Here is a 226,506-nt window from a genome sequence, read left to right on the forward strand (position 1 = left end):
ATGACCGCGTGGATCACCCGAGCGCCGGCGTGGGCCACCGCGTTGCGCAGCGCCTCGCGGACGACCAGGAACACCTCGTCGAGCACCTCGGGCGGCACCCACGACTCGTCGCCGTTGATCTCGGTGTGCAGACGTGTCTCGCCCGTCTCGACCGTCGACAGGAAGTTGGCCAGCGCCTCGTCGAGTGACCCGAGCGGCTGAGAGAGCCGAAGGTCGGCGATGAGCACACGCAGATAGCCGACCGCGTCGTGGAGCGACTCCCGGGCGATGACCACCCGGCGGTCCACATCGTCGTGGCGTCGTTCCTGGGCGAGCTCGTGGGCCTCCAGGTTGCGGTACGCCGCGCTGAGGCTGTGGCCCAGCCGGTCGTGCAGCTCGCGCGCGATCAGTGAACGCTCGGCGATCTGCGCCTGGTGGACCTCGTTCATCAGGCCGGCGGCATAGCGCGAACTCGCGTCGACCAGCCGGGTCAGTGTCGTACGGGTGAGCGCGTCGGCGACCAGCGCCAGGATCGCGCCCTGGTCGGGCTGGCCGACCAACTGCTCCAGCGCGTCGGCCAACACGATGTCGGCCAGCGCGACGACCGCGCGAAAGCACTCGCGTGGGTGAAGCTCGACGTCCTCAGTGGACACTGCCGGCGGCGGTGCCGACAGCGGGTCGGTCGCCGTACGGCGAATCTCGGCCATCGTCTCCCGGAGCAGGACATCGGCCTGCGCGGTGTAGCTGTCGATCAGGTCAGCAGCCCCTTCGAAATCGTCACTCGCAGCGGCAAGACGCTGACGGTAGGCGGCAAGAATCGGTTGATGCCTGCGTTCGAGAACCTCGGCAGCGGTCCTCCGCAGCGCATCGTTTCCAACAACCATTGCGGATCCCCCGGTGTGTGCCCTATTGCTCCCCAGGTGCGGGCACGAACGGCTCTCCCCAGCGCCGCTGCCCGCCGTGTCGCCGACTCCCCCCGTCGTGGGCGACAAAGCACTCAGATCGGATCGGCCTTCTATGAGTTGTCACGGCCGACTACTCGCACGAGTCTACGGTCTCACCGCTCGTCGTTGGAAGCATCGAAGCTTAGCTTTTGGTAGTCACACCAAAACTTAAGGTGAAATCCACATTTGGCCGCGACCAGTTTTCGACGGCGCGTCGAGGGACCTCCCTGACAGTTCACCCGAGACCTCGACCACCAGGAGTGGAGCGACCAATGGTGAGCAGACGCAACGTCATGAAGGCCGGTGCCACCGCGGGAGCAGCCGCGCTGGTCACGACCACCGCGGCGGCAGCGGCCCGCGGTTCCACCCCGTCCGCGACGCCGGCGCACGGCACCCACACCGGCCACGGGAAGACGGCACACGTCGCGGCCGTCACCGCCCCGTTCGCTGTCCGGATGCCGATACCGCCGGTGCAACAGCCCATCGCTTCGGTAGCCAACACCGACTTCTACGTCGTTTCCACCCGTAAGGCTCGCGTGGAGATCCTGCCCGGGACGCGTACCGAAGTGTTGACCTACGACGGGCTGTTTCCCGGCCCGACGTTCCGGGTCAAGACGGGCCGGCTCGCGGTCATTGCCCACAGCAACCACCTCGACATGCCGACCGCGGTGCACGTGCACGGAGGCCACACGCCGTCGAGCAGCGACGGCTTCCCGACCGACGTGCTGGACCCGGGGAAGAGCCGGATCTACAGCTATCCCAACAAGCAGCGGGCAGCCACGCTCTGGTACCACGACCATGCCCATCACATGGAGGCCGAGCACGTGTTCCGCGGGCTCGCCGGCTTCTTTCTGATCGACGATCCAGCCCAGGCCGAACTTCGATTGCCCACCGGCAACCACGACATCCCGATCATGTTGCGCGACGCGCGGTTCGCCGACGACGCGAGCCTGATCTTCGAACACGACGACTTCCAGTTCCGCAACACGATCCTCGTCAACGGCAAGCCGCAGCCCTACTTCCCGGTGGCCGCCCGCAAGTACCGGCTGCGCTTCGTCAACGCGTCCAACCTCCGCACGTTCACCCTGCGGCTCGGCAACGACGCCGAGGTCGCCCAGATCGCGAGTGACGGCGGGCTGCTCGCCGGGCCGACGCCGATCCGCTCGTGGAGCCTGACGCCCGGCGAGCGGGTCGAGATCGTCGTCGACTTCGGCGCGTTCCCGGTCGGCAGCCAGGTCTTCCTCGACGACGCGGTGGCCGGGCCGGTGCTGCGCTTCGACGTCAACCGGGCCGCCGCCGACACCAGCCGGGTGCCCGACCGGCTCAGCACCATCCCCGCGCTGCCGGCAGCCACGAAGGAGCGGGCGTTCACGCTCAACTTCAACCCGTCGACCGGCCAGTTCCTCATCAACGGGCAGCAGTTCGATGCGGAACGGGTCGACACCGAGATCAAACGCAACACGACAGAGGTGTGGACGGTGACGAACGGCGACACGCTCTTCGGCATCCCGCACAACTTCCACCCCCACCTGGTCCAGTTCCGGGTGCTGGCCCGCAACGGTCAGCCGCCGGCGCCGGGCGAGGCCGGGGTGAAGGACACCATCTCGGTGGGGCCGGGCGAGACGGTCCGACTCCAGGCGACATTCGGGCCGTATCTTGGCCGATATGTCTACCATTGCCACATGATCGACCATTCCGCGAGTGGGATGATGGCACAGATGAAGATCGTTCCCTGACCCCTGAGAAAGGTTTCTTGTGCCCTCGGCAGAGAAGACTGTGCAGATCGGACGGACTCCTGAGGTCGTCTTCGCCTTTCTCGCCCGTGGCGAGAACGACGCGCGCTGGCGTCCCAACGTGCTCGACGTCGCGCGCGTCTCCGGCGAGGGGGTCGGCGCTCGCTACAAACAGGGGCTCAAGGGCCCCGGTGGGAGCCGCATCCCGGCCGACTACGAGGTGACCGGGTTCGAGCCGGGTCGACGTCTGGCGTTCCAGGCAACCGGCAGCGTGGTACGTACCCAGGGCGAATACACGCTCACCCCGGCCGACGGCGGCGGGACCCGACTCACGCTGAAGCTGGCGTGGCAGCCGAGCGGGCTGTCGCGCTTCCTCGGCCCGGTCGTCGGCAAGACGTTCGAGGAGGAGATCGCCGCCCTCGACACCCTTCGCGACCTGCTGGAGAGCGAAGCCTGAGCGCAGCGTGCAGCCGGTGGCGCCGGCGGCAACCGCCGCCAGTGGTGTCACCCGCGGGCCCGGAGCCAGTTGGCTCCGGGCCCTCACCCTGCCCCGGTCAGGGGCTGGTGCAGGTGACGTTGCTGGGTGCGGTGGCACCGTTGCCCGTGGCGGTGAACCCGAAGGTGGTTGAGGCGCTCGGGCCAACTGTGCCGTTGTAGGCGGCGTTCCTGACGGTGACGCTGCCGGTGGTGCCCGTGTTGGTGCCGCTCCAGAGGCTGCTGATGGCCTGGCCACTGGCCAGGGTCAGGCCCACCGTCCAGCCGTTCAGGGGCGCGGTGGAGTTGTTGGCCACTGTCACCTCAGCCTGGAAGCCGCCGGGCCAGGTGTTGATGGTCCGGTAGGTGGCGGCGCAGGTGCCGGGCTCCCCGGTCGGCGGCGGGGTGGTCGGCGGCGGGTCGGTGGGCGGCGGGTCGGTCGGCGGTGGGGTCGTCGGCGGCGTGGTCGACTCGAACTGGCTGAAGAACCGCCAGATCTCAGCCGAGGTCCAGGTCCGCGAGTCGTTGGGGCTGCCCGACCCGTCCACCGGACTGGGGGTGTGGTCCCCGTCGAACGCCGCCCACTGCACCGGGTAGCCGGCCCGGCAACCCGAGTAGGCGGTGGTGATGTGGGTCAGACTGCCCCGGCTCGGCTCACGCGGGCTCTGCGCGGTGCAGCCGTTGTTTCGCACGAACGTGTCGCGCAGTTGCCGACCCTGGGAAATGTTCAGCACGCTGTCGTAGATGCCGTGGATGCCGAAGTAGGCGACCGGCTGCGTGCCCCCGTTGCATCCGCTGAGGTTGGCACCGGATATGACGGTGACCGCGCGGATGACAGTGGGCCGGGCACAGGCCACCGCGTAGCTCATCGCCCCGCCGTAGCTCCAGCCCAGGGCGAAGCGCTGGGTGGTGTCGACGCACAGGTCGTTCTCGATCTGCCGGGAGATGTCGTCGAAGAGGGTCAGGTCCCGACCGTTGGTGTTGGCCCAGCCGGCGTTGAGACCCTGCGGAGCAACGAAGATCGTGCTGTTGTTCGACAGCGGCTGGAGCCCGTAGTAACCGGCCGAGGTGACGTTGTTGGCCGAGCCGTTCAACCAGTGGAAGCCGAAAATCAGCCGGTAGGGGCGGTTCCGGTCGTACCCGTCCGGGATCCGCAGGTTGTACGTACGACTCTGTCCGCTGCTCTGAATCGTCCGCGTCCCGCTGGCGAGTGTGGGGGCCTTGCCGCAGCCGGCGGTCGCCGCGAGGGTGCCGTTGGTGGCGGCCACCGCCGTCGCACCGAAGCCGCCGCTCAACGCGCCGCCGGTGGTGGCCGCGAGGAGAAGCGCCGCGGCCGCGATGGATGGGAGGAAGAACCTATGTCTGAGCATTGCTTGGGCTCCTTGCCGTTCGACGACCAACCTTGGTCGCCTGGCATCGACGGGGGCCCGGACTGGTCACCGAACGGGAAGGCGGCGGGAGGGGGCGGGCCCCTCGGCGCGTCTTCGCCGGCTGGCTCGGGTGACCGGGAGCGTGCCCTTCACTCCCGGGGGAAAGATAGCATGTTATCGATAACACGCCGAGCCGATCGAGCCTCTCGGGCTCACGTCCCGAGCGGTCGGGCCGCCCACTCGGCGGCCACTTTGCGCAGGTCACCGGTGCGAAAATGCGGGGGCTCGTGCAGCAGGAAGTCACGGTGGCTGATGTTCCAGGCGTACGCCCCGGCCATGGCGAAGGCCAGCACGTCACCCACGCCGATCGGCCCCGCGGTGGCCGACCGGGACAGCACGTCCTTCGGGGTGCAGAGTTGCCCGACCACGGTGACCGGCCCGCCGTCGGTGCGGGGGCCGCCGGCACCGTGTCGCTGGTGCACGGTGAACGGCTGCGCGTGCCCCTTCGCCGCGGGAGTCCGCAGGTGGTGCGTCCCACCGGCCACCACCACGAACCACTCGCCGTAGGAGCGCTTCACGTCGACGACCTCGGTGAGGTACGCACCGCAGTAGGCGGTGACCGACCGGCCCGGCTCGATGCGCAGCCGCACGCCCGGGTGCCTGTCGAGGACGTCCGCCAGGGCCTGGCCGTAGCCCTCCCAGTCGAACCGCGCGTCCGGGTCGGTGTAGTCGACGGTCATGCCGCCGCCGACGTCGACCTCGGCCGCGTCGACCTCGACCGCGGCCCAGCCGACCACGGCGGCGGCGACCGTCGCGGCGAGCGGTGCGTCCAGTCCGCTGGCCAGGTGGGCGTGGATTCCGCGTACGTCGATGCCGGCCGGCGGGCGGCGGGCGCACGCGACAGCGTCGGCCGGATCCATGCCGAACGGGCTGGGTCCACCGCCCATGACCAGGCTCGCGCCCGGCGCGTCGACCGGCAGGTTCACCCGCAGCAGCACCTGGGCCGACCGGCCCGCCGCGGTGGCCAGCGCACCGAGTCGCGCCAGCTCGCTGGGTGACTCGACGTGGATGCGGTGCACCCCGGCGGCGAGAGCTGCGGCGAGGTCCGCGTCGGTCTTGCCCGGCCCGGCGTACGCCGCCGGCGCCCGCCCCGGCAGCACCTCGGCCAGCCTGCGCAGCTCACCCCGGCTGGCGGCCTCGAACCCGTCGACGATCGGGGCGAGGGTGCGCAGCACACCGGCATCCGGGTTCGCCTTGACCGCGTACAGCAGCTCGACCGGCTGGGGCAGCGCCGCCCGGATGGCTCGAGCCTGCCCGGCCAGCGCGTCGAGGTCGTGGACGTAGACCGGTCGGGTCATCGTGGCCCACCCATCGGGTTCGGCACCGGCACGAACGGTGCGGACCGGTCGGCGTCGCGCCGCCACCGGACCAGCAGGTTCGCCTTGGCCAGCAGCGGCTCCCCGGTCAGCAGCGCGCGCAGCTCCGCCGGCTCACCGAGGTCGGCGGCCACCGCCTCGACGACGGCGCGCAACTCCTGCCACAGCCGCCGTTCGATTCCCGGCCGCGCGTCGGCGAGGGCCCCGCTGATCCCACCGAGGTGGTTGACGAACAGGCAGTAGACGATCCGGCGGTGGGCGGCCCGGGGACCGTAGCGGACCTGCGCCGGGACGCCGTCCGGCCAGGTGCCCCACCGATCGGCGTCCAGCTTCACCCCCTCCAGGTCGCGCAGCAGCATGCGTACCGGACGGTGATCCCGGTCGAGCACGACGACCACGTTCTGCAGGTGCGCCTCGTGCACGACGCCGTGGCTGAGCCAGCTGCGCAGCACCGCCGGCACCAGCAGACCGACGTACGCGCGCCACCAGGCCACCGGATCCGGTGTCACCAGCGGCGTTGCGGCCAGCGCCGCCGCCAGCACCGGAGTGTCGCCGGGACGCAGGTGCGGGCGCAGACCGTCGCGCAGGATCGTTCCGTACGCCTCATCCGGGCCGGGGACGTCGACAGTGCGGTAGGCGGGCTCGGCGAGCAGCCCCACCCCGTCCGGCAGCGGCACCCGGGCCAGCAGGTCGGTCAGCGCCACCGCGCCGGTGAGTTCGTAGCGGGCGTTCTTGCGCAGGCAGTTGGTGATCCGTACGTGCAGGCTGGTCTTCACGAACAGGTCGGCCTCGGGGGCGTAGAGGGTACGGACGCTCGCCGTGGGTCGTACCGGCACACCGGCCGCCCCCAGATCGCGCAGCCGTGGGTGGGTGGGCGGGATCAGCGACAGCTGCCAGGGGTGCACCGGCAGGACGCGGTGCCCGCGCGGGGGCCGTGGCGGGTCGAGCGCGGCCACCAGCGGATCGAACGGCCCGGCGTCGGCGATCAGGTCGTCCGGTACGGCCAGCCAGTGCAGCCGGAACGCGGTGCGCAGCTCGGGCGCGTACGCCCGCCAACTGTCCGGGTCACCGCTGCGCCACTTCGGGGTGGGGTGGTGTGGGTGCCCGAAGACCAGCGACTGCTCGGAGTCGACGTACGCGTCGATGGCGGGCTCACCGGTGGGGGTCGGATCCTCGGCCGGTCGGTCGGCCAGCAGCCGCGCCACTGTGTCCCGGCTGGCCCGGACCTGCTGGGCGAACTCGTCGTTGTCCAGGCCGGTACGGCTGGTGAGTTCCGCCGCGACCAGGGCCGCCAACCCGTCCGCGTCGAGGTCTTCCCACCGTCCGCCGGTGGTCCCGCGTTGGACCGGGCCGGTGTAGCGGTGCGCGCCGAGCGGCGAGGCTCGCGCGACCTCGCAGCGCACCGTGACGTCGAGGTGCCGCAGCAGCAGCCGTACGGCGCCGTCGACCACTGTCGGCGTGCCGTCCGGCGGGGCCAGTTCGCGCAGCAGGCAGCCGAAGACGGCGTGGGCGGCGGCCAGGTCGGCGCGCTGACCGGTGCCGGTGGCCGGCCGGGAGCGCAACTGCGCGCTCGTCATCGTGTCTCCCGCAGGTAGTTCGGGCCGGTACGCAGGTAGTACTTGTTGATGTCGGCGCAGCCCAGCCGCTGTTTGGGCAGCAGGGTGCCGGCGGTGAGCATCGCCTTGATGGGCAACCGGGTGGCGTGCAGGACCCACTCGGTGAAGGTCCGCGCCGCCGGTCCGTCGCCCCACCGGTCGCGGGCGGCGGCGAGCCGGGGCACCAGCGCCTCGGCGGGTGTCGGCACGGGCAGACCTCGGGCTGCCAGGGCGACCAGGGGCGCGGCGGCGGCCAGGTGCAGGGTGATGGTGATGAACACGTCTGCCAACTCGTGCGGGTCGCGCGCCCACATCCGGTCGTCGTGCACTGTGAGCCCGTTCGGGCCGTCGTGTCGCCTGTCGAGCCGGGCGCCGTCGTTGTCCTTGTAGAGCAGGCCGACAGTGCCGTCCGGGTGCATCAGCAGGTGGATGTTCTGCGGGTGCGCCTCCAGGGCGATCCCATGGCGTAGCCAGAGGAAGACGTGCCAGTCGAGCAGCAGGTCCAGGTAGGACTCCAGCAGCGCGACGGGGTTGCGCGGGCTGATCCGTTCGAGGACCGTGCCCGCCACCGGGTCGGCGGCGGCGAGGGCCGCGACCGGCACCACCTGGACGCCGGCCAGGTCGCGCGGAAATCGGCGCAGCAGGAAACCGCGCCGCTCGTCGCCGTCGACGTGCGCCCAGGTGCTCTCGTCGGTGTGCCGGATCCGACCGGCGAAGCCGGGTTCGGCGGCGGCGATCCGGTCGAGCAGCGCGGCGACGGCCGCGCCGTCAGCGAGCGAGCCCGGTTGCAGCGTGCGGCGGTTGCGCGCGCCGAGACTCGCGGTCGGCAGCGGCAGTTTGAGATGCAGGTACGGGTCGTGGTCGAGCGCCACCGTCCGCATGGAGAGGGTGGGGCGCACCAGGGTCACCGGCAGGTCGACCACCGGGAGCGCGTCGCGGGCCACTGTGATCGGATGCGCTGGCAGCAGCAGCTGATCCGGTCGCGGTGCGCGCGGCCACCACGCAGGCAGCTCGCCCGCGAGTCGGACGTCGTCGGCCGGGGCGGCGTACCAGCGCAGTGCGAAACGTGGGGCGTGCTCCGGGGCGTACCGGAGCAGTTCGTCGTCGCGCAGACCGTGCCGGCACCGGTCGGTGGGGTAGACGGGGTGGCCGTGGTGGGCGGCGAGCACGTCGTCCAGGAGCGCCGCCGGCAGGCCGGTCGGGGCGAGCGCGCGTTCGGCCGCCACCTCGGTGAGCACCCGTGCCCGGTTACGGGCGGCGAGCTGCCGGGCCCGCAGGTCGGCGTGGCACTCGACGCCGAAGTCCCGCCAGCCGGCCTCGGCCTCGACGTTGTCGTGCGGGGCGAGCAGCGTCAACAGTCCGTCCAGCGTCTCCGTACGCCGCACGTCGCCGGCGCGGGTCACCAGCAGCACCATCGGCGCGGCGCTGCGCAGGGCCTGCTGGAACCCGTCCGCCCGGACCGGTATGCGCAGCAGGCCAGCGGGGTGCGGCACCTGCCACCAGTCGGGTCCGTCCGGTCGGCCGGCGCTGAGCAGACCGAGGTGATCCTCGCGCAGCAGAGCGTCGAGCACCCGGGCGAAGACCTCCCGCTCGCAGTCGTCGCTCACTCGACGATGGTCCACTGGAGGCCGCTGCGGAGGGCGGCCAGCGACTGCCGGACGGTGCCCTCGTCGGGGCCGATCCCGTGCAACACGGCGAGGTAGTCGCGGTTCGTGCCGGTGTGCTCGGCAGTGCGGCCCACCTCGCGCAGCGGACGGCAGCCCAGCCGGACGTCGCCGTGGACGGTGTCGAGGGGGCCCGGTGCGGCGACGAGACGGCCGGACCGGTCCGCGCAGACGTACTCGACCTGGGCGTAACGGTCGACGGTGTCGGGCAGGCCGAGGGCGGACAGCGGCTCGCCGAGGTGCAACCGGATGACGTACTCGAACAGGGGCACACCGAGGAGTTCGGCGAGGATCAGGTCCATCCGGTCGCCGATGAGTCGGTAGTTCACCTCGATCAGCCGGACCCGGCCGTCGGAGACGACGTACTCGGTGTGGCAGGCGCCGAAGCCGACCCCGAGGGCGTCGAGCCGCGGCCACAGTTGGGTGCGCGCCTGCTCCGCCGGGGGCGACCAGGCGAGGCTTTCCTCGGTGAAGGTCGGCGGCGGACCGAGGCCGGTGCGCCACCCGCCGAGGGAGGCCAACTCGGTGCCGTCGCCGAGGGTCTCGAAGGTCCGCAGCTCGCCGGCGAGGTACTCCTCGACCACCAGTGCCACGTCCGGCCGCCGACCACGGATCTCGGCGACCCGGGCGACAAGCTCGGCGTGGTCGGCCACCAGGTACGCGTCCTCACTGGCCACCCCCTCGCGAGGTTTGACCACCGCCGGGAACATCCCGGTCGGCACGTCCGGCATTGCGCCGGGGTCGACGGTGACGGTGCGTACCAGATCGAGGCCCGCAGCGGCGATCGCCCGGCGGGCCGCGGCCTTGTCCTTGCAGAGACGGGCGGCGTCCGGGTCCTTGCCGGGCAGGCCGAGCTTTCGGGCGGCGATCGCGGTGGCCTCCTGGAGATGGTCGCTGTTGGACAGTAGCGCCACCGCTCGGGCGGGTGCCGCCGCCGCGACCACCGCGGCCGGGTCGCGGACCGCACAGCGCGCCACCGGCACGTCCGCCGGCCATTCGGCCGGCCGGTCGGTCAGCACGGTCGCCGACAGCCCGAGCGACGCCGCCGCCGGGAGGAACCCGTCCAGGACGGCGTCGGTGGGGTTGAGCGCGGTCAGGTAGAGCCGCATACCGCCTCCGTCGACTACCACGATGTGACTATTAGGGTAGCCTACCCTTATTAGGCGGTTTTGGTGCGATCTGCCCGGTGCAGCAACAGGGCGGCAACCAGGCCACCGATCAACACCGCAGCCGCACCCACCAACTGCCCCGTCTCCAGCGCCGAGGCGAAGGCGACAGTCACCGACTCCCGTTCGGCCCCTTCACCGGCGGCGGCGAGAGCCGCGGGGAACGACCCGGCACCGGCCAGGGCCGCCGGCAGCAGCGCCGCGAACCGGGCGTTCAGCACGGCACCCAGCACCGCGATGCCGAGGCTGCTGCCGACCTCGGTCATGGTGCCGTCGACACCCGCGCCCGCGCCGGCCTTCGCCGCCGGGATCGCGCTCATCACCGCCTCGACGATGGCCGGATTGGCCAACGCGCAACCGACACCCATGACGAGCAACCCGACCAGCAGCACCCCGTACCCGTCGGACGGGAAGAGGGTGACCAGCGCGAGTCCGGCCGCGAGCAGCGTCATGCCCACGGCGATGGCGACCGCCAGGCCGAGCCGACGGATCACGTTCGCGACGACGCCGCTGACGTTGAGCAGCACGATGGACAGCGCGAAGGGCGCCATCCGCAGACCGGCCTCCCAGGCGGGATAACCCCGGACGAACTGGAGGTGCTGGGTGAGCAGGAACAGCGCGCCGGTGGCGCCGAACGTGATCAGCACGACGCCGGAGATCGCACCGACGAAGCGCCGGTCGCGGAAGAAGCGCATGTCCAGCATCGGGTGCGCGATCCGTCGCTCCCACCGCACGAAGATCCCGAGCAGGAGTACGCCGACAACCGCCGCGCCGATCACCTCGGTCGACGCCCACCCGCGCTCCGGCCCGGAGATGATCGCCCAGACGACCGCGGTCAGGCCGGCGGTGGAGAGCACGGCGCCGAGCACGTCGAGTCGGCCGCCGGCCGGCCCGCGGGACTCGGGGACCAGCGCGCGACCGACGAGCAGGCAGACCAGCACGATCGGCACGTTCATCAGGAAGATCGCGCCCCACGGCAGATGCGCGAGGATCGTGCCGCCGATCGGTGGCCCGATGGCGAAGCCCAACGCGCTGGTGGCGGCCCAGATGCCGATCGCCCGGGACCGCTCGGCGGCGTCGAAGACCTGCATCGCCACCGCGAGCGTCGCGGTGACCAGCAACGCGCCGCCGACGCCCATCCCGGCCCGCGCGGCGATCAGCTGCCCGCTGGTGCTGGCCAGACCGGCGGCCAGCGAGCCGACCCCGAACAGGACCAGGCCGGCGAGCAGCATCCGACGGCGGCCGTACCGGTCGGCGGCGCTACCGGCGGTGAGCAGCAACCCGGACAGCACCAACGCGTACGCGTTGATCATCCACTGCACCTCGGCGGTGCTGGCACCCAACTCGGTGGTGAGCACCGGCACCGCCACGGTCAGCACCGTGTTGTCCAACACCACGACCAGTTGCGCGACACACAGCACGGCCAGGATGAGCCATCGCTGTGGCAGTCGTGCCGATGTCGCGGTGTCGGCGGCCGGCTGGACGGTGGTCACGCCACCGCCTTGACGCCGTCCACTGCGGACTGCTCGGTGGGCTGCTCGGCGGTCGGGCCGACGGCGGGGCCGGGCCGGTGCGGGAATCGCCGCTGGTGGGAGAGGCCGAGGACGACCCCGGCGGCCACCAGCACGATGGCCGCGACCGCTACCGCCGGATAGCCGACCCGGTCGGCCGCCGCGAGACCGATGGACGCCGCCACGAACGAGCAGACCAGGCCGAACGACGACAGCACTGTGAAGTCGGTGCCGCCGGTGTCGGGCCGGGAGTAGTCCATGTTGACCGTGTAGAGCACGACGTTGGCGATGGTGTAGGCCACCATGAAGCAGCAGAGCGCGGCGACCGTCCCGCCCAGCGGAGCGCGGCCGTTCATCAGCGGCAGCAGCAGCAACGTCGACACAGTGAGCGCCACGCCGCCGACCACGAGACGCCACCGCGCCCGAACCGCCCGATCCCGAGCCCCGCCACCAGGCCCGCCACGATGGCCGGGGCGCTGGTCACCACGCCGGTGACGACGCCGATCCGACCCAACGACCACCCGGCGTCGACCAGCGCCGGGGTGACCAGGGCGTACGCCATGCCCGCGCCGACGTAGACCAGCGGCACCACACCGAAGGTCCACCACCGGCAGCCCGGCTGGCCGAACACCGACAGCAACGCCCGGTAGGCGGCGCCGACCCGTTCCACCCGATCGGTACGGGGAGGCTCCCGGAATCGCCACACCACCAGCAGGCCGGCCGCCGTCATCGCGGCCAGCAGGCCGATCGCCGGCACCCAGCCGAACTGGTCGTAGACCAGGACGCAGGCTCCACCACCGAGCAGGTTGCCGAGGTAGCTCGCGGCGACCTGGATGCCGTTGCCGGTGCCCCGGGCCGAGTCGGCCAGCATCCGGACCGCGACGGCGTCCACGGCGATGTCCTGGGTGGCCGAGAAGAACACGTACGCGGCGCAGATCGCGATGATCGGGCCGAGTGCGTCGGCCGGGCTGGCGAACGGCAGCAGCGCCAGCAGAGCGAGCACCAGTGCGGTCTGGAGCACGAGCAGCCAGGACCGGTAGTGGCCGCGGTGCCGTGAGCCGTACCGGTCGAGGATCGGCGCCCAGAGGAACTTGATGGGCCAGATCAGGCCGACGATCTGCAACAGCGCCAGCGTGTCCAGCGACGTGCCGCCGTCGCGCAGGATGGCGGTGAGCCCGACGGTGATGAAGCCGACGCCGAGGTACTGGGTGACGTACAGCGCGGTCAGGGTGCCGAGCCGGCCCTTCATGCCGCTTTCCAGTAGCCGAGGGAGGTCAACCGCTCCTTGTCGACGCCCAGCGTCTTGCGGAGGTGCCGGGTGATGCCCCGGGTGGTGGCCGCCTCGCAGGCCACCCAGTAGTGGCCCGCGCCGCTGGTCGGCACTGCCGCGCAGACCGTGTCGACGAGGTGCTGACCCTCGTCGCGCCGTGGCACCCAGGTGACGTCGTGGTGCGCCCGGGCCCGCAGAGCGAGCGCCTTCTCGCCCTCGTGGGCGTACTCCAGCCAGACCGTCGCCGGGATGTCCGCACCGGCGTCGAGCAGGCTGTTCACCGCGGGCAGCGAGGCCGCGTCGCCGACCAGGTAGAGGTGCTCGGGCGCGGGGTCGGGCAGCTCGAACGCGCTGCCCTGCACTGTCGCGCTGATGGTGTCGCCGACCTTGGCCGTGGTGGCCCAGCGGGCCGCACACCCGTCGTGGATGGCGAATTCGAGGGTGAATCGGCCGGTGGTCGGGTCGGGGTCCACCAGCGTGTACGCGCGCTGGTGGGCCCGGCCGTCGTTGTCGAACCACAGCCGGATCCACATCGTGGGGTGCACCCCGCACGTCTCCAGCAGGCCGCCCCCGTCCAGGAGGAGCCGCTGGTAGTGCCCGTCGATCGACTCGGTGCTCAGGACGGTCAACTGAAAGTCCCGCCCTCCCATGGCCTTGAGGACCAGGGCCTCCCAGTTCCGTTTCACGCACCCCTCCAGGTAAGGTCATCCTTGGTTAGGGGAGGTTAACCTAAGTTGCGCCCCGGATGGAACAGAGGACAGCGCCCGATGACGTACCAGGAGAAGATCGACGGTCTCGGCGAGCTGTCGTTGGTGACCGTCGACCCGGACCGGGACGCCGCGCTCCTGCACGGTTGGGTGACCCTGCCCCGCAACTCCTTCTGGGGCATGGGTTCGCACACCCTCGAAGAGGTCCGCGAGATCTACGCCTTTGTGGACAGTCTGCCCACGCACCACGCGTACCTGATCATGGTCGACGGGGAGCCGGTCGGCCTCTTCCAGAGCTATCAGCCCGAGGCGGACCCGGTCGGCGAGCGCTACCCCGTCCAGCCCGGTGACGTGGGGATGCACCTGCTGCTCAGCCCCGACCGACGCCTCGCCCGCAGCCTCACCAACGCGGCCGGCCCGGCCGTCGCCCGCTTCCTGTTCCGCGACCCGACCGCACAGCGGATCGTGGTGGAGCCGGACGTCCGCAACCACCTCGCCCTACGCCGACTGGAGATCGAGGGCTTCACCTTCGACTCCGAGATCGAGATGCCGGACAAGCGGGCCCAGCTCGCGTTCCTGACCCGCGCCCGGTTCGCCGAGAGGCACCCGACGCCGGCCTGATCACCAGCTCGCCGGCGACCGTCAGCTGTTCGGCGGCCGTCAGCCGTTGGCGTTCCAGAAGCCGACGAGGGTCGCGGTCCACCAGGCGAGCTGCGAGATCGTGGCGGCGGCGGCACCGGGCAGCAGGGCGGACCAGGGCGGGCGGCCCTGCACGGCCACGAGTCGATCCCGGACCCGGCCGAGGAACAGCCCGTTGACGCCGACCACCAGCACCGCGAGCAACTTGACCCAGACCAGCCCGGACGACGTGTCCGGGCCGAGAGCGGCCCCACTGGCGAGCAGACCCACCAGACCCAGCCAGATGAGCAGGTGCGCGCCGCGGGCGGCGGTCAGCACGGTGCCGAGCGGTTCCCGGCGCAGCAGCCAGCGGAGGCTGAACCAGTCCACCGTCAGCACCGCACCGAAGCCCACCACGAGGCAGGTCAGGTGGCAGAAGAGGGCGACCATCCGCGCACCCGGAGACAGGGTGACGTGCGGCGCGACCAGGATCGCGAGCAGCCATCCGAGACTGACCGTCAGAACGGAGGCGACGATGGCGGCCCGGCCGGCGGCGCGACGGTGGCCACCGCGCCAACCTGCCGCCGGCACCGGAGCGACCGCCTCGGGCGGTGACCCGCTGCGGGCCCGGTGCGTCGCGCGCCGCACCGGGCGGACGGCGTCCGTCGGGACGGCACGGTGAGCGGGACGGGACGCCCGGAACGGAGGGAGTACGTCGGCGTGCAGGTCAGACGTCCGCATCGCCCGGTCCTCTGGGCCGCATGCTCAGCCGCCCGGTGCGGCGATGGGCGCGTCGGGCCGGTTGTCCAGCGTGTTCAGCTCGGCGGCCCGAGCCTGCCGGATCCGGCCGGCGAGCGCCTTCAGCTCCGGGCTTCCCCCGGCGGTCTGCTCGCCCCGGCACAGCACAACGGTCTGCGCGAGGTGCGCCCGGATCAGGCCAGCCGCCCGGGAGGACACCTCCGCGTCGGACGCGGCACGCAGCTCGGCGAGGCTGGCCTCGGTGACCATGCCGGGCATCTGATGCCCCTCGTGGATGTTCAGCTCTGGCACGTTGCCCGCGGCCAGGAGCCCACGCAGGTCCCGCAACTCCGCCTGATGGGCCTTCCGGACCTCGCCGAGGAGGGCTCGCAGCGACGGATCCACCGGGCGGGTGTCGAGCTGGTCGATCAGCGCGAGCGCGCCCTCGTACATCGGGATCAGCAGTTGGATGAAGGCGTCGTCGGTGCCGTTGAGCACCACCGGCGCGGTCGGCACCGCAGCGGCCGGCGACGCTGTTGCCGACGACGCTGCCGGTTCCTGGTTGGTGCGGCCCCAACCCTGGGTGAACCCGACGGCCACCGCCGTTGCGACCAGTGTCGCGACGACGCCGACCAGCCGCCCGGCCCGTACGCGAAGCCCTCGGCGCTCCACCATGATCTGCTCGTCCATCCGATCGCCCCGCTCAGCGGGCAGCTTGGAACGCGCGGCCGACCACTGTCGCCTCGGTCCCGTCGCTGAACAACCCGGACCGATCCTTGTCCGTGGCCGGTAGCCCGAACCAGGCGTAGCGCTGCAGGTAGGGGAGCTGGCCGAGCATGGCGGTGGCCGCCGTGAGGAAGGCCGCCTGCTGCTGCTGACTGGGAAACTGCGAACCGCCCCCGGCGAAGCGGATCAGCGCGAACTCGGTCAGCCAGATCGGCTTGCGGTACCGCTGGTAGACGGCCTGGAGGTACTGCCGGAGTTGGGCCACCGCGGTGGCGGTCGTGAAGTCGGCGCCGAACCAGTGCAGCGTGATGAAGTCCACCCGGTGGCCGCGGGCCTGGGCGCCGGTCATGAACCTGTCCAGCCAACCCTGCGGGTCCGGCCCGCCCCAGGCCACCGCCGGGCTGCCCAGTTTGCTGCCCGTCTCCATCAGCTGCGGCCACAGGTCCAACGCCTGCTCGACTGTCATGTTCGCCTGCTCGGGCAGGTCCGGCTCGTTGAAGGTGAGCAGGTACGGCCCGGCGGCCTTGGCCCGAGCCAGCTCCGCGGCGGTGACGTTCTCCGCGCTGCGGATCATCGGCACGAACGTCGCACCGCGCGGCGTGCTGATCCCCGGGTGCTGGGTGCCCCAGGTGTAGTACCAGCTGGCCTTGGAGTTCGCCAAGGCCTGACTCGCCCCGGCGAAGTTCCACACCCCGACGCCCTTGCGGGCGGAGCTGACCGCCGGCGCGACCGGAGCTTTCGACGAGGGGCGTGCGCTCGGCGAGGGAGCGACGCTGGGGGTGGCGACGGTGGTGGGCGCGGCAGACGGCGGCGCCGCCCACGAGGGCGCGGACGGATCGTCCGGCAGGATCACCACCGCCATGGTGATGGCCAGGACGGCGGCGGCCACACCGGCGGCGAGGGACGGCACGAGGCCACGGGGTCGGTTCACCGCGAGGTCGACGACGCTCGGGCCGCCGCCCGTATCGGTGGGGACCGCGCCGGGTGGGGTCGGCCCGGCGGCGGGTCCGGCCGTCGGGCCGGGCGGCGTGACGGCCGGCGTTGCGGCTGCCGGGGCGGACGCGCTCGGCAGGTGGGCGCCGAGACCCGCCGGCAGCGGCAGCAACGGCATACCGGCGAGCAGCCGATCGATCGGCAGGAGGGTGGTGCCCAGCCGTCCACAGAACGCGCAGTCGCGGACGTGTCGAGCCAGTCGCTTGCGCCACAGCGAGCTGGGGGTGCCGTCCCACTCGGCGGTCACGGCGCCCAGGTCCGGGCAGCCGGGGCGGGCGCGGAGCGCGCGTACGACGCCACGGGCGCTCTGGATCTGCTCCTTCATCCGGTGGATCCGCACCGCGACGTGCCCCGGTGACAACCCGAGCGCGTCGGCGACCTCGTTTCGGGTGATCTCGCCGGTCTCCTCCAGCCACCACAGGGAGAGCAGTTCCTGGTCGTCCGGGTCGAGCCAGCGGGTCGCCTCGGCGACCTCGCGTCGTTGGTCGGTGAGGCCGAGCCGGAGGATGGTCATCCCCGCGAAGTCGGAGGCCGGGTCGGGCACGTTGTGGATCGCGTCCAGCCCGGCATCACGGTTGAGCGCGACGCGGCGGCGCGTCTCCCAGTCACGCACCTGGCGGATGGCGATCGCCACCAGCCAGGACCGGTATGCCGCCGGGTCGTTGAGCGCGGGCAGGTACCGGATCACCCGTACCAACGTCTCCTGGACCACGTCGTCGACGTCGGCGTGCCCGCGCAGCGCACGCCCGACGATGTTGTAGACCAGCGGGAGCGAGGCCGCGACGACGTCGTCCAGAGCACGCTGGTCGCCCTGCCGGGCCGCGACGACCAACCCGACATCGGGCAGTGCTCGACCGGCTGACGACATGGGTCTCACTCCTTGGGTGCTCATCCGCGCGGCGCCCACGCTGGGTGTGCTGACCGCCCTCAAGATCGGAGACTTGCGGCAGCGGGTGGGATTACAGAATTCCCGGGCGTCCGGTTCGCCACAAGCGAGGCGGGTCCGCCGGCGGCGCATACGTGGTGCCGGCGGCGGGTATGGTGCGGGGTGTCGGTGTCGCCGGGCGCTCGCCCGTTCGCAGGACACCAGCATTCGGGCGCCAGCGTGTGCGCCGAAGCGTCACCAGGTCGCACGGCCGACGTTGCCGAGGCCCCAGACGCACCCCTTTCGTAGAGACAGGATCCCTGCATGACATCGAACGACAACGGCCGACCCGCCCTGTTCCTCGCCACGTCGCACGGTGACGTGCTGGACGGACCGGCGGTGACCTTCGACAGCAGCGAGGAGGCCATGCGGCAACTGCGCCACCCGTTCGCGGTGGAACCGGCCCAGCCGGCCGCGACCACTGTCGACGCCTCGGACCAGCGCGGCTGATCCCCGCCCGCTCCCTCTCTAAACGCCCAGCCTCATACTTTCGGCTAGAAAATAGTCGGTCTTTCGGGTAGTGTCCGGGTCATCAAGTGAACGACATGACGCGGTGGCGAGGCCCGTGCTCGTGGCCTTGCGACAGCGCACCTTCGCCCGTACGTGCGCCCCGGCGGCAGCCGGTTCGGAGACTCTTCCGGTCGACTCGATCGACGGGCCTGCGGGAAGGACCACCCACATGGCCACCATCGTCGACAACGCCACCAGCGCCGGCATCGATCAGCGGACCAGCGAGCAGAGCCCGGACGACCTCCTCGCCGCCCTGGCGGCGACCCCGGCGGACGATCCCCGCCGCCCGGCAGTGCGGGACCGCGCCATCGAGGCGTGGCTACCGCTCGCCCGGCACCTGGCGCGCCGCTACGGCGGGCGCGGCGCACCCGACGACGACCTGGCCCAGACCGCCTTCGTCGGGCTCATCAAGGCCGTGGACAACTTCGACCACGACCGAGGTGTCGACTTCAGCGGGTACGCCATTCCCACCATCATCGGCGAGATCAAGCGGTACTTCCGGGATCGCACCTGGGCGGTGCGCGTACCCCGCCGCCTCCAGGAGCTGCGCCTGTCGATCAGCGCGGCGAACAGCGCCCTCACTCAGAACCTCGGCCGCTCGCCGACCGTCGCCGACATCGCGTCCTACCTCGACGTGACCGAGGAGACCGTCCTGGAAGGGCTGGAAGGTGCGCGCGCCTACCGGGCCACCTCGCTGTCCACCCCGACCGGGGCTGACGGCAGCCGGGAGCTGGGGGACACCCTCGGCGACGACGACCGCGCGTTCGACCTCGTCGAGATCCGCGTCGCCCTCGGTCCGGCCCTCGCCACGCTGCCGGCACGCGAGCGCCAGATCCTGAGCCTGCGCTTCCACGGCAACCTGACCCAGGCCCAGATCGCCGACCGGATCGGCGTCTCACAGATGCACGTGTCCCGGCTGATCACCCGCTCGCTGGCCGCGCTGCGCCACCAGCTCAGCCCGGACATCGCCGCCTGAGCCCCGCTCAGAGTTGGATGACGTGGCCCACCCGTGGCGGCGTACGACCGGCGAGAACATCGAGCCAGGCGTGTTGCAGCGCCGCCGGCCCGGCACCCACCCGAACGTCCAGCCACCCGCTCACCACGGCGGCGAAACGTTGCCAGGCCTCGGTGAAGCGCTGGTCGAGGCCGTCGCGGCCCCAGTCGTGGCTGCGCTTGCGCATCTGCACCGGCGCGAAGAACACCTCCTCCGCGGCGTCGGCATTCGGCGTCTGGTTGGTGAGCCCGACCGCGATGTCACGGACGAGCCGGTCGCCGAGGCGCCGACGCAGGGCGGCGCGGGTCGACGGCGCGCCGGACAGGTCGAGGTAGACGGTCGGGACCACGTCGAGGGTGTCGATGTCGTCGTACGACACGACCTCGTCGTAGCAGCCGAGCGACCGGGTGAACTCCAGGTTGCCCGGTGAGGTGAGACCGACCAGGCGCGGCCCGCGCCGGTGCAGCTCGAACGCGGCGGCGTACGCGGTCTTGCTCGACGCCGACGACACCAGCAGCGCCTCGGCACCGTAGAAGTCGTTGTCGACAACCTGGTCGGCCAGCATGAACGAGGTGAAGAACAGCGGGCGGAACAGGATCAGCAGATCCTCCTGGTCGCGCTGGTACGCGGGGTCGCCGGTGGTCGACCGGTACGCGTTGTACGGCGACGGCAACTCGGCCCGGTGCGGGCTCGCCTCGCGGAACCCGGACGCGTCCACCCGGTCCGGCCGCACCACGAGGTGACCGGCGGGCGGGAGGTAGCCGTAGATCCGTTGCCCCACCTCGACATCGGCCACCGCCGAGGCGACCACCTCGGCGAAGCCCCAGAGCGGCGGCAGGCCCCACTGCGGCCCGAGCCCCTGGGCCGCCGGCGGAAAGAACTGCCAGTACCGCATCGAGTCGCCGAGCACCGCGTAGGTCACGTTGTTGGCGGTGAGGCCGACGCGGTCCACGCGCAGCAGCGCCTCGCCGTCGGCCAGGGCGGGGGTGGAGCCATCGACGAGCGTGGTCTGCCCGAGGTCGTCACGCGCCACGGCGAAGGTCCATGAGTCAGCCATGAGGTGACGCTAGACAGCCTCGCAATCGGAGACAAGTGCACTGCGAGTGCAAAATCCCACTGCGCGCGGTCAGGGTCGGAGCGTCGCGAGGTCGCGGAGGTGCGCGAGCGGCAGGTGCGGAGGCCGCCACTCCACGAAGAGGGCCGTCGCGTCGTCGTCGAGCTGGTCGTCCTGGTAGCCGACGACCGCGCGGACCAGGCGACGCATCGTCTCCGGGCTGGGCAACCCGTCGTTCAGGGCGCGGTTGACGAAGTCGACGAGCCGGTCCAGCCCGAACTGCTCCCCCTCCGCGCTACGGGCGTCGGTGATGCCGTCGGTGTAGGCGAGGATGCGATCGCCCGGGTGCAGGTTCTCCACGTGCACCCGCGGTCGGCGAGGTGACAGGTGGCCCAGGCCGAGCGGCAGCACGGTCGGCCCGGGCAGCTCCCGAACGGCCTTGCCGTCACGCAGCAACATCGCACCGGGATGCCCCGCGTTGATCATGCTGAGCCGGCCGGTCTGGCGGTCCAATTCGATGAGCAACCCGGTCGCGAAGAAGTTCGGGTGCTCGGAGCGCACCCACCGGTCGATGCTGATCGCGGTATCGACCAGGTCGAGGCCACACCGACGGGCATTGCGGTACGCGCTGACCACCAGCGAGGCCAGGGTGCTCGCCTTGATGCCGTGCCCGCAGGTGTCGAAGAGCCCGACGCTGAGCACGTCGTCGTTCAACGCGTAGTCGAAGATGTCGCCACCGACGTCGTAGCACGGTTCGAGGATGGCGGTGACCACCAGATCGTCGGTGGCGAAGGTCAGCGGCGGAAGCAGGCCCCACACGATCTCGGCCGCGACCTGCATCGGCATCCGCCGACGCATCCGCTCGACCACGTCACCGTAGAGCCGGCGGTTCACCAGGATCTGGGCGACGTTGACCGCCACCTCCCAGGCCGGAGCGTCCATCGTCTCGTCGGCGGCGGCCGGGGAGACGATCTCCAGTACGCCCATCCGCTCGCACCCGAGCAGCAGTGGCACCCACACCCGATCCGGGTTGTCGGGCGCGCGCTGGATGTCGAGGGTGGTGAAGGCCCGGCCGGCGAGCGTCGTCTCGATCGGCAACTGGTCCCGGTCGAGACCCGCGCCGAGCAGCGGCACGAGGAGGGTCTGCGTGTAGTCGGCCAGATAGATCACGATCTCGCTGGCATCGATCGCGGGCGCCGCACGGGCCACCAGTTGCGACACCTCGTCCGGACCGCCCCGGGGCGCGTTGAGCTGCAACCAACGCACCACCTCGCCGATGTCGGCCATGCTTCACCTCCCCCTGTCCTCCCCGATCGCAGGAGCACTAGTGCGAGCGGTGAGGCTACCTCGCCCGCCGCGCACCCGGCGTCCACCGAGTCGCCTCCGCGCCGCCAGGGCGCGTCGTGATCACGAGCCGCTGGCGCCCGGCCCGAGCAGCGCCACCCTCACTGGGATGGCGCGTCGACGAGATCCGCCGGGTTGAGGTTCAGGGTGGCGAGCAACCCGGAGTGCTTGGCCGGGTCCACCTGCTCGGGCAGTTCGCGCTCGACCCAGGCGGCCCGGGCCAGCTGACCTCGGTCTCGAAGTGCGGCGACGATTCGGTCCCTGGCGATCCTCATCTGGTACTCCCCTAATTAAGCGTTCGGAACAATTTGCACGGAGGGTGAACCCGAGTGCGCGCGTCGGGCAACCGATCGCCGGAGGCCGGCGACGCGGCGACCGGTCGGTCGGGACGCGGTCCGCGATCAGCCGACACGACCTGTGCGTCGAGGCGATGCAGAAGATGAGCGGTAACGCCCTGGCGGGCTGGTGGCGACGGCGTCTGGCGGCCACCGGGGTCCCCCGGGCGACATGTTCACCGTACGCCCTCGCGGCGGCCCGCCGCACCAGCGCCCTGGACCGGCCGGCGGTCAGGGCTCCAGCACCACCTTGCCCGCCCGGCTGCGGTTCTCGGCGAACACCAGTGCCGCGGAGACCTCGCTGAGCGGGTAGCGGGCGGCGATCTGCGGCACGATCACTCCCTGCCGCAGCAGGTCGAGCACGATGCCAAGGTCGGTACGCAGGCGACGGCGGAACGCGGCGCGGCGGGTGAGCTGGCCAGCCCAGAAGTTGTAGAAGCCGGCCCGGTGGCCGTTGGGCAGCGCGTTCCAGGTGTAGAGGCGGGTCAGCAGCTTCACGAAGACCCACACGACCGACTGCCCGGTGCCCACGGCGGCGGCGTTGCCGTAGACGACCAGCTTGCCGCCGGGGGCGAGCAGGGCGTACGACGTGCGTACGCCCGGGCCGGCGACCGGGTCGAAGACGGCGTCGACGCCGTCCGGCGACAGCTCGCGGACCCGCGCGGCCATGTCCGGGTCGCGGTAGTCAAGCGGTTCGATGCCGAGTTCGCGCAGCCCGGCGTGGTGCCGTTCGGCGGCGGTGCCGATGACCCGCAGGCCGAGGTGTCGGCCGAGTTGGACGAGCACGCTCCCGACGCCGCCGTTCGCGCCGTGCACGAGGATGGTCTGTCCGGCCGTCAGGTCGGCGTCCCGCAGCATCTGCCAGGCGGTCACCCCGTTGACGACGACGGTCTCGGCCGCGGCGGGGTCCAGGCCCACGGGCACCGGGGCCAGGGCGTCGATGTCGACAAGTGCGTGTGTGGCCCAGGCACCGGTCTTGGTCACCGCCGCCACCCGGGTGCCCACCAGTGCGTCGTCGCCGCCGGGACCGACCGCCCGGACGGTGCCGACGAGGTCGTAGCCGGGCACGAACGGGAACTTCGGCTGGCCGGGGTAGAGCGCGTGGCGCATCTGCTGCTCGGCGAACGAGATGCCGGTGGCCTCGACCTGGACGAGCGCCTGCCCCGGGGCGGGGACGGGCATCGGGCGCCGGTGCAGCAGGAGGCCGTCGGGCTCCACCACGCCGGGCAGTACCACTTCGGTGATGGTCGTCTCGGTGGTCATTGGGGTTCTCCCTTGTTTGTAAGTGTGCACTCACACACTTGTTGGGTCAAAAGACTGGGCCGCCGAGGCGGCCCAGCATCGGGGTCGGTCAGGGGTGGCGGATGCCGGCGGTCAGGGCACGCGCCCAGGGCTCCGGGACCTGCTCCAGGCCGGCGGTCACGATCAGGTGGCACAACTGGCCGTACGCGAAGAACTGCTGCACCTGCGCGTCGCTGGCCCGGGCCCGGCTCTGCACGAAGGTCGCAACCCGCCGGTAGCCGGCCCGCACCGCCTCGGCGACCTCCGGGATATCCGTGACGGCCTGCGCCTGCACCTGGAAGAGCAGCAGGTCGCGGTCGGCGATCAGCTCCGCGTAGGCACCACCCATGGCGTCGAGGATCTCCTCCGGGCTGTCACCCCCGGCGCGCTCCGCACCCGCCTCGATCGCGTCGGCGATCCGGTCGAAACACGCCCCGGCCGCCGCCACGAACAAGCCGAGCTTCCCGGAGAAGAGTCGGAAGACGTACGCCTCGGAGATGCCGGCGGCGGCGGCGACGGCAGTGACCGGTGTGGCGTGGAAGCCGGCGCGCGCGAACACCGACACCGCGGCGTTCAGGACGGTGACCCGGCGGGCCTCGGCGGTGGATCGCATGTTTGTAAGTGTGCACTCACAAACAAGCACCGTCAAGCCCGGCACCCTGTCATCCCGCCCTCCGCTCGGCCGCCAACGCGCGACGCGGCCGTCCGGGGGCGATGCGGTCGCCAGCGCGCAACGCAGTCGTCAGGGGGCGATGCAGTCGTCAGGGGGCGATGCGCAGCTGCCGGATCGCGGTGTCGTCGTAGTCGCTGAAGCGGTAACGGAGGCCGGCGAACGGGCTGCCGGGAAAGTCGCCGGTGATCGTCGCGGTGACGACGGTGCCGGCGGGAGTGTCCTCGACGTCGGTGATCTCGTACGACACCAGCGGCACGGCGCGACGCCAGGCGCGGATGGCCTCGATGCCCCGGTACTCGTTCGACTCGTCCTCGACCACGGCGTCCTCGGCGAAGAGGGCGAAGTAGTCCTCGGAGTCTGGCCGGCCGGCGAGTTCGAAGTAGCGGCGGATGATGGCCGGTGCGGCCTGGGTGACAGTCATGACTGGAGCCCCTTCCGGACGCCGCTGGGCAGCATGAAGCACACGCCACCAGGACGTCGTATAGTTACTTCTGAAATAGCACCTAATAACTTCGACACTAGCACCTACTCGGGAGAGGGCACAGTTGTGGCCGGGAAGATCCGCTTGGAGGACCGCGAATGCCCGCTGTCCAGCGCGCTGGGCCACGTGGGCGAGTGGTGGACGCTGTTGATCCTGCACGACGCCTTCGACGGCTACACCCGGTTCGACCAGTTCCAGGCCAACCTGGGCGTCTCCTCCAGCATCCTGACCAGCCGGCTCAAGACCCTCACCGGTCAGGGCTTGCTCGAACGTCGCCGTTACCAGACCAGGCCCGACCGCTACGAGTACGTCCTCACCGACCTCGGCCGCAGCCTGCGCCCCGTCGTCGTCGCCCTCGCCGCCTGGGGTAACTCACGCCTCGATCCGAGCGAGCGCAGCATGATCCTCGTCGACCGGACCACCGGGCTGGAGGCCGACCCGGTGATCGTGGACCGCAGCACCGGTCGCCCGCTCGACGACGCCGACTTCGTGTTCGCCGCCGGCCCGGCCGCCAGCGAGACCATGCGCAAGCGCTACGAACACATCCCCACCCAGGTGGCCCCGCAGCGGCCCTGACCGGGTCACTCCAGCGGATAGAGGCGGGCCGGGTCGCCGGGTCGGCGGCTGTCCGGCGCGTCGTCGGCGGTGCTGGCGGCGATCGAGCCGAGCAGCGCCAACGAGCGGGCGGACTCCGTACCGGGCTCGGCGTGGTAGATCACCAGCAGCTGCCCGTCGGCGCCCGCCACTGCGAGCTTGTCGCAGTACAGGTCGAGGTCGCCCACCTCCGGGTGGTGCAGCCGGCTGACAATGCCCTCCCGTCGACGCACCTCGTGGCGCGCCCACAGTTGCCGAAAGCAATCGCTCTTGAGTGACAACTCGCCCACCAGAGCCGTCAACCGTGGGTCGTCGGTGGCGCCGCCCGAGTCGGCACGCATCTGCCCAACGACGCTCTGCATCGCCTGCCGCCAGTCGCGGAACAGCTCCCGCTCGGCCTCGTCGAGGAACACCGCGAGGAGTCGGTTGGCACCCGGGGCGAGATTCGGCGACAGCGCCCTCGCCATCGGGTTCGACGCCAGGATGTCGAGGTAGCGATTCTGCACGAAGGCCGGCATGGAGAGCTGCCGTAGCAGGTGCAGGATGCTGGCCGGGACCCGCTCGGCGGCCGGTCGGGACGCCCGGCGCGACCGCGCACGGCTCAACCCGATCATGTACGCGGTCGCCTCCGGATCCAGCCGCAGCACCCCGGCGAGGGCATCGAGGACCTGCACCGAAGGGTGCCGCTCGCGCCCCTGCTCCAACCGGAGGTAGTAGTCGGCGCTGATGCCGGCCAGCATCGCCACCTCCTCACGCCGCAGCCCCGGCACCCGACGCAGGCCAACGCCCGGGCCGAGCCCGACGTCCTCGGGCCGGGTCTGCTCCCGGCGGGCGCGCAGGAAGTCGCCGAGCGGGTTCGTTGCGTCCATGCCACCGACGGTAGATCGCCGGGCGGCCCGGTGACTGGCTGTGTCACTACCAGGAACAGCTCGCCCTGCCGCCCGGGCGGCTGCCGACGGACAGTCGTCGGAGGGCCGGTTCCTCACGGCCACAGATGTCACGACGACAACGGACAGAGGATGAGATGAGCGAGAACCTTCCCGGCGGTGCCCTCACCCCGGCTGACGGCCTCACCCTGAGCCGGATGGGCTACGGGGCGATGCAGTTGGCCGGCCCGGGTGTCTTCGGCCCGCCCCGCGACCGCGAGCAGGCGCTCGCCGTGCTCCGCGAGGCCGTCGACCTGGGCGTCCGGCACATCGACACCAGCGACTTCTACGGGCCCGTGGTGGTCAACGAGCTGATCCGCGAGGCGCTGCACCCGTACCCCCAGGGTTTGCACCTGGTCACCAAGGTCGGCGCGCGACGCGGCGCCGACCGCTCCTGGATCCCGGCTCTGGAGCCGGACGACCTCAAGGCCCAGGTACGGGAGAACCTGGAACACCTCGGCCTGGACGTGCTCGACGTGGTCAACCTACGGGTGGGCGTGGCGGAGGGCACCACCGGCGAGCCGCTCGGTGCGCAGTTCGCCGCCCTGGCGGAGCTGCGGCAGGAGGGCCTGATCCGGCACCTCGGTCTCAGCAACGTCACGCTCGACCAGCTCACCGAGGCCCAGGCAATCGCGCCGGTGGTCACCGTGCAGAACCTCTACAACGTCGCCAACCGGCAGGACGACGCCCTGGTCGACCGGTGCGCGGCGGAGAACATCGCGTTCGCGGCGTTCTTCCCGCTCGGCGGGTTCACGCCGTTGCAGTCCGACACGCTCGACGGCGTGGCCGCCCGACTGGGTGCCTCACCTCAGCAGGTCGCCCTCGCCTGGCTGCTCCAGCGCTCCCGCACCACCGTGCTGATCCCCGGCACCTCCAGCGTGGCGCACCTGCGGGAGAACATGGCGGCTGCCGACCTGAAACTGCCGACCGACGCCATCGAGGAACTGGACGCGTTGGCTTCCTAGCTAGTGCTGGTGCGGCCGGTTGCGGATCAGGGTGAGCGCCAGCACTGCGGTGACGAGGAAGACGACGCCGTTGACCCGCAACCCGGCCTGGACACCGGAGGTCAGTGCCTCCGCGATCGCCGCCCGGACCGGGTCGGGCAGCGGTTGGCCGCCGTTGGCGCCGGAGGCCACCGCTGCCTGCACGGCGGTACGGGTGGGTTCGCCGATGTGGTGCGCGGCGAGCCGGTCCGGCAGGTCGGCCACCATCGTGGTGGTGAGGAGCGTGCCGAGCAGTGACGAGCCGAGCACCGAGCCGACCTGGCGGGCGGCGTTGACCGCGCCGGAGGCCATACCGGCCTGGGCGGGCACGACGCTGGCCAACGCCGCCGCCGTCGCCGGGGCCACCACCAGGCCGCCGGCCGCACCGAACAACGCGAACAGCACCCAGCGGTCACCGAACGACGTGGTCGGCCCCTGGTTCGCCAGCGCGAAGCTGGCCACCGCACCGAGGACCAGGCCGAGGGTCAACGGCGCCTTGAATCCGGTACGACGAATCGCGCGCCCGGCACCGAAGGCGACCAGCACGTACGCGCCGAAGAGCACCAGCATCCGCCAGCCGGTGTCCAGCGGGCTGAGCGCCTGGGCACGTTCGTGGAAGAGGACCAGCAGGATCGCCACGCCGGTGAAACCGAACAGCGACACCGCGCCGACGACCATGACGGCGCTGAACGACGCGGACCGGAACAGCCGCACGTCGAGCATTGGCGCGCTGGCCCGCAGCTCGACCAGGACGAACGCGACAAGTGCGACGACCGCGACGACCCAGGCCGTCGACACCACCGGGCTGGTGTAGCCGGTCTTGCTGCCCTGGATCAGCGCGTAGACGGCGGCCGCGATGGCGACGGTGCCCAGCAGCAGGCCGGGCACGTCGAGTCGGGCGGCGCTCGGCCGCGACTCGGCCACCCCGACGACGGCGACGACGAGGGTGACCAGACCCAGCGCGATCGTCGACAGGTAGACGCTGTGCCACTGGTAGTGCCGCAGCAGGAAGCCGGCGATGAGCGGGCCGATCGCGAGGCCGATGCCGGACGCCGCCGACCACGCGGTGATGACCTCGGTCCGTCGGTGCGGATCGGTGAAGGTCGCGCCGAGGATCGCCAGACTGTTCGGCAGGATCAGGGCCCCGCCGAGGCCGGCAACCAACTGCCCGACGATCACCCATCCGACGGTCGGAGCCTCAGCCACGACGGCCGCGCCGACGATCATCGCGACGACCCCGGCACCGAACATGCGCTTACGCCCGTAGCGGCTACCCAGGGTGGCCGCGGACAGCACGACGCTCGCCACCATCAGGGTGTAGGCGCTGGGGATCCAGACCAGAGTGGTGGGGTCGACCCGCAGGTCCTGCTGGATCGTGGTCAACGCGGAGACCGTCGCGGTGATCTGGAGGAACGTGATCATCGCGCCCAGGCACATGGCGATCAGGGTCACCGGGCGGGAGCCGCGCAGGGATGAGCGGGCGGGGGCCGCCGGCCCGGGTGGGGTCTTTCCGGATGGGGTCGCTCCGGGTGGGGTCGGGGCCGTGGCGCTAGTGGTCACTGAAGATCCTTCAGGCTGGTGGTCTGACTTGCGTACGCTGAAGTCAGCTCGACTCAGTGAAGCACCTGGCTAGCCTCCATGCAAGTCAGGTACGCTGGGGGCATGGAGGACCTACGAGGCGATCGCGATTCCTGGACGAGCGAAAACTGCTCGGTGGCCCGGGCGATGGACATCGTGGGCAGCAGGTCAACGGTCCTGATCCTGCGCGAGGCCCTGCTCGGCACGCGCCGCTTCGACGACTTCGTCCGCCGGGTCGGCGTCGGCGAGCCCGCCATGGCGGCCCGCCTCAAGGAGATGGTCGCCGCCGAACTGCTCGAACGAATCCCCTACCGGGAGCCTGGGCAGCGCACCCGCCACGAGTACCAACTCACCCGCAAGGGCCGCGAACTCCTGCCCGTCATCACCGCACTGCGCAACTGGGGCGACACCTGGGCCGCCACCGACACCGGCCCCTCCGTCGTCGCCACCCACCACGACTGCGGCGAGCCGGTCCGCGCGGTGCTCCGCTGCGCCGCCGGCCACGACATCGCGGACGGCGACATCGACATCATCGCCGGCCCGGGCCTCGTCCGGCGCGACTGAGACCTCCGGCCACTGCCGGACGGCCGCACTGCCGCCACTCAGGTCGGGCGGTAACCCCCGGTCCGGCAACTCCTCCTGGCCACGAACCATCGCCGCGCCCGCCGCCGCGGAAGGCCCGAGGGGCGACGGCATTCACCTACGACCATTCGCCGAGGCGGAGCTGCCGGCATTTGTGCAGTCGCAGCATGGCCTGCCAGATTCGCGTCGGCTGCCGTCAATTCAATCGATCATGGTGACTGAAAGTGTCGTACATCTGTTCTAGTGTCGGGTCATGGTCGAGGAGTTGGCGCAGGCAGACGACGCGATCGCTGCCTGCGCCGATGCCGCTGCCTGGGCCCTGCCGGAACATGACCTGATCGCCGCGCTCGACGCCGCGCACCGCCTTCAGCAACGCCTTGCCGCCGTCACCCTCACCTTGATCCGTGAGGTCGACGGCCGCGGCATCGCCCGCACCCAAGGAGCCTCCTGCACCGCGGTCTGGTTACGCGAACGCCTGCGACTCACCATCCCCGCCGCCCGCCGCCTGATCGACCTTGCCACCGCTTTGAACACCGGCAACCCCGGCATCCGACAAGCGCTGGCTGACGGCGCCATAAGCCAAGACCAGGCCCGGGTCATCACCGACACCGTCGACACCGTGAACAGGTCGGCCGACGCCGAGACCGCCGACAAAGCCGTCGGTGTGCTCGTCGGCTGGGCCAGCCAATTCGACCCCACCCACCTGCGCAAACTCGGCACCCGCATCCTCGACCACGTCGCCCCCGACATCGCCGACGCCGCCACCCAAGCCGCCCTCGACGCCGAAGCACACCGCGCCACCCGCGACCGCCACCTCACCCTGTCCGAACAAACCGACGGCCGACTACGACTCACCGGCACCCTCGACACCGAAACCGCCGCCCTGTTCCGCGCCGCCATCGACCCACTGACCGCACACTCCGGACCAGACGACAAACGCTCCCCCGGGCAACGCCGCCACGACGCCCTCGCCGACATCTGCCGACTCACCCTCCGAACCGGCGAACTGCCCGAAAACGGCGGCGACCCCGCCCAGATCGTCATCACCACCAACTACGACGCGCTGACCCGACAGCTGACCACCGGCACCCTCGACACCGACCTAAACCTCACACCAGACACCGTGCGCCGACTCGCCTGCGACGCCAGCATCCTGCCCGCCGTCCTCAGCGGCACCGGCCAGGTCCTCGACGTCGGCCGACAACGCCGCCTCATCACCGGACCGCTACGCCGCGCCCTCGTGCTCCGCGACCGCGGCTGCGCGTTCCCCGGCTGCGACCGCCCACCCCGCTGGTGCGACGCCCACCACATCCACCACTGGGCCGACGGCGGCACCACCAGCCTCACCAACGCCGTCCTCCTCTGCGGCCACCACCACCGACACCTGCACCACAACGACTGGACCGTCCAACTCGGAAGCGACGGCCACCCCGAATTCACCCCACCCGCCTGGCTCGACCCCGAACAACTCCCCCGCCGCAACCACTACCACCGCCGAACGTAAGAACAGCCAGCAGACGCCAACCAGCCCCTCAAACCGGGCGACCACAACAGCGCGTTCCCGGGCGACGGGATTTGCTCGCGGTGGCCGGGGCCGGGCTGGCGCTACGCATCGCCCGCTCGACGGGACGCAGCCGCTCCACCGCCTGCTCAACGACGCGGAGAGGCACTTCACCTGTTCAACGGAAGCGGGTTGCTCCCGGGCGCTTGACGGCGCGCCCACCTACTGCCCGCCGACATCACCGACCCGCGGCTGCGCAGATGCGTCCGTTCCTACACCGCGCCCAGCCACGCTGCGGATCATGGATCGGTGTCACAGGTTGTCTTGGCTAGAGTCTCGCCGTGGTTGTGGTCAACATGGTTGAAAAGTTCGATGTGGACGATGTCCTCGAACGCTCATGGGAGCTGCCATCCGAGGTCATCGAGCCGCTGCGCGCGCATGTTGAGGTGGCACCCGGCGGGTGGGTCGTGAACGTGTGGCCCGTGACGGCGCAGCTTGCCGTCATCGTGCAGCCTTGGGTTGATGAGCCCATTGATGTCGAAGCCGATTCCTGGTTCGTCAGCTCTGCGCAAGTCACTGCTTGACGCGAGTCATCGGGTCATTCCAGCCAGATGATGGCGGCGATGAGCACGAGGCTGGCTCGGTAGAGGGATGCGCCTTTGGCGTATCGGGTGGCCAGGTCGCGCCACTGCTTGAGCCGGTTGAAGCAGCGTTCCACGACATTGCGCTTGCGGTAGACCACCTTGTCGAAGGCCGGTGGTCGCCCGCCGTTTCTGCCCTTCGCGACCGCACGCCTGGCCCACGTCCGCCGGGGCGCACCACTGCCCGCTTCAGGGTGTCGCCAGCCGCCAGGCGCGGACCAGTGCTGGCACGTCGGGGTATCGGGCGGCTGGCGCCTGCCTCGTTGCTCGTTCCACGACCCGGCGCTGCTCGTTGGTGCCCCGCCAGGCCTTTGGTGAATTTGGCCGGTAATCCCGAGGATCGCGCCAGCCCTCCGGCGAATCGAGCAGGTGGTGCAGGGTGCGGCCAAGGGCGTGCACGGTGGTCCGTTCGTCGATGACCGAGCCGCGGGCGAACTCCTCCGGCGCCATGTAGCGACGTGAACCTGGCAGCCGATCCGCCGCAAGCACGAACGGGCCGGGCCGGTACTCGTCGAGGTCGATCAGGCGTATCCGACTGGCGACGAAGTCGTACAGGAAGCAGCCGTCGTAGAGGTCGACCGCGACGAGGCCGGCGGCGCTGACGGCGAGGTGGGCGTCGAGGATCGCGTCGAGCGCCACCTCGATCTGCGGGACCGGCAGGTGCTGGAATCGGGTCAGCCCGCTGCGGTCCGCACCGTGCACGGTGGCGTGGTTCAGGACGCTGCCGTCGTACCAGGGGTAGACGAGCGTCGGACCCGCCGCGCCGTGGACCGTCCGGATGGGACGGATGATGGCCGGGTGGCTGACGGCGGCGTGCACCGCGACGGCCCGGTCGAGGGATGCTCGGCCCTCGACCGTGGTGGCCGTCTTGACGAGCCAACGACGGCCCGCCTCTTCGACCCCGTAGGACAGGCATCCGGAGTCCTGGGCGTCGAAGACCACGAAGGCCGACTCGACAGACGGCACGGGTAATCGACCAAATGGCATAGATCCCCCAGGTCGGCGCTCTCAAATGACGCGCAAAGTACCCGTTGTGTTACGAGCTTGTTTCCAAGATGACAGCCAGGTTACGGGTGCTTCTCGATGATCGGTACCGATCCTAGGTTTCGGCCACCGTCATCAGTCGTGGCGGCCGGCACCGAACGTGGAGGCAACGACGTGCCACAACCGAACACACATCGGACCGGACGGGCCAGGTACGGGGTCAGCATGCTGGCCGCCGTGGCGCTGACCGCGGCCGGCCTGACCAGCCTGCCCGCCAGCGCCACCGCCGCGCCGGCCGGCAGTGGGCCAACCGCCCGCTACCTCGTCCAGCTCGCCGAGGAGCCGCTGGCCACCTACACCGGCGGCGTTCCCGGGATCGCGGCGACCAAGCCGGCCGACGGGGCCAAGCTGAACCGCACGTCCGGGAACGCCAACGCGTACCGGGATCACCTGCGCCAGCAGCGCAAGTCGGTGCTGGACCACGTCGGTGTGCCAGCCGAGCGCACCCGCGTAACCATGGAGACCGCGTTCAACGGCTTCGCCGCCGACCTGACCGGGCCGCAGGCCGCCCGGCTGCGCGCCACCAACGGCGTCCGAGCGGTGTACGAGAGCCGGAAGGTGCACGCCGCCACCTCACACACCCCCGACTACCTGGGCCTGACCGGCAAGGGCGGGGTCTGGAACAAGGAGTTCGGTGGAGACTCCCACGCCGGCGAGGGCGTGATCATCGGGGTCATCGACAGCGGTTACTGGCCGGAGAGCGCGAGCTTCGCGCCGCTGCCCAGCCCGCGCCCCGACCAGGCCATCATCGACGCCAAGTGGAAGGGCACCTGCGATGTCGGCGTCGAAGCGCCGGTCACCTGCAACAACAAGGTGATCGGGGCGCGCTGGTACAACGACAGCGGCATCGCCGAGGCGTTCCCGGACGACTACTCCTCGCCGCGCGACCGCAACGGCCACGGCACCCACACCGCCAGCACCGCGGCCGGCATCCACGGCGTGCGGGCGACGTCGGGGACCCAGGACCTGGGCATGATCTCCGGCATGGCGCCGGCCGCGCGGTTGGCGATCTACAAGGCTATGTACGACAACGGCGCGGGCGGCGCGACCGGCACCGACATCGACATCGTGCACGCCATCGACGACGCGGTCGCGGACGGCGTCGACGTGATCAACTACTCGATCGGCGACGACACCGAGCGGTTCGGGGCGGTCGACGCGACGTTCTTCAACGCGGCCGCCGCCGGGGTGTTCGTCGCCGCCGCCGCCGGCAACTCCGGCCCGTTCGCCAACACCGTCGACAACTCGACGCCCTGGCTGACCACTGTGGCCGCGAGCACGACCGACCGGCAGAACACCCGGCAGCTCACCCTCGGCAACGGCACCACCATCGCCGGTGTGGGCATGGGTGAGACCGGTGTCGGGCCGGCCCGACTGGTCTTCGCGAAGGACAGCGCGATCGACCCGGACGGCGCCTACGGTGCCGGCCTCTGCGCCGACGACACGTTGGATCCGGCCAAGGTCAGGGGCGCGATCGTGCTCTGCCTGCGCGGCGAGATCCCGCGTACCGACAAGAGCATCGAGGTGGCGCGGGCCGGCGGCGTCGGCATGGTGCTGTACAACGAGGAACTGAACTCCCTGAACGCCGACGTGCAGGCCGTGCCGACCGTGCACATCAACGAGGTCGACCTGGCCACGGTCACCGCGTACGTCGCCAAGGGCAACGCCACGGCGACCATCTCGCCGAGCAAGCTGGAGACGGTCGAGGCGCCTGCGGTCGCCGCGTTCTCCTCGGCGGGCCCGTCGAACCTGAACGCCGGTGAGCTGCTCAAGCCGGACATCAGCGCGCCCGGTCAGGACATCGTCGCCGCGTTCTCCCCGTCCATCGGCGGCAACGACTTCGCACTGGAGTCGGGCACCTCGATGGCGGCGCCGCACATCGCCGGCATCGCCGCCCTGCTGCTGGCCAAGCACCCCGGCTGGTCGCCGGCGGCGGTCCGCTCGGCGCTGATGACCAGCGCGGTGGACAAGACCGACAAGGGCAACCCGATCAAGATCGGCACGTACGACGCGACTCCGCTGAACTACGGCGCCGGCCAGGTCGAGCCGGGCAGCGCCTTCGACCCGGGCCTGGTGTACGACTCCAACCAGCAGGACTGGATCCAGTACCTGTGCGGGGTTTCCGCCGACCGTGGCGGCGACTACGGGCTCGGCAACCTGGACGGCTGCGACACGATCGGCGCGATCGACACGGCACAGCTCAACTACCCGTCCATCTCGCTGGGCCGGATGGTGGGCAAGCAGAGCGTGACCCGCACGGTCACCAACGTCAGCGACAAGACCAGCACCTACTCCTCGTCGGTGCAGGCCCCGCCGGGCTACCAGGTCAAGGTAACCCCGAAGAAGCTGCAGATCCGTCCGGGCAAGAGCGCCCGCTTCACAGTTGAGGTCACCAACACCGGTGGTGCGTTCGACACCTGGGCCGACGGCTCGCTGACCTGGCGCGACCAGTTCAAGCACGCGGTACGCAGTCCGCTGGTCGTGCGCAACTCCGGGTTGGTCGCCCCCGACGCCATCACCGGCAAGGGCACCTTCGGCAGCGTCCGGATCGCCGCCGAGGTCGGCTACCAGGGTCAGCTGATCTCCCAGCTCTCCGGCCTCACCTCGGGCACCAGCAACGTGGTCACCCTCAAGGGCGACGGGCCGAGCTGGGACTGGAGCACGTCGAACAACCTGCCGGTGCCGCTGCCGGCGTCGATCAGCAGGACCACACTGCACGTGCCAGCCGGGACCCGCAGCCCACTCGTCCAGGTGACGTCGGAGCGACCCACCTGCTCCCACATCGACTGGGACGACGAGGAGGGGGTGATGGAGTGCACCGAGTTCAGCCTCAACGTCTATGACAAGTTCGGGAAGTTCGTCACCGCCACGGCCAGCGGCCGGGACGGCGCCAAGGTGACCCTGCCGGACGGTGCCGGGGACTACATCGTGGTCGTCGAGCAGGAGTTCACCGAGAACATCACTGACGGCGCTAACGCGTACACAGTGACCAGCTACCTGCCGGGCGCGCCGGGTACGTCCACCGGCCGGTTCACCATCGACCCGAAGCAGCGCAGCGTGCGGCCGGGCACGACGGCGAACCTGACAGTGCGCTGGTTCGGTCTCGCTCCGGGTCAGCGCTACCTCGGGGTGCTGGAGTTCCGCAACGGTGACGGCTCGCTGAAGACCGTGCCGGTCACCGTCCAGTCCTGACCGTGCCGACGGGCCGGCGGGCCGGTATGTGACCCAGGTCACCGCCGGTCCGCCGGCCCACCGTCGCGCCGGGCAGAGGTGATCTGCTCGGCCCACGGTGATCGACGGCGGCGAGGACAAGACACGGGGCGGCGGGAGCCCAACTCCCGTCCGCCCCGAACGTCTGCGCGGGCCCGTCGAGTTCGTCGGCCGGGCGGCGGAGTTGGCCCAGTTACGCCGGCTCGTCGCAACCCCGCCCTGCCTGATCCTGCTGGAGGGTGAGCCCGGAATCGGCAAGAGCCGACTCGTCGCCGAACTGCTCGCCGAACTCCCCGGGCGGCACCTCATCGGCGAGTGCGACGACGTGCCCGAGCCCTTCCCACTCGGCGTGCTGCTGGACGCGATCCGGGGCGGCGCCGACCGACTCGGTCCGCTCAACCCGGTGGCCGGCGCCCTCGCGCCACTGCTGCCCGAACTGGCCGACGTACTCCCGGACGCGCCGCCCCCGTTGACCGACCCAGCGGCTGAGCGACATCGCCTGCTCCGCGCCGTCGCAGCGGTGCTCGCCGCGCTGAGCCCGGCCACGCTGCTGCTGGAGGATCTGCACTGGGCGGACCCGGCGACCTGCGAACTCCTCGCCTACCTGAGCACCCACCCGGTGGAAGGGCTGGCCGTGGTGCTGACTGCGCGTACCGCGACGCCGGGGAGCAGTACGCCGATCCACGACGCCCTGGCCCGGACGCCCCCGTGGAGCGTCACGCGCGTTGCGCTCAGCCCGCTGGACGCCGACGACGTACGCCGGCTGGCGGCCCGCACCCTGCGCCTCGATGATCCGCCGCAGCAGCTGACCGCCACCCTGCTCGACCGCACCGCCGGCATCCCGTTCGTGGTCGAGGAGGTGCTGCGAACGCTCGCCGAGCGGGGCGGCGACCCGTTGGCCGACGACAGTGTCCCGTTCGTCCTGCGTGACGTGCTGCTCTGGCGGCTGCGCCCGCTCGACGAGGCCACCCGGGAGGTGCTCGGCGCGGCGGCCGTACTCGGGATGACACCCGATCAGCGCATCCTCGCCTCGGTGCTCAGCCTGGACCGGGTGGCGATCGGCGCGGCGATGACCGCCGCGCACCGGGCGGGCCTGCTGCACGACGCCGGGGACGGCCTGCGGTTCCGCCACGACCTGGCCCGACAGGTGGTGTACGACCTGGTGCCCCGGGAGAGCCGGGAGTGGCTGCACCTGCGGGTGGCACGGGTGTTGGAGCAGGAGTTGCCGAGGCCGGTGGCCCAACTGGCGCACCACTACCGTCGGGCCGGCAGCGGGGCCGACTTCGTCCGCAACGCCGAGGCGGCCGCCGACCTGGCCACCGAGCGCGGCGACGACGCGACCGCCGCCAGCTTCCTGCTCCAGACGATGGACGTCGCCGAGCTGCCCCGGCCGGTACGGGTTCGGCTCGCCGCGAAGCTGGGCCGGTCGGCCATCGACGGACTCAGCCAGGCCGAGGCGATCCCGGTGCTGGAACGGCTGCTCGCCGACCGTCGGCTGCCGCCGGGCGCCCGAGGTGAGCTGGGTCTGGTGCTCGGGCGGATGCTGCGTCAGCAGGGCGAGGCGCTGCGCGGGTACACCGAGATCGAGCGTGCAGTGCCGTACCTGCGCGCGCCGCGCCGCAAGGCCCCGGCGCTCGCGGTACTGGCGGCCCCCGACACTGTCGTCGGCCGGCACGTCGACGACCACCTGGCCCGCTGCGCGGAGGCGGAGACCGCCGCCGCGGCCAGCGGGGATCCGGCGGCGCACCTCGCGGTCCGCATCGCCCGAGCCTCGCTGCTGCTGGAGCTGGGCGACCCCGCGGCCTGGGCGATCATCTCCGAGCTGCGCGCGTCCGCCGAGCTGGCCGACCGGCCCCGCGAGCACGCGCGAGCCTGCCTGAACTGGGCGCAGGGCGCGCTGCACGCCGGTCACCCGGAGCAGGCCGAAGCGTTGCTGGCGGCCGGTCGGGCGTTGGTCGACGAGACCGGGTACGAGCGGCTGACGTCCCTGGTGGATGCGACCGAACTGTCGCTGGACCGGGCCGCCGGCCGACTGGACGGGCTCGCCGAGCGGCTCAGCCGGTTGATCGCCAGCAGCGAGCGGATGCCGGTCACCCTGCTGGACGCGCGGGTCGAACTGGCGACAGTGCTGGCCCGCACCGCCGGCACCGCGAGCGGGAGGCACGACGAGGTCGAGGTGGCCGAACGGGCGCTGCGGGAGGTGGTGGCCGACGCCCGGCGGGTCGGTGCGATCTGGCCGCTGGTGCAGGCGCTCTCGGCGCTGGCCCGGCTCACAGTGACCGGGCATCCGGACGAGGCCGTCCGGCACGCGGCGGAGGCGCTGGCGCTGGTACGCGGAAAGGGCGTCCTGGCGTGGGCCGCCGAGGCCGTGTCGGTGCTGGCCGAGGCGGCAGCCGCAGCCGGTGATCCGGGTCGGGCCGCGGGAGCGGTGGCCGAGTTGGAGGCCGGGATCGCGGGCCGGGACGCGCCGCTGGCCCAGGCCGCCCTACGCCGATGCCGGGAACTCGTCCCGGCCTGAACGACGCTGGCGGGGTGGCGGGCCGTCAGGTCGACGGCCCGCCACAGTGGATCAGAGGACGACCTGGTGCACCCGGTCGTCGACGCCGCGTACCGCCAGCCAGGCGCTGCCGTTGGCACCGGCGGCGGCCCCGGGCGCACCCCGGAACGCGTCGGTGGCGAACTCACCGCGCCGGAACCAGCCGCCCCAGGCGCCGTCGGCCAGGTTGCGCTGCCAGAGCCGGTTGTCGGCGGCCAGCGCGAACAGGTAGACCCGGCCGGAGGTGGCGAGCAGGGTCGGGCTGCCGCTGGTGGTGCCGCCCAGGTTGGTCCAGGCCGACCAGGTGGTGCCGGTCCGGCTGCTCCACCACACCTCGTCGGTGCGGCTGCGGACCGCCACGTGCAGCACACCGGCATCGTCGACGACAGCACTCGGCCGACCGTAGAACGGCCGGTCCTCGGGAGCTCCGACGCCGGTCCAGCCGGCGTTTGGCGTACGCGACCAGAGCTTGCCGTCGGCACCGCGGGCGACGAGGGTCCACTGCGTCGGGTTGGACCAGGCCACCGTGGGCGCGTCGGTCAGCGTGCCACCGAGGCTGCGCCACGGTCCCCAGCTGCCGGCGACGTAACTGCGCTGCCAGGCCGCGTTGTCGGTGCCGCGGACGAAGACGTCGAGCCGCCCGTCCGCAGAGCCGTACGCCGCCGGCTGGCCGAGGATCCGGCCGCCGACCGGGCCGCCGAGGGAGGTCCAGTGCGTGCCCCACGTCGTACCGGTGCGGGTGTTGACGGCCAGCGCACCGGAAGCGTCGCGGACGAAGGCGGTGGCGTGCGTGTCGTCCACCCGGACCAGCGCCGGGCTGGCGCTGGCGGTGCCACCGAGGTCGACGCCGGCGACCTGGTCGGTGCCGGTCAGGCCGAGCATGGCCACCCCGTGCGCCGGCACCTCGACGGTGTACGAGCCGGTGAACGGCTGTACGCCCGGGGTGCCCGGCTGGGCGTCCACGTTGGAACGGGACCACAGGTCACGGACCCGAACCGACCCGCCGAGGGCGACGTCGGCGAAGTTCACGGTGATCTGCTGGGCGGTGTCGTGCCGGTTGAGCAGCGCGACCGCCCGCTTTCCGGAGCCGGCGAGCACCTTGCTCCAGACCTGCGCGTCGGTGCCGGTGTCGGCGACCTTGACGCCCTGCCGGACCAGCGGGTCCTGGTCCACCGCGATGATCTCCGGGTTGGTCAGCGCCGAGATCATCTCCTTCGGCAGGCCACGCGGGTCGGAACCGATCACCAGCGGCGCGGCCATGATGGCCCACATGCCGAGCTGCGTCTTGGACTCGTCCAGGCTCAACTCGTACCCGCCGTCGGGCAGTGGACGCATCGGCAGCAGGTAGTCCGGATCGTTGTAGTGCCCCGGCCCGGTGGCCGCCGGGTGGTACGCGTTGACGTCCATGTTGCGCAGCACCCACGGGTACGCCCACTGCGGGGACGGGTCGGTGAGCCCCACGTCCGTGTAGGTCCGCCAGGAGTCGGCGATGGTGGGCACGTACGTGTAGCTCCAGGTGGAGAGCTGCTCCGGGGTGTACGGGCCGCCACCCCAGTCGGAGCTGACCGGGTTGCAGATGTTGAGCAGCATCGGTCGGGGCGACTGGCGTACCGCCTCGGCCAGTTCCCGGAAGGTGGTCTCCGGGTCGAGGCCGGCGGCCCGGCCGCACAGCCAGTCGGCCTTCAGCGCGTCGAAGCCCCAGCCGGCGAACTGGGCGATGTCCGCCCGGTAGTGGCCGTTACTGCCGAGCCCGCACTGCCCCGGCAGGTACGGGCCGGCGTCGGTGTAGATGCCGGCCTTCATCCCCTTGCTGTGGATGTACGCGGCCAGCGCGGCCATTCCGCCGGGGAAGCGGGCCGGGTCGGCGACGAGCTGACCGGCCTCGTTGCGCGGGGTGGGTGCGGCCCAGTTGCCGTCGATCCAGACGTAGGTGTAGCCGGCGTCCCGCAGGCCACTGCGGACCATGTGGTCGGTGACCGACCGTACTTCGGCCTCGGTGGGGTCGCCACCGAGGCCGAAGTAGGTGTTCCAGCCCTGGTAGGGCGTCGGGGCGAGCCCGCTGTTGAAGAAGGTCGGCGCGCCCTGGTCCTCGGCGCCGGTGGCCGCCGGGGCGTGGCCGGGGCGGCCGGGCCCGTGGCCGGCCTGTGGTGGGTCGGCGTGGGGTGGGCCGGCCATCGCCGGCATCGGGCTGGCCAGGCCCAGGCCGAGCACGGCCAGGGCAGCGGTCAGCGGTCGGTTCAGGCGCATGGAGGTACTCCTGTCCCTCGGGGGTGGGGGTGGTGGTGCTCCGATCTCAGTCGCGGGTCAGCACGATGAGGTCGGCGTCGTGGGTCGCGCTCCACTGCACGGGCAGGCCGACGGTGGCGAGGTGGCTGCCGGAGTAGTGCCGATCACCGTGCGAGTAACGGGCCGCCGGGTCGAGGCCGCGCAGGGGCAACCGGACCGGGCGGGACGGAAGCAGCCCGGCGCCGTCGAGCCGGCCGGTGTGCCAGGCCAGGACGACCACCTGGTTCTCGCCCGGCGCGGTGTACTGCACCGCACAGCGGGCCTGGTCGGGGCCACCGATCAGGTGCACCTCGCCGTGCGTGACGACGTCCCGGATCTCCTTGTAGCGGGCGATCCAGCCGGCCGCCTCGGCCCGCTCGGCGGGGGTCCACGCCCGGATGTCCGCGCCGATGCCGAGCACGCCGGCCATCGCCAGGACGAACCGGAACGCCAGCGATCGGGGGCGGCTGTCGAACAGGCCGGGCGCGTCGGTGACCCAGGAGCTGAGCAGGTGCGGGGCGTTGGCGTGCAGGAAGCCGTACTGGATGGCCAGCCGGTCCAGCGGGCCGGTGTTGTCGCTGGGCCAGAAGACGTCGGCCCGGGCGGCCATCGCCAGGTCGGTCCGCGCACCCCCGCCGGCGCACGCCTCGATCAGCACACCGGGATGGTCCCGGCGCAGCCGCTCGTAGATCCGGTGCAGGTTCGCGACGTGCGCGCCGTCCAGATCGAGCGGGCCCAGCCCGCCGGACCGACCCGGTTCGGTACGCGGCCGGTTGAAGTCCCACTTCAGGTAGTCGATGTCGTACCGGCGCAGCAGGCCGTCAACTGTGGAGTGGACGAACTCGGCGACCTCCGGCCGGCCCAGGTCGAGCAGGTACTGGTTGCGGACCGGGGTGAGCGGTCGGCCGTCGACGGAGTAGACCCAGTCCGGGTGCTCGGCGTACAGGGAGGACTTCGGGTTGACGCACTCCGGCTCGACCCAGAGCCCGAAGTTCAGCCCGAGGGCGCGGACGTCGGCGATGAAGGTGTCGAACCCGGCCGGGAACTTCGCCGGGTCGGGCGTCCAGTCGCCCAGGCCGGCGGTGTCATCGTCGCGGCCCACGAACCAGCCGTCGTCCACGACGAACGTCTCCACGCCCAGCTCGGCGGCGATCCGGGCGAGCGCGAGCTGACTCTGCGCCTCGACGGCGAAGTAGGTCGCCTCCCAGGAGTTGTAGAGCACCGGGCGAGGGCTGAGCCGGTCGGCGGCCAGCAACCGCTGGTGGGTGTGCCAGACCCGGGCCAGCCCGTCCAGGCCGTCCGGGCTGTACGCGCCGGTGGCCACCGGCAGTGTCAACCGCCCGCCTGCGGCCAACTCCAGCGGGCCGTCGACCAGCTGACGGCCGACCCGGACCCGGGTCAGGCCGCCGGTGTCACGCTCGGCGCTGATCTCCCACGAGCCGGTCCAGGCCAGCGCCATCCCCCAGGCCGGACCGGCCGGCTCGGCGGTGTCGCGCACGGCCAGCCAGGGCACGTGCAGATGCCCGGGTACGCCCTGGGAGCTGCCGATGCTGAAGGTGCCGTGGCCCAGCTCGACGTGGGAGAGCTGGAACTCCTGCGCCCACTGCCCCCACTGGTGGCTGAGCAGCGCGCCGTGCGGCGTCGGTACGCAGAACCCGCCCGATCCGGCCCGGATGACCCGCAGCGCGTCGGCGCCGTCGTTGGTCAGCTCGACCCACCGCTGCACCACATCGGTGCCGGCGGGCACCCGGTAGTGCACCGTTGCGCGCAGCCCGGTCACCGCGTCGGCGAAGTCGACGGCCAGCTCCCGCTGGTCGGCGTCGACCCGTACGCCGGTGTGCGTGAAGCCCACCCGGCGCTGCCCGGTCACGGTCTCCACCACCAGGTCCGCGCCGGTGAACGGCCGGTCGGCGTCGGTGGCGTACTCGATGGGGGCCGCGTCGCCGGCGGTGAGGAACGGGACCGGGCCGTCGTAGGCGACCGGCGACGGCCCGTCGGAGACGCCGTGCGGCCCCCACGCGACAAGTTCCAGCCAGCGGCCGTGCGCCGGCACGGTGACTGTGTACTCGGTGTGCGTGCCGCGCAGCGTCCAGCGCTGCCCGGGCGCGGCGGTCACTTGACCGCTCCGAGCGCCAGGCCGGAGACGAAGTGCCGCTGGAAGCGCAGGAAGACCGCGACGGTGGGCACGGCCGCGATGACCGTACCGGCGGCGATGACGTTCCAGGACGAGACGAACTGGCCCTGGAGGGCGAGCAGCGCCGGGGTGACCGGCATGTTGTCGTCGGTACGCAGCACGGTGATCGCCCAGAGCAGGTCGTTGAAGATCCAGGTGAAGGAGAGCGCCCCGAGAGCGGCCAGCGCGGGTCGGGTCAGCGGCAGCATCACCCGGGTGAAGATCTGCGCCGTGCCGGCACCGTCGATGGTGGCCGCCTCCTGGATCTCGCCCGGCAGGTCCCGCATGAAGCCGTGCAGGACGAACGTGTAGAAGCCGAGCCCAAAGCCGACCTGCACTGCGATCAACGCCCAGAGCGTGTCGTACAGGCCGGTCAGCTCGCTGAACTTGGCCACCGGGATGAGCAGGATCTGCGGTGGGAGCAGGTTGCCGGCGAGCATCAGCAGCAGGATCGTGCGCCGCCCGGGGATCCGGAAGCGGCTCAGCGCGAACGCGGCCATCGCGGCCAGCCCCAGGCTCAGCGCCACCGACGGGACGGTGACCAGCATGCTGTTGATCAGCGCCCGCAGCTCGCCGCCGTCGGTCCACGCCTGCCGGTAGGTGTCCAGCGTGAACGACCGGGGCAGGCTGCCCACACCGTGCGCGGCGATGTCGTCGAACGACCGGGTGGACATCACCACCACCCAGAGCACCGGGCCCAGCCAGAGCAGCGAGAGCAGGATCATGCCGGTGTGGAAGGCCCCGGTACGGAGCTTGTTCATGACGCTTCCTCCCGGAACGCGCGGACCAGGTAGCCGAGGATGACGGCCAGCGCGAGCACGAAGATCACGACAGCGATCGCCGAGGCGTAGCCCAGCCGCAGGCTCTGGAACGCTGTCGAGTACATGTAGGTGCTGAGCAGCTCGGACGAGTGGTACGGCCCGCCCTTGGTCAGCGACCAGACGATGTCGAACGAGCGCAGCGAGTCGATCACGATGACCGACAGCACCACGGCGTTGACCCCCTTGAGCTGGGGAATCGTGACGTGCCGTAGCCGCTGCCAGGCGTTGGCGCCGTCCATCCGGGCCGCCTCGTGCAGCGCCGGGTCGATCGCCTTCAACCCGGCCAGGAACAGCACCATCACGTACCCGATCTGCCGCCACAGCGCGGGCAGGATCACCGCGTACAGGGCGGTCTGCGGGTCGGCGAGCCAGGGCCGGATCAGTTGCTCCAGGCCGACCGCCCGCAGCAGCGTGTCGGCGATGCCGTCGGGCTGGTAGAAGACCCGCCAGACCAGCGCGGTCACCACCAGCGAGAACACCACAGGGGTGAACAGCGCGGCCCGGTAGAAGCCGACCCAGCGCCGCTCCTTCTGCAGGACGAGCGCCATGCCGAAGCCACCCAGCACGGAGAGGCCGCCGAAGAGCACCAGCCAGATCACCGTGTTGACCAGCGCACCCCGGAAGGTGGCGTCGCCAGCCAGCTCGACGTAGTTGTCGGTGCCGACGAAGGTCGGCGGTGTCATCCCGTCCCAGCGGGTGAGGGAGAACCAGAAGCCCTGGATCGCCGGCCAGAAGACCCAGACGCTCTCGACCGCGAACGGCACGAGGACGAACGCCACCAGCAGCGGCGACAGTCGAGCCGACCGTCGCCGCCGCCGGGTGGGGGTGACCGAAGTCGTGGAGATCGTTGCTGTCACGTCAGCCCTTGAAGACCTTCTCGGCGCCGGCCTGCCACTCCCGCAGGATCGCGTCGATCTGGTCCGGCTTGTCGATGAACTTGGTCAGCGCGGTGTCCGCGGTCGGCTGGAGCGCGTCGCTGGAGTCGCGGTTGAAGAACTGGGTCAGCTCCTTGGCCTCGTTCAGCATCGCCTTGCCCTTGACCACCAGCGGCGAGTCCGACGCCTTGGCCCTGGGGTTGGCCGGCAGCACGATGCCGGAGCTGGCCTTGACGTACGCCTCCTGGGCCTCGACCCCGGCCAGGTAGCTGAGCAGGGCCCTGGTGCCGGTCGGGTTGGCGGTCTTCGCGCTGGCGAAGAAGCCGTCGGTCGGCGCCTCCTCGGCCAGCGGCACCGCCGGGTCGATGATCGGGAACCGGAAGAAGTCCAGGTCGCCGAGCGCGTCCTTGGGTGCGGCGTCGGCGAAGAAGGTGCCGATCAGGAACATGCCGGTCTTGCCGGCCAGCAGCGCGGTGGTCGCCTCCTGGAACGGGTACGCCTTGCCCTTGGGGTCGAAGTAGGGCAGGGCCTCGCGCCAGCGGGTGAAGACCGCCTTGACCTTCGGGTCGTCGAAGCGCTGCTTGCCGGCGAGCAGCTCGCGGTGGAACGGCGCCCCGTTGATCCGGATGTTCAGGTAGTCGAACCAGGCCGAGGCCACCCACGGGGTGTCGCCGAGGCCGATGCCGATCGGCGGGACGCCCTTGCCCTTCAGCGTCTCGCAGAGCGCCAGGAACTCGGTCCAGGTCTTCGGCTCCTGCACACCCCACTTCGCGAAGTTGGACTTGCGGTAGAAGAAGCCCCACCAGTAGTTGTTCATCGGCACGAAGATCTGCTTGCCGATGGCGTCGGTGGAGAGGGTGCGCAGCGACTGGGGGTAGTCGTCCAGTGACTTCCACACCTCGGAGACGTCCAGCAGCAGGTTCTTGCTGGCGTAGTCGTTGGCCACCGAGCCCGCGTACCAGGTGTAGAGGTCCGGCGGGTTGGCCGAGGTCAGGTAGGTCGGCAGCTGGGTCCGGAAGGTCTCCGAGGCGATCGTGTTGAGGCTCGCCGTGCCCTTGCCCTGCGCGTTGAAGGTCTCGATCAGCTTCTCCATCGCCGCCTTGGCCTGCGGCGAGGAGAGGTTGGACTGGATGGTGACCGCGCCCGAGCCGTTGCTCGTGGTCGGCCCGCTGGCGGAGCTGGCGCATGCGCTGAGGAACGAGCTGGCGCCGAGCGCGCCCAGTCCGGCGAGCCCAAGGTGGCCAAGGAATCGCCGGCGACCGGGGTCGAAGTCGCTCACGGAGGTATCCCTTCCTTTACGACACTCAGCGTCACCACGCGATGTGTCGTCCATGTGAATGCTGTGACGAGAAGGTTGCATCGGCCGTCGCCGACTGTCAAGATATCTTCGTAATTAATGATTAGACGAGACCAGGGCGAGGGTCAGGTGGATCAGCTTATGCGTCGGCTTGAGGGCAAGAACGCGCTGGTCACCGGCGCGATGGGCGGGATCGGCACGGCCATCGCCCGGCGACTCGCCGCCGAGGGAGCAGCGGTCGCGCTGCTCGACGTGGCCGACCCGACCCCACTGGCCGAGGAACTGACCGCGCGGGGCGACCGCGCACTGTCCGTAGTGGGCGATGTCAGCGACGAGGCCGACTGGACGGCCGCCGTGAGCGCCGTACGGGACCGCCTCGGCCCGGTCGACATCCTGGTCAATACCGCGTACGCCGTGCGGGTCGCCCCGGCGCACGAGACCAGCCGGCAGTCCTGGGACCACCAGCTCGGCGTCAGCCTCACCGGCTCGTTCCTCGGCGTCCGCGCCTGCCTTGACGACCTGCGGGCACGCTCGGGCGCGGTGGTGCTGATCTCCTCGGTGCACGCGCTGGTCGGGTTGCCCGGCCGGCCCGCGTACGCCGCGGCCAAGGGCGGCCTGGTCGCGCTCGGCCGCCAACTCGCCGTCGAGTACGGCCCGCAGGTCCGGGTCAACACCGTGCTGCCCGGGCCGATCCTCACCGCCGCCTGGGCCGACGTGTCCGAAGAGGACCGCCAGCGCAGCATCGCGGAGACCGTCGCGAAGCGCTTCGGCACACCGGACGAGGTGGCCGCCACTGTCGCCTTCCTCGCCTCGCCGGACGCCGCCTACGTCACCGGCGCGAGCCTCGTGGTGGACGGTGGCTGGACAGCGGTGAAAGCCTCGGCCTGAGAGATCGATACCGACCAGCGAAAAGGCCAGGAGCATTGGCACAGTACGCACGCCGCGGCGTCCACGGGCAGACCGTCGAAGCGATCGCCCGTCGCATCCTCACCGGCGAGATCGCGGCCGGCTCGACGCTGAACATCGTCGCGTTGCAGGAGGAGTTCGACGTCAGCCTCACGGCGCTCCGCGAGGCGCTGAAGGTCCTCTCGGCCAAGGGCATCGTCGACGCCCGGCAGAAGCGCGGCACCTTCGTCCGACCCCGTGCGGACTGGAACCTGCTCGACGGTGACGTGATCCGCTGGCAGTTCGCCGAGGGCACCGACCAGCGGTTGCTCGACCAACTGCACGAGGTGCGGGCCATCATCGAGCCGGCCGCCGCGCGGCTGGCCGCGACCCGCGCCACCGAGGACGACCTGACCGCCCTCGACCGGGCGCTGGCCGAGATGGCCCAGGCCAACGGTGATCCCGCCGCCGCCATCGCCGCCGACCTCGCCTTCCACCGCGCGCTGCTCACCGCCACCCACAACGAACTGCTGGAGCGGATGGAGGTGGTGATGGAGACCGGGCTCGCCGAACGGGACCGGCTGGTGCACGGTGGCAGCCCGCACGACGACCCGGTGCCCAGCCACCGCGCGGTGGTCGACGCGCTGCGTGACCGGGACGAGACGGCGGCCGAGACCGCGATGCGTCAGTTGCTGGACAAGGCCGTCCGCGACGTCGAGAAGGCACGGGGACGAAGGGGCAGTCAGTGAAGATCGAGCGGATCGAGACCTTCCTGGTCGCGCCACGGTGGTTGTTCTGCCGGGTGGAGACCGACGACGGGCTGGTCGGGTGGGGTGAGCCGGTGGTCGAGGGCCGCGCCGAGGTGGTGCGCAGCGCGGTCGAGGTGCTCTCCGAATATCTGATCGGTGCGGACCCTCTGCGCATCGAGCAGCACTGGCAGGTGCTCACCAAGGGCGGCTTCTACCGGGGCGGCCCGATCCTCTCCAGCGCGGTCGCCGGCCTCGACCAGGCGCTCTGGGACATCGCCGGGCAGGCGTACGGCGCGCCGGTGCACGCGCTGCTCGGCGGGCACGTACGCGACCGGGTACGGATCTACTCGTGGATCGGCGGGGACGAACCCGGCGAGGTGGCCGACGCCGCCGCCGCGCAGGTCGCCGCCGGCCTCACCGGGGTCAAGATGAACGCCTGCGGGCGGCTCTCGCCGATCCCCACCGCAGCCGAAGTGGACGCGGTCATCGGCCGGGTGGCCGCCGCCCGCGAGGTGCTCGGCCCCGACCGGGACATCGCCGTGGACTTCCACGGTCGCGCCGGAATGGCCGCCGTTCGCCGGATCCTGCCCGAGCTGGCCGCCCTGCGCCCGTTCTTCGTGGAGGAGCCGGTCCTGCCCGATCAGGCTCACCACCTGCGCGACATCGTCGCCAGCACGCCGATCCCGGTGGCCACCGGCGAACGGCTCTACGGTCGGTCCGAGTTCCTCGGCCCGTTGCAGGCCGGGGTCGCCGTGGTCCAACCGGACCTGTCGCACGCCGGTGGCATCTCCGAGGTCCGCCGGATCGCCGCGCTGGCCGAGACGTACGGCGCGCTGCTCGCCCCGCACTGCCCGCTCGGCCCGATCTCCCTGGCGGCCAGCCTCCAGGTGGCCTTCGCGACGCCGAACTTCCTGATCCAGGAGCAGAGCATCGGCATCCACTACAACGCCGGCTCGGAGTTGCTGGACTACCTCATCGACCCGGAGCCGTTCCGGTTCGTGGACGGGCACATCGCCCGCCTCGACCGGCCCGGTCTGGGCATCACTGTCGACGAGGTGGCGGTCCGCAAGGCGGCTCAGACCCCACACGCCTGGCGCAACCCGGTCTGGCAGCACGCCGACGGGTCCTTCGCCGAGTGGTGACCGGCAAGCGGCCGGTGGCCCTGCGGGTGGCGTACGACGCGGCGCACGGCGGTCGGTGGACGAGTCTGCGCGGTGGCGGCCGGGAGTGGCTCTGGCGTGGCCCGGAACCCGGTCGGCACGAGGTACGCCCCGACGACGCGTTCGTCGACGCCGGTGGGCTGGAGGAGTGCCTGCCCACGGTGCGCGGCGAGCCCGACCACGGCGAGGTGTGGTCGCGGCCCTGGCGCGACGGCGGCCCCGGCACCGCGGTCATCGAGCAGCCGACGTTCACCCTCACCCGCCGGATCATCGACTCCGGCGGCGTGGTGGTGGCCGACTACCGGTTGGCCGCCGACCCCGGGTACCGGTTCGTCTGGGCCGCGCACGCACTGCTCGACCTCTCCCCCGCCGCCCGCCTCGACGCGCCCGCCGGCACCCCGACCCGGCTGCACCCGGAAGCCGCCGCGCTCCTGCCACCGGGCAGCTGGCCCACCGGCGACCCGTGGTTGACCGGGTCGTGGCCGGCCCCGTCCGGGCTGCCCCTGGACACCTTCGGCCCGGACGACGGGACCGCGCTCGGCGCGGTGCTGCTCGACTGCGCCCGGGTCCAGGTGATTGACGGCGCCGACCGGCTGACTCTGGAGCTGGAGTGCGCCGGCCAGCCCCGCAGCACCGCGCTCTGGCGCAACCTGGGCGGCTGGCCGGCGAACGGCCCCTACCGCAGCGTCGGCATCGAACCGATGCTCGGCGCGGCCTTCGACCTGGCCGACGCCGGCCCCTCCGACGCGGCGGTCGTCCCGCCCACCGGCGAGGTCACCTGGCGACTCACCATCTCCGCCAACCGCAACCACTGAGGACACCGTGATGAACCTGCTCGACGAGCTGCGTACCCACCGGCTGTTGGCCATCGTGCGCGGCCCGGACCCGGCGGCCGCGCTGACCGCCGTACTCACACTGGCCGAGAGCGGCGTCGCCCTGGTCGAGGTCTCGATGACCAGCGCCGACGCGCTCGGCGTCATCCGCCGCGCCCGGACTGCCCTCGGACCCGACTTCGCCCTGGGTGCCGGCACCGTGCTCAGCGCGGAGGACGCCCGCGCGGCGGCCGACGCGGGCGCCGGTTTCCTGGTCACCCCGGCCATCTCGGCGAGCCTCGCCGAGGGCGGCCGGCTCGGGCTGCCGGTCCTCGCCGGCGCCCTCACCCCCACCGAGGTGGTGCGGGCCAACGACGGCGGGGCCACGGCAATCAAGCTCTTCCCGGCCTCGCTCGGCGGGCCCGACTACCTCGGCGCTCTGCGCGACCCGTTCCCCGGCACCGCGTTCGTGCCGGTCGGTGGTGTCGACGCGGACGGTGCTCGGCGCTACCTCGACCGGGGCGCGACAGCTGTCGGCGTCGGTTCCCCGCTGCTCGGCGACGCCGTCCGGGGCGGCGACACGGCGGCGCTGCGCGAGCGCGCCGCCGCCTTCCTGGCGGCGGTCCGGCCATGACCGACCTGCTCACGCTCGGCGAGACGATGGCGGCGTTCCGCACCACCGGCCCCCTGCGACTGGGCGGTACCGCCGGTATCTCCGTCGCCGGGTCCGAGTCGAACGTGGCGATCGGCGTGGCCCGGCTCGGCCACCGGGCGGCCTGGGTCGGTGTCACCGGCGCCGACGAGCCCGGCGAGCTGGTCCGCCGCACGCTGCGCGCCGAGGGTGTCGACCTGACCTGGTCCCGGGTCGACGCGGCCGCCCCCACCGGCCTGATCCTCTTCGAGAACCGGGTCGCGGACATCAACCGGGTCACCTACCACCGCTCCTTCTCGGCCGGCTCCCGGCTGGGCCCGGCCGACGTGACCCGGGCCTTCGACGCGCCCGGGCCGCCACCCCGGCTGCTGCACGTCACCGGCATCACCTGCGCGCTCGGCGTCGAGCCGTACCAGGCGGTGGTGGAGGCCGTGCGGCGCGCCCGCGTCGCCGGCAGCACGATCTGCCTGGACGTCAACCACCGCAACCGGCTCTGGTCGGTCGCCGACGCGGCCGAAGCGCTGCGCCCGCTGCTGCCCTCGATCGACCTGGTGATCGCCTCCGACGACGAGTTGGCGGTGCTCACCGATGCGACCGACCCGGCCGCGGCGCTACTCTCGGCCGGCGTCACCGAGGTCGTGGTCAAGCACGGTGCCGATGGAGCGACCAGCCACAGCGCGACCGGGACCATCCACCGTCCAGCCCGGACGGTGCCGGTGGTGGACACCGTCGGCGCGGGCGACGCCTTCGTCGCCGGGCTGCTCTCCGGCTGGCTCGACGGCGTCGACGCGTCGGCCCGACTGGACCGGGCCGTCACCACCGGCGCGTTCGCGGTCGCCAGCCGGGGCGACTGGGAGGGCCTGCCCGACCGGGCCGAGCTGGCGCTGCTCGACCACGGCCCCGGCGGTACGGTCCGCTGACGATTCTCTGGAGGAGCACCATGGAGCTGACCGAGCCGACCGTCTGGAGCACCGACCGGCTGGAGCTGGGTGAGGGCCTGCGCTGGGTCGACGACCGGCTGGTCCTCGTCGACCTGCTGGCCGGGCGACTGTTGGAGACCGATGGCGACGCCCCGACCCCGCTGCGGGAGCTACGCCGCCTCGACGTGCCGCTCGGTGCGGTCGCCCCGGTGGCCGACCGACCCGGCGAATGGCTGGCCGCCGCCGGGACCGGCGTCACGGTGCTGCCCGCCACCGGCGACCCCCGCCCGGTCGCCGAGCTGGTCGCCGACGCGCCGGAGCCGACCCGGATGAACGACGCGGTCGCCGACCCGCACGGCCGCTTCTGGGCCGGCAGCATGACGTACGCGATGGTGCCCGGCGGGGGCACGCTGTTCCGCCTCACCCCGGGTGCTGAGCCGGTCCCCGCGGTGACCGGGCTGACCATCCCGAACGGGCCGGCGTTCGACGCGACCGGCACCACCATGTACCTGGCCGACACCCCGCGCGGCGAGATCGACCGGTTCACCGTCGACCCCGCCACCGGTGACCTGAGCGGGCGGGAGCCGTTCCTGCGGTTGTCCCCCGCCGACGGCGGCCCGGACGGCATGACGCTGGACGCGGCCGACCACCTCTGGATCGCGTTGTGGGGCGGCTCGGCGGTACGCCGCTACCGGCCCGACGGCACCCTCGACCGGGAGATCCGGCTGCCGGCCAAGCAGCCGGCCGGCATCTGTCTGGGCGGCCCCGACCTGCGGCGACTCTTCATCGGCACCGCCCGGGTGGGGCTGGACTCGGCGGGCCCGCAGGACGGCGCGCTGCTCGCGGTGGACGTCCCGGTGCCCGGCCTGCCCGCCGCGCGGGCCGGCGCACCAGCGAGCTGATCGGAGGCATATCGGACGCCAGGGCGGGAACAACCGCACCGAAGCGCCGTAACAGCCGACCGGTAGGGAGCGAGCCGATGAGCACCGTGGGGCGGACGTCATGAACGGGCCGGTCGGCGACGAGCCGATGGGCGAGCTGGAGCTGGTGCACACCTTCACCGGCCCGATGCCGACCGGGGTGAGCGTCTCGCACCGGGGCCGGATCTTCGTCAACTTCCCGAAGTGGGGCGACGAGGTGCCGGCCACCGTCGTCGAGCTGCGCGACGGCCGGGAGATGCCCTACCCCGACCAGGCCTGGAACGACCCGTCCGGCGACGACGACGCGGGCGCGTTCGTCTCGGTGCAGAGCATCGTGGTGGACCCGGCCGACCGGCTCTGGGTGCTGGACACCGGCAGCCCGATGTTCCAGCCCACCAAGCCGGGCGGCCCCAAGCTGGTCAGGATCGACCTGGACACCGACACGGTCGCCCAGGTGATCACGTTCCCGGCGGACGTGGCGCTGCCGACGACGTACCTCAACGACGTCCGCTTCGACCTGCGGCGGGGCGAGGCCGGGGTCGCGTACATCACCGACTCGGCGGACTCCGGGCCGAACGGGATCATCGTGGTGGACCTGGCCAGCGGGGCCTCCTGGCGGCGGCTGCACGACCACCCGTCCACCAAGGCGGAGCCGCTGACGTCGTTCCGGCCGGTGGTCGAGGGCCGACCCTTCCTCGAACGGCCGGCCGACGGCCCGCCGAAGCCGGTGAGCATGGGCTCCGACGGCATCGCCATCTCCGCCGACGGCGACCGGCTGTACTACTGCCCGCTGGCGTCCCGGCGCCTGCACAGCGTGTCCACCGAGGCGCTGGCCGACCCGGGCGTCACCCAGGAGGCGGTCGCCGCGACCGTGGTCGACGAGGGCGACAGGGGCACCGCCTCGGACGGGTTGGAGAGCGACGACGCCGGACGGCTCTACCTCACCTCGTACGAGCACAACGCGGTGCTGCGTCGACTGCCCGACGGCGAGTACGAGACCCTGGTGCACGACCCGCGACTGCTCTGGCCGGACACCATGTCGGTGGCCACCGACGGGTACCTCTACGTCACCGCCAACCAACTGCACCGGCAGCCGCAGTACCAGCGGGGCAAGGACCTGCGGCGCAAGCCGTACGCACTGTTCCGCACCCGCATCGACGCCGGCCCGGTGCTGCTGCGCCGCTGATCAGGCCGGCGCGCTCGTCAGCTGACGGGCAGGGTGCGGTCCAGGAGGTCGAACAGGGCGGCCCAGTGACGCTCGGTGGCCTGCTCGTCGTACGCCGGGGTGTCGGCCATGGTGTAGCCGTGGTGCGCCCCGGTGTACACCTCCGAGCGGTAGCGCACCCCGGCGGCGTCGAGCGCCTTCTCCAGCGTGGCGATCTGCTCGGGGGTCATCGACTGGTCGGCGTCGGCGTGGCCGAAGTACAGCTCGCCGGTGATCGAGCCGACGCCCAGGTGTGGGCTGTCCGGCGCCTCGGTGACGATCCGCCCGCCGTGGAAGCTGGCGATCGCAGCGATGCGGTCCGGGTGCGTCTCGATGGCCCGTAGCGCGTTCGTGCCGCCCATGCAGTAACCGGTGATGGCGACCGGGCCCGGTCGGACGTCGTCGCGGGCGGCCAGGAAGTCGAGGAACGCGGCGGTGTCCCGGTTGATCACGTCGGGAGTCAACGCGCCGACCAGCGGCATGATCTTCTCGAAGAGGGCGGCGCGCTGGTCGGCCTCGCCGAGGCGGGACAGGTCGAACAGGGGTGCCCGACCGGCCCGGTAGAACAGGTGGGGCGTCAGCACCAGGTAACCGCGTTCGGCGATCCGCTCGGCCATCTCGACCAGACGGGGGCGCGGCCCGAAGGCGTCCATGAAGAGCAGCACCGCCGGGAAGGGGCCCTCGCCGTCCGGTCGGGTCAGGCTCGCGTCCGCCACTCCGTCACTGGTCGGGATGTCCACCGTCGTCGTCAGCACTGTGCCTCCTCGTACGCCGATCTTGGTCCGTTCGGAACGTTACTCGCCGTATCGGCACCCTCGGCGGGCAGCCGCGTGAACGCGGCGTCAAGAAGTCGATCGGGCCCAGATCCGACGCCGGTCAGGCACGCACGAAGCGCACCGCGTCCGCGACCACGTGGCCGTCGGTGTCCTCGGTGCGGATCAGCACGCTTCCGTCGCTGCCCGCAGTGAACTGGTAGGTGCCCAACGGCACCCACTGGCCGCCGGACTGTCGCTGGTTGACCGTCCGGGTGATCAACCCCCCGGAGTACGCGATGTCCACCGGCACGTTCGTCGCGCGGTTCGGGTCCGCGGTCCAGCGCAACTGCACTGTCCACGACCCGGAGGCGGGAAGTGAAGGGCGGAACCGCAGCCGGTTGACGCCCTTGGCGGTGTTGCCGTCGTGCTCGTAGTCCGGGCCGTAGTAGCCGCCAATGCTGGTGCTGCGCAGCCACGTCCCGGCCCGGGTGATCCCGCTGGTCGACGCGTTGTCCAGGATCACCTCGCTGGTGGAGCCCCACTCCAGCACCGCGCCGTCCTGGCGCAGCCGGGTCTGGAGAGCGGGCACGGAGACGGCCTGCACGGCAAGGTTCCCGGCGAGCGCCAGGGACGCCGCGGTGGCCGCGGCCTGCCCGAGGATCATGAAGACGGGTTCCATCCGGATCGAGCCGTACGCGATGTGGCTCGACGAGAGGCAGACCGGCACCAGCAGGTTGGCGCACTGCGCCTGGTGCGGCACTATCGCGCGGTAGCTCACCGGGTACGGCGCCGGCACGCCGATCTGCACGTCCCCCTCGTTGCGCACCTTGCCGTCGACGACCACCCGCTGACAGTTGTGCGAGTCCATCGTGTAGCTGGCCAGGCCCACCGAGTCGGTAGCGCGTACCCGACCCCGACAGTCGGCCTCGGTCATCACGTACGCGGAGATCATCCGGCGTGCCTCGCGGATGTAGAGCATCGGCGGCCAGCCGCCCGTGCCGGTGAACTCGTCCACCGGCAGCCCCCACCGGGCCGTCGAGTCGCGGACCGACGCCGGCAGCCGCGGGTCGTTGGCCAGGAACCACATCAACCCCTGCTGGTAGGTGCGGTGCTCGGCGATGATGCTCTCCCGCGTCGCCCAGCTCGCCGTCGGGTACGCGTAGTTGAAGCCGATGTTGTCGGTCGACACGGCGCCGTTGTTGTTGGAGTCGGTCTTCCCGCCGCCGACCGAGTGGGTGGTGAAGTAGGGCCCGGTGTAGCCGGCCTGGATGTGCCGCAGCAGCAGTTCGTACCGGATCGGGTCGTAACCGGACGGCTTGCCGAACGGGATCCGGTTGGCCGCCTGGGTGAGGCACATCCGGAAGCAGTACGCCTGGATCTTGTCGTCGCCGCTGCCCTGCGGGGCGAGCGGGGTGGCGGAGATGCCCGGCAGCAGCCCGCTCGCGGGCGAGCCGGCCGTCACGTACGGGTCGACGGGGTAGGCGAACTGGTGGGTGTTGCGCGACTGCACCCCGTTGATCGTCTCGCCGTAGGTGTCGTTGGACTCCCGCCCGACGGTGAACCCCACCCCGGCCATGGCCAGCAGGTCGCCCTCGTAGGTGGCGTCGACGAACACCCCGCCCCGGTAGATCGACCCGTCCTCGGTGCGCAGCTCGGTGATCCGGTTCCCGGTTCGGCCCAGGCCGGCCAGCCGGGCGTCGACGACCACGGGCACGCCCGCCTCGGCCAGCATCTCGGCGAAGACGGCGGTGGCGACGCGCGGTTCGAAGGTCATCCGCAGCGGCGAGGTCGGCGTGAGGGTTCCGCCGTGGTACTTCACGTACACCCGGCGGTAGAACTCGGCGGCGAGCCCGCCGATGGACGCCTGGACGCCGGTGTCGGTGGCGCCCAGCCCGGCGGTGCTCAACCCGCCGACGTGGCCGGTGGGCTCCACCACCACGGCGGTGCGGCCGAGCCGGCGCATGGTGATCGCGGCGGCCAGCCCGCCGGAGGTCGCGCCGTAGACGACCAGGTCGGCGGTGGTGACGGCGGCTCGGGCGGGGGCGGCCCGGAACGGGTCGGTGAGACCGGCCAGGACGAGGCCGGCACCGCCGGCGACCAGCAGCCGACGACGGGACAGGGGTAGGGGCACGGACACGGCGAGCTCCCGAGGGGTAACCGGTGGAGGGGACGGTTACAGAAGCACGCCGCTGCCGCTGCGAACGAGATTCTTCAATCTCTGCCGGCGGGTGTCAACGGTTCACGGCCGGTAGCGGTAACCCATTCCCGGCTCGGTGATGAGGTGGCGGGGGCGGGCCGGGTCGTCCTCCAGCTTGCGCCGCAGCTGGGCCAGGTACTGCCGCAGGTAGTTGGTCTCGTTCTGGTATTCCGGCCCCCACACGTCCTGGAGGAGCTGACGTTGGCTGACCAGTTTGCCGGGGTGACGCAGCAGCTTCTCCAGCACGCTCCACTGGGTGGGGGTCAGCTTGACCTCGGTGCCGTCGTCCCGCAACACGCTGTGGTCGGCCAGGTCGACGGTGTGCTGGCCGATCCGCAGGGCCGGCACCGCGTCGCTGGGCGCGCCGAGGCGGCGGGTCACCGCGCGGATGCGGGCCAGCAACTCCTCCACCCCGAACGGCTTGGTGACGTAGTCGTCCGCGCCCGCGTCGAGCGCCGCGACCTTGTCCTCGCTGCCGGCCCGGCCGGAGAGCACGATGATCGGCACGGTGGTCCACCCGCGCAGACCCCGGATCACCTCCACGCCGTCGATGTCGGGCAGGCCGAGGTCCAGCACCACCAGGTCGGGCGGGTGGCTGGCGGCGGCCTTCAACGCGGCGGCCCCGGTGCCGGCGACGTCCACGTCGTACCGGCGGGCACGCAGGTTGATCCGCAGGGCACGCAGGATCTGCGGTTCGTCGTCGACGACCAGGATGCGCGTCATTCCTGCGGCCCCTCCGAGCTGGTCGGCGCGGCCGGCAACCGCAGCACCATGGTGAGCCCACCGCCGGGAGTGGTCTCCGGGGTGATGCTGCCACCCATCGCCTCGGCCAACCCCCGGGACAGGGCAAGACCGAGACCGACGCCGGTCTGGTTGTCCCGGTCACCGAGTCGTTGGAACGGCAGGAAGACGTGCTCCCACTGGTCCTCCGGGATACCCGGCCCCCGGTCGATCACCCGCAGCTCGACCTGGCCGGCGTGGGCGCTGGCGGTGATCGTGGGCGGCTGATCGGGCGGGCTGTACCGCAGCGCGTTGGCGACGATGTTGACCAGCACCCGTTCCAGCAGGCCCGGGTCGGCGGTGGCGGCCGGCAGGTCGGCCGGGATGTCAGTGCCGACGGTCGCGGCCGCCGGGCCCAGTTCGTCCAAGGCCAGGGGTACGGCGTCCTCCAGGCCGATCGCGGTCGCCGAGATGCCCAGCACGCCCGCCTGGAGCCGGCTCATGTCCAGCAGGTTGCCGACCAGCCGGGCGAGACGGTCCAGCGACTCCTCGGCGGTCTCCAACAGCTCCTCGCGGTCGGACTCGTCGAACTCGATGTCGTGGCTGCGCAGGCTGGTCACGGCCGCCTTCGCGGACGCCAGTGGGGTACGCAGGTCGTGGCTGACCGCGGCGAGCAGCGCGGTGCGCATCCGGTCGGCGGCGGCGAGGGGCCGGGCGGTGGCGGCCTCCTCGGCGAGCCGCTCCTGGCGCAGCGCGACGGCGGCCTGGGCGGCGAACGCCTCGACGATCCGCCGGTCGGCGGCCTCCAACCGCCGGCCGCTGAGCACGACGGTGATCCGGTCGTCGACCGGTACCGCCGTCTCGCCGCCCTCGGGCGTGCAGGCAGGCTGCTCGCCGACGCTGGCCACCACGCACCAGGCGTGTTCCTCGCGGGCCCGCTCCGGTCGCCCGCTGGCCTCCTCGGCCAGCTCCAGCACGCTCACCGCGCGCAGCCCGAAGGTCTCCCGGAGCTGATCCAGCAGGGCGGGCAGCGGACGTTCGCCGCGCAGCACCCCACCGGCGACGGCGGCGAGGGTCTGCGCGTCGGCGGCGGCCCGCGCGGCCTCCCGGGTACGCCGGGCGGCCACGTCGACGATCCAGCTCACCGCCAACGCCACTCCGACGAAGACGGCCAGGGCGAGCAGGTTGTCCGCCTCGGCGATGGTCAGCGTGCGGAAGGGCGGCGTGAAGAACCAGTTGAGCAGCAGCGAGCCGCCGAGCGCGGCCACCAGGGCCGGCCACACCCCGCCGACCAGCGCGACCCCGACCACCCCGGCGAGGAACAGCAGGATGTCGTTTGTCAACGTCAGGTCGGGCAGGGTCCTGAGCAGGAGGGTGAGCAGCGGCATGCCCAGCACCGCCAGGCCGAAGCCGAGCAGCCGGCGGCGTCGGGACAGCGCCGCCGGAACGGCCGCCGCCCGGCGGCCCTTGCCGGCCTGCTTGTGGGTGACCAGGTGCACGTCGATCGAGCCGGACAGCGCGGTGGTGGTCACCCCGACACCCCTGGCGAAGATCTGCGCGAGGCGACCACGCCGGCTGGCCCCGAGCACCAGTTGGGTGGCGTTCACGCCCTGGGCGAAGTCCAGCAGCGCGGCCGGCACGTCGGTGCCGAGCACCTGGTGGTACGTGCCACCGAGGCTCTCCACCAGCACGCGTTGCCGGGCCAGCTGGGCCGGGTCGGCGCCGGCCAGGCCGTCGCTGCGGGCCACGTGCACGGCGAGCAGGTCGGCGCCCTTGCTGCGCGCCGCGACCCGGGCCGCCCGACGGATCAGCGTCTCACCCTCCGGGCCACCGGTCAGCGCGACCACTACCCGTTCCCGGGCCTCCCAGGTGGCCGCGATCCCCTGCTGGCTGCGGTAGCGGTCGAGCTGCTCGTCGACCTTGTCGGCCAGCCAGAGCAGCGCCAGCTCGCGCAGCGCGGTGAGGTTGCCGACCCGGAAGTAGTTGCCCAACGCGGCGTCGATCTTGTCGGGCCGGTAGATGTTGCCGTGCGCCATCCGTCGACGCAGCGCCTCCGGGGTCATGTCGACCAGCTCGACCTGCTCGGCGGCCCGGACGATCTCGTCCGGCACGGTCTCCCGCTGGGTGGTGCCGGTGATCTGCGCGACGACGTCGTTCACCGACTCCAGGTGCTGCACGTTGACAGTGGACAGCACGTCGATCCCCGCGTCGAGCAACTCCTGGACGTCCTGCCAGCGCTTGTCGTGCCGGGAACCGGGCACGTTGCTGTGCGCCAACTCGTCGACCACAGCGATCTGTGGCCGGCGGGCCAGCACCGCGTCCAGGTCCATCTCGGTGAACGTCGCGCCCCGGTAGTCCATCGTCCGGCGGGGCACCTGTTCCAGGTCGCCGAGCATCGCGGCGGTGTGTTGACGGCCGTGGGTCTCCACGAAACCGATCACCACGTCGGTGCCGCGCGCGGCCCGCCGCTGGGCCTCCTCCAACATGGCGTACGTCTTGCCGACGCCGGGGGCGGCCCCCAGATAGATGCGCAGTTCTCCGCGTGGCACGGGGACCATCCTCCCTGGTCAGATCGGCGGGCGGGGCCGTGCCGGTCGGCACGACCCCGCCCGCGAGGGTGCTCAGCGTGCGGCGAACTGCTTGTCGAGCGCGAGGTTGAGTTTCAGCACGTTGACGCCCGGCGCACCCAGGAAGCCCAGAGCACGCCCGCTGGTGTGCTCCGTGACCAGCTTGCGGACCGCCGCCGGGTCCGCGCCGCGCTCCCGCGCGACCCGGTTCACCTGCAGTTCGGCGTACGCCGGGCTGATCTGCGGGTCGAGACCGCTGGCGCTGGCGGTGACCGCGTCGGCGGGCACCGCCGGGTCGGCGGGCGCGTCGCCCCGGACCGGGGTGACCACCCCGCCGGCGGCCACGTAGTCCTCGCCGGGCTGGGCCGGCTCCACCGCCACCCCCTGGTACTCGGTGACGAACGGCGTCGCCGGGGCGGCCTGGTTGACGCTGACCACCCGGGTGACCGGGCCGGTCAGACCGTCGGCGCGGAAGACCGCGAGCACGGCACCCACCCCGTCGTCGGTGCAGTACGGACGCCGGCCGTCGACGCCGTTGAGCTCACCGACCGACTTGCTGCGCCCGCACACCTGGGTGAGCAGGCTCTCGCTGGATTCCTCCGGGTCGGTGGCGATGGTGTCGACCACGCTCTCCGGGCCCAGGTTGCTGGCCGAGGTGGCCGTCGGGTCGTAGCCGTCGCCGGCGGCGGAGGGGCGGGACTGGAAGTACCGGGCGACGGGGTTGCCGTCCGCGTCGGTGAAGGACTGACCGATCAGCGCGCTGCCGACGGTCGTCCCGCCCGACGAGATCAGCGAGCCGTCGGTCTTGTGGTTGAGGCCGGGTAGCTGACCAACCGCTACCAGGGCCAGCGGGTAGACCAGGCCGAGCAGCACAGTGAAGACGAGTACGGCGCGCAGCGCGGCGAGGTGTTGGGCGATCCAGGTGGGTAGGCGCATCACGAAATCCCCGGGATGAACTGGATGAGCAGGTCGATGAGCTTGATCCCGATGAACGGCACGATGATGCCGCCCAGCCCGTAGACCAGCAGGTTGCGGCTGAGCAGCTTCGACGCGGCGGCCGGCCGGTACCGCACGCCCCGCAGGGCGAGCGGGATCAGCGCGATGATCACCAGGGCGTTGAAGATGACAGCGGACAGGATCGCCGACTCCGGGCTGGACAGCCGCATGACGTTCAACGCGTCCAGGCTCGGGTAGAGGCCGGCGAACATGGCCGGGATGATCGCGAAGTACTTCGCGATGTCGTTGGCGATGCTGAAGGTGGTCAGCGCGCCACGGGTGATCAGCAACTGCTTGCCGATCTCCACGATCTCGATCAGCTTGGTCGGGTCGGAGTCGAGGTCGACCATGTTGCCGGCCTCCTTGGCGGCCGACGTACCGGTGTTCATCGCCACCCCGACGTCGGCCTGCGCGAGCGCCGGCGCGTCGTTGGTACCGTCACCGGTCATCGCGACCAGCCGGCCACCCTCCTGCTCCCGCTTGATCAGCGCGAGCTTGTCCTCCGGCGTCGCCTCGGCCAGGAAGTCGTCCACCCCGGCCTCGTCGGCGATCGCCTTCGCGGTACGCGGGTTGTCGCCGGTGATCATCACGGTTCGGATGCCCATCCGGCGCATCTCGTCGAACCGCTCCCGCATGCCGGACTTGACCACGTCCTTGAGGTGGATGACGCCCAAGGCGCGGGCGGGCGCACCGTCGACGTGCTCGGCGACGACCAGCGGGGTGCCGCCGGTGCCGCTGATCGCGTCCACGATCTCGCCGACCTGCTCGGTCGGGTGGCCGCCGTTCTCCCGTACCCACTTCATCACCGCGGCGGCGGCGCCCTTGCGGACCCGGCGGGCCGTGCCCACCGCGCCGGCGTCCACGCTGGCGTCCGGGGTGAGGTCGACGCCGCTCATCCGGGTCTGCGCGGTGAACGGTACGAAGGTGGCGTGCGGCATCACGCCGGGCTGGCGCTCGCGCAGCCCGAACTCGTTCTTGGCCAGGACGACCACCGAGCGCCCCTCCGGGGTCTCGTCGGCCAGGCTGGACAGCTGCGCGGCGTCGGCCAGCGCCGCGGGGTCGACCCCCTCGACCGGTACGAACTCGGCGGCCTGCCGGTTGCCCAGCGTGATGGTGCCGGTCTTGTCCAGCAGCAGGGTGTTGACGTCGCCGGCCGCCTCGACGGCCCGGCCGCTCATGGCCAGGACGTTGCGCTGCACCAGCCGGTCCATGCCGGCGATGCCGATGGCGGAGAGCAGCGCGCCGATGGTGGTGGGGATCAGGCAGACCAGCAGCGAGATCAGCACCACGCCGGTGACACCGGAGTCGGTGATCGCCCCGCTGTTCGGTGCGGCCGCCTGGTACGCCTTGGAGAAGATGGCCAGCGGCTGGAGGGTGACCACGGCCAGCAGGAAGATGACAGTGAGCGCGGCGAGCAGGATGTTCAGCGCGATCTCGTTCGGCGTCTTCTGCCGGTTGGCCCCCTCGACCAGAGCGATCATCCGGTCGATGAAGCTCTCCCCCGGCTTCTGGGTGATCTTCACGATGATCTGGTCGGAGAGCACCTTGGTGCCGCCGGTGACCGCGCTGCGGTCGCCGCCGGACTCCCGGATCACCGGGGCCGACTCGCCGGTGATGGCCGACTCGTCGACGCTGGCGATGCCCTCGACGATGTCGCCGTCGCCGGGGATGATGCCGCCCGCCTCGACGAGTACGACGTCGCCCTGACGCAGGTCCGGCGCCGGCACCGCCTCATCGCGGTAGGTGTTGGCCCGCGCGCCCGGCTTCCAGTCGATCAGCCGGGTGGCGATGGTGTCCTTCTTCGCCTGCCGCAGGGTCGCGGCCTGGGCCTTGCCCCGACCCTCGGCGACCGCTTCGGCCAGGTTGGCGAAGACCACTGTCAGCCAGAGCCAGACGGTGATCGCCCAGGCGAACACCGACGGGTCGATCACCGCCAGGACGGTGGTGAAGGCCGCACCGACCTCCACGATCAGCATCACCGGGTTGCGCCACAGCGTGCTGGGGTTGAGCTTGCGTACCGCGTCCGGCAGGGACCGGATCAACTGCTTGGGGTCGAGCAGGCCCCCGCCGATCCGGTTGCCCTGGGTGGCGGGCGTGCCGGGGAGTTGCTCTGTTGGGGCGGACGTGACGGACATGTCCTCGTTCCTCATGATGGTCAGAGCCCCTCTGCCAGCGGACCGAGCGCGAGCGCGGGCAGGAAGGTCAGCGCGACGAGGACCACAGTGACGCCGACGACCATGCCGATGAACAGCGGTCGGTGGGTCGGCAGGGTGCCCTCGGACGCGGGGGTTGGTGCCTGGCGGGCCAGCGAGCCGGCCAACGCGAGCACGAAGATCAGCGGCAGGAACCGGCCCAGCAGCATGCACAACCCCAGCGCGGTGTCCCACCAGGTGGTGTTGACGGTGATGCCGCCGAAGGCCGAGCCGTTGTTGTTGCTGGCCGAGGTGAACGCGTACAGCACCTCGGAGAGGCCGTGCGGGCCGACGTTGAGCGCCGTGGAGTTGTTGCCGGTGGCGAACGCCGTCGCCGTGCCGACGAGCACCAGGATCGGCGTGATCAGGAAGTAGAGCGAGGCGAACTTGATCTCGCGTGACCCGATCTTCTTGCCCAGGTACTCGGGAGTGCGGCCCACCATCAGCCCGGCCACGAAGACCGTGATCACCGCGAGGATGAGCAGGCCGTACAGCCCCGAACCGGTGCCGCCCGGCGCGACCTCGCCGAGCATCATGTTGACCATCGTCATCATGCCGCCGAGCGAGGTGAACGAGTCGTGGAACGAGTTCACCGCACCGGTCGAGGTGAGCGTGGTGGCGGCGGCGAAGGTGGCCGAGTTCGACACGTCGAACCGCACCTCCTTGCCCTCCATCGCCGCGCCGACCGCCTGCGGCACCGTGCCGTGGCCGGCCAGCTCGAAGATGTTGGTGATGGCGACGCTGAGGAACGCGAGGATGCCCATCACCGCGGCGATCGCGTAGCCCTGCCGGTTCTGCCCGACCATCCGACCGAAGACCCGGGGCAGACTGAACGGGATCAGGAAGATCAGGAAGATCTCCAGCCAGTTCGTCCAGGTGGTGGGGTTCTCGAACGGGTGTGCGCTGTTGACGTTGTAGAAGCCGCCACCGTTGGTGCCCAGCTCCTTGATCACTTCCTGGCTGGCGACCGGACCACCGGTGATGGTCTGGGTGCCGCCGGTCAGCGTGCTCACGTCGGTGCCGGCGGACAGGTTCTGCACCGCCCCACCGATCATCAACGCGATCGCGCCGAGCACCGCGATCGGCAGCAGAATCCGCAGCGTGATCCGGGTCAGGTCGACCCAGAAGTTGCCGAGCTGCCCGGTGCGGCTGCGGGCGAAGCCGCGTACCAACGCGACAGCCACCGCGATGCCGACCGCCGCCGAGACGAAGTTCTGCACGGCCAGGCCGGCCATCTGCACCAGGTGGCCCATCGTCGACTCACCCGAGTACGACTGCCAGTTCGTGTTGGTCACGAACGACACGGCCGTGTTCCACGCGCCGTGCGGCACCACCGGGTCGAACCCCAGCGACAGCCACAGGTGGTTCTGCACCCGCTGGAACAGGTACAGGAAGAGGATCGAGACCGCGGAGAACGCCAGCACGCTGCGGGCGTACACGCCCCAGGTCTGCTCGGCGGCCGGGTTGACCCCGACCAGTCGGAAGATGCCCCGCTCGACCCGCGACTGCTTCGTGCCGGAGACCGCCCGGAACATGTAGTCGCCGAACGGCTTGTAGACGGCGACCAGGGCCGCCACCAGCGTCAACACGAAGATGACGCCCGCTGTTGTCATGGTCATCAGAAGCGCTCCGGGAACAGCAGGGCGAACACCAGGAACGCGCCCAGGACGACCGCGAGCACCAGACCGACGGCGTTGACCGCGTTCACAGCTTCTCCACCGCCCGGACCACCAGGGCGAGCACTGCGAACAGCACCACCGTCAGGACCACGAACACCACGTCAGACACGCTGACTCCTCTTACCGGAAAGGTTCGTCGCGACCGCCTTCCGGTCGCGCCGGGCAATCAAAGCCCCACCACCCGCCGGACAGCAGGGGTCATAACGCGACCATGACGGCGGCGAACCTTTTCTTGACGTGGTTTTCACACCTGTGCACTGAACAGGTGAAATGCGGCACAGACCCTCGGTGGTCCCGGCGAGGCCAACCCCGGTTGCCCGCCCTTTGCTCTGCACCCGCCGAGGCGACACTCACGGTCCGTAGCTGGTGCCTCCGCGGGTGCAGAGCAAAGGGGAATGCGCGCGAGAGAGACCATGCGCGACCCGAATGGGTGGCTCATGGCGCGGCGGGGCGGCGGGGCGGGGCCCTTCAGGCCGGGCGGCGGGCCACCAGTACGTCTCGCATGATCGACTGGTCCACCCGGTGCCGCAGCGCGCGGTAGGGCTCGGCGTCGACCACGGTCAGGCCGGCGTCGGTCAACGCCGCCGCCGCGTCGTCCCGACTGGCGACGTGGGTGTTCCAGGAGATCCCGAGCGCACCGCCGGGGCGCAACAACCGGGCCCAGACCGGCGCGGCGTCCGCGAGCAACGCCAGCGGGTCGCGGGCCAACCCCTGCCCAGCGGTACGACTGCCGTGCTGCACGCCGTACGGCGCGTCGGCGACGACCAGGTCCACGGTCTCCGGGCGGAAGAACTCCGCCGAGCGCGCGGTGTCGGCGTTGACCACGTCCAGCAACTGTGTCTGGCCGGCCTTGTGCTCCTCGCGGGTCGGCGCCAACTCGATCCGCACCCGCCGGCCGACCACCTTGCGCTCCCGCCGCACCGGCCCCGACTCCAGCACCCGGTGCTTGACGCGCTTCTGCTTCAGCCAGGTGGTGATGAACGCCCGGTACGCCTCGACGTCCTTCTGGTCGCGCTCGATCCCGGCGGCGTCGAAGCCGTACATCAGCGCCTGGTTGAGGGTGGTGCCCCGACCACAGAGCGGGTCGAGCACCCGGAACCGGCGGCTGGTCATCTCGGTGGCCCAGTCCGAGGCGAGCAGGGTGACGTTGAGCAGCAGCTTGGTGAACTGCTCATTGGTCTTGCCCGGGTACTTCTGGATGGTGAGCAGGTCGTCGTCGTAGCGGTCCAGACGACTCCACTCGATCGGCCGCAACAGCTCACCGACGATCTCGAACAACGCGTACCCGGCGGAGAGGTTGCCCAGGACGGCCAGGTCACGCTCGGTCAGCCCGTCGCCGGTGAACGTGATGTAGGACGCCCCTCCGACAACCTCGGTGTCCAGCTCGCCGATCCGACCGTCCAGCGCCGAGCGGCCGAAGATCTCCAGCTCGGCTCGGGTGAGGTCGACGGCGGCGCGGGCGTACACCCGGTTGGTGGCGGGCAGGATCAGCAGGCCGTAACGCGTCATGATCCGGCGAGTATTCCACAACCAGTCACGGTCGCCGGGAACCGGAGCGGCTGCCGGAGCGACTACCGATACATGGGTTGTGAGCAGTGGCGGGAGGTCCTGTCCGCGCAGCTGGACGGGGAGGAGACCGCCGCCGAACTGACGGCGGTGCAGGGGCACCTGGACGGGTGCGCCGAGTGCCGGGCCTGGTTCACGGCGGCGGCGGCGGTGACCCGTCGGGTTCGTACCCGATTGGTGGTTGAGGTGCCCGATCGGACGGCGGCGATCCTTGCCGCCGCCAGCGCGGCCCCGGCCCGCCGGTCGCGGTGGCGGCGTTCGGACGGACGTGGCCCGCTGGTCGCCGGCCTGCGGAAGGTGCCCGGACGGGGCCGGCTCACCGCCGGGTTGCGCGCGGCGTTCGGACGTGGCCCGCTCGTCGCCGGCCTGCGGTCGGCGCTCGGGCTGCTCGGCGCGGTGCAACTGGTGCTCGGCCTGGCCCAGGTGGGCCGGGGCGCGACCGCCGACCACCTGCACCCCACCGGCCAGCACCTGTGGCACGAGTCGGCGGCGTGGAACGTGGCAGTGGGCGCGGGCTTCCTCTTCGTGGCGCTGCGCCGCAGCCCGCCCGCCGGGCTGCTGCCGATGCTCAGCGCGTTCGTCGGCACGTTGCTGCTGCTGTCGGTCAACGACCTGGCCACCGGTTCGGTGGGCGGGGAACGGCTGATCAGCCACGGCTTCCTGGTGGTCGGCTACCTGATCACCGTGCTGCTGTCCCGGCCAGGGCTGCGCCCCGGTGGCCCGGCACCACAGCGCCAGCCGACACCGTCGCGCTGGCGGTTCGGCGCCGACGAGGTGGACCGGCCGCTGCGGGTGGTACGCCCCGAGTCCTATCCGGCGCAGGCCGCCGACCGGTACGCCGCCCCGGCGGCGCATGCCGGTCGATCCACCCGCACCGGCGAGGCCGACGAACGCCGGGCCGCCTGATCGTCTGAGTCAGTCCACCTGCCGCTGCCGCGCCCGGTGGGCGCGCAGGTTGGTCGGGTGCCCACAGGCGCGTACGGAGTGCCAGACTCCGCTGTTGTTGCGCGAACGGTCGTAGAACGCCACTCGGCAGCGGGGGTTGCGGCAGGTCTTGATCCGCCGCCCGACGTCGGCGAGCTGCGCCTCGAACAGCGCGGCGAGGACGAGCGAGACCAGCAGATCGGCGCCGACCCCGGCCGGGTCGAGGTGGACGGATCCGTCTGAATCGAGCCGGAGCGTCGCACCGGTGGTACGAGATCCGGTCGGAACCCGGTCCGACGCCCCGACGGGTTGCCCGGGGCCGGGCGTGGCGTGGCGCCTGGCATCGATCTCGTTCAGCAACTCCTCGCGAAAGGTCCGTAGCACCCGGAGCCCTGCGGCGTCGAGCGCGACGTCGGGCGCCGGACGCCCGGTGGCCGTCGACCACTGCCCGACGGCCAGCCGTACCCACTCGGTAGCGCTGTCCAGATCGTCCAGGAGGTCCGGCTGCCGTGGCGCGCCGGCCGAGATCGTGTTGAGCAGATCCTGGACGAGCCCGAGGCCGCCCGGAGCAGGGTCGATGCCGTACCTCGCGGTGGCCATCCACGGCCCGGCCACCGCACCTGTGATGGGTTCGGGCACGGAGGGCGTCATCAGGTCACTTCCCGAGCAGGGCGAGCGCCCCGTACCAGGCCGGTCCCGGATTCACCCAGTCCGGGTAGAGCCGCACCATCTCGTCGAAGAACTCGCGGGCGGTCGACTTCTCGGCCAGCAGCCGCTCCACGTTCAGCAGGTACTTCCGGGTCAGGTCGATGCTCGCCGGGTCGTCGGGGCGGTTCCGGTTCTTGTGGCCGGCGACGACCGCGCGGGGCGCGAGCGCTTCGACGCGGTCGAGGGCGTCGAGCCACTGCCGCAGGCCCCCGTCGACCGTCTCCACGATGTACTGGTGAACCCCGTTGTAGACCACGTCACCGGCGACCACCAGGCCGATCGACGGGACGTGCAGGACGGTGGTCTGATCAGTGTCGGTGTGTCCGGTCTCGACGGGCTGGATGAGATTGCCCTCGAGCAGGAACCCCTCAGTCGGCACGGGCACCGCGTCGACCGGCGATTCCGGGATGACGCCGGGGAAGACCCGATCGAACAACTCACTCCGCCCGACGGTGGCCTGCTGGTGCATGACCTCGATGGTGCCGGGCGTCGCGTAGGTGACCGAGCCGGGGAAGCGCTTCACCAGCTCACCCGCGCCGAACCAGTGGTCGCCATGCCCGTGGGTGGCGTAGATGTACGTCAGCCGCTTACCCGACCGGTCGATCCAATCGCCCACCTTCGAGATCTGCTCGTGGGTGAACGGTGGATCCACGAGGAGCGCCTCCTCGGCTCCGTAGATCAACGTGGACGAGACCGGATTCCAGTGGATCCGCGACCCGTCCGGCATGCGCTGGTCACCCGCTCGCACCGGACCGTCCGAGACGAAGACCTCGTAGGACAGGGCAGATGTGGTCATGTCTCCTCCTCGGTGGCGCGATCGCCCGTATGTGGCCGGTGGGTACCCGCCGACCGCTGAAATAACCATAGCCACTATGCCTATTTCACTGCGATCATCGCGCCCGTGGCCTGCGGCACACCGCCGGAGGCCCAGCCGCTACGCCGGAGGCTCAGCCGCTACGCCGGAGGCTCAGCCGGTTGCGCCGGCCGGGTCGAACCGTGCACGGCGAGGACCTGCGGGATGACCTGCTCGACGATGGTCAGCAGGGTCGTGGTGAGCAGCAGGTGCACCTGGGCGCGGGTCAGGGCGCCACGCTGGAGCCATTCGCGGGCGGTCGACGTGGCCAGACCCCCGTACGCCCGGACCATCCCGCGCAACTCCTCGCGGTGCTCGGCCTCGCCGGCCAGCCCGACGGCGACCAGCATGCGGTCCGCGGCGACCTCCTCGGCCTCGGCGAGCACCCGCTCCACGTCGGCGTCGCCGCCCATCCCCCGGGCGGTGACCGCCGCCAGCCACGAGGTGCTGTGCCGGGAAACCACGTCGAGGAACCAGGTGACGCTGGCGTCGACCCGGGTCCGGAGATCACCCTTGGGCAGCCGCTCCAGGGCAACCTCGGGGATGGTCACCATGACCCGGACGACCTCCAGGTAAAGGTCCTTCTTCGCACCGAAGTAGTGGTTGACCAGGCCGCGAGCGACACCTGCCTCGCGGGCGACGTCGGTGGTCGACACGTCCGCGTACGGGCGCTCCCCGAACAGCCGGACCGCGCAGGCCAGGATCTGCCCACGCCGGGCGTCCGGCTCCAAACGGCGGCGGCGCGGAGCCGTCTCGACACTCATCTGCCCGACCCTATCGACAGCTCACCGGTCGGCCGCCGTTCCTCACCATGATCACTTGATCGCTCAGCAGTAGTCAGAGCTGCCTGTGAGCCACTCACGCGGCGTCAATTCGCCAAGATCGCGCTACATCCGGGATGTAGTGGCATCGGTGCGCTCCTGAGGCCACTACATCCTGGTTCGAGCACGATCTTGCACCGCCACCTCGTCCAGCATCGGCAGTGACTTCCCACTTCTCGCTCAGCCTGCCTCTTCGCGGACGTCCCGATGGCCTGCGCCCGTCCGCTGATCACGACTTATTGACATGCTGCCAACAGCGCGCGAGGGTGGTGCACATGCCGACCCCCCCGCCCGACGGCTCCCCCTCACCCTGGCGCGAGCCGGAGCATGACGACCTGGCCGAGCTGGCCCGCACCTTCTTCACCAAGGAGGTGTTGCCGCACGCCGACCGCCTTCAGGAGCAGGGCCACCCGGACCGCGAGCACTACCGGCGCGCCGGTGAGCTGGGGCTGCTCGGCCTGTCGGTCCCGGAGGAGTACGGCGGTGGGGGCGGCGGATTCACCCACGAGGCGGTGCTGCTGCACGAGCAGGCGTACGCCGGGGAGGGCAGCCTCGGCCTGGCCGTCCACAGTGGCATCGTCACGGGCTACCTGGTGGCGTACGGCAGCGAGGAGCAGAAGCGGCGCTGGCTGCCCGGCCTGTGCAGTGGTGAGCTGGTCGGCGCGATCGCGATGACCGAGCCGGACGGTGGCTCCGATCTTCAGGCGATGCGCACCCGGGCGGTCCGCGACGGCGATGACTACCTGGTGACCGGCGCGAAGACGTTCATCACCAACGGCGGCCTGGCCGATCTGATCATCGTGGCCGTGAAGACCGACCCCGAGCAGCGAGCGGCCGGCGTCTCGCTTCTGATCTGCGAGGTGGGCGGCGACCCGGAGGGCTTCCGCCGAGGCCGACTGCTGTCCAAGATCGGCCTGCACGCCAACGACACCGCGGAGTTGTTCTTCGACGAGTTCCGGGTGCCGGCGGCGAACCTGCTCGGCGGCGCCGAGGGGCTGGGCTTCATCCAGCTCATGCAGCAGCTTCCGCAGGAACGGCTGGTCATCGGCGTCGGCGCGGTCGCGGCCATGGAACGGGCGGTCGCGCTGACCGTCGCGTACGCCAAGGAGCGCACCGCCTTCGGCAAGACCCTGATGGGTCACCAGAACACCCGGATGGTGCTCGCCGAGTGCGCCACCCGCACCCGGGTCAGCCGCGTCTTCCTGGACGACTGCATCGTCCGACACACGCGTGGCGACCTGGACGTCGCCACCGCGGCGATGGCGAAGTCATGGCTCACCGACGGGCAGTGCGAGGTCGTCGACCGGTGCCTTCAGCTCTTCGGCGGCTACGGCTACACGACGGAGTACCCGATCGCCCGGATGTACGCAGATGCCCGCGTCCAGAAGATCTACGGCGGCACCAACGAGATCATGAAGGAGTTGATCGCCCGTGCTCTCTGAGGCGTACGTCTATGACGCGGTCCGCACCCCGCGCGGACGCGGCCGGGACACCGGCGCGCTGCACGGGGTCAAGCCCATCTCCCTGGTGGTCGGCCTGATCGACGCGTTGCGGGAGCGCAACCCCGGCCTGGACGTCGGCCGGCTGGAGGATCTGCTGCTCGGCATCGTGACCCCGGTCGGCGAGCAGGGCGGCGACCTGCCCCGGGCGGCCGCGCTGTTGGCCGGCCTGCCCGACCAGGTGGGCGGGGTGCAGCTCAACCGGTTCTGCGCCTCCGGGTTGGAGGCGGTCAACTCCGCCGCCGCGCGGATCCGCTCCGGCTGGGAGCATCTGCTGCTCGCCGGCGGGGTGGAGTCGATGTCCCGGGTGCCGATGGGCTCCGACGGCGCGGCCTGGGCCACCGATCCGCAGACCGCGCTGGCCACGTCGTTCGTGCCGCAGGGCGTCAGCGCCGACCTGATCGCCACCCTGGAGGGCTTCACCCGCGACGACGTGGACGGCTACGCGCTGCGGTCGCAGGAGCGGGCCGCCAAGGCGTGGGCCGGCGGGTACTTCGCCCGCTCGGTGGTGCCGGTCCGCGACGGCAACGGGTTGGACATCCTCACCGTCGACGAGCACCCGCGCCCGGAGACCACCCGGGAGGCGCTGGCGAAGCTCACCCCGTCCTTCGCCACGATGGGCGAGGCGGCCGGCTTCGACGCTGTCGCGTTGCAGAAGTTCCACTGGCTGGAGGCCATCGAGCACGTCCACCACGCGGGCAACTCGTCCGGCATCGTGGACGGCGCGGCGCTGGTGCTGATCGGTTCGGAGCAGGTTGGTCGGGATCTCGGCCTCACCCCGCGCGCCCGGATCGTCGGCGCGGCGGTCACCGGCGCCGACCCGACGCTGATGTTGACCGGCCCGATCCCGGCCACCCACAAGGCGCTCGCCGCCGCCGGGCTGACCCTCGACGACATCGACCTGTTCGAGATCAACGAGGCGTTCGCCGCGGTGGTGCTCAAGTACGTCCGTGACCTGGGCCTCGACCCGGACCGGGTGAACGTCAACGGTGGCGCGATCGCGCTCGGCCATCCGCTCGGCGCGACCGGAGCGATGCTGCTCGGTACGGCGTTGGACGAGTTGGAGCGCCGCGACCTGCGCCGCGCCGTGGTGACCCTCTGCATCGGCGGCGGCATGGGCGTCGCCACCGTTCTCGAGCGCTGCTGACCCGGAGGACGACAATGACCAACACCATCCGGTACGACCGCGGCGCCGACGGCATCGTCACGCTCACCCTGGACGACCCCACCCAGTCCGCCAACACCATGAACCGGGCGTACGCCGCCTCGATGAGCGCCGTGCTGGACCGGCTGGAGGCCGAGAGCGATCTCGTCGGCGTCATCGTGACCAGCGCGAAGTCGACCTTCTTCGCCGGCGGCGACCTGCCCGAGATGATCCGGGCCACCCGCGCCGACGCGCCCGACCTGGCCGACCTGCTCGGCACCATCAAGCGGGACCTGCGCCGCCTGGAGACGCTGGGCCGACCGGTGGTCGCCGCGGTCAACGGCTCCGCGCTCGGCGGTGGCCTGGAGATCGCGCTCGCCTGCCACCACCGGATCGCGCTGGACGCGCCCGGCAGCCGGCTCGGACTGCCCGAGGTGACCCTGGGCCTGCTGCCTGGGGCGGGCGGCGTCACCCGGACAGTACGGATGCTCGGCCTGGCCGGCGCGCTGACCACAGTGCTGCTCACCGGCCGGCGGATGCGTCCGACCGAGGCGCTGTCCGTCGGGCTGGTCGACGAGGTGGTCGCCACGCCCACCGAGCTGCTGGAGCGGGCGCGGGCCTGGATCGCGGCGAACCCGCACCCGGCACAGCCGTGGGACCGGCCGGACTATCGGATGCCCGGCGGCACCCCGGCCAGCCGCTCACTGGCCGCACAACTGCCCGCCTTCCCGGCGACGCTGCGCAAGCAGCTCAAGGGTGCCCGGCTACCCGCGCCGGAGGCGATCCTGGCCGCCGCCGTCGAGGGCGCACAGGTCGACCTGGAGACCGCCCTGACCGTGGAGACCCGGCACCTGATCGGCCTGCTCACCGGGCAGGTCGCCAAGAACATGATCGGGGCGTTCTTCTTCGACCTGAAGGCCGTCAACGGTGGCGCTGCCCGACCCGCCGATGTGGACGCCCCACCGGTACGCCGGGTGGCGGTGCTCGGGGCCGGAATGATGGGCGCGGGCATCGCGTACGCCTGCGCCAGCGCCGGGCTGGACGTCGTGGTCAAGGACGTCACGCCGGAGGCCGCCGGCCGGGCCCGGGAGCACGCCGAGCGGTTGCTGGCCCGCGCGGTACGCAAGGGTCGCAAGACCGAGGCGGACGCCCGCGCCGTCCTGGACCGGATCACCACCACCGACCAGGCCGACGCGCTGGCCGGCTGCGACGCGGTCATCGAGGCGGTCTTCGAGGACCCGGCGCTGAAACAGCAGGTCTTCGCGGAGGTGCTGCCCGTCCTGGCGCCCGACGCGCTGCTCGCCTCCAACACCTCCACCCTGCCGATCACCGGCCTGGCCGCCGGCGTGGACCGGCCGGCGGACTTCATCGGCATGCACTTCTTCTCTCCGGTGGACCGGATGCCGTTGCTGGAGATCGTGGTGGGCGAACGGACCGGGGACGTGGCGCTGGCCCGGGCGTTCGACCTGGGCCGGCGGATCGGCAAGACCCCGATCGTGGTCAACGACGGCCGGGGCTTCTTCACCAGCCGGGTGATCGGCAAGTTCATCGACGAGGCGGTCGGCATGGTCGCCGAGGGTGTCCCCGCCGCATCGGTGGAGCAGGCCGCACTCCAGGCCGGCTACCCGACCGGGCCGCTGGCGCTGGCCGACGAGGTCAGTCTCACGCTGATCCAGCGGATTCGCCGCCAGTTCGAGGCGGCCAGCGAGGAGTTCCGCCCGCTGCCGGCGCACCGCCTGGTGGACGAGCTGGTCGACGCGTACGACCGGCCGGGGCGCGCCGCCGCACGAGGTTTCTACTCCTACGACGACGGCACCCGGGGCCGGCTGTGGTCCGGCCTCGCCGACCTGACCACCGACGCTGGTCGGGCGGTGCCGTTCACCGACCTCCAGGAGCGGATGCTCTTCGCCGAGGCACTGGACGCGCTTCGCTGCCTCGACGAGGGGGTGCTGCGCACCGAGACCGACGCCAACATCGGCTCGATCTTCGGCATCGGATTCCCGGCGTGGACGGGCGGGGTGATCCGCTACGTCCGGCAGTACGCGGGCGGCCCGGCCGGCTTCGCGGCCCGTGCCACCGAGTTGGCCGGCCGCTACGGCGACCGGTTCAGGCCCCCCACCGACCTGGCCGACCGGCTCGCCGCCCATCGGGCCGAGCCGGCGGGCGTCGCGTGACGGCGGCGCGCGGCGGGCCGCTGACCGGGGTACGGGTCGTCGAACTGGCCAGCCTCGCGCCGGCGCCTTTCGGCTGCATGGTGCTCGCCGACCTCGGCGCGGACGTGGTGCGGGTGGACCGGCCGGGCGCACCGGGAGCGGGCCGGCTTGCCGCACCGACCAGCGGGCCGTTGCAACGCGGCCGGCGGGTCACCGCGCTGGACCTGAAGTCACCGGCCGGGGTGGCGGACCTGCTGCGCCTCGCCGAGCGGGCGGACGTGCTGGTCGAGGCGTACCGGCCGGGGGTGGCCGAGCGGCTCGGCTTCGGGCCGGAGGTGTGCCACGCCCGCAACCCCCGACTGGTGTACGCGCGGATGACCGGCTGGGGTCAGGACGGCCCGCTGGCAGCCCGAGCCGGGCACGACATCGACTACATCGCGGTGGCCGGGGCGTTGGAGCCGCTGGGACGGGCCGGCGAGCGCCCGTACGCGCCGATGAACCTGCTCGGCGACTTCGGCGGCGGCGGGATGCTGCTCGCCGTCGGGGTGCTGGCCGCGCTGCTGGAGCGGGAGCGCTCCGGCTTCGGCCAGGTGGTCGACGCCGCGATGGTGGACGGCTCGGCGCTGCTCACCTCGTTCCTGCACGGGCTGCTCGGCACCGGCCTGTGGGCCGCCCCGCGCGGGCGCAACATGTTCGACGGCGGGGCGCCGTTCTACGACACGTACGCCACCGCCGACGGTGGATTCATGGCGGTCGGCGCGATGGAACCGGCCTTCTACGCCGTACTGCTCACCGGCCTCGGCCTCGCCGACGACCCGGACCTGCCCGCCCAGTACGACCCGAGCGGCTGGGACGAACTGCGCCGCCGGTTCACCGAGCGGTTCGCCGAGCGCACCCGGGACGAGTGGACGGCGGTCTTCGCCCACCTGGACGCCTGCGTCGCGCCGGTGCTCGCCCCCGGCGAGGCGCACGCGCACCCGCACAACGCGGCCCGGGGCACGTTCGTCGAGGTGGGCGGCGAGATCCAGCCGGCCCCCGCACCCCGCTTCGACCGCACCCCGACCGCGCGGCCAACCCCGGCACCAGACCCGGAGCAGGACGTCCTACCGGTCGAGGAGATCGTCACCAACTGGCGGTGATCCCGGCGGTCGGCGGCTGAGCCGTTCCACAGGCACTTTCGCGGCACCTGGGACGGCGCCGAACTTCTTGGGGAGTCGATGAGCATGGGTACGGACAGTTGGAAGGGCCACGTCAACGGGGTCCTGTACGGGATCCAGTTTGACCGGGTGCTCGACGACTCGGTGGTGACCCGGGTCGTCAACGGGGTGACCGCCGGGCACTACCCGGGAGACCGGGCTGCGACGCGGGACGCGCTGGACCAGGCGCTGCGCTCTTCGGGCCCGCTGAACGACCAGGCTGAGACGCACCACAGTGAGGACGAGCTCCGCTCGTTCTTCCGCCGACTCGCCGCAGCACTGTCCACCCCGTCTCCGAGCTGATCAAGAGGTTTGCGTCAAGGAACCGCCTTCCGGTGACGCAAACTTCTTGATCAACGGGGGTGGGGATGGGGACGGGGATGGGGGCGGGGGTGGGGACGGGCGGGGTCGGGGGCGGCGGGAGTGGTACCAGGCCGCGAAGAGGGCTGCTGCCAGGAGCAGTTCGGCCAGGTCGCCGCCGTAGTACATGAGTTGGGCGGCCGAGCGGAACGCATCCGGGTCCCGGTCGGTGAGGCCGGGCGGGAGGGTTTCGGCCTTGGCGTACAGGTACTTGGCCAGCACGGCGTGGCCGGCCGACGCGGCCAGTAACGCGCCGACCCGTACCGCCAGTCCGGGGCGACGCGGTGCCGGGTCCGGCCCGGCCAACGACCAGGCGAAGAGGTAGCCGGCGGCCAGGTAGTGCAGGTGCACGGCGTGGTGCAGGACGGGTTGCCGTTCGGCCGCCGCGTACAGCGGGGTGAGCAGCACCAACGCCAACCCGCCGGTGGTCAGCAGCGTGGCGGTGAACGGGTGGGCGAGCAGGTGCAGCGGGCGGGCGCGCAGCAGCCGGCCGACCGCTCGGCGTACCGGCGGCGGCGCGATCCGCAGCAGCAGCGTCACCGGGGCGGCGAGGACCAGCCCCAGCGGGGCCAGCATGCCGAGCAGCAGGTGCTGCGCCATGTGCCCGCTCGGGTTGTCGGGGAGTTGGGCCAGCGGCCCGACGGCGACCGCCAGCAGGGCGCAGCCGACCAGCCAGGAGGCGGTGCGTCGGTGGTCCCAGCCCCGTGGGTCGCGGACGGCGGCCAGCACGTAGCCGACCGCCAACAACGCGACCGGGAACAGCGGGAACCAGCTTGGCCCGGCCGCACCGTGCCCAGCGTGCGCCAGCGGCCCGGCCACTGTCATCGGGGGCCGGAGTCGGGCCGCCGGGACCGGGCCCACCGCACCACCCCGGCGCCGGCCAACAGCAGCACCGCCCCGGACGCGATCCACAGCACGTCGTACGGCAGCAGGTGTACGCCGTAGCGGATCTGGTGCAGCCGGAGCACCTTGTGATCGACCACCCCGTCGAAGACCTGGAACCCTCCGGCACCGAGCAGGAAGCCACCCCAGGCCAGCCGGTTCGACAGGGCACGTCGTCGACGCAGGTCGGCGAACCAGAAGAACCCGCCGACCAGGATGATCAGCTCGGCGGCGTGCAGCAGTCCGTCGGAGAGCAGCGCCACCGTTGGGGTGGACCGGTCGTAGAAGTGGTGCCACGCGAGGAGTTGGTGGAAGACGATCTCGTCCACCGCAGCCATGATCGCGATGCCGATCAGGACGCCGACGAGGGTGGAGGAACGAACGTCGACGGAACGGGGCCTCGACAGGCTCGAATCGACCACCACACACCTCGCAGTCAGCTATCGGGTCGGAAATACCCCGAACCGCATGAAACATGCCGGGCCAGAGCGGCGGGAAGGCCCACTGGGCCGGTGGCACATCCCCGTTTCGTGACTCCCGGGCCACTGACGGCATGATCATGGAGCCTGGAGGGGCAGCGACAGCCAGATCCCGAGAAGGAGGTGCCCGTGCCGGACGCGGACGAACTCGTCGCCAACGCGCTCGCGGCGGTGCGCGGCACTGACGTACGGCAGGCCGAACGGCAGCTGGACCAACTGATGGTCGGCACCGGCGCCGCGGACGGCACCACGGCGGTGGACGCCGCTCTGCTGCGTCGCCTGGTCCGCGGCCTGGGCCGGCTGTGGCCGCGCGGCTGGCAGCCGGTCGACGTGGACCGGATCACCAGTCGACGGCTCGACGCCCGCGCGGCCCGGCTGGTCCGTGCCGCGATGGGCGCCCAGCGGCGCGACCAGGCCGAGCCGGTCCCGGCCTGGTGGGACGACCAGCTACGCGACCTGGTGGCCACCGAGGGCGGTGCCGACGGCAGCGTGTTGGCCGGCTGGGCCAGCCGGGAGGGTCTGGACCGGGCCGACGCGCTCCGCGCGGCCGTGGACACTCTAGCGCTGGTGGAGAGCCTGCCGCCGATCGCGGTGCTGCGCCCACCGCCGGGCACGAGCGGCGCGGCACTGCCCCGCACGGCGGGCACGGCTCGCAGCGGGTCACCGATGCTGGATCGGGTACGGGCGCTCCTGGCGAAGGCCGAGTCGACCACCTTCCCGGCGGAGGCGGAGGCGTTGACCGGGAAGGCCCAGGAGCTGATCGCCCGGCACAGCATCGACGAGGCGCTGCTGGCGGCCGGGTCGGAGCGCGGGGACCTGCCCGGCGGCGTCCGCCTGAGCACCGACGCCCCGTACGCGGGCGCGAAGGCGCTGCTGGTGCAGGAGGTGGCGGCGGCTAACCGGTGCGAGGCGGTCTGGTCCGACGATCTGGGCTTCGCCACAGTGCTGGGCTGGCCGGCCGATCTGGTGGCGGTGGAGTTGCTCTACACGTCGCTGCTGGTCCAGGCCACAGCGGCGATGCTGCGTGGGCGTGCCGAGCGCCGGCCGGGGTCGGGGCGACGGACGAAGGTCTGGGACGAGTCCTTCCTCAACGCGTTCGCGCTGCGGATCGGCGAGCGGCTGCGGGCGGCAACCGACGCGGCGACCAACGCGGCGGACCAGGCGGCGGCCGAGACGGCCGGGGCGGAACGGCTGTTGCCGGTGCTCGCGGCGCGGGGCGAGGCGGTCCGGGAGCGGTTGGACACGCTCTTTCCCGGCGTCACCCGGCACCGGCTCAGCGTGCGCGACGCCGAGGGCTGGTCGTCCGGCACCTCGGCCGCCGACCGGGCTTCGCTGGACGTCGGCGGCGCCCGGAAGCCCCGACAGGTGCCCGGCCGACCCGATCCGCGCTGAACCGTCCGGCGTGGGAACGCCCCCGGCTGATGTTTCTGCGATTTTCTTCGGTACGCGGTAGGGATCGGGGGAACGGCTCCGACCCTCCGGTGAGTCGCGCCCCGATCGGGGTGCGACCAGAGCCTGAGGAGCATCGCCGTGAAGTACATGCTGCTGATCTGGAACCGGCCCGGCTTCACCGAGGAGCTGAGCGAGCAGGATCGCACCGCCCTCTTCGGTGAGGTCGACGAGATCATGAAGGAGCTGACCGAGACCGGCGAGCTGATCGGCGGCCAGGCGTTGGCCAATCCGTCGCAGACGTTGACGGTCCGGCTCGTGGACGGCAGTCCCGACGTCCTCGACGGCCCGTTCATGGAGAGCAAGGAGCAGTTCGCCGGTTACCTCGCCGTCGACTGCGACACCCCGCAACGGGCTGCCGAGATCGCCGCCCGCTGGCCGGACGTCCGGTACGGCGGCGCGATGGAGGTCCGCCCGATCATGGACGAGGCCGGGACGGAGATGTGACCGAGGACCGGACGGTCGAGGATCTGCTGCGCACGTTCGCGCCGCAGGTCCTCGGCCTGCTGGTCCGTCGGCATGGACAGTTCGACAGGTGCGAGGACGCGGTCCAGGAGGCGCTGCTCGCCGCCGCGACGCAGTGGCCCGGGCAGGGCGTACCGGACAACCCGCGCGCCTGGTTGCTCACCGTGGCCACCCGCCGGCTCACCGACGAGTGGCGCAGCGAAAGTGCGCGCCGGGACCGCGAGGTGGCGGTGGCGCGACGCGAGCCGGCGTACGCCGGGGTGGCGCCCGCGGCGGACGCGGAGCCCGCCGTTCCGGCCGACGACGACACCCTCACGCTGCTGTTCCTCTGCTGCCACCCGGCGCTGCCCGGATCGGCGCAGGTGGCGCTCACGCTGCGGGCGGTCGGCGGTCTCAGCACCGCCCAGATCGCCCGGGCGCACCTGCTGCCCGAGGCGACGATGAGTCAACGGATCCGGCGGGCCAAGCAGCGGATCGAGGCTGCCGGCGCAAGGTTCACCATGCCCGGGCCGGCCGAGCGGGGCGAGCGGCTTACAACGGTGCTGCGGGTGCTCTACCTGATCTTCAACGAGGGCTACACCGCGTCCAGTGGCCCGGACCTGCGCCGGGCCGAGCTGACCGGCGAGGCGATCCGGTTGGCCCGCATCCTGCGCGGGCTGCTGCCCGACGACGGCGAGGTGGCCGGGCTGCTGGCGCTGATGCTGCTGACCGACGCGCACCGGGCGGCCCGGGTGGGACCCGACGGAGAGTTGGTCCCGCTGGCCGAGCAGGACCGTTCCCGGTGGGACGCCGTCGCCATCGCGGAGGGCGTCGCTCTGATCACCGAGGCGCTGACCTGGTCGCCGCCCGGCCCGTACCAGCTCCAGGCGGCGATCGCCGCGGTGCACGCCGAGGCGTCGACGGCGGCCGAGACGGACTGGCGGCAGATCGTCGCGCTCTACCGACTGCTGGCCCGGATCGCGCCGAACCCGATGGTCACCCTCAACCAGGCGGTGGCGGTGGCCATGGTCGACGGGCCCCAGGCCGGGCTCGCTCTGCTCACGCCGTTGGACGCCGACGAACGCACGGCCGGGCACCACCGGCTGGCCGCCGTCCGGGCTCACCTGTTGGAGCTGGCCGGGGAGGTCGGTGCGGCGCGGGAGGCATACCTGATGGCGGCGCGGGGCACCACGAGCCGGCCCGAGCAGCGCTACCTGGAGGTACGGGCAGCCCGGCTGGCCGGGCAGGGGTGACCCACGTCGTCTTGCCGTTCTGGCAACAATCTTTGCGCATCGCCCGGTCGCCGGTCACAGTCGTGGCCGACGCGCGAAGGAGCAGGCACAGATGACCGAGCAGCACGAGTTCGACAAGGACTACTGGGAACGGCACTGGCACCAGGCGCAGCACGACCGTCCCGGCGCGATGAGCACGAGTCCCGCGCACCCTTACCTGGCCCGGGAGATCGGCGCTCTGGTGCCGGGCTCGGCGCTGGACGCCGGGTGCGGCGCGGGCGCCGAGGCGATCTCGCTCGCCGCCCACGGCTGGCAGGTCACCGCCGTCGACATCGCCCCCGTTGCCCTCGCTCGGGCCGCCGAACGCGCGACGCAGAGCGGGGTCTCCGAACGCGTGCGGTGGGTGGAGGCGGACCTGACGGCCTGGGCCCCGGACACCCGGTTCGACCTGGTCACGACGCATTACGCGCACCCCGCGATGCCGCAGTTGGCCTTCTACGACCGCATCGCCGGTTGGGTGGCGCCCGGCGGCACCCTCCTGATCGTCGGGCACCTGCACACCTCGGAGGCAGGCGAACAGGGGCACGGACACGGCCACGGACACGGGCACCACCCGCCCGACGAGGCATCGGTGACCCTCGCGGACATCACCGCCGGCCTGGACAGCAGCACCTGGGAGATCGTCACCGCCGAGGAGCACCGCCGCACGATGCCGGGCCGGGAGGTCCCGCTGTACGACGTGGTCGTACGCGCCACCCGACGCCCCTGAGCACACCGCTGCCGACCGCCGGGCGTCCCGGCGGCCGGCAGTGGCGGTCACACCTCGGGTTCGACGGCCGGGCAGCTGGCGCCCCGGGCGGGCACCACCTGACCGATCAGGTACGAGTCGACGGCTCGTTGCACGCACGGGCTGCTGCTGTAGCTGCCGTGCCCCCACCCCTGGTAGGTGAGTACCGCGCCGTGCCGGCCCAACTGTCGCGCCACGTTGCGCGCCCAGTCGTAGCCCGTGGCCGGGTCGTGCACTGTGGCGGCGAGCAGCAGCGGCACGTCGGTGTGGACCCGTAGCCGATGCTGCGGGTTGGCCACCGGCGTCGGGGTGCCCAGGCAGGTGACCAGGGCGAACAGCGCCGGCGGGTAGCGCAGGTCCGGCGCGAGCCGGGCCGCCCGGCGCAGATGTCCGACGTACTCGCTGTAGTCGCGGACCGGCAGGCTCCAGTCCTGACAGAAAACCGCGAAGGGGTACGGAGCCACGGCCTCGTCCGCCAGGGCGGGGGCGCTCGGCGTGATGGCGGTGCCCTCCAGCCGGACGATCCACTCGGCCAGCCCTGGCCACCGCCACGTGTCGTAGAGCTTCTTGTGGGCGAGGCGGCTCAGCTCGAACGGGGCGAGCGCGGCCCCGGCCCGGTCCGGGTCGGTCAGCGAACCACGCTCGGCCCGAGCGTGCAGCCCGGCCCAGATCGCCCGGACGTCGCGACTGTGCAGGACGCAGTCGGCCGAGCGCGCGCACCAGGCAAGGAACTCGTCGAACGCTCCCTCCGCGGTGACGGCCTGGCTGTCCAGGAAGGCCCGGGTGCCGACGCTGTGGTCCATCGTGGCCTCCAGCACCATGGCCCGGACCCGGTCGGGGTACAGCTCGGCGTACCGCTGCCCGAGCAGGGTGCCGTACGAGCTGCCGTGGAAGGTCAACTGCCGTTCGCCGAGCGCGGCGCGGACCGCGTCCAGGTCGCGGGCGGCGCTGGTGGTGTCCACGTGGTCGTAGAGCGCTCCGGTACGGGCCCGGCAGTCGGCGCGCAGCAGCGCGTTGTTGGCCAGCACGGCGTCGAACTGGGCCTGATCGGCGATCAGCTGTGGTTGCCGCGCGAGCAGCTCCCGGGCGCAGACCACCGGGCGGCTGCCGCCGGTGCCGCGTGGGTCGAAGCTGACGATGTCGAACCGGGCACGCAGGTCGGCGCTGAACCGGGAGCTGCCGTTGACCACCCGGTCGACCCCGCTGTCGCCCGGTCCTCCGGGGCCGAAGACCAGCGCACCTTCCCGGGTGGCCGGGTCGGCGACCCGGCGGGCCAGCGACAGGTCGAAGCGCTCACCCCGGGGACGGTTCCAGTCCACCGGCAGCGACAGGGTTCCGCACTCGGCGCTGGTGTCCGCGGCGCAGGGCCGCCAGTCGATCGTCGGAACGGGCTGTGGTCGGGCGACGGCCGGGCTCGCCGGGGTCAGGCCGGCGGCCGTCAGGGCCAGGGCGACCGCCCAGCCGACGGCGGATTTGCGTACGCGCAGCATGAGGTGCTGTCCTCTCCTCGAAGGAGCGTTGCCGGTGAAACTCGCCCACTGGGCGAGGCGATGCTGCTTCCACCCGGGCCGTCGAGTAGCCGCTCGACGGCCCGGGGCCGCTCTCGTCCGCCGGGTCAGTCGACCTCGCGCAGGACGCGTTCGAGCGTGGTCATCCGGGTCTCCATCCCGCCCAGCCGACCGTCCATCGCCGCGAGCAGTCGGGCGTTCTCCGCCTGGGCCTGAGCTGCCGTCTCGGCGAGCCGGCGGTAGTCGTCCGCCCGGTCCGCCTCGTACCGGGCCCGCCGGGTCTTGGCGAGCTGTACGACGGTCACCGTGACCACACTGATCAGGAAGGCGAAGATGCCGATCGCGCCGACCACCTCGGTCCAGTCGTGCTCGCTCATCGCTGTGCTCCCGGCTGCTCGCCCGAGTCGGGCGCTGTCAGCGTCTCGACCGCGGCCGCGATGACCCCGGGGGTGAGTGTGAGCACGAACGGCTCCACCTCGTAGTAGTTCATGGCCTTCCCGTCCTCCGACAACTCCAGGCGGGCGGTGACCAGCCCGGCCGCCGCCAGCTTCCGTAGGTGGACCTGCAACAGCGCTCGGCTGATGCCCAGTTGCCGGGCCAGCCCGCTGACGTACGCACGCTCGCGGGCCAACGCGGCGACGACCCGCAGCCGGTGCGGGTTGGCCAGGGTGGCCAGGACCCGGACCAGGTCGTCGCCGGTCGGCGGTGAGGCGGTGCTCATAACCAGCCCTTGCACATGCCAAGGAAAGTTAGCAGGTACCGGCGCATTGCGGTGCGGGACGAAAGCGGAATCAGGGGGATCTCAGGGTCGACGAAAGAGGCCGGACACACAGCACGCCGGGCCGGTGATGATCACCGGCCCGGCGTGCGGGTTACGTCGTACGTCAGCTCTTGAAGGCGTCCTTGATCTTCTCGCCCGCCTGCTTGAGCTTGGCGGTGGACTGGTCAGCGCGACCCTCCGCCTCCAACTGCTCGTTGTCGGTGGCCCGACCGGCGCCTTCCTTCAGCTTGCCGGTCGTGTCCTCGGTGGCGTTGTTGATCTTGTCGTCGATACCCATTGCCAACCTCCATTGCAAGCATTGCAAGCGTCGTACAACCACAGAGGTACCCCGGTCGTCACCGACCCAACCATTACCGTCGTCACAGATCGGCAGCGGCCGAACGGAACCGACGCAGCCGCAGGCTGTTGGCCACCACGAAGACCGAGGACAGCGCCATCGTGGCGCCGGCGATCATCGGGTTGAGCAGCCCGGCGGCGGCCAACGGCAGGGCCGCCACGTTGTAGCCGAACGCCCAGAACAGGTTGCCCCGGATGATGCCGAGCGTGCGTCGGGACAACCGGATGGCGTCCACCGCCGCGTCCAGGTCGCCCCGGACGAGGGTGAGGTCGGCCGCCTCGATCGCCACGTCGGCGCCGGTGCCCATGGCCAGCCCCAGGTCGGCCTGGGCCAGCGCCGGGGCGTCGTTGACCCCGTCACCGACCATCGCCACCGACCGCCCCTCGGCCTGGAGCCGCTTGATCACGTCGACCTTTCCGGCCGGCAGCACCTCGGCGATCACCTCGTCGACGCCCACCTCGGCGGCGACCGCGCGAGCCACTGTGGGGTTGTCCCCGGTCAGCAGGACCGGGGTCAGCCCCAGCCCGCGCAGCCGAGCCACCGCCGCCCGGCTGGTCGGCCGGACCACGTCGGCGACCGTGAGCACCCCCCGGGCCTGTCCGTCCCAGCCGGCGACGATCGCCGTACGGCCGGCGGCCTCCGCGTCGCGCACGGCCCACTCGACCTCCGGCGGCACGTCGATCTCGCGCTCGCGCAGCAGCCGAACCCGGCCGACCAGCACGGCCCGCCCGTCGACAATGCCGGTCACCCCCAGCCCTTCGAGGTTGCCGAAGGCGGTCACCGGGGGCAGCGCGCCCGCGTCGGTGGCAGCGGCCGCGACCGCACGGGCGATCGGGTGCTCGGAGGCGGCCTCCACCGCCCCGGCGAGCCGGAGCAGCTCGGCCCGGTCCACACCGCTTGCCGGCACCGCGTCCACCAGGGTCATCCGGCCGGTCGTCACGGTGCCGGTCTTGTCGAGGACCACGGTGTCCACCCGGCGGGTCGACTCCAGCACCTCCGGGCCCTTGATCAGCACGCCGAGCTGGGCGCCCCGACCGGTGCCGACCAGCAGCGCCGTCGGGGTGGCCAGGCCGAGCGCGCACGGACAGGCGATGATCAGCACGGCCACGGCGGCGGTGAACGCGGCGGTCGGGCCGGCCCCGGTGCCGAGCCACCAGCCGAGCGTGCCGATGGCGAGGGTGATGACGATCGGCACGAAGACCCCGGAGATCCGGTCCGCCAGCCGCTGCACGGCCGCCTTGCCGCTCTGCGCCTGCTCCACCAGGTCGGCCATCCGGGAGAGCTGGGTGTCCGCGCCGACCCGGGTGGCGGTGACGATCAGCCGCCCGCCCGCGTTGATCGTGGCGCCGACCACGCCGTCACCGGGGGCGACCTCGACCGGCACCGACTCACCGGTGAGCATGCTGGCGTCGACAGCGGAAGTGCCCTCGTCGACCACTCCGTCGGTGGCGATCTTCTCCCCGGGGCGGACCACGAACCGGTCACCGACGGCGAGCCGGTCCACGGGGATCAGGGTCTCCACGCCGTCACGCAGCACCGTCACGTCCTTGGCGCCGAGGTCGAGCAGGGCGCGCAGGGCGGCGCCGGCAGTCCGCTTGGACCGGGCCTCGAAGTAGCGACCGGCCAGGATGAACACGGTGACCCCGGCGGCCGCCTCCAGGTAGATGTTGCCGGCGCCGTCGGTCCGGGTGATGTCGAAGCGGAACGGGTGCGTCATGCCGGGCATTCCCGCATCACCCAGGAAGAGCGCCCAGAGCGACCAGCCGAACGCGGCCAGGGTGCCGAGGGACACCAGGGTGTCCATGGTGGCCGCGCCGTGTCGCAGGTTGGTCCAGGCGGCCCGGTGGAACGGCAGCCCACCCCAGACCACCACCGGGGCGGCCAGGGTCAGCGACAACCATTGCCAGTAGTCGAACTGCCAGGCCGGGACCATGGCCAGCAGGACCACCGGCACGCTCAGGGCCACCGACACCCAGAGCCGGGTACGCGGTCCCCGCAACGGGTCCACCGGGGGTTCCGCGCTGGGCGGGGCCGGCAGCGCCGCCGTGTAACCGGTCTTCTGCACGGTCCCGATCAGGTCGTCCGGCGTGACGCCGTCGGCGTACCGGACAGTGGCCTTCTCGGTGGCGTAGTTGACGGTGGCGCTCACCCCGTCCATCCGGTTGAGCTTCTTCTCGATCCGGGCGGCGCACGCGGCGCAGGTCATCCCGCCGATCGCCAGTTCGATCCGGTTCGGCGCCTCAGGTAGCGGTCTGCTGGTGGTGGTCATCGTCTGGTCCCGTCAGTTGTGTCCGTGCCCGGGAGTGCCGTGGTCGGTCCCGCCGGTCGGTGCGGGTCCGCTCGGAGTGGGGACGTCTCCGGTCGGGGCGGCGCCGGCGACCACTGTGAATTCGGCGGTGTGCACGCGCCCGCCGTGTTGGAAGTCGAGGTAGAGCCGGTAGCTGCCGGCCGAGGGCACCTCCGCGAGGAAGGTGACGGCCGGACCGGGCCGGGTGCGCCCATCGCCGGGCGTTCCGTCCGGGTGCACGTGCAGGTACGCCAGATCACCCCGACGTAGTGCCACCAGGTGCCCGTACGCGCCCAGGTAGGGCTCCAGGTCGGTGACCGGCTGCCCGTCCCGGCTGACGGTCAGGGTCAGCGACGACGTGCGGCCGGGCTGCGGCGTACCGGTGAGCGTGACCGTGTAGCCGTCGACGGTGGTGCTGGTCGCGGGGGCGGGCAACGGCCGTTCGGTCAACTCGCCGGGGACGGTCACGTCCACGCCGAGGGTCAGCGGCTCACCCCCGGTCGGGGTGAAGTCGGCGAACGCCCGCCACTGCCCGGGGCCGGCCAGCGGGGTGTCGACCCGCCAGGTGCCGTCAGGGGCCAGCTCCGGGTGGACGTGACGGAAGCCGGAGAGGTCCCGACGGGCGACGATCAGGTGCATCTGCTTGTCGTGCGCCACGTCGTACCGGGTGACCGGGCGGCCGTCCGGTCCGGCGATCCGGAAGGCGAACTCGCCGGCCGGGGCGGTGACCGGTTCGATGGTGTAGCCGCGCTCGGAGACGAGCAGCCCGCCGGGGAGCCGATTGGCCGTCTCGTCGTGCTCACCCGTCGCATGGGCGGCATCGCCGTCGTGCCGGCCCTCGACCACCGGGGCGCGGTCGACCACCCGGCCGACCCCGTACGTCGCGCCGAAGACCGCCGCGAGGCCCACGGCGAACCCGGCCAGTCTCGTCACGGTACGCACGCCGGCCCGCCGATCACGCGTCGACGAGGTCGTAGCCGGCCTCGTCGACTGCGGCTCGGACAACCGCGGTGTCCAGCGGCTGATCGCTGCTGACGGTGACCCGGCCGGCCGCGAGGTCGACCTGGACGTCACGCACGCCCGCGATGGCGCCGACCTCGGCGCTCACCGCGCTGACGCAGTGCCCACAGGTCATGCCCTGGACCTGGTACGTCGTGTTGACCATTGGATCGTCTCCTTTGCGGTACCGGTACCCGGTGGGGGTATCTCAACAGAACCGACCGTACCATACCCCCTGGGGGTACGCTATCCTTGTCGACATGACCGCACCCACTCCGATCCGCGGATACACCGCCAGCAAGGACCAGCTGCTCGCGCGGCTCCGCCGCGTCGAGGGGCAGGTCCGGGGCATCGAGAAGATGGTCGACGACGACCGCTACTGCATCGACGTGCTCACCCAGATCTCCGCGATCCAGGCCGCCCTCGACAAGGTGGCCCTCGGGCTGCTCGACGGGCACGCCCGGCACTGCATGCACGAGGGCGCCGCCGAAGGTCGGGCCGACGAGATGGCCACCGAGATGATGGCGGCGGTCGGCCGGCTCATGAAGCGCGGCTGACCGCGCTCAGTCCGGCGCGGGGTCGAGACGGACCCGGCGCAGCACCTGCGCGTTGAGCGCCACCACGTTGTAGCCGCCGCTGGAGCTCGGCCACCCGGTCGCCCTTCTCCGCCGGCAGCATCTCGGCGAAGACCTCGGCGCGTCGCGGTCGGTCAGGATCGGGCGGTGACGAAGCGGGCATGGCTCCAACATGCCGCCCCGGAGACCGCCACGCGAGCGGTTCGGCCGCCCGACACTCCGCCACGACCTGCAACCCCGGGGAGGGCTGACTAGCATCTCCCACGATGGCCCTCCGAATGCCGCTGCACAGTCCGGCACCGGCGCCGCCGCGTCGTGGCGTCGCCCCCGGCCGACCGGGCCGAGCACTGACCGTCCGTGATCAAGCGGTCGTCAGGCAGCGATCCGCCCCGCCGTCCGCCGCGTTTCCACCGCAACGGTGAACCGCCCGGCCCGCTGACCCGTATCCCGCACCGGATCGTTGGGAGTCTCGCTTTGGGTTCCGACCACACTCACAGTGCTCCGTCCGCCCCACCACGGGTGCGACGGATCCTCGTCGTGACTGTGGTACCCCTCTTCGTCGCCACAGTGCTGGCCGCGGTGCTGCTCTGGCCGCGTGGCGGGTCACCGCAGACCGACGGTGGTGCGGACGTGCCGCGCTACCCAGGCACTGTCACCCGGGTGGTGAGCGAGCCGTGCCCGTCGGTGCCGTCGGTCCCCGAGGGCACACCGAGGGTCGGCGACGGGCGGTGCGGCACTGTCGACGTCCGGGTGGACGACGGGCCGACCGCCGGCCAGCAGGTACGGACACCGGTGCCCGACGGACCCGGCGCACCCCGGGTCGAGGTCGGCGACGAGGTCATCCTGGTCGAGCTGGCCGACCCGACCGATCCCACCACCAGCAACTGGAACATCGCCGAGCACCAACGCGGCACCCCGATGGTGTGGCTGGCGGTGATCTTCGCGGCCGCGATCGTCGCGTTCGGTCGGTGGCGAGGTCTGGCCGCGCTCGCCGGGCTGGCCGCCAGCTTCGCCATCCTGCTCACCTTCGTGCTGCCGGGCATCAGCGCCGGCAGGTCACCGCTGCTGGTGGCGGTGGTCGGCGCGGCCCTGATCATGTTCGTGGTGCTCTACCTGACCCACGGGGTCACCGCACAGACCTCGGTCGCGGTGCTCGGCACCCTGGGCAGCCTGGTGCTGACCGGCGTGCTCGCCACCATCGCCACGGCCGCGACCCACCTCACCGGCTTCGGCAGCGAAGACGCCACCACCCTGTCGATGTTCCAGGGCGACGTGGACCTGCACGGTCTGCTGCTTGCCGGAATCATCATCGGATCGCTCGGGGTGCTCGACGACGTGACGGTCACCCAGGCGGCCACCGTCACCGAACTGGCGAACGCCAACCCCGGACTTACCCGGTTGCAGCTGTACCGGGCCGCCACCCGGGTCGGCCGCGCGCACATCGCCTCCACTGTCAACACCATCGTGCTGGCGTACGCGGGCGCGTCACTGCCCCTGCTGCTCCTGCTCACCGCCGACTCGCGGCCGATCGGGCAGATCCTCACCAGCGAGTTCCTCGCGCAGGAGATCGTCCGCAGCGCGGTCGCCACCCTCGGTCTGATCGCCGCCGTTCCGCTGACCACCGGGCTGGCCGCGGTGGTGACCGCCGCCGGGCGCACCAACGCCGCGGTGTCCACCGACGCTCCCGCGCCCCGGCCCCAGCCGGACCGCAGCGAGGCACTGGCCGCACTCAGCTCACCGCGAACGGCCGGCTCCGACGAGCCGGACCGGACGCGGACCGCACCCCCATCCGAGGCCACCGACCGGTGGCCGAAGTCGAACAGGAGCACGGATACGGCATGGTGACACTCCTCAGCGTGACCAGATCGGGCATCCACCCTGAGAACCGCGTCACTGGTCACTCAACGCTATGGCGAAATGACGCTTTTGGTCGGCATCCAGGCGTAGCTCACCCGGTCGACTCTCGGGTAACCTCGCTGCCGGTTACCGATGAAGGCGCGAAGCGGCGCCTGCGGTGCCACCGCCCAATCGCCAGCCGGCGAGCCGGGGACCCAGGTGCCTGGGGTGAATCCGCGTCAGCGGTAGGGGCCACTTCCGCCCCGAACCCGTCAGCTAACCCGGTCGGCGGTCGACGGAAGGGAACATTGTGACGGCACCCCTACGCCGCTGGATGACACCCGTGGTGGCCGTGATCGCCGCACTGACAGTGCTCGCCGGGCCGCTCCCAGCGCACGCCGCCCCGACGACCCCCACACCCTCCGGGCACGAGGAGGACGGCGAGCCCAAGCTGCTCAACGACGTCATCGAGCAGGCCAACCGCGACTACTCCGCCGCAAAGTCCAAGCTGGACAAGTCCAAGAAGCGGCAGAGCGAGTTGGCCGCGGAGGTCGACCGGGCCAAGGCCGACCTGGACGCGTTGGCCCCGCAGGTCGGGCAGATCGCCGCCCAGGCGTACCGGACCGGCCGGATCGGCGCGGTCGCGATGCTGCTGGAGAGCGAAGCTCCCGACTCGTTCGTCCGTCGCGCCGGGATGCTCGACGAGATGAACATGGTCAACGAGAAGAAGCTCTCCGAGGTCAACGAGGTGAAGGCTCGCGCCGAGCAGGCCAAGCTGGCCCTCGACACCGAGGTCCGCGAGCAGCAGAAGCAGACCGCCCTGATGGCGAAGCGCAAGAGCGAGGCCGACAAGGCGCTCTCCCTCGTCGGCGGCAAGGGTTTCACCGGCGGCCTGGTGGATGCCACCTCCAAGGTCGCGAAGATCGGCCCGGGTCGCACGGCCGACGGTGACTGGAAGCCCCAGTCGTGCAGCGAGAACGACCCCACCACGTCCGGCTGCATCACGCCGCGCACGCTGCACGCCTACAAGGAGGTCAAGGCGGCCGGCTTCAACCGGTTCGTCGGCTGCTACCGCCCCGGCGGGCCGTGGGAGCACCCGAAGGGCCGCGCCTGCGACTGGTCGCTACAGAAGAGCGGATTCTCCCCGTGGCACAACAACGACACCCGGACGTACGGCAACAACGTCGCCGCGTTCCTCATCCGTAACGCCGACCGGCTCGGCATCTACTACGTGATCTGGAACCGGCAGATCTGGTTCCCGGCCACCGGCTGGAGTTCGTACAGCGGGCCGTCGAACCACACCGACCACGTCCACATGTCGCTGCTCTGACCCGCACGATCCCCGTCGAGGGCCGTTCCGCGTGACGCGGAGCGGCCCTCGTCGCGTCAGACGGTGGCAGGCGTGGCCGGGTCGGTCGACTCGGGCGATCCGGCCGGGGTCTCCAACGTCGCGAGGTCGGCCGGTACGGCGGCCACCGGGCGCACCGCTCCGGCGGCCAGCCGGTAGGACACCCCCACCACCGCGCACCGCTCCCGCGCCACAGCGTCGGCCAGCACGGGAGACTGCCCGAGCAACGTCTCGACGGTCTGGGCGATGTGGATGTCGACGATGCCGTCGATGTCGTCCACGCCCTCGGCCGCGGCCCGGCGCAGGCTGGGCAGCACGGCGTCGACCACCGCGCGCAGGTGGCCAGTCGGCGCGGTACCGGTCGCGGCGGACTCCCGGGCGGCCTGCACCGCACCGCACGAGTCGTGGCCGAGCACCACCACCAGCGGCGTGCCGAGGACGGTCACCGCGTACTCGACGCTGCCGAGCACCTCGGGGCCGGCGGTGTGCCCGGCGGTGCGAACCACGAACAGGTCGCCCAGGCCCCGGTCGAAGATGATCTCGGCGGCCAGCCGCGAGTCGGAACAGCCGACGATCACCGCGAACGGGTGTTGCCCGTCGGCCACGGCGGCCCGGTGCCCGGCATCCTGGTTGGGGTGGCGTGGGGCGCCATCGACGAAGCGCCGGTTGCCGGCGACCAGTTCGGCGTACGCCCGGGTCGGCTCGCTGAGCGCGGTGGCCCGGTCGGTGGTCCGCTGCGGACCCGGCTGACCGCCGGAGCTCCCGGTATGACTCATCCCGCACCTCGTCTCGACGCATCTGACCTGGTCAAACCGACTTTCCGCCGGCCGGGCGGCGGGCGCTGGCTCGTGCTCCACCGTCACACGCACCGTAAGATGCGTCAAGGTATGCGTGATTTAGATTTCATACGTTGACTCCGGGCACCCCCTGGGCAATCTCCCCGGGGCAGGGCGGACCAGACTCTCGCGAAGGCAGGCGGACATCCGGAAAGGCGGTCACACGATGGCGAGCACGGTGACGGACGACACCGGCGGCGGGCGGAACTGGACGTTCCTCACCAATCACGGGCACGTCCTGCTGGCCATCGCCCGCGACCCGACCGCCCGGCTGCGCGACGTCGCCGCCGAGGTCGGGGTGACCGAACGGGCCGCGCAGGCGATCGTCGCCGACCTGGAGGCGGGCGGTTACCTGCACCGCACCCGGGTCGGACGCCGCAACGAATACACCCTCAACCCGGCCGGCCGGTTCCGGCACCCCGCCGAGGCCGACCGGCAGGTCGGCGACCTGCTCGCGCTGTTCGCCGACGCTTCCACCGCGAAGGCAGAGCCCCCGGCCTGACCCTGGTCACCGGGGGCCGCTGACCGACGGTCACGGCGGTAACCTTTGCGGGTGCGCGAATGCCCGCCGTTGAGCGCGACCCCGTCCCGCCGTGCCCTTCGCGGCGTCCTCAGTGGAACGCTGGCGGTCCTGCTCGGCGCCGGCCTGGTGGCACCCTCCCCCGCGACCGCCGCGCCGCCCCTCTGCGGTCCCACCGGCACCGACAGCCTGACCCAGATGCCGTGGGCGCTCCGCCGGCTGGAGCCGTCCTCGGCGTGGCCGCTGTCCCGGGGCGCCGGGGTCACGGTGGCCGTGATCGACTCCGGAGTGTCCGCCGCCCACCCGCTGCTCAAGGGGCAGGTGCTCGAGGGTCGCGACTTCAACGGCCTGCCGGCCCGGCAGGGCCAGTGCGACGAGGCCGGGCACGGCACGCTGATCGCCGGCATCATCGCGGGCCGGGAGGGCACTGTCGTCCCCTTCAGCGGCATCGCCCCGGCCGCCCGCATCCTGCCGATCCGGGTTCTGCCGCAACTCGGCGCGGTAAACAACCCGCAGCTCCCCGCGCAGATCGCCGCGGCAATCGACTGGGCGGTCGCGCAGGGCGCCGACGTGATCAACCTGTCCCTGACCACAATTCCCCGCCCCGAACTGACGGAGGCCGTCGAGCGCGCGCTGGCCAAAGGGGTGGTGCTGGTCGCCGCCGCGGGCAACCGGTCGGAAGATTCGCAGAACCTGCCGGGTTACCCGGCCGCGTACCCCGGGGTGATCGCGGTCGGCGGGGTGGACGAGCAGGGCGGCCACGTCGGCACCTCGATCAGCGGCGACTACGTCGACATCGCCGCACCCGGGATGAACATCGTCGGGCCGGCGCCCGGAAACAACGGCTACCGCACCGTGCCGGAGGGCGGCACCAGCTACGCCGCCGCGTACGTGTCAGGAGTGGCCGCGCTCGTCCGGGCCGCCTACCCCAGTCTCGACCCGCAGCAGGTAGCGGATCGGCTGAAACGCACCGCGGACAACCCACCCGAGGGCCAGAACGCCGACATCGGGCACGGGATGGTCAACCCGTACCGGGCGGTGTCGAGCCTGCTCGGCACCCGGGCGAACCCGCCGGCCGACGCGCTGCCGGCGCCCGCCGTGCGGGAAGACCCGCTGAGCTGGCAGCGCCCCACCGCGATCTGGGCGGCGGTCATCGGCGGGCTGCTCGCCGGGCTGCTGCTGGTCGCGCGACCGATCATGGCCCTTGGCCGCCGACGCGACTGGCGCCCCGGCCGACGCACCGACGCCCCAACTGGCGGCTGAGCGGCGCACCGCAGCCCCGTGCCGGCGCCAACGCCAGACACAGAGCGGCTCCGGGCCGGGCGAACCGGACCGGAGCCGCCAGTGCTAATGCCTCAGCTCCACACCTTGGAGTTGCTCATCTCCGTGGTGAGGTAGTTTTCGCGGGCGATGCCCACGGCACCGCCGATCTCGTTCAGGATCCGGTTGATGTCCCGGACCGCCGCGTCCCACTTCGCCTGGTGCTGCTCGTAGGCAACCCGGTCCTCGCCGTCCCAGTGCAGCTTGGTCAGCATCGACCGCAGCGTGTCAAGCTTTTCCTCGAGGGTCTTCGAGATGGCTTGCATCTGCTGGTTGCTGCTCTCGAGGACCGCATAGTCAACTTTGATCGTCACGTTTTCCTCCTCTGCCGGCTACGGATCACGGGTTGAGAGCAGAGTGGAACTTGTCCAGCATCTGCTGCTGCTCTTCGTCGTTGACCTGGTGCGTCGTACCCGACTTGTCGAGCAGGTCAGCGATGCTGTCCATCGCCGTCAGCAGTTTGACGGTGTCCTCGTTCCAGCGCGTCATCAGCGACTGGAAGCCCGTGGACGCCTGACCCTTCCACGCGATGGCCAGGTCGTCGACCACGTTCCACAGCTTCTTCAGCTCGCCGTCGACCTCGCTGCGCGTGGACCGCACGTCACTCGCGGCGGTATGCAGAGTCGCAGCTTCGACCTCGAACGCCATGCTTCACACCCTTCCGTCTGTTGTGGTGGCGGCTTCGCCGCATCCTCCCCCGCGGCAAGGCAGCAACACCCCACCGACGGACACTCCTGTGAAGACCGTAGCGGAACGTGTCCAGCCCTCGCAGCCCTGACCGGTGACCTTCGATGGATGGTGGTGAATCGGGCCGGATCGGCCCACCACCCCCTACCGAACGACCGACCGCGCTCAGGTCGGCTCGGACCAGGCGGTCTGAATCAACTGCTGGCCATCGCGGCGGCGAACCAGGGTGCCCCGGCCGGGCGGTTGCGGGCTCGGTCGCAACGTGCCGAAGACCGCGCCCTCCTCCCGGTTTCCGGACATCAGCAGGCCCGGCGAGTCCAACTCGCGAAGCCGTTGCAGCACCGGCTCGTAGAGCGCCCTGGACACACCACCGACCCGGCGCGTGACGATCAGGTGCAGGCCGATGTCGCGGGCCTGCGGCAACAGCTCGTGCAGGGCGCTCAGCGGGTTGCTGCCGCCAGAGGCCACCAGGTCGTAGTCGTCCACCAGGATGTAGAGATCCGGACCCTTCCACCAGCTCCGATCACGCAGCTGGGCGGTCGTCACGTCCGGGCCGGGCAGTCGATTGGACAGCGCGCTGCGGATCGACCCGAGCCCCTGGGCGAACGCCTGGTTCGACGGGGCGTAGTCGAGCAGGTGGTCACCCTCCACCGCCCCCAGCAGGCCACGCCGGTAGTCGGCGATCACCAGCCGGGCCTGCGCCGGCGTGTACCGCTCGGTGATTCCCCGCGCGATCAGGCGCAGCAGGTTGGTCTTGCCGCACTCCGCGTCGCCGAAGACCGTCAGGTGCGGCTCGTTGGCCAGGTCCAGGTAGACCGGCGCGAGTGCCGACTCGTTGACGCCGATCGGGAGACCGGGTGCCGAGCGGTCGATGATCCGGGCCAGCTCCGCCACCGGCAGCCGGCGCGGCAGCAACCGCACCTTCGGCGCCGGGCGACCCGGCCAGTTCGCCGCCACGTGCCCGGCCAGGGACAGCGAGGCCTCGCTCAGATCGTCGATGTCGCGGCGGCCGTCGATCCGCGAGATGGCGGTGAGGAAGTGCAGCTTGTCCCGGGTCAGGCCACGACCGGGCGACTTCTCCGGCACGTTGTTCGCCGCCCGACGGTCGATCTCGGACTCCGACGCGTCGCCGAGGCGCAGCTCCAACTTGGTGCCGAGCAGATCCCGCATGTTGATCCGGATCTCCGCCCACCGTACGGCGGTGAGCACCACGTGCACACCGAAGCCGAGGCCCCGGTTGGCCAACGTGGTGATGGTCTGCTCCAGCTCCTCGTACTCCTGGCGCAGGGTGTTCCACCCGTCCACCACCAGGAACACGTCGCCGAACGGGTCGTCGGCGAACTCCCCGGCGGCACGACGACGGCGGTAGCTCGCCACCGAGTCGATGCCGTGCTGGGCGAAACGAGCCTCCCGCTCGTCCAGGACGGCGACCACCTCGGCCACCGTCCGACGGACCGCCTCGACGTCGCGCCGCCCGGCCACCCCGGCCAGGTGCGGCAACCGCTCCATGCTGCGCAGCGCGCCCCCGCCGAAGTCCAGGCAGAAGAACTGCACCTCCCGCGGCGTGTGCGTGAGCGCCAGCGAGGCCAGCAGCGTACGCAGCATCGTGCTCTTGCCACTCATCGACCGACCGACGATGACCACGTTGCCGCCGGCCCCGGCCAGCTCGACCATCATCGGGTCCCGACGCTGCTCGTAGGGGCGGTCCACCACGCCGACCGGCACGGTCAGTCGCCCACGCCCGGGCCAGGAGGCGGTGCACAACCCGTAGGTCGGGTCGACCGCCAGCGGGCCGAGCAGCTCACCCAGGCCCGGCGGGTCGGCCAGCGGCGGCAGCCACACCTGGTGGGCCGGGCGGCCCCGACCCTTGAGCTGGTCGATCAGCACGTCGAGCATCGCCACGGCCTTGCCGTCGGCCGGCTGCTCCGGCTCCGGGGCGGTGGCCACCGGCACCTGCGGGACCTGCACCGGAACGAAGTCGAGACCGTACGGCACGATCCGGCGCTGCACCAGCGCCTGCGAGGCGGAGGCCTGCTGCCCCGGCGCCCGGTACGCCCCCGACACGTACGCGGCCCGGAACCGCAGCATGGTGCTGGTGTCCGTCTTCAGGTAGCCGTGGCCCGGCGCGTTCGGCAGCTCGTACGCGTCCGGTACGCCGAGCACGATCCGGCTCTCCACCGCGGAGAACGTCCGCAGACCGATCCGGTACGACAGGTGGGTGTCGAGGCCCCGCAGCTTGCCCTCTTCGAGGCGCTGGCTGGCCAGCAGCAGGTGCACGCCGAGGGACCGACCCAACCGGCCGATCATCACGAACAGGTCGATGAAGTCCGGTTTGGCGGCGAGCAGTTCGCTGAACTCGTCACAGATGATCAACAAGCTGGGCATCGGCGCCAGCGGCTCACCGGCCGAGCGCGCCTTCTCGTACTCGAAGCGGGAGACGTAGTTGCCGGCCGCCCGCAGCAGCTCCTGCCGGCGCACCATCTCTCCGGCGAGCGCGTCGCGCATCCGGTCGACCAACGGCAGCTCGTCGGCCAGGTTGGTGATCACCGCGCTGGTGTGCGGCAGCGCCTCCAGCGAGGCGAAGGTCGCACCGCCCTTGAAGTCGACCAGGACGAAGTTCAGTTCCTCCGACGAGTGGGTCACCGCCAACGCGGCCACCACCGTACGCAGCAGTTCGCTCTTGCCGGAGCCGGTCGCACCGATCACCAGACCGTGCGGGCCCATGCCCTCGTGCGCCGACTCCTTGAAGTCGAGCTCGACCACGTTGCCGTCCGGGCCGAGGCCGAGCGGGATGCGCAGCCGGTCGCGGTGCCCACGCGGGCGCCAGGTGTTCTGCACGTCCACCGCCGCGGCGTCACCGACGCCGAGCAGGTCCGGCAGCTCCGTGCTGCGGGCCAGCGGCTCGTCGCCGCCGGTCTGCTGCTGGGAGAGTCGGAAGGGGGCGATCTGTCGGGCCAGCCCCTCGGCGGCCTCGGCGCTGAGCCGGTCGGGCCGGCCCAGCGTCGACGACGAACTGCCCCGGACCAGGTCGAGTGAGCTTCCGTCATTCACGTCGAGGCAGAGCAGCCAGCGGCCGGCGTCGCGCGGCACCGTCCCGGAAAGGTCGATCACTGTGGCGCCGAGCAGCCCCGGGCCCACCAGCTGGCAGGTCGGCGAGATCTCCCCGCCGTCGATCACCACGACCAGGTGCGGGGCGGTGGTCAGCGGCTTGGCCTCCGGCGCGAACCGGGGCCGCCCGCCCAGCTCGGCGGCGAGCGCGGCCTCGGCCTCGGCGAGGCTGGCGAAGACCAGCCGGCGCGCGCCGGCCGCGTCCGTACGACCGCTGTGGTGGGCGTGTGGCAGCCACTTCACCCAGCCCCAGGACGACTGCCGGTCGGGTGCGGCGACCACCGCGATCACCAGGTCGTCCGGTGCGTGGAAGGTGGCCAGCTGCCCCAGCGCCGCCCGGGTCAGGTCGAGCACCGGCTCGCGGTCGCCGCGCAGCACCACCCTGCTGAACGCGCGCACCGACAGCGCCGTGGGCAGGTCGGGCACCGTGGAGTGTGCCCGGACGAACCGGCGAAGCGCGATGGCGCTCATCGGCTCCAGGTCCTCCACCGGCTTCGTCTCCGGTGGGACGATCTCCACGGCGAGCCGCTGCGGGCCGAGGGCGATCCGGGTCTCACCGAAGTCGTCCTCGGTGATCCGTCGCTCCCAGAGCCGCCGGGAGGCGGCGATCGACCAGAGGGCGTCGGGCTCCGGGTGCCGCCAGGCCATCGCGGCCCGCTGCTGCTCGGCGGCACGCCGGGTGCGCTTGCGCATCTGCGCCAGGTAGCGCATGTAGTCGCGGCGATCGGCGTTCAGCTCGGCCTTGTCCTTGCCACCGCTGTTGGCCAGCGAGCCGATCGCCATGCCGAGCATCGAGACACCGAACAGACCACCGGCCACGTAGGTCATCATGCCGCCGCCCTTGCCGGCGTAGAGGAACGCCATGGCGCCGACCCCGCAGAACATCGGCAGGATCATGAGCAGCTGCCCCATCCCGCGGGGCGTCGGCTCGGGCAGCTCGGGAGGCGACTCCAGCAGCACCTCGCCGCGCGGTAAGGCCGGCCCCGGCTGACGCGGGAGCCGGCGGAACACCACCGTGCTCACGGCTGTCTCCTCCCCAGAAGCGGCCCTGATGACGTGCGGCCCGCGGAACACCGCCCGCGGGTGGGCATCGTACGTGCCGTCATCGTAGGTAATCTGCCGTGTGCGCGGTGGACCCGGACCGCAGCATTCCAGCCAGCCGATCACAGACGCACACCTGGAGGCCACTGTGGCGACGAAGACGGCGACCGGTGGTCTCAGCCGGATCACCATCGTGGCTCCGCGTACCCGGATGGATCTGGCGCTGCCGTCGGATGTGCCGTTGGCCGACCTGCTCCCCACCCTGCTGCGCTACGCCGGTGAGGACATGGCCGACGAGGGTGCTCGGCACGGCGGCTGGGCACTGTCCCGGTTGGGCGGTGCGCCCCTCGACGGTGGTCGTACCGCGGCGCAGCTCAGCGTCCGGGACGGTGAGGTGCTCTACTTCAACCCCCGGTCCGACGCCGCGCCGGAGATCGTCTTCGACGACGTGGTGGACGCGGTCGCCACCGCGACCAACCAGCGCCCCGGCGCCTGGCAGGTCGGCGCGACCCGCTCCTTCGCTGTGGTCTTCGCGGCGGCGGCGTTCGGCGCCGGCGCGCTGGCCGCCCTCTTCGCCGGTCCGCCGCACCTGCCCGGCGCGCTGGCAGCGCTGCTGGTCGCGGTGGCGCTGCTGGTGGGCGCGGCGGTGCTTTCCAGGGCCGCCGGTGACAGCGGCATCGGCGCGGTGCTGGCCCTGGTCGGCCTTGTGCACGCGGCCACCGGCGGCCTGCTGCTGCTCGCCGGCGATCGATCGCTGACCGACCTGGCCAGTCCGCATGTCCTGCTCGCGGCGACCGCCGCGGTGGTGGCCGGCGCGGTTGCCGTGCTGGCGGTCGGCGACCGGTACCCCCTCTTCTTCGCCGCGATCGGGGTCGCGGCCGCGACCGGCCTGGGCGCGGTGCTCTGCCTGGTCCTCGGCCTCGACGCAGCGGCCTCCGCCGCGGTGGTCGCGGCGGTCGCGTTCGGCGTGGTGCCGGCGCTGCCGATGATGGCCTACCGGCTGGCCCGGCTGCCGGTGCCGTCGATTCCGACCGGTCCGGAGGACCTGAAGACCGACAGCGAGTCGGTGGACGGCCGGCAGGTGCTCCAGCAGAGTGAGCGCGCCGACCAGTTCCTGACCGGTCTGCTGTGGACGGTGTCGCTGCTGGTGCTGGGCGCACAACTCGTGCTGGCTCTGGACGGGCGCCTGCCCGCGGTGCTGCTGTGCCTGGTGCTGGCCCTGCTGGCGCTGCTGCGGGCCCGCCCCCTCCTGGGCCGGGCGCAGCGCACCCCGGTGCTGCTGGCCGGCACCGTGGGTCTGGGCCTGGCCGCCGCGACCACCTTCGCCGGTGGTTCGCTGGCGGTCCGGCTGGGCCTGATTCTGGGCGGTCTGGTGCTCGCCGCGGTGATCAGCCTGATCTACGGTCTGACCGTCGCCGGCAAGCGCATCTCACCGGTCTGGGGCCGCCTGCTCGACATCGCCGAGATCCTGCTCATCATCTCGCTGGTGCCGCTCGCCTTCTGGGTCTGCGGCCTCTACGGCTGGATCGTCAACCTCCGACCCTGACCGTGCGGCGCCGACGCACCGGTCAGCGCGACCGCGGACCGGTGGAGACGCCCAGCGCCGACGCGACCGGAGCGGTGGCGTAGACGCCCGGAGCATGCTGACCGTCCATCGGCCGGGTGGACGCGCCCACCCGGCCGGCGACCTCACGAACCACCTTGACCAGGGCCTCGACGTGGTTGTCCATCGCCGCGACCCGCAACAGCGGTGCCGCCACCCGACCGTCCGACGAGACGGTCACGGCCACCGTGTGCGACGGCGCCGAGGTCGCGGTGATCGCGTCCACGAGCGGCCCGAGCGGCGCGTCGAAGCGGCCCCGCAGAGCCATGCAGCGGTGCGTCCAGCCGCCGCCGCGCAACCCATGCCAACTCTCCGCCGGCGCCTCGGGCACCAGGTCCAGACCGGCGGCCGAGACGATTGCCGCACGTAGCTCCTCCCGACCCAGCGGGCGATGGGCCAGCCCCGCCGAGGTCAGCGCCTTGCCGAGCCGGCCGATCCCGGCCGCCACCGTCCGATGTACGCCGGTCAGCCCGCCGCCCCGGCTCACCGCCTCGACCCGGGCGTCCCGGACGGTGAGCCGCAGCGCCACCCACACGGTCCGGTGGGCCGCCGGCGGCGCACCGGGTGCCGGGTACCAGACCAACGTGTGCGCGACGACCTGGGCCCGGGAGACCGGGGCGCTGAAGTCCGCGAGCACCCGCAGCGCGCGGTCCACCGCGGTGGCGTCGACGGAGCCGACCGCCGCACCGGTCGCGGACTGCAGGGCGACGGCGGCGAACCAGCCCTGGTCGTCACGTCCGATGCCGAGCCGGGTGCCTCGGTCGGTCAGCTCGATGACGCTCAGCTCAGGGGCGAGCGCGGCCAACCTCGGGTCGGTCGCCGTGCCGCTGGCCAGCGCGGCCGACGCCCGCTCACCGCGTCGCCGCAACCGCCGGCGCAGCAGCAGGTCCTCGAACCACCAGCGGCCACCCCGACGGGCGAAGGCCGCCAGGACGACCAGCAGCGCCGCGGTGCCCGCCGCGGCGAGCACCCAGCTGGGTCCGGCCGTGGCGGCCCAGACGCCGACCACGCACAACTCCAGTACGACGAGCTGCCCGACCAGCACGGGGCCGACCCGCCCACGGCCGGGCCGCTCGGCCGGGGGCACCGGCCGGGTCGGAACGTCGACAGGGTCCGTGACCGCTCGGGCGGGTGGCGCCTGAACCTGCGTCATCGCTGACTGTCCCTCCTGCACGGTACGACTCTGCGCCGGGTCTCCTCCGGTGCCGGCCACGAGCGGTGGTCCCAAGGAACCACCGTCGGCCCCTTATCGTAGGGAAGCCCGCGACGGCACCCCGACCCTGATCGTCGCGGATCCACCCCGCCGGAGGTAAGTCATGCGGACCCGCCGCGATCAGGTGCAGGCGTACCGCTTCGTCACCCGCCGCATCGTCTCCGCCTTGCTGTCGGGCGATCCGGAGACCACCAACCTGCCGATGCGACGGCTCGGCATGGCCGTCTTCGGCAGTGTCCTCACCGCGGCCATCGTGCTCGGCGGGGTGGGTGCCTACGGCCAGTTGACCGGTGGCGCGGCGCCGCTGGACGACCAGACCCTGGTCATCGAACGGGAGACCGGCGCGACGTACGTGTTCATCGAGGGCAAACTGCACCCGACGCTCAACTACACCTCGGCGCGCCTCATCGTGAACGACGCGAGTGCCCAGGTGCGGACGATGTCCCAGGCGTCGCTGCGGGACCGGCCCCGCGGCGTCACCGTCGGCATCGTCGGTGCACCGGACGCCCTGCCGGACCGCAAGTCGCTGACCGGGCTGCCCTGGTCGGTCTGCGACGTGCCGGACCCGGTCGACCGGCAGCGGTCCAGCACCCGCCTGGTGATCGACCGGGCCCTGCCCGGCGGCACGCCGCTGGGCGACCGGGCGGTGCTGGTCTCGGTGAACGACCAGCGGTACCTGGTCACCAACAACACCCGACTCCAACTGCTCGACCCGTCCCGCACGATCACGGCGCTGCGGATGGCCGGCACCGAGCGACTCCAGGTCGGGCAGCAACTGCTCAACGCCGTGCCGGCCGGGCCACCGCTGCGCCGGCCGTCGTTGCCCGGTGAGGGCGAGCCCAGCAGTCGCAAGGTGGCCGGGCAGTCGTACGACGTCGGTTCGGTGTTCAAGGCCGCCGGGCGGCACTACGTGCTGACCCGGGACGCTCTCGTCTCGATCAGTGAGATCACCGCTCTGCTGCTCGTCAGCAACGGCGGTCGGATCACCGACATCACCCCGAACCAGGCCAGCGAGGCGTTCGAGGAGCGGCGGATCGAGGAGGAGGGGGTGCCCCCGACGATGCCCGCCCTCTACCCGGCCCAGCCCGGTCAGACCACGCTGTGCGCGACGTACCGCAAGGACAGCTCGGGCGGCCCGCCGACCACCACCCTGGAGGTCTTCGACCGGGTGCCGACCGAGTTGACCGACAGCGATCCGGGCCTGGTACCGGTGCGCCAGACCAGGCGCGACGCCGTACGCACCGCCGAGGCGGTGCTGCTGCCCGGCGGCAAGGGGGTCATCGCCCAGGCCTCGCCCGGTGCCGGGACCAGCGGGTCCGGCGCCGCCGGATCGACGATCTACCTGATCAGCCCGCAGGGCATCCGGTATCCGCTCGGCTCGGCGGCGACACTGGACGTGCTCGGCTACGGCGGGATCACCCCGCTGGCGGTGCCCGGCTCCCTGCTCGCACTGATCCCGACCGGGCCGACTCTGGACCGCGAGGACGCGTTCGCCGTCTTCGCTCCCGACGGGCCGGCACCGTCCGCACCACCGTCGGCCGCGCCGAGGTCGGGCTCACCGTCCGCGGCGCCACCGTCGGGCACGCCGTCCGCGGCGCCACCGTCGGGGTCGTCGTCCGCGGCGCCACCGTCGGGGTCGTCGTCCGCGGCGCCACCGTCGGGGTCGACACCGTCGAGTTCGACCGGTGGCACTCCGTCGAGCGGCGGGACCGGCGGGGGGTCCACGGAATCGACCGGCGCCGACGGCTGAGCAGCTTCGGCGGGTCGCCCGGAGTCGCACTGGTGGACTAACCTGAATGTCGCTGACGGTTGTCAACCAGAACGACGGGGATGTTGCCATGGCCGGGCGTACGGAAGTCGACCTGTTGTCCCTTGAGGACTTCCACGAGCACCTGGCGTCACGGTTGAGCCAGGCCGAGTCGGTGCTGCGCAAGCTCAACACCGAGATGCAGTGCCGTCCTCCGGCCCTGGGCTCGTTCTTCGACGCCACCGACAAGGCGCGTCGCTACAGCGAGGTGCACCAGTCCTATGTCGACCAGGCCGAACGGATCCGGCAGGCGGTGCTGGCGGCACAGCAGGCGACCAGCACGATCCTGAGCAACTACCGCACCGCCGAGGCGCGTAACGCGGCCAACGCCGACGATGTCACCGCCGCGCTGAACCCGGTCGACCGGGCGTTTCAGCCGAAGGAGGACGGGCGTGTCTGAATACACCCAGCGCTATCAGGGCAACAGCCACCAGCAGCTGTACGACGGCCTGATGGCGGGCAAGCCGGAGCAGATCGAGGGCGTGGCCACCCAGTGGGCCGAGCTCAAGGGCATCCTCGACGGCCTCGGCCGGGATCTGAGCGGCGACCTCGACAAGCTCGCCAACACGTGGACGGGTTCGGCGGGTCGGGAGTTCCATCGGCGACTCAGCCTGATCGTCGCCCACACCGACGCGTTGGGCGAAGGGATGGCCGGCATCAAGCAGGGGTTGACCATGATGGCCGACCATCTGCGCGCCGCCCACAAGCAGGCCGAGAGCCCGGAGGAGACCGACGACAACGACAAGGCGATCGGCGGCGCGATCAAGGGTGGCGCGGCCTTCGGTCTGACCGGTCTGATCGTCGGGGGCATCGCGGGTCACCAGCAGGACAAGGCTGAGCAGGAGAAGGCCCACCAGCGGATGGTGAACCTGGTGGCCGGCCTGGCCAACAGTTACGAGATCTCCGCCTACGACCGGGTGGTCGAGCCGCCCCCGCCGGACCCGGACACTCCGACCACCGCCCGCAAGGATCCGACGACGCCACAGAGTGTCTCGGCCATCGCCAGGGTGTCCGGCGGCCCCAACACCGGCGCGGACTCTGCGCGCACCGGTGACGCGACCATCTCGTCGCCCGACCGCGTCGCCCAACTGCCGGGCGACGGTTCGACTCCGGGCGAGGTCGGCTCGGGCACCGGTGGCAGCCCGGCTGTCGTCACCGCGCCGATCGGCGCTGGCAGCGATCTCACTGACCGCGGCACCTCCCTCGCCGGAGCCGACCCACTGGTCGGCGGCGCGCTGCTCGGCGGGGGTGCCGCCGGGCTGGTCGGGCTGTCCGGGCCGGCCGGCGCACCTGCTGCGGCGAGCACCGGTCCCGGCCTGCTCTACGGAGCACAGGGCGGGTCACCGGCCGGCGGGGTGTTGCGCAGCGGCGCGCTCGCGGGCTCGGGCAACGCGGCCCCCACTTCGGCTCGACCGACCGGCGGTGGTGCGGCTCCGGCGGAGACCCGCGCCGCCAACGGGGTCGGGCGCAGCATCGACGGCCAGCGCGGTGGGAGCGGCGGACGCCCAGCCATGACCGGCGGCAACGCCCGACCGGGGTCCAACGGCGGCCGCCCCGGTGTGCTCGGCGGGCAGGGTCGAGCGCAGGACGACGAGTCCGACGAGCGGCTGACCTGGTTGACCGAGGACGAGATGGTGTGGCAGGGCGACGAGAAGGCGGCGCCCCGGGTGCTCGGCACCGGCGACTGACCACGGTCCGCCGCCGGCACGCCCACCCCACCGGCGGTGCCACCCCGACGATGCACGGTGCCCCCGATCGGAGCCGATCCGATCGGGGGCACTGCCGTTCCCGGCCCCCGACCGACGCCGTCCACAGTGCGCATGGTGGTGGCGGTCACGCCCGCGCGGTCGTTCGCCGTGCTGCGGTGGAGCAGGACGGGCGATAGGTTGGTCGGGTGTCGTCCGCAGCTTCTGTCCGCCCAGCCAGGTGGGCTGTGCTGCGGTCACTGCGGGAACTGACCCGTCTGGCGGTCACCGCGCTGGTGCTCGCGGTCGGCCTCGGTGCCGCTCTCGCCGCGACCCCACCGCCCGCCCCCGCGCAGCTGCGGCCCAGTGCCGTGAGCAGCCGGGTGGCAAGTGTCCGCCCCGACGCCGGTCCGGCCAACCAGCGGGCCGCCCAGCCCGCTGAAGCCCCGCCGGCTGGCACGCTCGATACCGCCACGGCGACCGGTCCGGTCGCGGCGGGCCCGGTGCACGTCCCGGCCATCGATCCCGGCCGTGGCTCTCCTGCACGACGCGGCCCGCCCGCCCGCTGAGCCAGGCCCGGCGATCCCCGGGGCCCGATCCCGGCTGATCCTCCCGCACGGCACCTGAGTTCGCCGTCGACGGGACCATCCCGCCACCGGGCCGACCGGTGCTGCCGCGCCTTCCTGCCGCCCGTCGATACCCGCCTTCGACCGCGAGGTGCTGATCATGCAAACCATCCTCTCCGCCGTCCTGCCAGACCTCTCCCGGGCCGCCGTCATCTGGCTGAGCCTGCTCGGGGTGGTAGCCGTCGCCGTCGCCGCTCTCCTGCTGCGGCCCGGTCGGTTCCGCTTCGACCCGGGCTCCCGGATCCGCCGCGCCGCCATGCCGAGCCAACTTGAGCAGGCGCAGGAGGAGCGGGAGCAGAGCCGCTACGCGCAGGAGGTCGCGGTGGCCGCGGAGCGGGCGACCACCACCGTGCAGCGCCGCCGGGCGGAGTGGGTGGCCGCCCAGGAGGCCGTCGAGGCGGCCTGGCTGGCGTACGAGGCGGCCGAGGCTGGCGTACGGCGGCTCGACGCGGCGGCCGCGATGCCGCTGCCGCACACCGCACGCACCCCCGCCGAGTACGCGGACCGCGAGCGCTACCTGCACCGGGCGGCGCTGGATGCGTACTGGCGGCGGGAGCTGTCGGTGGAGCAGCTCAGCGACGTCTTCGCGCACCGCGACGGTTGGGACCCACGACTGCACCCGGTCGAGCAGGAGCTGGTGCTCCAGCGGGCGATCCGGGACAACCTGGCGGCCCGGCACGCCGCAGCCCGCGAGCGGGAGCAGGCCGCGTGGCGGGCGGCGGAGTTGGCGGTGGCCGCGGCTCGCAGTCTGCGCGAGGAGGCGCACGCCGCGACCGGACGACGGGTCGCCGAGTCGGCGTCGGTGCTGCCGCTGAGCGAGGTTGCCCGACCGGTGGGCGCGCAGCCCCGGGAGAACGTCGAGCAGACCCGGGAGAACAAGGTGACCGCACGCGGCCGTGCGACGGTGCCCGCGTTCTGAGCCGCGTGGGCTCGGGTGGGTTAGCGTGACGGCATGTCCCGACAGGCGTGGGTCCTCGTGGTGATCGCCAGCATCCTGGCGCTCGCCACACTGGTCGGTGCCGTGGTGCTGGCGGTGCGGGTGGTGCGTACCCGGCGGATGCTGACCGGGCTGGGCGCGGGCGGCAAGGTCGCCTTCTACGGGGCGCTGATCTACACGATCTTCCCGGTCGACGTTCTGCCGGACCCGATCTACCTGGACGACATGGGTGTCCTGGCCGCCGCGTTGATCTACCTGACCCGGTTGGTGCACCAACGTCGGGCGGCGGGTCGCCAGCTGCCCGGTCAGCCGGACGCCCCACCGGATCGGGGTCAGGTGCGTCGCCGCGTGCCATGATCAGGGTCGGTTCGGCGAACAGGGGACGGGCATGACGGGCGATCATCGGTTGGACGTGCACGATGAGCGGGTTGTCGCCTTCTGCGCCGAACGACACCTGGCGACGCTGACCACCCTGCGGGCGGACGGCACCCCGCATGTCGTACCGGTCGGGGTGACTCTCGACCCGGCGGCCGGCCTGGCCCGGGTCATCACCTCCGGCGCCTCCCGCAAGGCCCGTCAGGTGGCGGCGGCGGGCGCGGCGGGCGCGGCGGTGGCCGTGTGCCACGTGGATGGCCGCCGCTGGTTGACCATCGAGGGTCGTGCGGTGCTGCAGTCGGATCCGGCCGCCGTGGCGGAGGCGGAGCGGCGGTACGCCGAGCGGTATCGGACACCGCGCCCGAATCCGGAACGGGTGGTCATCGAGATCACCGTGACCAGGCTGTTGGGCAGCCTCTGACCTGACCGTCTGTGCCCGATGACCGGTTCGGGTCGGGCAGGGATGCCGCGCGGGTCCCGGTGCCCGCAGCCGGCGGAATTCTCCGTGGAGCAGAGCGGTTACGCCCTCGGTACGCCCAGGGCCGAGACCACCGATGGTCGGCCCCCGTGTTGCGCCGAGCGCCATTCCCGGTGCTGCCGCCCTCCGCTGGCCGGAGGCGCCAACCCCCGAACGGAGACTCGACCATGAACCCAATCGTCCAGAAGAGCGGTCTGTCCGTCGTCGGCCTGCTGGTCGCCGGCGGCTGCGCCCTCGGCCCGGCGGTGGCCGCCCAGGCCGCCCCGGCTCAGGCCGCCCCGGCCTCGTCGAGCCAGAACGACCGGCACGCCGAGCGGATCCTCGGCGTCGACTACCAGGCCCAGCCGAACTTCTACTACTGCGGCCCGGCCGCGACCCGGATCGCGTTGTCCGCGCAGGGCAAGGCGCTGTCCCAGGACGAGGTGGCCCGGCTGCTCGGCACCACCGAGGCGGGTACCCCATCGGCCCTGGACACCACCCGGGTGCTGAACGAGCTGACCGGTGGCAAGTACCGGACCACCGAGATCCGTGATTCGGTGGCCCGCCCCGACCAGGTCGAGCAGCTGCGCCGTGACGTGCTGGCCGCGGTGGACGCCGGCCGACCGGTGGTGGCCAACATCAAGGGCACGACAGTGGACACCGACGGCAACCCGCACTCGTACGAGGGTGGCCACTACCTGACCCTCGTCGGCTACCGCGACGGTGGTGACACGATCCGGGTCGCCGACCCGGCCGACCCGGCGTTGGGCGAGTACTGGATGAGCCTGCCGAAGGTCGCCAACTGGATCGCGGAGCGCGGCTACTCCTCCTGATCCGGACAGTTCACCGGGCCGGCCTCTCCCGTGCGGGGAGGCCGGCCCGACCGTCGTTCCGGGCCCGGGCGGCGAGGTGCGCGCGTCGACGGGCTCGGGCGGCCCGCGTCGGTCGGGTCCGGTGCAGTTGTCGGCGGACCGGCGGGTGGATCTCCGCCTCGCCTGCTCCGGCCGCCCGGCGCACGATCCGGTTGGCGTCTTCAGGTTCGGAACCGGCGGCCCGGAGCAGGTCGCTGGCCGCGGTACGCAGTCCGGTGACGAGGGATTCGCCGAACGCCTTGACGCCGGTCGCGGAAGCCCGCCCGGCCAATTCGGCGCACTCCTCGACCAACCGGCGGGTACGCCGGGGGTCGTCACCGACCCTGCACTCCTCCCGCATCTCCGCAACCGCCTGACCCAACCGGCCCATCGCGCCCGGCAGCTCCGGCGGAATCGGCTCGTCGTACTGCAACGCGGTGGTCGACCAACGGGCCATGGCTCGGGTGTCCAGCAGCAGCCGTTCCAGGTGACCGGCGCTGCGGGCGTAACGGTGGTACTGCTGCCGACGGTGCCAGCGCACCGGGGCGATCGTCACCACCTCCTCGGCGCCGCTGAGCGCATCGTGCAACCTGCCCAGGTCGTCCTCGGTGCCGCGGAGCCGCTCCAGGACGGCCATTGTCCCGGCGCCGTCGCGCTCGCGCAGCGCACGCGCCAGCTCGGCGAGTTGCTCGCAGAGGATCGTGAAGATCGGTGCCGCGGCGCGGTCCAGCACCCGCATCGGGTTGATCGGCAACAACAGCGCGACCACCACCAGGCCGACCGCCCCACCGACGAGCGCGTCGAAGATCCGGGGCACCTCCAGGCCACGTTCCATCGGGGCCAGCGTTGCGATCAGCACTGCGGTACCGCCGGCCTGACCGACCAGCGGACCACCCTTCCCAGCAACCAGCAACGCGGCGGCGATGGCCAGCGCGACCACCACGCCGGTCTGCCACGGGCCCGAGCCGAGCAGGAATCGCAGCGTGTCCCCGATGACGATGCCCAGGGCCACGCCGCCCAACAGCTCAAAGGTCCGGCGGGCCCGCTGCCCGATGGCGGTGGCGATCGTACCGACGGCGGCGGCGGGAGCGAAGACGTGCGATCCCTGGCCCAGCAGGTTCTTGGCGAGCAGGGCCGCGATGGCCGCGGCCAGCCCGGCCTGGATGGAGATCACCAGGGTGACCTCCCACTGCCGGGCCCTGATCCGGCCGGCCTGCCCGCCACGGTGCCGCACCCGCCGGACCGTCCGCTCGGCGGTCTCGTCGAACCGCGACTGATCGCGGTCGGCGGGTGGGCGGTCGTCGGCCATGGCGGCGGTTACCCCGGCGGCGGCAGGGCAATCGTGACGGCCGGGCACCAGGGCCACCACCAGCACCATCGACACCCTCGGACGCATCGTCATCCATGGGTTTGTGCAGCCCCGTGGGGGTACCAGAGCCACACACCTCCCACCGATCCGCAACCGGTAAGGGGCCGTGACATGACCAGTCCACCGACCACCGACGACCACGATGCCGTCGACATCCTGATCTCCGATCATCGTGAGATCGAGGCTGTCCTCGTCGAGTTGGCGACCCGGCAGGGCACCCCCGAGCACCGCCGGCGCCTCGCCGACGTGGTGATCGCCGAACTCGTCCGCCACTCGGTGGCCGAGGAGGCGTACGTGTATCCGATCGCCCGGAAGGTGCTGCCCGACGGCAACGAGATCGCCGACCGGGAAATCGAGGAGCACGCCGACGCCGAGCGGACCATGAAGGAGTTGGAGTCCACCGACCCGTCCGACCCCCGCTTCGACGAGCTGCTCGCCCACCTGACCAGCACCGTCCGACACCACGTGACGGAGGAGGAGAAGGAGCTCTTTCCCCGGCTGCGCGCGGCGACGGCCCGGGAGGAGCTGGTCGAGATCGCCGCCCGGGTGACGGCGATCAAGGAGATCGGGCCGACCCGGCCTCATCCGAGGAGCCCGGAGCACCCACCGGCGAACAAGCTGCTCGCCCCCGGCATCGGACTGGTCGACCGGCTGCGCGACGCGTTGAGCGGCCGACCCACCTCAATGGACGAGCTACGCGACAAGCGCTGACCCGCGCATCACCGGACCCGGCACTCCCGGGTCGCCGACGGCGCGGCGGCCCGGGAGGAGCGCGCTGGGTCAGCGGACCTGGTCGCCCTCACCGGTGCGCGCCTGGGCCTGGTCCACGCCCTTGTCGATCTGATCGCCGTACTTGCCGCCGGTGCGCTTGTCGGCCATGTCGCCGGCCTTCTCCGCACCCTGGTCGACCTGCTTGTCATGCTTGTCCGCGAAGTCCTTGGCCTTGTCCATGAAGTCACCCACGGCGTTCCTCCTCAGTCCGGTCCGTCCCCTTCGCGTTCCCTCGGCCCGACGACGCAAACGCCGCCGCTGCGGACGTGATTCGCGAACACCCACCCACGTCACTCCGGCCGACGTACGATCCGCGCGGGCAACGGCCAGCGATTCGGGTGTCGGGGCACGACCGACCGGGTACCGACCTCGTCGACATCGAGGAGGACCGACATGGCCGCAGAGGAACCCGGACCGACAGGCAGCCCCGGGCCGCGCCAGACCTGGGCGGCGCTGCCGTGGCTGGTCCGGACCGCGGTGTTGTGGAGCGCCTGCCTGGTGGTGATCGCCGCAGGGCTCTACCTGCTCGGCCGGATCGCCGTCCTGTTGGCGCCGCTGGCCATCGCGCTGGCCGCCACCATCTTCCTCACCGCGCTGCTCGACCCGGTCCTGCTGCTGCTGCGCCGGTTGCGCCTGCCGGCGGCGCTGGCCGCGCTCTGCACCGTACTGCTGCTGCTCGGCATCCTGGTCGGCGTCGGCGCCCTGGTGTGGAACCTGACCGCCAGCCAGTTCGATCAGCTCAGCCAGGAGTTGACGCAGGGCGTCGAACGCAGCCGGGACTTCGTGACGTCCACCCTGCCGGTCAGCGAGGCACAGCTGGACCGGCTGGTCGACCAGGCCCGGGAGGGGCTCAGTGGCAGCTCTCCGGACCCGGTGGCTGGCGCCCGGACCGCCACCGAGGTGTTCGGCTCCGCGCTGCTGGCTCTGGTGCTGCTCTTCTTCCTGCTCAAGGACGGCCGGTCCATGTGGCACTGGGTGCTGTCCCGGGTCTCCGGCCCGAACCAACCAGTGCTGGCCGAGGCCGGCCGCAACGGTTGGCAGACGTTGGGCGCGTACAGCCGGGGCACCATGTTCATCGCCGCGATCGACGCGCTGGGCATCGGGCTGGCTCTCGTGGTGCTGAGGGTGCCACTCGCCCTGCCGCTGGCGTTGATCACGTTCCTCGGCGGGTTCGTGCCGATCATCGGGGCGACGGTGGCCGGCGCGGTGGCGGTGCTGGTGGCGCTGGCCGCGAACGGTCCCACCACCGCGCTGCTCACCCTCGCGGCGGTGATCGCCGTGCAGCAGATCGAGGGCAACCTGCTGGAGCCGCTGGTCATGAAGCGCCAGGTCCGACTGCATCCGGCGGTGATCCTGGTGGCGGTCACCGCGGGCACGCTGATCGCGGGCATCGCTGGCGCCTTCGTCAGCGTCCCGATCACCGCCGTCCTCTGGCGTGTCATCGACACCGTCCAACAGCGCCGCTCGGCCTCGGCGCTCCTGCCCTCAGACTGATCACCGACCGAGGTGCGTGGTGAACCAGGTGCCAGCCTGGTCGGCGACCTGCTCAAGGGTGCCGGGCTCCTCGAAGAGATGGGTGGCGCCGGGGATCACCCGCAGCTCGCCGACCTCCCCCAGCTCGGCCAGCGCCCGCTCGTTGAGCGTGATCACCTCTTCGTCCAGCCCGCCGACCAGGAGCAACGTCGGGGTACGCACCTGGGCCAGCGCGTTCCCGGCCAGGTCCGGCCGACCACCGCGGCTGACCACGGCGGCCACCCGATCGGCGCGGGACGACGCCGCGACCAGGGCGGCGGCAGCACCCGTGCTGGCCCCGAACAGACCGATCGGCGCATCGCCGGCAGGCCGCTCGACGGCCAGCCAGTCGACGATCCCGGCCAGCCGGCTGGCCAGCAGCCCGATGTCGAAGCGCAGTTCGGCTGTTCGCGCGTCCACCTCGTCCTCGGCCGGGGTGAGCAGGTCCGCCAGCACCGTGCCGAGCCCACGACCGTTCAGCGTCCGGGCCACCGCCACGTTGCGCGGGCTGTGCCGGGAACTGCCGCTGCCGTGCGCGAACAGCACCACGCCGACCGGCTGGGCGGGCAGCGTCAGGTCGGCGGGGAGTTGGGCGTCCCCGATCGGAATGGTCACGCTGCGCTGCTCGTCCATGCCTCACCTCCGCGTACTCGCCGGTGGTCCGGTTACCCCGCCCGCCGCCGGGCACGCACGCCGCGACCGCGTCACCCCCGGGCTGTGGGCCCGCCGCCGGGCCGCGTTTGCCCGCTGGGGCGCCGGGTACGCGACGAGCGACCGCAGACCGTGTCGGCGCAGCCGCGCCCCGACGGATCGCGAGGATCGCCATGGCCAAGCAGCAGATTTCCCGGCAGCAGCAGCTGACCGAGCGCACCCAGCGTGAACAGGACGCCGAGCGCAATCAGGACGTCGGGGACCAGGATTTCGGAGACCAGGCCGCTTCGGCCCGGCTGCCCGACGACCCGAAGGCGGCGGCGCCCCGGGACGCGATCGGGCGTCCGTCCACCGGCGAGCCGGTCTGACCCACAGCGCGGGCGGGCGGGGCGGGAAGATTCCCGCCCCGCCCGTCACTGTTCGCGCTCTGGCAAACGCAGCAGCGGAGACCGGCCGGGGGGTTGCTCGGGCGGTGGGCCGGACGGCTCGGCCGGCGGCACCGGCACCGTCACCGGCTCGTCGCAGGTCACCCGCAGTACCTGGTCGTGGTGGCGCAGCTCCACCACGTCGTCCGGGCCGCCGTGGCGCAGCGAGTACGTCGTCTGGTGCGGCCGGACATCCACCCGCAGCGCCAACCCCCGCCACTGGAGCGAGAACTCCAACCGGCTGAGTCGGCTGGAGAGCCGGGGGGCGAAGGACAGCTCGCCGTCGTGGTCCCGTAGACCGCCGAACCCGCTGACCAGGGCGAGCCACGCGCCGGCCAAGGACGCCATGTGTACGCCGTCTCGGGTGTTCTCGTTGAGGTCGTGCAGGTCCATCAGCGCGGCCTCGCGCAGGTAGGTGTGCGCGAGTTCGGGATGGCCCACCTCGGCGGCGAGCACCGACTGGGTGCACGCCGACAACGACGAGTCGCGCACGGTGCGGCGCTCGTAGTAGAGGAAGTTGCGCACCTTCTCCTCGGGGGTGAAGGCGTCCCCCCGCCAGTGCATGGCGAGGACCAGGTCGGACTGCTTCACCACCTGCTTGCGGTACAGCTCGAAGTACGGGTAGTGCAGCAGCAACGGGTACTTCTCCGCCGGTGTGTGCGTGAAGTCCCATTCCTGGAGTCGGGTGAAGCCCTCCACCTGCTGGTGGACCTCGAGCTCCTCGTCGTACGGGACGTGCATGGAGGTGGCGGCGTCCCGCCAGCTCGCGGCCTCCTCGTCCGTGACGCCGAGGTGGAACGCCTCGTCCCGGTAGCGCATGACCACGTCGGCGGCGGCGAGCAGGTTCCGCTGCGCCATCAGGTTGGTGTAGACGTTGTCGTTCTTCACGGCGGTGTACTCGTCCGGGCCGGTGACACCATCGATGTGGAACTGCCCGTGCCGGTCGTGGTGGCCGATCGAGCGCCACAGCCGGGCGGTCTCCACCAGCAGTTCCAGCCCGATCTCCCGTTCCGACTGGGTGTCCCCGGTGACCATCACGTATCGGCGCACGGCGTCGGCGATGTCCGCGGCGATGTGGAACGCTGCCGTACCGGCCGGCCAGTATCCGGATGATTCCGGGCCCTCGATGGTCCGCCAGGGAAAGGCTGCGCCCCGGAGGTTGAGCGTCTCGGCACGTTCCCGCGCCGAATCCAGCGTGCTGTGTCGCCACTGCAACGCGCTGCGCACCGCGCTCGGCTGGGTGTACGTGAGCACCGGCAGGACGAACATCTCGGTGTCCCAGAAGGCGTGACCGTCGTAACCGGGGCCGGTCAGCCCCTTCGCCGAGATCGGCCGCTGCTCGGCCCGCGCGCCGGCCTGCAACACGTGGAAGAGCCCGAACCGGACCGCCTGCTGCACCTCCGGGTCGCCCTCGACCAGCACGTCGGAGGCGTCCCAGAACGCGTCGAGGTAGTTGCGCTGCTCCCGGTGCAGCCCGTCCCATCCGTCGAGCCGGGCACCGGCCAGCGCCGCGCCGACCTGGTCGCGCAGCGCCGGCAGGGACCGGCGACTCGACCAGCTGTACGTCAGATACTTGATCACCCGGAGCTTCTCGCCGGGCTGGAGCACGCAGGCGATGGTGGTGCGCACCCAGTCCTGGTATCCCTCGGACTCGATGGTGGTGTGGTCCGGGCCGTGCACCTCGTGCTCCATGGCGGCGGCGACCCGCAGACCGGAGACCTTGGTGCGGTGGATCAGCTGGCCGCCGTCGGGGGTGGTCAGCTCCTCCTCGGCCTGGAGCGGCGACTCCAGCACCGCCGCGACCCGGGGGTCCTTGCTCTGCGCGGGCAGTGACTCATTCGCCACCAACTCGGACTGCACGATCAGCCGCAGCGGGCCGTCGACGGCCTCCACCTCGTAGCTGATGGCGGCCACGGACCGCTGGGTGAACGAGACGAGACGGGTGCTGCGGACCTTGACCTCCCGGCCGGCGGGCGAGCGCCAGTGCAGCTCCCGGTGCAGCGTGCCGGCCCGCAGGTCCAGGATCCGCTCGTGCGCGATCAGCTCGCCGTAACGCACGTCGAGCGGTTCGTCGTCGACCAGCAGCCGGATCAGTTTGCCGTTGGTGACGTTGACGATGGTCTGCCCGGACTCGGGGAAGCCGTAGCCCGCCTCCGCGTACGGCAACGGACGCAGTTCGTAGAACGAGTTGAGGTAGGTGCCGGGCAGGCCGTGCGGTTCGCCCTCGTCGAGGTTGCCCCGCAGGCCAACGTGCCCGTTGGAGAGCGCGAAGACCGACTCCGACTGGGCCAGCACGTCCATGTCCAGCCGGGTCTCCCGGACGTGCCACGGCTCCACCGGATAGGCGCGCTCCCGAATCATCCGGAGCCTCGTTCGGCGGCGAGCGGGTCGGTCGCGGTGCGGTTCGGCGCCGGTGGGTCCGCGCGGTCGAGAAGGTCGGCGAGGTCCGTCACCACGATGTCGGCGCCGTGGGCGAGCAACTCGTCGGCCTGCCCGACCCGGTCGACGCCGACCACGTAGCCGAAGCCACCGGCGCGGCCGGCGGCCACCCCGGAGAGCGCGTCCTCGAAGACGGCGGCCTGCGTCGGGTCGACGCCGAGCAGCCTGGCCCCGGCGAGGAACGTGTCGGGGTGTGGTTTGCCGCGCAGCCCCTGCGCACGGGCGACCAGCCCGTCCACCCGGGCCTCCAGCAGCGGCTCGAATCCGGCGACGGCGACCACCTCACCCCCGTTCGCGCTGGCGGTGACCACGGCTCGGCGGAGCCCGGCGGCGGTCGCCGCCTTCAGATACCGCACGGAGCCCGGGTAGACCTCGACGCCGTCGGTACGCAGACGGTGCAGCAGCAGGACGTTCTTGCGGTTGCCCAGGCCGTTGACGGTCTCCGCCTCCGGCGGGTCGTCCGGGTTGCCCTCGGGCAGCACGATCCCCCGGGAGGCGAGGAAAGACCGGACGCCGTCGGCGCGGGGGCGGCCGTCGACATAGCGGTTGTAGTCCGGGCCCGGATCGAACGGTTGGAACGGTTCGCCGGAGACCGTGGCGCGCTGGCGGAGAAACTCGTCGAACGTCTGCGTCCAGGCAGCGTTGTGCACGCGGGCGGTCTGCGTCAGCACACCGTCCAGATCGAAGAGACAGGCGGTCACGTGAGCAGGTAGGCCCAGCACGGTACGAATCTATCCACCCTGCTGGGCCCGCAAACCCGTTTCGGCCGCCCTGGGGCGTTTCAGTTCGGTCGCAGCGTCCAGATCACTGTCATCTCCGAGGTCGGCTTGCCGTCCTCGGTGGCGATCTGGACCACGACGGGGAATTCCGGGCGCCGACCGGCGGCCAGTTCCTCGGTCACCTCGGCCGCCGGCCGGCCGAGTCGCGCGGTGGCCAGCACCGGACCCATGGCGAGTTTCCGGTAGGCGATCTCGGCCCGGACGGCCAACGGCACGGCACGGTCGAGCAACTGCCCGAAGGCGGCCAGCACGACCGCGCCGGAGGCCGTCTCGCCGAGGGTGAACATGGCGCCGGCGTGCGGGCCCCCGATGTGGTTGTGGGTGGCCGGCGAGTCGGGCAGCCGGACGACTGCCCGCACGCCGCCCTCCGCCTCGGGTGCCACCTCGACGAACTCGATACCGAGCGTACGAGCGAACGGCACCGCTTCCAGCATGCCGGCCGCCACCTGGCGGGAGTCGATAGTCATGGCCTGACGTTACTAACCAGTAACCAGGCCGGCAACCAGCGACTTCGCCGTCCGGGCACGGTCAGAGGTTGCCGATGATGCGAAGGATCTCCGCATAGAAGTTGCCGTCGATGCTGCGGAAGAAGGAGAAATCCTGCCCCGGGTCGCCAAAGAACGGCCGCAGCGTCCAGGCCAGCTGGGTGCCGACAAAACCGAAGAGCAGGATCCAGATGTAGAGCAGGGTCATGCTGGCCGGACGCTGCGTCGGCTCCCCGCGTCGGGCCGTACGGCCGTCCCACGGGCGTTGCGCCACGTACCCGGGCGGCAGCATTCCGGGCGGGAACGAGGCACCGGCCGGCTGCCCGGCCCACTGCGTCGGAACCTGGGCCGGAGCCGTCGCGGTGGTCACGGCACCGTTCGCAGTCGACTCGGCCACGGCGGCCCCGGCCGGCACGGCGACCGGCTCGGCGCTCTGACCGGCGACCGGCACGGCAGCCGGCGTCGGCCCGGCTGGCACCGCGACCGGCACGGCCTGGGCCGGCGCCGGAGCGCTGGCCTGCCCGTCGACAGTGGCGTTGGCGGCCTCGGGCGCGAGCAGGCCGTGGTCGTTGAGCACCTGCATCCCGCTGGTCAGGAAGCGCAACCCGACCAGCGCCGACAGGGTCAGGATCGACACGTTGAGCAGCTTGAAGAACCCGTAGTCGTTGGCGGTGATCAGGAAGAAGAGGCTGATCGGCGCGAACGCCACAGCGAGCATCGAGGTGACCGTGATCGCCACCATCACCAGCGCCAACGACTGCCGCACCGAGAGCCGGGCACCGAAGACCAGGTTGAACAGGTAGAGCGTGGGCAGGCAGATGACCAGGGTGACCAGGAACAGCAGCGGCAGCTTCAGCGCCGAGGTCAGCGCCATCAGTGGGCTGTGGAAGAAGCCCAGCACCGCCCCGTAGCAGGCCAACGCGATGGCGGAGCTGGTCAGCATCCGCCCGGTCAGGGCGTTGAGGTCACGCTCGGCCACGATCTGCTGCCAGATGCTCTCGCGATCCCGCAGGATGCGCTCGATGACGAGCGGGCTGGGACGGTCACCCGACACGGGTGCACCCCTCTCGGTGGTCTTTCACAGTGGACTGGTGGGCAGACGGTAGGGCACCGGGTGGCGGGCCCGCCACCCCGTCCGGGGACGTCGTCAGCGCCAACCCACGTCGATCCGGTCGCCGCGCTCGTCGAAGAAGTGCAGCGCGTCCATCCGTACCGAGACGGCGAGCGGGTGACCGGCGCTGACCGCCGGGTACGGCGCCAGCCGCACCGCCAGCTCCGCCGGGCGGCGGTGGTGCCGGCCCGGATCGGGGAGCACGCTGGTCTGGACGCCACTGGCCGGGGCCTCCTGCGCCTCCACCGGCTTACCGGTGAGCCGCTGCATCACCGAGCCGAAGCGGCGCAGGCCGCGCTGGCCGACCGGCGGCGGTTCGAGCGGGGCACCCATCTCGTCGACCACGATCGCGGTCGCGCCGATGTCGAGGAACGCCAACGACTCGTGCCCGTGGTGCTCCAGGTAGCGGATCCGCCCGCGCAGCACGTCGCCGGGGCTGTCCGGTGCGACCGGAGTGAGCGCCTCGGCCCGCATGCCGACCACGATCCGCTCACCGTGGTAGTGCGCCACCGCCCGACTGCGGATGTCGTTCCAGGGCAGGTAGAGCGACTGGTCACCGAGGTTGAGCGTGACGTACCGGTCGAGATGGACGTAGACCGACGCCTCCAGCAGGTTCATCCGTGGGCTGCCCAGGAACGCCGCCACGTAGAGCGTCGCCGGCCGGCCGTACACCTGGGTCGGGGTGCCCACGTCCTGGAGCACGCCGCGGCGCATGATGGCCACCCGGTCGGCCATGGTGAGCGCCTCGGCCTGGTCGTGCGTGACGTAGACGGTGGTGACGCCCAGCTCGCGGGTCAGGCCGGAGATCTCCGCGCGCAACTCGGCCCGCAGGCCGCTGTCCAGGTTGGACAACGGCTCGTCCATCAGGAACAGGCCGGGCCGGCGGACGATCGCACGCCCCATCGCCACCCGCTGCCGCTGCCCGCCGGAGAGCTGGCCCGGCTTGCGGGCCAGCACGTCACCGATGCCCAGCGCGCTCGCCACGTCGCTGACCCGCTCGCCCCGCGGCTCGGGCTCGACCCCGGCCAGCCGCAGCGGGAACGCGATGTTGTCGCCAACGGTCATGTGCGGGTAGAGGGCGAAGTCCTGGAAGACCATGGCGATCCTGCGGTCCCGTGGGGGCAGGTCGTTCGCCACCTCCCCGTCGAGCATGACCGCACCGGTGGTCGGCTCCTCCAACCCGGCGATCATTCGCAGCACTGTCGACTTGCCGCACCCGGACGGCCCAAGAAGCACCATGAACTCGCCGTCGTTCACATCGAGGTTGATGCTGTCGACGGCCAGCGTGCCATCTCGGAAAACCTTGGTCACATCCTTGAGCGTGACGGTGCTCACCGTCTTCCCCCCCAGCGCGCGTCGACCGAACCCCACAAGACTGTGACCAGGATCATGGGTTTGTGACATCGGGTAAACGTCTCATGTTCGATCGATGACACTGCTATTACACGACAGAAGCCGCGATCAGCAGCGCGTGGACCGCTCGCCGGGCTCCCCGAGGAACACCTGCCGGACCACTCGCTCCGCCGCCCGCCCGTCCTCCAAGGTGCAGAACCGGGCCCGGAAATGCTCGCGGGCCTTGGTCGCCGCGTCCGAGCGCACCCCGTCGGTACGGAACAGGTCGAGCAGATCGGCGAAAGTGGAGGCTACCGCGCCCGGCGGTTCGGCGGTGACGTCGAAGTAGACCCCCCGGGCCAGCCGGTACGCCTCCCAGTCCGGGGTGTAGAGCACGATCGGCCGGTCCAACACCGCATAGTCGAACATGGCCGACGAGTAGTCGGTGACCAGCACGTCCGCCACCAGGTAGAGGTCCTCCACCCGTTGATGGCCGCTGACGTCACGAACCCGCTCCCAGTCCCTTGGCCGGCCGGGGCGTCGATCACGGTCGTGGAAGTAGTGGCTGCGCATCAGCAACCGGCCCGAGTCACCCAGCGCCTGGACGAACCGGTCCGGGTCGAACGGCGGCCGGTAGCCGGGCAGGTGCTCGCGGTGCGTCGGGGCGTACAGGACGACCTGCTCGTCGGGGTCGAGGCCGAACTCCGCGCGGAGTCGGCGCACCTCGTCTCGGCTGGCCGTGACCAGGCGGTCGTTGCGCGGGTACCCGACCTCCAGCGTGGTGTACGTGGCCGGGTAGGCCCGGTCCCACATCTGGGTGGAGAAGCTGTTGGCGCTGACGCTGTAGTCCCAGCGGTCCACCCGGCGCAGCAGCCCGGCGAAGTCCATCCGGCCCGCGCCGATCGGGTAGCGCTGCTGATCCAGCCCCATCACCTTGACCGGCGTGCCGTGGTGGGTCTGCACGTGCACCTGTTGCGGTCGCTTGCGGACGAAGTCCGGGAAGTTGACGTTGTTGACCAGCCACCGGGCGCGGGCGAGCACCCGGTAGTACGCCGGCGTGCCGGCCACCACGTACTCCACTCCGGCCGGCACGGTGTCCACCCGGTCCCGGCGCACGATCCACACCCCGCGAACCCCCGGCGCCAACCGGCGGGCGACCTCGTAGATGGCCGCCGGGTTGCAGGAGTAACCCCGGTACCAGTACGCCGCGTACACCGCGAGCGTCGGGTCGACCGGCCGCCGCAACTCGGCCCGGTAGTACTCGCGCAACAGCCCGTCCCGGGTCAGCCGGGCACCGCGCCGGGCGACCGGGCCGACAGTGCGCCGCGCGGTGCGGGCCCGCCGGCGGGCGGCGTCGCGGGCCCGGCTGGCGGCCCGCAACGCGCTGAAGGTGCGCCACCGGCCGGAGGCGACCAGCTTGTGCTTGATCCCCTCGACCCCGTCCGGCACCGGATAGCCGCCGGCCGGCAGCCAGCGCTCGTAGTCGGCGGTGATCTGCGCGAAGAACGCCTCCCGCAGCTCCGGCGCGATCCGCTGACCATTGCCGAGCACTGTCAGGTAGTGCCAGATCATCCGTTCGAAGACCGCCGGCCGCAGGGCCTCCGTCGCCGACCCCCACGAATCCATCAGGTGGAAGACCCGGTGCCACTGCGGGAAGACCTCGAAGTGCCGGTCACCCCGCGTTCGAGTGATCGCGCCGGCGCGGCGTTGGCGGTAGTTGACGCAGACCCGGTCGAGTACGCCGATCCGGTGCGCGGCCATCAGCACCGGGTAGCTGAACGAGACGTCCTCGTACCAGCCGGGCGCGAAGCGCAGCCCCAGGTCGGCGAGGAACTCCCGACGGACCAGCCGGTTCCACGCGGTGTGCAGCAGGTGCATCGCCTGCGGCCGGTCCCGCAGGCGGAAGGTGTCCGGGCCCGGCGACTCCGGGAACACCTCGGCCATCGCGCTGCGGGTCGCGGTGTCGTTCCAGTGGGTGCGCACGTGGTCGACCAGCAGGACGTCCGGGCGGGTGACCCGCAACCGTTCGGCGACCTCGGTCAGGCACTCCGGGGCCAGCCAGTCGTCGCCGTCGAGGAACCACACGTACTCGCCGACGGCCCGGTCCAGCCCGATGTTCCGGGCCGGACCGAGGCCGACGTTCCCCGACAGCCGGACCGAGTGGACCCGCTGGTCGCGGGCCGCGTACTCGTCGATGATGTCGCCGCTGGCGTCCGGCGAGCAGTCGTCGACGGCGATCACCTCGATGTCGGTCTCCGGCTGACCGAGGATGGAGTCCAGGCATTCCCGCAGGTATCCCTGCACCCGGAAGGCCGGCACCACGAAGCTGATCAGAGTCATCCGGCCGCCCTCCGTCAGCGCGGCGCGGCACCTCCAGCGCCCGCCGGCGCCACCGACGCCCGCGCGCTACGGGCCGGTCGCACGAACCAGGCCAGGACGACGCTCACCACGAAAACCACGAGAAGGTACGCACCGAGTGTAGCCAGTCCGATACCCGCAATACCGGCGATCGCCGCGAGGGCCAGCAGCACCGAGCGCCCCTCCCAGCCCAGCGACGCCGCGTGCAGGGGCGGTGCCGCCTGTCGCTTCTCCAGCCGGGCGGTCAGGTCGTAGTGGTGCACTGTGAGCACGAAGACGTACCCGAAGATCAGCCAGCCGGGCGCCGCACCGACCACGCCGACCGCGATGGCGAACAGGTACTCGGCGGCCCGCAACGCCGCGGGCACCAGCCAGTCCAGCGGACCGTTGTGCGCCGCCCCGGCGCCCAGGCCGCCGACCAGCAGCACCAGCAGCGCCACCGGCACCGCCCAGCGCAGCCCCTCGGGCGCGTCGCTCAGCAGCGCCCCGACCAGCAGCACCGCCGGGCCGAGCGCGGCGATCACCGCCAGGGTCAGCGGCCCCATCGGGCGGACCACCGGCAACCAGCGGGCCAGCGGTCCGTCGTCGCGGTGCAGGGTGGCGTCGACCGTGTCCAGCACCGGCACCCACATCCAGCGGGCCCGCAGCGTCCGCAGCGCCCCGGTGTACGCGAACGCCAGCACCCCCCAGACCAGCACGGCGATCAGGCTGACCAGCGGGTTGAACAGCGCCACGGTCAGCGCGATCAGCGCCCACCGCTCACCGATCGGGAAGACCACTGTCCGCTTCAGCCAGTACGACACCGACCCGGTGTCCGCCTGCACCCGGGTCGACGCCGCGTTGAGCCGGTCACCGATCCCGCCGCTGGCGTTCGTCGCCGTACGCGGACGACGGGCCGCCTCGTCGTGCAGCACCCCGTACCAGGTGTCGGTCATGTGCCGAACGGTCTGCAACGTCATCGCGGCGATCGCGAGCGCCCACCCGTTGCCCAGCCCGGCGTGGCTCACCCCGAAGCCCAGCCCGGCGTAGACCAGGTACTCCTTGGCCCGGTCCGCCATCGTGTCCAGCCAGCCACCCCAGGCGCTGAAGTGCCGGGTGTAGCGGGCCAGTTGGCCGTCCACGCAGTCCAGCACGAAGCCCAGGTAGAGCAGCACCGCGCCACCGACCAGCGCGGGCCGCCCACCGACCCCGAACAGCACCGCCGCGCCCAACGCGAAGAGCACCGAGATCGCCGTCACCCCGGTCGGGGTGAGCCGGAGCCGGGCCGAGAGCCGGACCACGTACGGCGACCAGGTGCTGACGAAGTAGGTGGAGAAGAAGTCGTCCTTCTCCTTCACCGACAGCCGCAGCTCGGCCCGGTCCTCGTCGACAGCGGTCACCGCCGCCTCGGCAGCGGTCAGCCCGGCCTGGTCCTCGACCCGGTGGGCGACGAGCAGGCGTACCCGCTGGGCGAAGATCAGGGTGCCGAGCGCCGCGAGACCCGCGGAGAGCCGGTCCACGGCGGACCCGGGGCCACCGGCCGCGACCGATCCCCCGGACCCGACCCCGCCGGTCGCCGGCAGCGGCGCCACGTCGCCGGCCGGGCCGATCGGGGCGGCGACCGGGAGCATCCCGGACGCGGCGGCCCGGGCGGCGGCCGCGAGGGTCGGCAGGTCGTCCACGCCGACCCGCAGCGCGCCGCCGAACACGCCGGTGGCCGCCCCGTCGAGGGCGTCCAACGCGCCGGCGTCGACCACCTGGCCGCGCTCCTCCCGCACGGCGGTCCGACCGGGCACCGGCGGGTCGCCGAGGACCAGCGCCACAGTGGGACCCACCGGGCTGGTGGCCAGGTGCCGCAGTACGGCGGTGTGCGCGACCAGGTCCGTGCCGGTGATCAGCACCGGGGCGGTCGCGGTGGTGACCAGGTCGGACAGCTCGTCGAGATTGGCGGCGAAACGCACCTCGTCCGCCCCGGCCAGGCGCAACTGGGCGGCCAGCCGGTCGGCCAGCGGCTCACCGGTCGCCGTGGTCAGGCCCGCCGCGGGCGTCCCGGCGGCGAGCACGATCGCGAGCGTCACCGCGGGACCGCAACGTGGTACGCGTCGAGCGCCTCGGCGATGGTGCCGTCGAGCGTCAACCGGCCCGCGTCGAGGTACAACCCCCGACGGCAGAACCGGGTCAGGTCCTTTTCGTTGTGTGACACCAGCACCAGCGTGCGCCCCTCCCCGAGCAGACGATCAATAGTCGCGTAACACTTCTTGCGGAACTCCGCGTCCCCGACCGCGGTCACCTCGTCCATCAGCAGGATCGGGTGCGGCAGGTGCGAGATGATCGCGAAGCCCAGCCGCACCTTCATCCCCGACGAGTAGTGCCGCACCGACGTGTCGATGGCCCGTTCCACCTGCTCACCGGCGAACTCGACGATCTCGTCGAAGTGCCGCTTCAGGTAGCTCGTCGACAGCCCGTGCAGCCCACCGACCAGGTGCAGGTTCTCCCGCCCGGTCAGGTCGTTGGAGAAGCCGGCGGACAACTCCAGCAACGGCGCCACCGCGCCGTGCACCCTGATGCTGCCCTCGTCCGGTATGAGCACCCCGGCGATCAGCCGCAGCAGTGTGCTCTTGCCGGTGCCGTTGCGCCCGATCACCCCGACGGTCTCGCCGGGCTCGATGCTGAACGACACGTCCCGCAGCGGCCAGAACTGGCCGGGCAACGCGCCACGGGCACCCCGGTGGATGAACAACTCGCGCAGCCGCAGTTGGCGGCGACGGTTGCGGACGAACCGGATGCCCAAGCCATCGGCCTCGATGATCGGCGCGGCCACGTCAGAGCTCCTTGAGCACGGCGGGCTCCAACCGGCGGAACGACCACCAACCGGCGGCCAGCACCAGCACACTGCCGACGATCGTGGTGGCGAGCAGCCGGGCGTCCGGGAACTCGTCCGGATACCAGATCGCGTGGTGCAGCTGGAAGATCCCGACCAGCGGGTTCAGCTCGTACACCACCTTCAACCAGCCGGGCAGCCCGGACTCCCGCACCAGGCTGAGCGGATAGATGATCGGCGTGGCGTAGAAGAGCACCCGGATGATCAACCGCATCAGCCGTTCCACGTCGCGCATCAGCACGTTCCACGCGGACAGCAGCAGGGCGAGCCCGGTCAACAGGACGGCCTGGACGGCCACCGCCAGCGGCAGAGAGAGCAGCGACCAGCCGGGGTGGATCCGACCGTGCACCGCGTAGATCACCGCGATGGCGATCAGGATCGGCAGGCCGGCCGCGTACTCGGCGAACCGGCCGGTGACCCGGCCGATCGGAAAGACCTGACGCGGCACGTTCATCGTGGTGATCAGCCGGGACTGGCCGGTCAGCGCGTTCGTCGCCTCGCTCAGCGCCGAACTGGTCCACATCCAGGCGAAGATGCCGGTGATCAGGAACAACGGGTACGACCCGGCCGCCTCACCGAGGTGCCGACCGGTGTCCCGGGAGTAGAGCACCCCGAAGACGAACCAGTAGATGGCGCCCATACCGAGCGGCTCGATCAACGACCAGAAGTAGCCCAGCACCGACTGCTGGTACTTGACCGCGAGATCCCGCCTGACCAGGATGCGCAGCGAGTTGCGGTGCGACCACAACGCCGCGACGCCAGAGGTCACCGCAGCCTCCCGCCTCCTGAAACGGACGACAGGTTAGCAGTCGGTGAACGATTGCCCCGAATCGACCGGACTCAGCACTCGATCACGTTGACGGCCAAACCGCCACGCGCCGTCTCCTTGTACTTGACCTTCATGTCGGCGCCCGTCTCCCGCATGGTCTTGATGACCTTGTCCAGCGACACCTTGTGCACCCCGTCGCCGCGCAGCGCCAGCCGGGCGGCCGTGATCGCCTTGATGCTAGCCACCGCGTTCCGCTCGATGCAGGGGATCTGCACCAGGCCACCCACCGGGTCACAGGTCAACCCGAGGTTGTGCTCCATCCCGATCTCGGCCGCGTTCTCCACCTGCTCCGGGGTGCCACCGAGCGCCTCGGCCAGCCCCGCCGCCGCCATCGAGCACGCCGAACCGACCTCACCCTGGCAGCCCACCTCGGCGCCCGAGATCGAGGCGTTCTCCTTGAACAGCACACCGATCGCGCCCGCCGTCAGCAGGAACCGCACCACACCCTCGTCATCGGCGTCCGGCACGAACCGGGTGTAGTAGTGCAGCACCGCCGGAATGATCCCGGCCGCACCGTTGGTCGGCGCGGTGACCACCCGGCCGCCCGCGGCGTTCTCCTCGTTGACCGCGAGCGCGAACAGCGTCACCCAGTCCATCGCGTGCAGCGGGTCGGCCGTCCCGGCCTCCGCCTCCAGGCCGCGCCGCAGCTCCGCCGCGCGCCGCCGAACCTTCAACCCCCCAGGGAGTACGCCGTCCCGCTCGCAGCCGCGCTGCACGCACTCCTGCATCACCCGCCAGATCTCCAGCAGACCAGCCCGGATGTCCGCCTCGCTGCGCCAGGAACGCTCGTTGGCCAGCATCACCTCGCTGATCGACAGCCCGGTGCGGGTGGTGACGTCGAGGAGCTGCGCCCCGGTCAGGAAGGGGTACCGCACCACAGTGCTGTCCGGCTTGATCCGGTCCGCCCCGGCCGCCGCCTCGTCCACCACGAACCCGCCACCGACGGAGTAGTAGGTGCGACTGCGCAGCTCGGCGCCGGCCCCGTCGTACGCCGCGAAGGTCATCCCGTTCGGGTGGTACGGCAACGACCGGCGGCGGTGCAGCGTCAGGTCCCGGTCCGGGTCAAAGTCGATCTCGTGCGCGTCGAGGATGTTGATCCGCCGCTCGGTCCGGATCCGCTCGACCCGAGGACCGACCGTGTCCGTGTCGACCGTCTCCGGCGACTCGCCGGCCAACCCGAGCAGCACCGCCGGGCCGCTGCCGTGGCCGTGCCCGGTGGCACCCAGCGAGCCGAACAGCTCGGCCTGCACCCGCGCCGTGTCGCTGAGCAGCCCATCGGCCTTCAGCCCGCCGACGAACGTCCGCGCGGCCCGCATCGGCCCCACCGTGTGTGAGCTGGACGGCCCGATACCGACGCTGAAGAGGTCGAAAACACTGATCATGGCTGCGCTTCCTCGCCGTCGTCCCGGCGTACGGGACCCGGCCGGGTCGTGACCGCCGGTCTGGCGGCCCCGCTCGTGACCGTCCGGGGTATGGGGTGCCGGCCCTCCGGGGTGTGGAAGGCCGATCAATCAGCCTACCCGCCCAGCTCACCGCCCACCCGGTCCGGGACGTGAACACCCGACCACCGTCTCTCCCGCCCGGCGCGGCCTTGGCCGCCCGGCGCCGCCTCGCCCCCCAGTCGCCCGCTCGCTCCGCAAGATCGTGCTCGATCCAGGAAGTAGTGGTGTCCGCCCGCCTCGATGCCACTACATCCAGGATCGAGCACGATCTCCGGCCGCCCGCGGCGGCCGAGAGCGGTGGCAGGCGCGGCGCGGGCGGGGCGGGGGCGGGGCGCCAGCGCGGGCGGGGCGCGGGAGGCGTCAGCGGGGGGTTGCCCGGGTAATGCACCTACGGGTCCACGGGTTGCCGCTCCTCCTCGGGACCGAGGGCGAGGTGGCCATCCCTTTCTACCGTGGATTGCAGACGCGGCGCACCGCCGCAGAGTGGGAGTACGACGATGAGTCGCAAACTGGTCCGGCCCCGCGAGGGGCGCATGATCGCCGGTGTCTGTGCCGGCCTCGGACGGCGGTTCGGCATGTCGGCCGGAATGGTCCGGCTGCTGTTCCTGCTGTCGCTGCTGCTGCCCGGCACGCAGGTGATCGTCTACCTGATCCTGTGGGTGCTGATGCCGAACGAGGACCGCTACCTGGCGTCCACCGGCCACTGAACCGCCCCGCGCACCTGACGTAATCGCAGATCTTGGACAGTTTCCGTTAGCTGCTAACGGAAACTGTCCAAGATTGCTCGGTCCGCCACCACGACGATGCCTCATATCCGGCGAATCGGCCGCGCGCCTACGCGGGGGGCCTCCGGACCCTTGGCTGCCGTTCCTCACCCCCCATCCGCGCGCACAGGCCCCCTGGTCCGGCTCCCCCAGCGCCGGGCTCCCGCAACGCCGGGCTCCCGCAGAGCCGAACTCCCGAAGCGCCGAACTCCCGAAGCGCCGGGCTCCCGCAGCGCCGGGCTCTGCCGAGGGCTCATGCCAACACACGACGTGCAACAGGGCCGAGGGTGCGCCACGGACCCAGACGGTGCCGGGGGCAAAGGGGCAGCACGGGAATCGAGGGGCAGGACGGAAGCGCCCGCTCCGACGAGAGTCGGGGCGGGCGCTTCGGCGTACGGGGGCAGGTCAGGGGGCTATGTAGGTGACAGTGACCTGCTGGTAGCCGAGGGAGCGGAGCAGCCCCTCCAGCATCTTGCGGGTGTTCTCCTCGGCTCGGGCCGAGAGCCCGCTGTCCCGGGCGGCGGCGGTGATCCGGTCCTCGGCGAGCTGGTAGACCTGCTGCTGCCGGTTGGGGTCGTTGCCGACGAGGTCACCGAGTCGGTTGAGCAGACCGCGCTCCTCGGCGAAGACGTAGCTCTTCTCCATGTCGAGATTGGTCTCACCGAACTGCGGCGCGGGCAGCTTGATCTCGACGGATTTGCCGTCGGCGGACTGGACGACGGCACCCTCACCGATCTTGGTGAAGTCGACGTACGCCTCGACGCTGCCGGCCCCGACGAACAGGGTGCGCTCGTTGAGCAGGAAGTCTGGAACGTTGCGCCGGTCGTTCTGCGTGTCGACCACGACTTGGAAGTTGCCTTCCGCGGCCACGTAGCGGCTGAGGTCCTGGATCGACTTCAGCAGCGGTGGCTGACTGCGATCGGTCTGCTCCTTGGCGAACGGGTTGCGGAACTCCGGCAGGATGCCGGTCGCCTGGATGCCGAGCAGCACGACCACGGCCAGCGCGGCGGCGCCGAGCAGCAGGAGCAGACCTCGGGCCGCCCCACCGCCACCGCCGGGGCTGTCGCCACCGCTCGTCGGGCCACCGGGACCACCGGGGCCTCCAGGCCCTCCGGGGCCAGCAGGCCCACCGGGACCGGCCGGCTCGCCGGGGCCACCCGGCGTATCCGTGGTCCAGTCGGGTGTCGCGGTCGACCGCGCCTTGAGATCGTCACCGGTCGGGTAACCGGGGAACTCTCTCGTGGGCTCGTTGCTGCCAGCGTCGCGGGCCATCACGCTCACCGTCCTCGTCAGACACGTCGTCTGTCAATGACGGTACGGCCCCGATACGACAGGCGCGCGGCGAGCGCCAGGAAGCGACAAACGGGCAGGTCAGGCGAACGCGGAGAGCCCGGTGAGCCGTTGCCCGATGACCAGTTGGTGGATCTCGGAGGTGCCCTCGTAGGTCAGCACGCTCTCCAGGTTGTTGGCGTGCCGCATCACCGGGTACTCACCGGAGACGCCGTTGGCGCCGAGGATGGTGCGGCACTGCCGGGCGATGGCCAGGGCCTCCCGCACGTTGTTCAGCTTGCCCACGCTGACCTGCTCGGGTCGCAGCCGCCGGGCGTCGGCGAGCCGACCCAGGTGCAGCGCGAGCAGTTGTCCCTTCACCAACTCGACGGCCATGTCGGCGAGCTTCGCCTGGGTGAGCTGAAAGCCGGCCAGTGGGCGACCGAACTGGGTGCGGCTGCTCGCGTACGCCAGGGTGGTCTCCAGGCAGTCGCGGGCCGCACCGACCGCGCCCCAGACGATGCCGTAGCGGGCCTCGGTGAGGCAGCTCAGCGGCGCCTTGAGCCCGACCGCCTCGGGCAGTTGGGCGTCGGCCGGGAGCCGGACGTCGTCGAGCACGATCTCGCCGGTCACCGACGCGCGCAGCGACATCTTGCGGCGGATCTCCCGGGCCGTGACGCCGGGAGTGTCCATGGGTACGGCGAAACCCCGTACGCCGTCGTCGGTGCGCGCCCAGATCACCGCGACGTCCGCGATCGGGGCGTTGGTGATCCACATCTTCCCGCCGGTGAGCACCCAGTCGTCGCCGTCGCGGCGGGCCCGGGTGGCCATCGAGGCGGGGTCGGAGCCGTGATCCGGCTCGGTCAGGCCGAAGCAGCCGATCGCCTCACCGGTGGCCATCGACGGCAGCCACCGTTGCTTCTGCTCCTCGCTGCCGTAGCGCCAGATGGCGTACATGGCGAGCGATCCCTGCACGGAGACCAGGGAGCGGAGGCCGGAGTCGCCGGCTTCCAGCTCCTGGCAGGCCAGCCCGTAGGCCACTGCGGAGGCGCCGGCGCAGCCGTAGCCGGTCAGGTGCATGCCGAGCAGGCCGAGCTTGCCGAACTCGCGGGCCAGCTCCCGGGCGGGCACCTTGCCGTCCTCGTACCAGTCGGCGACGTGGGGTCGCACCCGGTCGTCGACGAGTTGGCGGACGACGTCGCGGATCTGCCGCTCCTCCTCGCTGAGCGACGGGTCCAGGTCGAGCAGGTCCAGCGCAGCGGTCATGGACGCCACCCTAACGAAGGTTCAGCGCGGGAAAGAAGGGCTCGTCACTCGATGGGCCCGGAGAGCACCAGCACCCGCGCGTGGATCTGGTTGCGCTGCTGGAGGGCGGCGCGCAGCGCCCGGTGCAACCCGTCCTCCAGGTAGAGCCCGCCGTTCCACTGCACGACGTGCGGAAAGAGGTCACCGTAGAAGGTGGAATCCTCGGCGAGGAGCTTGTCCAGCGCCAACTCGCGCTTGGTGGTGATCATCTGATCCAGGCGCAGTGGCCTCGGCGGGATCTCCGCCCACTGCTTGAGCGTCAGATTGTGCTCCGGATAGGGACGCCCGTCCCGGACCGCTCTGAAGATCACGACGGCACGCTCCCCTCCCCGTGGCCGGGCCGACCGACGGCGCCGAGCCGGGCCGCGGCGGGCACCGCACCGCGCGGCACCGATGACCGTGCCAGCCTAGCCGCCCAGCGCACGCTACGTTCTGCTCCCTGATGTCAGTTTCGCTATCGCTCGTCCGATCCTCAACCGGACGAACGGGACGTCAGCGTCAGTTCCACCGGCCGCGCCGCACGACCTCGTCCATCGGGCGACGCCCACGGCGCAGCGATGGTGACCGATGGTCGGCTGCACGGTAACCGATTGTGACGGCGCCGATGGGTTGATACTCCGCCGGCACGCCGAACGCGTCCCGGTAGGCGGCGAGCCGCTGGGGCGGAATACCGAAGAAGCACGCGCCCAGCCCCTCGTCCACGGCGGTGAGCAGCATCAGCAACGCCGCGAATCCGGCGTCGACGTGCCAGTACGGCACCGGCCAACGGTCCGTGGACTGATCCGTCCAGCCCTTGTCCGGCTCCGCGTACCGCCGCAGGTAGGCCGACTCGTTGGCGTGCGGCACCACGATCAGGGGTGCCCGGCGCATGCCAGCGAGCCAACGCTCCCGCCCACCGCCATCGGGGGTGGTGGCAGCCCAGAATCGGTCCCGATCGGCCAGTTCCTCCAACACCAGGAAACCCCAGCCCTGGGCGAAGCCGGCCGACGGCGCGCGGACCGCGTGGTCGAGCAGCCGGTCCACCACGTCGGGCGGGACCGGGCGGTCCGGGTCGTAGTTGCGCACCATCCGCCGTCGGCGGACGACCTCGGCGAACTCCATCAGGCGCCGGGGCGGATGCCCCAGGCACCTCGCCAGGTGGTGCCGGGCTTGAGGGTGAGCAGGTCCTTGCCGGACCGGAACGAGTCCGGTGGGCAGGTCATCGGCTCGATCGCCACCGAGCGGCGGTGCCGCTCGCCGGTGAGGGCGTCCCCGGTGAACACCTGCCACCAGCCGAACTCGGCGTCCGCCCAGATGCTCACCCCGGCCGAACCGTCCGGCGCGGCGAGGCTCACCGACGAACCGCCGTCCGCGTCCCGGATCACCTCGCCGAAGCAGGAGTCCAGGACGGCCGCGCCGATCCGGCGAGGGCTGGTCCAGTCGTACTCGGTGCCGGCCACCGGGGTCACCCCCACCGGCAGCAGCCGACCGTCCACCAGCACCCGGCTCCGGGTGGGCAGCCGCAGCACCAGGTCGTCCACCGCGACGCCCGGCAGTTGCAGGTACGGGTGTACGGAGAAGCCGAACGGGGCCAACTCCCCGCCGATGTTGGTCACCTCGTGCTCGGCGCGCAGCCCGTCCGCGTCGACGCTCCACCGGCTGCGCAGCCGCAGCGGCCACGGGTAGCCGGGCTGCGGCGGCAGGTCGTAGCCGACCGTCACGGCGTCCGCCGACTGCTCCAGCAACTGCCACGGCACCCAGTTGACCAGCCCGTGGATGGCCACGTGCCGCTCCGGCTCGGTCAGTGCGAGCTGGTGCGTCCGCCCGTCGAACGAGTAGCGACCATCGCGGATCCGGTTCGGCCAGGGTGCCAGCACCTGCCCGGTGCAACCGGGGCAGACCTCGTCGGTCTGGTACCCGTCGAGCAGGTCGACACCGTCGTGCCGGTACGTCCGGAGCCCACCGCCGATCTCCACGATGACGGCCTCGTGGCCGGCGGCGGAGATGGTCCACTGGGCGCCGGAGAACGGGCGCGGATCGGGGCTTTCCATGCCGGCGACCCTAACCGGTCAGGTCCGGTTGTCGCTCGACGCCGTCGCCGCCCGGTAGCGCAGCAGCGCCGGGAAAGCGACCGCGAGCACCACCACGAGCACCGCGGAGGCGAGCCCACCGGCCACCCAGGCCACCCCGCCACCGAACCCGGCGGCCATGGTGCCGGCGCGCAGATCACCCAGGCGTGGGCCACCCGCCACCACTACCGTGTTCACGCCCTGGAGTCGGCCGCGCATCCGATCCGGTGCGTAGACCAGCAGCATCGACTGACGCAGCACCGCGCTGATCAGGTCGGCGGCACCGGCCACGGCGAGCAGCACGACCATCAGCCAGAGCTGGTGGGCCAACCCGGCCGCGGCGATCGCCAGGCCCCAGCCGACCACCGCGAGTACCAGGCCGAGCCCCTGTCGGCGGAGCCGGCCGATCCAGCCGGAGGTCAACCCACCGATCATCGAGCCGATCGCGATGGCGCTGTAGAGCAGACCGACCGAGCCACCGCCGCCGAAGCGCTCGTGCGCGATCTCCGGAAAGAGGGCCCGTGGCATGGCGAGGATCATCGCGATCAGGTCCACCCCGAAGGACAGCAGCAGGACCGGGGTGGTGGCCAGGTAGCGGAACCCGTCGACGACGCTGGCCAGACCGGCACGCCGGGCCTGGCCGTCGGCGGTGGGCTCGGGCGGGAGAGAGGGCAGCCGCAGCGCGGCCCAGAGCATCGCGGTGAACAGCACCGCGTCCAGCCCGTAGGCGATCGGCAGGACCACAGTGGTGTCCGGCGAGGCGGAGAGGATCAGACCGGCGGCGAGCGGGCCGGCGACCGAGGCGGCGGTGAAGGTCGTGTAGTTCAGCGTGGTGGCGGACGCCACCAGGTCTTCCGGCACCAGCCGGGGCAGCATGGCGCTGCGGGCCGGCGAGCTGATCGCGAACGCCACCGACTGCAACGCCATCAACGCCAGTAGCAGCACCGGGCTGCCCACGTCCAGCACCGCCTGGAGCAGCAGCCCGAGAGTGGATGCCCAGAGCAACAATGAGCCGCCGAGCAGCACCGCACGCCGGTCGCGGGCGTCGGCGACCGCGCCGCCCCAGAGCCCGAAGATCAGCAACGGTACGAAGGCGGCCACGCCCAGCAGGCCCACCCAGAACGAGTCCCGGGTCAGGGCGTACATCTCCACCGGCACCGCGACGGCGGTGAACTGGAAGCCGAACATCGCCACTGTGTTGCCGAGCCAGAGCCGGCGGTACGCCGGAACCCGCAGCGGTCGTACGTCGATCGCCCAGCGGCGCGCGGCGCGCGGCCGGGTCTCCCGCACACCCGTCACGGCGCCAACCGCTCGACGATCCAGCCACCCTCGTCGACGCGACGGAAGCGGAGCCGGTCGTGCAACCGGCCGGCCCGGCCCTGCCAGAACTCCACCGACTCGGGTTGGACCCGCAGCCCGCCCCAGTGCGACGGGGTCGGGATCTCGGCCTGGTCGGCGAACCGCTCGGCCGCCTCCTGGTACCGCTGCTCCAGCGCAGCCCGACCCGACACCACCTGGGACTGAGGGCTGGCCCAGGCACCCAGTTGGGAGCCGCGCGGCCGGCTGGCGAAGTACGCCTCGCTCGTGGCGCGGTCGACGTGCGAGACCCGCCCGGCGACCACCACCTGACGCTGCATGGGAAACCACGGAAAGACCAGGCTGGCGTACGGGTTGGTGCTCGCCTCGACGCCCTTGCGCGAGAGGTGGTTGGTGAAGAAGACGAAGCCCTCCGGGTCGTACCCCTTCAGCAGCACCGTCCGCCCGCTCGGCCGGCCGGCCGAGTCGGCGGTGCCCACCACCATGGCGTTCGGTTCGGACAGCCCGAAGGCCACCGCGTCGGCGAACCAGCTGTCGAACTGGGTGTGCCAGTCGACGGCCAGGTCAGCCTCGGTCAGGCCCAGGTCCGCGGCGTACTCGTTACGCATCGCGGCCGGGGCGGGTGTGTCACCCGTCACGTCCCCACTCCTTCTCGGGGGCCCCACCAGCACCCTCCCGCGCTGACCAGCCCGCCCTGCCCAGTCTCACTGAGCCGGACGGAGAATGCGCGTCCGGGGATGTCGCGTGCAGCACAGTCGCAGCGGGTCGCGTATCCCTTACTCAGCAGGCAGTATGTTGCGAACACATCCCTGAGGGTCGCCTAAGGCGCTCGGCCGATCGGGCCGGATGAGCGATCGGGCGCACCGACCAGATCCAGGAGAGCGACATGGCCGATTTCAAACCCGGGCTGGAGGGCGTCGTCGCCTTCGAGACCGAGATCGCCGAACCTGACCGTGAGGGCGGTGCGCTGCGCTATCGCGGAGTCGACATCGAGGATCTGATCGGCCAGGTGTCGTTCGGCAACGTGTGGGCACTGCTGGTCGACGGCCGGTTCGGGCCGGGCCTGCCGCCGGCGGAGCCGTTCCCGGTGCCGGTGCACTCCGGTGACATCCGCGTCGACGTGCAGTCCGCGGTCGCCATGCTGGCTCCGTACTGGGGTCTCAACCAGCTGCTGGACATCTCCGACGAGCAGGCCCGTGAGGATCTCGCCCGGGTCTCGGTGACCGCGCTCTCCTTCGTCGCCCAGTCCGCTCGCGGCCTCGGCCTGCCGGCGGTGCCGCAGAAGGAGATCGACAAGGCGCAGACCATCGTCGAGCGGTTCATGAAGCGCTGGCGCGGCGAGCCCGACCCGCGGCACGTCAAGGCCGTCGACGCGTACTTCATCTCGGCCGCCGAGCACGGCCTGAACGCGTCCACCTTCACCGCTCGCATCGTCGCCTCCACCGGGGCGGACGCGGCTGCCTGCATCTCGTCGGGCATCGGCGCCCTCTCCGGCCCGCTGCACGGCGGCGCCCCGTCCCGGGTGCTCAGCATGCTGGAGGCGGTGGAGCGCAGCGGCGACGCCGAGGGCTACGTCAAGGGCGTGCTCGACCGCGGCGAGCGGTTGATGGGCTTCGGCCACCGCGTCTACCGTGCCGAGGACCCGCGGGCCCGAGTGCTCCGGCGTACGGCCAAGGAGCTGGGCGCGCCGCGCTTCGAGATCGCCGAGGCGCTGGAGAAGGCCGCCCTCGCCGAGCTTCAGGCCCGCCGCCCGGACCGGGTGCTGGCCACCAACGTCGAGTTCTGGTCGGCCGTGGTGCTGGACTTCGCCGAGGTGCCGGCGCACATGTTCACCTCGATGTTCACCTGCGCGCGGATGGGCGGCTGGAGTGCGCACATCCTGGAGCAGAAGCGCCTGCAGCGGCTGGTCCGCCCGTCCGCCCGCTACATGGGCCCGGAGACCCGCAAGCCGTCCGACGTCGAGGGCTGGGCTGCCATCCCGCACGGCGTCTGAGCTGGTAGAAAAGGGCCCCTCCCCGACGCCGGACGTCGAGGAGGGGCCTTTTCGTCGCCGCGCGTGGTCATTGTCGTCGGCCACCTGAGCCGACTGTGGCGAAGGACTCAGACCGACCGCCGGGACCCCGCCCATCGCCGTCCGGCCCGGGTGCGAGGATGGGGGCCGGCAGTGTCGCCGGGCCCACCCTCGCCCTTGCGGAAGGATCTTCAAGACCGTGGCTGACGCACCGATCATCCGGATTCCCGATGAGATCAAGCCCGCCGATGGACGCTTCGGCTGCGGCCCGTCCAAGGTCCGCCCGGCGGCGGTGTCCGCTCTCGCCGAGGTCGCGACCACCTACCTCGGCACCTCGCACCGGCAGAAGACGGTCCGTGACCAGGTGGCCCGGCTGCGCTCCGGCATCGCCGAGTTCTTCTCGCTGCCCGAGGGCTACGAGGTGGTGATCGGCAACGGTGGCACCACCGCGTTCTGGGAGGTCGCCACCTTCGGCCTGATTCGCGACCGGGCCCAGTTCGCCAGCTTCGGCGAGTTCGGCGCCAAGTTCGCCAAGTCGGTCAAGGACGCCCCGTTCCTCGGTGAGCCGACCGTCCGCAAGGCCGACGCGGGCAGCGCGCCGACCCTGGTCGCCGAGTCCGGCGTGGACGCGTACGCGACGCCGCAGAACGAGACCTCTACCGGTGTGGCCGTCCCGATCAGCCGCGTGGCCGGTGCCGACGAGGGCTCTCTGCTGCTGGTCGACGCGACCTCCGGCGCGGGTGGCCTGGAGGTCAACGTCGGTGAGACCGACGTCTACTACTTCGCCCCGCAGAAGTGCTTCGGCTCCGACGGCGGTCTCTGGCTGGCTCTGATGTCCCCGGCCGCACTGGACCGGGCCGCCGAGATCAAGGCGTCCGGGCGCTACATCCCCGCCTTCCTCGACCTGGTCACCGCGATCGACAACTCGCGGCTGGAGCAGACCTACAACACCCCGGCGCTGGCCACCATCTTCCTGGCCGCCGAGCAGACCGACTGGATGAACGCGCAGGGCGGCCTGTCCTGGGCGGCGAAGCGCACCGCCGAGAGCGCCGCCGCGGTCTACGGCTGGGCCGAGCGGTCCAGCGTTGCCACTCCGTTCGTCACCGACCCGGCACTGCGCTCCAACGTGGTCGCCACCATCGACTTCACCGACTCGGTGGACGCCACGGTGATCGCCAAGGCGCTGCGCGCCAACGGCATCGTGGACACCGAGCCCTACCGCAAGCTCGGTCGCAACCAGCTGCGGGTGGCGCTGTTCCCGGCCGTCGAGCCGGCCGATGTCGAGGCGCTCACCGCGTCCATCGACTACGTGGTCGAGCGACTCTGACGTTCGTCACGGTCGGTGTCCGTTGGGGCCTCCACGGACACCGACCGTGATCATCGCCGCAGCTCAGTCACGACATGCGGGGTGTCGCTTCCCCCACCCCGAGGCAGATGCGCGTACGGTGGTCCGAGACGCCTGGGTGGCCGACTCGTGGCGTGCGGCCAGCGAAGCGGGACGGAGGCAACGCTATGCGCCCAGTACGCTTCGTCGCCCTCTCCGAGGACGGCCAGGCTCTGGTGCTCGCCGACGAGGTGGGGCGACTCCTCGCCCTCCCGATCGACGAACGCATTGCCGGCGTGATGCACCCCGAGCCGGGTGCCCCGCCGCTCGCGGTGGCACCGAGCACCGTCGATCCGATTCCCTCACTGTCTCCTCGGGACATCCAGGCCCGCATCCGCTCCGGTGAGTCCGCCGAGGATGTCGCCCGCATCGCCGGGGTGCCGGTCGACCGGGTGCTGCGCTATGCCGGCCCGGTGCTCCAGGAGCGGGCGATGCTCGCCCAGCACGCCCGCCGCACCCGCCTCAAGGGCGCGGAGAAGCCCACCCCGCTCGCCGAGGTGGTCAACGGCCGGCTGAGCCAGCACGGCATCGACACCGAGAAGATCTCCTGGGACGCCTACCGGCGCGACGACGGCACCTGGCGGATCATCGCCACCTGGCCGTCCGGCAAGGCCACCGCGCAGGCCATCTGGGACATGGACAAGGCCCGGCAGGTGGTCACGCCGCACGACGACATGGCGCAGTACCTGTGTGCCGAGCGGCCCACGCCGATCCTCGGCCAGGAGCCGGCACCGGAGCGGACGGGGCACGCCCTGCCCGGTCCGTCGCGTGGCGAGCCGAGCCGTGGCGGGCACGGGTTGCCTGCCGCATCCGAGCACCCGCGCCCCGGCCGCGATCCGATCCGGGCTGGCCGTGACGCGCTGCTCGCCTCACTGGACCGCCCGCTCGGCGGCTCGTCGGGCCGTGGCCTTGAGCCGCGCACCCCGGCTGCCCTGGCCGGGTCGGACGCTCCTCGGCAACGGCCCGTCGGCGGGGGTGCCGCCGCACTGCTCGGCGGCGGCCAGGGGTCGGCCTTCGACGACGACTCGGACGCGCCCAAGGAGGTGCCGGCCGTGCCGTCGTTGGCGGTGCTGCGGCCACGCCGGACGGCCGCCGCGGCGGCCGCCGGGGGCGAGTCCACCGACGCCAACGGCAAGCCACGCAAGCGGTTGCCGAGCTGGGACGACGTGCTCTTCGGCAGCGGCCCGGCCGCCCGCGAATCTTCCTGACGCTTCGCGTTGACGGGTGACAGTGCGTCACCCGTCAACTCGAGCGTGCGGACCTCACCGAATGTCTCCGGCCCCTTCGCGATGAGGGGCGGCGACCCCGCGTACGGCCTTGGCGACGGCGCGGAAGTCCTTCTTGAGGATCGCACCGTGGTTGCTGGCGACCTTCGCCTCGATGGTGATGTGCGGGTTGCGGGCGGTCACCGCGTCGAGGCTGGTGCGGATCTGCTCCTGTTCGTCCCCGCGACTGCCGAGGGACGTACCCGAGGCGACCACGTACCGCACCGGGACGTTGATGGCGTCCAGCACCGGGCCCAGTTCGCGCTCGCGGGAGAGTTCGCCGAGTTCGATGTTGCTGTCCGCCATCTGGTCGGCGTTCATCCGTGGGGTCAGGCCGGTGGGGCGGAGCAGCGGCATGAACAGGTTCATCCGTCGGAACATCTTGCGGATCCGCTGCGCCATGGCCTCGTCGAGCCAGTCGTGTGGGAACGCGCCGTCGACCAGGACCGCGCCCAGGGCACGCTCCGGGTTCCGGTTGGCCCAGTGCGCCCCGACCACCGCTCCGTAGGACCAGCCCACCAGCACCGCCCGGGCCACCCCCCGGGCGGCGAGAACGGCGTCGACGTCCCGGACGGCCGCTTCGAACGAGTAGTCGGCTGAGCGCTTCGACTTCCTGCCGCGAGCCCGCTCGTCGTAGGTGATGTGCCGGAATTCAGTGCCCAACTCGGCGATGACCCGCCGCCAGTAGCCCTGGGTGGCGAACTGGCCGTTGAGGTAGACCACCGGGATGCCGGGGCCGCCGGTGTCGGTGACGGCCAGGGCCGTGTCGTCGACCGGCACCATGCCGGTCCACGCCGAACTGGTCGAGGACATGCTGTTGTTCGTCATCGCGATCCGTCCTTTTCAGAGGCTGCGGGCGTTGATGTCGCCCTGCAGGGTGCTGGCGTGGATGTCGAGTTCGACGGTGCCGTCGTTCCTGAGGGCGTTGCTGACGCGGCCGTGGCCGGTGCCGGCGTCCAGGGCGGCCGAGACGCCGGCCGCCGCCGCGACCGAGATGTCGCCGGACTGGGTACGGAGGACGACAGTGCCGCGCATGGCCTCGGCGACAGTGATGTCACCCCGGGCGGTGCTGATCTCGGCGGGGCCGTTGAGCCGGCCGACCTCGACGTCGCCGTCGATCGCGGTGAGGCGGACACTCGCTGCCTCGTCAATCTTGATTTTCCGGTACGCCCCGTCGAAGGCGACGTCGCCGAGGCGGCCGACGCCCCGAAGCTCGGCGCTGGCGGCCCTGCCCTGGACGTGGGAGTCGGCGGGCACCCGGACGGTGACCTCCAGAGAGCCGGAAGGGCCGACGAGCTTGTTGATGGGAGGTGCGGTCGTGATGCGCAGGACGCCGTCGGCGTAGGAGACGGTGGTCTGCTCGGCGGCCCTCCTGTCGCTGCTCTTGGCGGGGTCGGCCGGGAGGACCTCGACGGTGGCGTCGGCGCGGTCCGCGGCGATGAGCTGGATGCGTCCGGCGGGGATGTCCAGGACGGTGGAGATGGGGGCGGGTGTGGCGAACGTCTGCATCGTGCTCTCCCAGGTCGGTGCTTGTTTCCGATACGGGAAACGCTACGTTGCTTTCCATCTTCTGCAACACCCATGTTGCAACTACACAGAGTTTTAGCTGTTCAGAGCGGAGAAATTGTTGCAACGACCCTGAATCTAATGCAACACGGCGGAGGGTTGCGTTGCATTGGCATGGGAGTTAACGCTATGGTGGTGGAGTCTGGGGCCACCGCCCTACGGGGACCACGAGGGAGATCGCGATGCCGGGAGGCAGGCTCACCCAGCAGGAACGCCAGCAGATCGCGCTGGGGCTGGCCGACAGCCTCCCCTACGCCGAGATCGCCCGACGCCTCGACCGTCCCACCTCGACGGTCACGCGCGAGGTGATGCGCAACGGCGGCCCCACCGGCTACCGCGCCGACCTGGCCCATCACGCGACCGAGCGCCGCGCCCACCGGCGCAGGCCCGCCCCTTCCCGAGGCGCCGAGGCGGCCCCCCGACCGGACGGACGCGACGCCCAGGCGGTGGCCGACTACGAGGAGGCGTTCACCACCGTCCTCATGTCCTCCGGTCTGAACAAGATGGGGGCCCGGGTGTTGACCAACCTGTTCCTCACCGACTCGGGCAGCCGCACCGCGTCTGAGCTCGCCGGGAGCCTCCAGGTCAGCCCGGCGTCCATCTCCAAGGCGATCACCTTCCTGGAGAGCCAGAGCCTCGTCCGCCGCGAACGCGACGAACGCCGTCGCGACCGCTACGTCGTCGACGACGAGCTCTTCTACCAGGCGACGATCGCCAGTGCTCGGGCCAACGACCATCTCGTCGCTATCGCACGCCAGGGTGTCGCTCTCCTCGGCGCGCACACCCCCACCGCCGCCCGACTGGAGAACATCGCCCGTTTCCTCGACTTCATCAGCGAGAGCATCACCCGCGCCGCCGAACAGGCCCGCGAGCTTCTCCGCAGCGGGCCTTCCACCGCGGCCAGCCACGTGCCGCCGGGTCACAGCGACCAGGCGGCGATCCGCTCGTAGCGCGGTCGGCCGCCGCCGAGGTGGCTGCGCACCAGCAGCAGCTCCGACGCCGGCCACGATGGCCCCTCGTACCCGTCCAGGCTGGCCCGGTCGGCCTCGACGTCGGCCGGGTCCATCCGGTCACCGGGCCGGGCGACGGTCAGGTGCGGCCGAAACGGCTTCTCGTCGCACAGCAGCCGGCCGTGGCTCAGCCGGGCCCGAATCAGCCCGGCCAGCACGTGCAACGCCTCGATCTCCCCGCGCAGGTCCACCCACAGCACTGTGGATCGGCCCCGGCCGAACCGGCCACCGCCGCCGAGACTCAACCGGGGGACGGCGTCCCGGCCGTCCCCGAACCGCTCGGCAGCCAGGCCGAGCGCACTCTCCACCTCGACCAGCCGGTCAGACTCGACGGCGCCGAGGAACGCCACAGTGAGGTGCAGGTCGGCCGGGTCGGCGAGCCGGACGTTGACGCCAGCGGCGGTCGCCGCCGCGACGCGCAGACGGGCAACCTGTACGCCAAGGTGATTGACCGCCTGGACGGACGGGCGGATCGCGACGAAGAGTCGCACAGCGTGCGGCCGCTCAGCGGTGCCGCTGCCGAAGCCCGGCCCGGGCCGCCGGAAGGGCCAGCCCGGCGGCGTGCAGCACGCCCTCCACCCGGACCCGCTCGATCTCCTGATCGACGCCCTCCAGCTCGGCGAGGTGTTCGGCGATGCCGAGGGCGCGGCAGGCGAGGCGAAGCCGGTCGTCGTACGCCTGGAGCAGCGCGCTGTGCCAGACCATCGATCGACCGCCGCCGCCGATCCGCTGACCGCCGAGGCGGCGCAGGTCGGCGGCGAGCTGCTCCAGTGGCCGCCGGTCGACGCGGTCGAACTCGCTGAGGTCGATGTCCCGGGTCAGCGCGTCGGCCTCAATGGCACGGTCGAGACGGGCGATCGTGCGCTTCTCCCGTCGGCGGTCGCGCCACTCGGACCAGCCGCAGACCACCCGGTCGACGATCTCGTCGTAGCAGAAGATCAGGGCGAATGCCGCCGGCAGCGTGGCCACGGCGAGGAACGCCAGGGCCAGCATCAGCGCGCGTCCGACTCCCACGTATCGACGCTAAGCCCCACCGTGCCACCCCGCCACCGGTTTCGCCGCATCCGCGCGATCCGCGCAACCGGACGCGGTCGGCGCCGGTGCAAACCTCAGCAGTCGGTGGAGGTGACGTAGAAACGGGGCATCGGTAGCACCCGGAAACGCAGCCGGGCACCGGAGTGGCGGAGCTGCCAGGTGAGGGCGACCACCGCGGCGGCCAGCGAGATGAGCCCGCCCATCCAGATGCTGGCACCGGCACCGTAGTGCTCCGCGACCCAGCCGATCAGCGGCGCGCCGACCGGGTTGGTGCCCAGGAACACCAGCACCCACAGGGCCATCACCCGTCCCCGGAAGGCCGCGTCGACGCCCATCTGGATCCGCTGGTTGGCGGCCTGGGCGAAGAAGACCATGCAGAAGCCGGTCGGCACCAGCAGCGCCACCACCAGCCAGTACGCCGTGGAGAGGCCGACCAGTGTGCCGAAGCTGGCGCAGGCAATCGCCGCGCCGAGCACCAGCCACACCGACGGGCGGCTACGGCGACCGGTGCCGCTGAGCGCGCCGCCGAGCGCGCCGACGGCCAGTGCCGTGCTGAACAGGCCGAAAGAGGCGGCACCGGTGTGGAAGACCGTCTTCGCCAACGCGGCCAGGGTGAGCTGGAAATTGAACAGCGACATGCCGATCACCGACATGATCGCCATCGGCAGCAGCAGGTCGGGGCGGCGCCACACGTACCGCAGCCCGTCGACGACCCGGGCGGACGCCCGCTCGTCGCGGGGCAGCAGGGCGTCGCGGTGCAGCTCGGTCGTCCGCATCCGGACCACGTTGACCAGGGGCGCGACCGAACTGAGGGCGGTGAAGAGGAAGACCGGGCCCACGTCGAACGCGGCGATGGCCAGGCCGGCGACGGCCGGGCCGACGATCCGGGCGGAGTTGAACACGGCGGCGTTCAGCGACAGCGCGTTGGGCAGCAGCGGCGTGCCGACCAGTTCGGAGACGAACGCCTGCCGGACCGGGGTCTCCACCGCGTTCGCCGTGCCGAGCAGGGCGGCGAAGGCGAAGACGTGCCAGAGCTGCACCAGGTCGGTGAGGACCAGCACCGCCATGCCGAGCGCCAGCAGGCTCCAGAAGGCGTTGGCGGCGAAGAGCAGCACCCGCTTGTCGTACCGGTCGGCGAGCCGGCCGGAGAGCAGGGTGAGCAGGAGCACCGGGGTGAACTGGCAGGCGGTGACCACGCCGAGCGCGGTCGCCGAGTTGTTGGAGAGCTCGAGGACGAGCCAGTCCTGGGCGATGAACATCATCCAGACGCCGATCAACTTGATCAGCTGCCCGGATGCGAAGAGGCGGTAGTTGCGGACCTGTAGGGACTGGAACATCGTGCTCAGCTTCGCCTGCACTCTTGGTGCGCCTCCTCCGGACGTACGCGTCATCGACACGTGACGGCACGGACCCGGTGGCGCGGGTACGGCTCAGGCGCGAGCGAGCTGCTGAAGAATCTCGGCGGCCCTCTGCAGGGTCTCCCGTTCGTCCTCGTCGAGTGCGGCCAGCCGGTGGGCCAGCCACTCGTCGCGGGCCCGCTCGAACTGGTCGAGCACGGCCTGCCCTCCTTCGGTCGCCGCGAGGATGACCTGCCGCCCGTCGGTCGGATGGGGTGTCCGCCGCACGAGGCCGCGGTCCTCCAACTTCCCGACGATCTTGGTCATCGTCGGCGGCTGCACCCGCTCCACGTCGGCCAGCTCCCGGGGCGTCATCGCGCCCGCCAGCCGCAGGCTGGTGAGCGCGGAGACCTGGGTGACCGTGAGGTCGCCGACCGGTCGGGCCTGTCGGACCCGCCGGTTGAGTCGGGTGATCGCATCACGCAGCTGGGGAGCCAGCTGCGCCGGTGGCACGCGTTCCGCCGTCACCGTCCGCTCCGTCACAGTAGTTAGCTTAACTAATGAGCCTGGCTAACGACATCCGTTATGACCAGGCTCACGAGGGGATTCAGATGGTACGGGCGGGGAATCCTGATCGACTCCCCGCCCGAACGTGCGTCAGAGCACCAGGGACTCGATCGGCCCACGCAGGAAGTACAGCACGAACAGCGCGGCCACCCCGTACAGCAACGGGTGGATCTCCCGGGCCTTGCCCCGTGCCAGCTTGACCACCACGAAGGTGATCAGACCGGCGCCGATCCCGTTGGAGATCGAGTAGGTGAACGGCATCAGCACGATGGTGAGGAACGCCGGAATGGCGATCTCGTAGTCGGACCAGTCGATCGTCCGCACCGCGGTCATCATCAGGAACCCGACCACCACCAGGGCCGTCGACGCCGCCTCGAACGGCACGATCACGACCAGCGGCGCCAGGAACATCGCGAGCAGGAAGAGCGCGCCGGTGACCAGGTTGGCCACGCCGGTCCGGGCACCCTCCGCGACACCGGCGGCGCTCTCGATGTACGACGTGTTGCTGGAGGTGCTGGCCGCACCGCCGGCCGCCGCCGCGATGGAGTCGACCAGCAGGATCTCCTTGGCCTTCGGCGGGGTGCCCTGCTCGTCGAGCAGGCCGCCCTCCTGGCCGACCGCGACCATCGTGCCCATGGTGTCGAAGAAGTCCGTGATCAACAGCGTGAAGATGAACATCAGCACGACCAGCCAACCGGCCCGGCCCCACGAGTCCAGCACGTTGAACTTGCCGAGCAGCGACAGGTCCGGCAGGTCGACCACCGACTTCGGCAGCTCCGGCACGTTCAGCGACCAGCCCTTCGGGTTGGGCTGACCGTTGACGAACGACGGGCCGATGTTGCCGATCGCCTCCACGATCACCGCCAGCACCGTCGAGGCGAGGATGCCGATCAGGATCGCGCCCTTCACCCGACGGACCACCAGCACCAGCGTGATCAGCAGGCCCACCACGAAGACCAGCATCGGCCAGCTCACCAGCTTGCCGCCGATGCCCAGGCCCACCGGAACGGTGGTGTTGGCATCGTCCGGGATGCGCCGGACGAAGCCGGCGTCCACCAGGCCGATGATGGTCAGGAACAGACCGATGCCGACACCGATCGCACTCTTCATCTGGGTCGGCACCGAGCGGAACACCGCGGTCCGCAGACCGGTCAGCACCAGCACCGCGATGATCACACCCTCGATCACCACCAGGCCCATCGCGTCGGCCCAGGTCATCTCGGGGGCGATCTCGTACGCCACCAGGGCGTTGACACCCAGACCGGCGGCGAGCGCCAGCGGGAACCGGCCGACCACACCCATCAGGATGGTCATCAGGCCGGCGACCAGCGCGGTCGCGGCAGCCAGCGCGGGAATCGGGAGGCTCTTGCCGTCACCGTCGACGGCGCCGCCCAGGATCAGCGGGTTGAGCACCACGATGTACGCCATCGTGAAGAAGGTCGCCAGGCCACCGCGTACCTCACGGCTCAACGTCGAGCCACGGGCGGAGATCTCGAAGAAACGGTCGAAACCGTTACGCGGATGAGCGGGGTTGGGAGGTGTGCCGTTCTCGGGCGGCGCTACGGCCATCAGGTCCTCGCAGGTGATCTTCCAGTTGTCGCGCGCATCGTCCCAGATCGTCGGTGGGCAGGGGAAGTAGATCCCGTACGCTTGCCGAATGCCGAACGAGCAGCCACCGCGGCCCGCACCACTGGATCCGCCGATGGTGCCGTTCGCCCTCGCCGGGTTGATCGCGTGGGCGGTGGCCGGGCTGGTCCTGCTGATCTTCTTCCGGGGCTGGCTGACCGACCACGGTCACCAGAACTGGCTCTGGACCTGCCTCGCCGGTTTCCTGTGGGGTTTCCCGGGGCTCGCCGTGATGATGCGGCACGACGCCAACAGACGCCGCCGCCGCGCGAGGTGAGCTGGCCGCACCGGAGCACTCCGGCGCGGACGATCAGGAGTGCCCGTACGGCTCCGCCGGCTCAGCCGCCTCCACCGAGCCCGGAGCCCGGCTGACCGACATGGCCTCCACCGCGCTGTCGTCGTACACCGTGGGCAACTCGTCGACAGCGGTCTCGGCCGCCTCGATCAACGTCTCGGAGTGCGCGCCGCACCCGTGATCGGCGCTCACCACCCGACCGTCGTCGGGGGCGTAGAAGTTGCCGCACGCCCCGAAGGCCTGCCGCATCGCACCGGCCAGCGGCAGGTAGAAGCCACAGGTGCCGCAGCGGGCGGCGGACGGTGCGGCGGTCGAGATGGCCGCGGCGGGGCCGTGGTCACCTTCGTACCAGCGCTGCGCCGTCTCGATGCGGCCCTCGCGGGAGAGCACCCGGGCGCGCCCGAGGCCCAGCTCCCACGCCGTCTCCTCGACCGCCGGGTCGTCGGAGAGCAGGTAACCGGGGACCAGTCGATCGTCGTCGGGCGAGGTCGGGAGCAGGTCACCCGGACCCAGGTCGCCCGGCTTGAGTCGCTCCTGCCAGGGCAGCCAACCGGGCGCGAGCAGCGCGTCCGGGCCGGGCAGCAACACCGTCTCGCAGATGGTCACCGTCTTGCTGCGCGGCACCCGGGTGACGGTGACCGCCCACCGCCAGCCGTTGTAGCCGGCGAGGCGACATTCGAAGTAGTGGGTGACCAGCCGATCACCCTCGGCCACGACCTGCAGGTGGTCGCCGACATCGTCGGCGTCCACCTCGGTGATGCCGGCGCGGGCCACCTCGACGGCGGCGGCGCAGACCTGGTCGAGACGGGCGGCACGGGTGGAGGCGGGCCTGGTCACCCGACCATTGTTCCCCATGCGCCTCGCAGGGGTGACAGGGACTCCCGGGGAACCTTTCCCAGCGGTGGTGCGGCGTACCCGGATCAGATGGGCGAGGATGGTGCACATGCCGTCGTACTCCCGCTCCGGGCGTTCCGTCCTCGGGCGGACCGTCGGCACCGGCATTCGCGCCGTCCGTCTGCTGTTGCGCGGTTCGGTGGGCAGCGGCCGCTGGGTGACCCGCCGGGCCGGGCGGGCCCGGGCCCGGGGTGCCGGCGGCGAGGTCGGCATGGTTCGCCTGTTCGACCTGCACGCGCTCTCCTGTGCCGGCGACACCCTGATCGCCATCGGTCTGGCCGGCACGATCTTCTTCAACGTGCCGCTCGGCGAGGCCCGCAGCAAGGTGGCGCTCTACCTGCTGGTGACCATGGTGCCGTTCGCGATGCTCGCCCCGGTGGTGGGCCCGCTGCTGGATCACTTCCGGCACGGCCGGCGGTACGCCCTGGCCGCGACGATGCTCGGCCGCGCCTTCCTGGCCTGGTTGATCTCCGACTACATCCACGGCTTCGGGCTCTACCCGGCCGCGTTCGGGGTGCTCGCGCTCTCCCGGGCGTACGGCGTGGCCCGCTCCGCGGCGGTGCCCCGGTTGCTGCCGGAAGGGCTCGGGCTGTCCCAGGTGGGTGCCCGGGCCAGCGTCTACGGCACGGTCGCGGGTGCGCTGGTGGCCCCGATCGGGTTGGCCGCGTTCTGGTTCGGGCCGCAGTGGCCGCTGAGGGTCGCGTCGTTGATCTTCCTGATCGGCATGGTGATCTCGTTGCGGCTGCCGCCGAAGGCCGACTCGGAGCCACCGGAGCGGGTCCCCCGGCCACTACGCGCGCTGGGCCGCCGCCGCGGCGACCGACCGCTGGGCCGGGGCCGACCGGCCGGCAGGCTGGTGATCGCCACCCTGATCGGCGCGGCGACGCTACGCGCGCTCTACGGCTTCCTGCTGCTCTTCCTCGCCTTCGCGATCAAGAAGGGCGACCTGACCACAGTGGTGTTCGGTCGGGATCTGGGTGCCGAGTGGGCGTTGGGCGTGGTCGGCGGCGCGCTCGCGGTCGGCACCTTCCTGGCGACCGCCATCGGCACCCGACTGCGCATCCACCGACCGACCGCCATCCAGTCCAGCAGCATGATCATCGTGGCCGGGGTGGCGGTGCTCGCCGTCATCCAATTCTCGCTGCTGATGGTCGCCCTGCTCTGCCTGGTCGCCGCGCTGGCCAGTGGGATAGCGAAGCTGGCGGTGGACGCCTCGATCCAGGAACGCATCCCGGAACGGTTGCGGGCCAGCTCCTTCGCCCACTCCGAGACTGTGCTGATGCTCGCCTTCGTCGCCGGCGGCGGCCTCGGGCTGGTGCCGTTCGACGGTCGGATGGGCATCGCCGTGGCCGCCGGAGTCGGCGTACTCGCCGCGATCCGGGGTGTGCTGGCCGCCGCCCGGCTGCGCGGCGAGAAGCTGGCCGGCCGACCGCTCGGTGACGACGAGTTGACCGAGGACGAGCCGGCGGACGAGCAGCCCGGGGACCCCACACCAACCTCACCGGCGCCGGCGCAGACCAGCTCACCGCAGTACGACGACCCGAGCCCAGCCCCGCCGGGCTACCACATCTACCGCCCGTCGTCGGCCGTTGGCGGCCCGGGTGGCGCGGTCGACGACGAAACCCGCCGCGAGTCCCCCGGCTCACTCTCGTGACCGGTCTGCTGGTGGTGACGGCGGTCCCAGCCGAGGCGGACGCGGTCCGCGCCGGGCTGACCGACCCCACCGTGACCGTCACCCCGATCGGTGTGGGTCCGGCCGTCGCCGGTGCCGCCACCGCCCGGCTGCTGGCGCTGGCCGAGGCCGCCGGCCGCCCGTACCGTGCGGTCGTCAGCGCCGGCGTGGCCGGCGGCTTCACCGGGCGGGCCGAGGTCGGCGACACGGTCCTCGGCACCGCCAGTATCGCCGCCGACCTGGGCGCAGAGTCGCCCGACGGCTTCATCCCGGTCGACGAGCTGGGCATGCCGTCCGCGCTGCTCGGCGCGGGCAGCAGGGTGCCGGCGGACCCGGGCCTGCTGGCGGCACTGCGAGCCGCCCTCCCGACGGCCACGGCCGGCCCGGTGCTCACGGTCAGCACCGTCACCGGCACCACGGCCAGCACTGACGAGCTGCGCCGGAGGCATCCGGAAGCGGTCGCCGAAGCCATGGAGGGGTACGGCGTGGCGGTCGCCGCGGCGCAGGCCGGGGTGCCCTTCGCCGAACTGCGCACCATCTCCAACCCGATCGGGCCCCGCGACCGGGACGCCTGGCGGCTGCGCGAAGCCCTGGCCGCCCTGACCGCAGCAGCCCCGGCGCTGCGCTGACCCGGCACTGCGCTGGCCCGGCACTGCGCTGGCCCGGACGATGTTCAGGAAAACCAGCGCTTGCCCGGGTGGCCCAGGCGCAGTGCGGCTGGGCGGGGTGCCTCGATCTCGAAGCTGCACGCCAGCAGCAGGTCGGTGCCGGATCCCTCGGCGATAGCGACCGCGTCGTCGATACCCTCCTCGCGCATCGCGGTCACCAGCGCGGTGACCAGCCGACGCCCGAGCCCCAACCGCCGGTACCGGGCGTCGACAAGCACGCCGTCGAGCACCATCTCCCGCTCCGGCATGCCCGGATGCCACTCCCCGAACTCCAGGAACGGGCTCCGCTCATGGGCCCGCAGCTCACCGACAAGCGTGCCGTCGGGAAGCTCGGCGACGTATCGCCAGCAGGTGACCGGCAGGTCGCTACTGATCACCCGGCGCACCCGCGCGGTCCGCCGGACCTCGTCAGCCCACCGCCGGTTGTCGCGATAGCGCCGGTTCAGCTCGTACGCGGCCGGTGGCAGCGGGAGCGGATACCGCTCGGGCGGCAACCGGTACCACTCCGCCCACCAGGCACCGGGCCAGTCCCGAGGCTCGTGGACCGGCCAGACGTCCAGGTGAGCCGGGTATCGGCGGCCCGCCTCGTCCCGCATGTCGTCATGCGGGACCGGCGTGGGCTCGGCGAGGCCGGAGATGGATGGCGGGACGCCAACGGCCAACGTCCCACCCGCCGCCTGGACGAGGCGTTCCACTGTCCGGAATCGGGGATCGGCCGACCGCCCCGACTCGATCCGGGCCAGCGTCGGCTGCGGCACCCCGGATTTCTCGGCCAACTGCCGCTGACTCAGATCGGCCCGCCGACGCAACGCGCGGAGCGCCTGCCCGAGATCGGCTCCGCCGGCCTCGTCGGTGTGGTCACTCACCTCGGTCACAGGCCGATGTTCCCGGCTGGTCAGCGAGCTATCAACACCCTGCACCGAGCTGTGGATAACGCTGTGGACAACCCCGCCCACCGGTGGATGACCTAACTCCCGCGACCCCCTTTGGAGCTGACTCGTTTGCGGCATCACCACCCTCTCGGGCCCCCGGGCAAGATCCCCCGGCCCCGGCCCCGGCCCTGGGTCTGGGTCTGGGTCTGGGTCTGGGTCTGGGTCTGGGTCTGGGTCTGGGTCTGGGTGCCCCTGGGTCTGGGTCTGGGTGCCCCTGGGTCTGGGCCTGGGCCTTTGCCGGGGTTCCTAGTCTGCGAGCTCGCACCGTTGGCCCGAGCTCCGGACCACGGTCACCGACTCCGGGCGATTCGTTTACGACATCAGCTCCAAAGGGAGACTGGGGTGGGTGCCCGACCCTGCTGGGCCGGTCGATTCCACGCGTTGTTCCACCCGGCGGCGTCCGCCGCAGTTCGCGCCGCCGCCACGCTCCGACGCAGACCACAGCTGCAGATCACAGCCTGCAGATCACAGCCCCGGATCACAGCTGCGCATCACGGTTCCGGATCACAGTCGTGGGGTGGGCGCGGGCCCGGGCTGAGGGCGGGGCTACGGTGAGGGTGTGGCGCTCTCCCTGGCGATCTCGCCCTGCCCCAACGACACGTTCGTCTTCCACGCCCTGGTGCACGGGCGGGTGCCCGGCGCGCCGCCGGTCGAGGTGACGTACGCCGACGTGGACGTCACCAACACGGCGGCCGAGCGGGGCGCGTTCGACCTGGTGAAGGTGAGCTTCGCGGCGCTGCCCTGGCTGCTCGACGACTACCACCTGCTGCCCTGCGGCGGCGCCCTCGGTCGCGGTTGCGGTCCGCTGGTGCTCACCAGGGGCGACCGTGACGGCGGGCCGGACCGCACCGACCTGACCGGTGCCACGGTGGCGGTGCCGGGCGACCGGACGACCGCGTACCTGCTGTTCCGGCTCTGGTCGGCCGGGCGACCGCCGGCCCGGATCGAGGTGGTTCCGTTCCACGAGATCATGCCGGGCGTGGCGGCTGGGCGCTACGACGCTGGGCTGGTCATCCACGAGGCACGGTTCACCTACCACCGGCACGGTCTGAGCGCCCTGGTCGACCTGGGCGAATGGTGGGAGGCCGACACCGGCCTGCCCATCCCCCTCGGCGCGATCCTGGCCCGACGCGGGGCGGTCGACCCGGAGGCCGCGGCCAGCTGGGTCCGCGAGTCGGTCCGGCAGGCCTGGGCGGACCCGGCGGCCAGCCGGGAGTACGTGCTGGCGCACGCCCAGGAGATGGAGCTCGACGTGGTCGACCGGCACATCGGCCTCTACGTCAACGAGTTCACCGCGGACCTGGGCGAGGCCGGTTTCGCCGCGGTGGCGGCACTGCTCGACCGGGCCGCCACCGCCGGCCTGGTGCCTCAGACCTCCAGCTCGCGGGCCACCGCGTGGACCAGCTGAGCGATCTTCTGCGCGGCTTTCTTGTCCGGGTACCGACCCCGGCGCAGGTCCGGCTGGACCTTCGCCTCCAGCACCTTGATCATGTCTTCGACCAGGCCGTGCAGCTCCTCGGCCGGCCGACGGCGCAGCTCTGCCATCGACGGCGGCGCGTCCAGCAGCTTGACCCCCATGGCCTGCGAGCCCCGACGGCTGTCCACCACGCTGAAGTCGACCCGCTGGCCACCCTTGAGGTCGGTGACACCCGCCGGCAGCGCCCCCTTGGGCAGGAACACGTCGCCGCCCTCGTCACTCGTGACGAAGCCGTATCCCTTGGCCGTGTCGTACCACTTCACTCGACCCGTAGGCACCTGAAAACCCCTGCTTCACTTGAGCCGCTACTGCTCCAAGGCTAGCTGGATCATCCCGTCGAGCGCCGCTGGGAATTCAGTGAGCTCGTCCAGCACCACTTCCGCGCCAGCCGCGCGCAGCTCGTCGGAGGAGCAGGGGCCGGTTGCCACACCGATGCCGGGCACCCCGGCCGCTGCCGCCGCCACCATGTCCGCGACATGGTCACCGACGTAGTGGGTCGCGCCGTGCTCCCGCAGAGCGGTCGCCTTCTGCTCGGCGAACAGGTCGCCGGCCAACTCGTCGACAGTGAGACCGAGGTGGTCCAGGTGCAACCGGGCCAGCCGGCCGATCTTGGACGTGACGACCAGCACCCGGCCACCCCGCGCACGGATCGCGTCGATGGCCTCCCGCGCGCCGGGCAGCAGGAGCGTCGGGGTGATCGCGTACGCCGGGTAGAGCTCGCGATACACCCGCACGGCCGACTCGACCTGCTCCGGCGGGAACCAGTGCGCGATCTCGGTACGCAGCGGCGGCCCGAGCCGGGACACCGCCAGTTCGGCGTCGACCGGCACACCGGTCCTCGCGGTCAGCGCCCGGTACGCCGCGGCGATGCCGGGGCGGGAGTCCACCAGGGTCATGTCGAGGTCGAATCCGACGGTCAGTGCGGGCATGTCGAGAAACGTACCGGCTACTCCCAGTCGACCGGACGTCCGAGGGGCGGGGAAGCCCGGTGCCGGGCTAGCGTGGAAAGACGATGACCACCTCACTCGCCGACCACCTGCGGTCGCTGCCCGACGAGTCACTGGCCGCGCTCCTCCAGCTGCGGCCCGACCTCGTCGTGCCCGTGCCAGCCGACGTCTCCGCCCTGGCCATCCGGGCCCAGTCCCGGGTCTCGGTGGCCCGCGCGCTGGACGGTCTGGACCAGTTCACCCTCCAGATCCTCGACGCCGCCCGTCTCACCCGGAATCCGGACGACGGCACCACGGCCACCGACACCGTGCTCGCGATGGCGACCGCCGGGCCGCAACCGCCGGCTCCGACGGCCGTCCGGGCCGCCGTGGGCCGACTGCGTGCGCTCTTCCTGCTGTACGGCCCGGAGCACGCGCTCCAGGTGCTGCCCGCCGTCGACGAGGTCTCCCCGTACCCCGCTGGGCTCGGCCGACCGGCCGCGGAGCTGGACCCGCGCACGGCGGCGCTCTGCGCGGACCCGGCGAAGCTCCGACGGACGGTGCTCGCCGCCCCACCCTCGGCCCGGGCGATCCTGGACCGGTTGGCGGCCGGCCCGCCGGTGGGCAGCGTGCCGCCGGGGGCGTTGCAGGCGCCGCCGCTCGGCGCGGCGGACCCGGTCCTCTCCGACCCGACCAACGGTGGCGCACCGACCGGCTCCCCGGTGCGGTGGCTCGTCGACAACCGACTGCTGGTCCCGGTGACGACCGGCTCGTCCACGGCCAGCGGAACGGTGGAGTTGCCCCGCGAGGTCGGCCTGTTGCTGCGCCGCGACACCGGCCCGCTCGGGCCGCTGCGTACCAGCCCACCGCCGGTGGCCGCCGCGCCGCGCGAGCCGAAGGCGGTCGACTCGGCCGGGGCCGGGCAGACCATGGAGGTGGTCCGACACACCGAAGGGCTGCTGGAGCAGCTCGCCGACGAGCCCGCGCCGGTGCTGCGTTCGGGTGGCATCGGTGTACGGGACCTGCGCCGGTTGGCGCGTACCGCCGGGCTGGACGAACCGACCACCGCGCTGCTGCTGGAGGTGGCGTACGCGGCGGGGCTCCTCGGTGAGCTGGAGATGCCCGGCACGACCACCGGTCGGTACGGGGCGGATCAGCAGGTGCTGCCGACCGGCGGGTACGAGGTGTGGCGGGCCGCCTCGCTGGCCCAACGATGGGAGCAGCTCGCCCGAGCGTGGCTGACCATGACCCGGCAGGTGGGGCTGGTGGGCCGCCGTGACGACCGGGACCGGCCGATCACCGCGCTCTCCGCCGAGGCCGAGCGGGCCAGCGTGCCGGCCACCCGACGGGCGGTGCTCGGCGTACTCGCCGATCTGGAGCCGGCGACGGCTCCCACCCCGGAGGAGGTGCAGGAGCTGCTGGACTGGCGGGCACCGCGTCGCAGCCGGGGCCGGGACGCCGCCCACCGGGAGGTGCTGGCCGAGGCCGCACAGCTGGGCGTGACGGGGCTGGGGGCGCTCACCTCGTACAGTCGGCTGCTGCTGGGGGACCTGACGTCGACCGACGAGCGGGGTGACGACCCGCTGGGCGTGCACGCCGACGTCGAGAGCGGCGACCCGTCCAGTGCCGCGCGGGCGCTGGACGCCCTGCTGCCCGCACCGGTCGACCACTTCCTGGTGCAGGCCGACCTGACCGTGGTGGTGCCCGGCCCACCCGAGCCGGCGCTCGCCGTCGAGTTGGAGGCGATGACCGAGCTGGAGTCGGCCGGCGGGGCCAGCGTGCACCGGGTCACCACGGCGAGCGTGCGGCGGGCCCTGGATTCCGGCTACACGGCCGACGACCTGCATGACGTGTTCCGGCGCCGGTCGCGTACCCCGGTGCCGCAGGGGCTCACCTACCTGATCGACGACGTGGCCCGTAAGCACGGCGGGCTGCGGGTCGGCCTGGCCGGGGCGTACCTGCGCAGCGACGACGAGACGCTGATCAGCGAGGTGCTGGCCGACCGGCGGCTGGAGTCGTTGGCGCTGCGCCGGCTCGCGCCGACGGTGCTGTGTACGCAGTACCAGGTTGGTCGGCTGCTTGGTGCGCTGCGCGACGCGGGGTACGCCCCGGTGCAGGAGGACGGCACCGGCAGCACGGTGCTGGCCCGGCCACGAATCCGACGGGCCCCGCCCCGGGTGTCGGTGACCACCCGGACGATCGACCCGCTGGCCGCCCCGAAGCTGCCCATGCCCCGGCTGCTCGGCGTGGTGGAGCACATCCGGCGAGGCGACGCGGCGGCGCGGGCCGCCCGACGGGCGCCGGCGGTGGTGCGCGGCGGTGCGCCCGGGCTGGGCGGCGGCCCGGTGCCGGCGCACACCCACAGCGAGGCCCTGGCGGTGCTCCAGCAGGCGGTCCGGGACAAGGCGCTGGTCTGGGTGGGTTACGTCGACGCGCACGGGGCGACGGCGTCACGCCTGCTCAAGCCGGTCTCGATCGGTGCCGGCTACCTGCGGGCCGAGGACGAACGGACCGAGATGCTGCACACGTTCGCGCTGCACCGGATCACCGCGGCGGTGGTGGCGGACTGACCGAAGGCGCCACCGCGCGGGCGCCGTCGGTCAGCGGCGGCTGCGGCGTACGGTGCCGACCACCGAGATGATCAGCAGCAGCGCGAAGCCGGCGCCGGCGGATTCTCCGACCGAATCGACGAAGCCCTGCTGGAGCACCAGCCAGCCGAAGAGGAACCACCCGAGGAGGAGGGTCGCCGCGACGGCGTACGCGATCACCGTCGCTCGGGACACCTCGTCGGGTGGTGCGTGCTCGTGCTCCGCGATCACGTCACGGTCGACCGTCATCCCCAGCCTCCCCGCCCGGTCCGGTCCTGGACTCCAAGGGTGACACTCGAAAGTCTGGTCGGACAGGGGGTTATCGCCGCGATTCGCTCCGTGTCACTCAGGTGCCGGGGCGCCGGCCGATCAGCACCACCCGGGTGCCGACCTTGCCGAGCTCCCACATCCGGACGGCGTCAGCGTGCAGCAGGTTGACGCACCCGTGCGAGCCGATCGACTTGTCGTGCAGGTAGGTGGTGGTCTCGTGGAAGCCCATCCCCTGGGTGAAGTGCTGCCAGTACGGCAGCCACACCTCGTACGGGTTGGACCACTCCTTGGGGTTGCGGTAGTTGACGGCGTACGTGCCGGCCGGGGTGCGGTAGCCGGACATGCCGGTGCGGGTCACCGTCGGTGCCATGATCACCTTGCCGCCGCGGAGCGCCCAGACGGTCTGCCGGGTCAGGTCCACGCAGAACGTGGTGCCGGTGCCGGCCTTGCAGCGGGTCGTGTCGGTGGTGGCGAGGCGCTGGGCCACGTCGAGGGTGGTTGGTCCGGCGCGACCCTCGACGGGGCGAATGCCGTACCTCTTCTGGAACTTCTTGATCGCCGCGCAGTCGGCGGCAGACTGCCGACCGTCCACGGTCACCGCCCCGAACCCGCCCAACCGGGCCAGGTGGGTCTCCACCGCTCGCTGGTGCTGCCCCTGGGGGCAGCCGGCGATGGTCGGCGTACCGGCGCCGGGGGTTTTCGTGGGTGCCGGCCGGGTCGGCTTCGGCGTGGGTTTCCGGGAGGGTTTCGGGGTGGGCGTGGCCGGGGTGGGCCGGCCGTGCTGGTCGGGCCCGGGTGTGTCGCCCGCCCCCGTTGCGTGTTCCGCCGCACCGGCTGGGGCGGCTCCCCCGCCACCACTCCCGCCGGACTGCGGATCGAACGCGCACGCTCCCGCGCCGACCAGCACGACCACCACGAGGGCAACCAGCCGGGAAGTGTTCCGGACATGCTTCATGGGCCCTCCCCAGACAGTCGTCCCTTTACTAGACGTTCGTGAGTGCCGTCACGGTTGCGCCCGGTGAGCATCTTTCTTCCGCCGTCCCGCACCGTGCAACACTGGATGGTCGGCCAGCAGCGGGTATGCGACCCGTTTCGGCCGGTCGGCCAACCGAGGAGAGGACGCTGGCGTGAGCGGTGGACCACTGATCGTGCAGTCGGACAAGACCCTGCTGCTGGAGATCGACCACCCCGACGCGCAGGCCTGCCGAATGGCGATCGCGCCGTTCGCGGAGCTGGAACGCTCGCCGGAGCACGTGCACACCTACCGGCTGACCCCGTTGGGTCTGTGGAACGCCCGCGCGGCGGGGCACGACGCCGAGGGTGTCGTGGATTCGCTGCTCAAGTACTCCCGCTACCCGGTGCCGCACGCGCTGCTGGTGGACGTGGCCGAGACGATGGACCGGTACGGCCGGCTCCAGCTCGCCAACGACCCGGCGTACGGGCTGGTGCTGCGCGCACTGGACCGGCTGGTGCTGATCGAGGTGGCCAAGAGCAAGAAGCTCGCCGGGATGCTCGGCGACAAGATCGACGACGACACCATCCGGGTGCACCCGTCCGAGCGTGGCCGGCTCAAGCAGGCACTGCTCAAGCTGGGCTGGCCGGCGGAGGACCTGGCCGGTTACGTCGACGGCGAGGCGCACCCGATCGAGCTGGCCGAGGCCGGCAAGGACGGGCGCAAGCCGTGGACGCTGCGCTCGTACCAGCGGGAGGCCGTCGAGGCGTTCTGGGCCGGTGGGTCGGGGGTGGTGGTGCTGCCCTGCGGCGCCGGCAAGACCCTGGTCGGCGCGGCGGCGATGGCCGAGGCGAAGGCGACCACCCTGATCCTGGTCACCAACACGGTCGCCGGCCGGCAGTGGAAGCGGGAGCTGATCGCCCGCACCTCGCTGACCGAGGAGGAGATCGGCGAGTACTCCGGCGAGCGCAAGGAGATCCGCCCGGTCACCATCGCCACGTACCAGGTGCTCACCTCGCGGCGCGGCGGCGCGTTCACCCACCTGGACCTCTTCGGGGCCCGCGACTGGGGCCTGGTCGTCTACGACGAGGTGCACCTGCTGCCCGCGCCGATCTTCCGGTTCACCGCGGACCTCCAGGCCCGCCGCCGGCTGGGCCTCACTGCGACTCTGGTACGCGAGGACGGCCGCGAGGGTGACGTGTTCAGCCTGATCGGGCCCAAGCGGTACGACGCGCCGTGGAAGGACATCGAGTCGCAGGGCTGGATCGCACCGGCCGAGTGCACCGAGGTCCGGGTGACGCTGACCGACGCGGAGCGGATGTCGTACGCGACGGCGGAGGCGGAGGAGCGCTACCGGATGGCGGCGACCGCCCGCACCAAGCTGCCGGTGGTCAAGGCGCTGGTCGACCGGCACCCGGACGACCAGGTGCTGGTGATCGGCGCGTACATCGACCAGCTGCACCAGCTCGGCGAGTACCTCGACGCGCCGATCATCCAGGGCTCGACCACGAACAAGGAGCGGGAGCGGCTGTTCGACGCGTTCCGGTCCGGTGAGTTGCGCACCCTGGTCATCTCGAAGGTCGGCAACTTCTCGATCGACCTGCCCGAGGCGGCGGTGGCGATCCAGGTGTCCGGGACGTTCGGGTCACGCCAGGAGGAGGCGCAGCGGCTCGGTCGGGTGCTCCGGCCGAAGGCCGACGGCCGGCAGGCGCACTTCTACACTGTGGTGTCCCGGGACACGATCGACACGGAGTACGCGGCACACCGGCAGCGCTTCCTCGCCGAGCAGGGCTACGCGTACACGATCGTCGACGCCGACGACGTCCTCGGCCCGAAGCTACCGACCGTCGACTGACCCGCGCGGCCTTGATCAACTCGCTTTCCGGCCTTGATCGACTCGGTTTTCAGGAAGTCGCGGTGTCCGGGGCGCTCCGATGCCCCGGTTTCCTGAAACCCGAGTCGATCAGTGGGTTGGGCGCGGGCGCGGGGCAGGGACGAGGTGTCTCTCGCGCTCGCTATGGAGCTGATGCCGTAGACGAATCGCCCGTCCGGCGTGGACGGCGACCACGGGCAACTCCGGTCGGCCGGCCTTCGCCCAGCGCACCCGAGCGGGCGGCCTCACCCAGAGCGTCCCGGTCGGCCGGCCTCGCCCAGCGCACCCCGAGCGGGCGGCCCACCCAGCTTGCTCCGAGTGGGCGGCGAGCGTCAGCGCTTGCGGGATTCCGCGACGAAGACCCCGCGCCCAGGACGTCCAACGAGCACGCCCTCTTTCCGCAGCTTCCCCACCGCACGACTGATCGTGGACTGCGAGACGTCGTACTCGTCTGCCAGCACGCGCCCGGACGGGAGCTGGGACCCAGGCGAATAGGTCCCGTCCTTGATCTTCTTCAGGAGATCGTCGAGCAGCTCGTCCATTGTGGGCGGGATAGGCACGTGGAGTCCCTTGCAGTCGGTTGGCTCGCCCAGTATTGATCAGCCGCTTCGACGCAGGCAACGTATGTAGTGCGAGTGACATAGGTGGGTAGATGACTCGGAGACGTTCTTGACATAGGTGACTCAGTGTCGGTAGCGTCGCTCTCGGTGATGCGGTGCTGCTGCGGTCGGTTGGCGCCTCTCGTACTGGTCTCGCATCGCCGCCGGGATCCGACCCGTCGAGACCCCACCCGCCGCGCTCCCCCGGCGCGGCCCTGCTGCCGTACCCCCCGGACGGCTGCGGGCGGGCGGTCTCCGCCGAACGCAACCGGCGGAGACCGCCCCTGCACGTCGATCCCATCCGACGAAGGACAGCCACGTGCGCAACCAAACGAGTCGGTGGGCGAGCCGACGCGACGAGCCACCTCCGACGAGCAGGCGGGAAGAGTCGGCGCAGCCCTGGCAGCTCCTCGAACGGCGCCGCTACCAATGAGCGACCGTTGGGTGATCCACCTGCCGATCACCGCGCCTGACCTGCTGCGCGCCCGGATCTTCGCGCGTACCGCCGCTCGGGTGTTGGTCCGGCTCAGCGCGCGGGTCGAGCCGGGCGGGGTGACGGTCTCGGCGGAGGACCAGCAGGGCGTACGACATTGGGTTTTCTGTGATCGACCACTGCCCGGCGGCGCTCGGTGCGCCCTTCCCACCGACCACCTCGCGCCGTGCGCGCGACGACCGACTCAGCCCTGACCGGCAACGCTCACCGGGAGAAGCGGTCCACCAGCACCGCCAGCCGGCGGTCGTGGTCGGCGCGGCGGAGCCGGCCGCTGCGCATCAGTGTGACCAGGCCGTGCAGGCCGGCCCAAAAGGTTTCGGTGACCGTCTCCAGGTCGTCGTCCCCGGCGACCGGGCGCACCGTCTCGGCCAGTTCGGCGAAGCCTCGGGCCAGGTCCGTCGGGACGTCCTGAGTGGCGAACGGCAGGTCCACGGCGAGGGTGAACATCGCGTCGTAGATCGCGGGCCGCTGCTGGGCGAACGCGACGTACGCGGCTGCCACGTCGGCGACGGCCTGCCGGGGGTCGGGGGCGGAGGCCCGGGCCGAGACCAGTGCGGTTGCCAGCTCGGCGAACCCCTCGACGGCGACCGCCGCCATGATGGCGTCCTTGCCCTTGAAGTGGCTGTAGAGGACGGGCTGGCTGTACTCGATCTCGGCGGCGAGCCGGCGGGTGGTCACCGCGTCCCAGCCTTCAGCCAACGCCAGGTCGCGTGCCGCGGTGATGATCGCCTGCTCCCGTTCCGCCCGCTCGCGCTCCCGGCGCCCGTGTGTCGACATGACAGCAATCCTAGCACCGCTAGCGTTCCTGCCGATGCTCTGCTAGCGTCGCTCCCATATCTAGCACCGCTAGGAAATGGAGCAGACTCATGCTGGCACCCCTCGCCTACGGGCTCGCCGTCGTACTCAGCCTCTTCGTCGCCTTCATCGGCGCCCGGTTCCTGCTGGTGCCGCAGGCCGCGGCCGCCGGGTACGGCGTACCGGCCAGGCCGGACGGTGACCCCGCCTACCTGACGGTCAAAGGGCTGAAGGACCTCACCTTCGGGCTGCTCGGCCTCACCCTGATCGCCTTCACCACCGCCGACGCGGTCGCGTGGTTCATGCTGATCGTCGCGCTCGTCCCGCTGGGCGACACCGTCATCGTGCTGCGCAACGGCGGGACGAAGGCTGTCGCCTTCGGCATCCACTTCGCCACCGCCCTCGTCGTCCTCCTGAACGCCGCCCTGCTGTTCGCCCTGTAACCGAACCCGGCCCCCCGGCCCTGACCCCGCCCATGTTGATCAAGAAGTTTGCGTCATCATCAGGCCGATCGATGACGCAAACCTCTTGATCAACGCAGTGGCAACGCAGTGGCAACGCAGTGGCAACGCAGCGGAGACGCAGCGGAGACGCAGTCGACGGGTTACGACGTGGGGGGTGGGCAGCGGTCGGGGAGGGTGACCTCGCCGGGGCGGTGGTCGAAGGTGTCCATGGTGAACCACTCGTCCAGTTCCGGGTCGAAGAGGTTCTGCAGGCCGAACTGCAACACCTGCCACCACCGGCTCGGGTCGTGCTGGTCGACGTAGATGTCGCCGAGCGCGATCGGGAAACGGAAGAACTCCCCCGGCACTGTGGAACCGCCGACCACCCCGACCCGCCAGTGATCCACGTGCCGGTCCTCCTCACCTTGCAGAATCTCCGGCCCCACGTAGCGGGCGGTCTTCAGCTTGTCGTTGAAGATCTGCCGGTTGAAGAACCCCGGCACCTTGCTGCACGCGCGGGGCGGAAACAGCGGAATGTTCGGCCACCTGTAGGTGAGCGTGTAGAGCGTGTTCTCGTAGATCAGGTTCGTAAACCAGATCGGGTGCTCCGGGCCGCCGGCGGTCATCTGGCTGTTGCCGTCGCGGCCCTGCCAGGAGAACGGCACGTCGATGCCGAGGTCCCGAACGATGTACCGGCCGGTGCCCTGAAAGTCGGCGGGGAGCAGCGGTGGGCGCGGCTCGCGCGGTTCGGGAGCGGTCGGGCCGTCGACCTGGGCCGCGCGGGGCGGTGGCGCCGCCGCCGGGCCGGGCGCAACCACACCGAGGGCGAACAGTCCACCGGCGACCACCGCCACCAGTGTCCGACGTGTACGCCCCGACGCCATGTGTCCTCCGCCGATGAAAGTGCCAGATGCCTTCGGCGAAGCGTAGGAGCAGGCAGAACGTGAGGATCGGCGGAACGAGCTGGCTCCACCGGAAGGGTGAAGCCGAAGGAGCCGGCGGAACGACCCGCCGGCCCCCGACCTCCAGTGGGCTATCCGGCCCCGCCGGCGCGGAACGCCACCCAGGCGTCGCTCATCCGGTCGGCCTGGCCGGCGGTGAACATGTTCATGCAGGAGTCCTGCGTGTAGTCCATGAAGTTGTGGATCGGGTCGAGCCCGGGCGCGGTGCAGGAGTCCGCACCCACCGGGCAGTCGAACTGCGGCGCCGCCTCGCGCGGGGTGTCCGCGACGAAGTCGCCGGACGCGGAGCAGCCGTGCGCGAAGGTGTGCTCCAGCATCAGCCAGTGCCCGACCTCGTGCGTCAGCGTGTCACCCAGGGCGTACTTGCCGGCCGTACCGCCCGGCATCGACTCGTCGAGCATCACCACGCCGTCGATGTAGTCGCGCCCGTTGTTGTAGCCCTTCGGGAAGTACGCCCAGCCGAGCAGCCCGCCGCCGATGTTGGCCGCGTACACGTTCAGGGTCTCCGAGTCGCCGGTGTACAGCGCCTTCTTCATGTCCCGCTCGTTCTTGCCCGGTACGACCGTGTACCAGGCGCTGTTCACCGTCCACGTCGTGTCGACGAGCGAGAACCGGAACGGAGTGTTGGAGGCGTCTCCGGCCGTGCGGCCCGCGAACGAGTCGTTGAGCACCGTCATCTGCGCGGCGATCAGGGTGTTCCACCTGGTCGTCTCGGCTGCGGTGAGCGGATGGTCGGAGATCATGTGGAAGACCGTCGGCACCGTGACGCTGCCGTTCGGCAGGCGCGGCGCGTCCTTGATCACGCCGTAGGCGTTGGCTTCGTTGGTGGAGTACAGCTCCGGCTCCTGGGCGGTGGCGCCCTCGGCCAGCCGGGCGGCGCTGTGCGCGTCGGCGCCCGGCTCACACGCGGTGACGCCGGGGGAGGCGGTCGCGGGCGCGGCCGTGGCGAGCGCCCCGGAGGCACCGCCCGACGCCAGGAACGTCGCGGCGGTGGCGGTGAGGACCGCCAGTCGGAAGGTCGGTCTTCTGCGCATCGGTGCACCTTTCGATGAGGGAGGCGGTGCGGGGTCGATGACGTCGCTGTTCGGGTATGAGAACACGCCGACGGCATCGACAAAAGACCCTCTGAGCAGGGCAGATGGCGATGTAACGGAACCGGACCGGTCAGCGCTGTTTGGCCGCTCCGGCAGGGTCAGAGAACCCGGGTCACCTGTTCGGCGGCGACGACCGCGTCCCGCCGCGCCGGGTCGAGGTTGGCGCTGATCACCACGGACGCGCCGGCCGACAGCGGTGCGAGCAACCACTTCAGCGGCTGCTCGGTCTCGGCGGCGTCGACCAGCAGGCGGTCGCCGGCGCGCAGGTCCAGCATCGTGGCGAACTCCTGGGCGAGCGCACCCCACTGACCGTAGGTGGTGCCGTCCGCTGTGGCCGGGTCCGACGGGTGGATGGCGGTGTGGTCGGGCGCGCCGTCGCCGTGCCGGAGCACCTCGGCGGACCAGTCCAGCCAGCCCAACGGCACGTCGTCCAGCCGTCCCGGCCCGGTGCCGACGAGATAGCGGTGCGGCGCGTCCGGCACGTCCTCCAGCCAGTCGTCCTGCCGCTCCGGCGTCACGAAGACCGCATCGAACGGCCGGTCGCCGCCCGGTTCGAGCACCGCCAGGCCCGCGGTGGCGCGCGGTCGGAACGACACCGCCAGGCCCGAGGCCCAGGCGCCCAACAACACCGCAGCGGTACGCCAGTGCGGCGGCAGCAGGACCGCTACGCGGCTGCCGGGGCCGAGACCGCAGCCGTCCCGCAGCAGGCTCGCGCTGCGGGCCGCCCACTGACCGACCTGCTGTGCGGTCAGGTCGACGCGCTCGCCGGTCGCCTCGTCGCGGTAGCTGAGCAGCGGACGTTCGGCCTCGACGGGCCGGGCCGTCAGGTCGGCCGTGACGGTTGGCTGCATCTCCACGCTCCCCGGGTCGACGTCGGCACCACAGTACTCAACGACTTTGGTCGCACCGGTCGTCGGCCGATGGCCGTATCGGGTGACCGGTTGGCCCGCGCACTGTGCAGGGAACGATCTCGAAACGCCGCCGAGGAGCGCCCATGCCGACCGGACCCGACCCCGTCGCCGGCGACCATGCCGCCGCCGACCGCCCCGCCGCCGGTGTCCGCCTCCCACTGCGCCGACGGCTTCTGCCGGTGATCGCGTTGCTGCTGCTCGCGCCGTGGGCGGCCGAGTGCTCGTGGGGTGGCTTCGCGATCGACGACTTCCTGCCGGTGCTGATCTTCCTGGGCCCGATGTACGGCGGCGCGGCGATCCTCATCCGGGAGACCGCACGGCACCTCGGTGCGGGCTGGCCGACCATCGTGCTGCTCGCCGCCGCGTTCGGCGTCCTCCAGGCCGGCCTGGTCGACCAGTCGCTGTTCAACCCCGACTACCTCGACGACACCCAGTACGCCGACACCCGAGCCGCCGCCGAGGCGACGCTGGTGCCGGGGCTCGACGTCAGCCTCCGGCAGGCGTTCGACTACGTCGGCAACCACATCGTGCTGACCATCTGCGCGCCGATCGTGCTCATCGAGTCGTTCCTCGCACCGGAGCGGCGGCCCCGACCGTGGCTGGGCCGGCCCGGTCTCGCCGTGGTCGGCGTGCTCTACCTGCTCGGCAGCCTGTTGATCTTCTCGGACATCAACCAGGACAAGGGCTTCCTGGCCAGCCGGCTCCAACTGGCCTTCGCCGCCGTGGTGGTCGTCGCCCTTGTCGCGGTCGCCCTGCTGCCCCGCTGGCGCCGCGCCCGCCCGCGCCGGGCCCGCCGGGTGCCGCATCCGCTCTGGGTGGGTCTGTTGGTCGTCCTCGTCCGCCTCGGCTCCGACCTGACGCCCGGCTGGGCGGGGGTGGCCCTTGCGCTGGCACTCGCCGGTGCCGCCGGAGCCCTGATCGCGTACTGGTCGTCGGGCAACGGTTGGGGGCAGCGGCACGTGCTTGTTGCCGGCACCGCGGGTCTGGTCACGGCCGCGGCGTTCGCGTACCTGGTCCCGCCGTACTCCCCGGCGAGCCCGGCGGCGGCCCTGGCCGGCGACGTCGCGGTCACCGTCATCACTGTCGCCCTGGTCGGCGGCGCCTGGTGGCGGCTGCGCCGTTGACGTCGGGCCTCGCAGGCGTCAGCGGGTCGGCAGTTCCGGGCCGCCGTCGAGCAGTGGGCCGAGCAGGTCGTCGTACTCCTCGACCCGGGCCAGGACCTCGGCCGCGGTGAACTGGCGGACGGCCGGTTTCCGGCCGCGCGCGCCGGCCTCGACCTCGTCCCAGGTCAGCGGCGTCGACACCGACGGCACCGACTGGGCCCGCAGCGAGTACGGCGCAACCGTGGTCTTCGCCGCGTTGTTCTGGCTCCAGTCGATGAAGACCTTGCCCGGTCGGAGGTTCTTCGCCATCTTCGACACGATCAGCTTCGGGTGGGCCTTCTCCAACTCCTGGGCGATCCGCCGGGCGTAGTCGGAGACGAGGTCGGACGGCTGGGTGCCGGCAATCGGGCAGCAGAGCTGCATGCCCTTCTTGCCGGACGTCTTCGGGTACGACTCGATGCCGTCGTCGGCGAGGCGGTCGCGCATCAGGACCGCCACCGGGCAACACTCGGCGAGCCCGGCCGGCGGCCCCGGGTCCAGGTCGACGACCATCATGTCCGGGTGTTCGCCCACCTTCCACTGCGGTGTGTGCAGCTCCAACGCGGCCAGGTTGGCCAGCCAGACCAGGGTGGGCAGGTCGTCGGCGACCACGTAGTCGATGGTCTCCCGGCCCTTCGTCGACCCCGGCGCGGGCAGGTTCTCCACCCGTACCCAGTCCGGCGTCGCGGCCGGCGTGTTCTTCTCGAAGAACGACTTGTCGTCCACCCCGTTGGGGAAGCGGATCCGGGTGAGCGGCCGGTCCCGCAGGTGCGGCAGCAGCACCGGGGAGATCCGGGTGTAGTAGTCGATCACCTCACCCTTGGTGAACCCGGCCGCCGGGTAGAGCACCTTGTCCAGGTTGGACAGCTCAAGCGCGCGACCCTCGACGTCCACCCGTAGCCGCTCAGCTGGCATCGTCGACCTCCTCCGGAGGCTTGTCCGGGCGCAACCGCAGCACCCGGGGGAAGCGCAGCCGGCCGTCGGGGGTGCGCTGGCCGTACTTCACCTCCACCACCACCTGGGGTGTTACCCAGATGGCGCCCCGCGCATCCTCGCGCGGCACACCCGGCGCGAACGGTGACACGCCGGAGCGCAGCGGCTCCAGCTCGGCGAGGAGCTGCCGCTCGATGGCCGCGCCGATCCCGCCGCCGACCCGGCCCCGGTAGATCAGTCGGCCGTCCGGGCCGGGCACCCCGACCAGCAGCCCGCCGATCCGGCGGGCGCCAGGTCGCCAACCGCCGATGACGAAGTCGCCGGTCACCTCCAGCTTGACCTTCACCCAGTCCGGCGAGCGCACCCCCGGGCGGTAGACGGCCCCGACCCGCTTGGCCATCACCCCCTCCAGGCCGTGCTCTCCGGCCGCCTCGTAGGTGGCCGGCCCGTCGGCGAACGTCGGCGGCACCGCCCACCGGAGGCCACCGAGCGCGAGCGCGTCGAGGGCCTCCCGGCGGCGCTCGTACGGCCAGCCGGTCAGGTCGTCGCCGTTCAGCCGGAGCAGGTCGAAGATCATGTACGTCACCGGCATGACGGCGGCCAACCGGGCCGCCTTGGCCCGGTCCCGGACGTGCATCCGCTCGGCCAGCGCGGTGAACGACGGCTGCCCGCCCTGGCCGAGCAGCACCACCTCACCGTCGAGCAGCGCGTCGTCGACCTGCTCGGGCAGGGTGGCCAACTCCGGGTACGCGGCGGTGATCTCCACGCCGGAACGGGCATACAGGTGCTGACCGCCACCTGAGATGTCGGCCAGGGCGCGGACGCCGTCCCACTTGAACTCGTAGGCCCAGCCGTCACCCGCCGGGAGCGGCCCGGTCATCGCGAGCATCGGCTTGAGCGGCGCGCCGGGCACGACCCGACTGTAGTAGCAGCCCGAACACCTCGCGTCCGGTTCTTTCGGATGCGAGCATGGTCGATACCGGGGAAGGGAGCGCAGGATGCGTGCCATCTGGAAGGGAGCCGTGTCGTTCGGGCTCGTCTCGATCGGGGTGAAGCTCTACTCCGCGACCGAGGAGAAGGACATTCGGTTCCACCAGGTGCACCGCGAGGACGGCGGGCGGATCCGCTACAAGCGCACCTGCTCGGTCTGCGGCGAAGAGGTCACCTACGACGACATCGCCAAGGGCTACGACATCGGCGGCGGCGAAATGGTGATCCTCACCGACGAGGACTTCGCCGACCTGCCGCTGACCAGCTCCCGCGCCATCGACGTGCTGGAGTTCGTGCCGGCCGAGCAGGTCGACCCGATCCTCTACAACAAGGCGTACTTCCTCGAGCCGGAGGGCGCGGCGACCAAGCCGTACGTGCTGCTGCGCGACGCGCTCATCGACTCGGAGCGGGTGGCCATCGTCAAGGTGGCGCTGCGCCAGCGGGAGCAGCTGGCCACGCTGCGGGTCCGCGAGGGTGTGCTGCTGCTCAACACCATGCTCTGGCCGGACGAGATCCGTACCCCGGACTTCGGGTTCCTCGACGAGGACCTCAAGGTGCGCCCGCCGGAGCTGGCCATGGCCAGCTCACTGATCGACTCGATGACCGGCGAGTTCGAGCCGGACGTCTTCACCGACGACTACCGGGCCGCGTTGCAGGAGGTCATCGACGCCAAGGTGGAGGGTCGGGAGGTCGTCCAGCCGGAGGAGGTCGAGGAGGCCCCGGCCGCGGCGGTGGACCTGATGGCGGCGTTGAAGGCCTCGGTGGAGCGTGCCAAGGCGGCTCGCGGCGAGCAGCCAGCCCGCGGCGGTGGTGGCGGCGGCGAGCCGACGCCCATCTCGTCGGCCCGGTCGGCGCAGAAGGCAGCCGAGAAGAAGGCGGCCAAGGCACCCGCGAAGAAGACGGCGGCGAAGAAGACGGCCGAGAAGAAGGCGGCCGAGCCGGCGAAGAAGACCGCCGCGAAGAAGACCGCCGCGAAGAAGGCGGAGCCGGCGAAGAAGACCGCCGCCCGCAAGACCGCACCCCGCAAGAGCGCCTGACCGTACGGCAGCGGCGGCGGTGTCCGCCTCGCCGGGTACGCTCCGCCGGCCGCTGGCGACCGGAGGAGCCCCCATGCCGTACACCCCTGATCTGGACCGGTTACTGACGCCCGGCGCCCGCTTCACCGACCAGCACGGCGGATACCTGATCGAGGTTCACCCGGTGGGCGACATCGTGTTGCCCACCGGCCAGGTGGTCGGGTGTGACCCGCTGGTCTGCCCGGAGGCCGAGCCGTTCACGGTGACCGTGCCGCCGGGGCGGCATTCCGCCCGCGCCTGGGTGGCGGTGGTGCTCCGGGAGGACGCCGAGGTGGACCGCCGGGTCGCCGCGCTGGAGCTGGTCGTCTCAGCGGAACCGACGATCCGCTGGGAGCCGGCCGTCGCGGGTGACCAGGACGTCGCCACGCTCGGCGCGGACGACTACTTCGGCTACGGGGTGGACGCCGGCGTCGGCACCCTCGCCGACCCGACCGCGCTCGCCGTCCTGGAGAGCTGGGACTCCGACCGGGTCGAGGAGGTCTTCATCCCGACCGAGCTGCCCTCGTCCCCGGTCCCGGGGCTGATCAGCGCCGTGTTGGACGAGGCCAGCGGCGCCAACGTCGTCACCGTGTCCACGGGCTGGGGCGACGGCTGCTACGGCACCTGGATCGGCCGTGCCGCCGACGGCCGGGTCACCTCGTTCGTGACCGACTTCATGGTCGTCCCGGAATAACCGCCCGGCAAAGCCCCGGAACTGTCGCGCTGGGCGATCCGAGGCGTCCGCGGCGGGCACGGTAGGCCGCGGTGCGGGTACCGTGTGCGTCGGCTTTCCCCCCGGCACCGGGTGCCGGCCACACTTCGCAGCAGGGAGTCGACGACGTGAGCGAGCGGACGCAGCAGACGGGCCCGGACCAGAGCCCGGCAACCAAGTCGGGGCGCCGCCTGGCCGCCCAGTTGGCGGAGAAGAAGGCCGCCGACGCGAGGCGGAAGCGCAACGCGTGGGCCAGCGGCCTCCTCGCCGTTGCCGTGGTCGGAGGGCTGATCGCCGTCTTCGTGGCGATCGGCGGGGGCGACGACAAGCCCAAGACCCAGGCCGACGCCACCCCGTCCGCCTCCGCCCCGGCCCCCGACGAGGCCGGTGCACCCCCCGCTCCGCAGCTGCCCGAGGGCGCCGACCCGGCCCTGGGCACCAAGCCGACGGTGAAGCCGGGCACGGGTGACCTCAAGAAGCTCACGGTCACCCCGGTGATCCAGGGCAAGGGCCCGGCCGTGCAGAAGGGCCAGAACATCACCACCAACTACGTGGGCGTGTTCTACAAGGACGGCAAGGAGTTCGACTCCTCCTGGAAGTCCGGGCAGCCGGCCACCTTCCCGATCGGCGTCGGCCAGGTCATCCCCGGCTGGGACCAGGGTCTGGTCGGCGTGACAGTGGGCAGCCGGGTGCAGCTCGACATCCCGGGCGAGCTGGCGTACGGCAACGACGAGGCCGCCGCCGGTGGACGTCCGACCGGTCCGCTGCGCTTCGTGGTGGACGTACTCGCCGCCCAGTGACCTGTCCGGGTCGTCCCGGTTGTCGACGGGACGCGATGGAGTTGTTCACATGGGGCTTCCGGCCCGTCACCCTGCGGCAGTAGGTTCGGCGTCACCCCGGGCGGTTCGCCGCCCGGGGTGAGCATCCGGAACCGGGACGCGGAGGTGCATGTGACGGCGCTGGACGAGCCTGGGCGGACCGCCCGGTCGATGTGGGCGTACTTCGAGCCGGTGCACACTGTCACCTACCTCCACCCCCGGGCCCGGGCCGCGTACGAGGCGGTCGGGCTGCGCGGCTACTGGCGCGGTTACTTCGCCGGCCGGGCCGCGCCGCTGGGAGCCGCCGAGGCGGCCCCGGTGATCGCTGCCTTCTTCAACTTCGCGCCGCCGATGGTGGCCCGCGCACTACCGGCGGTGTGGCGGTTGGCCACCCCGCAGGAGGCGCTGCGCGCCCGTCTGACCGGTGCCGTGCAGGCGCTCGCCGAGCTGACCTACCAGCTTCCGGAGTCGCACCTGGTGGAGGCCGCCGACCTGCTGGAGCGGGCCGCCGCGGCGGCGCAGACCGCCGGCCGGGTGCTCGGCGCGGCCAACGCGGCCCTCCCGGCCGGCGAGTACCCGCTGGCGCGGCTCTGGCAGGCCGCCACCACGCTGCGCGAGCACCGGGGGGACGGGCACGTGGCGGCGCTGGTGGCCGCCGGCCTCGACCCGGTGGAGACGCTGACCGGGCGGGTCGCGCTGGACGGTTCGCCGCCGCAGTACCTGCTGGGCCGGGGCTGGTCCGAGGAGCAGTGGCACGCCGCCCGCGAGCGGCTCACCGAGCGGGGCTGGCTGACCGGCGACGGCGCGGCCACCGACCACGCCCGGGCCGAGTTCCAGGCCATCGAGGACGCCACCGACCGGGCCGCCGCGCACCCGTGGGAGGCGCTCGGCGCCCACGACACGGACCGGCTCCGGGAGCTGCTGGAGCCGATCGCCCGGTCCGGTCACACACTGCTCCCCGAGGGCAGCCCGCTCGGTCTGCCCGCGTTGCCCGGCTGACCGGGCACCCACCGGTCGGGCAGGATGGGCCCGTGACTGATGCGGTGGTCTTCGACCTGGACGGCGTGATCGTGGATTCCGAGCCGGTGTGGGAGGAGGTCCGCCGGGCGTACGTGGCGGCGCACGGCGGGACGTGGCAACCGGACACGCAACGTCGGCTCATGGGGATGAGCACCGGCGAGTGGGCCCACTATCTCAGCGGTGAGCTGGGCGTCGACCGCACCGCCGAGCAGGTCGCCGTCGAGGTGGTCGAGGAGATGACCCGCCGCTACCGGGACCACGTACCCCTCATCGACGGCGCCGACCAGGTCGTCCGCCGGCTGGCCGCGCGGTGGCCGCTGGGGTTGGCCAGTTCGTCGCCGACCCGCCTGATCGAGGCGGCGCTGGCGGCGACCGGCCTGACCGACGCGTTCGGTGCGACCCTCTCCACTGAGCAGACCGAGCGGGGCAAGCCCGCACCGGACGTGTACCTGAGCGTGGCGCAGCGCCTCGGTGTCGACCCGACCCGCTGTGTGGCGGTGGAGGACTCGTCCAACGGGGTGCGCTCCGCCGCGGCGGCGGGGATGCGGGTGGTGGCGGTGCCGCACGGCTCGTACCCGCTCGATCCGGACGCCGCGGGGCTGGCGGTGGCGACGCTGAACGCGATCGGTGAGCTGACCCCGGAGCTGGTGGACGAGCTGGGTTGACACGGGTCGAGCCGGGTAGAGACCACGGATGAAGGCCATCGTGTACGAGCGCAACGGCGACCCTTCGGTGCTCGATCTGGTCGACCGGCCGGTGCCCGAGCCGGGTGCGGGCGAGGTCCTGGTGCGGATGGCGGTCTCCGGGGTGAACCCGACCGACTGGAAGTCCCGCCGCAACGCCCCGCCGAACGGGTGGCAGATCCCCGGGCAGGACGGCGCGGGGGTGGTCGAGGCGGTCGGCGAGGGGGTCGACCCCGACCTGATCGGTGAGCGGGTGTGGGTCTGGGAGGCCGCCTGGCAGCGACAGTGGGGCACGACGGCGGAGTACACGCTGGTGCCGGTCCGGCAGGCGGTGCGCCTCGGCCCCGCCCCGTTCGAGTTGGGCGCCGCCCTGGGCATCCCGTTCCTCACCGCGCACCGCTGTCTGACCGCTGGCGAGTTCATGCCGGACACGCTGCGAGCCGGCGCGCTGGCGGATCACACGGTGCTGGTGCAGGGCGGCGCGGGCGCGGTCGGCAACGCCGCGATCCAGCTCGCCCGGTGGGCCGACGCCACGGTGATCGCCACGGTGAGCAGCGCGGAGAAGGCCCAGCTCGCGGCCTCGGCCGGCGCCTCCTTCGTGATCAACTATCGGGAGCAGGACGTGGTCGAGGAGGTCCACAAGATCGCCCCCGACGGGGTCCACACGATCGTGGAGGTCTCCCCCGCCCGCAACGCCTCGGTCGACGTACGGGTGCTGCGGCACGGCGGCGCGGTCTGCATGTACGCCGACAACGGCGGGGACGAGGTGAGCATCCCGATCCGGGCGATGATGGCGCCGAACGCCCGCTGGCAGTTCGTCCTGGTCTACACCGAGCCGAAGGCGGCCAAGGCGCAGGGCGTGAAGGACGTGGCGGCGGCGGCCAGCCAGGGCGGCATCCGGGTCGGCGCGGACGCCGGTCTGCCGCTGCACTACTACCCGCTGGCGGAGGCGGCTGCGGCGCACCAGGCGGTGGAGGACTCGACTGTGGGCAAGGTGCTCATCACCACCAGCGACGCCTGATCGGGTCGCCGACCACCCGATTTCCCCGTCAGCAGGACAGAAGCGAACAACTTTCGCAACAATGACGGTGCGGGTCACCCCGCGTGGAGCGGGCGGCCCCGGCGCGGTGCGAACGCCGGGGCCGCCCCTGGGGAGGGTTCAGGAGTACTCCCGCCCCAACAGGCGACAGTGCCGGGGAAAACGTTACGGGGCTGTCAGCTCCCGGACACTCAGCTCGCCCCCGGCGTACCGCGAACGGACGACCTTCTTGTCGAACTTGCCGACGCTCGTCTTCGGCACCGTGTCGATGAACGCCCAGCGCTCGGGCAACTGCCAGCGCGCCACCGACCCGGCCAGGAAGTCCCGCAACTCCTCGGCGGTCACCGAAGCGCCCTCCCGGACCACCACGGTGGCCAGCGGGCGTTCGTCCCATCGCTCGTCCGGGACCCCCACCACGCACGCCTCCAGCACCGCCGGGTGGGCCATCAGCGCGTTCTCCAACTCCACCGACGAGATCCACTCACCACCGGACTTGATCACGTCCTTGGCGCGGTCGGTCAGGTTGATGTACCCGTCCGGCGAGAGGGTGCCCACGTCGCCGGTACGCAGCCAGCCGTCGCGGAACTTCTCCTCGTCCGGGGCGTCGTCACCGACGTACCGGGCGGTCACCCACGGCCCTCGGACCTCCAGCTCGCCCACGGCCGTGCCGTCGGCGGGCATCGGGTCGCCCGACGGGCCGACGATCCGCGCCTGTACGCCCGCCGGCACCCGCCCCTGGGTGTAGCGGTAGCGCCAGGCCTGCTCACCGGACGCACCGGCGGGCGGACGCGAGACCGACCCCAGCGGGGACATCTCGGTCATCCCCCAGGCGTGGATGACGTCGATTCCGTGCCGCTCGTCGAACGCGTGCATCAGCGCCGGTGGGCACGCCGACCCGCCGACGATCACCTCACCGAGCGAGGAGGTGTCCACGTCGTGGGTGTCCAGGTAGGCCAGCAGGTCGGTCCAGATGGTCGGCACCGCGCCGGCCAGGGTGGGCCGCTCGGCGGCGATCATCTCGGCGATCGGCGCGGCCTGGAGGAACCGGTCCGGCATGATCAGCGACGCGCCGGAGAGGAAGGCCGCGTAGGGCAGGCCCCAGGACATGGCGTGGAACATCGGCACGATGGCCAACTCGCGGTCGGTCGGGCCGAGGCCGAAACCCTCCGGCATGCAGACCTGCAACGAGTGCAGATAGATCGACCGGTGCGAGTAGGCCACGCCCTTCGGGTTGCCGGTGGTGCCCGATGTGTAGCAGAGCGCGGCGGCGTCGCGCTCGTCCACCTCGGGCCAGTCGTACGTGTCGGGCCGGTCGGCGAGCAACGCGTCCCAGTGGTGCACCGTGATCCGGTCGCCGGCCGCCGCCACCAGCGGCGCCGGGTCACCACCGCCGACCACCACGACGTGCCGCACCGTGGTCAGCTCACCGATCACCCGGGCCAGCAGCGGGATCAGCGTGCTGTCGACGAGGACCACCCGGTCCTCGGCGTGGTTGGCGATGTAGACGACCTGGTCGGGAAAGAGCCGGATGTTGAGCGTGTGCAGCACCGCGCCCATGCTCGGCACCGCGAAGTAGGCGACCAGGTGCTCGTTGTTGTTCCACATGAAGGTCGCGACCCGCTCGTCGCCGGTCACCCCACACTCGTCGCGCAGCCCGTGTGCCAGCCGGGCGGCGGCCCGGCCCACCTCGGCGTACGTCATCCGGCGGGGTTCGGCGCCCGTCCAGGTGACCACCTCGGCCGTGCCGTGCACCAGTGCACCGTGGTCGAGGATCCGGGAGATCTGCAGAGGGGCGTCCATCATCGTGCTACGCATGGGTAACAAGCTAGTGTCGGCGGTCACACGTTGGGAACCCCCGTAAGTTGTCGCAGGTGAGCATCTCCTGGGCCGACTCATACGTGGGGCAGTTACGCGCGCTCGCCGGGGACCGGACGCTGATGTTCGTCGGCGCCCGTGCCGTGGTCAACGACGACGCCGGACGCATTCTGCTGATCAAACGCTCGGACAACGGGCAGTGGGCCATGCCGGCCGGCGCGATGGAACTGGGCGAGTCGATCGCCGACTGCGCCGTACGCGAGGTCCGTGAGGAGACCGGGCTGCGCGCGCTGCGGGTCTGCGCGTTCGCCCTCTACACCGGCCCGGACCGGACGAGCACCAACATGTACGGCCACACGTACCAGGTGTTCACGACCGCGTTCAAGGTGGAGGAGTGGGACGGGCAGTTGGCCCGGGTCACCGACGAGACCACCGACGCCGGCTTCTTCGCCCGCGACCGGCTTCCCGCCCCACTCTCCACCTCGGTCATCGAGACCCTGGCCGACCTGGACGTCTTCGAGCAGACGAACCGGCTCATCCTCAAGTAGGGCGGCCCCGGAGCCATCGACCCCGGGGCCCTGCCTCACTGCGGCAGGCGGAGCCCCGCGAAGAACCCTTCCTGGATCCAGTTCGGGTACGCGACCGGCAGCTTGGTGGCCTCGTCCAGCTCGGTGAGGTCCTGCTCGGTCAGCGTGAGATCCGAGGCGGCGATGTTGTCGACCAACTGCTCGTGCTTGCGGGCACCGACGATCACGCTGGTCACGGCAGGTCGGGACAGCAGCCAGGCGACCGCCACCCGGGCCGGGCTCACCTCGTGCCGCTCGGCAACACCCTTGAGCACGTCGACGACGCCGAAGGCGTGCTCCGGGTCGAACGGGGTGAAGCTGGCGTACCCGGGCTGGGCGCTCCGCGCGCCAGTGTCGGCGACGGCACCGTCCCGGCTGACCTTGCCGGAGAGGAAACCACCGGCGAGCGGGCTCCAGACGGTCAGCCCGACACCCTCGTTGAGCGCCATCGGCACCACGTCGCGCTCCACGTCCCGGCCCAGCAGCGAGTAGTACTCCTGCACCGAGACGAACCCGGCCAACTTCTCCCGGGCGGAGATACCCAGCGCCTTGGAGATCTGCCAGGCGGCGAAGTTGGCGGCACCGATGTAGCGGACCTTGCCCTGCCGGACCGCGTCGTCGAGCGCGCGCAGCATCTCCTCCATGGGAGTGATCTGGTCGAAGTTGTGGATCTGGTACAGGTCGATGTGATCGGTGCCCAGCCGACGCAGGCTGTCCTCCAGGTTCTGCATGATGTGCAGCCGGGAGGTGCCGACGTCGTTCGGGCCGGGGCCCGTCCGGGAGTGCACCTTCGTCGCCAGTACGACGTCGCGACGCCGCTTGCCGAGCGCCTTGCCGAGCAGTTCCTCGCTCTCGCCGTCGCTGTAGCCGTCGGCGGTGTCGACGAAGTTGACGCCCGCGTCCAGCGCGGTGTCCACCAGCCGCTGCACCTCGGGCAGCGCCAGCCCACCCAGGGTGCCCCAGAGCGGGTGCCCGCTGCCGCCGAAGGTCATCGCGCCGAGCGAGATCTCCGAGACGTACACCCCGGTGGTGCCCAGCAGTCGGTACTTCACGTGTGTCGCTCCTCGTGGTGGGTCGGAGGCCGAGGTCAGGCACTCCGTGGTCACTATGTCGGACACTGTGTCCGGCAACGAGCGTACGTCGCCTAGCCGACCCCCGGCCACCTAGGATTCCGGCTATGCCCTCGATCACCCGCCGCCGCCCGCGCAATCCCGACGGACGCGCGGCCGTCGAAGCGCGGGTGCTGGCGGCCACCGAACGGCTCCTGAAGGAGGGGATCCGCTTCACCGACCTCGGCGTACAGCGGATCGCCGCCGAGGCCGGCGTGGCGCGGTCGACCTTCTACACCCACTTCCGGGACAAGACCGAGCTGCTCATGCGCCTCGCCGGCACCATGCGGGAGAGTTCGTTCGACCGCACCGGCGAGTGGGACCCGGGCGACCCCGGCGACCCGCTCGCGCGGCTGACCGAGGTCTTCACCGACGTGATCCGGATATACCGGACGTACGCCCCGGTGCTGGCCGCGGTCAGCGAGGTCGCCGCGTACGACGAGGCGGTCCGGGAGTACTGGGCGGCAGGGCTGGAGCAGTTCGTGGCCCGCACCGTGGACGCGCTCCGGATCGAGCAGCAGGCCGGGCGTACCCCCGCCGATCTGGACGTGACGACGGCCAGCCGGCTGATCGTGGTCGGCGGCGACCGCTTCCTCGCCGACCACGTCAGCACGACCCCGGCCGACCCCGAGACCGACGCGGCAGCCGCCCGGGAGTTGGCCGCGACCTGGTGGTACGGCGCCTACCGCCGCCCCGCCTGACCGCCCCGGAGCGCGGTCCGGGGCGGTCGGTGTCGAGACGCTCAGATCATCGTCTGGGACTTGGCCTCCATGTCGGCGGCGGCCTCCTCCTTCGACTCGCGGGTCAACGGCTTGCCGCCCGGAGCCGGGGCCTCCCCGCCGAGCGGGTCGGCACCACCGGTGGCACCCAGCGGGCCGGCACCCCGAAGCTGCGTGTTGGGCAGCGTCAGGGTGACCACCACCGCGACGATCGCGATCAGGCCGGCGGTCAGGAAGACCATGTCCAGCGCGTCGACGAAGGCGCCCTGGATGGCCGCGCGCACCGGCCCCGGCAGGGCCAGGATGGTGGCCGGATCATTGATCGAGATGTTGGCGCCGCCACTCGCCGCCACCGCGGCCTGCTCCTGCGGCGGAAGCTGCGCGATCGCGCCGGGCAACCGGTCGGCGAGTCCGCTGGTCAGCCGGGACGAGAGCACCGTGCCGAGGATCGCCACCCCGAACGAACCGCCCAGCGACCGGAAGAAGGTCGCCGAGGAGGTGCCGGCACCCAGGTCGCGGACCGAGACCGCGTTCTGTACCGCCAGGATCAGCGACTGCATACACAGACCCAGCCCGACGCCGATCACCACCATGTACCCGAACGCCACCCAGAGCGAGGTGGCCACCTCCAGCTGGGTGAAGAGGAACATGCCGACCAGGAGGGTCGCCGAACCGGCCACCGGGAACCACTTGTAGCGGCCGATCCTGGTCATCGCGCGGCCGGTCAGGATCGAGGTGATGATGATGCCGGCCATCATCGGCAGCATCAGCAGACCGCTGCGGGTCGGCGAGGCGCCCTTCACGATCTGCAGGTACAGCGGGATGAAGATGATCGACCCGAACATCACCAGACCGATGATGAGCAGGGCCGAGTTGGCCAACGCGAAGGTGGCGCTCCGGAACAGCCGCAGCGGCAGGATCGGCTCGGCCACCCGGGCCTCCTGGAGGACGAAGAGCACCCCCAGCACCACGCCGGCCACGAAGAGCCCGATGATCACGCCGGAGCCCCAGGCGTACTCGTTGCCGCCCCAGCTCAGCGCGAGCAGCAGCGAACTCACCCCGGCCACCAGCAGGCCGGCGCCGAGCCAGTCGATCGAGTGGTCCCGACGTTCGAACGGGATCAACCGCATCACGTGGTAGCAGACGACGATCGCCAGGATCGCCAGCGGCACGTTGATGTAGAAGATCCACCGCCAGTCGGTCTCCGCGAAGTAACCGCCCACCAGCGGCCCGGCGACCGACGAGATCCCGAAGACCGCGCCGAACAGGCCCTGGTACCGACCACGCTCCCGGGGTGACACCACGTCCGAGATGATGGTGAACGCGAGCGTCAGCAGACCACCGGCACCCAGACCCTGGATGCCCCGGGTGACGATCAGCTGGGTCATGTTCTGCGACAGCCCGGCCAGCAACGACCCGAGCAGGAACGTGCCGATCGAGAAGAGGAAGACCGGCCGACGCCCGTACAGGTCGGCCATCTTGCCGTAGAGCGGCGTCGACGCGGTCGAGGCGAGCAGGTACGCGGTGACCACCCAGGAGTAGTGGTTGATCCCGCCCAACTCGCCCACGATGGTCGGCAGCGCCGTACCGACGATGGTCTGGTCGAGTGCGGCCAGCAGCATGCCGGTCATCAGGCCCAACATGAGCAGCCGGATCTGCTGACGGTTCAGCACCGGCGCATCTGAGGCTTCGGTGGTCATGTGGCCTTCTATCCCGCGAGCCGCAGAACATGCGCAGAACCATCAAAAAACCAACCCGGTACCGCACCCGCTCCGCGCTCCCGCCCCCAGCGCTCCCGCCTCCTGGCGTTGATCAAGAGGTTTGCGTCATGACGCACGGCGTTCCTGACGCAAACCTCTTGATCACCGGGGCAAGGGCCCCGGGGGAGGGCCGGGTCTGAGGGGTTAGGGGGTGGTGGTGAAGGTTTTGGTGATTGCTGCGCAGAAGGCGGGGAGATCGTCGGGTTTGCGGCTGCTGGTCAGGTTGCCGTCGGTGACGCACTCCTCGTCCACCCAGGTGGCCCCGGCGTTGGTCAGGTCGGTACGCAGGGTCGGCCAGGAGGTGATCCTCCGGCCGCGCACCACGTCCGCCTCGATCAGCGTCCACGGGCCGTGACAGATCACCCCGACGGGCTTGCCCGCGTCGAAGAACGCCTTCACGAACCGCACCGCGTCCGGGTCGCCCCGCAGGAAGTCCGGATTCGCCACCCCTCCGGGCAGCACCAGCGCGTCGTAGCCGGCGGCGTCGGCCTTGTCGACGGTGACGTCCACGTCGTACGTCTTGGAGTGGTCCAGGTGGTTGAAGGACTGGATGGAACCGGGCTTCAGCGAGACCAGCTCGGCCGTCGCGCCGGCGTTCTCGACCGCCTCGCGTGGCTGGACGTACTCGACCTCCTCGACGCCGTCGGCGGCCAGGAAGGCGATCCGCTTGCCCTGCAATGTCGCTGTCATCTCGGTACATCTCCTTTCCGGGGGTACCTCAATCCCCTTCCCGCCCTCGAACGCCCGAAACAGGTCGGACAGGTTCGGACCGGTGAGGACCGGTCAGGAGCCGTCGAAGACCACCTGACCAGCGGCGGGACCGGTCGGCGCGCAGGTTTGTCCGCCAGGCCGCTGGGGACCCGGGGAGGCATGGCAGGAGCAGCAGCGGAGCAGCGCCGGTTCGCCACCGTCGTGGAGAGCTGGCTCGGACGCCCAGTCCTGATCGTCGGTGACGCCATGTTGGACGAATGGCGGTTCGCCGACTCCGACCGGCTCTGCCGGGAGGCGCCCGCCCCGGTCCTCACCCTGCGCCGGCGGATCTCCGCCGCGGGTGGGGCCGCGAACACCGCCGTCAACGTCGCCGCCCTCGGCGGCCGGGCGGTGCTGGTGGCACCGGTCGGCGCCGACGTCGCCGGGGACGAACTGCACGACTGCCTGGACCGCGCGAGCGTCTGGGACCGCACCGTCAACCAGCCTGGGCGACCCACCCCGGTCAAGCGGCGCATGTTGGCCGGCAACCAGATCCTGCTGCGTGAGGACTCCGGCGACCCGGAGGACGCGCTGGACCACGACGGGGTGAGCCGGCTGCTCACCGCCCTGAGCTGCGCCACCGAGGAGTTGCGCGCCGCCGCCGGTGGGGAGCCGCCGACCCTTGTGGTCTGCGACTACGGCCTGGGCGCGCTGCCCGCGCCGGTCCGCGCGTGGCTGGTCGAGAACCGCCAGCGGTACGCCACAGTCGCGCTGGACGCCCACGACCTGGCCGACTGGCGGGGCCTCGCGCCGACAGTGGTCACCCCCAGCTTCGCCGAGGCGACCCGACTGTTGGCCCGCGCAGGCGGTACGACCCGACCGACCGGCGGGACCGAACTGCACCTGGAACACCCGGACGGCGACCCGGTCGACGGGCCGTCCGAGATGACCGTCGGCGCGGCCCCGGGGGCGGTACGCGCCGACGACACCGCCGCCGAGTTGACCCGGGCCGACCGCCCGGGGCCGGTCGGCGAGCCCACCCCGGGCGAGGGACGGGTCGCCCTCACCGGTGACGGGCTCAGCGTCACCGGCACCGGCGTCACAGTGAACACCCGGGCCGGAGAGGGCGTCGACCGGGCCGTCCTGGCCAGGTCGCGGCTGGCCGAACTGCGTGCGCACACCGGTGCCGACGTGGTCGCGGTGACCCTGGACACCGAGGGTGCGGTGGTCGGCGGCGCCGACGGGGAGCCACGACGCAGCCACAGCACTCCGGTGCCGGCAAGCCACGCCGTGGGTGCCGGCGACGCGTACCTGGCGGCGATGACGTTGGCCCTGGCCGCCGACGCTCCCCTGCCCACGGCCGCCCAACTCGCCCAGCTCGCGGCCACCATCACCGTCTCGGACACCGGCACCTGCGTCTGCCGACGGGACGACCTGCTCGCCGCGTTGGATCAGCCAACAGACACCACGAGCCACCCCGCGCTGGTCAGCGGCGACGAGTTGGACGCGATCGTCGCCGAGTACCGCGAGGCGGGACGGTCGGTGGTCTTCACCAACGGATGCTTCGACGTGCTGCATCGCGGGCATGTGCGCTACCTGGAGCAGGCCCGCGCGTTGGGCGACCTGCTCATCGTGGCGGTCAACTCGGACGGCAGCGTACGACGGCTGAAGGGCCCGGACCGGCCGGTCAACCCGGTCGAGGACCGGGGTGCCCTGCTCGCCGCGCTCGCCTGCGTGGACCACGTGGTGGTCTTCGAGGAGGACTCACCGGCCGCGCTGATCGAGGCCGTCCGACCGGACGTGTACGTCAAGGGCGGCGACTATCCGCCGGAGCTGGTGCCGGAGGCGCCGCTGGTGCGCCGGCTGGGCGGCCAGGTGCGCACCCTGGGGTACGTGCCGGACCGGTCCACCTCCGCGATCATCGAGCGGATCCGGTCGCACAGTCAGGACCCGTCGCCACACGTCAACGAAGCGGAGCCCGACCCGTCGCTGCGCACCCGCACCCAGGCGTCGTGAACCGCCCCCTCGACCTCGGCACCCCGGAGGAGTTCCGCGCCGACCGGTTGGTGGACGTGCTGATTCCGACCCGGAACCGGCCCGCCGAGCTGGCCGTCACCCTGGGCGGGCTCGCCGCCCAGGACGGGGTACCGGGCTTCGGCGTGGTCGTCAGCGATCAGTCCGACGGGGATCCGGCGTACACGCATCCCGCCGCGGCCACCATGGTCCGGGCGCTGCGCCACCGGGGCCACCCGGTGCTGCTGACCCGCCGGCTGCCCCGACGGGGGTTGGCCGAACACCGGGCGTACCTGCTCGCCGCCTCGGCCGCCCGGTACGTCCTCAGCCTCGACGACGACATCTGGCTGGAACCGGGTGCGCTGCACCGACTGGTCACCGCGATCGGTGAGCTGGGCTGCGGGTTCGTCGGCAACGGCGTGCACGGGCTCTCGTACACCGACGACGTACGGCCGGAATCGCACGGCCACTACGAGGAGTGGGCCGGGCCGCCCACACCGGAGCGGATCCGACCCGACACCCCGGAGTGGAACCGAGCCCGGATCCACTCGGCCGCGAACCTGCTGCACATCACCGAGCAGTTGGCGCTGCCGCCGGGCGCATGGCGGGCGTACAAGGTCTCCTGGATCGGCGGGTGCGTGCTCTACGACCGGGCCAAGCTCGTCGACGCCGGCGGCTTCGACTTCTGGCGTCGGGTGCAGGAGAAGCACCAGGGCGAAGACGTGGCCGCGCAGCTCGCCGTGTTGTCCCGCCACGGCGGCGCGGGCATCCTGCCCAGCGGCGCGTACCACCTGGAGTCCCCCACCACGGTCACCGACCGGGACGTGGAGGCTTGGGAGGTCGTCCTCGCCGACGAGGACACCCCGCAGCCGGCCTGACCTACGGGGTGAGCAACTCCCGGGCGGCTTCCAGCACCTCGATCACCGGTACGTCGGTCACGAACGAGTCCCGGTGCGGGCACTCACCGTCGCCGGGCCGGTGCGGATAGATCCCCGGCGTGCAGTCCACCCCGCAGACCGGGCAGTGCACCGTCCACGAGCTGATCGGCCGGTGCCGACCCCGCAGCGGGCTGGCCCCGTTGATCAGGTTGCCGACCCAGAAGATGCCCACAGTGGGCGCGCCCACCGCGGCGGCCAGGTGCAGCGGGCCGGTGTCGTTCGAGACGACCAACGCGCAGTCGGCGTAGCAGCCGACCAGCCCACCCAGGCTGAGCGTGCCCACCTGTGGGCGCACCGGCACCTGCGCCGCAGCGACGACCCGATCCACCACCTCCTGCTCGGAGGGCGTGCCGGTGACCAGCACCTCGTAGCCGTCCTCGTGCAGCGCACGGGCCACCTCGGCGAAGCGCTCGGCGGGCCAGCGGCGGCGGGTGTCGGTCGCACCCGGATGCAACGCCACCCGGGGCCGGCTCGCCGGGCCGAGCACCTCGGCGGCCTCGGCCCGGTCGGCGTCGGTCACCGCCAGCGTCGGCGTGATGGTGGTGGCCGGCGCTCCTGCCAGCGCCACCACCTCCAGGTAGCGGATCACCTCGTGCTGGTAGTAGACGTAGCGCAGCCACCGGTCCAGCGGCGGCGCGTCGTCGGTGCGCAGGCCGACGGTCAACCGGGCACCGAGCCGACTGATCAGCGGGTTGGAGTTGGCACCCCCGCCGTGGATCTGCACCGCCAGGTCGAATTCCGCACCGGCGGCAGTGGCCACGAAGTCGTCCATCGACGACTCCGGCTCGCCCGGCTCCGGCGTACGGATGCCAGCTGCCGGCGGCACCACCAGCACCCGGTCCACCGGGCCGGGCCGGTCGCGCCAGAGCTTCGCGTGCCACGGCGCCCCGAGCAACACGATCTCCGCCGAGGGGTACGCGCTGCGCAACGCGTCCAGCGCCGGCAGGGCGAAGATGAAGTCACCGAGCGCGTTGGCGCGCAGCACGGCGATCCGCCGCACGTCGGGAAGGCGCTCGGCGGTCGGACCGAGCACGGACGGGGTGACCACCCGACCCGCTACGGCCGGTCGATCTCGCCGGCGGTGTCCGGGCGGTGCAGCTCCCGGTCCGCTGCGGGATCGGCTGGCATCGGCGTACCCGTGGAGAGGTCGCCGGAGCGCGGCCCGGTGCGGCCGACGGTGATGGTGCGCGGCGCGGGCCGGGTCGCCCGTGGCAGCCGGACCCGGAGCAGGCCGTGGTCCATCACCGCGTCGATGGTGTCCGGGTCGACCCGCGCCGGCAGGTTGACCCGGTATTCGAAGCCGCGCGTCTCGAAGCCGCCGGGGATGCCCTGGTCGGCGTTGACCTCCGCCTCCGAGCGGGCCCGCACGCACAACTCGCGGTCGTCCAACTCGACGGCCACCTCCTCCGGCGCCACCCCGGGCAGCCGGACGACGACCTCCCAGCCGTCCGAGGTCTCGGTCAACTCGACGTCGGACGCCCCGCCGCGACCACCGACCAGGCGACTCAACTCGGAGCGCAGCGACTGCAACTCCCCCATCGGGTCCCAGCCCTGCTGCCGGCTGCCGCGCCACCCCCGGCCGAAGCCGCCAGACTGCTGCTCGCTCATCACACCTCTCCGATCCGCTGGGTGGCCGCCGGCGGCCGTAGTGAGCTGGGCGCGTCCAGGCCGGCGTCGCTGTCGACGCCCACGCCGAGCCGGTCGACCAGCTCACCACCGAGCCAGGCGCTGATGCCGAGAATCGCCAGCGCGACCACCTCGATGGCGACCAGTGCCCCGCCGGCGGCCCGGGAATCCGCGTTGAGCCGCACCGCCCACACGGCGGCGAAGAGCAGGATCACCGCGACGTTGGCGCCCGCGTGCAGCAGACCCACCCGCTTGGCGCGGGTGCCGGTCGGGATCGCCAGCAGGTCGAACGAGCCGGCCGCCGCGGCCAGCAGGCCGCCGATCAGGCCGACGGTGATGTTCCAGTACGCGACCTCGCCGAGGAAGTCGGGACCGCCGACGGTGTCCACCACGTCGAACAGCACGGCCGTGGCCAGCAGCGCGACCGGGAACATCACCAGCATCGGATGGACTGGGTGACCCAGTACCTTGAGTCGGCTCTCCATCTCCCGGCCTCCACTGGTCGGCGTCCTGCGGAACGGTCTCGTGCGGCGAGCGCGTCGGGTGAGGCCGTACCCCCGGCAACCAGGCACAAACCTCGCGCTGGTCACGGCGGCCTAGGCTGACGACGGTGGTGCCTGCCACCGGGTCAACGGCTGAGGGAGGACCAACGTGACGGTGGAGATCACCTCGCACGAAGAGTTGCGCGAGCTTCTCGGCGCCCCGACCGCGCGGGCCGCCAACAAGGAACGCCCCCGGCTGCACGAGCGGGACCGCGAGTGGCTGGGCGCCTCGCCGTTCTGTCTGATGGCCACGGCCGGCGCGGACGGCAGCTGTGACGTCTCGCCCAAGGGCGACCCGGCCGGGTTCGCCCTGGTGCTGGACGACACGACCATCGCGCTGCCCGAGCGGCCCGGCAACAGGCGGGCCGACGGCTACCGCAACATCCTCGACAACCCGCACGTCGGGTTGCTCTTCCTGATCCCCGGACGGACCGACACGTTGCGGATCAACGGGCGAGCCCGTCTGGTCAGTGACGCGCCCTGGTTCGACGACATGGTGGTCAAGGGGCACCGACCGGTGCTCGCCGTGGTGGTGGAGATCGAGCAGATCTTCTACCACTGCGCGAAGGCGTTCCTGCGGTCCGCGCTGTGGCAGCCGGAGACCTGGCAGCCCGAGGCACTGCCGTCCCGAGCACGCCTGATCAAGGAGGTCGAGGCCCCGACGGAGAGCCTCGAAGACCTGGAACGGCACTACGGCCCGGCGTACGCCACGAAGATCTACGTCTGACCCCGCTGCCGGACGACATCGATTCGTCAACCCATGCTTACCGAGAGCAACGGCCCTGGCGGTCGCCTGATAGCTTTCGTCGATGAGTTCGACAACTGAGCAGGGTGCGTCCGGCCATGTTGGTCGCGTCGCTGACTACTACGACGACAACACGCGTCGGTTCCTCTTGGTTGCCGAGAGCCCAGGCAGTGACGCCATCCATCGTGGCGTGTGGACGCCGGACGTCGCGAACACGGCAGCGGCCATGGACACCGTCAACCGCCTCATGATCGAGCGTTTGCGCGGACACGTCCCTGCGGGAAGCGCAAGGGTGCTCGACCTTGGCTGTGGTGTCGGCGGGACGATGGTTCGCTTGGCTCGCGAGGTGGACGGGTTCGTCTCCGGGGTGACCATCAGCCGAGTGCAGGCCGAGATCGCAGCGAAGCGGTTCGACCGCGAAGGGCTGACCGACCGCTGTGACGTGATCTGTGCCGACTTCGCCGAGCTGCCCGCGGAACCGCACTACGACGCAATGGTCGCCGTGGAGGCGGTCGTTCACTCGCCGTCGCTGGAGAACCTGATCCCGTCCCTGGTGGATCGGTTGCGCCCTGGAGGTCGCCTCATCCTGTGCGACGACTGGGCGACCGACAAGGATCGCGGGCTCGCCGCTCGGGAGCGTTGTCTCGACCAGTTCCGCGCCGGCTGGCGTGTCGGAAGCTTGCATACCGTGGCCGAGTTGGTCGCCATGTCCGAACGCGCCGGCTTGCGCCTGGTCGAGGACCTGGATCTCACCCCGTACCTGCACCTCGGACGGCCCCGCGACCGCGTGATCAAGCTGGCCGTCGGCGCCACAGCCCTACTTCCACGGCTTCGCAACCGTCTTGTCGAGATGCCGTTCTGGGCCAACATGATCGGCGGTTCGGCCTTGCAGGCTGGACTGTCACGGCGGTGGCTGGAGTACCACCTGATCGTGCTTGAGAAGGCGTGAGGCTCTGCTCGATCACTTGTGGCGCGGTGGGGCGGCGACGGAGGCAGCCCCACCTCGGGGAGCACGACCCTGACTGATTCGCCGGGCTCCGGTCAGGCCGACCAGCCGGCCGGGTTGCCGAACGACTCCCGGGAGATCCCGGAGCCGGTCTCCGGCCAGGAACCGAACCGGTCGTTGTGCAGGTGCGCGAAGAAGTAGCACATGCCTTCGCAGTCGGCGTCCAGCAGCGCCATCGCGGGGTCGGTGCGAACCGCCTCGTAGTACGACCGCCCCAGGGCCACGATGAAGCCCCTGGCGTAGAGGAAGCCGTCGTCCGACCCGTCGGTCACCTCGTGGATGTCCTCCCGATCGATGTCGTGCAGCTTGCGCTCCACCACCCGGTCGAGATCCGTCAACTCCTGCCCGGTCAGCTCGACGGTCAGCTGCCCGAGGTGGTCCAGGAAGGCATCAAGCCAGGCGTCGATCGTGTAGGACGGACCGTCATCGTCGTCGCCGGCGGGGTCGCGCTCGACGAGGGCCTGCCGCAGCGCCAAGGGCTCGGCGCCCAACCCGGCCCAGGCCGCGTCGATGAGTGCCCAGAGCCGGGCCTCGTCGGCGGGAGTGGGCAGCGTCCCGGGGGCATCGGTGGTCACGGTCACCGCCGGACCGTAACCACCACCACCGACGGTTTCAGGACCCCGAGTCGGCGGACACCATCCACAAGTGACCGTCGGGGTCTGCGAAGACGCCCGCGTAAGCCCAGGGTTGGTCCGCCGTCTCAGTGATGATCTCGGCGCCGGCAGCGCGCGCCCGCTCGACGAGCGCGTCCACTTCGGTCGGCGCAGCGACACCAAGGTTGAGCAGGCATTCGCTCTGACCCCTCGGGGCGACCTCGTGTCGGCCGATAACCCAACCGAAGCCGCCGGTCGGGATGAGCATCAGCCGCAGGCCGTCGTTGACCACGAACTGCAACGGCTCCGGGATGCCATCGGCTGCCAACTCGCCCACGGCGTCCAGGCCGAGTCCGTTGCGATAGAAGCGGTAGGAGGTAGCCCGGTCGGAGATGGGCAGACTCACGATCACCGGTGCGGAAGTCATGGGTGGACGCCTCCAAACTGTCGGTCCGGCAAGGTCAGGCATCAGTGTGACGCTGAATTAGCGTTGGACTCGTGACCGTAGACGAGTGGTTGACAGCGACCCGCATTTCCTACGACACGGTCGCGGTCAGCTACGCGCACCTGGTCCGTGACCTCCTGGCGGAGGCACCGTACGAACGAGCCGCCCTGGCATCGTTCGCCGAGCTCGTGCAGGGTGCCGGCGGCGGGCCGGTCGCGGATGTGGGCTGCGGAACGGGGCGAATCACCGCCCACCTGCACACGCTCGGCGTCGACGCCTTCGGGATCGATCTCTCGCCCGGGATGATCGCCGTGGCCCGCCGTGACCACCCTGAGCTGAGGTTCGAGGTCGGCTCGATGACCGACCTCGATCTGGCCGACGGCTCGGTCGCCGGCCTGGTCGCCTGGTACTCCCTCATCCACATCCCCGACGACCAGATCGGCGTCGTGTTCGCGCACTTCCGGCGGGTGGTCCGCCCCGGTGGCCCCCTGCTGCTCGGCTTCCACGTGGGCGACGAAACGACCCTCAAGACCGAGGGCTACGGCGGACACCCGATGAACGTGCACGTCCATCGTCGGCAGCCGGCCCAGGTGGCCGCCTGGCTGCGCCAGAGCGGCTTCACTGTCGACTCGCAGACCACCGTCGCCTCGGCGGAGAGCCGGCTCGGCGGGATCCTCGTCGGGCGACGCGAGCCCTGATCGCCCGTTGTCAATCCATCTTCGCCACTGTTACCTTAAACTGCGTACAGCGTTTGCAGTATTCGACCGAATGAGGCGACTGATGACGAACGACGCGCGGCCCATCTGGGTGCTCGGCGGCGGCGGAGTGGCCGGCATCGCCTGGGAGGTCGGCATCCTCACGGGGCTCGCGGACGAGGGAGTGACAGTGGCCCCGGAGGCCGTCCTCATCGGCACCAGCTCCGGTGCCGTTGTCGGCGCCCAGCTCGCCAGCGGCACCCCCCTCGCGGACCTCTTCGAGCGCCAGCGCGGCGGTGTCGCCCACGAAACCTCACCCGCACCGGGCCTCCTCCACCTGCTTCGGCTCGCGCGGGCACAACTGTTCGCGCGCAGCCCCGAGCAGGCCGCTCGCCGCCTCGGTCGACTCGCCCTCGCCGCGCGCATCGACGACCCGTCCCGGCAGCGCCGGACAGCCGAGGCCCGCCTGCCCAACCACGCCTGGCCGGACGACGTGGACCTTCGCATCGTGGTCGTCGACACCGGGACCGGCGCCAGCCGCACCCTCACCCGGCACGACGGCGTCCCCCTGGTGGACGCCGTCGCCGCGAGCTGCGCCATGCCGATCTCCGCGGCCCCGGTCAGCATCGGCGACCGCCGCTACATGGACGGCGGCATGCGGTCGACCCTCAACCTCGACCTCGCCCCCGGAAACGGCCCGGTCATCGCCCTCGCACCGAGCACCGCCGCGATCGGGCCCTGGGCGCGCATCGACAAGCAGCGAGCCGCGCTGGGAACGGGTCGCCGGGCGGAGTTGCTGCTCCGGGACCCGGCCTCCAAACGAGCGCAGGGGACCACCGTGATGGACCGCTCCGTCGTGCCCGCGCTCGTGGCCGCGGCCCGCGAGCAGGGCCGACGCGAGGCACCCCGGGTGGCCGCCGCACTGTCGACAGCCAGCCATCCATAAGCGGCGCGGCGATATGCAGAGCAGCCCAGATCACGATGCGCTGCCTGCTGCAGGCCAGCAAACCGTCAATTAGGGCAAGCCTGCCGTACCGCCTCCGTAGTGGGCGGCACCCGCCTCATTCGAGATGCCATCGGCTGCGGTACCAGTGCCGTGCAAACTGCCCCGCCTCGATCGTCTGCCCGCCTTGACGATTTGTCGGGCAGCACGCCTGGCCTGCCGCAACTGTTCCTCTCGGCCAACTACTCGGGATACTCGGCGGCGCCTGGCCACGATCGCTCCTCCCAGCAGGAGGATCGCCAACCCAAGCACGATCGCGGCGCCCCAGACGAGGAGGTGTCCATCCATGTCCGCACGGTAATCAACACAGGCAACGAGGGGTACTCAGCGACAGGGCCGGCTCGTCGGTAGCTCACCGGGTGCCGCCCCCTACATGGCTGCCGAGCTGGCGCTTTGGCCGGATACGGCCTCGGTTGATGTTCGACATGATCGCCCCCGGTGCCGTGTCGAGCCCGAGACTCGCAGCAGAGGCGACGTTTGACGGGTCACGTGTGTCTAGAGCGGATCCAGAAGCAGTACGCCGGTCGCTGAATAGAAGTACTGGCGTACATGCGTAGCCCAGTCTTCGATCTTGGGGTCTTCCCCCTGTGATAGCCACTCAGAAAGATGCGCGTGCTCGTCGGTGTATCCGTTGTCCAGGAGCCACTGAAGAGTTTCACGCCGGCCCGCTCCGAAGATGGCCTGGGTATCGAAGCCGATACCCAGGTCCATGTCACCTGTGCGGAACTTCGCTTCATACAGGCGGGGCGAGTCCGCGGGATCGCCGATCAGGAACAGCAGGAAGGCTGCTGCGTAAATTTGCTCGTACTCGTCGCTCTCGCCCGGGTCCGGACCTTCGCGCCACGCTCTTTCGAGGTCGAAGATCTCGCAAAGCATCGCGTGGTGAGGGCCAGGATCAGCTACGTCAACCATCCGGAGCACTTCCCGGCGCGCAGCCGGACTTGAGACGTCCAAGGACCTGGCCATGGGTGCACGCTAGTTGGAGGACGGCTCACCGGCATGCACGGGGGCCGCGTCGCCGAGGGCTGCTCGCTTGGCTGCTCAGCCTCGCAACAGCAAGCAAAAGGCCCAGATCACGTCAGTGACCTGGGCCTTTCCGTGGAGCCGCCTGACGGAATCGAACCGTCGACCTACGCATTACGAGTGCGTCGCTCTAGCCGACTGAGCTAAGGCGGCAACGATCAGCAAGTGTACGGCACCCCGGCGGCACCGACCGAACGGGATACCCCCGCCGCGCCGGCCAGCACCAACCGGACATCGGCCGCCATCTGGACGCTTACCGGACAGCGGATGATCGGGTCCGGGACTACGCTGCGGCGGGTGAGCGACGAACGCGACCATCCCGAACGTCAGGTCGAGCCCACCGAACGCCCTGACCGTGCACCGGCCGGTGAACGCGCCACCCATCGGCCGCGCAGCACCGACCCGCTGGAACTGGGCTTCACACCGCGCAAGCCGGTGCCGTGGCTGGCGCCGTTCCTGCTTATCAGCACCGGCATCCGGACCCTGCTGGCGGTGCTCTTCGGGGCGTACCTCGACAAGCGCGAGTTGCAGAACGCGTTCGGCGACGGGGTCTTCCGCCAGGTCGGGCCGGACGGCGGGCTGTGGCTCGACTACGTGGCCGACCTCGGTGACGGCTTCAACGCCACCTACTCGGTGGCGTACCTGCTGGCGCAACCCGAGCTGACCGTCGACGGGCACCGCCTGCCCCGGGCGCAGACCCTGGTGATGGGCGGCGACCAGGTGTACCCGTCGGCGGCCTACGCCGCGTACGAGGACCGCTGCAAGGGCCCCTACCAGGCCGCCCTGCCGGTCGCACCGGCCGAGAAGCCGACGCTCTTCGCGGTGCCGGGCAACCACGACTGGTACGACGGCCTCACCGCTTTCCTGCGGTTGTTCGTCCGCTCCCGGGACCGCAACTTCGCGGGCTGGGGCACCGGGCAGTCCCGGTCGTACTTCGCTGTGGAGTTGCCGGCCGACTGGTGGTTGCTCGGCGTGGACGATCAGTCCGGCTCGTACCTGGACGACCCGCAGCTGGCCTACTTCGACGAGGTGGCCCGGCGGCTCGGACCGGAGTCCAAGGTGATCATTGCCGCGCCGGCACCGACCTGGGTCAAGGCCGCCGACAACCCCACGGCGTACGACTCGATCGACTACTTCATCCGCACGATCATCGACCCGACCGGGGCGCGGGTGCGACTGTTGCTCTCGGGCGACCTGCACCACTACGCCCGCTACTCCGGGCCGGACCGGGAGCTGATCACCTGCGGTGGCGGCGGCGCGTACCTCTACCCCACGCACAAGCTGCCGGAGCGCATCGAGGTGCCACCGCGGGACACGCTGGCCCGCAAGGCCAGCTCCGCCCAGCCGTACGACCTGGTGGCCCGTTACCCGGACGCCGCGCGGTCGCGCCGCTACGGCTGGGGCATCTTCCCCCGGTTGCCGTTGCGCAATCCCGGCTTCACCACGTTGCTCGGCACCCTGCACACCCTGCTGATGCTGGCCATGGCCGGTGCGACGGCGAACTGGGCCGACAGCACCGACCAGCGGCTGTTCAGCGTCCCGCTGGTGGTGATGGTGCTCGTGACGGTGATCGCGGCGGCCCTGTTCGCCAAGCCGCCGAGCGCGAGCGGCAAACGTCACGCGCGGCACTGGATCCTCGGCGTCGGCCACGGCGTGGCGCAGGTGGCCCTGGCGGCGGCCGGCACCTGGGTCTGGTTGGCGCTGCCGTTCTACGACTGGCCGTGGCCGCTGCCGGCGGTCGCCGCGGCGGTGCTCTACGGCCCGGTGATCGGTCTGGTCGCCAGCCAGCTGGTGGCGGCGTACCTGCTGGTGGCGGGCTCTTTCGGAGTGAACGTCAATGAACTCTTCGCCGGCCAGGGCATTGAGGATTCGAAGTCGTTCCTGCGACTGCGCATCGACCCGGACGGCACGTTGACCATCTACCCGCTGGGGGTGGACCGGGTCGCCCGCGACTGGCAGGTGAACCCCGACCAGTCCCCCACCCAGAGTTGGCTGACCCCCAAGTCCCCTCTAACCCCCCACCTAACGGAACCCCCCACAGTCCTGCACTAACCCACCCACGCACCCACACCCACCGACCCACCGTTGATCATGAAGTTATTGCTCCGACACGCCGCTCGGGATGGCAATAACTTCATGATCAACGCGGGACGGGCGGGAGCGGGTGGGGTTAGGGGGTGTAGTGCTGGTCGTGGGCTTGGCGGGGGGCGCAGACGGAGGCTCGGGAGCAGGAGCAGCGAGAGCCGTCGGCGTCCAGGCGTACGGTCACCGCGTCGCGGGGGACGCTGTGGCCGACGACCCGGCCGTCACCCTCGGGGGTGGAGACCCGACTGCCGACCGCCGGGGCGGTCTCCTGAAAGCGCTGGTACAGCGGGTGCTCGTACTTGAGGCAGCACATCAGCCGACCGCACGCGCCGGAGATGCGCAACGGGTTGAGCGGTAGGTCCTGGTCCTTCGCCATCCGGATGGTCACCGGCTCAAAGTCCGTGAGGAACGTGGCGCAGCACAGGTCCCGACCGCAGGAGCCGATGCCGCCCTGCACCCGGGCGGAGTCGCGTGCGGAGAGCTGGCGCAGCTCCACCCGACAGTGCAGGGTCGCGCCCAGGTCGCGGACCAGAGACCGGAAGTCCACCCGGTGCGGGGCGGTGAAGTACACGGTGCTGCGCTCACCGCCGCTCTCGGCGGAGCCGAGCACATGGTCGACCGCCACCACCTTCATCGGCAGGCCGTGCGCGCGGATAAGCCGCTTCGCGGCCACCTTCGCCTCGGCCTTGCGCCGACGCAACGCCTCGTCCCGGAGGACGTCGTCGTCGCCGGCCAGCCCGACCAGGCGGGGGAAGCCGTCGGTGTCCTCGGTCACCCACTGCGCGGCCCACACGCACTCCGCCACCTCGGGCCCGTCATCGGTGGGCACCAGCACCCGGTCGCCCACCTGCGGACGCAACTCGCCCGGGTCGAGGTAGTAGAGCCGCCCGTACCGGTTGAAGCTGACCGCGCAGAGCATGCCCATCCCCCCACCCTACGACGGGTCACGGCGCAAGGCGCACCGGCCGGCTACGCCCCGCTGCATTCATGACCGTCGACTTGACCTATTGCAGGGCGTCCCGTCGTGCCGTTGCTGCTCGCCCGGACGGTTGAATCCGGGGCCGGGCAGGAGACAAGACGGGCCTCGGCGGCGTTGAGTGGAGGCAGACCTGCGGGGGGTGCAGGGGGAAGACCACGGCGTCGCCGTGGGCGCCGGCTCAGGTCAGGCGCCCGCGAGCGACGCCGTGGCCTGTCCGGGGCAACACCGCCACAGCCAGAGGACCGAGATCCGGGTGTACCAGCCACGGCCGGAGGACCGAGGGCCGGGACGACCCGGCGCCACGGCCGGAGGGCGGGGCTCGGTTACCAGCCGACCCGGGTGGGCTGGTCGTAGCGAGGCCGCCCGTCCGCTGGCGGACGCCACGCGGTCTCGGCCAGGCTCGGCGCCCACTGACGCAGCAGCGTCTCCGCACCGTCGTACGCGACGCAGAGCACCGCCAGCACCCGTGCGGCGATCTCGGCGGCGTCGGCCACACCGGGCCCGACCGGGCCGGGGCGCGTCGACGCACCGGTGGCGGTGGCGGCGACCACGGCGACGGCTTCGGCCGAGCGGAGCACGTCGGCCAGGGTGCGGGCCAGTGCGAGTCGGCTGCCCTCCACCCAGTCGGCGAGGGCGTCGGCGTAACCGGCGGTGGATTCGAGTCGCCCGACCAGGCTGTCCGGCCCCTCGTCGAGGTGGCGCAGCAGCGCCGCCCGCTGCTGCCCGTACGCGGTGGCGGCCGGACCGGACCAGAGCACCGAGTCGGTGAGCGCGGCGGAGACGTCGTCGTACCCCCGGACGAGCCTGCGCACCGCGTGGCCGGCGCTGGCGAGCGGCACCGGGTGCAGGTCGAGGAAGCCGCGAACCGCGTCGCCCGGCAGCACCTGCATGCGGCGCAGCAGCGGCCAGACCCGGTGCCCCTCGGGGACGCCGGCCGCGATCAGCCTGTCCACCCGGCGGAGCAGGTCGAGGCCGGGCTCGGCGAGCCGGTCCAGCGCGTCCATCACGGTTCCCCGGTGAGCCGGCGGCGGGCCGCCCGGTCGACCTCGGCGTAGCGGTCGGCGGCCTCCCGCACGGCGGCCGCGGCGGCGGCCAGTCGACCGGCAGCGGCGCGGGCCTCCCGGGCCCGGTCGTCGGTGGCGGTGGTCCACTGCCGGTGCAGCGCCCGACCGATCTCGCCCGGGCGGCCCGGCGCGTCGGTGCCGAACGCGGCCTGGGCCGGGTCGCTGGCGGTGACGGTGTGCGAAACGACTGTGAGCGTGGCGCTCGCCTCGTCCAGTCGGGCGGAGAGCGCGCGCAGTGTGTCCATCTCAGGCCCCCGCGAGCGGTCGGTAGGCGGCGAACGTCTCGTTGTGCAGCTTTTCCCGGGCCCATTCGGCGGCGTCGGCGGCCGCGGTGACCGCGGCCTGCACGGAACCGGCCACGTCGCGCGGGCTGCGGGTGTGCAGCGGCCCGAGGAACCGGACGTCGGTGATCCGTCCACCGGCGGTGACCACCACCTCGACCAGGCCGTCCGGTGAGCGGACGGTCACCTCGACGGTCGACACCGCCTGGTCGAACTCGGCCTGGAGGGACTCGATCCGGCGGTAGCGTCGCACCGCCTCCTCGATCCAGGCTTCGTCGATCTCCCCCCGCGGCATCGGCCGACTCCTCCCGGGTGATCCATCACTCAGTGTGGTGCCACCGTCACCACGGCACAGGGACCGTACCGCACCGCAATCGGGCCTGTCGATGCCTGTGGACAACGGCTGGAAGGTGCGGGTCAGCCCTTCCAGAGGGCGAGCATCATCGCCTCGACCGCGATCCGCGGCTTGACGTTCGCCTCGATCGCCGCACGGCAGGCGAGCACGGCCTCCAGCCGGCGCAGCGCCCCCTCGGCGTCCCACTTCTGCGCGCCGGCACCGGCCAGCGCGGCCGTGTCGGTGTGCACCGGGGCGACGGGCGCGCTCAGCGCCATGGTGAGCGCGTCCCGGTAGAAGCCCGCGAGGTCGACCAGCGCCCGGTCCAGTGCGTCCCGCTGGGCCCGGGTGGCCCGGGACTTCTGCCGCTTCTCCAGCTCCTTGAGCTGCCCGGCGGCGCCTCGCATGGCGCCGGCCGCGCCCCGGCCGGTGCCGCCCGCGCCGAGCGCGGTCTCCAGTGCCGCCCGCTCGGTCGTGTCGGCTTCGGTGACCGACGCCTCGGCCTCCGCCTCGGCCGCCTCGATCAGCGCCGACGCCGCGTCGAACGCCGCGCCGACCCCGGTCAACCGGCGGGGCACAGCGAGCACCGCCTCGCGTCGTTTGCGGGCCTCCGGGTCGCGGGCCAGCCGGCGGGCCCGACCCACGTGGCCCTGCGCGGCCGCCGCCGCCCACTGCGCCACGTCGGGGGCGATGCTGTCCCGACGAACCAGCACCTCGGCCACCGCGGCGGCCGGCGGCTGCCGCAGGGGTACGACCCGACAGCGCGACCGGATGGTCACCGAGATGTCGTCCGGGTGGGTGGACGGGGCGCAGAGCAGGAAGACCGTCCGCGGTGGGGGTTCCTCGATCGCCTTGAGCAGCGCGTTGCCGGCGGCCTCGGTGAGCCGGTCGGCGTCCTCGATGACCACCACCTGCCAGCGCCCGCCGGACGGGGTGCTGGCCGCGCGGAGCACCAGCGCGCGCATCTCGCCGACGCCGATGGAGAGTCCTTCCGGCACCACCATCCGCACGTCGGCGTGGCTGCCGCCCATTGTGGTGTGGCAGCCGGGGCACTCACCGCAGCCGGTGCCGTGCACGCACTGGAGTGCGGCGGCGAACGCCCGTGCGGCGACCGAGCGGCCGGAGCCGGGTGGCCCGGTGAAGATCCACGCGTGGGTCATCCCGGCGGCCGGGTCCAGCCCGCCGGTCGCGGCGTCGTCGGCCGCGGACTCGTTACCGCTGGCCGGGCCGGCGGCGACCAACGCGGCCGCGCCAGCACGCAGCACGGCGGCTGCCGCGGCTGCGGCGCGCCGCAGCTCGACCACCGCCTCGTCCTGACCGACAAGGTCGGCGAAGACGTCCGGCATCAGGTCTTGTGCTCCATCGTCACCAGCTCCGCGTCGGATAACTCAGGCTGCACCGAGGTGTCCGGGCCCTGCGCCGGCCGCGGGTGCACGATGCCGCCCGGCTTGCCGAGCATCTCCTCGACCCGCCGGACCACCAGCCCGGTGATCTCGTCGGCCGGCCGGGACGCGTCGAGCACCAGGTAGCGCTTCGGGTCGGCGGCGGCGAGGTCGAGGAACGCGTACCGGACGCGCTCGTGGAAGGCGACCGACTCGGCCTCCAGCCGGTCGGTGCCGGTGTTGCGCGAGGCCACCCGGGACAGGCCGGTGCGCGGTTCGACGTCCAGCAGCACCACCAGGTCGGGCTTGAGCCCACCGGTGGCCCAGGAGGAGAGCCAGGAGACCTCGTCGACGGGCAGCGTCCGGCCGGCGCCCTGGTACGCCAGGGACGAGTCGACGTACCGGTCGCTGATCACCACGCCGCCCCGGACCAGCGCGGGCCGGACGACGGTGGCCACGTGGTGCGCCCGGTCGGCGGCATAGAGCAGCGCCTCGGCCCGGGGGGAGGGCGCGTCGTCGCCGGAGGTGTCGAGCACCAGCGACCGGATTCGCCGGCCGACACCGGTGGCCCCCGGCTCGCGGGTGACCACGACCTCTCGGCCGTGACCGCGCAGCCGCTCGGAGAGCGCGGTGAGCTGGGTGGACTTCCCCGCGCCCTCGCCGCCCTCGAAGACCACGAAGAGCCCGGCGGAGACGAACGGCTCGGAGGGCATCAGCGGACGGCCCCGGATGGAGCCCCACAGGTCGGCGAGGACCGGGACGCCCTTCTTGTCGTCCATCTGGCCGAACGCGCTGATCCCGGCGAAGATGCCGGCGGCACCGGCGGCGAGCAGCAGCAGTCGGGTGGAGGAGACGGAGATGCCGAGGTCGGCGATCTCCAGCTTGCGCGAGCCGCCGACACCGACCAACACGCTGCTCAGCCCGATGGCCAGGATCAGCACCAGCCGGGTGCCGATCTGCACCACCGCGAAGACCCGGCCGCGCACCTCGTCGGCCACCTCTCCACCCAGCAGGGTGGTGCCGGCCAGGAAGGCCATCCCGGCGCCGGCGCCGACCAGCACCGCGCCGACGATCGCCATGGACAGGTGGATGGCGAAGGCGAGGGTCATCACCGCGGCGCTGGCCAGCACGATGCTCATGCCGAACCAGCGACGCCGGGACATCTCCTTGACGACCATCGGGCCGAGCCCGATGCCGAGCGCCAGACCGACGAAGATCGCGCCGAAGAGCAGTGAGAACGCGGCGTCACCGGCGCCCAGCGAGTTGGCGAAGAACTTGGCCGTGCCGACCACGATGCCGCCGCCGGCGAACGCGCCGAAGATGCCCAGCACCAGGCCGCGGACGAGCGGGGTCTGACCGATGTACTTCCAGCCCTCGGAGAACTGCCGGAACATGCTCTGCTCGGCACGCTCCGCCTCGCCGCGCTGCGCCTCGCTGATCTCCTTGATCCCGAACGCCACCACCAGTGCGGTGGCGAGCCGGGAGAAGGAGTTGAACCAGAGCGCGAGCTGGGCCGGCTCGGCCCAGGAGGGCAAGTCGCCGCCCACAGCGCCTCTGACACCACGGTCGAGCACGGCGAGGCCGATGGCGGCGGCGACCGGGGTGAGGCCGTAGGTGGTGATCAGGGTGAGCTGGTTGGCCGCCTCCAGCCGGGCCCGCGGGATCAGGTTGGGGACCGCGGCCTCCTTGGCCGGGATCCAGAGCAGGGTGAGCGACTCGATCAGGAAGGTGGCGATCAGCGCCCAGCCGACCACCAGGCCGCCGGCGGCGCCGCTGAGGGCGTAGAGCGGAATGGAGGCGAAGAGCACGAAGCGCAGCAGGTCACAGATGACCATGGTCCAGCGCCGGTCGAACCGGTCGGCGAAGACGCCGGCCACCGGGCCGAGCACCAGCGCGGGCAGCAGCCGGATCGCGGTGACCCCGCCGAACGCGGCGCCCTGGGCGGTGCTGCCCTGCACCTGCGAGGCGGCGAAGAGGGCGGTGGCCAGCAGGCCGAGCCAGTCACCGAAGGAGGCGGCGCCGAGCACGATCCACAGCCGGCGGAACGGCCGGATGCGCAGCACGGACCGGATCGCGGCATAACCGGACGGATCAACCTGAGCGCCGTTGGGCTGCTTGGCGGCGTTGTCCGACTGGTCACCCGAGCGCGACACGCCGGGCGACTCGCCGCTGTTCTGGCTTTCGATGGCCGTACCTCCACGTGCCGGCCCATCGCTGGGCACCTCCGGTGCAACACTCTAGACCCGGTGGGGGCCACCCCCCGGGCGACATTCTCCTGCTCGCTGAGCCTAGGCCGCCGGAGCTACCGACCGCAGCCCGGACGTACGCGAGGGTATTTCGCATTCTCCGTCAGACAGTTAGCGTGCACACGTGGCCATCGAAAGCGACAAACTTCGCGAGCGCCTGGATCGGGCGACTGCCCACCTCGACCCCCCGTACGCGGTGGTCGACCTCACTGCCTTCGACGCCAATTCGGTTGCCCTGGCCGATCGCGCCGCAGGAAAACCGGTCCGCCTCGCCAGCAAGTCGGTCCGCACCCGGGAGTTGATCAGTCGAGCCCTCGCGCGGCCCGGCTGGCAGGGCGTGATGGCGTTCACAGTGCCCGAGGCGATCTGGCTGGTCCGCGCCGGCGTCAGCGACGACGTGCTGGTCGCGTACCCGAGCGCCGACCGGGCCGCCCTCGCCGAACTGGGCGCCGACCCGACGCTCGCCGCCGCGATCACCCTGATGATCGACGGCACCGGCCAACTCGACCTCATCGACGCCGTCACGGCGCCGGGGCAGCGCGCCGAGCTACGGCTCTGCCTGGATCTGGACGCCTCCTGGCGACCGCTGCGCGGTCGGGTGCACGTCGGCGTCCGCCGCTCACCGGTGCACAGCGCTCGGGCGGCCGGCGCGCTCGCCGCCGCCGTCGCCGGTCGGCCCGGCTTCCGGCTGGTCGGGCTGATGTCGTACGAGGCGCAGATCGCCGGCCTGGGTGACGCGCCGCCGGGCAGGACGCTGCTGGCGGGCGCGATCAGGCTGGCCCAGCGCGGGTCGTACCGCGAGTTGCTGGCCCGCCGTGGCGCGGCGGTCGCAGCGGTACGCCAGCACGCCGACCTGGAGTTCGTCAACGGCGGCGGCACCGGCAGCGTGGCCGCGACCAGCGCCGATCCCGCGGTAACCGAGATCACCGCGGGATCGGGCCTGTACGGGCCGACGCTGTTCGACGCGTACCGCGCCTGGCGGCCCACCCCTGCGGCGTTCTTCGCCTGCGCGGTGGTCCGCCGACCGACGCCGGAGCTGGCGACGGTGCTCGGCGGTGGCTGGATCGCCTCCGGCCCGGCCGCCGACAGCCGACTGCCCCGGCCGTGGCTACCGGCGGGGCTGAAGCTGGTCGGCACCGAGGGCGCCGGCGAGGTGCAGACTCCGCTGTCCGGAGCGGCGGCGGCCGGGCTGAACGTCGGCGACCGGGTGTGGTTCCGGCACGCCAAGGCAGGTGAGCTGTGTGAACGGGTCAACGAGCTGCACCTGATCGAGGGGGACGCGGTGGTGGCGACGGTCCCCACCTACCGGGGTGAGGGGCAGGCCTTCCTCTGAGACCGGACAGCCGCCCTCACCGCCGGGCCGGGGCCCCCGCCCCACGCCGACTCAGGCCGGTTGGGGCGCCTCAGCATGCTTGCCGACGGTGGACCGGCCGTTGTCCGGGCCGTCCACCTGGCGGTGCAGGTACTCCCGGATCAACGCCTTCGCCTCCAGCAGCACCCGCTCGTCGCCCTCGGGCTTCCGGCGGAAAGCGAGCTTGATCAGCGCGTCCGCCGCCTCGACCGCGATCTCCAGCACGAAGCGCAGCTTGGGCACGTCGGTGAGCCCGAAACGCTCGGTGAGCACCCGGGCCAACTGGTCGGCGATCACGCCGTTGTTGTCCCGTTGCTCGTCGAGCAGGTGCAGGTCGACCACGTCGCCGAAGTGCAGGGTACGGAAGCCGGGGACGGTGCGGTGCATCGTGATGTACTCGTCGATGCCCGCGTCGACGCCGTCCCACCAGTGGGTCATCTCGTCGGAGGCGAACCGCTCGTCGAGGCGCTGGAGGTAGGACTCCATGGTCCGCAGGGTCAACGCCTGCACGATCGCCCGCTTGTCCGGAAAGAACTGGTAGACCGACCCGATCGCCACCTCGGCCCGCTCGGCGAGCAGGGTGGTGGTCAGCCCCTCGTACCCCACCTCGTCGACGAGTTCGGCGCAGGCATCCAACATGCGCTGTACCCGCGCGACACTTCGACCTTGCACCGGTACGCGGCGCAGCGGCCCGGTCGTGGCGGCTGGTGTGGACACTCTGCGCCACCCCCCTTCGACGGATGAACATATCTCCACGTCACGAGTCCGTGACTACCGGTACAACGAGCGGATCGCAATTGCGGTATTTACCAGCTAGAACGTTCCTGATATGAAGTCAGTTCATATTCATGAATGAGGAGCGCGCATGGTCCGCACCGCACCGCTCGGGGCTGGATGGTCCAACTGGGCCGGGAACCAGCGTGGCAGCGCCAGCGCGATCCTGCGCCCCGGCTCGCCGACCGATGTCGCAGAAGCCGTCCGATCCGCCGCGGCCGACGGCGGTCGGATCCGGGTGACGGGCAGCGGCCACTCGTTCACCGCCGTCGCGCTCGCCGACGACCGTCGGATGGATTTGTCCGAGCTGGACACCATTGTCAGCGTGGACGTCGCACACCGGCTGGTCACCGTGCCGGCGGGAATGACCCTGCACGCGCTCAACGGCCTGCTCGCCCGGCACGGCCTCGCGCTGCCCAACCTCGGCGACATCGACGCGCAGACCGTCGCCGGGGCGATCTCCACCGGCACCCACGGCACCGGAGCCGGCTACGGGTGCCTCTCCACCTTCGTCGAGGCGATCACAGTGGTCACCGGCACCGGCGAGGTGCTGCACTGCTCCGCCGACGAGCATCCCGACGTCCTCGCCGCCGCCCGGGTGTCACTCGGCGCGCTCGGCGTCCTGGTCGAGGTGACCCTTCGCTGCGTGGACGCCTTTGTTCTGCGCGCCCACGAACGGCCGGCCGAACTGGCCGACGTGCTCGGCGAACTGCCCGAGCTGATCGGCCGGCACGACCACGTCGAGTTCTACTGGTTCCCGTACACGTCCCGGGTCCAGGTCAAGGCCAACGACCGGGTACCCGCCAACGACCGACCGCTGTCCCGCTGGCGCGGCTGGGTGGACGACGACTTCCTGTCCAACCGGGTCTTCGCCGGCGCCTGCCGACTCGGCCGGGCCGTGCCCGCACTGGCCCCGGGGATCAGCGCGGTCTCCGCCCGCGCCCTCACCGAACGCCAGTACACCGGCCGCTCCGACCGGGTCTTCTGCACGCCGCGCCGGGTCCGCTTCGTGGAGATGGAGTACGGCCTGCCCCGCGAGGCGTTGCCCGAGGCGCTCGCCGCACTCCAGCAGATCGTGGACGGCCTGCCGTTCAAGGTGCTCTTCCCGGTGGAGGTGCGGTTCACCGCCGCCGACGACATCTGGCTGTCGCACGGCTACGGCCGGGACAACGCCTACATCGCCGTGCACCAGTACGTCGGCATGCCGTACGAGCCGTACTTCCGGGCCTTCGAGCAGGTGGCCGCCGGGCTGGGCGGTCGCCCGCACTGGGGCAAGCTGCACTACCGCGACGCCGCCTCGCTGGCCACGGCGTACCCCCGCTTCGCGGACTTCCAGGCCGTCCGCGACCGGCTCGACCCCGACCGTGTCTTCACCAACGCCCACCTGAACCACGTCCTCGGGGTCTGACGGCTCCCGTCGGTACGCGCCATCGCGGTGACCGGCGCTAGAGCGCGAGGTCGTCCAGGTTCACCGCGTCGGCCATCGCCTCCGCGCCCCTGTCGTTCAGGTGCATGCCGTCACCGCTGTCCAGCGCCGGGTGGATGTGGTCGGGGGCGTGCGGGTCCGCGACAGCGCTCGCCACGTCGAAGACGGCGTCGAAGGCGTCCGTCGTACGGATCCAGTCGTTCACCTCGCGTCGGGTGGCGAGGCCCGCCGGGGTGCTGATCTCCGGGCCGGCGCCCGCGAACGGGCCGATGGTGGCGGCGACGATCCGCAGACCGGCGTCGTGCGCGCGGTCGGCCAGCGCACGGAAGCCCTCGACGAGGGCGTCGGCGGTGACGGCCGGCTCGCCCAACATGACTGGAAGACCGAGGTCGTTGATACCGAAGTGGACCAAGACGTGGGTCAGGGCGGGGATGGAGAGAACGTCGCGGTCGAAGCGCGCCAGCCCGTGTTCGCCGACGCCGTCACGCAGGAGACGGTTCCCGGCGATGCCCTGGTTGACCACCCACCCGCGCTTCAGGCGCCGGTTGAGAAGGTCGACGGATCGACGGTTCGCGCCGATCGTGGTGCCGACCCCCTCGAACCAGGAGTCGCCGAAGGCCACCGCGACGGCGGTGTCCGGGGCGGCGAGCACGTCCACACCCGCGATGAAGAACCGGGCCTCGACCTGCTCCCCTCTCGGCAGGACGGGCGAGGCAACCCGGTTGCCACCGGCTGTCCGCGCGACCTCCACCGGCTTGTGGGAGTAGGTGGCCAGGTCGGTCCGCTCCGGGAAGTAGAGGCTCACGACAAGATCGGCGCCGGGCGCGACGGGAATGCTGACCGGGTCGGTGACGGTCTCTTCGCCCGCCGGCACGACGCCGCGCTCGGCACCGCCGAAGGTGAGGGCCGCCTGCCGGTCGCCGACGGCGACAGTGGCGGCCCCGATGGTCAACGGACTGCGGCCGTAGCGGTTCGTCAGGCGTACACGCAGGGCGTCCCCGCCGCCGGCCAAATGCAGCACCTGACGAACGGTCTGGTCGGCGAAACGCCGGGGTTGGCCGAACTGGAGCTGCTCGTACGGACTGATCACCGCGGTACGGAAACCGGCTGTCCAGATCATGGTCGTTTGGGGGCCCTTCAGATGTCCAGGACGATCCGGCCGCTGGCCGAGCTGTGTTCGGCCAGCTCGTGCGCCTGTGCGATCTCCGCCAACGGAAGGCGGGCGGCGATGGGGTAACGCAGATCGCCGGCGACCAGCGCGGAGGTCAGTTCACCCGCGGCGGCCTCGTTCGCTGCCTCCGGGAAGTCGTCGTTGCTGAGGAACCGGACGGTGATGTTCTTGAAGCCGAGCGGCCAGTACGGGACGGTTGGCTCGGCCGCGCCGGTCGCGTAGGTGGCGATCACCCCGCCGTTGCGGAGCACCTCCAGGTTGGTCGCCATGTTCGCGTCGAACGCCAACTCGGCGACCCGATCGATCGGTTCCCCACCTGTGTAGTCGAGGATTCGGGTGGCCATGTCTCCACCGGCGGTGTCGAGCGCGTGGTGCGCGCCCGCGGCCAGCGCGTGTTCGACCTGCTCCGGGCTGCGTACTGTCGCGATCACGATGGCATCGCCCCGACGGGCCACCGCGAGCGCGGCCCGCCCGACCGCGCCGAGGGCTCCGGTGACGAGGACCCGCTGGCCGGTCACCGGCCCGTCGCCGAAGATCGCCCGGTGGGCGGTGATGCCCGGGATGCCCAGCCCGGCCGCCTGCTCGTACGGCACCCCGGCGGGCAGCGGCACGGCGTGCCGAGCGGGCACCACCGTGTATTCGGCGGCGGTCCCGAAGGGGCGGTACGACTGGGCGAGATAGACCCATACCCGTTCGCCGATCCGCGACGGATCAACGCCCAGCCCGACCGCATCGATCACTCCGGCGCCGTCTCCGTGCGGGACGACCCGGGGGAACGTCATCGTGGACCCCCACCAGCCCTGCCGTTTACCCAGGTCACCGACGTGGATTCCGGAGACCGACACCCGGACCCTCACCTCGCCCTCGCCTGGCCACGGGTCGGGTAGCTCACCGACCTCGAGCACCTCGCGCGCCGGACCCTGCCGGTCGTACCACGCGGCACGCATCACGCACCCACCACGTCGGTCGTCGTGCCCTCCTCGGTGCTGATCACCGAATCGATCAGCGAGAAGAACGTCTGGATGCCGGGCCGGTTCGCGCCCCGGCGGCGGGATTCGGCGTAGTCCTCGGACGAACCCCAGAAGACGATGTCCAGCCACTCGTCGGCCGCCAACCGGATCAGCCGTGCGCCGAGGAAGCCTGCGCGATCGGCCTGGAAGTCGCGCAGCATCGCCGGCCGCGCGGCCAGCAGATCGTCCGCGCGCTCGGCGGGAACGCGGAACCGGGTGATCTCGACGGTGGTCATCGTGCCTCGATCCGTTCGGGTGTTGGTTCGGAGTCGTTGACGCCCAGCATCAGTCCTAGCTGAGCCAGTAGGACGTCGCGGAAGTTCGCGGGTGCCGGAGTGGGGTGGTGCTGGACCCGCGAGATGATCAGACCGGCCAGCGCCGAGAGCAGGAGGTCCGTCACCGCCTCGGCGTCGTGGGCCAGCGTGAACGCCCCCCGGGCAACGCCCTCCCGGACGGCGGCCAGGAAGGGCTCCCGGTAGCGCTGCTGCACGGTGGCGCTGTAGTCGCGCAGCTCGTCGTCGCGCATCGCGGAGCGCCAGAACTCGACCAGGACCTGCCGGGTGCTCTCCGAGTTGTGCAGGCTGCGGTCGACAAGCGCGACAAGTCGTCGCCACGGATCGGCCTCGGCGGCGGACACCGCCCGAAGGGCCTCCACCTCCCGGTCGGTGAACACCTGCATGGCCTCGATGATCATGTCTTCGCGGGAGCCGAAGTAGGTCTGCAGGGTGCTGATCGCGACCCCGCCGGCAGCGGACACGTCCGTGAAGCGGGTGTTCTCGTACCCGCGGGTGGCCAGCACACCCGCCACCGCGTCGAGGACGGCCTCCCGCTTCTCTCCGCCCGCACGCCTCTTCCTTGTCGGCATGGCCATACGGTACGGCGGTACCGGCGAAACCGCGAAGGCCTCAGCCTCACACGTGACCCGGAACACCACAAAATAGATCTTGGACAGTTTCCGTTCAGGCAAGACGGAACTGTCCAAGATCTGGAGCGTCGGAACAAGCGCCACCCGGCGCGGGGGCTACTCCGTGCTGGTCGCGGCCTTGCGCGGGGCGGCCTTCTTCGCCGGAGCCTTCTTCGCCGCCGTCGCCTTGGCCGTGGTGGTCTTCTTCGCGGCCGTGGACTTGCTGGCGGCGGCCGTCTTCTTGGTGGCCGTGGCCTTCTTGGCGGGGGCCTTCTTCGCCGCCGCCTTCTTCTTCGGCGCCGGGCCCTTCGCCCGCTTCTCGGCCAGCATCTCGGATGCTTCCTCGATGGTCAGCGCCTCGGGAGTCTGCCCGCGCCGCAGCGACGCGTTGAACTCCCCGTCGGTGACGTACGGGCCGAACCGGCCGTCCTTGATCACCATCGGCTTCTCGGTGGCCGGGTCCACGCCCATCTCGCGCAACGGCGGTGCCGCGGCTCGCCGTCCACGCGCCTTCGGGGCGGCCAGCAGAGCCAGCGCCTCGTCCAGCGTGACGGTGAACATCTTGTCCTCGGAGTCCAGCGAACGGAACTCCTCACCCTGCTTGACGTACGGGCCGTAGCGACCGTTGTTCGCGAAGACCTCGACGCCGTCCGGCGCGACACCGATCAGCCGGGGAAGGCTGAGCAGCTTGAGCGCCTCCTCCAGGGTCAGCGAGTCCGGGGTCTGCGTACGCAGCAGCGACGACTTCCGCTCACCGCTGGACACGTACGGGCCGAACCGGCCGGACTTGAGCACGATCGGCTCGCCGGTGCCGGGGTCGTCGCCGAGCTTGCGCTCGCCGCTGCCGCCCAGGAACAGCTCGTGCACCTTCTCCGGCGTCAGCTCGTCCGGGGCCAGGCCCTCGGGGATCGGCGCCCGGTCACCCTGGGAGCCGCCCTCCTCGCCCTCGGCAGCCGGTGCCGGCTGCTCACCGCCGGGCAGTTCACGTTGCAGGTACGGCCCGTAGCGGCCGACCCGCACCACGACCTCGCGGCCGTCGTCGTCGGTGAAGAGCGGGATGGAGTTGACGCTGCGGGCGTCGATGTCGCTGAGGTTCTCGGTGACCAGCTTCTTGAGCCCACCGGAACGGGCGATGTCCTGGTCGCCGGCACCGTTGGAGCTGCCGAAGTAGAACGCCGTGAGGAAGTCGACCGCCGCGTGGTCACCGCCGGCGATCTCGTCCAGCTCGTTCTCCATGGTGGCCGTGAAGTCGTAGTCGATGAGGCGGGGGTAGTGCCGCTCCATCAGCCCGATCACCGCGAAGGCCAGGAAGGTCGGGATCATCGCCTGGCCGCGCTTGGTGACGTATCCCCGGTCCTGGATCGTCTGCATGATCGACGCGTAGGTGGACGGGCGGCCGATCCCCAGCTCTTCCAGGGCCTTGACCAGCGACGCTTCGGTGTAGCGCGACGGCGGCTGGGTGTGGTGGCCCTGCGCGGCCAGCTCGTCGGCGGTCAGCGGCTGGTCCTTGACCAGGGTGGGCAGCCGGCGCTCGGCGTCCTCGGCCTCGGCGTTCTCGTCGTCGCTGGACTCGACGTAGGCGCGCAGGAAGCCCGGGTCGGTGATGGTCTTGCCGGTCGCGCCGAAGTCGGCTTCCTCCTGCGAGGTGGAGACCGCCCGGATGCGCACCGACACGCTGGAGCCGACCGCGTCGGTCATCTGCGAGGCGATGGTGCGCCGCCAGATCAGCTCGTAGAGCTTGAACTCCTCGGCGGACAGCTCCTTGGCCACCTCGCCTGGGGTACGGAAGTTGTCCCCCGCCGGGCGGATCGCCTCGTGCGCCTCCTGCGCGTTCTTCACCTTGCCGGTGTAGCGGCGCGGCTCCGGCGGAACGCTGCGCTCGCCGTACAGCTCGACGATCTGCCGGCGGGCCGCCGAGATGGCGGTCTCCGACAGGTTGACCGAGTCGGTACGCATATAGGTGATGTAGCCGTTCTCGTACAGGCGCTGCGCGGTGCGCATCGTCTGCTGCGAGGACAGGCGCAGCTTGCGGGCCGCCTCCTGCTGGAGGGTCGAGGTGATGAACGGCGCGTACGGGCGGCGGCGGTAGGGCTTCTCCTCGACCCGGGTGACGGTGAACGGCCGCCCCTCCAGTCGGGCCGCGAGACCCCGGGCGCCACTCTCGTCGAGGTGCACGACGCCAGCGCCGGCCCGGACGCGACCGGTGGTCGGCTCGAAGTCCTTACCGGTGGCGATCCGGTCGCCGTTCAGGGCGATCAGGGTGGCGTTGAACGCACGCGGGCCCTCGCCGGCGTTGGCCACCGCGAGGGTGGCCAGGATGTCCCAGTATTCGGCGGTGCGGAAGGCCATCCGCTGCCGCTCCCGCTCGACCACGATGCGGGTCGCCACGGACTGCACCCGGCCTGCCGAGAGCCGCGGCATGACCTTCTTCCACAGCACCGGGGAGACCTCGTAGCCGTACAGGCGGTCGAGGATCCGGCGTGCCTCCTGGGCGTCGACCAGGTCGCGGTCGATCTCCCGGGGGTTGGCCACCGCCGCCTGGATCGCCGGCTTGGTGATCTCGTGGAAGACCATCCGCTTGACCGGGACCTTGGGCTTGAGCGTCTCGACCAGGTGCCAGGCGATCGCCTCGCCCTCGCGGTCCTCATCCGTCGCCAGGAAGATCTCGTCGACTTCCTTGGCCAGCTTCACCAGCTTGCTGATCTGCTGCTTACGGTCGGCGGAGACGACGTAGAGCGCCTGGAAGCCGTTGTCGACGTCCACCCCGAGCCGGGCCCAGGGTTCCTTCTTGTACTTGGCCGGCACATCGGCGGCGTTGCGCGGCAGGTCGCGGACGTGACCGAAGCTGGCCTCCACGACGTACCCCGGGCCAAGGTAGCCCGAGATCGTCTTGGCCTTCGCCGGTGACTCGACGATGACCAGACGGGTGGTTCCAGCGTTGCTCGGCACGTCTCTCCCCGACCTCACTCCTGCTCGTGGTCTGCCGGCGCCCGGACAGCGACCGCTTTCGACCCCGCCGTCGCACCGGCGGTCCGGATGTCCAACGTAACGCGCCGCCCGCGTTTCGGGTTTCGCGGGCCGCAAACCGCTTCAAGGCGGCGGTCGACGCCGCCCCGCTGCGCTCAGCACTGCCGGACGGCGCCACCGTACACCGTGGGTAGGGCTCGAAGCGGGTCACTGTGACGATGGCGGACCCATGACCGAGGCCCGACCCGCCCGTTTTCCGCCTGGATCGACCCGCCGGCTGTCCGGCACCGGACACCGGGCGGGCAGCGCCGACCTGGGCGGAATGACCGATTCAGGGCCGGGTCGGCCAGGCATCGGCCGGCGCCGCGCTCGGCGCGCCGCCGACCAACTCGGCGAGCCGCGCCAACCGGCGCCGGCCGGCGATCCGGTACGCCGGGCCGCCCTCACCCGGGCCGAGCAGCGTCCCAGCCAGCCCCGCCGAGGCGAGCGCCACGCCGATCGGCTCCCAACACTCCTTGTCCTCGGCGCCCAGACGCAACAGGAAGCAGTCCGGAGGCTCCGGCGTCCCGGCGGCGGCGAGCCACAGCCGCAACCGCCGGCCGGTCAGGTGGAAGGCGGCCGGCGGGCGTTTCGTCGTACCGTGCAGCCAGGCGGCCGCGAGCGGCTTCAAGACCCGGGTGTACGACGTACGAACGGCGTGTCGCGCGCCCTCGGTCGGCTCCCAGCTCGCCGCCAGCCCACGCGACGCCAGCTCGGCGACGAGCACGTGCACCCGCCAGGCGGCGTCCACCTGCACCGAGAGCCGGGCGGTGCCGCCCATCCGGACCACCTCACCCGGCCCGGCGAGCAGCCCGGCCAGGTCGGCGACTGTCGGTTCGGCCGCGTCCGCGCCGAAGAAGACAAGTTGCCGGCCCGCGTCGTCAGTCTGGGGCGGGCCGTTCTGAACTGGGCCGTCCTCCGACGAGCGGTTCTGCGGCGCGCCGCCGCGGCGTCGCCCGGGAGTGGGCGTGTCGGACTCGGGCGCGGGGAACAGCGCCGGGGGAGGCTGTGCCTTCCCGGTGTCACCGAGCCCGCTCAGCGACACTCCGGCACCTCGTCGAATGCCTGTTTCAACTCCTCGGAGTTGAGCTTGCTGGTGTCCAGCGCGCTGGCGTCGTACTCCTTGTTGAGGGTCTCCACGGCGGCCCGCACGCCGTCGTAGAAGGCGGTCGGCTCGCCGGTGCCCAGGCCGTCGATGGTGTCCCGGGCGCGACCGTACGCGTCCCGCATCTTCCCCAAGGAGCTGCGGAAACCCGCGGAGATGGCCTCGCCGTTCTCCGCCTCCGGGATGCCCGCCTTCTCCACCTTGCGGCGAGCGGCCTCGCTGGCCTGCTCCGCCCCGTCGAAGAGCCGCACCAGGTTCTCCTTGGCCTGCGCCGGCGTGGTCTGCGCGGTCATCTGCTCGTCAGTGCTGCTGGTCAGCTTGTTGATCTCGGAGCGCCACGGGGTGAGGGCGCCGCAGACCGAGGCCGCCCAGGCCCGTGGGCTGGGACCTCCGCCGCAGCCGGCCAGGACGACGATCGTGGCCAGGACCACCGTGAGCTTTCCGGCGGCAGACGCCCGGCACGTACGCATGCGTTGCAGCGTACGGCCTTTGGCCAGGTGTGGCATCGGGCCGGACGGCCCGGGATCCCCGGTCGACGTAGCCGTCGACCGGGGACCCCGGGCCGTTAGTGGATCAGGCGTTGACCGTCTCCGGGCGGTGATCGGTGCTGCCCGCGCCGGTGTTGCCATCGGCGTCCGAGTCGGACATCGCGATGCCCTTGCGCTTGCTGAACACCACCGACGCCACGATGATCAGCGTCGCGACCAGCGCGATGCCGACCCGCAGGCCGACGTTGCGCTCGTCGCCGACGCTCCAGGCCACCACGGCGGGAGCGATCAGCAGCGAGACCAGGTTCATCACCTTGAGCAGCGGGTTGATCGCCGGGCCGGCGGTGTCCTTGAACGGGTCGCCGACGGTGTCGCCGATGACCGTGGCGGCGTGCGCCTCGGAGCCCTTGCCGCCGTACGCGCCGTCCTCGACCAGCTTCTTGGCGTTGTCCCAGGCCCCACCGGAGTTGGACAGGAACACCGCCATCAGCGTGCCGGCACCGATCGCACCGGCCAGGTACGCCGCGAGCGCGCCGGGCCCGAGGCCGAAGCCGACAGCGATCGGCGCCAGGATGGCGAGCAGGCCAGGGGTCATCAGCTCGCGCTGCGCGTCCCGGGTGCAGATGTCGACGACCTTGCCGTACTCCGGGCGCTGGGTGCCGTCCATGATGCCGGGCAGCTCACGGAACTGCCGGCGGACCTCCATCACCACGGCACCGGCCGAGCGGGACACCGCGTTGATGGCCAACCCGGAGAAGAGGAAGACCACCGCCGCGCCGATGATCAAACCGACCAGGTTGCGCGGGTTCGCCACGTTCAGCGCGTTGAGGATCTCGTTGCCGACGTCGCCCACGCCAGCCGTCGCGTACGCGCTGCTGAGCGTGTCGGTGTACGAGCCGAACAGCGCGGTAGCGGCGAGCACCGCCGTGGCGATCGCGATGCCCTTGGTGATCGCCTTGGTGGTGTTGCCGACCGCGTCCAGCTCGGTCAGCGTGCGAGCGCCGTGCTCGTCGATGTCGCCGGACATCTCGGCGATGCCCTGGGCGTTGTCGGAGATCGGCCCGAAGGTGTCCATCGCGACGATCACGCCGACAGTGGTGAGCAGGCCGGTGCCGGCCAGCGCCACCGCGAACAGCGACAGCGTGATGGAGCTGCCGCCGAGCAGGAAGGCGCCGAAGACGCCGGCACCGATCAGCAGCGCCGAGTAGACCGCCGACTCCAGACCGATGCTGATGCCGGCCAGGATCACTGTCGCCGCACCGGTCTGCGAGCTCTTGCCGATGTCCTGCACCGGTCGGCGCTTGGTCTCGGTGAAATAGCCGGTCAGCGCCTGGATCGCGGCGGCCAGCACGATGCCGATCACGACCGCGCCGATGGCCACCAGTCGCGGGTTGCCGGGGGCGTCGGTGAGGCCACTGTCGAACTCGCCGAAGGTCGCCGGCAGGTACGCGTAGGCGGCGATCGCCACCAGCACCGCGGAGAGCACCGCCGACAGGTAGAAGGCCCGGTTGATCGCGGTCAGGGCGTTACGGTCGGACGCGCGCAAACGGGTGATGAAGACGCCGACGATCGCGATCAGCACGCCGATGGTGGAGATGATCAGCGGGAAGACCAGGCCCTGCTCGCCGAAGGCGGCGCGGCCGAGGATCAGCGCGGCGACCAGCGTGACCGCGTACGACTCGAACAGGTCGGCGGCCATGCCGGCGCAGTCACCGACGTTGTCGCCCACGTTGTCGGCGATGGTGGCGGCGTTGCGCGGGTCATCCTCGGGGATGCCCTGCTCGACCTTGCCGACCAGGTCGGCGCCGACGTCGGCGGCCTTGGTGAAGATGCCGCCGCCGACCCGCATGAACATCGCGAGCAGCGCGGCGCCGAAGCCGAAGCCCTCCAGCACGGTGGGCGCGTCACCCCGGTAGACGAGGACGACCAGCGCCGCACCGAAGAGGCCGAGGCCGACGGTGAGGAAGCCGACGACGCCACCGGTCCGGAAGGCGATCTTCATGGCGGCCTCGCGGCCGCCTACTCGCTCCCGCGCGGCGGCGGCCACGCGCAGGTTGGCGCGGGTGGCCAACCACATGCCGGCGCCGCCGATGAACGCGCTGAACAGGGCGCCCACCACGAAGAAGAGTGAGCGGCCGATCTTCACAGCGAGCTCACTGCCATCGGTGTCGTGCACCGGAAGCAGGAAGAGCAGCACGACGGCGACGACGACGAAGATCGCCAGGGTGCGGAACTGACGGAGCAGGTAGGCGGAGGCGCCCTCCTGGACCGCCCCCGAGATCTCCTGCATTTTCTCGGTGCCCTTACCAGCGGCCAGCACCGTTTTTGTCAGGGCGGCAGCGAAACCGAGTGCCACCAGCGCGACAACCGCGGCGATGACGACGTAGGTGACATTGCTTCCGGTAAGGGAAAGCCCGCCGCCGTCGGCGGCCAAGGTCTCGGACATCTGTGTCCTCCTGTTACCGAACAATCGCGCCGGTGAGTGGAGACGCACTGACCGACGCCTGGATGCGGACTCGCAAGCGCGCGCCAACCCACCAGCGGACCAGCGATGAACACCCATACCCGCTGGCTGCGGGATAGGTCACTTGCTGACAACCCGGGTACTGTAGCCCTCCGCAGTGTTGGAGGTCACACCCAGGTGGCACCGTGTCGCGATGATCTTCGTCGCTGTGTTATGAAACGAAATCTGATATAGGGCCCCATCCATGCAAAGAAGGCCGCATCCCCAGCAGGGGACGCGGCCTTACGCAGCGGAACTCGTCAGCGGCCGACCGGCCACACCATCCGTACCTCGGTGCCGATGCCCTCGTCGACCGGGCGCACCTGGAGGTCCTCGACGAAACCGGCGAGCAGCGCGAAGCCCACGCCGGTGGTCAGCGCCTCATCGGTCAGCGACTCGTTGGCCAGCTCGTCCGGCGGCAGCGCGGTCAGACCGATACCCGCCTCGATCGGCGCCCGGTCCACCACCCGCACGGCGTACGAGCCACCGTCGGACATCTCGACCAGCACCGGATCGGCCAGGCCGTACTGCCGGTGCAGGGCCACCGCGCGCGTGCACGCCTCACCGATGGCCAGGCGCACCTCGTCCAGCAGGTCCTCCCGCACCCCGGCCCGCCGGGCGACGGCGACGCCGACCAGGCGGGCGGTGCGCACGTGCACCGGAGCGGGCGAGAACGAAAGCTTGACTGTCGCCATCACGCGCCGGCGCCCGCCGAGTCGGCGCTGATCGCCGCGTCGACCGTCGGGTGCAGCGGAAACACCTGGTCCAGCGCGGTGATCCGGAAGATCTTGAGCAACGGCTCCTTGTCGCAGACCAGCGCGAACGAACCGCTCGCCGAGCGGAGCCGCTTGAGCGCGCCGACCAGCACGCCCAGCCCGGTGGAGTCGAGGAAATCCACCCGACCGAGGTCGACCACCACGTGACGGGCGCCACCGTCGATCAGTTCGAGGAGTCGTTCACGGAGCCGGGGCGCGGTGTAGACGTCCACCTCACCACCGACCTCGAGCACCGTGTGCTCGCCCACGGTGCGGGTCGCCAGTGACAGCTCCATCGGTCCTCCTCGCCAGAGCCGTAAACTCTCGTGGGCATCTAACCACTACCGCCGGGGCGGCCTGCGAACGCCAGCGGAGGCTTCCCCTTACCCCGGTGTCCGACTTTTCATCTCCGAACACCAGTGCGAGAGTGCAGGGCGTGACCTCCAACGACTTCAGCTCCGCGCGCGGCACGCCGCGCCACGACCTGGAGTCGTCGTCCGCGGCCACCGTATCCGCTGGTCCCGGCCCCGGGCCAACGCCGACCGACCTGCTGCGCCGGCTACGCGCCCGGGGCGCCGCCGACCCGGTCACCCACGTCGAGCGGGTGCCGGCCCGCGCCGGGGTGCCCGCGCCGTGGCCGTCGTGGGCACCGGCGGAGTTGCGGGCGGCGTTCACAGGGCGCGGCGTGGTCGCGCCCTGGCAGCACCAGGCCGAGGCGGCCAACCTGGCGTACGAGGGCCAGCACGTGGTCGTCGCCACCGGCACCGCGTCCGGCAAGTCACTGGCGTACCAGCTACCCGCCCTGGCCACACTGCTCGCCGACCCCCGGGCCACAGTGCTCTACCTCGCGCCGACCAAGGCCCTCGCCGCGGACCAGTTGCGCGCCGTCGCCGCGCTGGAGCTGGAGGGGGTCCGCCCCGCCTGCTACGACGGGGACACTCCGCGCACCGAGCGGGAGTGGATCCGCCGGCACTCCCGGTTCGTGCTGACCAACCCGGACATGCTGCACCACGGCATCCTGCCCGGGCACGCCCAGTGGTCCGGTTTCCTGCGCCGACTCGCGTACGTGGTGATCGACGAGTGCCACACCTACCGGGGCGTGTTCGGCTCGCACGTCGCGCACGTGCTGCGTCGGCTGCGCCGGCAGTGCGCCCGGTTCGGGGCCACCCCGGTGTTCGTGCTCGCCTCGGCCACCTCCGGCGACCCGGCCACCGCGGCCGGACGGCTGACCGGCCTGCCGGTGACAGCGGTCACCGAGGACGCCTCCCCCCGCGGCGGGGTGACCTTCGCACTCTGGGAACCGCCGCTACTGCCACCCGACTCGTCGGCTTCTTCTCCGGTGCCGCCACAGGCGACCGGCGAGCACGACGAGCTTCACCAGGTCCGCCGGTCGGCGCTGCGCGAGACCGCGGACCTGCTCGCCGACACGGTCGCCGAGGGGGTACGCACCCTCGCGTTCGTCCGCTCCCGCAAGGGTGCCGAGGTGGTGGCCGCCAACGCGCGTCGAGCGCTGGACGACGCGGTGCCGGGGCTCGGCGACCGGGTGGCCGCCTACCGGGGCGGTTACCTGCGGGAGGAGCGGCGCGAGCTGGAACGGGCCCTGCTGACCGGCGACCTGCTCGGCCTGGCCTCGACCAACGCGCTGGAGCTGGGCGTGGATCTAGTCGGGCTCGACGCGGTGCTGATCTGCGGCTACCCGGGCACCCGGGCGTCGCTGTGGCAGCAGGCGGGCCGCGCCGGGCGTTCCGGGCAGGAGGCCCTCGCGGTGCTGGTGGCCCGGGACGACCCCCTGGACACCTACCTGGTGCACCACCCGGAGGCGATCTTCGGCGCGCCGGTGGAAGCGACGGTGCTCGACCCGGCCAACCCGTACGTGCTGGCACCGCAGCTCGCCTGCGCCGCGGTGGAGGCGCCGCTCACCCCTGCCGACCTGGTGCTCTTCGGCGAGGGGGCGAAGGAGGCGGTCGACGAGCTGGTCGCGGCGGGGGCGCTGCGGCAGCGGCCCACCGGTTGGTACTGGCGGCACCGGGAGCGGCCCGAGGTGGACCTGCGCGGCGAGGGCGGCGCCCCGGTCGCCGTGGTGGAGTCGTCGACCGGCCGACTGCTCGGCACCGTCGACGGCGGCTCGTCGCACTTCCTGCTGCACTCCGGCGCGGTCTATCTGCACCAGGGCGTCTCGTACGTGGTCGACCAGCTCGACCTGGCCGACGGTTGCGCGCTGGTGCGTGCCGAGGAACCGGACTGGTCCACCCACGCCCGCGACGTCACCGACGTGTCAGTGGTGTCGGTGCGCTCCTACGTGGATGCCGGGCCGGTCGGCATGTTCCTCGGCGAGGTCGATGTGACCAGTCAGGTCGTGTCGTACCAGCGGCGGCGGATCGCCACCGGCGAGGTGATCGACACCCGGCCGCTCGACCTGCCCACCCGGGAGCTGCGCACGGTGGCGGTCTGGTTCACCCTGTCACCGCAGTCGTTGGCCCTCGCCGGGGTCCAGCCGGCCGACGTGCCGGGTGCGCTGCACGCCGCCGAACACGCCGCGATCGGCCTGCTGCCGCTGATGGCGACCTGCGACCGGTGGGACATCGGTGGGCTCTCCACCGCGCTGCACCCGGACACCGAGGCGCCGACCGTCTTCGTCTACGACGGGCATCCGGGTGGCGCCGGGTTCGCCGAGCGGGCGTACGGGACGGCGGCGGCGTGGCTGCGGGCCACCCGGGACGCGATCGCGGAGTGCGGCTGCGAGGCCGGCTGCCCGTCCTGCGTGCAGTCACCGAAATGCGGCAACGGCAACAACCCCCTCTCCAAGCCGGACGCGATCCGCGTACTCGACGTGGTGCTGACGAACCTGCCGGACTGAGCGGCTTGCATGAATCGGCATGGCACGGGGCACAATGATGTGGGAGCGCTTCCATCGATGCCAATGTTGCTATCGCCCCCCGTGCCCGAGGAGAAGCTGTGGCCGACACCATCGCCGAGACCGTCGACCTGCTCTACACCATCGACCAGGACAATCTCACCCTCGACCAGCAGATCGCGCTGGGGTCGGCACTGGCCGCCCTGGCCCAGGCGGAACGGCTGGAACAGATCAACGAGCGGCTGCGCGGCATCCACCAGGTCCTCAACACCTGGGCGCTGCGGGCCGCGACCTCCGCCGACAGTCGCTGAGGTCTTTCGGAGTGATCCTGCTAGGGCACCAGTGATCACTCCGTGCTGGGTAGTCGTCCGGCGACCTCGACGGCTACCCAGCAGCAACTGATCATGGATAGCAGGGGGCACGATGGTTGTCGGGCTGTGCGAGACTCCGGCGCACCAACCCCCAGAGGAGTACACATGCAGCTCGACAACTTGCAGGGCCAGCACCAGTTCCACATCCGCCAGCGACTGCGCATGATGGTCAACCAGTACGAGGTCCGGGCGGTCTCCCCCGACGGCACCGAGGGTGAGCTGCTGGCGTTCGCGCAGCAGAAGCGGCTCGCCTTCAAGGAGCAGGTGACCATCTACACGGACGACTCCAAGCAGCAGCCTCTGCTCGGCTTCAAGGCCCGCCAGCGCATCGACCTCGGTGCCACGTACGACGTCACCGACGCGGCTGGCAACCCGATCGGCCTGTTCCGCAAGGACTTCGCCCAGTCGCTGCTGCGCTCCACCTGGCACGTCGAGCAGGGCGGGCTGCCGCAGGTGACGGGCCAGGAGCGGAGCATGCCGGTGGCGCTGCTGCGTCGATTTGTCGACTCGCTGTCCTGGCTGCCGTACCACTTCGACTTCACCGCGAACGGCCAGCCGGTCTTCACCGTGGTCAAGAAGTGGGGCCTGCGCGACAAGTACATCGTCGAGGTGCAGAACCCGCAGATCGACCGTCGCCTGGTCATCGCGATGGCCGTCGCCCTCGACGCTCTCCAGGCCCGCTGACACACCCGGCCCGGAACAGGGCGTTGCGGTGACCCTCGGTGGTCGCCGTCGCGGCCACCCACTCCTCGGCTGCCGGCCGGGACCTCGACCAGTCCCGGCCGGCAGGCCGTCGGGCCGCACTCCACTCTGGCCACGCCCGCCAGCCACGGCGGCAGTGGCAGCGGAGACGCCGCCGTGACCGTCAGCCGCCCGGCTCAGCCACGCACCGGACCGGCACGGGCGCTCGCCGCAGCCACCCGGGTCAGGCCGGGTAGCGGCGTGAACGCCACCTCGACCGTCACCAGCACGTCCAGCCCGTCGAGGTGACAGCCGACCAGCCGACCGTCGTTGCGCCCGGCGAGGTCGGACGCGGACGCACAAGCCGCAGCGTCGCCGTCGAGCGCCCGGGCCGCCCCGGCCAGCGCGCCAAGATCGGCTGCCACCGCCGCCCGCTGGCGCGCCATTCCGGCGGCGACGATGGCGGCGCCGAACGTCCCGAACACCACGAGGACGAGCCCCATCGCCAGCAGCAGGACCGTCGCTCCACCTCGCTGCCGGTCCGGCCGACCAGCAACGAGCCCTCCGGCAGCCGGTTCTCGACCGGAGCGCGGTGACGGATCTCTTTGCACTACCAACTCCCCTCGTGCGCGCCCGGCTCGACGGCGGCAACGGCGGTGGCGACCACGGTGATCCGCGGTAGCCGGCCGCCCAACGTCCGGACCGGTGCTCGTACCGTCGCCTGCACCCGGTCGCCGTCGACGGACACCGACACCGCCGCCCCCGGCGGCGCCGCCCGGGCACCCTCCGCGCTGCCGTCCGCGCCCCGGGCGGCGGCGAGCGCAGCCTCCCGGGCCGCGTGCAGGCAGCCCGCCTGTGCGCTGACGGCGTTGACCGCGGTCAGGCCGGCCAGCAGGAGCAGGAGCAGCGCCGGCAGGCCGGCCGCCAGTTCGGCGGTGAAGGACCCCCGGTCCCCGCCAACGGTCCCCACGAGGACGCGAAGTCTCCGCCCGTCGCGTGCCGCCAGCTCGGGAACGCCCGACCCTGCATCGCGGCCGGCCCGCCGGCGCCCGATCACTTCAGTGCCCGGTCGATGACGGCGGTCAGCGCCGACTGGACGTTGCCGGAGGTCAGCACCTTCAACAGGATCCCGGCGAAGGCCACCGCGGCGAGGGTGCCCACGGCGTACTCGGCCGTGTTCATTCCGGCATCGCCGCGCAGGCGAGCGATGAGTTTGCGCATGACTGTTTCCCTTCTCGATGGGTCAGAGCACATCGCCGAGAACGGCGACGATCACCGGCACGAGTCCGGCGAGAATGAACGCCGGCAGGAAGCAGAGCCCCAGCGGCAGAACGATGAGCACACCCGCCCGACGGGCCGATGCCTCGGCAGCGGTGGCCCGGTCGGCGCGCAGGTCGTCGGCGAGCCGGGTCAGTGCGCCGGCCAGGGCGGCACCACTGTTGGCCGAACGCAACGCCGCCGCGGTCAGGCGCTCCGCGCCGGGCACGCCGTCCAGCGCGGACCATGCCTCCGCTGGGCCACCACCAAGCAGCAGCGTGCGGCCAACCCGGGCCAACCGGCCGGCGAGCGGTCCGTCCAGTGCCTCGGCGACGGCCAACACCGAGCGATCCACCGGTGCGCCCGCCCGCATCGCCGCAGCCAGCAGGTCAGCGGCGAGCGGTAGGTCTGCGGCCTCCTGCTGCCGCCGCCTACGCACAGCGGGCGACTCGATCCGCCGCAACAGGACATCGAGCAGCAACGCGGCCGGAAGAGCGCCGAGCAGCCCGAGCCAGCCCTCGACGACGACGGCCACGGCGAGCCCAGCCAGCACCGCCACGAGCCGGATCGCGTCCGGCCGCCGTCGCCTGGTTGAGCTGGCTTGGCTCGCCGAGCTGGGCCGGCCGGCGGGGCTGCGCTGGCCGGCCCAGCTGTGTGGGCTCCCCCAGCTGCGTGGGCTCGCCCAGCTGCGTTGGCTCCCAGAGCGGCGCTGGCCGGCGGCGCTGGGCTGGCCGGCGGGGCCGTGGGCCGTCATCCGGCCCGCCCCGGTGTCGCGCCCAGCCGTTCCGCCCAGAGGAGGCCCACGACCTGGAGGGCGACCGCGACAATCGCGCTGGCGCCGCCGACGGTGCTGTGCAGGAGCACCGCCATCGGGTCGACGCCGATGCCGTACCCCAGCCCGATCCCGCCAACCGGCAGGGCCGCCAGTAGCCAGGCCGTGGCCCGGGCACCGGCCGCCTGGGCCGCCGCCGCGGCCAGACCCCGGTCGGTCGCCCGAGCGTCCGCCTCGATCCGCTCCAGAAGCTCCGCCAACGGCGCGCCGGTCCGGTCGGCCAACCGCACCGCCGCCGAGGTCAGCTGGCGTAGGCGGCTCGCCCCGTCACTCTCGACGGCCGCGACCTCGAGAACGTGTGGGACGGGCAGGCCGGCCCGCAAGTCCGCCGCGAGGCCGCAGAGCTGGTCCAGCCCACGTCGTCGGTTCCGCTCGGCGCTCCGGTTCACTCGCCAACGCAGCGCGGCACGCACGGCCAGCGTGCCGTACCCGGCCATCGCGACCGCGGCCACCGGACCGCCGACCACGGCACCCACACCGCCACCGAGCAGACCGACCACCGGCAGCACGCGGGCCGTCGATAGCGAGATGCGCGCCGACGGAGGCGTACCCGGCCTTCTGTCGGTCGGGCCGACGCGCCCGTGGGCGCGGCAATCGGCGATCGCGCACCCGGCGGACGCCGCCCCGGCGGACACGTCACCCCGACAGCCGGCGTCCAGGTCGCCGCGCCCATCCGCGGTTGCCGGACCGGGGATGTCGTTCCGACCGGTTACGTCCACACCGCTGACACCGATCGTGACCGTGGCCGCCGATGCGCTCGGCCGTCGTTCGGCGTCGAGCATGGTGCGGTCCACCTCTGGGCGGGCGGTGCCCATCGGGCGTCGGGGATCCGGACGGGCCGGCGGGCGCGTCGGGCCCTCCGGACGCGTGAACCCGCCTGCCGCTCCCGGCCACCTCGGGCTGCGGCTGACGTCCCGGTCGGGCCAGCCGAGTGCCGTACGCCTTCCGTTGGCACCCGCAGTAGTTGCCGACTCGACCGGATGGCCCTTGCTCTGGGCAGCGCCGATGCTGTCGACCGGCCCGTCCGGCGTGCGACCGAGTTCCCTGATCCACTGCACCAGGGCGTCATCCGGATCGACGCCGCCGGCCCTCCGTCCCGGTGCCAGCACTCGACGTCGACGGGCCCGAATGCTCCGCATGGGCCACGCCACCAGGGCAGCGGCGACCAGGAGCAGCGCCGCCACCAGCATCGTCTCGGCGGTCATGCCGGGCCCGCCGATCCGGGCCAGGGCTCGCTGAGGATGGGCGGCACCGCCACCCCACGCTCCCGCAGCAGCGCCCCGAGGGCGCGGGCGGCGAGCCCGAGCCCACTGCCGCGCACCCAGGCGGGCACCACGGTCACCATCCGTTCGGGCCCCTCGGGCAGCAGCAGGCAGACCGACTCCAGGACGCGACCCCGGTCGCTGCGCCGCACCTGGAACAGCACCTGCAACGCAGCGGCCACCTGGGCGTGCAGCGCGGCGCGAGGCAGCCCACCCAACATGCCCAGGGCCTCCAACCGGGCCGGCACGTCCGACGGTGTGTTGGCGTGCAGCGTGCCGGCGCCCCCGTCGTGGCCGGTGTTGAGCGCGGCCAGCAGATCGACCACCTCACCGCCCCGGCACTCCCCGACAACGAGCCGGTCCGGGCGCATCCGCAACGCCTGCCGGACCAGGTCCGCCAGGCTGACCACGCCCGTTCCCTCCACATTGGCGGTACGTGCCTGGAGCCCCACCACGTGCGGATGCCCCGGACGCAACTCGGCGGCGTCCTCCACCAGCACGATCCGTTCGGTGGCCGGCACCATCCCCAGCAGGGTGTTGAGCAGGGTCGTCTTGCCCGACCCGGTGCCCCCGGTCACCAGGTACGCCAGGCGGGCCGCGACGACTGCGGCGAGCAGTGGTGCCAACGGTCGCGGCACGGTCCCCTGGCGCACCAACTCCTCGAGGGTGAACGGCCGGTGTCGGAAGGTCCGCAGCGACAGGTAGGGACCTTCCGTCGCCACCGGCGGCAGCACGGCGTGCAGTCGGGTGCCGTCGGGAAGCCGCGCGTCCGCGTACGGGGAGCCGTCGTCGAGCCGCCGCCCCGCGCTGGCGATCAGCCGCTGCGCCAACCGGCGCACGTCCTCCACCGAGCCCATCGGGACGGCGACCTGGTGCAGCCCCGACCCGCGGTCGACCCAGACCCGGGCGCCGTTGACGAGGACATCGGTGACCTCCGGGTCGGCGAGCAGCGGCGCCAACGGCCCGGCGCCGACGAGGTCGTCGCGCACCCGGTCGGCGATCCGCAGCATGGCGGTGTCGCCGAGCACCGCGGCGGCGGGCTCGGCCCGTACCGCGGAGACGATGGCCGCCGCGGTGACCGGGGTGGTGGCGGCGGCGATCCGCTGCCGTACCCGGGCTGCGAGCGTGCCGTCCTCCGGCCCGGCGGTCATGCCGCACCCGTAGCCGGCACGCCGGTGAGGTCGGTGACGATCCGTTGGCAGAGCGCGGCGAGTGGGCCCTTGCCCCCGGCGGCCGGCGCCTCGCCCCGTTCCAGCCCACGGCAGAGCCCCGGCTCGGGGCGCAGCGTGCCGGCCAGCGGGAGGCCCAGCGCGCGTGCCACCTCGGACGCCCGCAACCGCCCTGGCGCAGGCCCGCGCACCACCACCGACAGCGCGGCGCAGTGCGGGGCGGCCGCAGCCACCACCCGAGTGGCCGCAGCGGTGGCCCGCAACTCGGCCGGTACGACGACGAACGCCTGGTCGGCGGCTTGCAGGGCCACCACTGCCGCGTCGTCCAACTGTCGGGGCAGGTCGATCACCACGAAGTCCCGCCCGCGTCGGGCCGCGTCGACGGTCGCCGCCATGGCGGTCACCGGCAACGGCAGCATCTCGCCGCGGTCCCAGGAGAGCACCACGAGATCACCTCGGCTGGGCAGGGCCTGCACCAGCGCCGGGGCGTCCACCCGTCCGTCGGCGCTGGTGAGCGACGGCCAGCGCAGGCCTTCCAGCTGCTCCCAGCCCAGCACGAGGTCGAGGCCACCGCCGAGCGGGTCGGCGTCGACCAGGAGGGTGCGCAGCCGGGCCCGGGCGGCGGTCACCGCAAGACCACCGGCGAGCACACTCGCGCCCGCACCGCCCCGACCACCGAGGACCGCGACGACCCGGGCGCCGACGCCGGCCGGACGGTCCGGGTCATGTTCGGCGAACCGGTCGACCAACCACGGCTCCGCGGCCGGCAGCGTGGCGACGTGCTCGGCCCCGATCAGCTCGGCGATCTGCCAGCCGGGGTCGAGCTGACCAGCCCGGCCGAGCAGCACCAGCCGGGGCCGCTGCGGCAATCGGGCGCGCAGGCAGGCCTGCGCCTGATCGGCGCCGAGCAGCACCAGGGGCGCGGGAAGCCACCGGGTGCGGGCAGCCGCTGGGTCGCGGGCGAGCTCCACCTCGGTCCCGCCCACGGCGGCGAGCCGGAGCACATCATCGAGCAGATCGTCGTCGCCGGTGACGACCAGCGGGAGCCGGCGGATCGGCGGAACCGTGGTACGGGGTGGCATCGCGGCCTCCAGCGGTCGGGCTCTGGTATGCCGCCGACAGTGCTCGGAATCCGCCCCCCGGACCGTCCGGATGTGGTCGCCTGTGGACAACCTGGTGGGCTGTGGAAAACCCTTGCCGAGACAGTTGATCTGCTACAGGCACGGACAAATCCGCAGCTAGCGCCGCTGAGCCAATAACGGCGGGGCCGCTCCCGAAAGGAGCGGCCCCGCGAGTCGATGGTCAGCCGGGCTGATTTGTCCAAGCGGCATCGAGGATCACCTGGTACGAGCTGATCCGCACGGGCGACAGCGTCAACAGCTCATGGGCGAGCAATTCGCCAGTCCTCGGATCGAAGACCAGAAGAGATTGCTGGTCGTGTTCGCGGTCGTCGAAGGTGACGGCGACTCCATTGCGGCCGGCACGGTCCGTGACCTGCCCGCGCCAGCGGAAGCCGGGCACGTCGGCGAGGACCCGCAGGACCGCCACTCGGGTCGCACGCGGCACGACGTACTGCCCGTAGAGCGTGCTGACCCACTTGCTCGCCGCCCCCGCGCCGTACTCGACCTTCAGCCGCTCCCGCAGCTCGGACGGGTCGGCCGAGGGCGGCGTGAGCTCCTCCGGCGACAGCGGAATGACCTTCGGTGCGGGGGTGCCGGTGGCTGCTGGTCGCCCCATGCTCTCGCGCTGCCAGTAGTCCCGAGACTCCTGGTCGGGGTACTGCGGCTCCAGTTGGGTCATGACCTGGTTACCGGTCCCGTCGGCGGCTCTCCAGATCTTCGTCTCGCTGGCGAAGGCCACGTGGTGGCGGCCGTCGGCAGAGGTCATCACCGGATCGCCCCACACCTTCGTGTGGTGATACATGTAGCGCCCGCTCTGGTGGTCGTACGCCGCGTCTTTGATCTTGTCGGCCAGCAGGCGCAGCTGCGGGCCGGCGGCCGGCGGATCCGCGTCGAACTGGTACGCGACCGGCACGAGTACCAATCCCGCTGCCGCCGGCGGTTCGCCCGGAGTATCCGGTGCGGGCCCGCCGAACGGCTGGAGCACCGCCACGGCACCGGCAGCGACAGCCAGAGTCCCGGCCGTCAGGACCAGCCGGCGGGTCGGGCGTACGCGACGACGCCCGGCCACCGTCTCGGTAGCGTCGGCGCGGTCGATCAGTTCGCGCGCCGAGACCAGCGGTGGCCCGACGGCGGCGTTCCGGGCCGGGTCGGCCGGGCCGAGAAGAGTACGGGTTCGCTCTGCTCCGAACATCACAGATCCTCTCGAATGGTCACCAAAACCGGGCTACGCCGGGTCTGCGCGGGCCGGTCCGACATCGCTGCGGCAAGACGGCGGCGGGCGCGATGCAGGCGCACTGCGGCGGTCGCCCCGGTGCAACCGAGAACCTTGGCCGCCTCGGACACCGTCAGCTCCTCCCAGCCGACCAGCCGGAGGATTTCCTGGTCGAGGTCATTGAGGTTGGCCAGAGCAGTCCGGATGTCGGCGACCCCGACGCTCGTGTCGGCACCCGACGATCCGGCCAGTCGCTCGAGGTCGACATCGGTGATCGAAAGGAGGTCCGGTGCGGCGCGTCGCGACCGCCACTGGTTCGCGAGAAGGCGCCGGGCCACCCCGTACAGCCAGGGCAGGCTGCGCTCCGGCACCTCGGCCCGGCGACGCCAGGCGACGACGAAGACCTCCTGCGCAAGCTCCGCGGACGCATCCCGGTCAGCGAGCCGGCGCAGGCCGTATCGGACGATGTGCTCGTACTCGGCGGCGTAGAGACTGGTGAACCAGCCCTCGTCCCGCTTCTTCGGTGGACCCACCCGAACCCCCATTGCCTCGGCGACTCTCACAGTGGCTTGTGTCGCTGAGGGCCCCGGGATTACCGCGCGGCCGAGGGCGGGCGCCGCCCACCGGGCAACGAACGCTGCGGTCAGTCGTCGATCGCCTGGTAGACAGTGGTCCAGAAGTCGTGCCACATCGGCAACCGCTGGTCGCCCGCGTGCGCCCGCTGCATGAACACGATCGTGGTCAGGTCCTCGGCGGGGTCGTTGTACCAGGCGGTGCCGTAGAAGCCGGGCCATCCGTAGCTGCCGACCGAGGGCCCGAGATGCGTACGGCGGGTCCGGACCGACATTCCGAAACCCCAGCCAATGGCGTCGAAGTATCCGGGCCAGAACCCGGAGATGGCCTTCTGCGTCGGGGTCAGGTGATCGCTCGTCATCAGCGTCACCGCCGGCCGCGACAGCACCCGCTCGCCGCCGTGGGCGCCGCCGGCGAGCAGCGCCGAGGCGAAGGCGAGGTAGTCCTGGGCGGTCGAGACGAGCCCGCCGCCTCCGGACTCGAACATCCGCGGTCGACTGAACCGCCCGTCGGGGGCGTCCTCGACAACCGGCTCGCCGCTGGCGGCGTTGTCCTGCTCGTACGCCGTCGCGAACCGGCCGATGCTCTCGCTACCCACGTTGAAGGCGGTGTCGACCATTCCCAGCGGCTTGCAGACCCGCTCACGCACGGCATCCCCGAAGGACATGCCGGTGGCCCGGGCGATGAGTACGCCGGTGACGTTGGCGGCGGTGTCGTACATCCAGCGCTCACCCGGCTGGTGGACGAGCGGAAGGTCACCGAGCTGGCGGATCCATTCGTCCGGCGACTGATATTCGAGTGCGTCCAGCGCGTCGGCGATCGGGACCGTTCCGGGCTCGGCGGGGACCATGCCGGTGCCAAGGGTGCCGTCCAGGACGTCCCGCAGCGTTATCGGGCGTTCCGCCGGGACGGTGTCGTCCAGCGGGCCGTGGGGGTCGGCGAGCACTGTCATGTCCGCCAACTCCGGGAGGAGATCGTCGACCGGATCGTCGAGGCGGAGGGTGCAGTCCTCGACGAGGGTCATCGCACACGCGGCGACGATCGGCTTCGACATCGAGCCCAGGCGACAGATCGTGTCGACCGCCATCGGCGTCTGCGACCCGGGACCCTCGAACGCGAGATGACCCGTTGCCTCGACGTGCACCTCGCCGTGGCGGGCGAGGACGACCACCATGCCCGGGACGAAGCCGGACTCGACGCGGTGCTCGAGAAACCCTTGCAGCCGGGCCAGCCGTTTCGACGAGAAGCCACCACCAGCCACGTTTTTCCTCCTCAGCTCGTCCCGTTTGGCAAATTACACGGCAGGCGGCGGTCGCACCGTCCGCGACGAGGCGGGAAGGAAACCCGCCCGAGCAGTACGCGCCCCTCGATCAACCAGCTACTGACACCCGGCGAGCTGGAGGTGAAGACCAACTGGTCACTGGTGAGCGACAGTGACAGCACCGCGCTGGCAGGCTGGGGGCATGGTGTTCGCCGATGATCAAGAACTGGGTAGGGCGATCGGGAACGCCGACTCGGCTACCTGGTCGGTTCGCGCCGCAGCCGGACGGCACCTCGCGAATTCTCGCGAGATCGACGAGGTAGCGGACGTCCTCCACCGCCTTCTCCTCGATCCCCATGACACTGCGGTGACCTGGCAAACGGCCGAGGCACTGCTGGAACGCAAAGACGCCGCGGGCCTACGCCTTGTGCTGTCAGCCCGTAGCAATGCCGCCGTCGAAGCCACTGCCGAAGAGCTACAGGCTGTCCTGGACTGCAACCCTGACTGGATGACGGCCGAGGGTGCGGGCCGTCTGACCAAGCACCTTCGGGAGCTGACAATTGATGAAGACGCCCAGGTGCGCGACGAGGCCCCGAAGGATTCTCGGGCCCCTGCAACCCGAATAGACAGGAAATGGGCCGGCGTGCGAGCCGTACCGGCGCCCGCCGTTGCTGACCGGGGAGACACGCGTTCACCGGGGCCGGAAGCGCTCCCGGGAAAGGGACGACCCCCGTCGGGGGGATGCGGACCCAACCTGTCGACTGCTGTCGAGCGATGGCGGCGGAAGTCGGCGAGCAGGTGCCGGCCGTCCTTATTCGACGATCGCAACCAACCCTGATCGAGGCGTTCGCTGCCTTCTTGCTGCCTCGCCGCCGGGTGCTCCTGGCCGCCTCAACCGGCTCGGCGCGGTACATCTAGTGGAGGACATACGCCGACACCGCCGCGCGTGGATCGTCGCTGGCGAGCGGCTGCACCCGGGCGAGTACGCCCGCCGGTGGCCCGCCGTCGCGCTGGCGTTCGCCGTGCTGTGCGGCACCAAGCTCAACGCACCCCTCTGCCCCAGGGTGTCGGCGCATCACCACCTACTGCGGCGTGCCCAGCAATTCCGTTTTGACGCCGCGGCGGATTAGCAACGAGGTTGGCGGCCAAGCGGCGAAGAAGCCGATGATCAGCCCGACCTGGATAATGAACCAAAACACCGGACTGCTAGGCCGCAGGGTCTCGCGGAAAACAAGAAAATGCATTAGCGCAAGCCAACCTAATAGGCCGAGCTCGAAGACGGACACGGTCAGCAGGTCGGCCCTGAAAAATTTCCGCATTGCGGCCCACGCTCTTCGATCACCCGTGTGAGTCTCAGCAGAGTAGCGAAATGCAATGCCCATGACCACTGCGCCTACATAGTCGCCGACGGCTTCGGGCCACAGTGTGCTGCCGAATATTTCGACGCCAACGCCGTAGGTGATAGGCGTAGCAATGATGACACCCAGGGTGCAGTGCGTCCCACAATGATAAGTTTGGATTATCGGAGGAGCGTGTCGCGACCTCCTGGACGGCTTGCCGTGCCGGTCCAGCCACCGGGGAGACTGGGGTCTACCCCACTTTCTGTAGGTCAGGACGGCAGCTGGGCCAAGGTAGAGGGCGGTCGCCGGCCAGACTATCTCCATGACTTTGACCGGCTGACGATATCCGAGAACAAATTGGTCAACAACGACAACGGCGGTGCTGGCCAACCCCACAAAGAGCACAGCCCACGAAAGCATCACGAGCCACGTCGGTTGCAGAATCATCTTCGTTCGCTCCAGGGCACTCGATGCAATGTCGGTGGCGGCGGATGTGACGAACTCCGCCACCAGGTGAGGAAGGCGACCCAGATGCCGTCTCAAACATGAGAGCACATCGGGCGGCGCGGCGTCCGGCATCGCCCACCTGCACAACATCGCGCCTCGCGGGCTAAACAATGAACCCGATGCCGAGCAGGGGGGCCTGGTCAGCGTTGTCGGTCAATGTCGGCGGGTGTCGCACTGTGTTCCTGCCTCGGTGTCATGCCGGCTGTGACCATTGGAGGCGGTCGCGCATCACCACGTTCGCTGACTTTCTGCTGACGCGGCACCTTTTGGTCCGTAGCTCATGGTCCGCCGTACCCCTTGGCAACCTGGGTGGCTATTCAACCGCTATGCCACGGCTCCGAATCATTCAGCGCTGTAACGATTGACCCACGACGGGAGGGGACAAGATCCCCGTGGCGCCGATGAACGTGCGTCTGCCCGCGTGGCGGGTTCCGGGCTGGCTGCTGGTGTTCTGGTGGCTGGGTCGGGGTCTGTTCCGCCTCGCCGTGCTGACGGCCCGCTACTGGTGGTGGATCACTGCGCCGGCGGGCCTCGCGCTGTGGGTGGCGGGTCGAGTTCGGTGGCCTCGTCTTGGCCGGCGTCGTCCCGGCGGTTGCCGCCGGTCAGGCCCGCTCGCGGCGGCATCCGCTGCGGGCTTGTCGAGGTGTGGGCGTTCGACCCAAAAGGGTGGCATGGAGTTGGCGGCCGGAGTGCCGCTGCTCGCCCGGTTCTCCTACGACGACCCCGACGGCATGGCCGGCGTCCTCGAAGAGGCCGAAAAGCGGATACGCCTTCGTGCGGCCCGACTGCGCGGGTGACTTTCCGCCCGTCGCCTCGACCGGCCGACCCGGGAGACACACCTTCACCTGGCCGGAAGCGCTCCCGGGAAAGGGACGACCCCCGTCGGGGGGAGACGGGGGTCGTCGGAGGTTCGGCTCCGGGGGGGTCGAGCCGAACCACTCAGCGGTCACGGGGGGTGCAACCGCTGAGGGTCTGCCTGTTTCGAGGATGTGAAAGCTCGTCGTACGGACAAGTCTGCCTGAGCGGGCCCGTCACGTCGAGTGGTGCTGCCTCCACTCACTGCGAAAATCTCCTCGCAGAGTGTGAGCGTGATCACGCGGAGCGGAGAGCCCGCAGGTCTGAGGGGTGGCATGACCCCGGGCACCCGCCGACGATAGACCATCCGGCTAGACTTTCGCGCCGTGGGCCGAAGTGCCGCTTTCTTCGATCTGGACAAGACCGTCATCGCCAAGTCGAGCGCCCTGGCGTTCGGTCGTCCGTTCTACCGGGATGGGCTGATCACCCGGCGTGACGTGGTCAAGTCGGCGTACGCGCAGCTGATGTTCCGGCTGGGCGGCACCGACGAGCAGACCATGGCCCGAACACGGGACTACCTGGCTGCGCTCTGCAAGGGCTGGCAGGTGGAGCAGGTCCGCCAGATCGTCGCGGAGACGCTGCACGAGCTGATCAACCCCTACGTGTACGCCGAAGCCGCCGCCCTGATCGAGGAGCACCAGGCGGCTGGGCGGGACGTGGTGCTGGTGTCGGCGTCCGGGGAGGAGATGGTTCGGCCGATCGGCGAGCTGCTCGGGGTGACCGACGTGATCGCCACCCGGATGACGGTGCGGGACGGCCGGTACAGCGGCGAGGTCGAGTTCTACGCGGCCGGTCCGAGCAAGGTCGAGGCGGTCAGCGAGTTGGC

At 71.6% G+C, this 226,506-nt stretch carries 212 protein-coding genes, 1 tRNA gene, 3 pseudogenes and 1 riboswitch (2 of these 217 only partly in view); of the genes and pseudogenes, 83 read left to right on the forward strand and 133 right to left on the reverse strand.

From position 1 onward, the window contains the following. Positions 1 to 971: the 5' portion of a sensor histidine kinase gene (locus GA0070561_RS03775; RefSeq protein WP_208603679.1), read on the reverse strand. It extends 214 nt beyond the left edge of the window; the window shows 971 of its 1,185 coding nt (coding positions 1-971); its start codon is at positions 969 to 971; its stop codon lies off the left edge, out of view. A 224-nt stretch (positions 972 to 1,195) separates the two neighbouring features. Here GA0070561_RS03775 and GA0070561_RS03780 point away from each other — a divergent pair, with 224 nt between their 5' ends. Next, positions 1,196 to 2,659 carry a multicopper oxidase family protein gene (locus tag GA0070561_RS03780; protein WP_091394973.1) on the forward strand — a complete coding sequence of 488 codons (1,464 nt, stop codon included), beginning with the start codon at positions 1,196 to 1,198 and terminating at the stop codon, positions 2,657 to 2,659. 19 nt (positions 2,660 to 2,678) lie between these two features. Continuing rightward, positions 2,679 to 3,113, forward strand: a complete 435-nt coding sequence (locus tag GA0070561_RS03785; protein ID WP_091394975.1) for an SRPBCC family protein — start codon at positions 2,679 to 2,681, stop codon at positions 3,111 to 3,113. A gap of 97 nt (positions 3,114 to 3,210) precedes the next feature. Here the strand turns inward: GA0070561_RS03785 and GA0070561_RS03790 are convergent, their stop codons facing one another. From GA0070561_RS03790 to GA0070561_RS03825, 9 genes are all read right to left on the reverse strand, one after another. After that, positions 3,211 to 4,500, reverse strand: coding sequence for a CE1 family esterase (locus GA0070561_RS03790; protein ID WP_091394978.1), 1,290 nt, complete (start codon positions 4,498 to 4,500; stop codon positions 3,211 to 3,213). Positions 4,501 to 4,712: 212 nt separating this feature from the next. Next, positions 4,713 to 5,858: an alanine racemase gene (locus tag GA0070561_RS03795; protein ID WP_091397321.1), complete on the reverse strand. Its 1,146-nt coding sequence runs from the start codon at positions 5,856 to 5,858 to the stop codon at positions 4,713 to 4,715. Continuing rightward, entirely contained in the window at positions 5,855 to 7,453 is a 1,599-nt protein-coding gene (locus GA0070561_RS03800; protein WP_091394981.1) for an IucA/IucC family protein, read from the reverse strand. Before GA0070561_RS03800 ends, GA0070561_RS03795 begins: the two co-directional genes overlap by 4 nt. Further along, entirely contained in the window at positions 7,450 to 9,078 is a 1,629-nt protein-coding gene (locus tag GA0070561_RS03805) for an IucA/IucC family protein (protein WP_091394983.1), read from the reverse strand. The genes GA0070561_RS03800 and GA0070561_RS03805 overlap by 4 nt, the downstream gene beginning before the upstream one ends. Then, positions 9,075 to 10,244, reverse strand: a complete 1,170-nt coding sequence (locus GA0070561_RS03810) for an ATP-grasp domain-containing protein (RefSeq protein WP_091394985.1) — start codon at positions 10,242 to 10,244, stop codon at positions 9,075 to 9,077. Before GA0070561_RS03810 ends, GA0070561_RS03805 begins: the two co-directional genes overlap by 4 nt. 50 nt (positions 10,245 to 10,294) lie before the next feature. Beyond that, a complete protein-coding gene (locus tag GA0070561_RS03815) occupies positions 10,295 to 11,794 on the reverse strand; it encodes an MFS transporter (RefSeq protein WP_112626196.1) in 1,500 nt (499 codons plus the stop codon). Next, entirely contained in the window at positions 11,791 to 12,207 is a 417-nt protein-coding gene (locus GA0070561_RS34050) for a hypothetical protein (RefSeq protein ID WP_244166048.1), read from the reverse strand. Before GA0070561_RS34050 ends, GA0070561_RS03815 begins: the two co-directional genes overlap by 4 nt. After that, positions 12,168 to 13,061, reverse strand: coding sequence for an MFS transporter (locus GA0070561_RS03820; protein ID WP_244166049.1), 894 nt, complete (start codon positions 13,059 to 13,061; stop codon positions 12,168 to 12,170). Before GA0070561_RS03820 ends, GA0070561_RS34050 begins: the two co-directional genes overlap by 40 nt. Then, a complete protein-coding gene (locus GA0070561_RS03825; protein ID WP_091394987.1) occupies positions 13,058 to 13,768 on the reverse strand; it encodes a siderophore-interacting protein in 711 nt (236 codons plus the stop codon). The genes GA0070561_RS03820 and GA0070561_RS03825 overlap by 4 nt, the downstream gene beginning before the upstream one ends. 81 nt (positions 13,769 to 13,849) lie before the next feature. Between GA0070561_RS03825 and GA0070561_RS03830 the strand changes: the two genes are divergently transcribed. After that, complete coding sequence (locus tag GA0070561_RS03830) at positions 13,850 to 14,410, forward strand: GNAT family N-acetyltransferase (RefSeq protein ID WP_091394988.1); 561 nt, start codon at positions 13,850 to 13,852, stop codon at positions 14,408 to 14,410. Positions 14,411 to 14,449: 39 nt separating this feature from the next. Here the strand turns inward: GA0070561_RS03830 and GA0070561_RS03835 are convergent, their stop codons facing one another. The 3 genes from GA0070561_RS03835 to GA0070561_RS03845 are packed head-to-tail and all read right to left on the reverse strand — an operon-like array spanning position 14,450 to position 17,732. Next, entirely contained in the window at positions 14,450 to 15,148 is a 699-nt protein-coding gene (locus GA0070561_RS03835) for a hypothetical protein (RefSeq protein WP_091394990.1), read from the reverse strand. Between the two features lie 24 nt (positions 15,149 to 15,172). Further along, a complete protein-coding gene (locus GA0070561_RS03840) occupies positions 15,173 to 15,835 on the reverse strand; it encodes a DUF305 domain-containing protein (RefSeq protein ID WP_244166050.1) in 663 nt (220 codons plus the stop codon). 13 nt (positions 15,836 to 15,848) lie between these two features. Continuing rightward, the gene (locus GA0070561_RS03845; protein ID WP_091394992.1) at positions 15,849 to 17,732 is read right to left on the reverse strand and encodes a sigma-70 family RNA polymerase sigma factor; all 1,884 of its coding nucleotides are present in this window, start codon (positions 17,730 to 17,732) and stop codon (positions 15,849 to 15,851) included. Positions 17,733 to 18,053: 321 nt separating this feature from the next. On the opposite strand from GA0070561_RS03845, the gene GA0070561_RS03850 reads away from it, so the two are divergent. Together GA0070561_RS03850 and GA0070561_RS03855 are read left to right on the forward strand one after the other, a co-directional pair. Next, a complete protein-coding gene (locus tag GA0070561_RS03850) occupies positions 18,054 to 18,239 on the forward strand; it encodes a hypothetical protein (protein ID WP_091394994.1) in 186 nt (61 codons plus the stop codon). A gap of 229 nt (positions 18,240 to 18,468) precedes the next feature. Further along, the gene (locus tag GA0070561_RS03855; RefSeq protein ID WP_091394996.1) at positions 18,469 to 19,275 is read left to right on the forward strand and encodes a SigB/SigF/SigG family RNA polymerase sigma factor; all 807 of its coding nucleotides are present in this window, start codon (positions 18,469 to 18,471) and stop codon (positions 19,273 to 19,275) included. A gap of 7 nt (positions 19,276 to 19,282) precedes the next feature. On the opposite strand, the gene GA0070561_RS03860 is transcribed toward GA0070561_RS03855, so the two are convergent. The 6 genes from GA0070561_RS03860 to GA0070561_RS03880 form a co-directional block, all read right to left on the reverse strand. Next, positions 19,283 to 20,350 (reverse strand): DUF2855 family protein, encoded by a 1,068-nt coding sequence (locus GA0070561_RS03860; RefSeq protein WP_091394997.1) that lies wholly within the window; start codon positions 20,348 to 20,350, stop codon positions 19,283 to 19,285. A gap of 69 nt (positions 20,351 to 20,419) precedes the next feature. Then, complete coding sequence (locus GA0070561_RS03865; protein ID WP_091394999.1) at positions 20,420 to 21,634, reverse strand: PP2C family protein-serine/threonine phosphatase; 1,215 nt, start codon at positions 21,632 to 21,634, stop codon at positions 20,420 to 20,422. 158 nt (positions 21,635 to 21,792) lie between these two features. After that, positions 21,793 to 21,966, reverse strand: a complete 174-nt coding sequence (locus GA0070561_RS33460) for a hypothetical protein (protein ID WP_167362336.1) — start codon at positions 21,964 to 21,966, stop codon at positions 21,793 to 21,795. Between the two features lie 291 nt (positions 21,967 to 22,257). Next, entirely contained in the window at positions 22,258 to 23,289 is a 1,032-nt protein-coding gene (locus GA0070561_RS03870) for a medium chain dehydrogenase/reductase family protein (protein ID WP_091395001.1), read from the reverse strand. A gap of 88 nt (positions 23,290 to 23,377) precedes the next feature. Then, on the reverse strand, positions 23,378 to 23,920 hold the full coding sequence (locus GA0070561_RS03875; protein WP_091395003.1) for a TetR/AcrR family transcriptional regulator: 543 nt from the start codon (positions 23,918 to 23,920) through the stop codon (positions 23,378 to 23,380). 148 nt (positions 23,921 to 24,068) lie between these two features. Further along, on the reverse strand, positions 24,069 to 24,401 hold the full coding sequence (locus tag GA0070561_RS03880; RefSeq protein ID WP_091395005.1) for a nuclear transport factor 2 family protein: 333 nt from the start codon (positions 24,399 to 24,401) through the stop codon (positions 24,069 to 24,071). Positions 24,402 to 24,545: 144 nt separating this feature from the next. On the opposite strand from GA0070561_RS03880, the gene GA0070561_RS03885 reads away from it, so the two are divergent. Then, entirely contained in the window at positions 24,546 to 25,037 is a 492-nt protein-coding gene (locus tag GA0070561_RS03885) for a winged helix-turn-helix transcriptional regulator (protein ID WP_208603680.1), read from the forward strand. Positions 25,038 to 25,042: 5 nt separating this feature from the next. Here GA0070561_RS03885 and GA0070561_RS03890 read toward each other — a convergent pair whose 3' ends face one another. Continuing rightward, entirely contained in the window at positions 25,043 to 25,924 is an 882-nt protein-coding gene (locus tag GA0070561_RS03890; RefSeq protein WP_091395009.1) for a helix-turn-helix domain-containing protein, read from the reverse strand. A 155-nt stretch (positions 25,925 to 26,079) separates the two neighbouring features. Here GA0070561_RS03890 and GA0070561_RS03895 point away from each other — a divergent pair, with 155 nt between their 5' ends. Then, positions 26,080 to 26,946 carry an oxidoreductase gene (locus GA0070561_RS03895; RefSeq protein WP_091395011.1) on the forward strand — a complete coding sequence of 289 codons (867 nt, stop codon included), beginning with the start codon at positions 26,080 to 26,082 and terminating at the stop codon, positions 26,944 to 26,946. Here the strand turns inward: GA0070561_RS03895 and GA0070561_RS03900 are convergent, their stop codons facing one another. Continuing rightward, entirely contained in the window at positions 26,947 to 28,524 is a 1,578-nt protein-coding gene (locus GA0070561_RS03900; protein WP_244166051.1) for an MFS transporter, read from the reverse strand. It abuts the gene before it with no gap. 102 nt (positions 28,525 to 28,626) lie between these two features. Here GA0070561_RS03900 and GA0070561_RS03905 point away from each other — a divergent pair, with 102 nt between their 5' ends. From GA0070561_RS03905 to GA0070561_RS03915, 3 genes are all read left to right on the forward strand, one after another. After that, complete coding sequence (locus GA0070561_RS03905; protein ID WP_091395015.1) at positions 28,627 to 29,106, forward strand: winged helix-turn-helix transcriptional regulator; 480 nt, start codon at positions 28,627 to 28,629, stop codon at positions 29,104 to 29,106. A 271-nt stretch (positions 29,107 to 29,377) separates the two neighbouring features. After that, positions 29,378 to 30,628: an HNH endonuclease signature motif containing protein gene (locus tag GA0070561_RS03910; protein WP_091395017.1), complete on the forward strand. Its 1,251-nt coding sequence runs from the start codon at positions 29,378 to 29,380 to the stop codon at positions 30,626 to 30,628. A 338-nt stretch (positions 30,629 to 30,966) separates the two neighbouring features. After that, entirely contained in the window at positions 30,967 to 31,209 is a 243-nt protein-coding gene (locus GA0070561_RS03915) for a hypothetical protein (RefSeq protein WP_091395019.1), read from the forward strand. A 14-nt stretch (positions 31,210 to 31,223) separates the two neighbouring features. Here the strand turns inward: GA0070561_RS03915 and GA0070561_RS03920 are convergent. Continuing rightward, positions 31,224 to 31,424, reverse strand: a pseudogene (locus GA0070561_RS03920) (transposase); the annotation flags it as partial. A gap of 31 nt (positions 31,425 to 31,455) precedes the next feature. Beyond that, positions 31,456 to 32,232, reverse strand: a complete 777-nt coding sequence (locus GA0070561_RS03925) for a protein kinase family protein (protein ID WP_244166052.1) — start codon at positions 32,230 to 32,232, stop codon at positions 31,456 to 31,458. Between the two features lie 243 nt (positions 32,233 to 32,475). Here GA0070561_RS03925 and GA0070561_RS03930 point away from each other — a divergent pair, with 243 nt between their 5' ends. Both GA0070561_RS03930 and GA0070561_RS03935 read left to right on the forward strand, forming a co-directional pair. Then, on the forward strand, positions 32,476 to 35,502 hold the full coding sequence (locus tag GA0070561_RS03930; protein ID WP_091397328.1) for a S8 family serine peptidase: 3,027 nt from the start codon (positions 32,476 to 32,478) through the stop codon (positions 35,500 to 35,502). A 97-nt stretch (positions 35,503 to 35,599) separates the two neighbouring features. After that, positions 35,600 to 38,038: an ATP-binding protein gene (locus GA0070561_RS03935; protein ID WP_091395024.1), complete on the forward strand. Its 2,439-nt coding sequence runs from the start codon at positions 35,600 to 35,602 to the stop codon at positions 38,036 to 38,038. 51 nt (positions 38,039 to 38,089) lie between these two features. Here GA0070561_RS03935 and GA0070561_RS03940 read toward each other — a convergent pair whose 3' ends face one another. Genes GA0070561_RS03940 through GA0070561_RS03960 form a run of 5 tightly spaced genes read right to left on the reverse strand, consistent with a single transcriptional unit; the run spans position 38,090 to position 45,469 of the window. Further along, positions 38,090 to 40,303, reverse strand: a complete 2,214-nt coding sequence (locus tag GA0070561_RS03940; protein WP_091395027.1) for a DUF8189 domain-containing protein — start codon at positions 40,301 to 40,303, stop codon at positions 38,090 to 38,092. 46 nt (positions 40,304 to 40,349) lie between these two features. Beyond that, complete coding sequence (locus GA0070561_RS03945) at positions 40,350 to 42,437, reverse strand: alpha-galactosidase (RefSeq protein WP_091395031.1); 2,088 nt, start codon at positions 42,435 to 42,437, stop codon at positions 40,350 to 40,352. After that, positions 42,434 to 43,255 (reverse strand): carbohydrate ABC transporter permease, encoded by an 822-nt coding sequence (locus tag GA0070561_RS03950; RefSeq protein WP_112581751.1) that lies wholly within the window; start codon positions 43,253 to 43,255, stop codon positions 42,434 to 42,436. Before GA0070561_RS03950 ends, GA0070561_RS03945 begins: the two co-directional genes overlap by 4 nt. After that, the gene (locus tag GA0070561_RS03955) at positions 43,252 to 44,172 is read right to left on the reverse strand and encodes a carbohydrate ABC transporter permease (RefSeq protein WP_091395034.1); all 921 of its coding nucleotides are present in this window, start codon (positions 44,170 to 44,172) and stop codon (positions 43,252 to 43,254) included. The genes GA0070561_RS03950 and GA0070561_RS03955 overlap by 4 nt, the downstream gene beginning before the upstream one ends. A 1-nt stretch (position 44,173) precedes the next feature. Beyond that, positions 44,174 to 45,469 carry an ABC transporter substrate-binding protein gene (locus GA0070561_RS03960; RefSeq protein WP_091395037.1) on the reverse strand — a complete coding sequence of 432 codons (1,296 nt, stop codon included), beginning with the start codon at positions 45,467 to 45,469 and terminating at the stop codon, positions 44,174 to 44,176. 159 nt (positions 45,470 to 45,628) lie between these two features. On the opposite strand from GA0070561_RS03960, the gene GA0070561_RS03965 reads away from it, so the two are divergent. The 8 genes from GA0070561_RS03965 (at position 45,629) to GA0070561_RS04000 (ending at position 52,771) form a co-directional block, all read left to right on the forward strand. Continuing rightward, on the forward strand, positions 45,629 to 46,375 hold the full coding sequence (locus GA0070561_RS03965; protein WP_091395040.1) for an SDR family NAD(P)-dependent oxidoreductase: 747 nt from the start codon (positions 45,629 to 45,631) through the stop codon (positions 46,373 to 46,375). A gap of 35 nt (positions 46,376 to 46,410) precedes the next feature. Then, positions 46,411 to 47,121 (forward strand): FadR/GntR family transcriptional regulator, encoded by a 711-nt coding sequence (locus tag GA0070561_RS03970; protein WP_091395043.1) that lies wholly within the window; start codon positions 46,411 to 46,413, stop codon positions 47,119 to 47,121. Then, entirely contained in the window at positions 47,118 to 48,263 is a 1,146-nt protein-coding gene (gene dgoD / locus GA0070561_RS03975; protein WP_091395047.1) for a galactonate dehydratase, read from the forward strand. Before GA0070561_RS03970 ends, dgoD begins: the two co-directional genes overlap by 4 nt. Further along, on the forward strand, positions 48,257 to 49,096 hold the full coding sequence (locus GA0070561_RS03980) for a hypothetical protein (protein WP_091395049.1): 840 nt from the start codon (positions 48,257 to 48,259) through the stop codon (positions 49,094 to 49,096). The genes dgoD and GA0070561_RS03980 overlap by 7 nt, the downstream gene beginning before the upstream one ends. Positions 49,097 to 49,106: 10 nt before the next feature. After that, positions 49,107 to 49,727: a bifunctional 4-hydroxy-2-oxoglutarate aldolase/2-dehydro-3-deoxy-phosphogluconate aldolase gene (locus tag GA0070561_RS03985; RefSeq protein ID WP_091395052.1), complete on the forward strand. Its 621-nt coding sequence runs from the start codon at positions 49,107 to 49,109 to the stop codon at positions 49,725 to 49,727. Further along, entirely contained in the window at positions 49,724 to 50,665 is a 942-nt protein-coding gene (locus GA0070561_RS03990; protein ID WP_091395054.1) for a sugar kinase, read from the forward strand. The genes GA0070561_RS03985 and GA0070561_RS03990 overlap by 4 nt, the downstream gene beginning before the upstream one ends. Positions 50,666 to 50,685: 20 nt before the next feature. After that, complete coding sequence (locus GA0070561_RS03995; RefSeq protein ID WP_091395057.1) at positions 50,686 to 51,567, forward strand: SMP-30/gluconolactonase/LRE family protein; 882 nt, start codon at positions 50,686 to 50,688, stop codon at positions 51,565 to 51,567. Positions 51,568 to 51,667: 100 nt separating this feature from the next. Beyond that, positions 51,668 to 52,771, forward strand: a complete 1,104-nt coding sequence (locus tag GA0070561_RS04000) for an L-dopachrome tautomerase-related protein (RefSeq protein WP_091395060.1) — start codon at positions 51,668 to 51,670, stop codon at positions 52,769 to 52,771. Between the two features lie 17 nt (positions 52,772 to 52,788). Here GA0070561_RS04000 and GA0070561_RS04005 read toward each other — a convergent pair whose 3' ends face one another. The 9 genes from GA0070561_RS04005 to GA0070561_RS04045 form a co-directional block, all read right to left on the reverse strand. After that, positions 52,789 to 53,544 (reverse strand): dienelactone hydrolase family protein, encoded by a 756-nt coding sequence (locus GA0070561_RS04005; RefSeq protein ID WP_091395063.1) that lies wholly within the window; start codon positions 53,542 to 53,544, stop codon positions 52,789 to 52,791. Positions 53,545 to 53,665: 121 nt separating this feature from the next. Continuing rightward, positions 53,666 to 55,681, reverse strand: coding sequence for an FAD-dependent oxidoreductase (locus GA0070561_RS04010; RefSeq protein ID WP_244166053.1), 2,016 nt, complete (start codon positions 55,679 to 55,681; stop codon positions 53,666 to 53,668). Between the two features lie 102 nt (positions 55,682 to 55,783). After that, positions 55,784 to 56,464 (reverse strand): response regulator, encoded by a 681-nt coding sequence (locus GA0070561_RS04015; protein ID WP_091395066.1) that lies wholly within the window; start codon positions 56,462 to 56,464, stop codon positions 55,784 to 55,786. After that, complete coding sequence (locus GA0070561_RS04020) at positions 56,461 to 59,010, reverse strand: sensor histidine kinase (RefSeq protein WP_091397338.1); 2,550 nt, start codon at positions 59,008 to 59,010, stop codon at positions 56,461 to 56,463. The genes GA0070561_RS04015 and GA0070561_RS04020 overlap by 4 nt, the downstream gene beginning before the upstream one ends. 72 nt (positions 59,011 to 59,082) lie before the next feature. Next, complete coding sequence (locus GA0070561_RS04025) at positions 59,083 to 59,964, reverse strand: potassium-transporting ATPase subunit C (protein WP_091395069.1); 882 nt, start codon at positions 59,962 to 59,964, stop codon at positions 59,083 to 59,085. Further along, on the reverse strand, positions 59,964 to 62,159 hold the full coding sequence (gene kdpB / locus GA0070561_RS04030) for a potassium-transporting ATPase subunit KdpB (RefSeq protein WP_091395072.1): 2,196 nt from the start codon (positions 62,157 to 62,159) through the stop codon (positions 59,964 to 59,966). Before kdpB ends, GA0070561_RS04025 begins: the two co-directional genes overlap by 1 nt. Before the next feature lie 20 nt (positions 62,160 to 62,179). After that, positions 62,180 to 63,835, reverse strand: a complete 1,656-nt coding sequence (gene kdpA / locus GA0070561_RS04035; RefSeq protein ID WP_091395075.1) for a potassium-transporting ATPase subunit KdpA — start codon at positions 63,833 to 63,835, stop codon at positions 62,180 to 62,182. After that, positions 63,835 to 63,924: a K(+)-transporting ATPase subunit F gene (gene kdpF / locus GA0070561_RS32920; protein ID WP_036410889.1), complete on the reverse strand. Its 90-nt coding sequence runs from the start codon at positions 63,922 to 63,924 to the stop codon at positions 63,835 to 63,837. Before kdpF ends, kdpA begins: the two co-directional genes overlap by 1 nt. A 439-nt stretch (positions 63,925 to 64,363) precedes the next feature. Then, on the reverse strand, positions 64,364 to 65,404 hold the full coding sequence (locus tag GA0070561_RS04045; RefSeq protein ID WP_091395079.1) for a TRM11 family SAM-dependent methyltransferase: 1,041 nt from the start codon (positions 65,402 to 65,404) through the stop codon (positions 64,364 to 64,366). A gap of 72 nt (positions 65,405 to 65,476) precedes the next feature. Between GA0070561_RS04045 and GA0070561_RS04050 the strand changes: the two genes are divergently transcribed. Further along, positions 65,477 to 66,367, forward strand: a complete 891-nt coding sequence (locus GA0070561_RS04050) for a zf-HC2 domain-containing protein (RefSeq protein ID WP_091395082.1) — start codon at positions 65,477 to 65,479, stop codon at positions 66,365 to 66,367. Between the two features lie 9 nt (positions 66,368 to 66,376). Here the strand turns inward: GA0070561_RS04050 and GA0070561_RS04055 are convergent, their stop codons facing one another. The 3 genes from GA0070561_RS04055 to GA0070561_RS04065 all read right to left on the reverse strand — a co-directional run bounded on the left by GA0070561_RS04055 (position 66,377) and on the right by GA0070561_RS04065 (position 68,710). Next, positions 66,377 to 67,036, reverse strand: coding sequence for a CGNR zinc finger domain-containing protein (locus tag GA0070561_RS04055; protein WP_091395085.1), 660 nt, complete (start codon positions 67,034 to 67,036; stop codon positions 66,377 to 66,379). 4 nt (positions 67,037 to 67,040) lie between these two features. After that, positions 67,041 to 67,889: an MBL fold metallo-hydrolase gene (locus tag GA0070561_RS04060; protein ID WP_091395088.1), complete on the reverse strand. Its 849-nt coding sequence runs from the start codon at positions 67,887 to 67,889 to the stop codon at positions 67,041 to 67,043. Positions 67,890 to 68,047: 158 nt separating this feature from the next. Then, positions 68,048 to 68,710, reverse strand: coding sequence for a TetR/AcrR family transcriptional regulator (locus tag GA0070561_RS04065; RefSeq protein ID WP_091395091.1), 663 nt, complete (start codon positions 68,708 to 68,710; stop codon positions 68,048 to 68,050). A 332-nt stretch (positions 68,711 to 69,042) separates the two neighbouring features. Here GA0070561_RS04065 and GA0070561_RS04070 point away from each other — a divergent pair, with 332 nt between their 5' ends. The 5 genes from GA0070561_RS04070 (at position 69,043) to GA0070561_RS04090 (ending at position 75,062) form a co-directional block, all read left to right on the forward strand. Beyond that, positions 69,043 to 70,209: an acyl-CoA dehydrogenase family protein gene (locus GA0070561_RS04070; protein ID WP_091395094.1), complete on the forward strand. Its 1,167-nt coding sequence runs from the start codon at positions 69,043 to 69,045 to the stop codon at positions 70,207 to 70,209. Then, entirely contained in the window at positions 70,199 to 71,413 is a 1,215-nt protein-coding gene (locus GA0070561_RS04075) for an acetyl-CoA C-acetyltransferase (protein WP_091395097.1), read from the forward strand. The genes GA0070561_RS04070 and GA0070561_RS04075 overlap by 11 nt, the downstream gene beginning before the upstream one ends. 14 nt (positions 71,414 to 71,427) lie before the next feature. Continuing rightward, the gene (locus GA0070561_RS04080; protein WP_091395100.1) at positions 71,428 to 73,584 is read left to right on the forward strand and encodes a 3-hydroxyacyl-CoA dehydrogenase NAD-binding domain-containing protein; all 2,157 of its coding nucleotides are present in this window, start codon (positions 71,428 to 71,430) and stop codon (positions 73,582 to 73,584) included. Next, complete coding sequence (locus GA0070561_RS04085; protein WP_091395104.1) at positions 73,581 to 74,702, forward strand: CaiB/BaiF CoA transferase family protein; 1,122 nt, start codon at positions 73,581 to 73,583, stop codon at positions 74,700 to 74,702. Before GA0070561_RS04080 ends, GA0070561_RS04085 begins: the two co-directional genes overlap by 4 nt. A gap of 84 nt (positions 74,703 to 74,786) precedes the next feature. Next, on the forward strand, positions 74,787 to 75,062 hold the full coding sequence (locus GA0070561_RS04090) for a hypothetical protein (protein WP_091395108.1): 276 nt from the start codon (positions 74,787 to 74,789) through the stop codon (positions 75,060 to 75,062). Here the strand turns inward: GA0070561_RS04090 and GA0070561_RS04095 are convergent, their stop codons facing one another. Both GA0070561_RS04095 and GA0070561_RS04100 read right to left on the reverse strand, forming a co-directional pair. Further along, the gene (locus tag GA0070561_RS04095) at positions 75,063 to 75,980 is read right to left on the reverse strand and encodes a cytochrome c oxidase assembly protein (RefSeq protein ID WP_208603681.1); all 918 of its coding nucleotides are present in this window, start codon (positions 75,978 to 75,980) and stop codon (positions 75,063 to 75,065) included. Continuing rightward, a complete protein-coding gene (locus GA0070561_RS04100; protein ID WP_244166054.1) occupies positions 75,941 to 76,423 on the reverse strand; it encodes a DUF2243 domain-containing protein in 483 nt (160 codons plus the stop codon). Before GA0070561_RS04100 ends, GA0070561_RS04095 begins: the two co-directional genes overlap by 40 nt. A 186-nt stretch (positions 76,424 to 76,609) precedes the next feature. Here GA0070561_RS04100 and GA0070561_RS04105 point away from each other — a divergent pair, with 186 nt between their 5' ends. The 4 genes from GA0070561_RS04105 (at position 76,610) to GA0070561_RS04120 (ending at position 80,374) form a co-directional block, all read left to right on the forward strand. After that, positions 76,610 to 77,872 (forward strand): DUF2786 domain-containing protein, encoded by a 1,263-nt coding sequence (locus tag GA0070561_RS04105; protein WP_091395111.1) that lies wholly within the window; start codon positions 76,610 to 76,612, stop codon positions 77,870 to 77,872. A 147-nt stretch (positions 77,873 to 78,019) separates the two neighbouring features. Further along, positions 78,020 to 78,376: a YciI family protein gene (locus GA0070561_RS04110; protein ID WP_244166099.1), complete on the forward strand. Its 357-nt coding sequence runs from the start codon at positions 78,020 to 78,022 to the stop codon at positions 78,374 to 78,376. Then, on the forward strand, positions 78,373 to 79,626 hold the full coding sequence (locus GA0070561_RS04115) for an RNA polymerase sigma factor (RefSeq protein ID WP_091395118.1): 1,254 nt from the start codon (positions 78,373 to 78,375) through the stop codon (positions 79,624 to 79,626). The genes GA0070561_RS04110 and GA0070561_RS04115 overlap by 4 nt, the downstream gene beginning before the upstream one ends. A 91-nt stretch (positions 79,627 to 79,717) precedes the next feature. Then, entirely contained in the window at positions 79,718 to 80,374 is a 657-nt protein-coding gene (locus GA0070561_RS04120; protein ID WP_091395122.1) for a class I SAM-dependent methyltransferase, read from the forward strand. 47 nt (positions 80,375 to 80,421) lie between these two features. Here GA0070561_RS04120 and GA0070561_RS04125 read toward each other — a convergent pair whose 3' ends face one another. From GA0070561_RS04125 to GA0070561_RS04155, 7 genes are all read right to left on the reverse strand, one after another. Then, entirely contained in the window at positions 80,422 to 81,882 is a 1,461-nt protein-coding gene (locus GA0070561_RS04125) for an alpha/beta hydrolase (protein WP_091395125.1), read from the reverse strand. Positions 81,883 to 82,007: 125 nt separating this feature from the next. Next, entirely contained in the window at positions 82,008 to 82,277 is a 270-nt protein-coding gene (locus GA0070561_RS04130) for a hypothetical protein (protein ID WP_091395128.1), read from the reverse strand. After that, on the reverse strand, positions 82,274 to 82,621 hold the full coding sequence (locus GA0070561_RS04135; RefSeq protein ID WP_091395131.1) for an ArsR/SmtB family transcription factor: 348 nt from the start codon (positions 82,619 to 82,621) through the stop codon (positions 82,274 to 82,276). Before GA0070561_RS04135 ends, GA0070561_RS04130 begins: the two co-directional genes overlap by 4 nt. A gap of 163 nt (positions 82,622 to 82,784) precedes the next feature. After that, on the reverse strand, positions 82,785 to 82,958 hold the full coding sequence (locus GA0070561_RS04140) for a CsbD family protein (RefSeq protein ID WP_091395134.1): 174 nt from the start codon (positions 82,956 to 82,958) through the stop codon (positions 82,785 to 82,787). 82 nt (positions 82,959 to 83,040) lie between these two features. Next, the gene (locus GA0070561_RS04145; RefSeq protein WP_091395137.1) at positions 83,041 to 85,287 is read right to left on the reverse strand and encodes a heavy metal translocating P-type ATPase; all 2,247 of its coding nucleotides are present in this window, start codon (positions 85,285 to 85,287) and stop codon (positions 83,041 to 83,043) included. A gap of 12 nt (positions 85,288 to 85,299) precedes the next feature. Further along, the gene (locus GA0070561_RS04150) at positions 85,300 to 86,247 is read right to left on the reverse strand and encodes a hypothetical protein (RefSeq protein WP_091395140.1); all 948 of its coding nucleotides are present in this window, start codon (positions 86,245 to 86,247) and stop codon (positions 85,300 to 85,302) included. Positions 86,248 to 86,260: 13 nt separating this feature from the next. Beyond that, positions 86,261 to 86,470: a heavy-metal-associated domain-containing protein gene (locus GA0070561_RS04155; RefSeq protein WP_091395144.1), complete on the reverse strand. Its 210-nt coding sequence runs from the start codon at positions 86,468 to 86,470 to the stop codon at positions 86,261 to 86,263. A 94-nt stretch (positions 86,471 to 86,564) separates the two neighbouring features. On the opposite strand from GA0070561_RS04155, the gene GA0070561_RS04160 reads away from it, so the two are divergent. From GA0070561_RS04160 to GA0070561_RS04170, 3 genes are all read left to right on the forward strand, one after another. Next, positions 86,565 to 86,861, forward strand: a complete 297-nt coding sequence (locus GA0070561_RS04160) for a metal-sensitive transcriptional regulator (protein ID WP_030329541.1) — start codon at positions 86,565 to 86,567, stop codon at positions 86,859 to 86,861. 492 nt (positions 86,862 to 87,353) lie between these two features. Continuing rightward, entirely contained in the window at positions 87,354 to 88,724 is a 1,371-nt protein-coding gene (locus GA0070561_RS04165; RefSeq protein ID WP_091395147.1) for a YibE/F family protein, read from the forward strand. A 166-nt stretch (positions 88,725 to 88,890) separates the two neighbouring features. Further along, positions 88,891 to 89,021, forward strand: a riboswitch (cyclic di-AMP (ydaO/yuaA leader). Positions 89,022 to 89,025: 4 nt separating this feature from the next. Then, the gene (locus tag GA0070561_RS04170) at positions 89,026 to 90,045 is read left to right on the forward strand and encodes a coiled-coil domain-containing protein (RefSeq protein ID WP_091395150.1); all 1,020 of its coding nucleotides are present in this window, start codon (positions 89,026 to 89,028) and stop codon (positions 90,043 to 90,045) included. Between the two features lie 56 nt (positions 90,046 to 90,101). On the opposite strand, the gene GA0070561_RS04175 is transcribed toward GA0070561_RS04170, so the two are convergent. Beyond that, on the reverse strand, positions 90,102 to 90,839 hold the full coding sequence (locus GA0070561_RS04175) for a carbonic anhydrase (protein WP_091395153.1): 738 nt from the start codon (positions 90,837 to 90,839) through the stop codon (positions 90,102 to 90,104). Positions 90,840 to 91,065: 226 nt separating this feature from the next. Between GA0070561_RS04175 and GA0070561_RS04180 the strand changes: the two genes are divergently transcribed. After that, positions 91,066 to 91,401: a helix-turn-helix transcriptional regulator gene (locus tag GA0070561_RS04180; RefSeq protein WP_091395156.1), complete on the forward strand. Its 336-nt coding sequence runs from the start codon at positions 91,066 to 91,068 to the stop codon at positions 91,399 to 91,401. A 51-nt stretch (positions 91,402 to 91,452) separates the two neighbouring features. Then, entirely contained in the window at positions 91,453 to 92,682 is a 1,230-nt protein-coding gene (gene mycP / locus GA0070561_RS04185) for a type VII secretion-associated serine protease mycosin (RefSeq protein WP_244166055.1), read from the forward strand. Between the two features lie 92 nt (positions 92,683 to 92,774). On the opposite strand, the gene GA0070561_RS04190 is transcribed toward mycP, so the two are convergent. The 3 genes from GA0070561_RS04190 to eccCa form a co-directional block, all read right to left on the reverse strand. Further along, positions 92,775 to 93,053 carry a WXG100 family type VII secretion target gene (locus GA0070561_RS04190; RefSeq protein ID WP_030329555.1) on the reverse strand — a complete coding sequence of 93 codons (279 nt, stop codon included), beginning with the start codon at positions 93,051 to 93,053 and terminating at the stop codon, positions 92,775 to 92,777. A 25-nt stretch (positions 93,054 to 93,078) separates the two neighbouring features. After that, entirely contained in the window at positions 93,079 to 93,387 is a 309-nt protein-coding gene (locus GA0070561_RS04195) for a WXG100 family type VII secretion target (RefSeq protein ID WP_030329557.1), read from the reverse strand. A 204-nt stretch (positions 93,388 to 93,591) separates the two neighbouring features. Then, complete coding sequence (gene eccCa, locus GA0070561_RS04200) at positions 93,592 to 97,557, reverse strand: type VII secretion protein EccCa (protein WP_091395159.1); 3,966 nt, start codon at positions 97,555 to 97,557, stop codon at positions 93,592 to 93,594. 166 nt (positions 97,558 to 97,723) lie between these two features. On the opposite strand from eccCa, the gene eccD reads away from it, so the two are divergent. Beyond that, positions 97,724 to 99,121, forward strand: coding sequence for a type VII secretion integral membrane protein EccD (gene eccD, locus GA0070561_RS04205; RefSeq protein ID WP_091395160.1), 1,398 nt, complete (start codon positions 97,724 to 97,726; stop codon positions 99,119 to 99,121). Between the two features lie 22 nt (positions 99,122 to 99,143). Here the strand turns inward: eccD and GA0070561_RS04210 are convergent, their stop codons facing one another. After that, a complete protein-coding gene (locus GA0070561_RS04210) occupies positions 99,144 to 100,331 on the reverse strand; it encodes a type VII secretion protein EccE (RefSeq protein ID WP_091395162.1) in 1,188 nt (395 codons plus the stop codon). A 163-nt stretch (positions 100,332 to 100,494) separates the two neighbouring features. Between GA0070561_RS04210 and eccB the strand changes: the two genes are divergently transcribed. The 8 genes from eccB (at position 100,495) to GA0070561_RS04250 (ending at position 107,111) form a co-directional block, all read left to right on the forward strand. Continuing rightward, complete coding sequence (gene eccB / locus GA0070561_RS04215) at positions 100,495 to 102,141, forward strand: type VII secretion protein EccB (protein ID WP_091395165.1); 1,647 nt, start codon at positions 100,495 to 100,497, stop codon at positions 102,139 to 102,141. Between the two features lie 46 nt (positions 102,142 to 102,187). Beyond that, positions 102,188 to 102,598 (forward strand): hypothetical protein, encoded by a 411-nt coding sequence (locus GA0070561_RS04220; RefSeq protein ID WP_225855044.1) that lies wholly within the window; start codon positions 102,188 to 102,190, stop codon positions 102,596 to 102,598. Next, on the forward strand, positions 102,591 to 103,886 hold the full coding sequence (locus GA0070561_RS04225; protein ID WP_091395171.1) for a WXG100 family type VII secretion target: 1,296 nt from the start codon (positions 102,591 to 102,593) through the stop codon (positions 103,884 to 103,886). The genes GA0070561_RS04220 and GA0070561_RS04225 overlap by 8 nt, the downstream gene beginning before the upstream one ends. A gap of 245 nt (positions 103,887 to 104,131) precedes the next feature. Continuing rightward, positions 104,132 to 104,452 (forward strand): hypothetical protein, encoded by a 321-nt coding sequence (locus tag GA0070561_RS04230; RefSeq protein ID WP_091395175.1) that lies wholly within the window; start codon positions 104,132 to 104,134, stop codon positions 104,450 to 104,452. A gap of 157 nt (positions 104,453 to 104,609) precedes the next feature. Then, positions 104,610 to 105,428 carry a hypothetical protein gene (locus GA0070561_RS04235; RefSeq protein WP_091397349.1) on the forward strand — a complete coding sequence of 273 codons (819 nt, stop codon included), beginning with the start codon at positions 104,610 to 104,612 and terminating at the stop codon, positions 105,426 to 105,428. Between the two features lie 33 nt (positions 105,429 to 105,461). Further along, a complete protein-coding gene (locus tag GA0070561_RS04240) occupies positions 105,462 to 105,803 on the forward strand; it encodes a YkvA family protein (protein WP_091395179.1) in 342 nt (113 codons plus the stop codon). A 31-nt stretch (positions 105,804 to 105,834) separates the two neighbouring features. Beyond that, positions 105,835 to 106,242 (forward strand): pyridoxamine 5'-phosphate oxidase family protein, encoded by a 408-nt coding sequence (locus tag GA0070561_RS04245; RefSeq protein WP_091395182.1) that lies wholly within the window; start codon positions 105,835 to 105,837, stop codon positions 106,240 to 106,242. A gap of 224 nt (positions 106,243 to 106,466) precedes the next feature. After that, complete coding sequence (locus GA0070561_RS04250; protein WP_091395184.1) at positions 106,467 to 107,111, forward strand: C39 family peptidase; 645 nt, start codon at positions 106,467 to 106,469, stop codon at positions 107,109 to 107,111. A 10-nt stretch (positions 107,112 to 107,121) separates the two neighbouring features. Here GA0070561_RS04250 and GA0070561_RS04255 read toward each other — a convergent pair whose 3' ends face one another. Continuing rightward, the gene (locus tag GA0070561_RS04255; RefSeq protein WP_244166056.1) at positions 107,122 to 108,531 is read right to left on the reverse strand and encodes an FUSC family protein; all 1,410 of its coding nucleotides are present in this window, start codon (positions 108,529 to 108,531) and stop codon (positions 107,122 to 107,124) included. A gap of 78 nt (positions 108,532 to 108,609) precedes the next feature. Between GA0070561_RS04255 and GA0070561_RS04260 the strand changes: the two genes are divergently transcribed. Next, positions 108,610 to 109,209, forward strand: coding sequence for a hemerythrin domain-containing protein (locus tag GA0070561_RS04260; RefSeq protein ID WP_091395186.1), 600 nt, complete (start codon positions 108,610 to 108,612; stop codon positions 109,207 to 109,209). A gap of 69 nt (positions 109,210 to 109,278) precedes the next feature. Here GA0070561_RS04260 and GA0070561_RS04265 read toward each other — a convergent pair whose 3' ends face one another. Next, positions 109,279 to 109,449 carry an antitoxin gene (locus GA0070561_RS04265; protein ID WP_231393380.1) on the reverse strand — a complete coding sequence of 57 codons (171 nt, stop codon included), beginning with the start codon at positions 109,447 to 109,449 and terminating at the stop codon, positions 109,279 to 109,281. Positions 109,450 to 109,662: 213 nt separating this feature from the next. On the opposite strand from GA0070561_RS04265, the gene GA0070561_RS04270 reads away from it, so the two are divergent. Beyond that, entirely contained in the window at positions 109,663 to 110,763 is a 1,101-nt protein-coding gene (locus tag GA0070561_RS04270; RefSeq protein WP_091395192.1) for an AI-2E family transporter, read from the forward strand. Here GA0070561_RS04270 and GA0070561_RS04275 read toward each other — a convergent pair whose 3' ends face one another. Next, on the reverse strand, positions 110,764 to 111,414 hold the full coding sequence (locus GA0070561_RS04275; RefSeq protein ID WP_091395195.1) for a dienelactone hydrolase family protein: 651 nt from the start codon (positions 111,412 to 111,414) through the stop codon (positions 110,764 to 110,766). Between the two features lie 191 nt (positions 111,415 to 111,605). On the opposite strand from GA0070561_RS04275, the gene GA0070561_RS04280 reads away from it, so the two are divergent. Beyond that, positions 111,606 to 111,800: a hypothetical protein gene (locus tag GA0070561_RS04280; RefSeq protein WP_091395197.1), complete on the forward strand. Its 195-nt coding sequence runs from the start codon at positions 111,606 to 111,608 to the stop codon at positions 111,798 to 111,800. Between the two features lie 45 nt (positions 111,801 to 111,845). Here the strand turns inward: GA0070561_RS04280 and GA0070561_RS04285 are convergent, their stop codons facing one another. The 10 genes and pseudogenes from GA0070561_RS04285 to GA0070561_RS04330 all read right to left on the reverse strand — a co-directional run bounded on the left by GA0070561_RS04285 (position 111,846) and on the right by GA0070561_RS04330 (position 125,432). Beyond that, positions 111,846 to 114,218 carry a glycoside hydrolase family 65 protein gene (locus tag GA0070561_RS04285; protein WP_091395200.1) on the reverse strand — a complete coding sequence of 791 codons (2,373 nt, stop codon included), beginning with the start codon at positions 114,216 to 114,218 and terminating at the stop codon, positions 111,846 to 111,848. After that, entirely contained in the window at positions 114,215 to 115,018 is an 804-nt protein-coding gene (locus GA0070561_RS04290) for an HAD family hydrolase (RefSeq protein ID WP_091395203.1), read from the reverse strand. Before GA0070561_RS04290 ends, GA0070561_RS04285 begins: the two co-directional genes overlap by 4 nt. Positions 115,019 to 115,077: 59 nt before the next feature. Then, positions 115,078 to 115,542 (reverse strand): DUF4442 domain-containing protein, encoded by a 465-nt coding sequence (locus GA0070561_RS04295; protein WP_091395205.1) that lies wholly within the window; start codon positions 115,540 to 115,542, stop codon positions 115,078 to 115,080. 61 nt (positions 115,543 to 115,603) lie between these two features. Next, positions 115,604 to 116,614 (reverse strand): hypothetical protein, encoded by a 1,011-nt coding sequence (locus tag GA0070561_RS04300; protein WP_091395208.1) that lies wholly within the window; start codon positions 116,612 to 116,614, stop codon positions 115,604 to 115,606. Positions 116,615 to 116,707: 93 nt separating this feature from the next. Then, positions 116,708 to 118,006 carry an ABC transporter ATP-binding protein gene (locus GA0070561_RS04305; protein WP_091397356.1) on the reverse strand — a complete coding sequence of 433 codons (1,299 nt, stop codon included), beginning with the start codon at positions 118,004 to 118,006 and terminating at the stop codon, positions 116,708 to 116,710. Positions 118,007 to 118,132: 126 nt separating this feature from the next. Further along, positions 118,133 to 120,343, reverse strand: coding sequence for a bifunctional glycosyltransferase/CDP-glycerol:glycerophosphate glycerophosphotransferase (locus GA0070561_RS04310; RefSeq protein WP_091395211.1), 2,211 nt, complete (start codon positions 120,341 to 120,343; stop codon positions 118,133 to 118,135). A 14-nt stretch (positions 120,344 to 120,357) separates the two neighbouring features. Next, a complete protein-coding gene (locus GA0070561_RS04315) occupies positions 120,358 to 122,418 on the reverse strand; it encodes a DUF5941 domain-containing protein (RefSeq protein WP_091395215.1) in 2,061 nt (686 codons plus the stop codon). Beyond that, positions 122,415 to 123,020, reverse strand: a pseudogene (locus GA0070561_RS04320) (ABC transporter ATP-binding protein); the annotation flags it as partial. The pseudogene GA0070561_RS04320 and the gene GA0070561_RS04315, both read right to left, overlap by 4 nt. 142 nt (positions 123,021 to 123,162) lie before the next feature. Next, positions 123,163 to 123,990 carry an ABC transporter permease gene (locus GA0070561_RS04325; protein ID WP_091395221.1) on the reverse strand — a complete coding sequence of 276 codons (828 nt, stop codon included), beginning with the start codon at positions 123,988 to 123,990 and terminating at the stop codon, positions 123,163 to 123,165. A 71-nt stretch (positions 123,991 to 124,061) separates the two neighbouring features. After that, positions 124,062 to 125,432, reverse strand: a complete 1,371-nt coding sequence (locus GA0070561_RS04330; protein WP_091395224.1) for an L-serine ammonia-lyase — start codon at positions 125,430 to 125,432, stop codon at positions 124,062 to 124,064. A 557-nt stretch (positions 125,433 to 125,989) separates the two neighbouring features. Between GA0070561_RS04330 and GA0070561_RS04335 the strand changes: the two genes are divergently transcribed. Then, the gene (locus GA0070561_RS04335; RefSeq protein WP_030486383.1) at positions 125,990 to 126,199 is read left to right on the forward strand and encodes a PspC domain-containing protein; all 210 of its coding nucleotides are present in this window, start codon (positions 125,990 to 125,992) and stop codon (positions 126,197 to 126,199) included. A gap of 462 nt (positions 126,200 to 126,661) precedes the next feature. Here the strand turns inward: GA0070561_RS04335 and GA0070561_RS04340 are convergent, their stop codons facing one another. The 7 genes from GA0070561_RS04340 to pdxH all read right to left on the reverse strand — a co-directional run bounded on the left by GA0070561_RS04340 (position 126,662) and on the right by pdxH (position 132,803). After that, on the reverse strand, positions 126,662 to 127,528 hold the full coding sequence (locus GA0070561_RS04340) for a DUF4230 domain-containing protein (RefSeq protein WP_091395227.1): 867 nt from the start codon (positions 127,526 to 127,528) through the stop codon (positions 126,662 to 126,664). Positions 127,529 to 127,627: 99 nt separating this feature from the next. Then, positions 127,628 to 128,791, reverse strand: coding sequence for an acyl-CoA dehydrogenase family protein (locus tag GA0070561_RS04345; protein ID WP_091397360.1), 1,164 nt, complete (start codon positions 128,789 to 128,791; stop codon positions 127,628 to 127,630). 44 nt (positions 128,792 to 128,835) lie between these two features. After that, on the reverse strand, positions 128,836 to 129,141 hold the full coding sequence (locus GA0070561_RS04350) for a type II toxin-antitoxin system VapB family antitoxin (RefSeq protein WP_091395231.1): 306 nt from the start codon (positions 129,139 to 129,141) through the stop codon (positions 128,836 to 128,838). 187 nt (positions 129,142 to 129,328) lie between these two features. After that, positions 129,329 to 129,931 carry a nitroreductase family protein gene (locus GA0070561_RS04355; protein WP_091395235.1) on the reverse strand — a complete coding sequence of 201 codons (603 nt, stop codon included), beginning with the start codon at positions 129,929 to 129,931 and terminating at the stop codon, positions 129,329 to 129,331. Beyond that, positions 129,931 to 130,860, reverse strand: coding sequence for an aldose 1-epimerase family protein (locus GA0070561_RS04360; RefSeq protein ID WP_091395238.1), 930 nt, complete (start codon positions 130,858 to 130,860; stop codon positions 129,931 to 129,933). The genes GA0070561_RS04355 and GA0070561_RS04360 overlap by 1 nt, the downstream gene beginning before the upstream one ends. An 18-nt stretch (positions 130,861 to 130,878) precedes the next feature. Beyond that, a complete protein-coding gene (locus GA0070561_RS04365) occupies positions 130,879 to 132,177 on the reverse strand; it encodes an MFS transporter (RefSeq protein WP_091395241.1) in 1,299 nt (432 codons plus the stop codon). Further along, on the reverse strand, positions 132,174 to 132,803 hold the full coding sequence (gene pdxH, locus GA0070561_RS04370; protein WP_091397364.1) for a pyridoxamine 5'-phosphate oxidase: 630 nt from the start codon (positions 132,801 to 132,803) through the stop codon (positions 132,174 to 132,176). Before pdxH ends, GA0070561_RS04365 begins: the two co-directional genes overlap by 4 nt. A gap of 278 nt (positions 132,804 to 133,081) precedes the next feature. On the opposite strand from pdxH, the gene GA0070561_RS04375 reads away from it, so the two are divergent. The 3 genes from GA0070561_RS04375 (at position 133,082) to sepH (ending at position 136,798) form a co-directional block, all read left to right on the forward strand. Further along, entirely contained in the window at positions 133,082 to 134,188 is a 1,107-nt protein-coding gene (locus GA0070561_RS04375; protein ID WP_091395245.1) for a citrate synthase 2, read from the forward strand. 217 nt (positions 134,189 to 134,405) lie between these two features. Then, positions 134,406 to 135,533: a phosphoserine transaminase gene (serC, locus tag GA0070561_RS04380; RefSeq protein ID WP_091395248.1), complete on the forward strand. Its 1,128-nt coding sequence runs from the start codon at positions 134,406 to 134,408 to the stop codon at positions 135,531 to 135,533. 185 nt (positions 135,534 to 135,718) lie between these two features. After that, on the forward strand, positions 135,719 to 136,798 hold the full coding sequence (sepH, locus tag GA0070561_RS04385; protein WP_091395250.1) for a septation protein SepH: 1,080 nt from the start codon (positions 135,719 to 135,721) through the stop codon (positions 136,796 to 136,798). Between the two features lie 54 nt (positions 136,799 to 136,852). On the opposite strand, the gene GA0070561_RS04390 is transcribed toward sepH, so the two are convergent. Both GA0070561_RS04390 and GA0070561_RS04395 read right to left on the reverse strand, forming a co-directional pair. After that, positions 136,853 to 137,683, reverse strand: a complete 831-nt coding sequence (locus tag GA0070561_RS04390) for an alpha/beta fold hydrolase (protein ID WP_091395253.1) — start codon at positions 137,681 to 137,683, stop codon at positions 136,853 to 136,855. Positions 137,684 to 137,698: 15 nt separating this feature from the next. Further along, positions 137,699 to 138,364, reverse strand: coding sequence for a DUF4097 family beta strand repeat-containing protein (locus GA0070561_RS04395; RefSeq protein WP_091395256.1), 666 nt, complete (start codon positions 138,362 to 138,364; stop codon positions 137,699 to 137,701). A 239-nt stretch (positions 138,365 to 138,603) separates the two neighbouring features. Between GA0070561_RS04395 and GA0070561_RS04400 the strand changes: the two genes are divergently transcribed. Then, positions 138,604 to 139,371, forward strand: a complete 768-nt coding sequence (locus tag GA0070561_RS04400) for a helix-turn-helix domain-containing protein (RefSeq protein WP_091395259.1) — start codon at positions 138,604 to 138,606, stop codon at positions 139,369 to 139,371. Here the strand turns inward: GA0070561_RS04400 and thpR are convergent. From thpR to GA0070561_RS04425, 5 genes are all read right to left on the reverse strand, one after another. Then, a complete protein-coding gene (thpR, locus tag GA0070561_RS04405; protein ID WP_091395262.1) occupies positions 139,341 to 139,922 on the reverse strand; it encodes an RNA 2',3'-cyclic phosphodiesterase in 582 nt (193 codons plus the stop codon). The two genes, GA0070561_RS04400 and thpR, sit on opposite strands and share 31 nt — an antisense overlap. A gap of 13 nt (positions 139,923 to 139,935) precedes the next feature. Further along, positions 139,936 to 140,445 (reverse strand): hypothetical protein, encoded by a 510-nt coding sequence (locus tag GA0070561_RS04410; protein ID WP_091395265.1) that lies wholly within the window; start codon positions 140,443 to 140,445, stop codon positions 139,936 to 139,938. Between the two features lie 95 nt (positions 140,446 to 140,540). Further along, positions 140,541 to 141,824: an MFS transporter gene (locus tag GA0070561_RS04415; protein WP_091395267.1), complete on the reverse strand. Its 1,284-nt coding sequence runs from the start codon at positions 141,822 to 141,824 to the stop codon at positions 140,541 to 140,543. 72 nt (positions 141,825 to 141,896) lie between these two features. Beyond that, positions 141,897 to 142,346, reverse strand: a complete 450-nt coding sequence (locus GA0070561_RS04420; protein ID WP_030486369.1) for a MarR family winged helix-turn-helix transcriptional regulator — start codon at positions 142,344 to 142,346, stop codon at positions 141,897 to 141,899. Between the two features lie 114 nt (positions 142,347 to 142,460). Further along, a complete protein-coding gene (locus tag GA0070561_RS04425; RefSeq protein WP_091395270.1) occupies positions 142,461 to 143,939 on the reverse strand; it encodes an NCS2 family permease in 1,479 nt (492 codons plus the stop codon). Positions 143,940 to 144,027: 88 nt separating this feature from the next. Between GA0070561_RS04425 and GA0070561_RS04430 the strand changes: the two genes are divergently transcribed. Beyond that, positions 144,028 to 144,273, forward strand: a complete 246-nt coding sequence (locus GA0070561_RS04430; protein WP_091395273.1) for a DUF2530 domain-containing protein — start codon at positions 144,028 to 144,030, stop codon at positions 144,271 to 144,273. Positions 144,274 to 144,306: 33 nt separating this feature from the next. Here the strand turns inward: GA0070561_RS04430 and GA0070561_RS04435 are convergent, their stop codons facing one another. Then, the gene (locus tag GA0070561_RS04435; protein WP_091395276.1) at positions 144,307 to 145,146 is read right to left on the reverse strand and encodes a DUF3027 domain-containing protein; all 840 of its coding nucleotides are present in this window, start codon (positions 145,144 to 145,146) and stop codon (positions 144,307 to 144,309) included. 88 nt (positions 145,147 to 145,234) lie between these two features. Here GA0070561_RS04435 and GA0070561_RS04440 point away from each other — a divergent pair, with 88 nt between their 5' ends. Next, entirely contained in the window at positions 145,235 to 146,839 is a 1,605-nt protein-coding gene (locus tag GA0070561_RS04440) for an MFS transporter (RefSeq protein WP_091395279.1), read from the forward strand. Continuing rightward, complete coding sequence (locus GA0070561_RS04445) at positions 146,836 to 147,486, forward strand: futalosine hydrolase (RefSeq protein ID WP_091395282.1); 651 nt, start codon at positions 146,836 to 146,838, stop codon at positions 147,484 to 147,486. The genes GA0070561_RS04440 and GA0070561_RS04445 overlap by 4 nt, the downstream gene beginning before the upstream one ends. Positions 147,487 to 147,530: 44 nt before the next feature. On the opposite strand, the gene GA0070561_RS04450 is transcribed toward GA0070561_RS04445, so the two are convergent. Continuing rightward, the gene (locus GA0070561_RS04450) at positions 147,531 to 148,400 is read right to left on the reverse strand and encodes a helix-turn-helix domain-containing protein (RefSeq protein ID WP_244166057.1); all 870 of its coding nucleotides are present in this window, start codon (positions 148,398 to 148,400) and stop codon (positions 147,531 to 147,533) included. 616 nt (positions 148,401 to 149,016) lie between these two features. On the opposite strand from GA0070561_RS04450, the gene GA0070561_RS04455 reads away from it, so the two are divergent. Then, positions 149,017 to 149,865: a 1,4-dihydroxy-6-naphtoate synthase gene (locus GA0070561_RS04455; RefSeq protein WP_091395285.1), complete on the forward strand. Its 849-nt coding sequence runs from the start codon at positions 149,017 to 149,019 to the stop codon at positions 149,863 to 149,865. Here the strand turns inward: GA0070561_RS04455 and GA0070561_RS04460 are convergent. Together GA0070561_RS04460 and GA0070561_RS04465 are read right to left on the reverse strand one after the other, a co-directional pair. Beyond that, positions 149,826 to 150,212 (reverse strand): cold-shock protein, encoded by a 387-nt coding sequence (locus GA0070561_RS04460; protein WP_053658827.1) that lies wholly within the window; start codon positions 150,210 to 150,212, stop codon positions 149,826 to 149,828. The two genes, GA0070561_RS04455 and GA0070561_RS04460, sit on opposite strands and share 40 nt — an antisense overlap. Before the next feature lie 27 nt (positions 150,213 to 150,239). Then, entirely contained in the window at positions 150,240 to 150,863 is a 624-nt protein-coding gene (locus GA0070561_RS04465; RefSeq protein WP_091395288.1) for an HAD family hydrolase, read from the reverse strand. Between the two features lie 83 nt (positions 150,864 to 150,946). Between GA0070561_RS04465 and GA0070561_RS04470 the strand changes: the two genes are divergently transcribed. After that, complete coding sequence (locus GA0070561_RS04470; RefSeq protein WP_091395291.1) at positions 150,947 to 153,430, forward strand: helicase-associated domain-containing protein; 2,484 nt, start codon at positions 150,947 to 150,949, stop codon at positions 153,428 to 153,430. A gap of 30 nt (positions 153,431 to 153,460) precedes the next feature. Here the strand turns inward: GA0070561_RS04470 and GA0070561_RS04475 are convergent, their stop codons facing one another. Both GA0070561_RS04475 and GA0070561_RS04480 read right to left on the reverse strand, forming a co-directional pair. Then, entirely contained in the window at positions 153,461 to 153,697 is a 237-nt protein-coding gene (locus GA0070561_RS04475; protein ID WP_091395293.1) for a hypothetical protein, read from the reverse strand. 97 nt (positions 153,698 to 153,794) lie between these two features. Next, positions 153,795 to 154,673 (reverse strand): L,D-transpeptidase family protein, encoded by an 879-nt coding sequence (locus GA0070561_RS04480; protein ID WP_091395296.1) that lies wholly within the window; start codon positions 154,671 to 154,673, stop codon positions 153,795 to 153,797. A gap of 172 nt (positions 154,674 to 154,845) precedes the next feature. On the opposite strand from GA0070561_RS04480, the gene GA0070561_RS04485 reads away from it, so the two are divergent. Next, complete coding sequence (locus GA0070561_RS04485) at positions 154,846 to 156,525, forward strand: DNA repair helicase XPB (protein ID WP_091395299.1); 1,680 nt, start codon at positions 154,846 to 154,848, stop codon at positions 156,523 to 156,525. A gap of 350 nt (positions 156,526 to 156,875) precedes the next feature. On the opposite strand, the gene GA0070561_RS04490 is transcribed toward GA0070561_RS04485, so the two are convergent. Beyond that, the gene (locus GA0070561_RS04490; protein WP_091395302.1) at positions 156,876 to 157,085 is read right to left on the reverse strand and encodes a GntR family transcriptional regulator; all 210 of its coding nucleotides are present in this window, start codon (positions 157,083 to 157,085) and stop codon (positions 156,876 to 156,878) included. A gap of 486 nt (positions 157,086 to 157,571) precedes the next feature. Here GA0070561_RS04490 and GA0070561_RS04495 point away from each other — a divergent pair, with 486 nt between their 5' ends. Further along, positions 157,572 to 157,829 carry a hypothetical protein gene (locus GA0070561_RS04495; protein WP_091395305.1) on the forward strand — a complete coding sequence of 86 codons (258 nt, stop codon included), beginning with the start codon at positions 157,572 to 157,574 and terminating at the stop codon, positions 157,827 to 157,829. 10 nt (positions 157,830 to 157,839) lie between these two features. Here the strand turns inward: GA0070561_RS04495 and GA0070561_RS04500 are convergent, their stop codons facing one another. Continuing rightward, complete coding sequence (locus GA0070561_RS04500) at positions 157,840 to 158,412, reverse strand: TetR/AcrR family transcriptional regulator (RefSeq protein WP_091395308.1); 573 nt, start codon at positions 158,410 to 158,412, stop codon at positions 157,840 to 157,842. Positions 158,413 to 158,501: 89 nt separating this feature from the next. On the opposite strand from GA0070561_RS04500, the gene GA0070561_RS04505 reads away from it, so the two are divergent. After that, positions 158,502 to 158,873, forward strand: coding sequence for a DUF4267 domain-containing protein (locus GA0070561_RS04505; protein ID WP_091395311.1), 372 nt, complete (start codon positions 158,502 to 158,504; stop codon positions 158,871 to 158,873). Positions 158,874 to 159,034: 161 nt separating this feature from the next. Here the strand turns inward: GA0070561_RS04505 and GA0070561_RS04510 are convergent, their stop codons facing one another. The 3 genes from GA0070561_RS04510 to GA0070561_RS04520 all read right to left on the reverse strand — a co-directional run bounded on the left by GA0070561_RS04510 (position 159,035) and on the right by GA0070561_RS04520 (position 161,780). Then, positions 159,035 to 159,757, reverse strand: coding sequence for a hypothetical protein (locus GA0070561_RS04510; protein WP_141710313.1), 723 nt, complete (start codon positions 159,755 to 159,757; stop codon positions 159,035 to 159,037). A 149-nt stretch (positions 159,758 to 159,906) separates the two neighbouring features. Next, the gene (locus GA0070561_RS04515) at positions 159,907 to 160,869 is read right to left on the reverse strand and encodes a zinc metalloprotease (RefSeq protein ID WP_091395317.1); all 963 of its coding nucleotides are present in this window, start codon (positions 160,867 to 160,869) and stop codon (positions 159,907 to 159,909) included. Between the two features lie 158 nt (positions 160,870 to 161,027). After that, positions 161,028 to 161,780: a TIGR03089 family protein gene (locus tag GA0070561_RS04520; RefSeq protein ID WP_091397366.1), complete on the reverse strand. Its 753-nt coding sequence runs from the start codon at positions 161,778 to 161,780 to the stop codon at positions 161,028 to 161,030. 143 nt (positions 161,781 to 161,923) lie between these two features. Here GA0070561_RS04520 and GA0070561_RS04525 point away from each other — a divergent pair, with 143 nt between their 5' ends. Beyond that, on the forward strand, positions 161,924 to 162,964 hold the full coding sequence (locus GA0070561_RS04525) for a hypothetical protein (RefSeq protein WP_208603682.1): 1,041 nt from the start codon (positions 161,924 to 161,926) through the stop codon (positions 162,962 to 162,964). An 18-nt stretch (positions 162,965 to 162,982) separates the two neighbouring features. On the opposite strand, the gene ligD (GA0070561_RS04530) is transcribed toward GA0070561_RS04525, so the two are convergent. Both ligD (GA0070561_RS04530) and ligD (GA0070561_RS04535) read right to left on the reverse strand, forming a co-directional pair. After that, positions 162,983 to 163,897 (reverse strand): non-homologous end-joining DNA ligase, encoded by a 915-nt coding sequence (gene ligD / locus GA0070561_RS04530; RefSeq protein ID WP_091395320.1) that lies wholly within the window; start codon positions 163,895 to 163,897, stop codon positions 162,983 to 162,985. Next, positions 163,887 to 164,828, reverse strand: a complete 942-nt coding sequence (gene ligD, locus GA0070561_RS04535; protein ID WP_091395323.1) for a non-homologous end-joining DNA ligase — start codon at positions 164,826 to 164,828, stop codon at positions 163,887 to 163,889. The genes ligD (GA0070561_RS04530) and ligD (GA0070561_RS04535) overlap by 11 nt, the downstream gene beginning before the upstream one ends. A gap of 85 nt (positions 164,829 to 164,913) precedes the next feature. Between ligD (GA0070561_RS04535) and ku the strand changes: the two genes are divergently transcribed. The 6 genes from ku (at position 164,914) to GA0070561_RS04565 (ending at position 170,214) form a co-directional block, all read left to right on the forward strand. Further along, on the forward strand, positions 164,914 to 165,942 hold the full coding sequence (ku, locus tag GA0070561_RS04540) for a non-homologous end joining protein Ku (RefSeq protein WP_091395326.1): 1,029 nt from the start codon (positions 164,914 to 164,916) through the stop codon (positions 165,940 to 165,942). Positions 165,943 to 166,015: 73 nt separating this feature from the next. After that, the gene (locus GA0070561_RS04545; RefSeq protein ID WP_091395329.1) at positions 166,016 to 166,654 is read left to right on the forward strand and encodes a DUF4241 domain-containing protein; all 639 of its coding nucleotides are present in this window, start codon (positions 166,016 to 166,018) and stop codon (positions 166,652 to 166,654) included. 146 nt (positions 166,655 to 166,800) lie between these two features. After that, complete coding sequence (locus GA0070561_RS04550; RefSeq protein WP_091395332.1) at positions 166,801 to 167,472, forward strand: FKBP-type peptidyl-prolyl cis-trans isomerase; 672 nt, start codon at positions 166,801 to 166,803, stop codon at positions 167,470 to 167,472. A 189-nt stretch (positions 167,473 to 167,661) separates the two neighbouring features. Next, positions 167,662 to 168,489 (forward strand): SCO6745 family protein, encoded by an 828-nt coding sequence (locus tag GA0070561_RS04555; protein WP_091397372.1) that lies wholly within the window; start codon positions 167,662 to 167,664, stop codon positions 168,487 to 168,489. Positions 168,490 to 168,521: 32 nt separating this feature from the next. Next, the gene (locus GA0070561_RS04560) at positions 168,522 to 169,175 is read left to right on the forward strand and encodes an HAD family hydrolase (RefSeq protein ID WP_091395335.1); all 654 of its coding nucleotides are present in this window, start codon (positions 168,522 to 168,524) and stop codon (positions 169,173 to 169,175) included. A 28-nt stretch (positions 169,176 to 169,203) separates the two neighbouring features. Beyond that, the gene (locus GA0070561_RS04565) at positions 169,204 to 170,214 is read left to right on the forward strand and encodes an NADPH:quinone reductase (protein ID WP_091395337.1); all 1,011 of its coding nucleotides are present in this window, start codon (positions 169,204 to 169,206) and stop codon (positions 170,212 to 170,214) included. Positions 170,215 to 170,397: 183 nt separating this feature from the next. Here GA0070561_RS04565 and GA0070561_RS04570 read toward each other — a convergent pair whose 3' ends face one another. Continuing rightward, on the reverse strand, positions 170,398 to 172,032 hold the full coding sequence (locus GA0070561_RS04570) for a fatty acid--CoA ligase (RefSeq protein ID WP_208603701.1): 1,635 nt from the start codon (positions 172,030 to 172,032) through the stop codon (positions 170,398 to 170,400). 71 nt (positions 172,033 to 172,103) lie between these two features. On the opposite strand from GA0070561_RS04570, the gene GA0070561_RS04575 reads away from it, so the two are divergent. Continuing rightward, positions 172,104 to 172,595: an NUDIX domain-containing protein gene (locus GA0070561_RS04575; RefSeq protein ID WP_091395344.1), complete on the forward strand. Its 492-nt coding sequence runs from the start codon at positions 172,104 to 172,106 to the stop codon at positions 172,593 to 172,595. A 35-nt stretch (positions 172,596 to 172,630) separates the two neighbouring features. Here the strand turns inward: GA0070561_RS04575 and GA0070561_RS04580 are convergent, their stop codons facing one another. Continuing rightward, positions 172,631 to 173,665: an aldo/keto reductase gene (locus GA0070561_RS04580; RefSeq protein ID WP_091395347.1), complete on the reverse strand. Its 1,035-nt coding sequence runs from the start codon at positions 173,663 to 173,665 to the stop codon at positions 172,631 to 172,633. Positions 173,666 to 173,790: 125 nt separating this feature from the next. Between GA0070561_RS04580 and GA0070561_RS04585 the strand changes: the two genes are divergently transcribed. Next, positions 173,791 to 174,423 carry a TetR/AcrR family transcriptional regulator gene (locus tag GA0070561_RS04585; protein ID WP_091395350.1) on the forward strand — a complete coding sequence of 211 codons (633 nt, stop codon included), beginning with the start codon at positions 173,791 to 173,793 and terminating at the stop codon, positions 174,421 to 174,423. 41 nt (positions 174,424 to 174,464) lie between these two features. On the opposite strand, the gene GA0070561_RS04590 is transcribed toward GA0070561_RS04585, so the two are convergent. Together GA0070561_RS04590 and GA0070561_RS04595 are read right to left on the reverse strand one after the other, a co-directional pair. Beyond that, positions 174,465 to 176,141, reverse strand: a complete 1,677-nt coding sequence (locus tag GA0070561_RS04590; RefSeq protein WP_091395352.1) for an MDR family MFS transporter — start codon at positions 176,139 to 176,141, stop codon at positions 174,465 to 174,467. Between the two features lie 204 nt (positions 176,142 to 176,345). Beyond that, a complete protein-coding gene (locus tag GA0070561_RS04595) occupies positions 176,346 to 176,891 on the reverse strand; it encodes a type 1 glutamine amidotransferase domain-containing protein (RefSeq protein ID WP_091395355.1) in 546 nt (181 codons plus the stop codon). Positions 176,892 to 177,071: 180 nt separating this feature from the next. Here GA0070561_RS04595 and rfaE2 point away from each other — a divergent pair, with 180 nt between their 5' ends. Both rfaE2 and GA0070561_RS04605 read left to right on the forward strand, forming a co-directional pair. Next, positions 177,072 to 178,907 carry a D-glycero-beta-D-manno-heptose 1-phosphate adenylyltransferase gene (gene rfaE2 / locus GA0070561_RS04600; protein WP_091395358.1) on the forward strand — a complete coding sequence of 612 codons (1,836 nt, stop codon included), beginning with the start codon at positions 177,072 to 177,074 and terminating at the stop codon, positions 178,905 to 178,907. After that, a complete protein-coding gene (locus tag GA0070561_RS04605) occupies positions 178,904 to 179,782 on the forward strand; it encodes a glycosyltransferase family 2 protein (protein ID WP_091395361.1) in 879 nt (292 codons plus the stop codon). The genes rfaE2 and GA0070561_RS04605 overlap by 4 nt, the downstream gene beginning before the upstream one ends. 1 nt (position 179,783) lies before the next feature. On the opposite strand, the gene GA0070561_RS04610 is transcribed toward GA0070561_RS04605, so the two are convergent. The 3 genes from GA0070561_RS04610 to GA0070561_RS04620 are packed head-to-tail and all read right to left on the reverse strand — an operon-like array spanning position 179,784 to position 181,953. Continuing rightward, positions 179,784 to 180,890 (reverse strand): glycosyltransferase family 9 protein, encoded by a 1,107-nt coding sequence (locus GA0070561_RS04610; protein ID WP_091395364.1) that lies wholly within the window; start codon positions 180,888 to 180,890, stop codon positions 179,784 to 179,786. An 8-nt stretch (positions 180,891 to 180,898) separates the two neighbouring features. After that, positions 180,899 to 181,450 carry an Hsp20/alpha crystallin family protein gene (locus GA0070561_RS04615; RefSeq protein ID WP_091395367.1) on the reverse strand — a complete coding sequence of 184 codons (552 nt, stop codon included), beginning with the start codon at positions 181,448 to 181,450 and terminating at the stop codon, positions 180,899 to 180,901. Then, on the reverse strand, positions 181,450 to 181,953 hold the full coding sequence (locus GA0070561_RS04620) for a DUF2231 domain-containing protein (protein ID WP_091395370.1): 504 nt from the start codon (positions 181,951 to 181,953) through the stop codon (positions 181,450 to 181,452). Before GA0070561_RS04620 ends, GA0070561_RS04615 begins: the two co-directional genes overlap by 1 nt. Before the next feature lie 166 nt (positions 181,954 to 182,119). Between GA0070561_RS04620 and GA0070561_RS04625 the strand changes: the two genes are divergently transcribed. Further along, positions 182,120 to 182,737, forward strand: a complete 618-nt coding sequence (locus GA0070561_RS04625; RefSeq protein ID WP_091395373.1) for a pyridoxamine 5'-phosphate oxidase family protein — start codon at positions 182,120 to 182,122, stop codon at positions 182,735 to 182,737. Positions 182,738 to 182,819: 82 nt separating this feature from the next. Beyond that, a complete protein-coding gene (locus GA0070561_RS04630; RefSeq protein WP_091395376.1) occupies positions 182,820 to 183,704 on the forward strand; it encodes a class I SAM-dependent methyltransferase in 885 nt (294 codons plus the stop codon). Positions 183,705 to 183,796: 92 nt separating this feature from the next. On the opposite strand, the gene GA0070561_RS04635 is transcribed toward GA0070561_RS04630, so the two are convergent. Both GA0070561_RS04635 and GA0070561_RS04640 read right to left on the reverse strand, forming a co-directional pair. After that, positions 183,797 to 184,342 (reverse strand): DUF4240 domain-containing protein, encoded by a 546-nt coding sequence (locus GA0070561_RS04635; protein WP_091395379.1) that lies wholly within the window; start codon positions 184,340 to 184,342, stop codon positions 183,797 to 183,799. A 31-nt stretch (positions 184,343 to 184,373) separates the two neighbouring features. Next, entirely contained in the window at positions 184,374 to 184,823 is a 450-nt protein-coding gene (locus GA0070561_RS04640; RefSeq protein ID WP_244166058.1) for a VOC family protein, read from the reverse strand. A 29-nt stretch (positions 184,824 to 184,852) separates the two neighbouring features. On the opposite strand from GA0070561_RS04640, the gene GA0070561_RS04645 reads away from it, so the two are divergent. Beyond that, positions 184,853 to 185,497 (forward strand): class I SAM-dependent DNA methyltransferase, encoded by a 645-nt coding sequence (locus GA0070561_RS04645; RefSeq protein ID WP_091395382.1) that lies wholly within the window; start codon positions 184,853 to 184,855, stop codon positions 185,495 to 185,497. 82 nt (positions 185,498 to 185,579) lie between these two features. Next, positions 185,580 to 186,440 (forward strand): patatin-like phospholipase family protein, encoded by an 861-nt coding sequence (locus GA0070561_RS04650; RefSeq protein ID WP_167362337.1) that lies wholly within the window; start codon positions 185,580 to 185,582, stop codon positions 186,438 to 186,440. A 552-nt stretch (positions 186,441 to 186,992) separates the two neighbouring features. Here GA0070561_RS04650 and GA0070561_RS04655 read toward each other — a convergent pair. Both GA0070561_RS04655 and GA0070561_RS04660 read right to left on the reverse strand, forming a co-directional pair. Continuing rightward, positions 186,993 to 187,463: a hypothetical protein gene (locus tag GA0070561_RS04655; protein ID WP_091395386.1), complete on the reverse strand. Its 471-nt coding sequence runs from the start codon at positions 187,461 to 187,463 to the stop codon at positions 186,993 to 186,995. Positions 187,464 to 187,596: 133 nt separating this feature from the next. Further along, positions 187,597 to 187,673: transfer RNA gene (locus tag GA0070561_RS04660), tRNA-Thr, on the reverse strand. A gap of 144 nt (positions 187,674 to 187,817) precedes the next feature. Between GA0070561_RS04660 and GA0070561_RS04665 the strand changes: the two genes are divergently transcribed. Then, complete coding sequence (locus tag GA0070561_RS04665) at positions 187,818 to 189,572, forward strand: metallophosphoesterase family protein (protein WP_091397381.1); 1,755 nt, start codon at positions 187,818 to 187,820, stop codon at positions 189,570 to 189,572. A gap of 118 nt (positions 189,573 to 189,690) precedes the next feature. On the opposite strand, the gene GA0070561_RS04670 is transcribed toward GA0070561_RS04665, so the two are convergent. The 6 genes from GA0070561_RS04670 to tmk form a co-directional block, all read right to left on the reverse strand. Continuing rightward, the gene (locus tag GA0070561_RS04670; protein ID WP_091395389.1) at positions 189,691 to 190,530 is read right to left on the reverse strand and encodes a PSP1 domain-containing protein; all 840 of its coding nucleotides are present in this window, start codon (positions 190,528 to 190,530) and stop codon (positions 189,691 to 189,693) included. 377 nt (positions 190,531 to 190,907) lie between these two features. Further along, entirely contained in the window at positions 190,908 to 191,588 is a 681-nt protein-coding gene (locus GA0070561_RS04675; RefSeq protein WP_091397384.1) for a hypothetical protein, read from the reverse strand. Further along, positions 191,588 to 191,893, reverse strand: coding sequence for a type VII secretion target (locus GA0070561_RS04680; RefSeq protein ID WP_091395392.1), 306 nt, complete (start codon positions 191,891 to 191,893; stop codon positions 191,588 to 191,590). The genes GA0070561_RS04675 and GA0070561_RS04680 overlap by 1 nt, the downstream gene beginning before the upstream one ends. Position 191,894: 1 nt before the next feature. After that, the gene (locus GA0070561_RS04685) at positions 191,895 to 192,224 is read right to left on the reverse strand and encodes a YbaB/EbfC family nucleoid-associated protein (RefSeq protein WP_007454690.1); all 330 of its coding nucleotides are present in this window, start codon (positions 192,222 to 192,224) and stop codon (positions 191,895 to 191,897) included. Positions 192,225 to 192,346: 122 nt separating this feature from the next. Next, positions 192,347 to 193,609 carry a DNA polymerase III subunit delta' gene (locus tag GA0070561_RS04690; RefSeq protein ID WP_091395396.1) on the reverse strand — a complete coding sequence of 421 codons (1,263 nt, stop codon included), beginning with the start codon at positions 193,607 to 193,609 and terminating at the stop codon, positions 192,347 to 192,349. After that, positions 193,609 to 195,708 carry a dTMP kinase gene (gene tmk, locus GA0070561_RS04695; RefSeq protein WP_091397387.1) on the reverse strand — a complete coding sequence of 700 codons (2,100 nt, stop codon included), beginning with the start codon at positions 195,706 to 195,708 and terminating at the stop codon, positions 193,609 to 193,611. The genes GA0070561_RS04690 and tmk overlap by 1 nt, the downstream gene beginning before the upstream one ends. A gap of 307 nt (positions 195,709 to 196,015) precedes the next feature. On the opposite strand from tmk, the gene GA0070561_RS04700 reads away from it, so the two are divergent. Then, on the forward strand, positions 196,016 to 197,224 hold the full coding sequence (locus tag GA0070561_RS04700) for an amino acid deaminase/aldolase (RefSeq protein WP_091395398.1): 1,209 nt from the start codon (positions 196,016 to 196,018) through the stop codon (positions 197,222 to 197,224). Between the two features lie 51 nt (positions 197,225 to 197,275). Here GA0070561_RS04700 and GA0070561_RS04705 read toward each other — a convergent pair whose 3' ends face one another. Continuing rightward, a complete protein-coding gene (locus GA0070561_RS04705; RefSeq protein WP_091395401.1) occupies positions 197,276 to 197,881 on the reverse strand; it encodes a TetR/AcrR family transcriptional regulator in 606 nt (201 codons plus the stop codon). A 226-nt stretch (positions 197,882 to 198,107) separates the two neighbouring features. Here GA0070561_RS04705 and GA0070561_RS04710 point away from each other — a divergent pair, with 226 nt between their 5' ends. Further along, on the forward strand, positions 198,108 to 199,424 hold the full coding sequence (locus GA0070561_RS04710) for a D-arabinono-1,4-lactone oxidase (protein WP_091395404.1): 1,317 nt from the start codon (positions 198,108 to 198,110) through the stop codon (positions 199,422 to 199,424). A 37-nt stretch (positions 199,425 to 199,461) separates the two neighbouring features. Here GA0070561_RS04710 and GA0070561_RS04715 read toward each other — a convergent pair whose 3' ends face one another. The 10 genes from GA0070561_RS04715 to GA0070561_RS04760 form a co-directional block, all read right to left on the reverse strand. Continuing rightward, positions 199,462 to 200,562, reverse strand: coding sequence for a GDSL-type esterase/lipase family protein (locus GA0070561_RS04715; protein ID WP_091395407.1), 1,101 nt, complete (start codon positions 200,560 to 200,562; stop codon positions 199,462 to 199,464). Positions 200,563 to 200,579: 17 nt separating this feature from the next. Next, on the reverse strand, positions 200,580 to 201,560 hold the full coding sequence (locus GA0070561_RS04720) for an NADPH:quinone reductase (RefSeq protein WP_091395411.1): 981 nt from the start codon (positions 201,558 to 201,560) through the stop codon (positions 200,580 to 200,582). Beyond that, on the reverse strand, positions 201,560 to 201,859 hold the full coding sequence (locus GA0070561_RS04725; RefSeq protein WP_091395413.1) for an antibiotic biosynthesis monooxygenase: 300 nt from the start codon (positions 201,857 to 201,859) through the stop codon (positions 201,560 to 201,562). The genes GA0070561_RS04720 and GA0070561_RS04725 overlap by 1 nt, the downstream gene beginning before the upstream one ends. Next, on the reverse strand, positions 201,856 to 202,488 hold the full coding sequence (locus GA0070561_RS04730) for a TetR/AcrR family transcriptional regulator (protein WP_167362338.1): 633 nt from the start codon (positions 202,486 to 202,488) through the stop codon (positions 201,856 to 201,858). Before GA0070561_RS04730 ends, GA0070561_RS04725 begins: the two co-directional genes overlap by 4 nt. A gap of 156 nt (positions 202,489 to 202,644) precedes the next feature. Beyond that, positions 202,645 to 205,476 carry a type I DNA topoisomerase gene (topA, locus tag GA0070561_RS04735; RefSeq protein WP_091395418.1) on the reverse strand — a complete coding sequence of 944 codons (2,832 nt, stop codon included), beginning with the start codon at positions 205,474 to 205,476 and terminating at the stop codon, positions 202,645 to 202,647. 349 nt (positions 205,477 to 205,825) lie between these two features. Then, positions 205,826 to 206,578, reverse strand: a complete 753-nt coding sequence (locus GA0070561_RS04740; protein ID WP_091395420.1) for a hypothetical protein — start codon at positions 206,576 to 206,578, stop codon at positions 205,826 to 205,828. Continuing rightward, complete coding sequence (locus GA0070561_RS04745) at positions 206,569 to 207,108, reverse strand: hypothetical protein (protein ID WP_091395429.1); 540 nt, start codon at positions 207,106 to 207,108, stop codon at positions 206,569 to 206,571. Before GA0070561_RS04745 ends, GA0070561_RS04740 begins: the two co-directional genes overlap by 10 nt. 103 nt (positions 207,109 to 207,211) lie before the next feature. Further along, positions 207,212 to 209,572: a sodium-translocating pyrophosphatase gene (locus GA0070561_RS04750; protein WP_091395431.1), complete on the reverse strand. Its 2,361-nt coding sequence runs from the start codon at positions 209,570 to 209,572 to the stop codon at positions 207,212 to 207,214. A 317-nt stretch (positions 209,573 to 209,889) separates the two neighbouring features. Next, complete coding sequence (locus GA0070561_RS04755) at positions 209,890 to 210,327, reverse strand: ATP-binding protein (RefSeq protein WP_030334228.1); 438 nt, start codon at positions 210,325 to 210,327, stop codon at positions 209,890 to 209,892. Next, positions 210,324 to 210,680 carry an STAS domain-containing protein gene (locus tag GA0070561_RS04760; RefSeq protein ID WP_091395433.1) on the reverse strand — a complete coding sequence of 119 codons (357 nt, stop codon included), beginning with the start codon at positions 210,678 to 210,680 and terminating at the stop codon, positions 210,324 to 210,326. Before GA0070561_RS04760 ends, GA0070561_RS04755 begins: the two co-directional genes overlap by 4 nt. Positions 210,681 to 210,868: 188 nt before the next feature. On the opposite strand from GA0070561_RS04760, the gene GA0070561_RS04765 reads away from it, so the two are divergent. From GA0070561_RS04765 to GA0070561_RS04775, 3 genes are all read left to right on the forward strand, one after another. Beyond that, entirely contained in the window at positions 210,869 to 213,241 is a 2,373-nt protein-coding gene (locus GA0070561_RS04765) for a DEAD/DEAH box helicase (RefSeq protein WP_373861918.1), read from the forward strand. 98 nt (positions 213,242 to 213,339) lie between these two features. Then, the gene (locus GA0070561_RS04770; protein ID WP_091395467.1) at positions 213,340 to 213,549 is read left to right on the forward strand and encodes a hypothetical protein; all 210 of its coding nucleotides are present in this window, start codon (positions 213,340 to 213,342) and stop codon (positions 213,547 to 213,549) included. Positions 213,550 to 213,714: 165 nt separating this feature from the next. After that, entirely contained in the window at positions 213,715 to 214,293 is a 579-nt protein-coding gene (locus GA0070561_RS04775; RefSeq protein ID WP_091395469.1) for an LURP-one-related family protein, read from the forward strand. Positions 214,294 to 214,487: 194 nt separating this feature from the next. Here the strand turns inward: GA0070561_RS04775 and GA0070561_RS04780 are convergent, their stop codons facing one another. The 11 genes and pseudogenes from GA0070561_RS04780 to GA0070561_RS04835 form a co-directional block, all read right to left on the reverse strand. Further along, on the reverse strand, positions 214,488 to 214,907 hold the full coding sequence (locus GA0070561_RS04780) for an Rv3654c family TadE-like protein (RefSeq protein WP_425255880.1): 420 nt from the start codon (positions 214,905 to 214,907) through the stop codon (positions 214,488 to 214,490). Continuing rightward, on the reverse strand, positions 214,901 to 215,260 hold the full coding sequence (locus tag GA0070561_RS04785; RefSeq protein ID WP_091395479.1) for a TadE family type IV pilus minor pilin: 360 nt from the start codon (positions 215,258 to 215,260) through the stop codon (positions 214,901 to 214,903). Before GA0070561_RS04785 ends, GA0070561_RS04780 begins: the two co-directional genes overlap by 7 nt. Before the next feature lie 83 nt (positions 215,261 to 215,343). Continuing rightward, positions 215,344 to 215,511: a DUF4244 domain-containing protein gene (locus GA0070561_RS04790; RefSeq protein ID WP_081883916.1), complete on the reverse strand. Its 168-nt coding sequence runs from the start codon at positions 215,509 to 215,511 to the stop codon at positions 215,344 to 215,346. 22 nt (positions 215,512 to 215,533) lie between these two features. Beyond that, a complete protein-coding gene (locus GA0070561_RS04795; RefSeq protein WP_091397390.1) occupies positions 215,534 to 216,115 on the reverse strand; it encodes a type II secretion system F family protein in 582 nt (193 codons plus the stop codon). A gap of 182 nt (positions 216,116 to 216,297) precedes the next feature. Next, positions 216,298 to 217,001: pseudogene (locus GA0070561_RS34685) on the reverse strand (type II secretion system F family protein); the annotation flags it as partial. A gap of 579 nt (positions 217,002 to 217,580) precedes the next feature. Then, positions 217,581 to 218,792 (reverse strand): TadA family conjugal transfer-associated ATPase, encoded by a 1,212-nt coding sequence (locus GA0070561_RS04805; protein WP_091395482.1) that lies wholly within the window; start codon positions 218,790 to 218,792, stop codon positions 217,581 to 217,583. Then, positions 218,789 to 219,892: a septum site-determining protein Ssd gene (gene ssd / locus GA0070561_RS04810; protein WP_091395485.1), complete on the reverse strand. Its 1,104-nt coding sequence runs from the start codon at positions 219,890 to 219,892 to the stop codon at positions 218,789 to 218,791. The genes GA0070561_RS04805 and ssd overlap by 4 nt, the downstream gene beginning before the upstream one ends. Positions 219,893 to 220,112: 220 nt before the next feature. After that, the gene (locus GA0070561_RS04815) at positions 220,113 to 221,123 is read right to left on the reverse strand and encodes a CU044_5270 family protein (protein WP_091395488.1); all 1,011 of its coding nucleotides are present in this window, start codon (positions 221,121 to 221,123) and stop codon (positions 220,113 to 220,115) included. Further along, positions 221,123 to 221,677: an RNA polymerase sigma factor gene (locus tag GA0070561_RS04820; RefSeq protein ID WP_244166061.1), complete on the reverse strand. Its 555-nt coding sequence runs from the start codon at positions 221,675 to 221,677 to the stop codon at positions 221,123 to 221,125. Before GA0070561_RS04820 ends, GA0070561_RS04815 begins: the two co-directional genes overlap by 1 nt. A 110-nt stretch (positions 221,678 to 221,787) precedes the next feature. Continuing rightward, complete coding sequence (locus GA0070561_RS04825) at positions 221,788 to 222,978, reverse strand: serine hydrolase domain-containing protein (protein ID WP_091395493.1); 1,191 nt, start codon at positions 222,976 to 222,978, stop codon at positions 221,788 to 221,790. A 1,082-nt stretch (positions 222,979 to 224,060) separates the two neighbouring features. Continuing rightward, positions 224,061 to 224,828, reverse strand: a complete 768-nt coding sequence (locus tag GA0070561_RS04835; RefSeq protein WP_167362339.1) for a DUF4396 domain-containing protein — start codon at positions 224,826 to 224,828, stop codon at positions 224,061 to 224,063. A gap of 668 nt (positions 224,829 to 225,496) precedes the next feature. On the opposite strand from GA0070561_RS04835, the gene GA0070561_RS34475 reads away from it, so the two are divergent. Both GA0070561_RS34475 and GA0070561_RS04850 read left to right on the forward strand, forming a co-directional pair. Continuing rightward, a complete protein-coding gene (locus tag GA0070561_RS34475; RefSeq protein WP_258402726.1) occupies positions 225,497 to 225,622 on the forward strand; it encodes a hypothetical protein in 126 nt (41 codons plus the stop codon). Between the two features lie 384 nt (positions 225,623 to 226,006). Then, positions 226,007 to 226,506, forward strand: the 5' portion of a protein-coding gene (locus tag GA0070561_RS04850; protein WP_030486293.1) for an HAD family hydrolase. Its footprint extends 304 nt past the window's final position; 500 of the gene's 804 nt are visible here — the first part of the coding sequence; it begins with the start codon at positions 226,007 to 226,009; its stop codon lies beyond the right edge, outside the window.

Origin of the sequence: Micromonospora saelicesensis (assembly GCF_900091575.1) — a bacterium.
Lineage (GTDB): Bacteria > Actinomycetota > Actinomycetes > Mycobacteriales > Micromonosporaceae > Micromonospora > Micromonospora saelicesensis.

Coding starts and splice junctions, on each gene's coding strand:
- GA0070561_RS03965 (WP_091395040.1), top strand. CDS start 45,629: ATGCGTCGGCTTGAGGGCAAGAACGCGCTGGTCACCGGCGCGATGGGC.
- GA0070561_RS04065 (WP_091395091.1), bottom strand. CDS start 68,710: ATGAGTGTCGAGACGGCTCCGCGCCGCCGCCGTTTGGAGCCGGACGCC.
- GA0070561_RS04470 (WP_091395291.1), top strand. CDS start 150,947: ATGACCACCTCACTCGCCGACCACCTGCGGTCGCTGCCCGACGAGTCA.
- GA0070561_RS04440 (WP_091395279.1), top strand. CDS start 145,235: ATGCCGTCGTACTCCCGCTCCGGGCGTTCCGTCCTCGGGCGGACCGTC.
- GA0070561_RS04345 (WP_091397360.1), bottom strand. CDS start 128,791: ATGACCGCTGCGCTGGACCTGCTCGACCTGGACCCGTCGCTCAGCGAG.
- GA0070561_RS04235 (WP_091397349.1), top strand. CDS start 104,610: ATGCAAACCATCCTCTCCGCCGTCCTGCCAGACCTCTCCCGGGCCGCC.
- GA0070561_RS03865 (WP_091394999.1), bottom strand. CDS start 21,634: ATGGCCGACATCGGCGAGGTGGTGCGTTGGTTGCAGCTCAACGCGCCC.
- GA0070561_RS04245 (WP_091395182.1), top strand. CDS start 105,835: ATGACGGGCGATCATCGGTTGGACGTGCACGATGAGCGGGTTGTCGCC.
- GA0070561_RS04715 (WP_091395407.1), bottom strand. CDS start 200,562: ATGATCTGGACAGCCGGTTTCCGTACCGCGGTGATCAGTCCGTACGAG.
- kdpA (WP_091395075.1), bottom strand. CDS start 63,835: ATGACCATGACAACAGCGGGCGTCATCTTCGTGTTGACGCTGGTGGCG.
- GA0070561_RS04390 (WP_091395253.1), bottom strand. CDS start 137,683: ATGACGAACAACAGCATGTCCTCGACCAGTTCGGCGTGGACCGGCATG.
- GA0070561_RS04425 (WP_091395270.1), bottom strand. CDS start 143,939: ATGGCCGTAGCGCCGCCCGAGAACGGCACACCTCCCAACCCCGCTCAT.
- GA0070561_RS04705 (WP_091395401.1), bottom strand. CDS start 197,881: ATGTTGGATGCCTGCGCCGAACTCGTCGACGAGGTGGGGTACGAGGGG.
- GA0070561_RS04775 (WP_091395469.1), top strand. CDS start 213,715: ATGCAGCTCGACAACTTGCAGGGCCAGCACCAGTTCCACATCCGCCAG.
- GA0070561_RS04295 (WP_091395205.1), bottom strand. CDS start 115,542: ATGACTATCGACTCCCGCCAGGTGGCGGCCGGCATGCTGGAAGCGGTG.
- GA0070561_RS04195 (WP_030329557.1), bottom strand. CDS start 93,387: ATGGCGTTCGAGGTCGAAGCTGCGACTCTGCATACCGCCGCGAGTGAC.
- GA0070561_RS04630 (WP_091395376.1), top strand. CDS start 182,820: ATGAGTTCGACAACTGAGCAGGGTGCGTCCGGCCATGTTGGTCGCGTC.
- GA0070561_RS04725 (WP_091395413.1), bottom strand. CDS start 201,859: ATGACCACCGTCGAGATCACCCGGTTCCGCGTTCCCGCCGAGCGCGCG.
- GA0070561_RS04655 (WP_091395386.1), bottom strand. CDS start 187,463: ATGGCCAGGTCCTTGGACGTCTCAAGTCCGGCTGCGCGCCGGGAAGTG.
- GA0070561_RS04525 (WP_208603682.1), top strand. CDS start 161,924: ATGCCGACCGGACCCGACCCCGTCGCCGGCGACCATGCCGCCGCCGAC.
- GA0070561_RS04475 (WP_091395293.1), bottom strand. CDS start 153,697: ATGACGGTCGACCGTGACGTGATCGCGGAGCACGAGCACGCACCACCC.
- rfaE2 (WP_091395358.1), top strand. CDS start 177,072: ATGGCAGGAGCAGCAGCGGAGCAGCGCCGGTTCGCCACCGTCGTGGAG.
- GA0070561_RS04025 (WP_091395069.1), bottom strand. CDS start 59,964: ATGCGCCTACCCACCTGGATCGCCCAACACCTCGCCGCGCTGCGCGCC.
- GA0070561_RS03790 (WP_091394978.1), bottom strand. CDS start 4,500: ATGCTCAGACATAGGTTCTTCCTCCCATCCATCGCGGCCGCGGCGCTT.
- GA0070561_RS04055 (WP_091395085.1), bottom strand. CDS start 67,036: ATGACGCCCTCCGTGCCCGAACCCATCACAGGTGCGGTGGCCGGGCCG.
- GA0070561_RS04505 (WP_091395311.1), top strand. CDS start 158,502: ATGCTGGCACCCCTCGCCTACGGGCTCGCCGTCGTACTCAGCCTCTTC.
- GA0070561_RS04500 (WP_091395308.1), bottom strand. CDS start 158,412: ATGTCGACACACGGGCGCCGGGAGCGCGAGCGGGCGGAACGGGAGCAG.
- GA0070561_RS04015 (WP_091395066.1), bottom strand. CDS start 56,464: ATGACGCGCATCCTGGTCGTCGACGACGAACCGCAGATCCTGCGTGCC.
- GA0070561_RS03910 (WP_091395017.1), top strand. CDS start 29,378: ATGGTCGAGGAGTTGGCGCAGGCAGACGACGCGATCGCTGCCTGCGCC.
- GA0070561_RS03820 (WP_244166049.1), bottom strand. CDS start 13,061: ATGAAGGGCCGGCTCGGCACCCTGACCGCGCTGTACGTCACCCAGTAC.
- GA0070561_RS04685 (WP_007454690.1), bottom strand. CDS start 192,224: ATGCCGCGGGGGGAGATCGACGAAGCCTGGATCGAGGAGGCGGTGCGA.
- GA0070561_RS04270 (WP_091395192.1), top strand. CDS start 109,663: ATGGCCGCAGAGGAACCCGGACCGACAGGCAGCCCCGGGCCGCGCCAG.
- GA0070561_RS04590 (WP_091395352.1), bottom strand. CDS start 176,141: ATGACCACCGAAGCCTCAGATGCGCCGGTGCTGAACCGTCAGCAGATC.
- GA0070561_RS04435 (WP_091395276.1), bottom strand. CDS start 145,146: ATGGGGAACAATGGTCGGGTGACCAGGCCCGCCTCCACCCGTGCCGCC.
- GA0070561_RS04745 (WP_091395429.1), bottom strand. CDS start 207,108: ATGCGTACGTGCCGGGCGTCTGCCGCCGGAAAGCTCACGGTGGTCCTG.
- GA0070561_RS04260 (WP_091395186.1), top strand. CDS start 108,610: ATGACCAGTCCACCGACCACCGACGACCACGATGCCGTCGACATCCTG.
- GA0070561_RS04570 (WP_208603701.1), bottom strand. CDS start 172,032: ATGGACGCCCCTCTGCAGATCTCCCGGATCCTCGACCACGGTGCACTG.
- GA0070561_RS03830 (WP_091394988.1), top strand. CDS start 13,850: ATGACGTACCAGGAGAAGATCGACGGTCTCGGCGAGCTGTCGTTGGTG.
- GA0070561_RS04125 (WP_091395125.1), bottom strand. CDS start 81,882: ATGCTGCGCGTACGCAAATCCGCCGTCGGCTGGGCGGTCGCCCTGGCC.
- GA0070561_RS04585 (WP_091395350.1), top strand. CDS start 173,791: ATGCCCTCGATCACCCGCCGCCGCCCGCGCAATCCCGACGGACGCGCG.
- GA0070561_RS04335 (WP_030486383.1), top strand. CDS start 125,990: ATGAGTCGCAAACTGGTCCGGCCCCGCGAGGGGCGCATGATCGCCGGT.
- GA0070561_RS04080 (WP_091395100.1), top strand. CDS start 71,428: ATGACCAACACCATCCGGTACGACCGCGGCGCCGACGGCATCGTCACG.
- GA0070561_RS04045 (WP_091395079.1), bottom strand. CDS start 65,404: ATGACGCGTTACGGCCTGCTGATCCTGCCCGCCACCAACCGGGTGTAC.
- GA0070561_RS04620 (WP_091395370.1), bottom strand. CDS start 181,953: ATGGAGAGCCGACTCAAGGTACTGGGTCACCCAGTCCATCCGATGCTG.
- GA0070561_RS34475 (WP_258402726.1), top strand. CDS start 225,497: ATGGAGTTGGCGGCCGGAGTGCCGCTGCTCGCCCGGTTCTCCTACGAC.
- GA0070561_RS04565 (WP_091395337.1), top strand. CDS start 169,204: ATGAAGGCCATCGTGTACGAGCGCAACGGCGACCCTTCGGTGCTCGAT.
- GA0070561_RS04140 (WP_091395134.1), bottom strand. CDS start 82,958: ATGGGTATCGACGACAAGATCAACAACGCCACCGAGGACACGACCGGC.
- GA0070561_RS04395 (WP_091395256.1), bottom strand. CDS start 138,364: ATGCAGACGTTCGCCACACCCGCCCCCATCTCCACCGTCCTGGACATC.
- GA0070561_RS04050 (WP_091395082.1), top strand. CDS start 65,477: ATGGGTTGTGAGCAGTGGCGGGAGGTCCTGTCCGCGCAGCTGGACGGG.
- GA0070561_RS03985 (WP_091395052.1), top strand. CDS start 49,107: ATGAACCTGCTCGACGAGCTGCGTACCCACCGGCTGTTGGCCATCGTG.
- GA0070561_RS04615 (WP_091395367.1), bottom strand. CDS start 181,450: ATGAGCGAGCAGCAGTCTGGCGGCTTCGGCCGGGGGTGGCGCGGCAGC.
- GA0070561_RS04135 (WP_091395131.1), bottom strand. CDS start 82,621: ATGAGCACCGCCTCACCGCCGACCGGCGACGACCTGGTCCGGGTCCTG.
- GA0070561_RS04720 (WP_091395411.1), bottom strand. CDS start 201,560: ATGCGTGCCGCGTGGTACGACCGGCAGGGTCCGGCGCGCGAGGTGCTC.
- GA0070561_RS04670 (WP_091395389.1), bottom strand. CDS start 190,530: ATGGGCATGCTCTGCGCGGTCAGCTTCAACCGGTACGGGCGGCTCTAC.
- GA0070561_RS04520 (WP_091397366.1), bottom strand. CDS start 161,780: ATGCAGCCAACCGTCACGGCCGACCTGACGGCCCGGCCCGTCGAGGCC.
- GA0070561_RS03795 (WP_091397321.1), bottom strand. CDS start 5,858: ATGACCCGACCGGTCTACGTCCACGACCTCGACGCGCTGGCCGGGCAG.
- ligD (WP_091395320.1), bottom strand. CDS start 163,897: ATGCCAGCTGAGCGGCTACGGGTGGACGTCGAGGGTCGCGCGCTTGAG.
- ku (WP_091395326.1), top strand. CDS start 164,914: ATGCGTGCCATCTGGAAGGGAGCCGTGTCGTTCGGGCTCGTCTCGATC.
- GA0070561_RS03875 (WP_091395003.1), bottom strand. CDS start 23,920: ATGCGATCCACCGCCGAGGCCCGCCGGGTCACCGTCCTGAACGCCGCG.
- GA0070561_RS04265 (WP_231393380.1), bottom strand. CDS start 109,449: ATGGACAAGGCCAAGGACTTCGCGGACAAGCATGACAAGCAGGTCGAC.
- GA0070561_RS04650 (WP_167362337.1), top strand. CDS start 185,580: ATGACGAACGACGCGCGGCCCATCTGGGTGCTCGGCGGCGGCGGAGTG.
- GA0070561_RS03990 (WP_091395054.1), top strand. CDS start 49,724: ATGACCGACCTGCTCACGCTCGGCGAGACGATGGCGGCGTTCCGCACC.
- GA0070561_RS03810 (WP_091394985.1), bottom strand. CDS start 10,244: ATGCGGCTCTACCTGACCGCGCTCAACCCCACCGACGCCGTCCTGGAC.
- GA0070561_RS04690 (WP_091395396.1), bottom strand. CDS start 193,609: ATGCCGGACGTCTTCGCCGACCTTGTCGGTCAGGACGAGGCGGTGGTC.
- GA0070561_RS04145 (WP_091395137.1), bottom strand. CDS start 85,287: ATGACCACCACCAGCAGACCGCTACCTGAGGCGCCGAACCGGATCGAA.
- GA0070561_RS03930 (WP_091397328.1), top strand. CDS start 32,476: ATGCTGGCCGCCGTGGCGCTGACCGCGGCCGGCCTGACCAGCCTGCCC.
- GA0070561_RS03860 (WP_091394997.1), bottom strand. CDS start 20,350: ATGGCTGACTCATGGACCTTCGCCGTGGCGCGTGACGACCTCGGGCAG.
- GA0070561_RS03950 (WP_112581751.1), bottom strand. CDS start 43,255: ATGAACAAGCTCCGTACCGGGGCCTTCCACACCGGCATGATCCTGCTC.
- GA0070561_RS04280 (WP_091395197.1), top strand. CDS start 111,606: ATGGCCAAGCAGCAGATTTCCCGGCAGCAGCAGCTGACCGAGCGCACC.
- GA0070561_RS04400 (WP_091395259.1), top strand. CDS start 138,604: ATGCCGGGAGGCAGGCTCACCCAGCAGGAACGCCAGCAGATCGCGCTG.
- GA0070561_RS04070 (WP_091395094.1), top strand. CDS start 69,043: ATGCCGACCCCCCCGCCCGACGGCTCCCCCTCACCCTGGCGCGAGCCG.
- GA0070561_RS04155 (WP_091395144.1), bottom strand. CDS start 86,470: ATGGTCAACACGACGTACCAGGTCCAGGGCATGACCTGTGGGCACTGC.
- GA0070561_RS04210 (WP_091395162.1), bottom strand. CDS start 100,331: ATGACGCAGGTTCAGGCGCCACCCGCCCGAGCGGTCACGGACCCTGTC.
- GA0070561_RS03870 (WP_091395001.1), bottom strand. CDS start 23,289: ATGACCACCGAGACGACCATCACCGAAGTGGTACTGCCCGGCGTGGTG.
- GA0070561_RS04675 (WP_091397384.1), bottom strand. CDS start 191,588: ATGGACGCGCTGGACCGGCTCGCCGAGCCCGGCCTCGACCTGCTCCGC.
- GA0070561_RS04480 (WP_091395296.1), bottom strand. CDS start 154,673: ATGAAGCATGTCCGGAACACTTCCCGGCTGGTTGCCCTCGTGGTGGTC.
- GA0070561_RS04490 (WP_091395302.1), bottom strand. CDS start 157,085: ATGGACGAGCTGCTCGACGATCTCCTGAAGAAGATCAAGGACGGGACC.
- GA0070561_RS04375 (WP_091395245.1), top strand. CDS start 133,082: ATGGCCGATTTCAAACCCGGGCTGGAGGGCGTCGTCGCCTTCGAGACC.
- GA0070561_RS04710 (WP_091395404.1), top strand. CDS start 198,108: ATGGTCCGCACCGCACCGCTCGGGGCTGGATGGTCCAACTGGGCCGGG.
- GA0070561_RS04790 (WP_081883916.1), bottom strand. CDS start 215,511: ATGCGCAAACTCATCGCTCGCCTGCGCGGCGATGCCGGAATGAACACG.
- GA0070561_RS04285 (WP_091395200.1), bottom strand. CDS start 114,218: ATGATTCGGGAGCGCGCCTATCCGGTGGAGCCGTGGCACGTCCGGGAG.
- GA0070561_RS04355 (WP_091395235.1), bottom strand. CDS start 129,931: ATGGAGTTCGCCGAGGTCGTCCGCCGACGGCGGATGGTGCGCAACTAC.
- ssd (WP_091395485.1), bottom strand. CDS start 219,892: ATGCCACCCCGTACCACGGTTCCGCCGATCCGCCGGCTCCCGCTGGTC.
- GA0070561_RS04110 (WP_244166099.1), top strand. CDS start 78,020: ATGCTGCTGATCTGGAACCGGCCCGGCTTCACCGAGGAGCTGAGCGAG.
- GA0070561_RS33460 (WP_167362336.1), bottom strand. CDS start 21,966: ATGAGGATCGCCAGGGACCGAATCGTCGCCGCACTTCGAGACCGAGGT.
- GA0070561_RS03940 (WP_091395027.1), bottom strand. CDS start 40,303: ATGCGCCTGAACCGACCGCTGACCGCTGCCCTGGCCGTGCTCGGCCTG.
- pdxH (WP_091397364.1), bottom strand. CDS start 132,803: ATGCGTAACGAGTACGCCGCGGACCTGGGCCTGACCGAGGCTGACCTG.
- GA0070561_RS04515 (WP_091395317.1), bottom strand. CDS start 160,869: ATGCGCAGAAGACCGACCTTCCGACTGGCGGTCCTCACCGCCACCGCC.
- GA0070561_RS03840 (WP_244166050.1), bottom strand. CDS start 15,835: ATGGACGAGCAGATCATGGTGGAGCGCCGAGGGCTTCGCGTACGGGCC.
- GA0070561_RS03905 (WP_091395015.1), top strand. CDS start 28,627: ATGGAGGACCTACGAGGCGATCGCGATTCCTGGACGAGCGAAAACTGC.
- GA0070561_RS04060 (WP_091395088.1), bottom strand. CDS start 67,889: ATGACCACATCTGCCCTGTCCTACGAGGTCTTCGTCTCGGACGGTCCG.
- GA0070561_RS04275 (WP_091395195.1), bottom strand. CDS start 111,414: ATGGACGAGCAGCGCAGCGTGACCATTCCGATCGGGGACGCCCAACTC.
- GA0070561_RS03855 (WP_091394996.1), top strand. CDS start 18,469: ATGGCCACCATCGTCGACAACGCCACCAGCGCCGGCATCGATCAGCGG.
- GA0070561_RS04495 (WP_091395305.1), top strand. CDS start 157,572: ATGAGCGACCGTTGGGTGATCCACCTGCCGATCACCGCGCCTGACCTG.
- GA0070561_RS04680 (WP_091395392.1), bottom strand. CDS start 191,893: ATGGACACACTGCGCGCGCTCTCCGCCCGACTGGACGAGGCGAGCGCC.
- GA0070561_RS03800 (WP_091394981.1), bottom strand. CDS start 7,453: ATGACGAGCGCGCAGTTGCGCTCCCGGCCGGCCACCGGCACCGGTCAG.
- GA0070561_RS04130 (WP_091395128.1), bottom strand. CDS start 82,277: ATGAGCGAGCACGACTGGACCGAGGTGGTCGGCGCGATCGGCATCTTC.
- GA0070561_RS04220 (WP_225855044.1), top strand. CDS start 102,188: ATGTCGCTGACGGTTGTCAACCAGAACGACGGGGATGTTGCCATGGCC.
- GA0070561_RS04250 (WP_091395184.1), top strand. CDS start 106,467: ATGAACCCAATCGTCCAGAAGAGCGGTCTGTCCGTCGTCGGCCTGCTG.
- eccB (WP_091395165.1), top strand. CDS start 100,495: ATGCGGACCCGCCGCGATCAGGTGCAGGCGTACCGCTTCGTCACCCGC.
- GA0070561_RS03880 (WP_091395005.1), bottom strand. CDS start 24,401: ATGACTGTCACCCAGGCCGCACCGGCCATCATCCGCCGCTACTTCGAA.
- GA0070561_RS04255 (WP_244166056.1), bottom strand. CDS start 108,531: ATGACGATGCGTCCGAGGGTGTCGATGGTGCTGGTGGTGGCCCTGGTG.
- GA0070561_RS04330 (WP_091395224.1), bottom strand. CDS start 125,432: ATGATCAGTGTTTTCGACCTCTTCAGCGTCGGTATCGGGCCGTCCAGC.
- GA0070561_RS04640 (WP_244166058.1), bottom strand. CDS start 184,823: ATGCCTGACCTTGCCGGACCGACAGTTTGGAGGCGTCCACCCATGACT.
- GA0070561_RS04430 (WP_091395273.1), top strand. CDS start 144,028: ATGCCGAACGAGCAGCCACCGCGGCCCGCACCACTGGATCCGCCGATG.
- GA0070561_RS04510 (WP_141710313.1), bottom strand. CDS start 159,757: ATGGCGTCGGGGCGTACACGTCGGACACTGGTGGCGGTGGTCGCCGGT.
- GA0070561_RS03995 (WP_091395057.1), top strand. CDS start 50,686: ATGGAGCTGACCGAGCCGACCGTCTGGAGCACCGACCGGCTGGAGCTG.
- GA0070561_RS04545 (WP_091395329.1), top strand. CDS start 166,016: ATGCCGTACACCCCTGATCTGGACCGGTTACTGACGCCCGGCGCCCGC.
- GA0070561_RS04555 (WP_091397372.1), top strand. CDS start 167,662: ATGTGGGCGTACTTCGAGCCGGTGCACACTGTCACCTACCTCCACCCC.
- GA0070561_RS04160 (WP_030329541.1), top strand. CDS start 86,565: ATGACCGCACCCACTCCGATCCGCGGATACACCGCCAGCAAGGACCAG.
- GA0070561_RS03890 (WP_091395009.1), bottom strand. CDS start 25,924: ATGGACGCAACGAACCCGCTCGGCGACTTCCTGCGCGCCCGCCGGGAG.
- GA0070561_RS03895 (WP_091395011.1), top strand. CDS start 26,080: ATGAGCGAGAACCTTCCCGGCGGTGCCCTCACCCCGGCTGACGGCCTC.
- sepH (WP_091395250.1), top strand. CDS start 135,719: ATGCGCCCAGTACGCTTCGTCGCCCTCTCCGAGGACGGCCAGGCTCTG.
- GA0070561_RS04760 (WP_091395433.1), bottom strand. CDS start 210,680: ATGGAGCTGTCACTGGCGACCCGCACCGTGGGCGAGCACACGGTGCTC.
- kdpB (WP_091395072.1), bottom strand. CDS start 62,159: ATGTCCGTCACGTCCGCCCCAACAGAGCAACTCCCCGGCACGCCCGCC.
- GA0070561_RS04340 (WP_091395227.1), bottom strand. CDS start 127,528: ATGGCCCGCGACGCTGGCAGCAACGAGCCCACGAGAGAGTTCCCCGGT.
- GA0070561_RS04090 (WP_091395108.1), top strand. CDS start 74,787: ATGGGTACGGACAGTTGGAAGGGCCACGTCAACGGGGTCCTGTACGGG.
- GA0070561_RS04465 (WP_091395288.1), bottom strand. CDS start 150,863: ATGCCCGCACTGACCGTCGGATTCGACCTCGACATGACCCTGGTGGAC.
- GA0070561_RS04730 (WP_167362338.1), bottom strand. CDS start 202,488: ATGCCGACAAGGAAGAGGCGTGCGGGCGGAGAGAAGCGGGAGGCCGTC.
- GA0070561_RS04310 (WP_091395211.1), bottom strand. CDS start 120,343: ATGACTCTGATCAGCTTCGTGGTGCCGGCCTTCCGGGTGCAGGGATAC.
- GA0070561_RS04180 (WP_091395156.1), top strand. CDS start 91,066: ATGGCGAGCACGGTGACGGACGACACCGGCGGCGGGCGGAACTGGACG.
- GA0070561_RS04175 (WP_091395153.1), bottom strand. CDS start 90,839: ATGAGTCATACCGGGAGCTCCGGCGGTCAGCCGGGTCCGCAGCGGACC.
- GA0070561_RS04750 (WP_091395431.1), bottom strand. CDS start 209,572: ATGTCCGAGACCTTGGCCGCCGACGGCGGCGGGCTTTCCCTTACCGGA.
- GA0070561_RS04000 (WP_091395060.1), top strand. CDS start 51,668: ATGAACGGGCCGGTCGGCGACGAGCCGATGGGCGAGCTGGAGCTGGTG.
- GA0070561_RS04805 (WP_091395482.1), bottom strand. CDS start 218,792: ATGACCGCCGGGCCGGAGGACGGCACGCTCGCAGCCCGGGTACGGCAG.
- GA0070561_RS04815 (WP_091395488.1), bottom strand. CDS start 221,123: ATGTTCGGAGCAGAGCGAACCCGTACTCTTCTCGGCCCGGCCGACCCG.
- GA0070561_RS03845 (WP_091394992.1), bottom strand. CDS start 17,732: ATGTCGTCAGCCGGTCGAGCACTGCCCGATGTCGGGTTGGTCGTCGCG.
- GA0070561_RS03850 (WP_091394994.1), top strand. CDS start 18,054: ATGACATCGAACGACAACGGCCGACCCGCCCTGTTCCTCGCCACGTCG.
- GA0070561_RS04595 (WP_091395355.1), bottom strand. CDS start 176,891: ATGACAGCGACATTGCAGGGCAAGCGGATCGCCTTCCTGGCCGCCGAC.
- GA0070561_RS04240 (WP_091395179.1), top strand. CDS start 105,462: ATGTCCCGACAGGCGTGGGTCCTCGTGGTGATCGCCAGCATCCTGGCG.
- GA0070561_RS04360 (WP_091395238.1), bottom strand. CDS start 130,860: ATGGAAAGCCCCGATCCGCGCCCGTTCTCCGGCGCCCAGTGGACCATC.
- GA0070561_RS03780 (WP_091394973.1), top strand. CDS start 1,196: ATGGTGAGCAGACGCAACGTCATGAAGGCCGGTGCCACCGCGGGAGCA.
- GA0070561_RS03835 (WP_091394990.1), bottom strand. CDS start 15,148: ATGCGGACGTCTGACCTGCACGCCGACGTACTCCCTCCGTTCCGGGCG.
- GA0070561_RS04120 (WP_091395122.1), top strand. CDS start 79,718: ATGACCGAGCAGCACGAGTTCGACAAGGACTACTGGGAACGGCACTGG.